This is a genomic window from Pseudomonas sp. H2_D02, assembly GCF_054677635.1.
The window spans coordinates 3,796,627-4,027,312 of record NZ_CP162816.1 but is presented as its reverse complement, the minus strand read 5'-3'; the positions used below and the strand labels follow the sequence as shown (position 1 = coordinate 4,027,312).

At 62.3% G+C, this 230,686-nt stretch carries 174 protein-coding genes and 30 pseudogenes (2 of these 204 running past the window's edge); 101 read left to right on the top strand and 103 right to left on the bottom strand.

All coding sequences use genetic code 11. The annotated features are described in order from the left end of the window. A pseudogene (locus AB4N42_RS18480) lies at positions 1–3,979 on the bottom strand (putative Ig domain-containing protein) (it extends 1,635 nt beyond the left edge of the window). A gap of 389 nt (positions 3,980–4,368) precedes the next feature. On the opposite strand from AB4N42_RS18480, the gene AB4N42_RS18475 reads away from it, so the two are divergent. From AB4N42_RS18475 to hemN, 3 genes are all read left to right on the top strand, one after another. Further along, the gene (locus AB4N42_RS18475; protein ID WP_030138787.1) at positions 4,369–4,812 is read left to right on the top strand and encodes a CopD family copper resistance protein; all 444 of its coding nucleotides are present in this window, start codon (positions 4,369–4,371) and stop codon (positions 4,810–4,812) included. Positions 4,813–4,897: 85 nt separating this feature from the next. Next, positions 4,898–6,265, top strand: coding sequence for an oxygen-independent coproporphyrinogen III oxidase (locus AB4N42_RS18470; protein ID WP_460115120.1), 1,368 nt, complete (start codon positions 4,898–4,900; stop codon positions 6,263–6,265). Further along, entirely contained in the window at positions 6,262–7,650 is a 1,389-nt protein-coding gene (hemN, locus tag AB4N42_RS18465) for an oxygen-independent coproporphyrinogen III oxidase (RefSeq protein ID WP_460115119.1), read from the top strand. The genes AB4N42_RS18470 and hemN overlap by 4 nt, the downstream gene beginning before the upstream one ends. 198 nt (positions 7,651–7,848) lie before the next feature. On the opposite strand, the pseudogene AB4N42_RS18460 reads toward hemN, so the two are convergent. Next, a pseudogene (locus tag AB4N42_RS18460) lies at positions 7,849–10,435 on the bottom strand (excinuclease ABC subunit UvrA). Positions 10,436–10,939: 504 nt separating this feature from the next. On the opposite strand from AB4N42_RS18460, the pseudogene nosR reads away from it, so the two are divergent. From nosR to AB4N42_RS18430, 6 genes and pseudogenes are all read left to right on the top strand, one after another. After that, positions 10,940–13,091 (top strand): annotated as a pseudogene (gene nosR, locus AB4N42_RS18455) (transcriptional regulator NosR). A 54-nt stretch (positions 13,092–13,145) separates the two neighbouring features. Then, a complete protein-coding gene (gene nosZ, locus AB4N42_RS18450; protein ID WP_030138792.1) occupies positions 13,146–15,065 on the top strand; it encodes a TAT-dependent nitrous-oxide reductase in 1,920 nt (639 codons plus the stop codon). Positions 15,066–15,090: 25 nt separating this feature from the next. Continuing rightward, positions 15,091–16,404 (top strand): nitrous oxide reductase family maturation protein NosD, encoded by a 1,314-nt coding sequence (locus AB4N42_RS18445; RefSeq protein WP_217859390.1) that lies wholly within the window; start codon positions 15,091–15,093, stop codon positions 16,402–16,404. After that, entirely contained in the window at positions 16,401–17,318 is a 918-nt protein-coding gene (locus AB4N42_RS18440) for an ABC transporter ATP-binding protein (RefSeq protein WP_030138794.1), read from the top strand. Before AB4N42_RS18445 ends, AB4N42_RS18440 begins: the two co-directional genes overlap by 4 nt. Further along, the gene (locus AB4N42_RS18435) at positions 17,315–18,145 is read left to right on the top strand and encodes an ABC transporter permease (protein ID WP_460115118.1); all 831 of its coding nucleotides are present in this window, start codon (positions 17,315–17,317) and stop codon (positions 18,143–18,145) included. Before AB4N42_RS18440 ends, AB4N42_RS18435 begins: the two co-directional genes overlap by 4 nt. A gap of 28 nt (positions 18,146–18,173) precedes the next feature. Next, a pseudogene (locus AB4N42_RS18430) lies at positions 18,174–18,702 on the top strand (nitrous oxide reductase accessory protein NosL). Positions 18,703–19,194: 492 nt separating this feature from the next. Here the strand turns inward: AB4N42_RS18430 and AB4N42_RS18425 are convergent. The 11 genes from AB4N42_RS18425 to nirS form a co-directional block, all read right to left on the bottom strand. Next, entirely contained in the window at positions 19,195–20,691 is a 1,497-nt protein-coding gene (locus AB4N42_RS18425) for a cytochrome D1 domain-containing protein (protein WP_407683671.1), read from the bottom strand. Continuing rightward, positions 20,688–21,530 (bottom strand): uroporphyrinogen-III C-methyltransferase, encoded by an 843-nt coding sequence (cobA, locus tag AB4N42_RS18420; RefSeq protein WP_407683670.1) that lies wholly within the window; start codon positions 21,528–21,530, stop codon positions 20,688–20,690. Before cobA ends, AB4N42_RS18425 begins: the two co-directional genes overlap by 4 nt. 45 nt (positions 21,531–21,575) lie before the next feature. Continuing rightward, positions 21,576–22,754: a heme d1 biosynthesis radical SAM protein NirJ gene (gene nirJ / locus AB4N42_RS18415; protein ID WP_030138799.1), complete on the bottom strand. Its 1,179-nt coding sequence runs from the start codon at positions 22,752–22,754 to the stop codon at positions 21,576–21,578. A 28-nt stretch (positions 22,755–22,782) separates the two neighbouring features. Beyond that, positions 22,783–23,319, bottom strand: a complete 537-nt coding sequence (gene ahbB / locus AB4N42_RS18410) for a siroheme decarboxylase subunit beta (protein WP_460115117.1) — start codon at positions 23,317–23,319, stop codon at positions 22,783–22,785. After that, positions 23,294–23,737, bottom strand: coding sequence for an Lrp/AsnC family transcriptional regulator (locus tag AB4N42_RS18405; protein ID WP_334597605.1), 444 nt, complete (start codon positions 23,735–23,737; stop codon positions 23,294–23,296). Before AB4N42_RS18405 ends, ahbB (AB4N42_RS18410) begins: the two co-directional genes overlap by 26 nt. Further along, positions 23,730–24,242 (bottom strand): siroheme decarboxylase subunit beta, encoded by a 513-nt coding sequence (gene ahbB / locus AB4N42_RS18400; RefSeq protein ID WP_407683669.1) that lies wholly within the window; start codon positions 24,240–24,242, stop codon positions 23,730–23,732. Before ahbB (AB4N42_RS18400) ends, AB4N42_RS18405 begins: the two co-directional genes overlap by 8 nt. Next, positions 24,239–24,697: an Lrp/AsnC family transcriptional regulator gene (locus AB4N42_RS18395; protein ID WP_460115116.1), complete on the bottom strand. Its 459-nt coding sequence runs from the start codon at positions 24,695–24,697 to the stop codon at positions 24,239–24,241. The genes ahbB (AB4N42_RS18400) and AB4N42_RS18395 overlap by 4 nt, the downstream gene beginning before the upstream one ends. Before the next feature lie 2 nt (positions 24,698–24,699). Further along, positions 24,700–25,878: a cytochrome D1 domain-containing protein gene (locus AB4N42_RS18390; RefSeq protein WP_460115115.1), complete on the bottom strand. Its 1,179-nt coding sequence runs from the start codon at positions 25,876–25,878 to the stop codon at positions 24,700–24,702. Then, positions 25,875–26,204, bottom strand: a complete 330-nt coding sequence (locus tag AB4N42_RS18385; protein WP_323155307.1) for a c-type cytochrome — start codon at positions 26,202–26,204, stop codon at positions 25,875–25,877. The genes AB4N42_RS18390 and AB4N42_RS18385 overlap by 4 nt, the downstream gene beginning before the upstream one ends. Before the next feature lie 186 nt (positions 26,205–26,390). Continuing rightward, positions 26,391–26,699, bottom strand: a complete 309-nt coding sequence (locus tag AB4N42_RS18380; protein ID WP_030137677.1) for a c-type cytochrome — start codon at positions 26,697–26,699, stop codon at positions 26,391–26,393. Between the two features lie 24 nt (positions 26,700–26,723). Further along, positions 26,724–28,415 (bottom strand): nitrite reductase, encoded by a 1,692-nt coding sequence (nirS, locus tag AB4N42_RS18375; protein WP_456154122.1) that lies wholly within the window; start codon positions 28,413–28,415, stop codon positions 26,724–26,726. A 198-nt stretch (positions 28,416–28,613) separates the two neighbouring features. Between nirS and AB4N42_RS18370 the strand changes: the two genes are divergently transcribed. From AB4N42_RS18370 to AB4N42_RS18360, 3 genes are read left to right on the top strand one after another with little or no spacing between them, the layout of a single operon-like run. Next, a complete protein-coding gene (locus AB4N42_RS18370) occupies positions 28,614–29,417 on the top strand; it encodes an AAA family ATPase (RefSeq protein ID WP_460115114.1) in 804 nt (267 codons plus the stop codon). Next, the gene (locus tag AB4N42_RS18365; protein ID WP_460115113.1) at positions 29,401–29,988 is read left to right on the top strand and encodes a cytochrome c oxidase subunit 3 family protein; all 588 of its coding nucleotides are present in this window, start codon (positions 29,401–29,403) and stop codon (positions 29,986–29,988) included. Before AB4N42_RS18370 ends, AB4N42_RS18365 begins: the two co-directional genes overlap by 17 nt. Before the next feature lie 12 nt (positions 29,989–30,000). Continuing rightward, entirely contained in the window at positions 30,001–30,246 is a 246-nt protein-coding gene (locus AB4N42_RS18360) for a cytochrome C oxidase subunit IV family protein (protein WP_249874877.1), read from the top strand. Between the two features lie 53 nt (positions 30,247–30,299). On the opposite strand, the gene AB4N42_RS18355 is transcribed toward AB4N42_RS18360, so the two are convergent. Together AB4N42_RS18355 and AB4N42_RS18350 are read right to left on the bottom strand one after the other, a co-directional pair. Beyond that, positions 30,300–31,553 (bottom strand): SEL1-like repeat protein, encoded by a 1,254-nt coding sequence (locus AB4N42_RS18355; RefSeq protein ID WP_460115112.1) that lies wholly within the window; start codon positions 31,551–31,553, stop codon positions 30,300–30,302. Next, on the bottom strand, positions 31,553–33,361 hold the full coding sequence (locus tag AB4N42_RS18350; protein WP_460115111.1) for a phospholipase D-like domain-containing protein: 1,809 nt from the start codon (positions 33,359–33,361) through the stop codon (positions 31,553–31,555). The genes AB4N42_RS18355 and AB4N42_RS18350 overlap by 1 nt, the downstream gene beginning before the upstream one ends. Positions 33,362–33,676: 315 nt before the next feature. On the opposite strand from AB4N42_RS18350, the gene AB4N42_RS18345 reads away from it, so the two are divergent. From AB4N42_RS18345 to AB4N42_RS18335, 3 genes are all read left to right on the top strand, one after another. Further along, positions 33,677–34,117, top strand: coding sequence for a c-type cytochrome (locus AB4N42_RS18345; protein ID WP_030137671.1), 441 nt, complete (start codon positions 33,677–33,679; stop codon positions 34,115–34,117). Between the two features lie 3 nt (positions 34,118–34,120). Next, entirely contained in the window at positions 34,121–35,548 is a 1,428-nt protein-coding gene (locus tag AB4N42_RS18340; protein ID WP_198798249.1) for a cbb3-type cytochrome c oxidase subunit I, read from the top strand. Between the two features lie 186 nt (positions 35,549–35,734). Beyond that, positions 35,735–37,573 carry a VWA domain-containing protein gene (locus AB4N42_RS18335; RefSeq protein ID WP_460115110.1) on the top strand — a complete coding sequence of 613 codons (1,839 nt, stop codon included), beginning with the start codon at positions 35,735–35,737 and terminating at the stop codon, positions 37,571–37,573. Positions 37,574–37,577: 4 nt separating this feature from the next. Here the strand turns inward: AB4N42_RS18335 and AB4N42_RS18330 are convergent, their stop codons facing one another. Then, complete coding sequence (locus tag AB4N42_RS18330; protein ID WP_460115109.1) at positions 37,578–37,778, bottom strand: protein DnrP; 201 nt, start codon at positions 37,776–37,778, stop codon at positions 37,578–37,580. Continuing rightward, the gene (locus AB4N42_RS18325) at positions 37,775–38,458 is read right to left on the bottom strand and encodes a Crp/Fnr family transcriptional regulator (protein ID WP_030137667.1); all 684 of its coding nucleotides are present in this window, start codon (positions 38,456–38,458) and stop codon (positions 37,775–37,777) included. Before AB4N42_RS18325 ends, AB4N42_RS18330 begins: the two co-directional genes overlap by 4 nt. A 554-nt stretch (positions 38,459–39,012) precedes the next feature. Between AB4N42_RS18325 and AB4N42_RS18320 the strand changes: the two genes are divergently transcribed. Together AB4N42_RS18320 and AB4N42_RS18315 are read left to right on the top strand one after the other, a co-directional pair. Next, entirely contained in the window at positions 39,013–40,203 is a 1,191-nt protein-coding gene (locus AB4N42_RS18320) for an NnrS family protein (RefSeq protein ID WP_030137666.1), read from the top strand. A gap of 26 nt (positions 40,204–40,229) precedes the next feature. Next, positions 40,230–40,667, top strand: a complete 438-nt coding sequence (locus tag AB4N42_RS18315; RefSeq protein ID WP_030137665.1) for a membrane protein — start codon at positions 40,230–40,232, stop codon at positions 40,665–40,667. Between the two features lie 137 nt (positions 40,668–40,804). Here the strand turns inward: AB4N42_RS18315 and ytfE are convergent, their stop codons facing one another. Further along, positions 40,805–41,479, bottom strand: a complete 675-nt coding sequence (ytfE, locus tag AB4N42_RS18310; protein ID WP_030137664.1) for an iron-sulfur cluster repair protein YtfE — start codon at positions 41,477–41,479, stop codon at positions 40,805–40,807. A gap of 161 nt (positions 41,480–41,640) precedes the next feature. On the opposite strand from ytfE, the gene norR reads away from it, so the two are divergent. The 8 genes and pseudogenes from norR to AB4N42_RS18270 all read left to right on the top strand — a co-directional run bounded on the left by norR (position 41,641) and on the right by AB4N42_RS18270 (position 48,723). Beyond that, positions 41,641–43,161: a nitric oxide reductase transcriptional regulator NorR gene (gene norR / locus AB4N42_RS18305; RefSeq protein WP_217859424.1), complete on the top strand. Its 1,521-nt coding sequence runs from the start codon at positions 41,641–41,643 to the stop codon at positions 43,159–43,161. A gap of 199 nt (positions 43,162–43,360) precedes the next feature. After that, positions 43,361–44,008 (top strand): pyridoxamine 5'-phosphate oxidase, encoded by a 648-nt coding sequence (gene pdxH / locus AB4N42_RS18300; RefSeq protein WP_030137662.1) that lies wholly within the window; start codon positions 43,361–43,363, stop codon positions 44,006–44,008. A gap of 119 nt (positions 44,009–44,127) precedes the next feature. Beyond that, entirely contained in the window at positions 44,128–44,682 is a 555-nt protein-coding gene (moaB, locus tag AB4N42_RS18295; RefSeq protein ID WP_030137661.1) for a molybdenum cofactor biosynthesis protein B, read from the top strand. Then, positions 44,679–45,916, top strand: a pseudogene (locus tag AB4N42_RS18290) (molybdopterin molybdotransferase MoeA). The gene moaB and the pseudogene AB4N42_RS18290 overlap by 4 nt, the downstream one beginning before the upstream one ends. Positions 45,917–45,997: 81 nt before the next feature. After that, complete coding sequence (gene ubiU / locus AB4N42_RS18285) at positions 45,998–46,993, top strand: ubiquinone anaerobic biosynthesis protein UbiU (protein WP_030137659.1); 996 nt, start codon at positions 45,998–46,000, stop codon at positions 46,991–46,993. A gap of 10 nt (positions 46,994–47,003) precedes the next feature. Then, positions 47,004–47,894 carry a U32 family peptidase gene (locus AB4N42_RS18280; protein ID WP_460115108.1) on the top strand — a complete coding sequence of 297 codons (891 nt, stop codon included), beginning with the start codon at positions 47,004–47,006 and terminating at the stop codon, positions 47,892–47,894. Next, positions 47,888–48,358 carry a ubiquinone anaerobic biosynthesis accessory factor UbiT gene (gene ubiT / locus AB4N42_RS18275; protein ID WP_460115107.1) on the top strand — a complete coding sequence of 157 codons (471 nt, stop codon included), beginning with the start codon at positions 47,888–47,890 and terminating at the stop codon, positions 48,356–48,358. Before AB4N42_RS18280 ends, ubiT begins: the two co-directional genes overlap by 7 nt. Then, positions 48,358–48,723 carry a putative zinc-binding protein gene (locus tag AB4N42_RS18270; RefSeq protein WP_030137656.1) on the top strand — a complete coding sequence of 122 codons (366 nt, stop codon included), beginning with the start codon at positions 48,358–48,360 and terminating at the stop codon, positions 48,721–48,723. Before ubiT ends, AB4N42_RS18270 begins: the two co-directional genes overlap by 1 nt. A gap of 382 nt (positions 48,724–49,105) precedes the next feature. Here the strand turns inward: AB4N42_RS18270 and AB4N42_RS18265 are convergent, their stop codons facing one another. The 3 genes from AB4N42_RS18265 to AB4N42_RS18255 form a co-directional block, all read right to left on the bottom strand. Beyond that, the gene (locus AB4N42_RS18265) at positions 49,106–49,783 is read right to left on the bottom strand and encodes a Crp/Fnr family transcriptional regulator (protein ID WP_030137655.1); all 678 of its coding nucleotides are present in this window, start codon (positions 49,781–49,783) and stop codon (positions 49,106–49,108) included. A 275-nt stretch (positions 49,784–50,058) separates the two neighbouring features. Then, entirely contained in the window at positions 50,059–50,706 is a 648-nt protein-coding gene (gene narL, locus AB4N42_RS18260) for a two-component system response regulator NarL (protein ID WP_030137654.1), read from the bottom strand. Continuing rightward, positions 50,703–52,502: a HAMP domain-containing protein gene (locus AB4N42_RS18255; protein WP_217859430.1), complete on the bottom strand. Its 1,800-nt coding sequence runs from the start codon at positions 52,500–52,502 to the stop codon at positions 50,703–50,705. The genes narL and AB4N42_RS18255 overlap by 4 nt, the downstream gene beginning before the upstream one ends. A gap of 309 nt (positions 52,503–52,811) precedes the next feature. On the opposite strand from AB4N42_RS18255, the gene AB4N42_RS18250 reads away from it, so the two are divergent. The 11 genes and pseudogenes from AB4N42_RS18250 to AB4N42_RS18200 all read left to right on the top strand — a co-directional run bounded on the left by AB4N42_RS18250 (position 52,812) and on the right by AB4N42_RS18200 (position 69,198). Then, positions 52,812–54,113, top strand: a complete 1,302-nt coding sequence (locus AB4N42_RS18250) for an MFS transporter (protein ID WP_460115106.1) — start codon at positions 52,812–52,814, stop codon at positions 54,111–54,113. Then, the gene (locus AB4N42_RS18245) at positions 54,091–55,488 is read left to right on the top strand and encodes a NarK family nitrate/nitrite MFS transporter (RefSeq protein ID WP_460115105.1); all 1,398 of its coding nucleotides are present in this window, start codon (positions 54,091–54,093) and stop codon (positions 55,486–55,488) included. The genes AB4N42_RS18250 and AB4N42_RS18245 overlap by 23 nt, the downstream gene beginning before the upstream one ends. A 64-nt stretch (positions 55,489–55,552) precedes the next feature. Continuing rightward, on the top strand, positions 55,553–59,326 hold the full coding sequence (locus AB4N42_RS18240; protein WP_460115104.1) for a nitrate reductase subunit alpha: 3,774 nt from the start codon (positions 55,553–55,555) through the stop codon (positions 59,324–59,326). A gap of 1 nt (position 59,327) precedes the next feature. Further along, positions 59,328–60,866, top strand: coding sequence for a nitrate reductase subunit beta (narH, locus tag AB4N42_RS18235; RefSeq protein WP_249874854.1), 1,539 nt, complete (start codon positions 59,328–59,330; stop codon positions 60,864–60,866). Positions 60,867–60,868: 2 nt separating this feature from the next. Next, on the top strand, positions 60,869–61,624 hold the full coding sequence (gene narJ, locus AB4N42_RS18230) for a nitrate reductase molybdenum cofactor assembly chaperone (protein ID WP_030137648.1): 756 nt from the start codon (positions 60,869–60,871) through the stop codon (positions 61,622–61,624). Next, a complete protein-coding gene (gene narI, locus AB4N42_RS18225; protein WP_030137647.1) occupies positions 61,617–62,297 on the top strand; it encodes a respiratory nitrate reductase subunit gamma in 681 nt (226 codons plus the stop codon). The genes narJ and narI overlap by 8 nt, the downstream gene beginning before the upstream one ends. Positions 62,298–62,307: 10 nt before the next feature. Continuing rightward, the gene (locus AB4N42_RS18220) at positions 62,308–63,261 is read left to right on the top strand and encodes a peptidylprolyl isomerase (protein ID WP_323155892.1); all 954 of its coding nucleotides are present in this window, start codon (positions 62,308–62,310) and stop codon (positions 63,259–63,261) included. A gap of 25 nt (positions 63,262–63,286) precedes the next feature. Further along, complete coding sequence (moaA, locus tag AB4N42_RS18215) at positions 63,287–64,279, top strand: GTP 3',8-cyclase MoaA (protein ID WP_323155893.1); 993 nt, start codon at positions 63,287–63,289, stop codon at positions 64,277–64,279. Between the two features lie 289 nt (positions 64,280–64,568). Next, a pseudogene (locus tag AB4N42_RS18210) lies at positions 64,569–66,773 on the top strand (ribonucleoside triphosphate reductase). Next, the gene (locus AB4N42_RS18205; protein ID WP_030137642.1) at positions 66,770–67,465 is read left to right on the top strand and encodes an anaerobic ribonucleoside-triphosphate reductase activating protein; all 696 of its coding nucleotides are present in this window, start codon (positions 66,770–66,772) and stop codon (positions 67,463–67,465) included. The pseudogene AB4N42_RS18210 and the gene AB4N42_RS18205 overlap by 4 nt, the downstream one beginning before the upstream one ends. A 113-nt stretch (positions 67,466–67,578) precedes the next feature. Next, positions 67,579–69,198, top strand: coding sequence for a methyl-accepting chemotaxis protein (locus tag AB4N42_RS18200; RefSeq protein WP_030137641.1), 1,620 nt, complete (start codon positions 67,579–67,581; stop codon positions 69,196–69,198). A gap of 552 nt (positions 69,199–69,750) precedes the next feature. Here AB4N42_RS18200 and AB4N42_RS18195 read toward each other — a convergent pair. The 4 genes and pseudogenes from AB4N42_RS18195 to AB4N42_RS18180 form a co-directional block, all read right to left on the bottom strand. After that, positions 69,751–71,118 (bottom strand): 4Fe-4S binding protein, encoded by a 1,368-nt coding sequence (locus AB4N42_RS18195; RefSeq protein ID WP_030138808.1) that lies wholly within the window; start codon positions 71,116–71,118, stop codon positions 69,751–69,753. Next, positions 71,106–71,964: pseudogene (locus AB4N42_RS18190) on the bottom strand (FTR1 family iron permease). Before AB4N42_RS18190 ends, AB4N42_RS18195 begins: the two are co-directional and overlap by 13 nt. Positions 71,965–71,982: 18 nt before the next feature. Next, positions 71,983–72,312 (bottom strand): cupredoxin domain-containing protein, encoded by a 330-nt coding sequence (locus tag AB4N42_RS18185; protein WP_030138810.1) that lies wholly within the window; start codon positions 72,310–72,312, stop codon positions 71,983–71,985. Between the two features lie 2 nt (positions 72,313–72,314). Beyond that, positions 72,315–72,845 carry an iron transporter gene (locus tag AB4N42_RS18180; RefSeq protein ID WP_030138811.1) on the bottom strand — a complete coding sequence of 177 codons (531 nt, stop codon included), beginning with the start codon at positions 72,843–72,845 and terminating at the stop codon, positions 72,315–72,317. 180 nt (positions 72,846–73,025) lie between these two features. Between AB4N42_RS18180 and AB4N42_RS18175 the strand changes: the two genes are divergently transcribed. Beyond that, entirely contained in the window at positions 73,026–73,253 is a 228-nt protein-coding gene (locus tag AB4N42_RS18175; RefSeq protein ID WP_030138812.1) for a DUF3079 domain-containing protein, read from the top strand. Between the two features lie 135 nt (positions 73,254–73,388). On the opposite strand, the gene AB4N42_RS18170 is transcribed toward AB4N42_RS18175, so the two are convergent. The 3 genes and pseudogenes from AB4N42_RS18170 to AB4N42_RS18160 all read right to left on the bottom strand — a co-directional run bounded on the left by AB4N42_RS18170 (position 73,389) and on the right by AB4N42_RS18160 (position 79,132). Continuing rightward, positions 73,389–75,128 (bottom strand): dipeptidase, encoded by a 1,740-nt coding sequence (locus AB4N42_RS18170; RefSeq protein WP_460115103.1) that lies wholly within the window; start codon positions 75,126–75,128, stop codon positions 73,389–73,391. A 313-nt stretch (positions 75,129–75,441) separates the two neighbouring features. Beyond that, complete coding sequence (locus AB4N42_RS18165) at positions 75,442–77,445, bottom strand: peptidase U32 family protein (RefSeq protein ID WP_217859438.1); 2,004 nt, start codon at positions 77,443–77,445, stop codon at positions 75,442–75,444. 117 nt (positions 77,446–77,562) lie between these two features. Beyond that, positions 77,563–79,132: pseudogene (locus AB4N42_RS18160) on the bottom strand (sensor domain-containing diguanylate cyclase). A gap of 126 nt (positions 79,133–79,258) precedes the next feature. Here AB4N42_RS18160 and AB4N42_RS18155 point away from each other — a divergent pair. Beyond that, on the top strand, positions 79,259–79,717 hold the full coding sequence (locus tag AB4N42_RS18155; RefSeq protein WP_030138817.1) for a metallophosphoesterase family protein: 459 nt from the start codon (positions 79,259–79,261) through the stop codon (positions 79,715–79,717). A 10-nt stretch (positions 79,718–79,727) separates the two neighbouring features. Here the strand turns inward: AB4N42_RS18155 and AB4N42_RS18150 are convergent, their stop codons facing one another. The 3 genes and pseudogenes from AB4N42_RS18150 to AB4N42_RS18140 form a co-directional block, all read right to left on the bottom strand. Then, positions 79,728–80,630 carry a sugar phosphate isomerase/epimerase family protein gene (locus tag AB4N42_RS18150; protein ID WP_045155837.1) on the bottom strand — a complete coding sequence of 301 codons (903 nt, stop codon included), beginning with the start codon at positions 80,628–80,630 and terminating at the stop codon, positions 79,728–79,730. A gap of 139 nt (positions 80,631–80,769) precedes the next feature. Beyond that, positions 80,770–81,940, bottom strand: a pseudogene (locus AB4N42_RS18145) (Gfo/Idh/MocA family protein). 16 nt (positions 81,941–81,956) lie between these two features. Next, positions 81,957–82,880, bottom strand: coding sequence for a TIM barrel protein (locus AB4N42_RS18140; protein ID WP_460115102.1), 924 nt, complete (start codon positions 82,878–82,880; stop codon positions 81,957–81,959). A 127-nt stretch (positions 82,881–83,007) separates the two neighbouring features. On the opposite strand from AB4N42_RS18140, the pseudogene AB4N42_RS18135 reads away from it, so the two are divergent. The 4 genes and pseudogenes from AB4N42_RS18135 to AB4N42_RS18120 all read left to right on the top strand — a co-directional run bounded on the left by AB4N42_RS18135 (position 83,008) and on the right by AB4N42_RS18120 (position 85,562). Beyond that, a pseudogene (locus AB4N42_RS18135) lies at positions 83,008–84,064 on the top strand (LacI family DNA-binding transcriptional regulator). Between the two features lie 93 nt (positions 84,065–84,157). Beyond that, on the top strand, positions 84,158–84,724 hold the full coding sequence (locus tag AB4N42_RS18130) for a chalcone isomerase family protein (RefSeq protein WP_033864438.1): 567 nt from the start codon (positions 84,158–84,160) through the stop codon (positions 84,722–84,724). Beyond that, positions 84,721–85,260 carry a DUF3833 domain-containing protein gene (locus tag AB4N42_RS18125; protein ID WP_030138823.1) on the top strand — a complete coding sequence of 180 codons (540 nt, stop codon included), beginning with the start codon at positions 84,721–84,723 and terminating at the stop codon, positions 85,258–85,260. Before AB4N42_RS18130 ends, AB4N42_RS18125 begins: the two co-directional genes overlap by 4 nt. Further along, on the top strand, positions 85,257–85,562 hold the full coding sequence (locus tag AB4N42_RS18120) for a DUF6482 family protein (RefSeq protein ID WP_030138824.1): 306 nt from the start codon (positions 85,257–85,259) through the stop codon (positions 85,560–85,562). Before AB4N42_RS18125 ends, AB4N42_RS18120 begins: the two co-directional genes overlap by 4 nt. Before the next feature lie 17 nt (positions 85,563–85,579). On the opposite strand, the pseudogene AB4N42_RS18115 reads toward AB4N42_RS18120, so the two are convergent. From AB4N42_RS18115 to AB4N42_RS18080, 8 genes and pseudogenes are all read right to left on the bottom strand, one after another. After that, positions 85,580–86,072: pseudogene (locus tag AB4N42_RS18115) on the bottom strand (DUF2878 domain-containing protein). Then, on the bottom strand, positions 86,069–87,337 hold the full coding sequence (locus tag AB4N42_RS18110; RefSeq protein ID WP_460115101.1) for a class I SAM-dependent methyltransferase: 1,269 nt from the start codon (positions 87,335–87,337) through the stop codon (positions 86,069–86,071). The pseudogene AB4N42_RS18115 and the gene AB4N42_RS18110 overlap by 4 nt, the downstream one beginning before the upstream one ends. After that, on the bottom strand, positions 87,309–88,124 hold the full coding sequence (locus tag AB4N42_RS18105; protein WP_460115100.1) for a DUF1365 domain-containing protein: 816 nt from the start codon (positions 88,122–88,124) through the stop codon (positions 87,309–87,311). The genes AB4N42_RS18110 and AB4N42_RS18105 overlap by 29 nt, the downstream gene beginning before the upstream one ends. Next, positions 88,121–89,369, bottom strand: a pseudogene (locus tag AB4N42_RS18100) (NAD(P)/FAD-dependent oxidoreductase). The gene AB4N42_RS18105 and the pseudogene AB4N42_RS18100 overlap by 4 nt, the downstream one beginning before the upstream one ends. A 3-nt stretch (positions 89,370–89,372) precedes the next feature. After that, the gene (locus AB4N42_RS18095; RefSeq protein ID WP_198796525.1) at positions 89,373–90,128 is read right to left on the bottom strand and encodes an SDR family NAD(P)-dependent oxidoreductase; all 756 of its coding nucleotides are present in this window, start codon (positions 90,126–90,128) and stop codon (positions 89,373–89,375) included. Further along, a pseudogene (locus AB4N42_RS18090) lies at positions 90,125–90,549 on the bottom strand (nuclear transport factor 2 family protein). Before AB4N42_RS18090 ends, AB4N42_RS18095 begins: the two are co-directional and overlap by 4 nt. 165 nt (positions 90,550–90,714) lie before the next feature. Next, positions 90,715–91,791, bottom strand: a complete 1,077-nt coding sequence (locus AB4N42_RS18085) for an alkene reductase (RefSeq protein ID WP_460115099.1) — start codon at positions 91,789–91,791, stop codon at positions 90,715–90,717. A 46-nt stretch (positions 91,792–91,837) separates the two neighbouring features. Then, complete coding sequence (locus AB4N42_RS18080; protein WP_460115098.1) at positions 91,838–92,677, bottom strand: pirin family protein; 840 nt, start codon at positions 92,675–92,677, stop codon at positions 91,838–91,840. A gap of 118 nt (positions 92,678–92,795) precedes the next feature. On the opposite strand from AB4N42_RS18080, the gene AB4N42_RS18075 reads away from it, so the two are divergent. The 6 genes and pseudogenes from AB4N42_RS18075 (at position 92,796) to AB4N42_RS18050 (ending at position 98,662) form a co-directional block, all read left to right on the top strand. Next, positions 92,796–93,710: a LysR family transcriptional regulator gene (locus tag AB4N42_RS18075; RefSeq protein ID WP_460115097.1), complete on the top strand. Its 915-nt coding sequence runs from the start codon at positions 92,796–92,798 to the stop codon at positions 93,708–93,710. 235 nt (positions 93,711–93,945) lie between these two features. Further along, a pseudogene (locus tag AB4N42_RS18070) lies at positions 93,946–95,251 on the top strand (flavin-containing monooxygenase). Continuing rightward, positions 95,251–95,661, top strand: coding sequence for a RidA family protein (locus AB4N42_RS18065; RefSeq protein ID WP_003182257.1), 411 nt, complete (start codon positions 95,251–95,253; stop codon positions 95,659–95,661). The pseudogene AB4N42_RS18070 and the gene AB4N42_RS18065 overlap by 1 nt, the downstream one beginning before the upstream one ends. Before the next feature lie 10 nt (positions 95,662–95,671). Next, positions 95,672–96,346 carry a DUF1028 domain-containing protein gene (locus AB4N42_RS18060; RefSeq protein ID WP_030138835.1) on the top strand — a complete coding sequence of 225 codons (675 nt, stop codon included), beginning with the start codon at positions 95,672–95,674 and terminating at the stop codon, positions 96,344–96,346. Further along, positions 96,339–97,517, top strand: coding sequence for an acetylornithine deacetylase (gene argE, locus AB4N42_RS18055; RefSeq protein ID WP_460115096.1), 1,179 nt, complete (start codon positions 96,339–96,341; stop codon positions 97,515–97,517). Before AB4N42_RS18060 ends, argE begins: the two co-directional genes overlap by 8 nt. Before the next feature lie 104 nt (positions 97,518–97,621). After that, positions 97,622–98,662: an ABC transporter substrate-binding protein gene (locus tag AB4N42_RS18050; protein WP_198796519.1), complete on the top strand. Its 1,041-nt coding sequence runs from the start codon at positions 97,622–97,624 to the stop codon at positions 98,660–98,662. 208 nt (positions 98,663–98,870) lie between these two features. Here AB4N42_RS18050 and AB4N42_RS18045 read toward each other — a convergent pair. The 3 genes and pseudogenes from AB4N42_RS18045 to AB4N42_RS18035 all read right to left on the bottom strand — a co-directional run bounded on the left by AB4N42_RS18045 (position 98,871) and on the right by AB4N42_RS18035 (position 101,845). Next, positions 98,871–99,783, bottom strand: a pseudogene (locus tag AB4N42_RS18045) (LysR substrate-binding domain-containing protein). 217 nt (positions 99,784–100,000) lie between these two features. Continuing rightward, positions 100,001–101,203 carry an NAD(P)/FAD-dependent oxidoreductase gene (locus AB4N42_RS18040; RefSeq protein WP_198796517.1) on the bottom strand — a complete coding sequence of 401 codons (1,203 nt, stop codon included), beginning with the start codon at positions 101,201–101,203 and terminating at the stop codon, positions 100,001–100,003. A gap of 240 nt (positions 101,204–101,443) precedes the next feature. After that, a complete protein-coding gene (locus AB4N42_RS18035; RefSeq protein WP_030138840.1) occupies positions 101,444–101,845 on the bottom strand; it encodes a hypothetical protein in 402 nt (133 codons plus the stop codon). 247 nt (positions 101,846–102,092) lie between these two features. Between AB4N42_RS18035 and AB4N42_RS18030 the strand changes: the two are divergent. Further along, positions 102,093–103,164: pseudogene (locus AB4N42_RS18030) on the top strand (M42 family metallopeptidase). 137 nt (positions 103,165–103,301) lie between these two features. Here the strand turns inward: AB4N42_RS18030 and AB4N42_RS18025 are convergent. Together AB4N42_RS18025 and AB4N42_RS18020 are read right to left on the bottom strand one after the other, a co-directional pair. Beyond that, on the bottom strand, positions 103,302–103,781 hold the full coding sequence (locus tag AB4N42_RS18025) for a nuclear transport factor 2 family protein (protein ID WP_030138842.1): 480 nt from the start codon (positions 103,779–103,781) through the stop codon (positions 103,302–103,304). 60 nt (positions 103,782–103,841) lie between these two features. Beyond that, entirely contained in the window at positions 103,842–104,408 is a 567-nt protein-coding gene (locus AB4N42_RS18020) for a TetR/AcrR family transcriptional regulator (RefSeq protein ID WP_030138843.1), read from the bottom strand. Between the two features lie 126 nt (positions 104,409–104,534). On the opposite strand from AB4N42_RS18020, the gene pssA reads away from it, so the two are divergent. The 11 genes and pseudogenes from pssA (at position 104,535) to AB4N42_RS17965 (ending at position 116,699) form a co-directional block, all read left to right on the top strand. Continuing rightward, positions 104,535–105,878: a CDP-diacylglycerol--serine O-phosphatidyltransferase gene (gene pssA, locus AB4N42_RS18015; protein WP_198796515.1), complete on the top strand. Its 1,344-nt coding sequence runs from the start codon at positions 104,535–104,537 to the stop codon at positions 105,876–105,878. An 11-nt stretch (positions 105,879–105,889) separates the two neighbouring features. After that, entirely contained in the window at positions 105,890–106,906 is a 1,017-nt protein-coding gene (locus AB4N42_RS18010; RefSeq protein WP_460116404.1) for an AraC family transcriptional regulator, read from the top strand. A 256-nt stretch (positions 106,907–107,162) separates the two neighbouring features. Then, positions 107,163–108,134: an NAD-dependent epimerase gene (locus tag AB4N42_RS18005; protein ID WP_460115095.1), complete on the top strand. Its 972-nt coding sequence runs from the start codon at positions 107,163–107,165 to the stop codon at positions 108,132–108,134. 34 nt (positions 108,135–108,168) lie between these two features. Then, the gene (locus AB4N42_RS18000; RefSeq protein WP_460115094.1) at positions 108,169–108,912 is read left to right on the top strand and encodes a glycosyltransferase family 2 protein; all 744 of its coding nucleotides are present in this window, start codon (positions 108,169–108,171) and stop codon (positions 108,910–108,912) included. 1 nt (position 108,913) lies between these two features. Continuing rightward, a complete protein-coding gene (locus AB4N42_RS17995; RefSeq protein WP_030138848.1) occupies positions 108,914–109,207 on the top strand; it encodes a lipid-A-disaccharide synthase N-terminal domain-containing protein in 294 nt (97 codons plus the stop codon). A gap of 67 nt (positions 109,208–109,274) precedes the next feature. Continuing rightward, positions 109,275–110,733, top strand: a pseudogene (locus AB4N42_RS17990) (ArnT family glycosyltransferase). A gap of 398 nt (positions 110,734–111,131) precedes the next feature. Beyond that, positions 111,132–112,796 (top strand): AMP-binding protein, encoded by a 1,665-nt coding sequence (locus AB4N42_RS17985; protein WP_460115093.1) that lies wholly within the window; start codon positions 111,132–111,134, stop codon positions 112,794–112,796. Between the two features lie 16 nt (positions 112,797–112,812). Beyond that, positions 112,813–113,574: an SDR family NAD(P)-dependent oxidoreductase gene (locus AB4N42_RS17980; RefSeq protein WP_030138851.1), complete on the top strand. Its 762-nt coding sequence runs from the start codon at positions 112,813–112,815 to the stop codon at positions 113,572–113,574. An 11-nt stretch (positions 113,575–113,585) separates the two neighbouring features. After that, entirely contained in the window at positions 113,586–114,773 is a 1,188-nt protein-coding gene (locus AB4N42_RS17975; RefSeq protein ID WP_407683633.1) for an acetyl-CoA C-acyltransferase, read from the top strand. Positions 114,774–114,782: 9 nt separating this feature from the next. After that, positions 114,783–115,910, top strand: coding sequence for an acyl-CoA dehydrogenase (locus AB4N42_RS17970; RefSeq protein WP_460115092.1), 1,128 nt, complete (start codon positions 114,783–114,785; stop codon positions 115,908–115,910). A 13-nt stretch (positions 115,911–115,923) separates the two neighbouring features. After that, a pseudogene (locus AB4N42_RS17965) lies at positions 115,924–116,699 on the top strand (enoyl-CoA hydratase). Positions 116,700–116,988: 289 nt separating this feature from the next. Here AB4N42_RS17965 and AB4N42_RS17960 read toward each other — a convergent pair. From AB4N42_RS17960 to AB4N42_RS17925, 8 genes and pseudogenes are all read right to left on the bottom strand, one after another. Then, positions 116,989–118,140 carry an acyl-CoA dehydrogenase family protein gene (locus tag AB4N42_RS17960; RefSeq protein ID WP_198796510.1) on the bottom strand — a complete coding sequence of 384 codons (1,152 nt, stop codon included), beginning with the start codon at positions 118,138–118,140 and terminating at the stop codon, positions 116,989–116,991. 2 nt (positions 118,141–118,142) lie between these two features. Then, positions 118,143–119,250 (bottom strand): annotated as a pseudogene (locus AB4N42_RS17955) (enoyl-CoA hydratase/isomerase family protein). 134 nt (positions 119,251–119,384) lie between these two features. After that, on the bottom strand, positions 119,385–120,092 hold the full coding sequence (locus AB4N42_RS17950; RefSeq protein ID WP_030138857.1) for an HPP family protein: 708 nt from the start codon (positions 120,090–120,092) through the stop codon (positions 119,385–119,387). Positions 120,093–120,264: 172 nt separating this feature from the next. Further along, on the bottom strand, positions 120,265–121,644 hold the full coding sequence (locus AB4N42_RS17945; protein ID WP_460115091.1) for a UDP-glucose dehydrogenase family protein: 1,380 nt from the start codon (positions 121,642–121,644) through the stop codon (positions 120,265–120,267). 114 nt (positions 121,645–121,758) lie between these two features. After that, entirely contained in the window at positions 121,759–122,685 is a 927-nt protein-coding gene (locus tag AB4N42_RS17940; protein WP_407683630.1) for a LysR family transcriptional regulator, read from the bottom strand. 53 nt (positions 122,686–122,738) lie between these two features. Continuing rightward, a pseudogene (locus tag AB4N42_RS17935) lies at positions 122,739–123,273 on the bottom strand (hypothetical protein). A gap of 22 nt (positions 123,274–123,295) precedes the next feature. After that, entirely contained in the window at positions 123,296–124,099 is an 804-nt protein-coding gene (locus AB4N42_RS17930) for a putative hydro-lyase (RefSeq protein ID WP_334597633.1), read from the bottom strand. Positions 124,100–124,196: 97 nt separating this feature from the next. After that, positions 124,197–125,135 (bottom strand): LysR family transcriptional regulator, encoded by a 939-nt coding sequence (locus AB4N42_RS17925; protein WP_460115090.1) that lies wholly within the window; start codon positions 125,133–125,135, stop codon positions 124,197–124,199. A 209-nt stretch (positions 125,136–125,344) separates the two neighbouring features. Between AB4N42_RS17925 and AB4N42_RS17920 the strand changes: the two are divergent. Beyond that, positions 125,345–126,588: pseudogene (locus AB4N42_RS17920) on the top strand (OprD family porin). Between the two features lie 16 nt (positions 126,589–126,604). Here the strand turns inward: AB4N42_RS17920 and phnE are convergent. The 4 genes and pseudogenes from phnE to AB4N42_RS17900 form a co-directional block, all read right to left on the bottom strand. Continuing rightward, positions 126,605–127,374: pseudogene (gene phnE / locus AB4N42_RS17915) on the bottom strand (phosphonate ABC transporter, permease protein PhnE). Further along, complete coding sequence (locus AB4N42_RS17910) at positions 127,371–128,198, bottom strand: PhnE/PtxC family ABC transporter permease (protein WP_217859463.1); 828 nt, start codon at positions 128,196–128,198, stop codon at positions 127,371–127,373. Before AB4N42_RS17910 ends, phnE begins: the two are co-directional and overlap by 4 nt. Next, positions 128,192–128,989: a phosphonate ABC transporter ATP-binding protein gene (locus tag AB4N42_RS17905; RefSeq protein WP_460115089.1), complete on the bottom strand. Its 798-nt coding sequence runs from the start codon at positions 128,987–128,989 to the stop codon at positions 128,192–128,194. The genes AB4N42_RS17910 and AB4N42_RS17905 overlap by 7 nt, the downstream gene beginning before the upstream one ends. Next, entirely contained in the window at positions 128,986–129,837 is an 852-nt protein-coding gene (locus tag AB4N42_RS17900; protein WP_030138867.1) for a putative selenate ABC transporter substrate-binding protein, read from the bottom strand. Before AB4N42_RS17900 ends, AB4N42_RS17905 begins: the two co-directional genes overlap by 4 nt. A 160-nt stretch (positions 129,838–129,997) precedes the next feature. Here AB4N42_RS17900 and AB4N42_RS17895 point away from each other — a divergent pair, with 160 nt between their 5' ends. The 8 genes and pseudogenes from AB4N42_RS17895 (at position 129,998) to AB4N42_RS17860 (ending at position 138,414) form a co-directional block, all read left to right on the top strand. Then, a complete protein-coding gene (locus AB4N42_RS17895; RefSeq protein WP_460115088.1) occupies positions 129,998–130,861 on the top strand; it encodes a LysR substrate-binding domain-containing protein in 864 nt (287 codons plus the stop codon). Positions 130,862–130,980: 119 nt separating this feature from the next. After that, positions 130,981–132,034: pseudogene (locus tag AB4N42_RS17890) on the top strand (putative 2-aminoethylphosphonate ABC transporter ATP-binding protein). 13 nt (positions 132,035–132,047) lie between these two features. Then, a complete protein-coding gene (locus AB4N42_RS17885; RefSeq protein ID WP_225936040.1) occupies positions 132,048–133,751 on the top strand; it encodes a putative 2-aminoethylphosphonate ABC transporter permease subunit in 1,704 nt (567 codons plus the stop codon). Positions 133,752–133,770: 19 nt separating this feature from the next. Then, entirely contained in the window at positions 133,771–134,598 is an 828-nt protein-coding gene (phnX, locus tag AB4N42_RS17880) for a phosphonoacetaldehyde hydrolase (RefSeq protein WP_258650923.1), read from the top strand. A gap of 30 nt (positions 134,599–134,628) precedes the next feature. Further along, positions 134,629–135,648, top strand: coding sequence for a putative 2-aminoethylphosphonate ABC transporter substrate-binding protein (locus tag AB4N42_RS17875; protein ID WP_323154396.1), 1,020 nt, complete (start codon positions 134,629–134,631; stop codon positions 135,646–135,648). Positions 135,649–135,716: 68 nt separating this feature from the next. Further along, positions 135,717–136,886 carry a TIGR03364 family FAD-dependent oxidoreductase gene (locus AB4N42_RS17870; RefSeq protein ID WP_460115087.1) on the top strand — a complete coding sequence of 390 codons (1,170 nt, stop codon included), beginning with the start codon at positions 135,717–135,719 and terminating at the stop codon, positions 136,884–136,886. A gap of 114 nt (positions 136,887–137,000) precedes the next feature. Further along, the gene (locus AB4N42_RS17865; RefSeq protein WP_460115086.1) at positions 137,001–137,729 is read left to right on the top strand and encodes an XAC2610-related protein; all 729 of its coding nucleotides are present in this window, start codon (positions 137,001–137,003) and stop codon (positions 137,727–137,729) included. Then, entirely contained in the window at positions 137,722–138,414 is a 693-nt protein-coding gene (locus tag AB4N42_RS17860; protein ID WP_460115085.1) for a hypothetical protein, read from the top strand. The genes AB4N42_RS17865 and AB4N42_RS17860 overlap by 8 nt, the downstream gene beginning before the upstream one ends. A 16-nt stretch (positions 138,415–138,430) precedes the next feature. Here AB4N42_RS17860 and AB4N42_RS17855 read toward each other — a convergent pair whose 3' ends face one another. The 8 genes from AB4N42_RS17855 to AB4N42_RS17820 form a co-directional block, all read right to left on the bottom strand. After that, on the bottom strand, positions 138,431–139,129 hold the full coding sequence (locus AB4N42_RS17855; protein WP_323154399.1) for an outer membrane protein: 699 nt from the start codon (positions 139,127–139,129) through the stop codon (positions 138,431–138,433). A 71-nt stretch (positions 139,130–139,200) separates the two neighbouring features. Continuing rightward, complete coding sequence (locus AB4N42_RS17850) at positions 139,201–139,677, bottom strand: SRPBCC family protein (RefSeq protein ID WP_258650928.1); 477 nt, start codon at positions 139,675–139,677, stop codon at positions 139,201–139,203. Between the two features lie 57 nt (positions 139,678–139,734). After that, entirely contained in the window at positions 139,735–143,151 is a 3,417-nt protein-coding gene (locus AB4N42_RS17845) for a beta-ketoacyl synthase N-terminal-like domain-containing protein (protein ID WP_460115084.1), read from the bottom strand. A gap of 17 nt (positions 143,152–143,168) precedes the next feature. Then, a complete protein-coding gene (locus AB4N42_RS17840; RefSeq protein ID WP_460115083.1) occupies positions 143,169–144,317 on the bottom strand; it encodes a phosphopantetheine-binding protein in 1,149 nt (382 codons plus the stop codon). Between the two features lie 73 nt (positions 144,318–144,390). After that, a complete protein-coding gene (locus AB4N42_RS17835; RefSeq protein WP_323154402.1) occupies positions 144,391–146,181 on the bottom strand; it encodes an FAD-dependent monooxygenase in 1,791 nt (596 codons plus the stop codon). 3 nt (positions 146,182–146,184) lie between these two features. Next, positions 146,185–146,796, bottom strand: coding sequence for an HAD-IB family hydrolase (locus AB4N42_RS17830; protein ID WP_217859476.1), 612 nt, complete (start codon positions 146,794–146,796; stop codon positions 146,185–146,187). Beyond that, the gene (locus tag AB4N42_RS17825; RefSeq protein ID WP_460115082.1) at positions 146,786–148,279 is read right to left on the bottom strand and encodes a class I adenylate-forming enzyme family protein; all 1,494 of its coding nucleotides are present in this window, start codon (positions 148,277–148,279) and stop codon (positions 146,786–146,788) included. Before AB4N42_RS17825 ends, AB4N42_RS17830 begins: the two co-directional genes overlap by 11 nt. Before the next feature lie 74 nt (positions 148,280–148,353). After that, the gene (locus AB4N42_RS17820; RefSeq protein WP_460115081.1) at positions 148,354–149,370 is read right to left on the bottom strand and encodes an SDR family oxidoreductase; all 1,017 of its coding nucleotides are present in this window, start codon (positions 149,368–149,370) and stop codon (positions 148,354–148,356) included. A 456-nt stretch (positions 149,371–149,826) separates the two neighbouring features. Here AB4N42_RS17820 and AB4N42_RS17815 point away from each other — a divergent pair, with 456 nt between their 5' ends. Further along, positions 149,827–150,423 (top strand): TetR/AcrR family transcriptional regulator, encoded by a 597-nt coding sequence (locus tag AB4N42_RS17815; RefSeq protein WP_030138883.1) that lies wholly within the window; start codon positions 149,827–149,829, stop codon positions 150,421–150,423. Between the two features lie 309 nt (positions 150,424–150,732). On the opposite strand, the pseudogene AB4N42_RS17810 reads toward AB4N42_RS17815, so the two are convergent. From AB4N42_RS17810 to AB4N42_RS17785, 6 genes and pseudogenes are all read right to left on the bottom strand, one after another. Further along, positions 150,733–151,690, bottom strand: a pseudogene (locus AB4N42_RS17810) (cyclase family protein). A gap of 87 nt (positions 151,691–151,777) precedes the next feature. Then, on the bottom strand, positions 151,778–153,220 hold the full coding sequence (locus AB4N42_RS17805; RefSeq protein WP_460115080.1) for a hypothetical protein: 1,443 nt from the start codon (positions 153,218–153,220) through the stop codon (positions 151,778–151,780). A gap of 75 nt (positions 153,221–153,295) precedes the next feature. Further along, entirely contained in the window at positions 153,296–154,444 is a 1,149-nt protein-coding gene (locus AB4N42_RS17800; protein WP_198796486.1) for an iron-containing alcohol dehydrogenase, read from the bottom strand. Between the two features lie 183 nt (positions 154,445–154,627). Further along, complete coding sequence (locus tag AB4N42_RS17795; RefSeq protein ID WP_431145491.1) at positions 154,628–156,001, bottom strand: sigma-54 interaction domain-containing protein; 1,374 nt, start codon at positions 155,999–156,001, stop codon at positions 154,628–154,630. A gap of 107 nt (positions 156,002–156,108) precedes the next feature. After that, positions 156,109–157,140 (bottom strand): RNA 3'-terminal phosphate cyclase, encoded by a 1,032-nt coding sequence (gene rtcA, locus AB4N42_RS17790; RefSeq protein WP_460115079.1) that lies wholly within the window; start codon positions 157,138–157,140, stop codon positions 156,109–156,111. A gap of 3 nt (positions 157,141–157,143) precedes the next feature. Further along, positions 157,144–158,370, bottom strand: coding sequence for an RtcB family protein (locus AB4N42_RS17785; RefSeq protein ID WP_460115078.1), 1,227 nt, complete (start codon positions 158,368–158,370; stop codon positions 157,144–157,146). A gap of 202 nt (positions 158,371–158,572) precedes the next feature. Here AB4N42_RS17785 and rtcR point away from each other — a divergent pair, with 202 nt between their 5' ends. Beyond that, positions 158,573–160,192: an RNA repair transcriptional activator RtcR gene (rtcR, locus tag AB4N42_RS17780; RefSeq protein WP_431145490.1), complete on the top strand. Its 1,620-nt coding sequence runs from the start codon at positions 158,573–158,575 to the stop codon at positions 160,190–160,192. 61 nt (positions 160,193–160,253) lie between these two features. Here rtcR and AB4N42_RS17775 read toward each other — a convergent pair whose 3' ends face one another. Beyond that, positions 160,254–161,219 (bottom strand): LysR family transcriptional regulator, encoded by a 966-nt coding sequence (locus AB4N42_RS17775; protein ID WP_460115077.1) that lies wholly within the window; start codon positions 161,217–161,219, stop codon positions 160,254–160,256. Positions 161,220–161,514: 295 nt separating this feature from the next. Between AB4N42_RS17775 and argH the strand changes: the two genes are divergently transcribed. The 8 genes and pseudogenes from argH (at position 161,515) to AB4N42_RS17735 (ending at position 170,093) form a co-directional block, all read left to right on the top strand. Beyond that, positions 161,515–162,942: an argininosuccinate lyase gene (argH, locus tag AB4N42_RS17770; RefSeq protein ID WP_407683612.1), complete on the top strand. Its 1,428-nt coding sequence runs from the start codon at positions 161,515–161,517 to the stop codon at positions 162,940–162,942. 140 nt (positions 162,943–163,082) lie between these two features. Continuing rightward, entirely contained in the window at positions 163,083–163,961 is an 879-nt protein-coding gene (locus AB4N42_RS17765) for an amino acid ABC transporter permease (RefSeq protein WP_030138893.1), read from the top strand. Between the two features lie 10 nt (positions 163,962–163,971). Beyond that, complete coding sequence (locus tag AB4N42_RS17760; protein ID WP_030138894.1) at positions 163,972–164,736, top strand: amino acid ABC transporter ATP-binding protein; 765 nt, start codon at positions 163,972–163,974, stop codon at positions 164,734–164,736. Between the two features lie 39 nt (positions 164,737–164,775). Next, on the top strand, positions 164,776–165,600 hold the full coding sequence (locus AB4N42_RS17755; RefSeq protein WP_460115076.1) for an ABC transporter substrate-binding protein: 825 nt from the start codon (positions 164,776–164,778) through the stop codon (positions 165,598–165,600). Between the two features lie 154 nt (positions 165,601–165,754). Beyond that, positions 165,755–166,603 (top strand): polysaccharide deacetylase family protein, encoded by an 849-nt coding sequence (locus tag AB4N42_RS17750; RefSeq protein WP_460115075.1) that lies wholly within the window; start codon positions 165,755–165,757, stop codon positions 166,601–166,603. Further along, positions 166,596–167,498: a polysaccharide deacetylase family protein gene (locus AB4N42_RS17745; RefSeq protein WP_030138897.1), complete on the top strand. Its 903-nt coding sequence runs from the start codon at positions 166,596–166,598 to the stop codon at positions 167,496–167,498. The genes AB4N42_RS17750 and AB4N42_RS17745 overlap by 8 nt, the downstream gene beginning before the upstream one ends. Beyond that, a pseudogene (locus AB4N42_RS17740) lies at positions 167,495–168,845 on the top strand (MmgE/PrpD family protein). Before AB4N42_RS17745 ends, AB4N42_RS17740 begins: the two are co-directional and overlap by 4 nt. A 69-nt stretch (positions 168,846–168,914) precedes the next feature. Further along, positions 168,915–170,093 carry an MFS transporter gene (locus AB4N42_RS17735; RefSeq protein ID WP_460115074.1) on the top strand — a complete coding sequence of 393 codons (1,179 nt, stop codon included), beginning with the start codon at positions 168,915–168,917 and terminating at the stop codon, positions 170,091–170,093. Positions 170,094–170,128: 35 nt separating this feature from the next. On the opposite strand, the gene AB4N42_RS17730 is transcribed toward AB4N42_RS17735, so the two are convergent. Continuing rightward, positions 170,129–171,982 carry an ABC transporter ATP-binding protein gene (locus AB4N42_RS17730; protein ID WP_334597649.1) on the bottom strand — a complete coding sequence of 618 codons (1,854 nt, stop codon included), beginning with the start codon at positions 171,980–171,982 and terminating at the stop codon, positions 170,129–170,131. A gap of 336 nt (positions 171,983–172,318) precedes the next feature. On the opposite strand from AB4N42_RS17730, the gene AB4N42_RS17725 reads away from it, so the two are divergent. The 7 genes from AB4N42_RS17725 to AB4N42_RS17695 are packed head-to-tail and all read left to right on the top strand — an operon-like array spanning position 172,319 to position 180,611. Then, on the top strand, positions 172,319–174,496 hold the full coding sequence (locus AB4N42_RS17725; protein ID WP_217859488.1) for a type VI secretion system Vgr family protein: 2,178 nt from the start codon (positions 172,319–172,321) through the stop codon (positions 174,494–174,496). Positions 174,497–174,512: 16 nt separating this feature from the next. Continuing rightward, on the top strand, positions 174,513–174,971 hold the full coding sequence (locus AB4N42_RS17720; RefSeq protein ID WP_460115073.1) for a DUF6484 domain-containing protein: 459 nt from the start codon (positions 174,513–174,515) through the stop codon (positions 174,969–174,971). 15 nt (positions 174,972–174,986) lie between these two features. Continuing rightward, positions 174,987–176,099 carry a DUF2169 family type VI secretion system accessory protein gene (locus tag AB4N42_RS17715; protein WP_460115072.1) on the top strand — a complete coding sequence of 371 codons (1,113 nt, stop codon included), beginning with the start codon at positions 174,987–174,989 and terminating at the stop codon, positions 176,097–176,099. After that, entirely contained in the window at positions 176,096–177,136 is a 1,041-nt protein-coding gene (locus tag AB4N42_RS17710; RefSeq protein WP_323154435.1) for a hypothetical protein, read from the top strand. Before AB4N42_RS17715 ends, AB4N42_RS17710 begins: the two co-directional genes overlap by 4 nt. After that, on the top strand, positions 177,136–178,335 hold the full coding sequence (locus AB4N42_RS17705) for a PAAR-like domain-containing protein (RefSeq protein WP_198796476.1): 1,200 nt from the start codon (positions 177,136–177,138) through the stop codon (positions 178,333–178,335). Before AB4N42_RS17710 ends, AB4N42_RS17705 begins: the two co-directional genes overlap by 1 nt. Before the next feature lie 20 nt (positions 178,336–178,355). Continuing rightward, a complete protein-coding gene (locus AB4N42_RS17700; protein WP_030138906.1) occupies positions 178,356–179,282 on the top strand; it encodes a hypothetical protein in 927 nt (308 codons plus the stop codon). 33 nt (positions 179,283–179,315) lie between these two features. Continuing rightward, entirely contained in the window at positions 179,316–180,611 is a 1,296-nt protein-coding gene (locus tag AB4N42_RS17695; RefSeq protein ID WP_258650937.1) for a TIGR02270 family protein, read from the top strand. Positions 180,612–180,641: 30 nt separating this feature from the next. On the opposite strand, the gene AB4N42_RS17690 is transcribed toward AB4N42_RS17695, so the two are convergent. Continuing rightward, on the bottom strand, positions 180,642–180,908 hold the full coding sequence (locus AB4N42_RS17690; RefSeq protein ID WP_460115071.1) for a hypothetical protein: 267 nt from the start codon (positions 180,906–180,908) through the stop codon (positions 180,642–180,644). A gap of 91 nt (positions 180,909–180,999) precedes the next feature. Further along, positions 181,000–181,650, bottom strand: a complete 651-nt coding sequence (locus AB4N42_RS17685) for a hypothetical protein (RefSeq protein WP_460115070.1) — start codon at positions 181,648–181,650, stop codon at positions 181,000–181,002. Between the two features lie 184 nt (positions 181,651–181,834). Between AB4N42_RS17685 and AB4N42_RS17680 the strand changes: the two genes are divergently transcribed. After that, a complete protein-coding gene (locus tag AB4N42_RS17680; RefSeq protein WP_460115069.1) occupies positions 181,835–183,118 on the top strand; it encodes an MFS transporter in 1,284 nt (427 codons plus the stop codon). Here the strand turns inward: AB4N42_RS17680 and AB4N42_RS17675 are convergent. From AB4N42_RS17675 to AB4N42_RS17645, 7 genes and pseudogenes are all read right to left on the bottom strand, one after another. After that, positions 183,015–183,446 (bottom strand): DUF1810 domain-containing protein, encoded by a 432-nt coding sequence (locus AB4N42_RS17675; RefSeq protein ID WP_198796473.1) that lies wholly within the window; start codon positions 183,444–183,446, stop codon positions 183,015–183,017. The genes AB4N42_RS17680 and AB4N42_RS17675 overlap by 104 nt on opposite strands. Before the next feature lie 69 nt (positions 183,447–183,515). Continuing rightward, positions 183,516–184,208, bottom strand: coding sequence for a type 1 glutamine amidotransferase domain-containing protein (locus AB4N42_RS17670; RefSeq protein WP_460115068.1), 693 nt, complete (start codon positions 184,206–184,208; stop codon positions 183,516–183,518). A 270-nt stretch (positions 184,209–184,478) separates the two neighbouring features. Next, a pseudogene (locus AB4N42_RS17665) lies at positions 184,479–185,802 on the bottom strand (NTP/NDP exchange transporter). A 62-nt stretch (positions 185,803–185,864) separates the two neighbouring features. Beyond that, a complete protein-coding gene (locus AB4N42_RS17660) occupies positions 185,865–186,815 on the bottom strand; it encodes an SDR family oxidoreductase (protein WP_407683746.1) in 951 nt (316 codons plus the stop codon). 148 nt (positions 186,816–186,963) lie between these two features. After that, complete coding sequence (locus AB4N42_RS17655; protein ID WP_030138914.1) at positions 186,964–187,224, bottom strand: DUF2790 domain-containing protein; 261 nt, start codon at positions 187,222–187,224, stop codon at positions 186,964–186,966. A gap of 438 nt (positions 187,225–187,662) precedes the next feature. After that, positions 187,663–189,036 (bottom strand): heavy metal sensor histidine kinase, encoded by a 1,374-nt coding sequence (locus tag AB4N42_RS17650; RefSeq protein WP_460115067.1) that lies wholly within the window; start codon positions 189,034–189,036, stop codon positions 187,663–187,665. After that, positions 189,036–189,740, bottom strand: coding sequence for a heavy metal response regulator transcription factor (locus tag AB4N42_RS17645; protein WP_030138917.1), 705 nt, complete (start codon positions 189,738–189,740; stop codon positions 189,036–189,038). Before AB4N42_RS17645 ends, AB4N42_RS17650 begins: the two co-directional genes overlap by 1 nt. Positions 189,741–189,919: 179 nt before the next feature. On the opposite strand from AB4N42_RS17645, the gene AB4N42_RS17640 reads away from it, so the two are divergent. Continuing rightward, the gene (locus AB4N42_RS17640) at positions 189,920–190,705 is read left to right on the top strand and encodes an SDR family NAD(P)-dependent oxidoreductase (RefSeq protein ID WP_460115066.1); all 786 of its coding nucleotides are present in this window, start codon (positions 189,920–189,922) and stop codon (positions 190,703–190,705) included. A 12-nt stretch (positions 190,706–190,717) separates the two neighbouring features. Here the strand turns inward: AB4N42_RS17640 and AB4N42_RS17635 are convergent, their stop codons facing one another. The 3 genes and pseudogenes from AB4N42_RS17635 to gabT all read right to left on the bottom strand — a co-directional run bounded on the left by AB4N42_RS17635 (position 190,718) and on the right by gabT (position 193,276). Beyond that, the gene (locus tag AB4N42_RS17635; RefSeq protein WP_008146530.1) at positions 190,718–191,206 is read right to left on the bottom strand and encodes an Lrp/AsnC family transcriptional regulator; all 489 of its coding nucleotides are present in this window, start codon (positions 191,204–191,206) and stop codon (positions 190,718–190,720) included. Between the two features lie 45 nt (positions 191,207–191,251). Beyond that, the gene (locus tag AB4N42_RS17630) at positions 191,252–191,908 is read right to left on the bottom strand and encodes an HAD family hydrolase (RefSeq protein ID WP_460115065.1); all 657 of its coding nucleotides are present in this window, start codon (positions 191,906–191,908) and stop codon (positions 191,252–191,254) included. Between the two features lie 74 nt (positions 191,909–191,982). Beyond that, positions 191,983–193,276 (bottom strand): annotated as a pseudogene (gene gabT, locus AB4N42_RS17625) (4-aminobutyrate--2-oxoglutarate transaminase). Positions 193,277–193,562: 286 nt separating this feature from the next. Between gabT and AB4N42_RS17620 the strand changes: the two are divergent. The 3 genes from AB4N42_RS17620 to AB4N42_RS17610 all read left to right on the top strand — a co-directional run bounded on the left by AB4N42_RS17620 (position 193,563) and on the right by AB4N42_RS17610 (position 196,306). Next, positions 193,563–194,489 (top strand): 2-hydroxyacid dehydrogenase, encoded by a 927-nt coding sequence (locus tag AB4N42_RS17620; RefSeq protein WP_460115064.1) that lies wholly within the window; start codon positions 193,563–193,565, stop codon positions 194,487–194,489. A 211-nt stretch (positions 194,490–194,700) separates the two neighbouring features. Further along, on the top strand, positions 194,701–195,558 hold the full coding sequence (locus tag AB4N42_RS17615) for a GNAT family N-acetyltransferase (RefSeq protein ID WP_460115063.1): 858 nt from the start codon (positions 194,701–194,703) through the stop codon (positions 195,556–195,558). A gap of 40 nt (positions 195,559–195,598) precedes the next feature. Continuing rightward, positions 195,599–196,306 (top strand): cupin domain-containing protein, encoded by a 708-nt coding sequence (locus AB4N42_RS17610; RefSeq protein ID WP_460115062.1) that lies wholly within the window; start codon positions 195,599–195,601, stop codon positions 196,304–196,306. 596 nt (positions 196,307–196,902) lie between these two features. On the opposite strand, the pseudogene AB4N42_RS17605 reads toward AB4N42_RS17610, so the two are convergent. The 6 genes and pseudogenes from AB4N42_RS17605 to AB4N42_RS17580 all read right to left on the bottom strand — a co-directional run bounded on the left by AB4N42_RS17605 (position 196,903) and on the right by AB4N42_RS17580 (position 205,955). Beyond that, a pseudogene (locus tag AB4N42_RS17605) lies at positions 196,903–199,324 on the bottom strand (efflux RND transporter permease subunit). A gap of 52 nt (positions 199,325–199,376) precedes the next feature. Beyond that, on the bottom strand, positions 199,377–200,480 hold the full coding sequence (locus tag AB4N42_RS17600) for a WD40/YVTN/BNR-like repeat-containing protein (RefSeq protein ID WP_460115061.1): 1,104 nt from the start codon (positions 200,478–200,480) through the stop codon (positions 199,377–199,379). Between the two features lie 67 nt (positions 200,481–200,547). After that, the gene (locus AB4N42_RS17595; RefSeq protein ID WP_334597660.1) at positions 200,548–201,915 is read right to left on the bottom strand and encodes a DUF1329 domain-containing protein; all 1,368 of its coding nucleotides are present in this window, start codon (positions 201,913–201,915) and stop codon (positions 200,548–200,550) included. 15 nt (positions 201,916–201,930) lie between these two features. Further along, positions 201,931–203,581: pseudogene (locus AB4N42_RS17590) on the bottom strand (DUF1302 domain-containing protein). Positions 203,582–203,644: 63 nt separating this feature from the next. After that, positions 203,645–204,412: a coniferyl-alcohol dehydrogenase gene (locus AB4N42_RS17585; RefSeq protein WP_460115060.1), complete on the bottom strand. Its 768-nt coding sequence runs from the start codon at positions 204,410–204,412 to the stop codon at positions 203,645–203,647. A gap of 70 nt (positions 204,413–204,482) precedes the next feature. Continuing rightward, a complete protein-coding gene (locus AB4N42_RS17580; protein ID WP_460115059.1) occupies positions 204,483–205,955 on the bottom strand; it encodes a benzaldehyde dehydrogenase in 1,473 nt (490 codons plus the stop codon). A 285-nt stretch (positions 205,956–206,240) separates the two neighbouring features. Here AB4N42_RS17580 and AB4N42_RS17575 point away from each other — a divergent pair, with 285 nt between their 5' ends. Together AB4N42_RS17575 and AB4N42_RS17570 are read left to right on the top strand one after the other, a co-directional pair. Then, positions 206,241–206,672 carry a XylR N-terminal domain-containing protein gene (locus tag AB4N42_RS17575; RefSeq protein ID WP_460115058.1) on the top strand — a complete coding sequence of 144 codons (432 nt, stop codon included), beginning with the start codon at positions 206,241–206,243 and terminating at the stop codon, positions 206,670–206,672. Positions 206,673–206,745: 73 nt separating this feature from the next. After that, positions 206,746–208,017, top strand: a pseudogene (locus AB4N42_RS17570) (sigma 54-interacting transcriptional regulator); the annotation flags it as partial. A gap of 58 nt (positions 208,018–208,075) precedes the next feature. On the opposite strand, the gene AB4N42_RS17565 reads toward AB4N42_RS17570, so the two are convergent. Beyond that, entirely contained in the window at positions 208,076–208,987 is a 912-nt protein-coding gene (locus AB4N42_RS17565; RefSeq protein ID WP_030138931.1) for an AraC family transcriptional regulator, read from the bottom strand. 262 nt (positions 208,988–209,249) lie between these two features. Here AB4N42_RS17565 and AB4N42_RS17560 point away from each other — a divergent pair, with 262 nt between their 5' ends. The 3 genes from AB4N42_RS17560 (at position 209,250) to AB4N42_RS17550 (ending at position 212,475) form a co-directional block, all read left to right on the top strand. After that, on the top strand, positions 209,250–210,563 hold the full coding sequence (locus tag AB4N42_RS17560) for an ABC transporter substrate-binding protein (RefSeq protein WP_030138932.1): 1,314 nt from the start codon (positions 209,250–209,252) through the stop codon (positions 210,561–210,563). Between the two features lie 91 nt (positions 210,564–210,654). Further along, positions 210,655–211,428 (top strand): L-iditol 2-dehydrogenase, encoded by a 774-nt coding sequence (locus tag AB4N42_RS17555; RefSeq protein ID WP_030138933.1) that lies wholly within the window; start codon positions 210,655–210,657, stop codon positions 211,426–211,428. A 195-nt stretch (positions 211,429–211,623) separates the two neighbouring features. Beyond that, positions 211,624–212,475, top strand: coding sequence for a CAP domain-containing protein (locus AB4N42_RS17550; RefSeq protein WP_030138934.1), 852 nt, complete (start codon positions 211,624–211,626; stop codon positions 212,473–212,475). 104 nt (positions 212,476–212,579) lie between these two features. Here the strand turns inward: AB4N42_RS17550 and AB4N42_RS17545 are convergent, their stop codons facing one another. Then, entirely contained in the window at positions 212,580–213,446 is an 867-nt protein-coding gene (locus AB4N42_RS17545) for a LysR family transcriptional regulator (RefSeq protein WP_460115057.1), read from the bottom strand. Between the two features lie 101 nt (positions 213,447–213,547). On the opposite strand from AB4N42_RS17545, the gene AB4N42_RS17540 reads away from it, so the two are divergent. The 3 genes from AB4N42_RS17540 to AB4N42_RS17530 are packed head-to-tail and all read left to right on the top strand — an operon-like array spanning position 213,548 to position 216,581. Next, on the top strand, positions 213,548–214,897 hold the full coding sequence (locus AB4N42_RS17540) for an acyclic terpene utilization AtuA family protein (protein ID WP_030138936.1): 1,350 nt from the start codon (positions 213,548–213,550) through the stop codon (positions 214,895–214,897). Beyond that, the gene (locus tag AB4N42_RS17535; protein ID WP_264429888.1) at positions 214,897–215,220 is read left to right on the top strand and encodes an AtuA-related protein; all 324 of its coding nucleotides are present in this window, start codon (positions 214,897–214,899) and stop codon (positions 215,218–215,220) included. The genes AB4N42_RS17540 and AB4N42_RS17535 overlap by 1 nt, the downstream gene beginning before the upstream one ends. Before the next feature lie 53 nt (positions 215,221–215,273). Next, the gene (locus AB4N42_RS17530) at positions 215,274–216,581 is read left to right on the top strand and encodes a CitMHS family transporter (RefSeq protein ID WP_460115056.1); all 1,308 of its coding nucleotides are present in this window, start codon (positions 215,274–215,276) and stop codon (positions 216,579–216,581) included. A gap of 3 nt (positions 216,582–216,584) precedes the next feature. On the opposite strand, the gene AB4N42_RS17525 is transcribed toward AB4N42_RS17530, so the two are convergent. Further along, on the bottom strand, positions 216,585–217,484 hold the full coding sequence (locus tag AB4N42_RS17525) for an NAD(P)/FAD-dependent oxidoreductase (RefSeq protein WP_217859511.1): 900 nt from the start codon (positions 217,482–217,484) through the stop codon (positions 216,585–216,587). Positions 217,485–217,610: 126 nt separating this feature from the next. Between AB4N42_RS17525 and AB4N42_RS17520 the strand changes: the two genes are divergently transcribed. Further along, positions 217,611–218,060 (top strand): Rrf2 family transcriptional regulator, encoded by a 450-nt coding sequence (locus AB4N42_RS17520; RefSeq protein ID WP_030138940.1) that lies wholly within the window; start codon positions 217,611–217,613, stop codon positions 218,058–218,060. A 169-nt stretch (positions 218,061–218,229) separates the two neighbouring features. On the opposite strand, the gene mqo is transcribed toward AB4N42_RS17520, so the two are convergent. The 10 genes from mqo to pedF all read right to left on the bottom strand — a co-directional run bounded on the left by mqo (position 218,230) and on the right by pedF (position 230,119). Continuing rightward, positions 218,230–219,873 (bottom strand): malate dehydrogenase (quinone), encoded by a 1,644-nt coding sequence (mqo, locus tag AB4N42_RS17515; protein WP_030138941.1) that lies wholly within the window; start codon positions 219,871–219,873, stop codon positions 218,230–218,232. A gap of 432 nt (positions 219,874–220,305) precedes the next feature. After that, positions 220,306–221,676: an ATP-binding response regulator gene (locus tag AB4N42_RS17510; RefSeq protein ID WP_030138942.1), complete on the bottom strand. Its 1,371-nt coding sequence runs from the start codon at positions 221,674–221,676 to the stop codon at positions 220,306–220,308. Then, on the bottom strand, positions 221,660–222,817 hold the full coding sequence (gene ercA, locus AB4N42_RS17505; protein WP_030138943.1) for an alcohol dehydrogenase-like regulatory protein ErcA: 1,158 nt from the start codon (positions 222,815–222,817) through the stop codon (positions 221,660–221,662). The genes AB4N42_RS17510 and ercA overlap by 17 nt, the downstream gene beginning before the upstream one ends. Positions 222,818–222,950: 133 nt before the next feature. Then, a complete protein-coding gene (pqqA, locus tag AB4N42_RS17500) occupies positions 222,951–223,022 on the bottom strand; it encodes a pyrroloquinoline quinone precursor peptide PqqA (protein WP_003243383.1) in 72 nt (23 codons plus the stop codon). 181 nt (positions 223,023–223,203) lie between these two features. Next, a complete protein-coding gene (exaC, locus tag AB4N42_RS17495; protein ID WP_030138944.1) occupies positions 223,204–224,724 on the bottom strand; it encodes an acetaldehyde dehydrogenase ExaC in 1,521 nt (506 codons plus the stop codon). 284 nt (positions 224,725–225,008) lie between these two features. Further along, positions 225,009–226,784: a PQQ-dependent methanol/ethanol family dehydrogenase gene (locus AB4N42_RS17490; RefSeq protein WP_030138945.1), complete on the bottom strand. Its 1,776-nt coding sequence runs from the start codon at positions 226,782–226,784 to the stop codon at positions 225,009–225,011. Between the two features lie 273 nt (positions 226,785–227,057). Further along, the gene (locus AB4N42_RS17485) at positions 227,058–227,996 is read right to left on the bottom strand and encodes a quinoprotein relay system zinc metallohydrolase 1 (RefSeq protein ID WP_460115055.1); all 939 of its coding nucleotides are present in this window, start codon (positions 227,994–227,996) and stop codon (positions 227,058–227,060) included. Positions 227,997–228,011: 15 nt separating this feature from the next. Then, the gene (locus AB4N42_RS17480) at positions 228,012–228,767 is read right to left on the bottom strand and encodes a quinoprotein dehydrogenase-associated SoxYZ-like carrier (protein ID WP_030140758.1); all 756 of its coding nucleotides are present in this window, start codon (positions 228,765–228,767) and stop codon (positions 228,012–228,014) included. A 9-nt stretch (positions 228,768–228,776) separates the two neighbouring features. Then, on the bottom strand, positions 228,777–229,652 hold the full coding sequence (locus tag AB4N42_RS17475; protein ID WP_030140757.1) for a substrate-binding periplasmic protein: 876 nt from the start codon (positions 229,650–229,652) through the stop codon (positions 228,777–228,779). 5 nt (positions 229,653–229,657) lie between these two features. After that, a complete protein-coding gene (pedF, locus tag AB4N42_RS17470; protein WP_030140756.1) occupies positions 229,658–230,119 on the bottom strand; it encodes a cytochrome c-550 PedF in 462 nt (153 codons plus the stop codon). A 252-nt stretch (positions 230,120–230,371) separates the two neighbouring features. Here pedF and exaA point away from each other — a divergent pair, with 252 nt between their 5' ends. After that, on the top strand, positions 230,372–230,686 hold the 5' end (the start) of the coding sequence (gene exaA / locus AB4N42_RS17465; RefSeq protein WP_407684405.1) for a quinoprotein ethanol dehydrogenase. The gene runs 1,542 nt beyond the window's last position; only the first 315 of its 1,857 coding nucleotides appear in the window; its start codon is at positions 230,372–230,374; the stop codon falls past the right edge of the window.

The window sequence follows — 230,686 nt, the reverse complement described above, 5'->3', positions numbered from 1 at the left end:
CTGGCCCCAGATGATGCCCATGGTCACGTTGTCGATGGCCTTCAGTTCGGTGAGTTGGTCGCGCAGCAACGTCACGGCCCGCAATAACGCTGGCCCGGGTTGATTGGTGTCGGTCAGCCACCAGCACAACTTCAGCTCCTCGGCGCCCAAGGTCGACAAGCCGTTGACCGTGCTGCCACCCACCGCGATGTCGATCCCGTTGCCGTCGGCATCGGTGAACTGGCTGCGCACGTCATAGGTGGTGTACTTGTCCAGGTCGTTGACCAGCATCGAGGTGCCGGATTGATCGTCGTCTTCGGTCATGCGCAGCAGGCGTGCGTTGGATTGGCCGAGTGTCGGCAGATAGAGAATGTCCTGCTGGGCGCGTTCGCCGAAGACGAAATCACTGGCGGTGAGGGTGTTTAGGTAGTTGCCGCTCAGCGCGATCTCGAAGCGATTGCCATCGGCGTCGGCCTCGCTCGATTTGACGTAGGTCTTGTCGCCGGCGGCGTTCAGGGTCATGTAGAGCGTGCCGTTGCTGCCATCGCCAAGGCCGGTGAAGCCCAGCGCGGACACGTCGATCTTGTCCACGCCGACGGTGAAGTCGTAGATCGTGTCCGTGGCCGTGACGCCTCCGGTGTCGTAGTCGCGGTAGCTGTCGGACAGGTTGCTGTAGCGGAACGTGTCGGCGCCGTCGCCGCCATACAGCGAGTCGCGCCCGGCGCCGCCGTCGATGATGTCCGCCCCCGTGCCGGCCTTGATGGTGTCGCTGCCGCCCAGGCCGAGGATCAAATCGGCGCCGGCCGTGCCGTTGAGGGTTTCGGCATTGGCGGTGCCGGTGATGGTGTTGGCGGGGGAGTCGGCCACGGTCAGGGCGAAACTGTCACTCACCGATGCGCCCGAAGGGTCGGTGGCCTTGACCAGCACGTCGTAGTTGCCAGCGGCGGTGTTGGTTGGGGTGCCGCTGAAGGTCAGGTTGGTGGCGTTGAATGTCAGCCACGAGGGCAGGGCGCTGCCGTTGGCGAGGGTCGCGGTGTAGGTCAGTACATCCTGGTTGGCGTCGCTGAAGCTGTTGCTCGCCACGGTGTATTTGAACGGCGTGCTTTCACTGGCGTTCTGGTCCAGCAGCGGGATGACCACCACCGGCGCCACGTTGGTCGGGGTGTTCTGGTCGGCGAAAACGAAGTGATTGGCCGTCAGGCTGCTGACGAAGTTGCCCGCCATCGAGATTTCGAAGCGGTTGCCGTTGGCATCGACCGTGAGGTCCTTGAGGTAGGTGCGGTTGGTCGACGAACTGTACGTGACCTGCAAAGTGCCGTTGAGCCCGTTGCCCAGGCCCGTATAGCCCAGGGCCGCGACGTCGATTTTGTCGGCGGCCACGTCGAAATCGAGGATCTGGTCGCTGGCGCTGGTGGAACCGGTGCGGTAGCTGTCGAGCTTGGAGGTGTAGCGGAACACGTCGGCGCCCGCGCCGCCGGTGAGTTTGTCGACGCCGGTGCCGCCCACCAGGATGTCGTTGCCGAGCGGCGCCGTTGAGCGTGTCGTTGTAGGCGCCACCGAAGAGCTGCTCGTTGGCCGTGGTGCCGGTCAAGGTGTCGTTGTTCGGCGTGCCGTTGATGATCACGGAAGTGGGTACGTCCTGCACGGCCAGGGTAAAGCTGTCGCTGACCGTCGCGTTGCTGCCATCGGTCGCGGTGACCTGGATCGAGTAGGTGCCCGACGCGGTGTCCGGTGGGGTGCCACTGAACGTGCGCGTGGCGGCGTTGAACGTCAGCCAGCTGGGCAGGGCGCTGCCATCGGCCAGCTTGGCGGTGTAGCTGAGGCTGTCGTTATCCGGGTCGGTGAAGGCGGTGGCCGGCACCACGTAGCTGAAGGGGGTCTTCTCGGTAGCGTTCTGGTCCAGCAGCGGCGTTGCCACCACCGGGGCCTGGTTGACCGGTGAAGACGTGGCGAAGACGAAGTTGGCGTTGGTCAGTTTGTCGAGGTAGTTGCCGTCCAGCGCCACCTCGAAGCGGTTGCCATTGGCATCCGCTTCCAGCGACTTGATGTAGGTCTTGGTGCCGGCGCTGTTGAGCACCAGGTAGACGGTGTTGTTCTTGCCGTCGCCCAGGCCGGTGAAGCCCATGGCGGAAAGGTCGATCTTGTCGGCGGCGATGTCGAAGTCGGTGATCAGGTCACCGAGGTTGGCGCCGCCGGTGTTGTAGTTGCGGTAGCTGTCCAGGCGGTTGGAGAACACGAAGGTATCGGCCCCGGCGCCGCCCGTGAGGGTGTCCATGCCGGCGCCGCCGTCGAGCTTGTCGTCGCCCGCGCCACCGCTGAGGCTGTCATTGCCCGCCAGGCCGAGCAGGGTGTCGGCCGCGTCGCTGCCCAGCAACGAATCGCTGCCGGCGGTGCCGGTGATGACCCGGTTGAAGATGAAGTTGCTGGCCGTCAGGGTGCTTGCCAGGTTGCCCGACAGAATCAGCTCGAAGCGATTGCCGCTGGCATCGGCGTCGAAGTCCTTGATGTAGGTGCGATCGTTGCTGGCGCTGTAGCTTATTTGCAGGGTGCCGCCACGGCCATTGCCCAGGCCGGTGAAGCCGAGGCCGGCGAGGTCGATCTTGTCCTGCGTCACGTCGAAGTCGGTGATGGTATCGTCGAAACTGGTCGTGGCGTTGCGATAACTGTCGGACTGGTTGGCGAAGCGGAACGTATCGGCACCAGTTCCGCCGGTCAGTTTGTCGACCCCCGCGCCGCCCACCAGGACATCGGCCCCGGCTGCGGCATTGATGGTGTCGTTGCCGGCCGCGCCGTAGAAGATTTCGCTGGCGCTGGTGCCGGTGAGAATGTCGTTGCCCGCCGTGCCTTGCACGGTGGTCATCGGCACCGTGGCGCTGACGTAGCTGCCGTCACCGTAGACCAGCGTCGCGCCCTTGCTGGTGTGGCTGATGGTGTTGGCGATGATCGCGTTGCGATCGGTGCCGTCTTCATTGCGCTCGGCGACGCCGTAGGTGGACAGGTTGCTGCCGCTGATCACGTTGCCCTGGATCAGGTTGTCGCTGCCGTTGAAGTACTTGCCGGACACGCCGAGGGTGTCGTCGTAGGACTGGATGATGATCTCCGGCACCGCGCTGCCCAGGGCGTTGTTGTTGAGCGTGTTGTCGATGATGTCGACGTGGTTGCTGCCGTAGATGCGGATGCCGGCGCTGGTGTTGTCGTGGATGTCGACGCCGGTGACGGTCACTTCACTGGACAGCTTGATCAGCACGCCTTCGGCGCCGTTGCCGTACACCTCGCCACCGGTGATGGTGATGTTGCTGGGCGAGGGGATGTCCTCGCTGCCGCGCTGCACCACGATGCCGTTGCCACCGTTGCCGTAGGCAACGTTATTGGTCAGGGTGAAATCGTGGGTGCTGGTGACGACGTTGAAACCGTGGCGGTCGTTGTCGTAGGCGACGTTGTTTTCGAAGGTGCTGTCGCTGAGGAAGTCGGCGACGAAACCATCGAGGCCGTTGCCGTGGGAGACGCTGTTCTTGATGACCATGTTGACGGTCTGCTCGTGGGGGTCGAAACCGTACCCGGAGCAATCCTTGATCTCGACGCTGTCGAGGGTGACGTTGGAGTCGTAGCCTTCTTCACCGGGGATGTAGCCGTTGAACCAGCCATCCACCTTGCCGGTGGTGGCGTCGCGGTTGCCGTCGATGGTGAGGTTGCTGACACCGAAATCGTGGGTTTCCTCGCCATAGGCCGAACGGATGATGCCGGTGATCTTGGTGTCGGAGCCGTCGGCCAGCTTGACCGTGGTGTCGCCCATGCCGTCGCCGTACAGGTAGACGTTGCTCTTGAGCATCAAGCAGCCATCGGACGGTTCCTCGCCCCCCGAAACGATGTAGGTGCCGGTGGGCATGTAGACCTGCCCACCGCCCGCGGCTGCCGCCGCATCGATCGCACTTTGAATGGCCGCCGTGTCGTCAGTAACGCCATCTCCTTTGGCGCCAAAATCTTGTACGTTGAAAATCATGGACTTATCTCCGTATCAGGCTAAAAACCTCGTTGGATGCCAATATTCCATCGGCGACCACGGTGTTATGACCCAACGGAGTGAAAAAGTTGTGACCGCGCATCGGGGAAGTGTCAAAAAACTGATAAACGGTTGCGCGGAATTTCAGGTGTGTAACATTTCCTTGACGCTTTTTCGGACTAAACATCGAACCCTGTGGGAGCGGGCTTGCTCGCGAAGACGGTATGTCAGCCACATCGATGTCGCTTGAACTGCCGCTTTCGCGAGCAAGCCCGCTCCCACACGAGGTACTCCGGTGGCGTGGCCTTTCCTTGATTGGCATCAACCCCACCACAACGCCTGCGCGATACCCTCGAATCAACCATTCGCCCCGCCGAAAAAGGGCTGCCATGACTTATCCGCTGTTTCTCACCCTGCACCTGTTCGCCGCGCTGATCTTCATCGGCACGGTGTTTTTCGAGGTGTTGTTCCTGGAAAACATCCGCAAGCAGTTGCCCAACAAAGTGATGGTGCTGCTGGAGCAGGGCATCAGCCGGCGTGCCCGGCAGTTGATGCCGTGGGTGTTGCTGGTGTTGTTTGGCGCGGGCATCGCCATGGTCTGGCTGCGTTATCGGCCGGTGCTGGCGGCGCCGCTGCAATCGTCGTTCGGTGTGTTGCTGGGGCTCAAGATCCTGCTCGCAGCCAGCGTATTGGGGCATTTTCTCTGGGCCATGTGGTTGTTTCGAAGCGGTCGCATGAATGCGCGCTACGTCCAGTTCATTCATACCAGCGTGTTCCTGCACATGGTCGCGATCGTGCTGCTGGCCAAGGGCATGTTCTACCTGAGCTGGTAGTCGCTGCGGGACGCTTGATACAGGTCAAGGCGCCCACACGGGATAAGCCCGACACTGTTGCCGTGCGAGCCACTCGGAGATTGTCATGTTCGACCTGTTCCATTCCCCCGGTGACCGTCCCTTGGGGCGACCCCCTGCGGTGGCGGACTTCGATTGTCCGGTCGGTACACGCAAGTTCCACGGCGGCATCGGCTCGCTCGACTTGCTCAGGGGCTTGCGCGCCAGCCGGCAGAAACGCCGTCCGCTGTCGCTGACGGTGCACCTGCCATCGCGCTTGCGGCTGGCCTCCTGCTCACCCCTGGCCAGCGTGTGCCAGTGCGGCGAAATCGACGGCTACCTGCAACGCCTGACCTACGAACTGGGCCTGGTCGCCTGCCACCTCGGCAGCGGGCGACGGGTCGAGCAGTTTTGCCTGACCGGCGGAACCCCGGTGATTACCCATCTGCAACGGTTGATGAGCGACCTGCGCAAACGCTTCGATTTCTGCGAAAGCGGCGACCACAGCATCGAGGTCGACCTGCACCATACCGACTGGTCGACCATGGGCCTGATCCGCGACCAAGGCTTCACCCATGTCAGCATCGGCGTGCCCGACATCGGTGTCGACAGCGAGCTGTCGGTCGATTGCTACCAGAACCCGGCGCCGATCCATTCGCTGATCGATGCGGCGCGGACCTTTGGTTTTCGCTCCATCAACATTGACCTAGGCTACGGCCACGCTTGGCAGACGCCCCGGAGTTTCGCCCAGAAACTGGCGACCTTGATCGAGCTGGAGCCGGATCGCCTGCACGTTTTCGATTATGCCCGCGCGCCTTATCGCTATCGTTCGAAGAACGCCGGAGGCGCCGGGGCCTTTTGCAGCGAGGCCGACAAAGACGCCATGCGTCGCGCTTGCTGCGAACAGCTGGTCGCGGCGGGTTATCACTACATCGGCCTGGGTCAGTTTGTCCGGGCTGACGACGACCTGGCCGTGGCCCAGGAGCACGGCCGACTGCATCGCAACTGCCAGGGATTTACCCGGCATGGTTGCTGTGACCACGTCGGCCTCGGCTTGGCGGCCATCACCCAGATCGAACAGCTTTATGTGCAGAACACCGATGACCTGCTGCGGTACTGCCAGCAGCTCGACGCCGGGCAGCTGCCGGTGTGTCGTGGTTGGCGCTGCGAGGCGCAGGACCAGATCCGAGCGACCGTCACCGAACAGTTGTCCTGCGACCTGGAGCTGGATATTCCCGCCGTCGAGTCGCGTTTCGGCCTGGTGTTTCGCGAACATTTCGCGGTCATCTGGCCACAGTTGGAGCAGTTGCACGCTCAGGGATTGATCGAGCTGTCGAGCCGTTTCATCGGCATCCTGCCCGCCGGGCGCCTGAGCGTGGACGCGATCTGCAACCTGTTCGACCCCGCACCGGATAACGCAGGCCATCACTCTTTTGAGAAGTTGAACCCTTCATGAACGCTGCCTCCGCTTTCAATCGCGCCCTGGTCGAAAAATACGATCGCCCAGGGCCGCGCTACACGTCGTATCCCACCGCGCCGCAGTTTCACCCGGCGTTCGCCATGGACGAATATCGCCAGGCCGCCCAGCGCAGCAACCAGGCCCCGGTGCCCAAGCCGCTGTCGGTATACATCCACATCCCGTTCTGCCAGAGCCTTTGTTATTACTGCGCCTGCAACAAGATCATCACCCGCAAGACCCACCGCGCCGCCGAGTACCTGACCTACCTCAAGCGCGAAATTGCCTTGCAGGCCACCTTGTTCGACCGCTCCCGCAAGTTGACCCAACTGCACCTGGGCGGCGGCACACCCACCTACCTGACCCATGAGCAACTGGCTGACCTGATGGACTGCCTGCACCAGTCGTTCGACATGGATGACAGCGACGCCCACGAATTCTCCATCGAGGTGGATCCGCGCACGATCGATGCCGAGCAAATCCAGGGGCTGCGCCGGCTGGGGTTCAATCGCCTGAGCTTCGGTATCCAGGATTTCGACGCGCAGGTGCAAGCCGCCGTCAATCGCATACAAAGCGAAGCGCAAGTCGCCGAACTGGTGGCGGCCGCGCGGCGGGCACGGTTCAAGTCGGTCAGCGTCGATCTGATCTATGGCCTGCCGTTGCAGACCATCGCCAGTTTCGACGTCACCCTGGACAAGATCATCGCCCTGCGTCCCGACCGGATCGCGGCGTACAGCTACGCGCACCTGCCGCAGCGGGTGAGGGCGCAACGGATGATCCGCCCCGAGGACATGCCGCCACCGGAGCGCAAGCTGGAGTTGTTGGAACTGACCATCAATCGCCTGACCGAGGCCGGCTACGTGTACATCGGCATGGACCACTTCGCGCTGCCGGACGACGAACTGGTGCGCGCCCGTGCCGAGGGTACGTTGCAACGTAATTTCCAGGGCTATTCCACCCACGCCGATTGCGATTTGATCGGCCTGGGCGTGTCCTCGATCGGCAAGGTCGGTGACAGCTACAACCAGAACGTCAAGGAGCTTTCCCAGTATTACGCGCGCCTGGACCAGGGCTTGTTGCCGGTCCAGCGCGGTTACCGCCTGAGCGATGATGACCGCTTGCGCCGCGAAGTGATCAGCGAGCTGATGTGCCACGGCCAGATCGATTTCGGCCGGATCGAGGCCGCCCACGGCATTCGTTTTGCCGATTACTTCGGCGAGGCGCTGGATAAGCTTCAGGAACTGGTGGGTGATGGGCTGCTGGACATTCGTGCCGACTCGCTGGTGTTGCTGCCCCAAGGGCAACTGATGATGCGTAACGTGGCGATGGCCTTCGACGCGTACCTGGCGGGGGAACAGACGGTGCAGTATTCGCGTACGGTTTGAAGCGATGTGACAGGTCCGCTTTTTGTGGCGAGGGAGCTTGCTCCCGCTGGGGCGGTCCGACGCCTCGGGCGCAGCAGCCCCAAAACCAGCCACCGCGGTGTGTCATTTGGATCGCGGCCAACTTCCTTGGGGCTACTTCGTAGCCCAGCGGGAGCAAGCTCCCTCGCCACAGGGTTCTGTTTCTTCAATAAAGATTGTTCAGTTCAACGCTTTTTTCAGAAACGGTGCCGTACGGCTCTCCTTGCAAGCTGCCACCACCTGCGGCACACCGCTCACCACGACCTTCCCACCCTGCGTCCCAGCCCCCGGGCCGATGTCGATGACCCAGTCGCTCTGCGCCACCACCCGCATGTCATGTTCCACCACGACCACGGTATGGCCTTCGTCCACCAGGCGATTCAGTTGCACCAGCAAACGATCGACGTCCTGGGGATGCAGGCCGTTGGTGGGCTCGTCCAGCACGTACAGCGTCGCGCCCCGGGCCTTGCGTTGCAGTTCCGTCGCCAGCTTGATCCGCTGGGCCTCGCCGCCGGACAGTTCGGTGGCCGGTTGGCCGAGGCGCAGGTAGCCCAGGCCGATGTCCTGCAGCACCTGTAGCGAACGCCGGGCTGCCGCTTGTTCGGCGAAGACTTCCATGGCCTGGTTCACTGTCAGTTGCAGCACCTGGGCGATGTCCAGGCCTTCCCAACGCACTTCCAGGGTCTGCGGGTTGTAGCGGGCGCCGTGGCAGGTCGGGCAGGGGGCATAGACGCTGGGCATGAACAGCAACTCCACACTGACGAAGCCTTCGCCTTCGCAGGTTTCGCAACGGCCCTTGGCGACGTTGAAGGAAAATCGCCCGGCGTCGTATCCCAAGGCCTGGGCCTGTTCGGTTGCGGCGAAGAGCTTGCGCACGTGGTCGAACAGTCCGGTGTAGGTGGCGAGGTTGGAGCGCGGCGTGCGGCCGATGGGTTTCTGGTCGACCTGGACCAGGCGTTTTATCCGTTCGAGCCCGGCGGTGACTTGGCCACCGCTGGCCTGCACCGGTTCGTCTTCCAGGCTTTGTTCTTCGGCCTCGACGCTGGCGCTGGGCTGGCCCAGGTGCGCGCCAACCAGATCCAGCAAGGCCTGGCTGACCAGGCTCGATTTGCCCGAGCCGGAAATGCCGGTCACCGCCGTGAAGCAGCCCAGGGGAAACGCCGCGCTCAGGTTATCGAGGTTGTTGCGGGTGATGCCTTCCAGGCGCAGCCAATCCTCGGGTTTGCGTGGGGTTCGCGCGGTGACCTGTTCTTCGGCAAACAGGTAGGCGCGGGTCTTGGACTCGGCCACTTGCCCCAGGCCTTCGGGCGGACCGCTGTAGAGAATCTTGCCACCTTGCTCGCCCGCGTCGGGGCCGACATCGATGAGCCAGTCGGCGCGGCGCAAGGTGTCCAGGTCGTGCTCGACCACGAACACCGAATTGCCCGCCGCCTTCAGGCGTTGCAGGGCGCCGAAGAGGGCTTCGCTGTCGGCCGGGTGCAAACCGGCGGAGGGTTCGTCCAGCACGTAGATCACGCCGAACAGCTGGGAATTGAGCTGGGTCGCCAGGCGCAGGCGTTGCAGTTCGCCGGAGGACAGTGTCGGCGTGCTGCGCTCCAGGGCCAGGTAGCCGAGGCCGAGGTCGATCAGCGTGACGATGCGTTCGAGCAGTTCGGCGGCAATGCGCTGGGCGGCCAGGCGTTTTTCCAGGGACAGGTTGGGCGTGTGGCGCGCGTCAGGCCCTGCCGGCGTGCGGGTTGTCGCCCCTGGCTGCGCGTTGCTCGCGGGCTTCGCGGGTCTGGCGGTGGGTGAGCACATCGCCCGGCTCTTCGGGTTGCTCCAGATAGTCGGGCGCAGCGACGGCCTTGAGCACTTCGGCCAATTCCAGCAACGACAGGTTGGACAACTCGGCGATGTCCAGCCCGGCGAAGGTAACGGTCAGCGCCTCGCGCCTGAGGCGCTTGCCGTCGCAGGCGGGGCAGGGGCTGGCGCGCATGTATTGGGCCACGCGCTTGCGCATCTGCGCGCTTTGCGAATGCATGAAAGTGTGCAGCAGGTAGCGCCGGGCGCCGCTGAAGGTGCCTTGGTAGCTGGGTTCGAGCTTGCGCTTGAGGGCTTCGCGGGTCTGGGCCGGGGTGAGCCCGGCGTACACCGGGACAGTGGGAGTCTCTTCGGTGAAGAGGATCCAGTCGCGTTGTTTCTTCGGCAGGTCGCGCCAGGGAATGTCGACGTCATAGCCAAGGGTCACCAGGATGTCCCGCAGGTTCTGGCCTTGCCACGCCATGGGCCAGGCGGCCACGGCGCGTTCGCGGATGGTCAGCGAAGGGTCGGGCACCATGGTGGCTTCGGTCACTTCGTGGACTCGGCCCAAACCATGGCACGCTGGGCAGGCGCCCTGGGGCGTGTTGGGCGAGAAGTCCTCGGCATAGAGCATCGGCTGGTCCGCCGGGTAACTGCCGGCGCGGGAGTAGAGCATGCGGATCAGGCTCGACAACGTGGTGACGCTGCCCACCGAGGACCGCGCGCTCGGCGTGCCGCGTTGCTGCTGCAAGGCGACCGCGGGTGGCAGGCCTTCGATGCTGTCCACGTCGGGCACGCCCACCTGGTCAATCAGCCGCCGCGCGTAAGGCGCGACCGACTCGAAGTAGCGACGCTGGGCTTCGGCGTAGAGGGTGGAGAAAGCCAGCGAGGATTTGCCGGAGCCCGACACGCCGGTGAACACCACCAGGGCATCGCGAGGGATGTCGACATCGACGTTCTTGAGATTGTGTTCGCGGGCGCCACGCACCCGGACGAAACCGGTGCCAGCGGTAGGAGCGGGGGGCGGAGCGTGAGTGCATCAAGGATTCCTTATGGGGTCGGTGCATTACAGCGGTGGGGAGCGGACTGCATCACAACGCTGACCATTATGCGACCGGGTTCGACCGCTTGCGTGCGAAAAGAATTCCCGCCGTCTGCGCCGAACCGCTTTCGTGGCGAGGGAGCTTGCTCCCGCTGGGGCCCTGTAGGAGCTGCCGAGCGAAGCGAGGCTGCGATCTTTCCGAGGACACTTGAATCTCAAGCGAAAGATCAAAAGATCAAAAGATCAAAAGATCAAAAGATCGCAGGCTTCGCCAGCTCCTACAGTGTCCTGCGGGAGCAAGCTCCCTCGCCACGGGGATTGGGGTGGCTGGAAAAACGGGTTATCAACGCCGAGTTGATTTCAATCAAGGGCCGAGGGCAGGGGCGAGCCGCAGAATGGTCGCCAAGATCCTGTCTTCAAGCCCTGGCGCTCATGACCCGTCCCTTAGCGATGCTGCACCCATCCCGTTCCTGGTTTCCCGGGCTGTTCCTTCTACTGCTGATACTTGCCTAGCATTGCCCAGGCCAAGGACTACGGTGAAATCGAGCAACAACGCATCCATCACGTCCTGGGCCAGGTCGATTCGACTTCCGAACCCGAAGGCCCTTTCAAGGTTCGCAAGCTCTCCGCCGCCGGCAAGGTCGTAGGCTACGTGTTCCAAAGCCTGGATGTGGTGAACATCCCGGCCTATTCAGGCAAACCGATAAACGTCCAGGTGGTCCTCGATCCCGCCGGTGTGATCCTCGACGCCTACGTGCTGGAACACCACGAACCGATCCTGCTGATCGGCATCGCCGAAGAAAAACTCCACGCCTTCAGCGCACGCTACAGTGGCATCAAGGTCAACCAGCGCGTGGTGGTGGGGCATTCCAGCGACCCGAATGCGGTGACGGTCGATGCGATCGCCGGCGCCACCGTGACGGCCATGGTGGTCAACGAAGTCATCATGCGCGCCGCCCACGACGTCGCCGTGTCCCTGGGCCTGGTCAAGGGCGATGCCGGATTGGCCGTGGCGCCGGCCCGCGTGCGGGACGATTTCTACCAGCCCGCCGATTGGACCACCCTGGTGGGCAACGGCGCGGTGCGGCGCCTGCACCTGACCCGTGGCCAGGTCGACGCCTCGTTCAAAGGCACCGAAGCCGAACACGTCGAAACCGCCAGTGGCGAGCAGGTGAACGACACCTTCATCGACCTCTACGTCACCCACCTCAACCCACCCACCATCGGCCGCAATCTGCTGGGCGAGACGCAGTACCGCACGCTGATGGCCGAGCTCAAGCCAGGCGAGCAGGCGATCGCGGTGATGGGCAGCGGCCGCTATTCGTTCAAGGGCTCGGGCTACGTGCGCGGGGGGATTTTCGACCGGGTGCAATTGCGCCAGTCCGGCGACACCATCAGTTTCCGCGACCTGGATTTCCAACGCCTGGATGACGTCGCTGCCGCCGACATGCCGGACTTCGACGAGATGGCGATCTTCATCATTCGCGCCGCCCACCGTTTCGACCCCGGCGCGCCGTGGAGCCTGGAACTGCTGGTGCGGCGCCAGACCGGGCCGGTCAGCGGTACCTTCAGCAGTTTCGAACTCGGCTACCAACTGCCCGAGCCTTATCTGGAGCGGCCATTGCCGACGGCCGAGCAACTGGCGGCGGCCGAAGAGGCCAGCCGGCCGATGTGGCTGACCCTCTGGTACCAGAAAAGCGTCGAGATCAGCGTGCTCGGCGCGGCGTTGCTGGTGTTGACGGCGATCCTGTTTTTCCAGGACTCCTTGGCCCGGCGTCCAACGCTGCTGCATTGGGTGCGTCGCGGTTACCTGGTGTTCACCGTGGTGTTCCTCGGCGGCGTCGCGCTGGCGCAGTTGTCGGTGGTCAACGTACTGACCTTCGTCCACGCGCTGTTCGAAGGTTTCCGCTGGGAACTGTTCCTCACCGATCCGCTGATCTTCATCCTCTGGGTGTTCACCGCCGCCAGCATCCTGCTCTGGGGACGCGGGGTGTTCTGCGGCTGGCTGTGCCCCTTCGGCGCGTTGCAGGAACTGATCAACGAGCTGGCGCGCAAGCTCAAGGTGCCGCAATACGAGCTGCCGTTCGCCGTTCATGAGCGCCTGTGGGCAATCAAGTACATCATTTTGCTGGTGCTGTTCGGCGTCTCGCTGGAGTCGATGGCCACCGCCGAGCGACTGGCCGAAGTGGAGCCGTTCAAGACCGCCATTACCCTCAAGTTCAATCGCCAGTGGTGGTTCGTCGCCTACGCGGCGGGGCTGCTGCTGATCAACCTGTTCACCCGCAAAGTCTATTGCCGCTACGTCTGCCCACTCGGCGCCGCGCTGGCGATGCCAACCCGGCTGCGCCTGTTCGATTGGCTCAAGCGCCGCAAGGAGTGCGGCAACCCGTGCCAACTGTGCGCCAAGGAATGCGAGATCCAGGCGATCCACCCCGACGGCCGGATCAACGCCAACGAATGCCACTACTGCCTCGACTGCCAGATGACCTGGCACAACGAAAACAAATGCCCGCCCTTGATCAACAAGCGCAAGAAACGTGGCAAGGCAAACCCGGCCGACCCGCAACGAATCCCGGTGGTGCAGGTGGAGCCGACGCCTTGAAAGGCGCGCAAGACCTGGCCTCGACCCTTTCATTCTTCACGGAGCACACACAGCATGAGCGATAAAAAAATCCCGACGCCTGACGCAGTGGAAGAGCCCAGGGGCGTCAGCCGGCGGACATTCCTCGGCACTGGCGCGGTCACTGGCGCCGTGTTGGCGGGCGCCACCGCACTGGGGGCCGGAACATTCACCCGCGAATCCTGGGCGGCAGCGGCCAAGGAGGCCAAGTCGAAGATCCACGTCGGCCCCGGCGAGCTCGACGAATACTACGGTTTCTGGAGCGGCGGCCACCAAGGCGAGGTGAGGGTGCTCGGCGTGCCATCGATGCGCGAGCTGATGCGCATCCCGGTGTTCAACGTCGATTCGGCGACCGGCTGGGGCCTGACCAACGAGAGCAAGCACATTCTCGGCGACAGCGCCAAGTACCAGAACGGCGATTGCCATCACCCGCACATCTCCATGACTGACGGCAAGTACGACGGCAAATACCTGTTCATCAACGACAAGGCCAACTCGCGGGTCGCGCGCATTCGCCTCGACATCATGAAGTGCGACAAGATCCTTACCGTGCCCAACGTGCAAGCGATCCACGGCCTGCGCCTGCAAAAGGTGCCGTACACCAAGTACGTGTTCGCCAACGCCGAGTTCGTCATTCCGCACCCTAACGACGGTCACACCTTCGACCTGCAGGACAAGAACAGCTTCACGATGTTCAACGCCATCGATGCCGAGAAAATGGAGATGGCCTTCCAGGTCATCGTCGACGGCAACCTGGATAACTCGGACGCCGACTACACCGGCAAATACGCCGCCAGCACCTGCTATAACTCGGAGAAGGCCTACGACCTGGGCGGCATGATGCGCAACGAGCGCGACTGGGTCGTGGTGTTCAACATCCCGCGCATCGAGGCGGCGATCAAGGCCGGCAAGTTCATCAACCTGGACGGTTCCAAAGTGCCGGTGGTGGACGGCCGTAAAGTCGATGGCAAGGACAGCGAGTTCACCCGCTACATCCCCGTGCCGAAGAACCCCCACGGTCTCAACACTTCGCCTGACGGCAAATACTTCATCGCCAACGGCAAGCTCTCGCCGACCGTCTCGATGATCGCCATCGACCGCCTGGATGACTTGTTCAACGACCGCTACAAAGACCCGCGCGAAGTCATTGTCGCCGAGCCGGAACTTGGCCTGGGGCCGCTGCACACGACCTTCGACGGACGCGGCAATGCCTATACCACGCTGTTCATCGACAGCCAGGTGGTGAAATGGAACATGGACGAGGCCATCCGCGCCTACAAGGGCGAGAAGGTCAATTACATCAAGCAGAAACTCGACGTGCAGTACCAGCCCGGGCACAACCATGCGTCCCTGACCGAAACCAGTGATGCCGACGGCAAGTGGCTGGTGGTGCTGTGCAAGTTCTCCAAGGACCGCTTCCTGCCCACCGGCCCGCTGCACCCTGAGAACGACCAACTGATCGACATCTCCGGCGACGAAATGAAACTGGTCCACGACGGCCCGGCCTTCGCCGAGCCCCACGACTGCATCCTCGCGCGGCGCGACCAGATCAAGACCCAGAAGATCTGGAACCGCAACGACCCGTTCTTCGCCGAAACCGTGGCCCGGGCGAAGAAGGACGGCATCAACCTGGAGACTGACAACAAGGTCATCCGCGACGGCAACAAGGTGCGGGTCTACATGACCTCCATGGCGCCGGCCTACGGCCTGACGGAGTTCACCGTCAAACAGGGCAACGAGGTGACGGTGACGATCACCAACATCGACCAGATCGAGGACGTGTCCCACGGTTTTGTCATGACCAACCACGGCGCGAGCATGGAGATCAGCCCCCAGCAAACCTCTTCCATCACCTTCATGGCCGACAAGCCAGGCCTGCATTGGTACTACTGCAGCTGGTTCTGCCATGCGCTGCACATGGAAATGGTCGGGCGCATGCTGGTTGAAAAAGCCTGAGTCATTCATCGAGGAGGCAGGTGCAATGACCGGGAACATGTCGCATGCAAACGCTCATCGAACGGTCATTGCGCTGATGTTCTGTCTGTTGTCGGGCGGCGCGTCCAGCGCGCCGCAGTCGATCATGGACTTGCCATTGCAGGCCGAGGGCGACCAGCAATGGCGCCTGCCGGCCGGTGAGTACCGTGGCGCGTTCAGCATTGATCAACCCATGACGCTCACGTGCGCGCCGGACGCGGTTTTCCAGGGGCAGGGCGAGGGCAACGGCCTGGTCATCCGGGCACCGAACGTCCAGGTCCAAGGCTGCACCTTCCTGGACTGGGGCCATGACCTGACGGCCATGAACGCCGCCGTGTTCATCCAGCCTGCAGGGCAAGGCGCGGTGGTGCGGGCGAACCGCATGCAGGGCCAGGGCTTCGGCATCTGGGTCGATGGCACGCGGGACGTCAGCCTCATCGACAACCGCATCCAGGGCGACCCGGGCCTGCGCTCCCAGGACCGTGGCAATGGCATTCACCTGTACGCGGTGCATGGCGCGCGGGTCATCGGCAACCAGATCCGCGACACCCGTGACGGCATCTACATCGACACCTCCAACGGCAACCTGCTGCAGGGCAACACCCTGGAGGATTTGCGCTACGGCGTGCACTACATGTTCGCCAACGACAACCAACTGCTGGGCAACACCACTCGGCGCACCCGCACCGGTTACGCGCTGATGCAAAGCCGTCAACTGACGGTGATCGGCAACCGCTCCGAACAGGACCAGAACTACGGGATCCTGATGAACTACATCACCTATTCGACCTTGCGCGACAACTTCGTCACGGATGTGCGCGACGGGTCCACCGGCGACACCATGATCACCGGCGCCGAAGGCAAGGCGCTGTTTATCTACAACTCGCTGTTCAACCGCATCGAAGGCAATCATTTCGAGCGCAGCGCCGTGGGCATCCACCTCACCGCCGGCTCGGAGGACAACCGCATCGCCGGCAATGCCTTCGTCCATAACCAGCGCCAGGTCAAATACGTCGCCACCCGGTTGCAGGAATGGTCGGCGGACGGGCGCGGCAATTACTGGAGCGACTACCTGGGCTGGGACCGCAACAGCGACGGCGTTGGTGATGTCGCCTATGAACCCAACGATAACGTTGATCGGCTGCTGTGGTTGTATCCGCAGGTGCGCTTGCTGATGAACAGCCCGGGCGTCGAACTGCTGCGCTGGGTGCAGCGGGCCTTCCCGGTGATGAAATCCCCCGGCGTGATGGACAGCCATCCGCTGATGCAAGCGCCCATTCAACCCTTTCCACGCAACGTTGCCCAGGAGGACGCGTCTTGAACGTCGTCGAAATCGAAGGCGTCAGCCAGCGTTATGGCGACGTCGCCGTGCTGCACGGGCTTGACTTGACCCTGGCCCAAGGCGAAGTGCTCGGCCTGTTCGGGCACAACGGCGCGGGCAAGACCACCACCATGAAGCTGATTCTCGGTTTGCTGCAGGCCAGCTCGGGGCAGGTGCGGGTCTTCGGCCGCGGGCCCAGCGACCCGGACGTGCGGCGCATGCTCGGCTACCTGCCGGAGAACGTCATGTTCTATCCGCAGTTGAGCGGGTTGGAAACCTTGCAGCATTTCGCCCGGCTCAAGGGCGCGGCGCCTGAGCAGGTCGAGCGATTGCTTGAGGAGGTGGGGCTGGCGGGCGCAGCGAAACGGCGGGTGCGCACCTATTCCAAAGGCATGCGCCAGCGCCTCGGCCTGGCCCAGGCCTTGCTCGGCCAACCGCGCCTGCTGCTGTTGGATGAACCGACCGTGGGCCTGGACCCCATCGCCACCCAGGACCTTTATCAGTTGCTCGATCGCCTGCGCTGGCAGGGCACCAGCATCATTCTTTGCTCCCATGTCTTGCCGGGTGTGGAGGCACACATCAACCGCGCCGCGATTCTCACCCGGGGGCGGCTGCTGGCCCTGGGCAGCCTGGCGCAATTGCGCGAGGACGCGGAGCTGCCGACGCTGATCCGCGCGTCGGGCCTGTCCCGGGCCGACTGGCTGCGCCAGCACTGGCGCAGCGAAGGGCACGTCACCCAGGGCTGGGGCGCTGAAGGTGTGCAAGTGTCCGCGCCGGACGGCAGCAAGTTGGTGTTGCTGCGCCAGTTGCTGGCCCAGGACGACCCGACGGACGTGGAGATCAAGCCTCCCTCGCTGGAAGATTTGTACCGCCACTACATGACCCGCGCAGCGACCGAGGAGGCCGGCCAATGAACCCGATCTGGAACATGGCCCGCAAGGAACTCAGCGACGGCCTGCGCAACCGGTGGCTGTTGGCGATCAGCTTGTTGTTCGCGGTGCTGGCGATCGGCATCGCCTGGCTCGGTGCGGCGGCGTCCGGCCAATTGGGCTTCACCTCGGTGCCGGCGACGGTGGCCAGCCTCGCCAGCCTGGCGACGTTCCTGATGCCGCTGATTGCCTTGCTGCTGGCCTACGACGCGATTGTCGGCGAGGACGAAAGCGGCACGTTGTTGCTGTTGCTGACGTATCCGCTGGGCCGCGGGCAGCTGTTGTTGGGCAAGTTTGTCGGCCATGGGCTGATCCTGGCCCTGGCGACCCTGATTGGCTTTGGCTGCGCGATGCTGGCCATTGCCGTGCTGGTGAATGACGTGGAGCTGAGCCTGCTGCTCTGGGCCTTCGGTCGCTTCATGCTGTCCAGCACGCTGCTCGGTTGGGTGTTCCTCGGGTTGGCCTATGTGCTGAGTTGCCTGTCGGCGGAAAAATCCACCGCGGCGGGGCTGGCGCTGGGCGTGTGGTTTTTCTTCGTGCTGGTGTTCGACCTGGCGCTGCTGGCGTTGCTGGTGCTGAGCGAGGGCCGGTTCAGTCCGGAGCTGTTGCCTTGGCTGTTGCTGTTGAACCCGACTGATGTGTATCGACTGATCAATGTGTCGGGGTTCGACGCCGCTTCCAGTGGGGCCGGCGTGTTGACGCTGGGCAGCGATTTGCCGGTTTCAGCGCCGCTGCTGTGGCTGTGCCTGGGGTTGTGGTTGGGGGTGCCGTTGTGGCTGGCCTATCGGTTGTTCAATCGCCGATGCCCATGAGTTTCTGGTCTTGATGAGGAAGGATGTGATGAACAGGGTTTATTTCAAGGTGAGCCGTGTCCTGGCCGGGGTTCTGGTGTGCCTGGCGCTGGTGGCTTGCGACAAGGCTCAATCGCCGCCGGCTGCCCAGGCGGGACTGGCTTTTCATCCTGGGGATGAATGCCATGTGTGTGGCATGGTCATCACCGATTTCCCCGGGCCCAAGGGCGCGGCGGTCGGTGCCGAGCGGGACGAAGAAGTTCTGCTCTCCGGCGGAAATGCTTGGCTGGTGGCTGCAACCGGAAAACCACCGCGCCGACGTGAAGCTGTATGTCCACGACATGGGCCGCAGCCATTGGGACGCACCGGACGACGCCCACCTGATCGACGCCCGCACCGCCTACTTCGTGATCGGCTCCGGACTCAAGGGCGCCATGGGCGTGGTCCTGGCCTCCTTCTCCGACCCCGAGGCGGCACAAAAACTCGCCCACGATACCGGCGGCAAAGTCCTGCGTTTGGAGGACATCGACCAGAAGCTGCTGGGGCAGGCCGGGGCGATGTCATCGATGAGTCATTGACCGCTTTGGGGGATCAAATCCTCCCGCCACAAATGCTTCGATTGGCTTGGAACACAAGACCGACACCGATCCCGTGGCGAGGGAGCTTGCTCCCGCTGGGCTGCGCAGCAGCCCTTGGAACAGTTAGCGAGGTGGGTCAGGTTGATTGCGTTGGGCCTTTTTGGGGTCGCTACGCAACCCAGCGGGGATGAATCCCCTCGCCACAGGTATTCCAATCGCTTTGCAGTACACAGGCTGACACCGATCCCGTGGCGAGGGGGCTTGCTCCCGCTGGGCTGCGCAGCAGACCTTGGAACAGTCACCGAGGTGGGTCAGGTTAATTGGGCTTGGCCTTTTTGGGGTCGCTGCGCAACCCAGCGGGAGCAAGCTCCCTCGCCACGGGGATTGGGTGGCTGGAAGAAAGGGTTATCAACGCAGCCCTTGTGGCGAGGGGATTCAGCGAAACGTCGCACCGCCCCGCTGGGCTGCGCAGCAGCCCCCCGCAATGCCAGGTCAGTGCGAGGTCCCCTCGGCAAACTCGATCTTGTTGCCCACGTTGTATTTGCCCGACGGTTTGTTCATCGGCAGGCGTTTGATCTCCTTCAGGGTGTTGCTGTCGTAGACAATCAACGCACCATCGGTATCCCAGATGCTCAGCAGCAGGTAGCGGCCGTCGCGGGTGAATTCGACGTGGGCGGCGGTTTTCCCGGGCATCGGGCGCAGGGTGTGGGCGATTTCCAGGGTCTGCTTGTCGATCAGGTGGATGGCATCGTTGTCGGGGCCGAAAAACACATCGGTCCAGGCATAGCGGGAATTGACATGGCTGCGCAGGAAGAAGCCCGGCCCGAGGGTGGGGATCTGCTTGATGACTTTCCAGGTGTTGAAGTCGATCACCGAAATCAGCCCCTTGCTGATATTGGGCGTGGCGAACACCCAATGCCCATTGCGTTTCCAATAGGTCCCCGAGCCCAGGTGCGGCATGCCCGGCAGCGCGATATCCGTGACGATCCGTCCGGTGTCGAGGTTGATCACTTGCCCGCCCTGGGCCTTGCGCGAGGTGGCGAGTAGCTGCCGATAGTCGGGCGAGAAGGAAAAGTCATCCAGGTAATCCTCGGCCTCGATGCGCCTCGGCACAAAGTCCGGGTTCGGACCGGTGGACAGCTCCCAGACTTCCTTCACGTCCTTCAGCGCGACGATGAAGCTGTCCCGCGGCGGCGCCGTATAGACCGCGCTGACCCGCGATGCCTGGCCGTCCAGCCCGACCGTTGCAACGGTCTTGACCAGCGACAGGTCACGGGCATCCAGCACCACAAGATTGCCCGGCAAGGTATTGCCCACCAGCACCCAGCGACCGTCCTTGCTCACCGCCAGGTTACGGGTATTGAGCCCGGCGCGGACTTCGGCGATGAGCTTGAGGTTGTGCAGGTCGTACAGGCTGATCCAGCCGTCCCGTGACGCGAAGTAGACGAAACGGCCGTCCGGGGAGAATTTCGGGCCGCCGTGCAGGGCGAAATGCGAAGCGAAACGCGCCAGCACCTCGAAGCGATCGCCGTCGACGATATCGACATGGTGATCGCCGGCCTCCACCACCACGAACAGGTTCAGCGGGTCGGCGTTGTGCCGAGGTTTGTCCGGCAGGGTGGCGAGATCCGCCAGCAGGCGATGACTGCGGCGAGTGTCGTCTTCGTTCCAGGTCGGCTCGACGGCGGGTGGGCGCTGGAGATAGTCGGTCAGCCCATCGATCTGCGCGGCATCCAGCACGGTGCCAAACGCTGCCATCTGACTGGCGGGGCGGCCGTTTTCGATGACCTGGCGGATTTCGGCGGGCTTGATCCGGCTCAGGCTTTGCGGCAACAGCGCCGGCCCGGCTGCGCCGATGCGATTGACGCCGTGGCATTGCTGGCAGTGCTGCTGATAGTTGCGCTCGGCCTGGTCCAGGTCCGGCCCTTTGACGTCCGCACCGTGGGCCACGCTGATCCACAGCACTGGAGTGAACCACCAGCCCTTCATGACGCCACCTTCGAGGCGAAGGGTTGAGCCCGTGGCGTCGGATGAATACGCGCCGGATGCTGCACCGACTGCTGGGCAAACAGGCCGACGACCTTGCCGATCACGGTCAATGTGGGCAGCCCGTCGAGGCAGGCCTGGGCCATGTCCGGCAACGCCCCAAGCGTGCCGCGCAGCACCTGTTGGTCAGGGCGCGTGCCGTTGCTGATCAACGCCGCCGGGGTGTCTGCCGAGAGCCCGGCCGCTATCAATCGCTCGGCAATGGTGCGCAGGTTCGACAAGCCCATGTAGAACACCAGCGTCTGGCTGTCATCGGCCAGGCTGCGCCACGGCAAGTCCAGCTCACCGTCGCGCTGCAAATGACCGGTGATGAACCGGCAGGAATTGACCAGGTCGCGATGGGTCAGTGGAATGCCGGCATAGGCCGAGCAGCCGGCCGCGGCAGTGATGCCGGGCACCACCTGGCAGTCGATGCCGCGAGACAACAGGTACTCCAGCTCTTCAGCGCCACGGCCAAAGATGAACGGGTCGCCGCCCTTGAGCCGGACGACTCGCTGGCCCTGGTCCGCCAGATCGGCCAGCAGTTGGTTGATCTGCGGTTGGGGCAGGCTGTGACAACCGGCGGCCTTGCCGACGTAATGGCGGGCGCAAGCCAGTGGGATCAGGCTGAGCAACTGCGGGCTGATCAAGCGGTCGTAGACCACCGCGTCGGCTTGCATCAGCAGGCTCCAGGCTCGCAAGGTCAACAGGCCCGGATCACCGGGACCGGCGCCGACCAGGGCGACTTCCCCAGGCCGGAAGGACGATTGCAGGGCAGCGGGCAAAACGATGGGGGCAGGCATGGGACTTCCTTGGTTCTTCATCAGGTTCGCCGTCGGGCTATCGGGCTATATCGGGCTCAGCGCCACGCTGGGAATCGCGTGCACGCCGATTTCTTCATCGCTCAGGTGGCAACCGGGGTCTTGGCCCCACAGGTCGCCGTCGGCCCAGGCGCGGGTGCGGGTGTTGCCGTTGCAGATCGCCAGCCAGCGGCATTGGCCGCAGCGTCCGCCGACGGCGCGCGGGTGCTCGCGCAGTTTTAGGAGAAGCGGCTCGGGGCGCTCCAGCCAGAGGGTCTTGAACGGTGTCTGGCGGACATTGCCCACCGAGTGCTGCCACCAATACGTGTCGGGATGGACCTCGCCGGTGTTGTCGATGTTGGCGATGCCGGCGCCCGAGGCATTGCCGCCCCAGGCCCGCAGCATTTGCTCCAGCGCGGCGGAGTGTTGAGGCAGGCGCCGGGCGGCCCATTGCAGCAGCAGGATCGCGTCGGCGTCGTTGTTGCCGCTGACAAAGTCACTGTCGCGCCCCTGTTCGACGTCCGCCCAGGCGCGCTCGAAAATCAATTCCATCGCCTCGCGGCTCATCTGCTGGTGGGCGTCGAGCTTGCGGCTGCGCTTGCCGCGACCGCTGTAGTTGAGATGGGACAGGTAGAACTTCTGCACATCGTATTCGTTCATCAGTTCCAGCAGGGTGGGCAACTGCAAATGGTTCTGCTGCGTCAGCGTCGTGCGTAAACCCACCCGAATCCCGCGCGCGCGACAGAGCCGGATCGCCGCCATGGAACTGGCGAAACTGCCCTTGAGTTGCCGGAATTCATCGTGGGTCGCTTCCAGTCCATCGATGCTGATGCCCACGTAATCGAAGTTCGCCGCCGCGATCTGTTCAATGTTAGTGGCGTCGATCAGCGTGCCGTTGGTGGACAGGGCGACGAAGAACCCTTGGGCGCGGGCATAGGCGCTGAGCTGGAACAGGTCCTCGCGCAGCAACGGTTCGCCGCCGGACAGGATCAGCACCCGGACCCCGGCGTCGTGCAGGTCGTCGATCACTTGCAGGGCTTCGACGGTGTTCAACTCATCGCGAAACACGCTGTCGGCGGAGGTTGCGTAGCAATGCTTGCAGGTCAGGTTGCAGCGCCTGAGCAGGTTCCAGATCACCACCGGCGCGCGGCGACTGGCGGGGGGCGCGACGCGTGGAGCGGGGCATTGCCCGGCCAGGGCGCGCAGGTAATGGCTGATCCTCAACATAAAACGCTCCTTCGGTTGGCGTGCAGGCTCAGCGCGCGGCCGGCGTCAGGCGCAGGCCGGTTTTCTTCAGGATCCGGCTGCTCACCAGCATGTCGTCGGCGGCGCAGGCATCTCCCAGCAGATAGCGCAGGTGCTCGCGGTAGCTGTCGATTTCCTCGCGGCTGCGCCCGTGGACCATGGCGAACAGGTTGTAGCGCCAGCCGGGGCGGCGCGGTCGGCGGTAGCAGTGGCTGACGAAGGGCTGCGCGCCCAACAGCGCGCCGAGGCGTGGCATGTCGGCGTCGGCGACATCCCAGACGGTCATGCCGTTGTGGCGGTAGCCGAGGCGATAGTGGTTGGGCACGGCGGCGATGCGGCGGATCGCGCCTTCGGCCTCCAGGCGCTTGAGCAGGTTGAGGGTGGACTCGACGCTCAGGCCCAGTTGTTCGGCGAGCCAACTCCAGGGATCTTCCAGCAACGGCAGGCCGGCCTGGGTCAGTTCGACCAGGCGCAGTGCCAGCGGGGTTTCTTCCGGGCTCAGTGGGTGTTGCCGCAGCGAATCAAACCGGGAAATACAAGCCGACATGGTAGGTCTCCTCCTTGGGCAGGTTCAGCGGCACCAGGTCGGTCAGCTGCTCGATGCGCAGCAGGGTGTCGGTGATCGCCTGTTCGCTGGGGCAGGCGAGCACGAACCACATGTTCCAGGCGTGCTCGCGGCGGTAGTTGTGGGCCACTTCGGGCATATCGGCGAGCAGCTCGGCGATGCTGTCGAAACGCGCTTCAGGCACCGACAGGGCGGCGAGGGTGAACGCGCCGCCGAGGCGATCGATGTCGAACATCGGGCCGAAACGGGTCAGCACGCCTTCATTGAGCAGCTCATGCAGGCGGTCGAGCAGCTCGGCGCTGTTGCTGTCCAGTTCGCGGGCCAGGTGCTTCCAGGGATGGCGCACCAGGGGCAAGCCCAGTTGCAGCCGATTGATCAGGCGGCGGTCGAGGTCATCCATCGATCGAGGCTCCGGCCGGTGCGGCGAAACGTCCGCCGCATTGCTTGAACAGGTGCGTGCTGAACAACAGTTGGTGCGGCAGGTCATCCAGCAGATGTTCCTGGAGCAACGCCTGGACCTGGGCCTCGACGCGGTCGCGCTGGCGCCCGTGGATCATGCAGAACAGGTTGTATTGCCACTGCGGCAGGCGTCGTGGCCGTTGGTAGCAAAGGTTGATGCCCGGGGCTTGGCCAAGGCGTCGCCCGACTTCATCGACCAAGGCGTCGGGCACGTCCAGCACCAGCATGGCGTTGGCGGAGAACCCCAAGGCCCGATGGTTGACCACCAGGCCGACGCGGCGGAACAAGCCTTGTTCGTGCCATAACCGCATCTGATCGAGCACCTGCGCTTCACAGGCCTCGATCTGTTCGGCCAAGGCCTGGAAGGGGCGCGGGGTCAGGGGCAGGCCGGTTTCCAGCAGGCGGCGCAGCGCCAGGGATTGTGCCTCGCTGAGGGTGATGTTCATGGGGCGGTCTCCAGGGCAAAGCCCAGGTCGATGCGGTAGGCGGTGAGCATGGGTAGGTCCAGCGGTGTGAGGCCGGTGTCCTGCTCCAGTTCCTGGAGGATGATGTCCAGGTGGGCGCGGTCGGGGCCGGTCAGTACGAACCAGAGGTTGTAGCGATGCTCCCGTGCGTAGTTGTGATTGACTTCGGGGTACTGGCTGACGCGCGCCGCCACCTGGTGCAGGCGCTCCGGCGGCACGGCGAGGGCGGCGAGGGTGCTGGCGCCAGCCCGGCTGTGCTCGAACACCGGTCCGACGCGCGACAATGTCCCCGCCAGTTGCAGGTGCTGGAGGCAGTCGATGACCTGGGCATCGCTACAGCCCAGGGTTTCGGCCATGGCCTTGAAGGGTTCGGCACACAGCGGCAGGCCGTGTTGGAAGCGGTCGATCAAGCGGCGGGCGAGAGGGCTGGGTGTCATGGTCAATACCCTGGCTTGTGGGCGCGGCTGCTGAAGAAAATGCCGCTGGGGCTCAGCGACGGCAGCGTGCCGATCCGTTCCAGTCGATAGGGGTCCCAGACTTGCACTTCACCGCCATCCCGGACCGACAGCCACAACTGGTCGCCGCGGGCGGTGAACTCCATGTGCAATACCGCCGGCCCGGGGCGCAGGTCGGCGACGATGGCGTGGGTCTGGGTGTCGATGACCTGGACGCGGTCGTTGTCCGGGTAGGCGAAGTTGACCCAGAGCTGGCGTCCGTCCGGCCGCGCGGTGACGAACACCGGTTGCCCGGCGACGGCGATGGCATCGACCTGTTGCCAGGTCGTGGCGTTCATCACCAACACCTGATGGTGACCGACGGCGGGCAAGAAGGCCTGTTGGTCGGCCACGGCCCAGCCTTCCAGGTGCGGCATCTTGTACACCGGCAACCGGGCCTCGCCGCGTCCGTAATGCCCGAGCACGCGCTTGACGCCGTGCTCCGGATGCCAGAGATCAAGTTGCGCCATGCCGTCTTCGCCGAAGAGCCCGGCCATGTAGTAACGCCCGTCCGGGGTGATCAGCGCGTCGTAGGGTTGCTGGCCGATGCCGGTGAAACGCTCGATGCGTGGCGTGGGGCCGTCGCTGAAATCAGCGGTCCAGATCTCGCCGGTGTCGAACAGGCTGAACACGAAACGCTGACCCGGCGCGTCCACCAGGCCCACCACCCGGGAGCGTTTGCCGGCGTCCGGAAGCGGCGTGGCCGGGATGTCGGCGAGCTGTTCCAGGGTCCGGGCATCGAACACCTTCACGCCACCCGGTTCGTAGTTGGACACGGCGATCAGCTTGCCGTCCTGGCTGATCGCCCCACCGATGCTGTTGCCGCCCTGGAGGATGCGGCGGTCGATGCGGGCGGTCAGCAGGTCGACTTTGCTCAGGCCACCGTCGCGACCGAACACGTAGGCGTAGCGCTGGTCCCGGGAGAACACCACCGAGGCATGGGAAAGATCGCCAAGGCCTTCGACGCGGGCGAGCAGGGTGTGGCTGTCGCTTTCGATGATTTGCAGGCTGCCGTTGGCGCGTTCCACCACCACGCCCAGGTCGCCGGTGCCGCGCAGGGTGGGCTGGGCGCAACCGGCGAGCAGGATTGCAGCGGTGGCAATGGACAGAAGGGAACGGATCATCGGGCGGGTTTTCCTTGAATAAGCCGGTCCACCAGCCAGCGAATGTCGTCGGGGCCGAGCAGTGGCGCCCAGCCGGGCATGGCGCTTCCGGGGCGGCCCAGGGTGACGGTGGCGATGAGGCTGTCGCGGGATTTTCCCGCCAGGGCTTCACGGGTCAGCGGCGGGCCGAGGCCGCCGGTCAGGCGCAGGCCGTGGCAGGCGCCACAGTCCTGGTCCAGAAGATGTTGGAGTTGGGCCTGGCGCGGCGGGTCGGGAGCGGCCAGCGCGCAGGCGGGGATAAGCAGGAGGAGGGCGGTGATCGAGGGGGTGAAGCTGTGTCGTTCCATGACGTCCTCCGATATTGAATTTTTGCATGTCCCCTGTGGCGAGGGGATTTATCCCCGCTGGGGTGCGAAGCAGCCCCAGAAAAGCAGAACCTATCTGCCTGACACACCGCGCTGTCAGGTTTCAGGGCTGCTTCGCACCCCAGCGGGGATAAATCCCCTCGCCACAAGTGATTTGCGCCTTGTAAGTTATTTAAGGGTCAGAACCCAAGCCGCCAGCGTCTTGGCCTCTTCTTCCGTCACCGGGTTGGCCGGCATCGGCATCGGTCCCCAGTTGCCTTGGGTGCCTTCCTTGATGTGCTTGGCCAATACGTCCTGGGCTCCGGCAACACCGGCGTTTTTTGCCGCGACGTCCTTGAGCGCCGGGCCTACCACCTTGGTGTCGATGGAGTGGCAGGCCGCACACGGCTTGCTCTTGAACAGTGTCGGGCCATCATCGGCCAGGGCCGGCAGGCTATAGGCGGCGGTCAAGGCCAGTGCGATCAGAATAGGCTTCATGGTTTTTCCTCTTATTGATGGGGCTCAATAGATGTCGTGTTGGGTGTTGTAGACGTTGAATTTCCCGGTCGGGGTGATCAGGCGCTTGTCCTTGATCACGTTCTTGAGCTTGAGGGTCTTGTCGTCGATCACTACCAGCGCCGACTCGTCTTCCTGGCCGCTCCAGACCGAGAACCAGACTTCATCGCCGGCCTTGTTGTATTCCGGTTGCACCACGCGCAACGCGCCTTTCTTGATACCGGCGTATTCAGCGATTGGCAGCACGGTGTAGCCGGCGTCGAGCTTGTCGATGTTGAACACCGCCACCGATTGGCTGAGCTTGGCGTCCGGGCTGAGGGTGGTGTCGACGTACAGGTGACGGGACTGCGGGTGGGTCTTGATGAACAGCGAACCGCCGCCCTGGCCCTGCAGCGAACCCACCTGTTTCCAGGCGTATTGCGGGTGCTTGACCGGGTCGGTGCCGATCAGCGAAACCCCGGCGTCGCCCAAGTGGCTGGTGGCCCAGACCGGTCCGTAGAGCGGATGGTTGAAGTTGGCGCCGCGTCCCGGGTGCGGGGTCTTGCCGACGTCCACGAGGGCGGTGAGCTTGCGTTCCTTGGAGTCGATCACCGCGACTTTGTTGGAGTTGTTGGCGGCCGTCATGAAGTAGCGATGGCTGCTGTCCCAACCGCCGTCGTGCAGGAACGGCGCGGCGTCGATGCTGGTGATGGTGAGGTTCTTGATGTCCTGGTAGTTGACCAGCATCACCTTGCCGGTTTCCTTGACGTTGACGATGAACTCCGGCCATTCGTGGGAGGCGATGATTGCCGCGACGCGGGGTTCGGGGTGGTATTGCTGGGTGTCGACGGTCATGCCCCGGGTCGAGACGATCTGCTTGGGCTCCAGGGTCTCGCCGTCCATGATCGTGAACTGCGGCGGCCAGTACGAACCGGCAATCGTGTATTTGTCTTCGTAGCCCTTGAACTTGGAGGTTTCCACCGAGCGGGCCTCGATGCCCACCTTGATTTCCGCGACCTTGGTCGGCTCTTTCGGCCACAGGTCGATCATGTCGATCTTGGCGTCCCGGCCGATGACCAGTAGATAACGCCCGGAGGCTGAAATGCGCGAGATGTGCACCGCGTAACCGGTGTCGATCAGCTTGACGATCTTCTTGGTGTCGCCGTCGATCAGGGCGATCTTGCCGTCGTCGCGCAGGGTCACCGAGAACAGGTTTTGCAGGTTGAGGTTGTTGAGTTGCTTGGTGGGTCGGTCCTCGGGCTTGACCAGGACTTTCCAGGTCTTGAGGGTTTCGGCCATGCCCCATTCCGGTGGTGTCGGCGGGGTGTGCTGGATGAACTTGGCCATCACCGTGATCTGGTCCTTGGTCAGGGCGTTGGAAGTGCCCCAGTTCGGCATGCCGGCGGCGGAGCCATAGGTGATCAGCGCCTCCAGGTAGGCCTGGCCACGTGCCTGGGTGATGTCGGGCGTCAGGGGCTTGCCGGTGGCGCCCTTGCGCAGCACGCCGTGGCAGCCGGCGCAGCGTTGGAAGTAGATTTCCTTGGCCGCGTCGAAGTCGGCCTGGCTCAGGTCCGGCGCGCCGTCGGTCTTGACCATGCGCGGGCTGTCCTGCGAGGTGGCCTGCGCAGGGGGTTGGTCGGCGAAGACGTAAGGGGAGGCCAGCACTGTACACAGCGCCGTGACCCTCATCGCCCACGATTTTTTGTGGCTGATCAGCATTCCATTTCTCCTCAGGCATGACCCGCGCTGCCCCCGTAAATGTCGTCCGGCGCGCAGATTCTTGGTGCGCTGCAAGGCTATGCCGGGGGAGATGGTTAACCGCTTGACGGCGATCAAGTTTGCCGGCCGCAAGCCTTGCCAGGTTGTCGCAGGGCCTCGTAGTTTGAGTGGCAATCCGCTGTCTGATCAGGCCATCCCATGAACGCAATCCATACCGCGCACCACCCCGACGAACCCTTCTATCAAGCCCAGGACAACGAACAGGCGTTGTTCGAACAGGCCTGGCGCCACGGCATGCCGGTGCTGATCAAGGGGCCGACGGGCTGCGGCAAGACCCGTTTTGTCCAGCACATGGCCCATCGCCTGAAATTGCCGCTGTACACCGTCGCCTGCCACGACGACCTCAGCGCCGCCGACCTGGTCGGCCGTCACCTGATCGGCGCCCAGGGCACCTGGTGGCAGGACGGACCGTTGACCCGGGCGGTTCGCGAGGGCGGCATCTGTTACCTGGACGAAGTGGTCGAGGCGCGCCAGGACACGGCGGTGGTGCTGCACCCGTTGGCGGACGATCGTCGGCAGCTGTACCTGGAGCGCACCGGCGAAGTGTTGCAGGCGCCGTCTTCGTTCATGCTGGTGGTGTCGTATAACCCCGGCTACCAGAACCTGCTGAAGGGCATGAAGCCGAGCACGCGCCAGCGTTTCGTGGCCATGCGCTTCGGCTACCCGACGGTGCCCGACGAAGAGCGCATTGTTGCCCGCGAGGCTGGCGTCGACATGGCCTTGGCCGCCCAGGTGGTGCGCTTGGGGCAGGCGCTGCGCCGGCTCGATCAGCACGACCTGGAGGAGGTCGCGTCCACCCGTCTGCTGATCTTCGCGGCCCGCATGATCGGCGCCGGGATGGACCCGCGCCAAGCTTGCCTGGCGTGCCTGGCCGAACCGTTGAGCGATGATCCGCAAACCGTGGCCGCGCTAATGGATGTGGTCGATGTCCATTTCGGCTGAGAGCGTTGGAATGTCCCGGCGGTTGCCTGGCGACCTGGCGATGTGGTTCTTCATCCTCGCCGAGCTGACGGTGTTCGCGCTGCTGATCCTCGCGTTCACCGTCGCCCAGGCGCTGCACCCCCAGATGTTCAGCGAAGGCCGCCAGTTGCTGGACCGCTCCACGGGCCTGGCGATGACCCTCAGCCTGCTGACCGCCGGGCTGTTCGCCGCCCTGGCCCTGGAGCAGGCCCGGCAAGACCGACCGCGTCGAGCCGCGCTGTTGCTGTGTGGCGGGTTGCTGCTCGCCTGTGGCTACGTGGGGATCAAGCTCGGCGAGTACGCCCACCTGCTGGCGAATGGCCTCGGCATGGAGCACAACACCTTCTTCACCTTGTACTGGATCCTCACCGCGTTCCATTTCCTCCACGTACTGCTGGGCATGGTCATCCTCGCATGGCTGGCCGAGGGCTGCCGCCGCATGCGGCGCTACGGAGCACGACAACACAGCGGGTTGGAATCCGGCGTGCTGTATTGGCACATGGTGGATCTGGTCTGGGTGCTGCTGTTCCCGGTGGTCTACATCCTCGATTGAGTGGAGGTGCCCATGTCGACGTCCCGTGTCCTGATCATCTGCTGGGCCATGCTGGCCGTGCTCAGCACCGGCACCGTTGCCTTGGCCCAGTTCGCTGCCAACGGGCTGGCGACCATCGCCATCCTGGCAGTCGCCGTGACCAAGGCCTGGCTGATCGCCGATGGCTTCATGGAACTGCGCCATGCGCCGCGGTTGTGGCGGCGGTTGGTGTTGAGCTGGGGGGTGGTGCTGGCGGTGGGGGTTTCGTTTGGGGTTTGAGTCCCTGCGCAACTTCCGGTGGGACGGTTGCTGACAGCCAGCTGGGGCAGGAGTCATCCATGGAACATCCACTCAACCTTTTCTGGGCCAACTGTCACCCGATCCGGGAGCAGGAAACGGCTCTCCCACTTGCGTACGTTTAGCGTTGGCAGGATCTCGCCCTGTTCGAAGCGACGGATGACGTCGTACGCGCCGGCGATCCAATAGCCGGTATGTGGGCAGGCCTGGCCGCTGTGGCAGGTCGGTGCGGGCTGGGGGATCGTGATGAATGCAGGTGAGCTCGGCGTGGGTTTGCCGGTGGCGGGTTCGAGACCCTTGGCCTCGGCCAGTTCGCTGATCAACGCTTCGCTGGGTTTTTGCGGTGGGACGTTGGCCAGGCGGGCTTCGAGCCATTGGAGTTTGCCGTCCCATTCAGGCAGCTTGGCGGGTGGCAGGGGGAGGATTTCGTTGATTTCGGGGACGGTGGGATTGGCGTAGGAGTAGTTCGCCAGGATTCGCCAGATAGTTTTATAGCGTTCGACGCGTTCGAGGTCTTCTTGTTGGCCGAGGTAGTGCAAACGATTATCTGGTTTGGGGCCACTGAAGCTTTTATACAAAAAGGAAGCCGAGGCGCTGTCACCAGCAGCCACTCCCAATTGAAATGCCTCAATCGCCTGTTGGTACTGGTCCTTGTTTTTAAGGTTTATACCTAAGGCCTGCGCTGCCTTGCCATTGCCCTGTTCTGCCGCGCAGCGTCGCATCTGCCGGGCAACGTCCGGCGCAATGTCGCTGGGTGCCAACTTATCGCCAACAAGATACTGAGCCTGAGCGTTACCCTCATCGGCTGCTTTGCGGAAGTAACGTAAAGACATGTCAGCGTCTTCATGCAGGCCCGCCGAGCCTTGTTGCAGGAAGATCCCGACGAAGTAATAACCCGTCGCTACGTCTGCTTCGATTAATTGTTGGCTCATACGCAAGTGCTGGGCGCCACTGAGCTCGAAACGACCGCGCATTGCACCGTTCTGCAGATTGATATTGGCTTTGAAATGGCCGTTCTCTGAGGCGATGCGATACAGCCGCTCGATCTCTAGATCTACGGTTTTGTCCTGCTTGAGCTGGTTGTTCTTTTGCAACCAGCGCGCGTACTGAAACAGCACATCGCTCTCGGCGGAGGGGGCTGGGATCGTTTCGTGTTTGCAGGTGAAGGCCAGCTTGGCCTCAATTTCGGTTAAAGGCTTCACGGAAGGGTCCTTCTTGGGAAAATTAAACTTGTCACTGGTGCCGCAAGCAGCCAGTAAAAGGCAGGGCAGGAGGAGGAATCGCCGCATCAATCGAAGTCCTTCAAGACGGCTTTTTCGTAATAGAACTCAACAAGTGAGGCCTCGGGCCCCCCATTTTCTTTATCTTTCTGAAGGTCTTTGTTGTTATTGATAATCTCCTGCCAAGCATCAAACGCCTCCCCCGCATCATCCTGCGACCCCCGCTTATCCGTATGCAGATCCCACAACCGCCGCCGCAACGCCTGGGTCACGCTCATCCACTCATGGGCAATGTTCAGCTCGCTGTCCACCTGCATGCTGCGGGTGTTGATGTTGGCCGAGCCATGGGTGGTGAACACGTCGTTGATGATCATCAGCTTGGAGTGGATGTACACCGGCATCCAGGGTTTGCCCGGTGAATCGGGGGCGACCAGGGAGCATATGTGCACCTTCAAGCCGGGTATTTCCTCGGGCACAACGGTGCTGTCGAGGATCTCTTGTTTTTTGCGTTCGAGATCGGCCTTCCATTTGGCCTGTTCCAATTGGCCGATACGATCATTCGGGTCGGCGCGGGGCATGGGCGGGAATTCCTTTTCCATTTTTTGAATGCGCCGCAGCTTGGTAACGCCGGGAATGGTGTTGGCCCGTCCGAGGCTTTCGAGCATGCGTTGTGTGTTCACGGTGCCTGCACCGATGCCGTCGTCGGTGGCGTTGGTGATCACGAACAGATGTAACGCGCCGTGCAGGCCGGGATCGCGCCCGCCCTGGGTCTGGGTAGCGGCGACCGACTTGATGAATTCGGCCAGCGGTGGCCAGCGGAAATACTGGTTTTCGATGTAGATGAACTGCGTCGCGTTGTTGACGGCTTGCATGTAGAGCCGCTCGATGTCGCGCTTGCCCGCCTGGGGTTGGGTGCGCAGGATCTGCGCCATTTGCGGCATGCCGTGGGTGCGCAGTTGCGGCCCGACCTTCATGGATTGGCGCGAGGCGAGCAGGTCTTCGCCGGTTTCCTTGCGCCAGGCAGCGGCGAAGTTGTGATGCAGGTGTTCCAGGATCGGCCCGCTGAGCTGGCAGGAAATGTCCTGGCGCGGCGTATCGCCGCGTGGGCCACGGTTGGGGGCGGGTTTGCTGTCCTGGCTTCGGTTCAGTGCCGAATGCTTGTCCGTGTCCCAGTACTCGTCGAGCATGTTGTGGCCCATGATGAAACCGACCGCGCAGTCCGGTAACTCATAGTCGACCAGCACGCTTTTCTGGTGGTGGGTGGCCGTCCACCTCAGCGTTTGGCGCATCTTGGTGCTGATTTCGCTGTCGAGGCTCGCGTATTTCACCCAATGGGCGATCTCACCCCTTTCATCGAGGTTGAACCCGCGACTGACAAACACCGGCAGTCCGCTGGCGGTGCGTTGCGCGGCCTTGTCGTCGGCGACCGCGCACGTCGCAAACCATTGGCGATCGAAGGCGTATTGTTCTTCGGTGGTGCGTTGCATCACCCGGTCCATGAGGCGGATCGAGCCCTTGCCGGGCAAATTGGCCTCACCGCCAAAGCCGGCGGTATTGAACGGCATTTCCCAGCCCAGCAACCGTACCTCGACGCCTTCACGGGCCTTGGCCATGAGCAGTTCGCCAATGCTCGGCGCCATGCCGTCGCGGATGAAATACATCGACGGCTGGAAGCCCCAGCAGATGATGTCGATGCTCTTCTTGGCCTGGGCAATGGCCTGGTGCACGGCGGTGAAGGTTTCCTGGCCATTGACCAGCGCTTGATAGCTGGCGATCACCGGATGGTATTCAGTGTTGTGGACGTACCACGGCGGGGTGCAGACGGCTTCGTTGGTGTACTTTAAGCAAATGGGTACCACGATCTCTGGCAAATTCATGGGTGAGTTTCTTCCTTTTTATTCGAGACCGTCATCAGGGCGGTAGGGCGCCTGAACTCGGGTGCACGGATTAGTCCTTAAGTCAGAAGCGAGCCTGCCCCACCCCAACGCCTTACTCCACCAACACCACCTCGCTTTTACAATTTTGGGAAATTTCCGAAGGATCCATCACTCCACGCTGTAGGCCACAAACCCTCCAAGCCCATTCCCGCCAACAACAACCCACCAAAACCATCGGAGATTCTTGATCGCCATCAAGCGGTTCCGGACCCCTCGCTTTCTAGAATGGGCACGCCAAGCAATGAGGAAGTGACCATGTCAGATACCTTCACCAAAGGCATGGCCAGGAATATTTACTTCGGGGGAAGCATTTTCTTCTTCCTGATATTCCTGGCCCTGACCTACCACACGGAACAGACCTTTCCGGAGCGCAGCAACCAGGCGCAGTTGACGGAGTCGGTGATACGCGGCAAGGGCGTCTGGGAGCGCAACAACTGCATCGGCTGCCACACGCTGCTGGGCGAGGGCGCGTATTTCGCGCCGGAGCTGGGCAACGTGGTGAACCGGCGCGGGGGCGAGGAGGCGTTCAAGCCGTTTCTCCAGGCGTGGATGAAGATGCAACCGCTGAACGTCCCCGGTCGTCGGGCCATGCCGCAGTTCAACCTGAGCGAGCAGGAGGTCGACGACATCGCCGAGTTCCTCAAGTGGAGTTCGAAGATCAACACCAATGGCTGGCCGCCAAACAAGGAGGGCTGAGAGATGAGCATGGCTAATCCGCATCTGAAATTCGCCTCGCAGGCCGTCGCCAAACCTTATTTCGTGTTTGCCCTGATGCTGTTCCTCGGGCAGGTGCTGTTCGGTTTGATCATGGGTTTGCAATACGTGGTCGGCGACTTCCTGTTCCCGCTGATTCCTTTCAACGTGGCCCGCATGGTCCACACCAACCTGCTGATCGTCTGGCTGCTGTTCGGCTTCATGGGCGCGGCGTATTACCTGATACCAGAGGAGGCCGATCGCGAACTGCACAGCCCGAAACTGGCGCTGCTGCTGTTCTGGGTGTTCGCCGCTGCCGGCGTGGCGACGATCCTGGGCTACCTCTCGGTGCCTTATGCGACGCTGGCGAAGTTCACCGGCAACGACCTGCTGCCGACCATGGGCCGCGAGTTCCTGGAACAACCGACAATCACCAAGATGGGCATCGTGGTGGTGTGCCTGGGCTTTCTCTACAACATCGGCATGACCATGCTCAAGGGTCGCAAGACCACCGTCAGCATGGTGATGATGACCGGGCTGATCGGCCTGGCGGTGTTCTTCCTGTTCTCCTTCTACAACCCGGAAAACCTCGCCCGCGACAAGTATTACTGGTGGTGGGTGGTGCATCTTTGGGTGGAAGGCGTGTGGGAATTGATCATGGGCTCTATGCTCGCCTTCGTCCTGATCAAGATCACCGGCGTGGACCGGGAAGTGGTGGAGAAGTGGCTGTACGTGATCATCGCCATGGCGCTGATCACAGGGATCATCGGCACCGGCCACCACTTCTTCTGGATCGGCGCGCCCGAGGTCTGGTTGTGGGTCGGCTCGATCTTCTCGGCGATGGAACCGCTGCCGTTCCTGGCGATGGTGGTGTTCGCCTTCAGCATGGTGAAAAACCGTCGCCGGCATCACCCGAACCGTGCCGCTACGTTGTGGGCCAAGGGCACCACGGTCACCGCGTTCTTCGGCGCTGGCGTCTGGGGTTTCCTCCACACCTTGGCGCCAGTCAACTACTACACCCACGGTTCGCAACTGACCGCGGCCCACGGTCACCTGGCCTTCTACGGCGCCTATGCAATGATCGTGATGACGCTGATCAGCTACGCCATGCCACGCTTGCGCGGCTTGGGTGAAGCGGCGGACGAGCGTTCCCAGCGGCTGGAGATCTGGGGCTTCTGGCTGATGACCTTGTCGATGGTGATGATCACCTTGTTCCTCACCGCAGCCGGTGTCGTGCAAGTGTGGCTGCAACGCTGGATGACGGATGGCAGTGCCTTGCCGTTCATGGCGACGATGGATCATTTGAAGCCGCTGTTCTGGGCGCGACTGGTCAGCGGCCTTGGGTTCCTGGCCGGGTTGCTGTGCTACCTGCTGAGCTTCCGCCAGCGTGGTCGCGCGGCGCTGCGGGCGCCGGCGGCGGTGGTGGCTTCGTGAGAAGGCACCACTGAATTCATGGCGAGAGAGTTTTTGTGGCGAGGGGATTTATCCCCGCTGGGGCGCGAAGCGGCCCCCTACATTCTGTCTGAAACACCGCAGTAGCAGACATTTCTGGGGCTGCTTCGCCGCCCAGCGGGGATAAATCCCCTCGCCACAATGGGTTCCGCTTAAGAGGAAATAACCATGGCATTCACCCTGGAGCTGGAAGAGTGGGTCGGCAGCGTCTGGCACCGTTTCATCACCCGCCGGGCCAGTGCCGATTTTCCCGAGGCACGGGTCGAGTTGGTTCCGCGGCAACGCTCGCTGCAGGTGCTGTTTCGCGCCACGGGCGGTGCCCGGCACCTGGGCGTCGAAGCGGTCAGCGACCGGGATTTACTGCTGCGACGCAACCTGTTGCAGCAGATCGCCGGCACCTGCAAGCAAGTGCCGCTGGCCTGGTGCGATGGCGACAACCTGCGGCTGCCGGCGAGCCTGGCGGCGTTTCCCGATGTCGGGCTCAACGAAGAACTGTATCGCTGGCTGGCGTTGCTGGCCGCGCAGTCTGGACCGATGCGGCATTGGGGGCGGGACAACCAGCGCTGGACCCTGGCGGTGTTGAAACGCTACCCAGCGCTGCGCCCTCGTTACCGGCGATTGGTGGAGGCGCACCTGTCCTTGCGCCCTGATCCGGATTCATTGAATCCCGCCGAAGCCGCCCTGGAGCGCGCGTTGTGCCAAGCCTTGCGCGAGCCGGGCAGTGTCGAGCATTTCCCCCGTAGCGAGCGGGCGGCCTGGCCGTTGCCGTTGTGGCTCTATCCACCGCAACATCTGGCCAATCCGCAATCCGCCGACCTCGAAGAATCCGAGCAATATTTGGCGACGCCGCCCGGCGAACAGCAGGGCGGTCGCAAGCGCGCCGAACGCATTGACGACACCACCCGCGACGGTGGCCTGCTGATCGTGCGCCTGGAAAACCTGTTTAGCTGGACCGAGCACGTCGACCTCGATCGATGGTCGGACGACAGCGAAGACCCGGACGCCGCCCGCGTCGCTGAAGACCTCGATCAACTGACCCTTTCCCGCACGCGCTTGCGCAAGGGCGGCGGCTTGAAACTGCACCTGGACTTGCCACCGGCGGATGTCGATGACGTGCCGCTCGGCGAAGGCATCCTGTTGCCGGAATGGGACTATCGCAAGCAGCGCCTGCAGGACGATTTCGTCAGCGTGCAAAGCTTCATCCCGCGCGACTGTGAACCCCAGCCATTGCCCTCACGCCTGCGAGGCCCGGCCCAGCGCCTGCGTCGCCAGTTCGAACATCTGCGCAACGATCGCCAATGGTTGCGCCAGCAGACCCAGGGCTGCGAACTGGATCTGCAGGCCTGGCTGGATTTCCACGTCGAACGCCAGCACGGTCATTCCAGCGAGCGCGGGCTGTTCATGGATCAGCGCCAGACTCGCCGCGACCTGGCCTGCCTGTTATTAGCCGACCTGTCGATGTCCACCGACGCCCACCTCAATGACGAGCACCGGGTCATCGATGTGATCCGCGACAGCCTGTTGCTGTTCGGTGAAACCTTGTCGGTACTGGGGGATGATTTTGCCTTGTACGGGTTTTCCTCCTTGCGCCGGCAGAACGTGCGGATGCATGAACTCAAGGCCTTCAACCAGCGCTACGACGACCAGACCCGCGGCCGGATCCAGGGCCTCAAGCCCGGTTATTACACGCGCATGGGCGCGGCGATCCGCCAGGCTACCCAGCGCATGGCGGGATGCAAGCGGCGGCGCAAGCTGTTGCTGTTGATCAGTGACGGCAAGCCCAATGACCTGGACCTCTACGAAGGTCGCTACGGTGTCGAGGACACGCGCCAGGCGGTGCTGGAGGCCCGACGCCAGGGGCTGACGCCGTTCTGCATCACCATCGACCGGGAAGCGGGGGATTATCTGCCGTACATGTTTGGCGCCAACGGCTACACGCTGATTCGCCAGCCCGAGCAACTGCCGCTGCGGTTGCCGCAGTTGTATCGGCAGTTGACTCAGGATTGAGGATTCAGGCGATGCTGCGCGGCAACCAGAAGAACATGACGATGCAGAAGATCGTCAAGCCGACGCAGAACCAGGTGAAGCGCCGCAGCCGGCGCTCACCGGCCAGCGCCGCTTCGACCGGCAGGGGCATGCCGCATTGGCGGCACTCGGTTTGGCTGATGGCATTGGCGTGTTGGCAGTACAGGCAAGTGGGCTGCGCGATCATTCGAACTGCTCCAGGCGCGGGCGGTCGAGAATGGCGATCTGGCGACCGTCCTGGGTGATGATCTTTTCATCGATCAGGCGGCGGATGATCCGCGAGAACGTTTCCGGTTGGATCGACAGGTGCCCGGCGATCAACTGCTTGGCCATGGGCAATTCGAACTGGCTGTCGACGGTTTGCAGGCGCACCAGTTGCGTCAGCAGGTAGCGCACCACGCGGTGGGTGGCGTTCTTCAGCGACAGGGTTTCGATCTCGTTGACCCGCTGGTGCAAACGTACGCAGAGCTTGCCGAGCAGGGCGAAGGTCAGCCGGCTATTGCTTTGCAGCAGGCGCATGTACGTGGCGTTGGACAGCCGATACAGCTGCGTCGGGCCCACGGCTTCGGCGGAGGCGACGTAGTTGGGCGTGTCCATCAGCATCATGGCTTCGGCGAAGGTCTGGCGCTCGCCAATCACCTCGAAGACTTTTTCCTGGCCGTCCGGGGTCAACCGGAAGATTTTCACCGCCCCGGAGATCACGAAGTAGAACGCTTGCGCCGGTTCACCCTGGCGAAACAGCGGATCGCCCTTGTCGATGTTGAGCAGTTGGCTGTGGCTCATCAATTCGTCGAGCTGTTCCTCGTTCAGTGGCTCGAACAGGTGATGGCTGCGCAGAATCTGGTGATGGACGCGGTGGAGCACCATGGCGTGGATCCTTGTGATAGCAAAGAAGTGATCGGGGTCAGACCAGGCTCAGGGACAGGCCGCTGGCAAGCGCCACGACGCAGGAGAGCACGACGAACCAGGTGAGCGGCAGGACGACGGATTTCATGGATAACCCCGGAAGTAGAAGCTGATGCCGTGCTTGAGCAAGAGCTGGGCCATTCCTGGGGGCTTTGATTCATGGGACGTTGGGGCTGGGCAGGGTAGAAATGACCCCAGGCTTGAAGGGTAGAAATCACCATGACGGGGTTGAAATGACCACTCCCTGTGGGAGCGAGCTTGCTCGCGATAGCGTACTAACATCCAACATCGGCGCCGACTGATCCATCGTCATCGCGAGCAAGCTCGCTCCCACAGGTTTCCCGATCAAGTTGCGAATGGGTTCGGCAAGCCCTTTGCAAGCTTCTGGCCGAGGCATGCGGTTGCCGATGCGCCGGCTTGATCTGAGACAAGGCTCGTGCGCGTCGATAACCGATCATTCGAACCTGGTTTTATCGCACCTCGCGGGCGTTCCGGCGGGGGCTGAGGAGTGGTGTATGCAAGTGCTTGATCGTCGCAAGGCCATGGCGATTCCACCGCTGTGGCGCCTGGCGTTCCGGCCGTTCTTCCTGGGCGGCTGCGTGCTCGCGCTGCTGGTGGTGCCGCTGTGGCTGGCGGTGTTCAGCGGGCGGCTGTCGGCCTGGCAGCCGGCCGGTGGTTGGTTGGCATGGCACCGTCATGAATTGCTGTTCGGTTTCGGCCTGGCGATCATCGCCGGGTTCCTGCTGACAGCGGTGCAAACCTGGACGGGTACGCCGGGGCTCAGCGGCAAGCGGTTGGCAGCGCTGGCGTTGGTGTGGCTGGGGGCGCGACTGGCCTGGTTGGTTGATGCACCGCTGCCCTTGCTGGCGGTCCTGGAGCTGGCTTTCGCCTTGGGTGTCGCCGCGTTGATGGGTCTGACGTTGTGGCGTGTGCGGCAGAAACGCAATTACCCGATCGTGCTGGTCTTGCTGCTGCTGGCTGCCGCTGACGGCTTGTCGGTGTACGGCCTGATCCAGCACAACGAAAGTTTGCAGCGCCAGAGCGTGCTCACCGGCTTGTGGCTGGTGGCGGCGATGATGGGGCTGATTGGCGGACGTGTGATTCCGTTCTTCACCCAGCGTGGCCTCGGTCGTGTGGAAGGTGTGGCGCCCTGGCCGTGGCTCGATCGCTTGTTGCTGGCGGGTTCCGCACTGGTGGCGCTGCTGTATGCCTTCGGTCCGGCGCTGGCGGCCAACGTCTGGGTCGGCCTGTTGTTCGCCGCGTTGGCGGTGGGCCACGGGATTCGGCTGGTGCGTTGGCATGACCGGGACCTGTGGCGGGTGCCGCTGCTGTGGTCGCTGCACCTGGCCTACGCCTGGCTGGCGGTGGCGTGCCTGGGCATGGCGCTGTGGCACGTCGGCGTGCCGGTGAACCCGAGCCTGGCGGTGCACAGCCTGACCATCGGCGCCATGGCCGGGTTGATCCTGGCGATGATCGCCCGTGTCAGCCTGGGCCATACCGGGCGCCCCCTCGAACCACCGGCGGGCATGACCCTTGCGTTCATCCTGTTGAACCTGGCGTGCCTGAGCCGCGTGCTGCTGGTGCTGCTGTTGCCGTTCGCCGCGCTATGGCTGGCGGGAGTGTGCTGGACCTTGGCGTTTGGCCTGTACGCCTGGCGCTATGGGCCGATGCTGCTCAAGAGCCGGGTGGATGGGCATCCGGGATGAGCCGACTGCGGGGAGGGAATCGATAAATGTATGGGGTCTTGCTGATCACCCACCTGTTGGCGGCCATCGCCTTCATCGGCACGCTGTTCTTCGAGGTGTTCATCTGGCATGCCGCCCGTCGGCCTTTGTCGCAGGCGGTCAGGGAGGGCGTAGATCAGGCGATTGCCCAACGCTCAAGGCACGTACTTCACGGCGTGGTGCTGGTGCTCTATGGCGCCGGCATCGCCCTGGCCTGGCAGCATCGCGGCGCATTGAGCCAGCCGTTGAGCAACAGCTTCGGGCTGTTGCTGAGCTTGAAGATCCTGTTGGCCCTGAGCATCGTCGGGCATTACGTCTGGCTGGCGTACTGGCTCAAGAGCGGCCGGCTGACACCGAGCCGGGCGTGTTGGCTGCGGCGCAGTATCCTGGGGCATATGGTGTTGATCGTGGTGTTGGCGAAGGCGATGTTCTATTGGCAGTTTTAAAACTGAAGAAAACACCGCCGAACCCTGTGGGAGCGAGCTTGCTCGCGATAGCGGTGGATCAGTCACTTCAAGGCTGGCTGACCTGACGCTATCGCGAGCAAGCTCGCTCCCACAGGGGTAATGCAGGGGCTGAAAAATCAGTGGGCAGGCTTCATCGCATTGACGAACAACACGTTGTTTTCCAGGTGGATGTGCTGCATCAGGTCATCGCGAAACTCCACCAGTCCACGGTACAGGGCGCGCCAGGTGTTGCAGGCGTCGGCGGGCGGGGTGATCTGGTCGGTCAGGGCGAGCAGGGTTTCCAGTGCTTCACCATGTTGGTCGTGTTCATAGCGCAGCACCTGGATCGGCGCCGAGGCGCGTTCGCCCAGGCCGCGTTGCAGCATCGGGAATAGCACTTGTTCTTCCTTGAGCATGTGGCCTTCGAGTTCCTGGTACATGTCCTGCAGATGATCGGCCAGGCCGTTGGGGCAACTGGCACGTGCGCCATGGACGGTTTCGACGCGCCGGGCCAGGCGAATGAGTTCCGGCAGTTGTTCGCGATGGCGGGCGTGGTAGCGTTCGAGGATGTGGCTGATCAACAGCGCCTGGGGTTCATCGCGCCAGTCATGGCCGCGTTCGCCAGCGGCTTGCAAAGTGCGCAGGGCATCGGCGATCAGCAGCGGGTTCAGGCCCTTGCTCAGCGCCGCTTCGCGCAAGGATTTTTGCCCGCCACAGCAGAAATCGAGGCTGTAATGATGGAAGGTACGGGTAGCACCGGGAATGTCGCAGGCCAGTTGGCCGAGGCTTTGTTCCAGCAGGTCGAGGCTCATCATGTTTCCTTGGGTTGAATCCCGGGAGGGACAGATGACCGCTCACGTTGCAGCCGACGTGCCAGATTCAACCCGTTGAAAATAAAGCAATAAGTTTTTGGCAGGGTGATTGTCACCCTGACAGTGAAGGGTCAAACGAACCCTGGAGGGTCATCACTACCATGCTGCGTGAAAGCCTGGCCGCCGACCTGATCGTCGAGCTGCCCAATGCGGTGCGATTGCAGCGCCTGGTGCAGACCCTGCGCGAATACTTCAACAGCGGCGCCGTCGGTTTGCTGCGCCTGGACGAGGACAGCCTCCGGCCGGTGGCGACCGTTGGCCTGGTCCACGAAGCACTGGGCCGGCGATTCGTGATCGCCCAGCACCCGCGCCTGGCAGCAATCATGGCATCGCGCGAGCCGACCTGGTTCGAGCCGGACAGTCGTTTGCCGGACCCGTATGACGGCTTGCTCGTTCATCATGTCGGCGAGCCGCTGCCGGTGCACGACTGCATGGGCGTGAGCCTGTACGTGGAAGGTCAGCTCTGGGGCGCGATCACCCTGGATGCGTTGCACGCCGGGACGTTCGACAGTCGCGCCCGGGAAGAGCTCAAGCGCTGCACCTTGCAGATCGAGGCGGCGGTGCGCGTCACCCGGTTGGAGCAGGAGAACCGTAGCCTGCGGGCGTCGCGCAGTGACCCGGCGGACCTGCGCCTGCCGACTGAAGAGGGCGAAATCCTTGGCCGCAGCGAAGGACTGCAGCAATTGCTCAACGAACTGGACGTACTCGCCGACTCGGAACTGCCGGTGTTGCTGCTGGGCGAAACCGGCGTGGGCAAGGAATTGTTCGCCCGGCGGCTGCACCGCCTCTCGCGGCGCGGGCATAAGCCGTTGGTGCAGGTCAACTGCGCGGCACTGCCTGAATCCCTGGCCGAAAGCGAGTTGTTTGGCCACGTCAAAGGCGCGTTTTCCGGCGCCACCACCGACCGCGCCGGGCGCTTCGACGCGGCCAATGGCGGCACGTTGTTTCTCGATGAGGTCGGCGAGTTGCCGTTGAGCGTGCAGGCCAAGTTGCTGCGCACTTTGCAGAACGGCGAGATACAGCGCCTGGGAGCGGACAAGCCGCTGCACGTTGACGTGCGGATCATCGCCGCGACCAACCGGCACTTGCCCGACAGCATTCGCGACGGGCTGTTTCGCGCCGACCTGTATCACCGGTTGTCGGTCTACCCGGTGCCGATCCCGCCGCTGCGCGAACGCGGCCACGATGTGCTGATGCTGGCCGGGCACTTTCTCGAATTGAATCGCACGCGACTGGGCTTGCGCGGGCTGCGCCTGTCGCCGGCGGCCGAACAGGCGTTGCTGGCGTACAGTTGGCCGGGGAACGTGCGGGAGCTGGAGCACGTCATCAGTCGCGCGGCGCTGAAAGCGTTGAGCCGTGGCGCCAATCGCGGGGTGATCATGACCCTCGAACCGCAAGTGCTGGATCTGGACGTCAGCGCCAGCGCTGCCGCCATCGATACGCCAGAGGAAAGGGTGGACGCACCGTTACGGCCCCTGAGCGTCACGGTGGACGAATGCCAGCGCCAGGCGATCTTCAGGGCCTTGGAGCGTTGTGGGCAGAATTGGGCGGGGGCGGCGCGGTTGTTGGAGATTGATCCGAGCAATTTGCATAAGTTGGCGCGGCGGTTGGGGCTTAAGTAGGGACGGAACACCGAGGCGGCTGCATCGCGAGCAAGCTCGCTCCCACAGGGCACTTGTGTCCACCGCAGTTCAACTGTGGGAGCGAGCTTGCTCGCGATGGCGCCCTGAAACCCACCACAGGCCCAGGCATTGACAACGATCAAGGCCACCCATCCCAGCCGACTCCACACTGGCCCAAACCCAAGTGGAGATCACCGTCATGCCCCTTTCCCTGGCCAACATGCGCCGCCAATACACCCGCGATGGGCTGGACGAAGCCCAGTCGCCCGACGATCCCTTGGCGCTGTTTGATGTCTGGATGCAACAGGCTCGCGAGACCGAAAGTCCACCCGTGGAAGCCAATGCAATGGCCCTCGCGACAGTGGACGAGCAGGGTCGGCCACACTGCCGGGTGTTGCTGCTCAAGGGTTTCAGCGCAGACGGCTTTTCGTTCTTCGGCAACTATGAGAGTGGCAAGGGGCGCGACCTGACGACCAATCCCTGGGCGGCCATGACGTTCTTCTGGCCGGCCCTGGAGCGACAGGTGCGCATCGAAGGTCCGGTTCACAAACTCGATCCGGCACTGTCGGATGCCTACTTCCATTCCCGTTCCGTCGCCAGCCGTCTCGGCGCCTGGGCTTCGCCGCAAAGCCGTCCGCTGACGAACCGGGCGGCGCTGGAGGCCTTGCTGACGGACACCGAACAACGTTTCGCCGATCAACCGGTGCCACGTCCCGAGCATTGGGGCGGTTATTGCCTGCGGCCCGAGCGGGTCGAGTTCTGGCAGGGGCGCGCCGATCGTCTGCATGACCGTCTGGATTTCCGGCTGCACGACGGTGTTTGGCAGCGCAGCCGCCTGGCGCCTTGAATGAATGCCTTGTAGGAGCTCCTACGCAGCTCGGCCAAGGGAGGTACCTCCATGGAGGAATAGGCCCGGCATTGATTGCAGTTCAGGCTGGGCCATCTTTTCCGACAGGACGGCTGGCCATGGCCCATCTGACCCAACGCGTTTTCCAACCGCTGAACATTGCGGTACTGACCATCAGCGATACCCGCACCTTCGAAACCGATTCATCAGGCCAGACCCTGGCCGACCTGCTGCAAAGCGCCGGTCATAACCTGATCGACCGGGCGCTGGTGAAGGACGACATCTACCAGATCCGCGCACAAGTCTCGCAGTGGATCGCCGACCCCAAAGTACAGGTGGTGCTGATGACCGGCGGCACCGGTTTCACCGCGCGTGACAACACGCCCCAAGCGGTGGCGCCGCTGCTCGACAAGCAGGTCGATGGCTTCGGCGAATTGTTCCGCCAGGTGTCGCTGGCGGAGATCGGCATGTCCACCCTGCAATCACGGGCGTTGGCCGGCATGAGCAACGGCGTGCTGGTGGTGTGCTTGCCGGGTTCGCCAGGCGCTTGCCGGACCGGCTGGGAGAAAATTCTCGTCGGGCAACTGGACGGGCGCACCGGGCCGTGCAATTTCACCCCGCACCTCAAGCCCCAGGAAGGCATCGCACCAACAGCCTGCGAGACACGCCCATGAGCGGCAAGGTGTGTGACAGCGGGGTATTGACGCCTGTGGATGAGGCGATCCGGCATCTGCTGGACCAGGCGCCGCCGCCTCCGCCGGTGCAACGAGTTGCCCTGGATCAGGCCCTGGCGCGGGTGCTGGCCGTTGATGTCCTGTGCCCGATGAACCTGCCGGCCTGGGACAACAGCGCCATGGACGGCTACGCCTTGCGCGCCGAGGACCTGCCCATTGCGGGCGGTTACCTGGCGCTGGCCGGGCGGATCGCCGCGGGTGACGGGCCGGGCGAGCCGCTGTCGGCGGGCCGGGTCGTGCGCATTTTTACCGGTGCGCCGTTGCCGCCGGGCGCCGACACGGTCGTGCCGCAAGAAAGCTGCCGGGTCGAGGGCGAGCGGGTCTGGCTGCCATCGGTCAATCGCGGCGACCACGTTCGCAAGGAAGGCGAAGAGCTGCGGCGGGGCGATCGATTGCTCGGTGCCGGCACGCGGCTGCGGGCCCAGGAACTGGGATTGCTCGCCGGTGCCGGGATCGATCGGGTGGAGGTCTTTCGTCCGTTGCAGGTGGGTTTGCTCAGCAGCGGCGATGAGCTGCGCGAGCCGGGCGAGCCGTTGGCGCCGGGGCAGATCTACAACAGCAATCGCCACAGCCTCGCCGCGTTGTTGCGTGGCTGGGGCCTGGAAGTCCATGACTTCGGCGTCATGCCCGACCAGCTATTGGCCAGTCGCCAAGCGTTGCGCCTGGCCGCGGCCGAATGCGATGTGCTGATCACCTCGGGCGGTGTCTCGGTGGGTGAGGAGGATCACCTCAAGCACGCCATCGAAGCCTTGGGCAGCATCGATCTCTGGCGCCTGGCGATCCAGCCCGGCAAGCCCCTGGCGTTCGGTGACGTGGAGGGCAAGCCGTGGATTGGCCTGCCGGGCAATCCTTCGGCGGCGCTGATTACCGCGTTGATCGTCGTGCGGCCATTCCTGTTCCGGGCCCAGGGCATGCGGGATGTATTGCCTACGCCGTTGTTGGTGCCGGCATGGGGTTCGACTGGTTGAAGCGCAATCGCCGTCGGCAATACCTGCGGGCTCGATTGGTCGCGGGCGTTGACGGGCATCTGTGCGTTGAACTGCACCCACAGCAAAGCTCGGCGATGCTGACGGCGGCCTGTTGGGCCGATGGCCTGGCGGTGGTGGAGCGTGATGCTCAAGTGCACAAGCACGATCCAGTGATGTACCTGCCATTCGCGAGCCTGATGCATTGATGGCAATTGACTGCCGTCAAGGTCGCCGCCGGTTGGCTGGCTAGACTGGCGGCGCCCTTAGTTTCCTCACGAGGATGCCCCATGCAACTGGTTTGCCCGGCAGGGAATCTGCCAGCCCTCAAAGCGGCGGTGCGCCAAGGCGCCGATGCCGTTTATGTCGGCTTTCGCGATGACACCAATGCCCGGCACTTCGCCGGGCTGAACATGGACGACAAACAGTTCGACGCAGCGGTCGCCCATATCCGCCAGCACCAACGCAAACTCTACGTGGCGGTCAATACATATCCGCAACCCAAGGGCTGGGAGCGCTGGCAGCGTGCGGTGGATCGCGCCGCCGATTTCGGCGTGGATGCGTTGATCGCCGCCGATCCCGGCGTGCTCAGCTACGCCAGCCAGCGCCATCCTCGCTTGGCGCTGCACCTTTCGGTACAAGGCTCGGCCACCCACGCGGCGGCGCTGGCGTTCTACGCGCAGCGCTATGACATTCGTCGCGCCGTGCTGCCGCGCGTGCTGTCCCTGGCCCAGGTCCGGCAGGTGGCGGCGGGCAGCCCGGTGCCGATCGAGGTCTTCGGTTTCGGCAGCCTGTGCATCATGGCCGAGGGCCGTTGCCACTTGTCTTCATACATCACTGGCGAATCGCCGAACCTGTGCGGCGTCTGCTCGCCAGCCAAGGCGGTGCGCTGGAGCGAGGACGCCGATGGGTTGAGCGCCCGCCTGAGCGAAGTGCTGATCGACCGCTACACCCCGGAAGAACCGGCCGGCTATCCGACATTGTGCAAAGGCCGCTTCCTGGTGGGCGGCAAGCGCTTCCACGCCCTGGAAGAACCCACCAGCCTCGACACCCTCGACCTGCTGCCGGAACTGGCGGCCATCGGCGTCGAAGCGGTGAAGATCGAAGGCCGCCAGCGCAGCCCGGCCTACGTCGAGCAAGTGACCCGGGTCTGGCGCGCCGCGCTGGATGCCCATCAGGTCGCGCCGCAACGCTTCCGCGTGCGGGAAGAATGGCGCCAGGTGCTGGCCGGTCTGTCCGAAGGCAGCCAGACCACCCTGGGCGCGTACCATCGATCATGGCAATGAGGGAGGCCTGATGAAACTCAGCCTGGGACCGGTCCTGTTCTATTGGGACAAAGCGCAATTGGGAAATTTCTACGCAGAGATGTCGGCCTTGCCGCTGGACGTGATCTACCTGGGGGAAACCGTCTGCTCGAAACGCCGGGCCTTCTCGCTGGATCAATGGTTGGGCCTGGGGCGTGAGCTGCAGGCGTGCAGCCAGGCGCAGATCGTGTTGTCGAGCCTGACGCTGATCGAGGCGGCCTCGGAGCTGTCTTCGCTGCGCCGCTTGTGTGACAACGGCGACGTGTTGGTGGAAGCCAATGACATGGGCGCCGTGCAGTTCATGGCCGAACGGAAACTGCCTTTCGTGGGCGGTCCGGCGCTGAACCTGTACAACGGCCACGCCCTGGGGCAACTGCTCGACAGCGGCATGATTCGTTGGGTGCCGCCGGTCGAGTGCTCGGCGGCGCTGATCGCCGATGTGCTGGAACAAGTGCGGGACATGGACCGTGATCTGCCAGAAGTGGAAATCTTCGCCTACGGTCATTTGCCCTTGGCCTACTCGGCGCGCTGCTTTACCGCCCGCGCCGAAAACCGGCCCAAGGACGACTGCCAATTCTGTTGCATCAACTACCCCGACGGCCTGGCATTGAGCAGCCAGGAAGGGCAGCAATTGTTCACCCTCAACGGCATCCAGACGATGTCGGGCGAGGTGACGAACCTGCTCGCCGATTACCCCGCGCTGGCCGCCTGCGGCGCCGACATGCTGCGCCTCAGCCCGCGCGCCCAAGGCATGACCGACGTGGTCACGGCCTTCGACAAGGTCCGCCAGGGCGAGGCACCACCGCTGTTCGTGGACGGTTGCAATGGTTATTGGCACGGCCACGCCGGCATGTTGAAAGTAGAGGAGGCGGGCCTGTGCTGAGTCCGAAGAAGTGGGTGCTCAAAGGAGCCGATCGCTTGCTGCCGCTGGTGAGCAAGGTGCCGTTCGTGGTGCAGCGTCTGGCCTTGCAACAGGCGCTCAACCGCTGCCTGGCCGAGCCGCTGCGCGAGGGCGGGTTCGAGGTACTGCGCGATCGTTGGTTATGTCTGCGGGTGCTTGATCTGAAGTTGTGCTGGTACCTGACCCTCGGCCGCGACGGCCTGCGCATCGCCGAACGGGCCGAGGCGCAGGTGTCCATCCGCGGCAACTGGCGGGAGTTCCTGTTGCTGGCCAGTCGTCAGGAAGACCCGGACACGTTGTTCTTTCGGCGGCGGTTGGTGATCGAGGGAGATACCGAGTTGGGGCTGGCGTTGAAGAATTTGATCGATAGCCTTGATCCGGACGTCTTGCCGCCGTGGTTGTGGCGCAATCTGGAGCGGGCGGGGAAGGGGTTGGCGACCGCGTAATGAAAGATTCTGACGCGCTTCCCTTGGTGTATTCGTGTTCCGGTTGTTCGAACGTGGCGCAACTGGCCAACACTGTTGCGCTGCGCCTGGACCGTGCGGGCCTGGCGGAGATGTCATGCATTGTCGGGGTGGGCGGGCAGGTGCCGCCGCTGGTCAACAAGGCGCGTTCGGGGCGGCGGATCGTTGCGTTGGACGGGTGTCCGTTGCAGTGCGTGCAGGCTTGTCTGCGATTGCAGGGTTTGACGGCGGATGTGCATGTGATCCTCAGCCAGCTGGGGTTGCGCAAGCGGTTTGGGGTCGATTGCGGTGAGTCGGAGATGGAGCTGGTGTTTTCGCAGGTGGTTGCGTTGATGGATATGGGGTAGGTATGCGCCCCGACTCTTTGATAATCGCCGGTTCCTAGTCAGCATCTTCATTGACGGTCATGCCGCCTTCGCGAGCAAGCCCGCTCCCACACGGGATCTTCAGCGGCCACAAACTCCATGCACGCCACCGCCCCACTGTGGGAGCGAGCTTGCTCGCGAAGAGGCCTGTACATTCGATATCTTCATTGACTGTTATACCGCCTTCGCGAGCAGGCTCGCTCCCACACGGGATCTTCAGCGGCCAAACTCGATGCACGCCACCGCCCCACTGTGGGAGCGAGCTTGCTCGCGAAGAGGCCTGTACATTCGATATCTTCATTGACTGTTGCACCGCCTTCGCGAGCAAGCTCGCTCCCACAGGGGAACTCGGTCCGCCTCACGACTACTGCTGGTAGGCCTCCAAGTCATCCTCGGACAAGATACGAATCTGCCGTCGCTCCATGGCAATCAACCCCCCATCCACCAACCGATGAAGAATCCGCGAAAACGTCTCCGGCTGGATCCCCAGTTTGGAAGCCACCAACCGCTTCGACACCTGCAACACCACCTGACCATCACGCGGATCCCTTTCCTGCAAAAGAAAATTGATGACCCGCCGACTGGCACTGGCCAAGGTCAGGTTATCGATGTCCTTGAGCCGCTGATGCAAATGGATGCTCATGCTTGCCAGGATGGCCAGGCAGACCTTGGGTTGGTCTTCCAGGGCCTTGCGGTAATGGGTGCCCTCGATACTCACCAGCACGCTGTCCTTGATCGCCGACGCGCTGACCGGGTAGCAGCGGGCCTGGCTGAAGAGTAGGGCTTCGGCGAAGGTCTGTCCGGGCTGGATGATTTCCACCAGGTTTTCCTGGCCCTCGCCGGTGACCCGGAACAGTTTGATCTGGCCGCTGACCAGCAGGAAAAACCGCTTGGCCGGATCGCCCTGGTGCATCAGCGTGCTGTTGCAGGGCAGTCGCTTGAGCACGGCGAGGTTGCACACGTCTTCGAAGACCCGCTCCGGCAATTGGCTGAACAGGTGATGACGTCGCAACAGTAGAACGATGGAAGGGTGGGTCAGCATGGCGTACCTCCGCGTGCCGTTATGGTAGAGCCCAACTCGCAGTCGGCCTATGCCTCGGCAGGCTTACCTCGGAAGAGGGATGGGAGGCGGTCGATCCAGTTTTCACTACTGGCGCAAATCTGTGGCGAGGGGATTTATCCCCGTTGGGCTGCACAGCAGCCCTGGCAGTGGACTCAATCTTCCAGGCACACCGAGTTGTCTGGTTTGGGGGCCGCTTCGCAGCCCAGCGGGGATAAATCCCCTCGCCACGGGATATGTGTTGGGGGCCAAAATGATTAGCCCGCCCCGCGCAAATGCTCCATCGCCCAAACCGCCGCTTCGACCCGGGAACGCAAGCCGAGCTTGTGCAGCAGGTTCTTCACGTGCACCTTCACCGTGCCTTCGGTAATGCCGAGCTTGTGGCCGATGACCTTGTTGCTGAAGCCCCCGGCAATCGTCCTCAAAACCTGGCGCTCACGTTCGGTCAGTTCCACGTCGGCCTGGCGTGGCGGCGAGCGCAGGGCCTGGGCCATGACGCGGGTCAGGCCGGGGCTGATCACCAGCGCGCCGTTGAGGGCGTCGCGGATGTATTGGATCAGCAACTCGGGTTCCATGTCCTTGAGCAAATAACCGTTGGCATCCAGGCGCAGGGCGTCGCGGATGTCGTCCTCGGCGTCGGACACGGTGAACAGCAGGACCTTGCCGGTGTAGTCCATCGCCCGCAGGCGGCGCAGGGTCTCGATGCCGTTCATCTGCGGCATGTTGTTGTCCAGCAGCACCAGGTCAGGCTTGAGCGGTTCGATCAGCGCGAGGGCTTCTTCGCCATGGCTGGCTTCGCCGACGATGTGCAGATCGTCTTCGAGTTCGAGCATCTGGCGGATCCCGCGACGCATCATCGGATGGTCGTCGACCAGCAGCAGGGTGTGGCGCAAAGGGGCGTTCATGTTGCGATGCCTTCGGAGTGATGGCCCAGGAATTCCGGTTGGAAGCGCACCTGGAGACGGGTGCCCTGGGGCGTTCGAGAGAGTATGTCGAGTTGGCCGCGCAGGCTGCGGGCGCGTTCGTTCATGATGTTCAGGCCGTGGTGTTCGCGCTGGTCCACTTCGCCGCTGAAGCCCCGGCCATCGTCTTCGATGGACAGGCGCACGGTCTCGCCTTCCTGGCGCAATTCGAGCCAGGCGTTCTCGGCATGGGCATGACGCAGGCAGTTGGACAGGGCTTCGCGGGTGATCTGCAGGATGTGGATCTGCTCGCTGGCCGACAGCTCGAAGGCCAGGGTGTCGATGAACAGGTGCACATGGAAATCGCCGCGGTTGGAGAACTCCTCGGCAGTGTCCTTGAGTTCCTGCACCAGCCCGTCGTCGCGGATCTGCAAACGGAAGGTGGTGAGCAATTCGCGCAGTTGGCGATAAGCGTTGTTGAGGCCCTCACGCAGTTCGCCGGTGACGTTTTCCAGGGTCTGCACCGATTCGCCGCGACGCATCAACGTCTGCATGCGGCTGACTTGCAGCTTCATGTACGACAAGGCCTGGGCCAGGGAGTCGTGCAGCTCCCGAGCAATGATGGTGCGCTCGTCGAGCAGCAGCAGGCGATGGTCCTGTTCGCGCTGGCGCTTGAGGGACAACGTTGTCCCGATCAAATTCGCCAAGGCCTGGATCAAGGCGATTTCCCAAGGCTGCGCAGCGTGGCCGTCGACGAAATGCGCCTTGAGTTCACCCAGCTCGGTGCCCTGGTTGCTGATGCTGAAAGCCTGCGGGCGCGCCGCGTTGTGTTTGTGGCAACTGGCGCAATCGCTGGTGGCGCAGACTTGGCGACTGGCGGCACCATGCAGGGCCAGCAGGTGCCGGGCCGGCGCTTGTAGCTGTCCTTGCAGGCACAGCGTCAGGCGCAGGCCGGGCAGGCGCTGTTGGAAGCGCCGGATCAACTCATCCAGACCTTCGGCATTGGCCTGGCGTGTCGCCAGGCTGCGGCTGCTCTGGTAGAGCAATTCAAGGGCGGCGTTGGCCTGTTGCAAGTTCAGGGTCTTTTGCTGCACCTGGGCTTCGAGGGTGCGGTGGGACTCCTCGATGGTCTCGGCCATGGTGTTGAAACTGGTCGCCAACTGGCCCAGCTCATCCTCGGACTGGTGATTGACCCGCACCTGGAATTCGCCACGGCGAAAACGCTGGGTGGCGTCCACCAGTTCTTGCAGCGGCATGACCACGCCGTACTGCAATTCATACAGGCCGATCAGCAGGATGATCATGGTGCTGAACAACGCGATGCCCTGGATCGCCTGTTGCCAGCCTTGTTTGTGTTCGCTCTGGCGCTGCAACAGGGTGACGAACTGGTCCAGTTGCTCGACGAAGGAGCTGGCGCTCGCTTGGAAAAACGTCGAGTCGCCGCGCTCGATGGCGGGGCGCAAGGTCTGGTTCCAGCGCTGCATGAGGTCGCGATAGCTCTTGTGCAGCGAGGTTTCCGGTCCGTCTTCCAGCACCACGCGCAGGGCCGGGCTGTCGAGGCGTTGCTGCAAGCTGTCGACGATCGCGGGGATGTCATCGGCGTCGCCGGCCGCGAGTTTCCAGCTCAGGTGATAGGTCTCCATGCGCACGGAGCCGGCGGTGTTGATGGCCGCCGCGTCGCCCTGGCTGAACCAGGCGATCAGTCCGGCGCTCAAGGAACTTGCCAGCGCGAGGATGGCGATGAGGATCACCGCCAGCCCGGCGCGAGCGGGCAGGGAGCTGCGCAGCCAACGCATCATGGACGCTGGCTCCTGGAGAAAATCGGTAGACCGAGCATCAAGCGCGCCCTGGGTCGTGGGGTGTTGCAGCCGATCCTGGGCGCACTACCTCTAAAGAGTTGTCGGCCGTTCCGTTTCCATAAAAGCCTTGGCCGACTTGCTCAAGACATTGATAAACAAAGGGTTCTATCGATATCAGGATCTACCTCCTTGGAGGTAGACGGGCCAAGCATAGGCCAATGCCCCCTTGGCGCTCGTTGATCCAGGTCAAGTTTTCGCGGGGTAGGCATCACTAGTCTGCGCTCAACGAATTGACTGGGGTGCAGCGTAATGCGAGCGCAAGTGCAACAAGGGCTGGTACTAGGGATGAGTACCCTGGCCTTCACCGTGTGCTTCATGGTCTGGATGATGTTTGCCGTGCTCGGCGTTCCGATCAAGGAACTGCTGGCCCTCAACGAAACACAATTCGGCCTGTTGGCCGCCACGCCGGTGCTCACCGGTTCACTGGTGCGCTTGCCCCTGGGCCTGCTCACCGACCGCTTCGGCGGACGCATCGTGTTCTTCCTGCTGATGTTGTCCTGCGTGTTGCCGCTCTATTTGATCACCCTGGCCACGGCTTACTGGCAGTTCCTGGTGCTGGGCCTGTTCGTCGGCCTGGCCGGCGGCTCGTTTTCGGTGGGCATTGCCTACGTCGCCAAGTGGTTCGACAAACACAACCAGGGTTTTGCCATGGGCGTGTTTGGCGCAGGCAACGCCGGTGCCGCGGTGACCAAGTTCCTCGCGCCGGCCTTGATCGCGGTGGGTACATGGCACCTGGTGCCGAAGGTGTTCAGCGCGATCCTGTTCATCACGGCACTGCTGTTCTGGTTTCTCACTGCCGAGAAAAAAGAACACCGCAGTGCCGACGGCGCCACGCTGCGTGAGCAACTCAAGTCGCTGAAAGATCCTGCGGTGTGGCGCTACTGCCAGTACTACTCGATCGTCTTCGGCGGCTACGTGGCCCTGGCGTTGTGGATGACTAAGTACTACGTGCAGGAATACGGTTTCAGCCTGCAAAGCGCGGCGCTGCTGGCGGCGTGTTTCTCCCTGCCGGGCGGCGTGCTGCGGGCCGTCGGCGGCTGGATGTCCGACCGTTGGGGCGCCCAGAGCGTGACTTGGTGGGTGCTTTGGGTGAGCTGGATCTGCCTGTTCCTGCTGTCCTACCCGCAAACCCAACTGCAAGTGCAGACCGTCAACGGCATCGTCGATTTCCACATCGGCCTCAACGCCACGCTCTTCACCGTGCTGCTGTTCGTGATGGGCATCGCCTTCGCGTTCGGCAAGGCCTCGGTCTTCAAATACATCGCCAATGACTACCCGCAGAACATGGGCGCGGTGTCCGGCATCGTCGGCCTGGCCGGCGGCCTGGGTGGTTTCGTGCTGCCGATCATGTTTGGCGCCCTGGTGGACCTCACCGGCGTGCGCTCGTCCTGCTTCATGTTGCTCTACGGCGTGGTCTGGGTCTCGTTGATCTGGATGTACCTCAGCGAGGTGCGCAAGCGCCCGCTGCTGGGTAAACAACCGCCGGCCAGCCCATCCCCGTTTTCCAGCATTGCCCAAGGAGAAGAACATGTCCGTTCTGCAAACGCCTGAAAAAGGCCCGGTCATTCATGACTGGCGCCCGGAAGACCCAGCCTTCTGGGGCCGCAGCGGCAAGCAGACCGCCCGGCGCAACCTGTGGATTTCCATCCCGGCGCTGTTGTTGGCCTTCGCCGTGTGGATGGTCTGGAGCACGGTGATCGTGCGCTTGAACGCCATCGGCTTCAGCTTCAGCACCGACCAGTTGTTCTGGCTGGCGGCATTGCCGGGGCTGTCCGGCGCGACCTTGCGCATTTTCTACTCGTTCATGGTGCCGATCTTCGGCGGCCGGCGCTGGACGGCCCTGAGCACCGCATCCCTGTTGATCCCGGCACTGTGGATGGGCTTCGCCGTACAGGATTCGTCCACGCCCTACAGCGTGTTCGTGCTGATCGCACTGCTGTGCGGTTTCGGCGGCGGCAACTTTGCCTCAAGCATGTCCAACATCAGCTTCTTCTACCCGAAATCCCAGCAAGGCACCGCCCTGGGCCTGAACGCCGGGCTGGGCAACCTCGGCGTGTCGGTGATGCAGTTCTGCGTGCCGCTGGTGATTTCCTTCGGTGTGTTCGGCTTCATGGGCGGCCAGCCGCAGGTGTTGGCCGACGGCAGCTCGCTGTGGCTGCAGAACGCCGGTTTCATCTGGGTGCCGTTCATCCTCGCCGTGACCCTGATCGCCTGGTTCGGCATGAACGATTTGTCCAGCGCCCGGGCTTCGTTCAGCGAACAGGCGGTGATTTTCAAGCGCAAGCACAACTGGCTGATGTGCTGGCTGTACCTGGCGACCTTCGGTTCGTTCATCGGTTTCTCCGCCGCGTTCCCGCTGCTGATCAAGACCTCGTTTCCTGAGGTGATCGCGTTGAAATTCGCCTTCCTCGGCCCGCTGGTGGGCGCCTTGGTGCGGCCGCTGGGCGGCTGGCTGGCGGACAAGCTCGGTGGCGCGAAAGTGACCCTGTGGAACTTCGTGCTGATGATCCTGATGGTTTTCGGTGTCCTGCACTTTCTGCCAAAAGGCGGCGAGGGCGGCAGCTTCTACGGCTTCCTGGGCATGTTCATGTTGCTGTTCATCACCACCGGCGTGGGCAACGGTTCGACGTTCCGCATGATCCCGGTGATCTTCCGCACCCTGCATGAGAAAGCCGCCCTCGGCAAAAAGCCCGAACAGCGCGAGCAAGCCCTGAAGAATGCCGGCAAGGAATCCGCGGCGGTGCTGGGTTTCAGCTCGGCCATGGGCGCCTTCGGAGCCTTCTTCATCCCCAAATCCTTCGGCACTTCGATGGCCCTGACCGGCGGTCCGGAGATGGCCTTCTACATGTTCGTCGGCTTCTACCTGAGCTGCATCGTGGTGACCTGGTGGTGGTACGCCCGCAAAGGCGCGGCGACTCCCTGCTAGACGAATTCAACTATTGCGTGGGCGGGGCGCAGACCCCGCGGAGCAAGCCTGAGAGGAAGACACTGTGAGTCATTTACTGGATCAACTGCGGTTCTTCAACCGCAAGCAAGGCGAGTTTTCAGACGGCCATGGCGAGACCCGCAAGGAGTCCCGGGACTGGGAGAACGTCTACCGTTCGCGCTGGCAGTACGACAAGATCGTGCGTTCCACCCACGGGGTGAACTGCACCGGTTCGTGCTCGTGGAAAATCTACGTCAAGAACGGCCTGATCACCTGGGAAACCCAGCAGACCGACTACCCGCGCACCCGCAACGACTTGCCCAACCACGAGCCACGCGGCTGCCCCCGTGGCGCGAGCTATAGCTGGTACATCTACAGCGCCAACCGGCTCAAGTACCCGAAGATTCGCAAGCCATTGCTCAAGCTGTGGCGCGAAGCCCGGCAGACCCTGCCGCCTGTCGAGGCGTGGGCGAGCATTGTCGAGGACAAGGCCAAGGCCGACTCGTACAAGAGCAAGCGCGGCATGGGTGGCTTCATCCGTTCCAACTGGGAAGAAGTCAACGAGATCATCGCCGCCGCCAACGTCTACACCATCAAGGAACACGGCCCGGACCGCGTGGTCGGCTTCTCGCCGATCCCGGCCATGTCGATGGTCAGCTACGCCGCCGGCTCGCGCTACCTGTCGCTGATCGGTGGCGTGTGCCTGAGCTTCTATGACTGGTATTGCGACTTGCCGCCAGCCTCGCCGATGGTCTGGGGCGAGCAGACCGACGTGCCGGAATCGGCCGACTGGTACAACTCCAACTACATCATTGCCTGGGGCTCCAACGTCCCGCAGACCCGTACCCCCGACGCCCACTTCTTCACCGAGGTGCGCTACAAGGGCACCAAGACCGTGGCGATCACCCCCGACTATTCGGAAGTCGCCAAGCTCACCGACCTGTGGCTCAACCCCAAGCAGGGCACTGACGCCGCGCTGGCCCAGGCCTTCAACCATGTGATCTTCAAAGAATTCCACCTGGACAAGCCGAGCGCCTATTTCACCGACTACGCCAAGCGCTACACCGACCTGCCGGTGCTGGTGATGCTCAAGCCGATGCTCGGCACGGCACCGGGCGCGGGTTACCAGCCGGACCGTTTCCTGCGGGCCAGCGACCTGACCGACAACCTCGGCCAGGACAACAACCCGGAATGGAAAACCATCGCCCTGGACGCCAACGGCGAACTGGTTTCGCCTCAGGGCTCCATCGGTTATCGCTGGGGCGAGAAGGGCAAGTGGAACATCCTGCCCCGTGAAGGCGGCGAAGGCCGCGACATCGACCTCAAGCTGAGCCTGATCGGCGGCGACGTCGCCGAGGTGGCGTTCCCGTATTTCGCTGGCGAGTCCCAGGAATACTTCCAGCACGTGGCCGGCGATGCGGTGCAATACCGTCGTGTGCCGGTGCACAGCGTGGTGCTGGCCGACGGCAGCGTGGCGAAAGTCGCCACCGTATTCGACCTGTCGGCGGCCAACCTGGCGATCGACCGTGGCCTGGGCGGCGCCAACGTTGCCAAGGACTATGACGACGCCTCGGTGCCCGGTACCCCGGCCTGGCAGGAGCAGATCACCGGTGTCAGCCGCGAGAAGGCGATCCAGATCGCCCGCGAATTCGCCGACAACGCCGACAAGACCCGTGGACGCTCGATGATCATCGTCGGTGCGGCGATGAACCACTGGTACCACATGGACATGAACTACCGTGGGCTGATCAACATGCTCATGCTCTGCGGTTGCGTCGGCCAGACCGGTGGCGGCTGGGCCCACTATGTCGGCCAGGAAAAACTCCGTCCGCAATGCGGCTGGCTGCCCCTGGCCTTCGGCCTGGACTGGAACCGTCCGCCACGGCAGATGAACGGCACCAGCTTCTTCTACGGCCACAGTTCGCAATGGCGCCACGAGAAGATGAGCATGCACGACGTGCTCTCGCCCCTGGCCGACAAGTCGCAGTTCCCCGACCACGCCCTGGACTACAACATCCGCGCCGAACGCGCCGGTTGGTTGCCCAGCGCGCCACAGCTCAACACCAACCCGCTGCACATCTGCCGTGATGCCGCCGCCGCTGGTCTTGATCCGAAGGAGTACGTGGTCAAGTCGCTGCAGGACGGTTCCCTGCGCTTTGCCTGCGAACAGCCGGACAGCCCGGTGAACTTCCCGCGCAACATGTTCATCTGGCGTTCCAACCTGCTCGGGTCATCGGGCAAGGGCCACGAGTACATGCTCAAGTACCTGCTGGGCACCAAGAATGGCGTGATGAACGAAGACATCGGCCATGGCACCGAGTGCAAGCCCACCGAAGCCGAGTGGGTCGACGAGGGCGCCATTGGCAAGCTCGACCTGGTGACCACCCTGGACTTCCGCATGTCCTCGACCTGCGTGTATTCCGACATCGTCTTGCCGACCGCGACCTGGTACGAAAAAGACGACATGAACACCTCGGACATGCACCCGTTCATTCACCCGCTGTCCGCGGCCATCGACCCGGCGTGGGAGTCGCGTTCGGACTGGGAAATCTACAAAGGCATCGCCAAGGCGTTTTCGGCCATGTCGGTCGGCCACCTCGGCGTGGAGAAAGACTTGGTCACCGTGCCGTTGATGCATGACAGCGTCGGCGAACTGGCCCAGCCATTTGGCGGCACCGACTGGAAGAGCGCCGGCGTGGCGCCGCAACCGGGCAAGAACGCGCCGAACCTGCAAGTGGTCGAGCGTGACTACCCGAACATTTACAAGCAGTTCACCTCCCTCGGCCCGATGCTGGAAAAACTCGGCAACGGCGGCAAGGGCATCAACTGGAACACCGACACCGAAGTGAAATTCCTCGGTGAGCTGAACCACAAGGAAGCCGAGGCGGGCATCAGCCAAGGCCGGCCAAAAATCGACAGCGCCATCGACGCCGCCGAAGTGATTCTGTCCCTCGCACCGGAAACCAACGGCCATGTCGCGGTGAAAGCCTGGGCGGCGCTGTCGGAATTCACCGGCATCGACCACAGCCACCTGGCGGTTTCCAAGGAGCACGAGGCGATTCGCTTCCGCGACATCCAGGCCCAGCCACGCAAGATCATCTCCAGCCCGACCTGGTCCGGCCTGGAAGACGATCACGTGAGCTACAACGCCGGCTACACCAACGTCCATGAGTCGATCCCATGGCGCACCATCACCGGGCGCCAGCAGTTCTACCAGGATCACCCGTGGATGCAGGCGTTCGGCGAGCAACTGATGAGTTATCGGCCGCCGGTCAACACCCGCACCATCGAAGGCGTGAAAGGCAAGCGCAGTAACGGCGAGACCGAGATCGTCCTGAACTGGATCACCCCACACCAGAAATGGGGCATCCACAGCACCTACAGCGACAACCTGCTGATGCTGACCTTGAGCCGTGGCGGACCGATTGTCTGGCTCTCGGAAATCGACGCCCAGCGCGCCGGGATCGAGGACAACGACTGGATCGAATGCTTCAACGCCAACGGCGCGCTGACCGCCCGGGCGGTGGTCAGCCAGCGGGTCAAGGAAGGCATGGTGATGATGTACCACGCCCAGGAACGGATCGTGAACGTGCCGGGTTCGGAAACCACCAAGACCCGCGGCGGCCACCACAACTCGGTGACCCGCGTGGTGCTCAAGCCCACCCACATGATTGGCGGCTACGCCCAACAGGCCTACGGCTTCAACTATTACGGCACGGTCGGTTGCAACCGCGACGAATTCGTCGTGGTGCGCAAGATGGTCAAGGTCGATTGGCTCGACGGTTCCAGTGGCGATGATCTGCCGCGTCCACTGCCGACTGATATCGAGGAGAACTGAGATGAAGATTCGCTCACAAATCGGCATGGTCCTGAACCTGGACAAATGCATCGGCTGCCACACCTGCTCGATTACCTGCAAGAACGTCTGGACCAGCCGCGAAGGCATGGAATACGCCTGGTTCAACAACGTCGAATCCAAGCCGGGCATCGGCTATCCCAAGGAGTGGGAAAACCAGGACAAGTGGAAGGGCGGCTGGGTCCGCAACGCCGACGGCTCGATCAACCCGCGCATCGGCGGCAAGTTCCGGGTGTTGGCGAACATCTTCGCCAACCCCGACCTGCCGAGCCTGGACGATTACTACGAACCGTTTGACTTCGACTACCAGCACCTGCACACCGCACCGCTGGGCGAGCACCAGCCCACTGCGCGGCCACGTTCGGTGGTGTCCGGCAAGCGCATGGAGAAGATCGAGTGGGGCCCGAACTGGGAAGAAATCCTCGGCACCGAATTCGCCAAGCGGCGCAAGGACAAGAACTTCGACAAGATCCAGGCGGACATCTACGGCGAGTACGAAAACACCTTCATGATGTACCTGCCGCGCCTGTGCGAGCACTGCCTGAACCCGGCGTGCGCGGCGTCGTGCCCGAGCGGGGCGATCTACAAGCGCGAGGAGGACGGCATCGTCCTGATCGACCAGGAAAAATGCCGCGGCTGGCGCATGTGCATCAGCGGTTGCCCGTACAAGAAAATCTACTTCAACTGGAAAAGCGGCAAGTCGGAAAAATGCATCTTCTGCTACCCGCGCATCGAAGCCGGGATGCCGACCGTTTGCGCCGAGACCTGCGTGGGCCGGATCCGTTACCTCGGCGTGCTGCTGTATGACGCCGACCGCATCAGCGAAGTGGCAAGCACCGCCAACGAGCAGGACCTGTACGAGAAACAACTGGAGATCTTCCTCGACCCGAACGACCCGGCGGTGATTCGCCAGGCCCTGGCCGATGGCGTGCCGCAGTCGGTGATCGATTCGGCGCAGCGTTCGCCGGTCTACAAGATGGCCGTGGATTGGAAACTCGCACTGCCGCTGCACCCGGAATACCGCACCTTGCCGATGGTCTGGTACGTGCCGCCACTGTCGCCGATCCAGAACGCAGCCGCCGCCGGCACCGTGGGCATGAACGGGGTGATCCCGGACGTCGACAGCCTGCGCATCCCGCTGCGTTACCTGGCGAACATGCTCACCGCCGGCGATGAGAAACCGGTCAAGCATGCCCTCAAGCGTCTGCTGGCGATGCGCGCTTACAAGCGTTCGGAACAGGTGGATGGCGTACAAGACCTGCAAGTGCTCGCCGACGTTGGCCTGAGCGTGAACCAGGTGGAAGAGATGTACCGCTACCTGGCGATTGCCAACTACGAAGACCGTTTCGTCGTGCCAAGCGCCCACCGCGAAGATGCCATGAGCGACGCATTTGCCGAGCGCTCCGGCTGTGGCTTCAGCTTCGGCAGCGGTTGCAGTGGCAGCTCGGACACCAACATGTTCGGTGGCAAGAAGGCCAACCGCCGTGACGTGATCAAAACCGTCCAGTTGTGGGAGGAATGAGCATGCGCATTCTCAAAGTGATTTCGTTGCTGCTCGACTACCCGACCGAAAACCTGGTGGCCGGACGCGACGAGCTGGAGCAGGCGATCGTGCAGGCGCGGGAAATCAGCCCCGCCCAGCGCGCCGGGTTGTTCGAGCTACTGGAGTTGATCTGCGGCCAGGACCTGATGGACGGCCAGGAGCACTACGGCGCGCTGTTCGGCCGCGGTCGTTCGTTGTCGCTGTTGTTGTTCGAACACGTCCATGGTGAGTCCCGCGACCGGGGCCAGGCTATGGTCGACATGATGGCCCAGTACGAAGAAGCCGGGTTTGCCATCGGCATCAAGGAGCTGCCCGACTACATCCCGTTGTACCTGGAGTTCCTCTCCACCCGCGAAGACTTGGAGGCCCGCGAGGGCCTGGCCGATGTCGCGCACCTGCTGGCCTTGCTCGCGGCGCGCCTGGAAGAGCGGGAAAGCGCCTACGCCAGTTGTTTCCGGGCCTTGTTGCAAATCGCCGGGGCCGAACCCCAGGCGGCGGTGGCCGAGATGCTCGAACAAGTGAAGGCCGAGCATAGGGATGACTCCCTCGAAGCCCTGGACAAAGTCTGGGAAGAAGAGGCGGTGGATTTCATGAAGGCCGAGCAACAAGACCGTTGCAGCTCGATGCCGAGCGCGCCGGGCCGGGCCCGGGAAGAAAGTGCAGTGCCGCTGCACTGGGTGGATTTTCAGCATGAAGGGCTGGCCGCCGCGCCGGCCGGGGAGGTGGGCAATGTCTAAATGGGATCTGTTGTTGTTCGGGGTCTATCCGTATGTCGCCCTGGCGATCTGCCTGATCGGCAGTTGGGCGCGGTTCGACCTGTCCCAGTACACCTGGAAGGCCGGTTCGAGCCAGATGCTCAATAAGCGCGGCATGCGCGTGGCGAGCAACCTGTTCCATGTCGGCGTGCTGTTCGTGCTGGCCGGGCACTTCGTCGGGCTGCTGACGCCTTCGGCGGTTTATCACCACTTCCTGAGCACCGAGAACAAGCAGTTGCTGGCGATGGTTTCCGGCGGTTTCTTCGGTGTGCTCGGCCTGATCGGTTTGCTGATGCTGCTCAACCGGCGCCTGACCGACCCTCGGGTGCGCGCCACCTCCAATGTGTCGGACATCCTCGTACTGGTGGTGCTGCTGGTGCAACTGGTGTTGGGGCTGATGACCATCGTCGCGTCCACCGCCCATATGGACGGTTCGGTGATGGTGATGCTGGCGGACTGGGCACAGAACACCGTGCTGTTGCGTCCGGTTGAAGCCGCGACCTCGATGGCGCCGGTGGGGCTGGTCTACAAGCTTCACGTGCTGTTGGGCCTGACCCTGTTCGTGTTGTTCCCGTTCACCCGCCTGGTGCACATCGTCAGCGCGCCGGTCTGGTACCTGGGGCGTCGTTATCAAATCGTTCGGCAGAAGTTCTGAGGAGAAGATCATGGCGAGTGGATGCGGATGTGGTGGCGGTAGTGGTGGTGGCGGTTGCGGTTCCTCGGCTAAAACCGCGCCGACAGTCGATATCGAACCGGTGGGGGCGGTGGCGTTCGAGCCGGCCCAGGCCGAGCAGGCAGTGGCGGATGAAGCGCCACAGTTGATCGCCAGCAGTGAGCAGGAGTGGCCGATCATCAGCGTCAACGGGGTGTCGATCGCCCCGCAGGCGATGGCCCAGGAACTGCAATATCACCCGGCCGAAAGCCGTGAGGAGGCGGTCTACCAGGCCGCCCGTGCCTTGGTGATTCGCGAATTGCTCCAGCAACGCATCGCCGAGCTTGGCCTGGCGTTGCAGGTCGGCGCCGGTGAAAACGAAGAGGAAGCGGCGACGCGGTTGCTGTTGGAGCGCGAAGTGCAGGTGCCACAGTGCGACGAGGCGACCTGCCTGCATTACTACGACAGCAACCGTGCACGCTTTCACAGCGCGCCGTTGCTGGCGGTGCGGCACATCCTGCTCGAATGCGCGCCGGACGATGCCGAGGCCCGCAGCCTGGCCCACGTCCAGGCCGAGTTGCTGCTGGAACGGCTCGATCAGTTCCCCGGCAGCTTCGCCGAGTTGGCGCTGAAGTATTCGGCGTGTCCGTCCAAGGAGCAGGGCGGTTCGCTGGGGCAGATCAGCAAGGGCCAGACCGTGCCGGAACTGGAGCGCCAGTTGTTCACCCTGCCGGCGGGCCTGGCGAGCAAACCGCTGGAAAGCCGTTATGGCTGGCACGTGATCAGCATCGACCAGCGCATCGACGGCCAGCCGTTGCCGTACGAGGCGGTGGCGACGGCGATTCGCACCCAGTTGCAGCAGGGCGTGTGGCAAAAAGCGCTGGTGCAGTACCTGCAAACCCTGATCGGTGCGGCGGATATTCGCGGCATTCATCTTCAGGGCGCCGACTCGCCGCTGGTGCAGTGAATAGCGGCTCAACCGGGAGGTACGCATGAACGCGGTGTTGCAGGATGGATTTGGGCGCCAGATCGATTATTTGCGGATGTCGGTGACCGATCGTTGTGATTTTCGCTGTGTGTATTGCATGGCGAAAAACATGACCTTCCTGCCGCGCCAGCAAGTCTTGACCCTGGAAGAGTTGCAGCGCCTGGCGCGGTTGTTCGTCGGCCTGGGGGTGAAGAAGATTCGCCTCACCGGCGGCGAGCCGCTGATCCGGCCGGGCATCGTCGGGCTGTGTCGTGACATCGCGGCATTGCCCGGCCTGCGGGAGCTGGTGATGACCAGCAACGGCTCGCAGCTCGGACGTTTGGCCCGGCCGCTGGTGGATGCTGGCGTCAAGCGGATGAACATCAGCCTCGACAGCCTCGACGGCGAGCGTTTCCGGGCCATCACCCGCAACGGCGATCTGGATCGGGTGCTGGCCGGCATCGAGGCGGCAACCGGCGCGGGATTCGAGCGGATCAAACTCAACTGTGTGGTGATGAAGGGGCGCAACTTCGATGAGGTGCCGGCGTTGGTGCAGTACGCCATCGACCGGCGCATCGACATCAGTTTCATCGAAGAGATGCCCCTCGGCGACGTGGGGCGGTCCCGGGGTGAGTCGTTCTGTTCCAGCGATGACGTCCGGGCCGAGATCGCCCGTCATCATCGCCTGCTCGACAGTGCCGAGAGCAGCGGCGGACCGGCGCGCTATGTGCGCCTGGAACGCCACCCGGATACACGGATCGGTTTCATCTCGCCCAACACCCACAACTTCTGCGCCAGTTGCAATCGGGTGCGCATGACGGTCGAAGGGCGCCTGTTGCTGTGCCTGGGGCAGGAGGATTCTCTCGACCTTCGGGGTTTGCTGCGGCGTTATCCGCTGGATGATGAGCCGATCGTTCAGTCGATCAAACGGGCATTGAAAGGCAAGCCGTTGCAGCATGACTTCAGCCCTGGCGGGGAAGTGCAGATCGTGCGGTTCATGAACATGAGCGGTGGCTGAGGATGGCGGCTTTTGTGGCGAGGGGATTTATCCCCGCTGGGGCGCGTAGCGGCCCTAAATGCAGTCAATCCAGTGTGTCAGGCAGGTTAAAGTTGACTGCTTAGGGGCTGCTGCGCAGCCCAGCGGGGATAAATCCCCTCGCCACGGTTTTCGGTGTTCACGAAAGAGCTTTCCGAGCTGTGGTCCTTCTTGACATCAGTCAATTTCAAGCAATCCCTTCAGACGTATCCTCCACTGCATATTGTGTATTAATGATTAAAAACACCTATATGTAGTGTCTGGAGCGAAAATGCAGAGCACGTTGATCTCAGTAGGGTGTAACCGCTTGCACAAGCGCGATGGCAGTGTGGTCGCCTTTGACGCGGACAAGATCCGCCAGGCGTTGATCGCCGCCGGCAAGGCCACCGGTGAATACGCCGAAGCCGAGGCCGAAGGCTTGCTTGAGGCAGTCTTGGCGAGGTTGGAAGGGCAGACACGCTTGAACGTCGAGCAGATCCAGGACCGCGTCGAGCGCGTGCTGATGGACGCCGGGTATTTCCTGTCCATGCGCGCCTACATCGTCTACCGCGAGCAGCACGGACGCCTGCGCCGGGATCGCCGCACGCTGGTGGAAGTCGCCACGTCGATGAACGAATACCTCGATCGCGAAGACTGGCGCGTGCAGGCCAACGCCAACCAGGGTTATTCCCTGGGCGGGTTGATCCTCAACGTGTCGGGCAAGGTCACCGCCAACTACTGGCTGGACGAGGTCTACAGCCAAGCCATCGGCGAGGCGCACCGCGAGGCGGATTTGCATATCCACGATCTGGACATGCTCGCCGGCTACTGCGCCGGCTGGTCCCTGCGCACCTTGCTGCACGAAGGCCTCAACGGCGTACCCGGGCGGGTCGAGGCCGGGCCGCCCAAGCATTTGAGCAGCGCCCTGGGGCAGATGGTGAATTTCCTCGGCACCCTGCAAAACGAATGGGCCGGCGCCCAGGCGTTCAGTTCGTTCGACACCTACCTGGCGCCTTATGTGCGCAAGGACAACCTCAGCTACGACGACATCCGTCAGTCGCTGCAGGAATTCATCTACAACCTCAACGTACCGTCGCGCTGGGGCACGCAAACGCCGTTCACCAACCTCACCTTCGACTGGGTCTGCCCACAGGACCTGCGGGAACAGATCCCGGTGATCGGCGGCGAAGAAATGCCGTTCGCCTACGGTGACCTGCAAGCGGAAATGGAGTTGATCAACCGCGCCTACATCGAGGTGATGCAGGCTGGCGACGCGAAGGGCAGGGTGTTCACCTTCCCGATCCCGACCTACAACATCACCCATGATTTCCCCTGGGACAGCGAGAACGCCGACCGCCTGTTCGAGATGACGGCCCGCTATGGCCTGCCGTATTTCCAGAACTTCCTCAATTCGGACATGCAACCCAACCAGGTGCGGTCGATGTGCTGCCGCTTGCAACTGGACGTGCGCGAGCTGCTCAAGCGCGGCGGTGGCTTGTTCGGCTCCGCGGAACAGACCGGTTCCCTTGGCGTGGTGACGATCAACTGCGCGCGCCTGGGCTACCTGTACAAAGGCAACACCAGCGGGCTGCTGCAACGCATCGATACCCTGATGGAACTGGCGAAGGAGAGCCTGGAGGTCAAGCGCAAGGTCATCCAGCATCACATGGATGCCGGTTTGTACCCGTATACCAAGCGTTACCTCGGCACCTTGCGCAATCACTTTTCCACCATCGGCGTGAACGGCCTGCACGAAATGCTGCGCAATTTCACTGATGACCAGGAGGGCCTGCACACCGAACAGGGCCGGGCCTTCGCGCTGAAACTACTGGACCACGTGCGCGCCACATTGCTGCGTTTCCAAGAGGAAACCGGCCACCTCTACAACCTCGAAGCCACGCCCGCCGAAGGCACCACATATCGCTTCGCCAAGGAAGACCTCAAGCGCTATCCCGACATCCTTCAGGCCGGCAGCCCGGCCGCGCCTTACTACACCAACTCGTCGCAGTTGCCGGTGGGCTTCACCGAGGATCCGTTCGAAGCCCTGGAGCTGCAAGACGAGCTGCAATGCAAGTACACCGGCGGCACCGTGTTGCACCTGTACATGGCCGAGCAGATTTCCTCGACCCAGGCCTGCAAGCAACTGGTGCGCAAGGCGCTGGGGCGTTTCCGCCTGCCGTACCTGACCATCACGCCGACCTTCTCCATCTGCCCGGTGCACGGCTACCTGGCCGGCGAACACGAGTTCTGCCCGAAATGCGACGAGGCCTTGCTGTTGCAACAACAGCACCAAGGCACCGTTCACTGAATCCATCGACCGCAAGGAGCTTTATCCATGAGCGCAGTACAAACGATTCCACAGGCACAGCGTCAACGTTGCGAAGTCTGGACCCGAGTCATGGGCTATCACCGCCCGGTGGCGGCCTTCAACCCGGGCAAGCAATCCGAACACCGCGAGCGGGTGCACTTCACCGAACGCGCGGCCGGGCGTCCATGAGTCGAGTGCTACGGGTTGGGGGCATGGTGCCCCTGACCACCCTCGATTATCCCGGCCAACTGGCCTGCGTCCTGTTCTGCCAGGGTTGTGCCTGGCGTTGTCGTTATTGCCATAACCCGCAACTGATCCCGCCACGCGGCAGCGAGGAAGTGGAGTGGTGTCGGGTGCTGGCGTTCCTCCAACGTCGCCAGGATCTGCTCGACGCCGTGGTGTTCAGCGGCGGCGAGCCGACCTTGCAGGACGGCCTGGCTGCGGCCATGGACGAGGTGCGGCAGATGGGTTTTCGCATCGGCCTGCACAGCGCCGGTATCAAGCCAGCGGCTTTCGCCAAGGTGGTCGGACAGGCCGATTGGGTCGGCTTCGACATCAAGGCCTTGCCCGAGGACGCCCTGGACGTGACCCGGGTCGAAGGCAGCGGCGCGGCGAACTGGCGCAGCCTCGACCATCTGCTGGACAGCGGCGTGGACTATGAATGCCGGACCACCGTGCATTGGCACCTGTTCGACCCCGACCGACTGCTGGCCCTGGCCCGCCGCTTGAGCGAGCGGGGCGTCAGTCGTTTTGCCGTGCAGTTGGTACGCACCGCGCGGATGCTCGACCCCCACCTTTCCAGCGTTTCGGCACACGCCTTGCAGCCCGAGCTGTGGGCCGCCCTGCGCGAGTTGTTTCCCTCGTTCGTTCTACGCAGTTGAGCGACAGCGGGAATCCATCATCGACAGCGGCCCGGGATGTCCGGGCCACACTTTTTCCAATGGTTTTCAAATGCGCTGCCAGTCGGCAGGTAGTTGAACAGGGAGCATTTGACATGACCAGAATCACCACTGCCCAACGTATCGTGATCGGCTTTGCCATCGCGCCACTGGCGTTGATCGCCCTGGCACTGTACGCCTTGAACGACTTGGCGATGCTGCGTGACCAGGCGGTGCAGATCGTCCGGCAGGATTGGCCGAAGATCGATCCGATCATGGTCATCGCCACGGGCGTGCGCGACAACGCCAGGAACACTCGGGATCTGCTGATCGACAAGAACAACACCCAGGTCCAGCAATCCATCGACACCACCCGCCAGCGCATCACCCAGGCTTTTGCGACGCTGGAGCCGCTGTTCGACCAACCCGAAGGCAAGGCCGCCTACGCCGAGTTGAAGAAGCGCCGCGAGGCCTACGTGGCCGCGTTCGTCCAGGTGCAGGCGCTGATCCGCCAGGGCGCGACGGACGAGGCGATGACGCAGCTCAAGCAGGGCGTGATCCCGGCGGAGCTTGAGGTGTACAAGAGCCTTGAAGTGATGATGGCGATGCAAGGCAGGATTTTTGGCGAGCGCGAACAACTGGCCCAGGCGCGCTATAGCGAGGCGCGACGCAACATGCTCGCGTTGGTGCTGGCCTGCCTGGCCGTGGTGAGCACCGTCGCGCTGCTGGTGACGCGCAGCGTGACCCGTCCGCTCGGCGGCGAACCCAATGATGCGGCGCGGGTGCTGAGCCACATCGCCCGTGGCGACCTGACGATCCGGGTGCCGGTGGGTATCGGGGCGAACGACAGCGTCATGGGCAGCATGCACGATATGCAGCAGAGCCTGAATACGATGGTCCGGCAGATTGCGGCGTCGGTGGATCGGGTCGCCAGTTCGTCCGAGGAGTTGAGCGCGGTGAGCAGCCAGACCAACAGCACCTTGCAGTTGCAAGGCCAGGAAATCGAACAGGCCGCGGCGGCGGTGAACCAGATGACCGCGGCGGTGGATGAAGTGGCGCGCAACGCCGTGAGCACCAGCGAAGCCTCGCGACTCTCCGAGCAGACCGCCCAGCGCGGCAGGGAGCAGGTCCAGGAAACCGTGGCGTCGATCCATGCCTTGGCCGACGGCGTGAGCGACACTTCGGGACGAATCCAGCAACTGGCGGGACGCGTCCAGGACATCAGCTCGGTGCTGGACGTCATCCGTGGCATTGCCGAACAGACCAACCTGCTGGCGCTCAACGCGGCCATCGAAGCGGCCCGGGCCGGGGATGCCGGACGCGGGTTCGCGGTGGTGGCCGACGAGGTGCGGGCCCTGGCCCATCGCACCCAGGACTCGACCCGGGAAATCGAAGACATGATCGGCAACATCCGCCAGGACAGCGAGCAGGCCGTCAGCGCCATGCAAGGCAACAGCGAACGGGTGCGGACCACGCTGCAAGTGGCCCAGCGCTCGGGCGAGGCACTGGATGAAATCGCCCGCTCGATCTCGCAGATCAACGAGCGCAACCTGATGATCGCCAGCGCCACGGAACAACAGGCGCTGGTGGCCCGCGAGGTGGACCGCAACCTGGTGGGCATCCGCAACCTCTCCGAGCAGGTGCTGCTCGGTGCGCGTCATACCGACACGGCGGGCCAGGATTTGGCGCAGATGGCCGGGTCGCTGCATGAGACGGTGGCGCGGTTCAAGGTGTAGCCCTTGTAGCACCGGGCTTGTGTGAGAGCGAGCTTGTGTGGGAGCGGGCTTGCTCGCGAAAGCGGTGGGTCAGTTTGCACATGTTTTGAATGTGCCGACGCCTTCGCGAGCAAGCTCGCTCCCACATTGGATTTGTGTTTGAGCCTGGACATGGTGGACGCCGCAAATCCGTGTGGGAGCGGGCTTGCTCGCGAAAGCGGTGGGTCAGTTTGCACATGTTTTGAATGTGCCGACGCCTTCGCGAGCAAGCTCGCTCCCACATTGGATTTGTGTTTGAGCCTGGACATGGTGGACGCCGCAAATCCGTGTGGGAGCGAGCTTGCTCGCGAAAGCGGTGGGTCAGTTTGCACATGTTTTGAATGTGCCGACGCCTTCGCGAGCAAGCTCGCTCCCACATTGGCTTTGTGTTTGAGCCTGGAAATGGTGGACGCCGCAAATCCCTGTGGGAGCGAGCTTGCTCGCGAAGGCGGTGGGTCAGTTTGCATCGGAGTTGGATGTGCCGACGCCTTCGCGAGCAAGCCCGCTCCCACAGGGGACGTTGGTGGCTTCGTGTTACCACCCCCAGAACTGCAACCACCAACCGTATCCCACCAAGCCGCTCGCCATGACCAGACAGGTCATGGCGGGCATCCGCTGGATCGGCCCGGCGCCGTCGCGGCCGAGCACTTTCCAGCCCAGCAGCAAGCTCCAGCCGATGGCCGCGACCAGTAGCATCGCCCGGGCTGGCTGAACCCATTCCAGCAACAACCCTTCGTAGCGCAACAGCTTCACCGTGGTGGCCGACAGGCCGAGGAACAACCCTGCACCGCCGAGGGGCACCAGGGTGATGGCCAAGGGCCAATACTGTGCAGCATCACCCGAGAGTCGGGCCGCCAGGCGCATCAGTAGCATCAACGCAGTGCCCATCAGCAACGCACTCATGCCCAGATAGGCGACGATGCAAAAACCGTCCAGCCAACTGAAACTGTCGTTGAGCCGCGGATAGTGCGTCAGCAACCACCACGGCGCGTTGTCCATCAACGGCCAGGTCACGTCGTGCGACACCAGCCATTGGGCCAACCCCTGTTTCAAGGCGATGAACCAAGGGCTGACGGTCCACTGGAACGCGCCCATCGCCAGGCCAATGACCCCGAAGAACAGCAAGCGCACATCCCAAGGCGAGACCGTGGTTGGGGTGGCCTGGAGGATTTCCTGATTGCTGGAGCGGGCGATCAGCCGCACCGCGTCGCGCTGGCCGCTGCAACGGCCACAGGCATGGCAATCGGCGGCGCCGCGCATCCGGCGGATGTCGAGCAAAGGCGCGCAGTTGGGCGGCGGGCGGCGCGGCGCCGGGTTTTCCAGCCAGCGTTTTTCATCCACGTGGAAGTGCACGGGTGCGAGGCGGGCGAGCAGGGCAAAGACGCCGCTGACCGGGCACAGGTAACGGCACCACACCCGTTTGCCACGGGCGAACAGCAATCCCACGACGACCGCCGCGACGGTCGAGCCACCGAGGATCAGCAGCGCCGCCTGGGCATAGTCATAGACGCTGATCAACTGGCCGTAGAGCGTGGTCAGGCAGAACGCCAGGGTCGGCCAACCGGCCCAGCGCAATCCCCGTGGCACGCCGAGGCCACGGCCGTATCGGCTGGCCCATTCGCTCAAGGCGCCTTCGGGACACAGCACGCCACACCAGAGCCGGCCGAACAGGACGATAGACAGCAACACGAATGGCCACCAGATCCCCCAGAACAGGAACTGCGCCAACAACGTCAAGTTGTCCAGGAGATGCGCCTGGCTGTCCGGCAACGGCAACATCGCCGGGAGAACCAACAGCACGGCGTAGAACAGCACCACCGCCCATTGCACGGTGCGGATGGTCGCGCCATGGCGGCGCATGCCGTCGCCGAGGCGCTGCAGCGCCGGGTTCAGGTCGGGCATGGCAGGTTTTCCACCTTGCTGCGTGGCCGCAGCCAACCGGCGACGGCCAGCCAATAACCGAGCCACACCAGCAACGTCAGCAGGCTGGGGCTGGCGCGATAACCGGTGAAGTCGGCGAGAAAAGCGCCCAAGCCATGGCCGTCGTCCAGCACGGCGCTGCTGTCCCACAGCGCATCGCCGATGGCGCGATACACCGCCTCCGGCCAATCCATCGCCAACAGTTGCCCGCCGATCCGCTCGACACCGCTGACCAGAAGCGCCGAGCCCAACAGCAGCAGGATCGCTTCGCTGATGGCGAAGAAGCGCGGCCACGAGATGAATCGGCGGCTGCCGTGGAGCAGGGAAACGGTCAGCAGCGACAAGACCAATCCGGCCACCGCGCCGACCGCGAACAACCCCAGTGAAGGACCTTCCAGCCGGGCGCCGGCTGCCGTAGAGAAAGACCACGGTTTCGCTGCCTTCGCGGCTGACGGCAAGCAACGCCAGCACCAGCAGCCCCATCCCACCCTGGCGCCCCAGGCGTTGGTCGGCCTGACGCGTGAGGTCATGCTTGAGCGTGCCGGCGTTGCGATGCATCCAGCCGACCATTTGCACGATCAGCAGACTGGCGACCAGCGCCAACGACGCCTGGAACCACTCGTTGGCGCCGCCGCTCATGGCTTCGCCGGCCAACAGGATCAAACCGGCCAGCACGCCCGACAGCAACAGGCCGAGGGCCGCGCCACTCCAAACGTAGCGCAGCAGTCGGTCGGCCTGCTGCTGGCGGCTCACCCAGGCCTGGAGAATGCCGATCACCAGCAAGGCCTCGACGCTTTCGCGCCAGACAATGAACATCGATTGCGTCATTCGAACCTCTCCTGAGGATTAGCGGGCGAGAATGCTGCCCTCGGGTAACTGCGGGTTGAATTCATCGAAGAACGGGTAACGGCCGGGGCGCAGCGGGTGGATCACCACGAAGCTGGTCACGCCGGGGGACAGGACCTTCTCGACCCGTAGCGGCGTGCTTTCGAATTCCGCCGGGCCTTGGCCGATGTTCTTCAGCACGATCTTGAAACGCTGGCCGGCCGGCACTTCAAGCTGCGGCGGGGTGAACTGCCCGTCGCGCATGCTCAGCTCGTAAGTGAGCAGTTCGGCCTCGGCGATCGATGGCAGCGACAGGCCGGCCAGCATCAGCCAGATGAATCGGCAACTCATCTTCAGTACCCGCCTTTTTTTCCGATCCCGGCGTAGACGAATTCGTAACGCAGCTCACAGCGCTCGAACCACGGCGCCACGCCGGTTTCCTTGTCGGTGTGACGGCCGAGGGATGCGTGGCCAGCCGGCGGCAGTACGGTGAAGGTCAGTTGGTATTTGCCGGGGCCGAGCAGCTTCACGTTATCGCCGTAGTGCGGTCCGTCGTTGGCGACCATGGCGTGGAAATCGCCCTTGAGCTCGGTGTCGTTGCCTTGTTTCTTCAACTGGAACGAGACGTTGAGATAGGGCACGAAGCTGCCTTCCTGGAAGCCCTGCTGGTTGTCCGCCGTGGCGCGAATGTCGGCCTCCAGGTGCACATCGGAATCGGCGGTGGCGCGCATCATGCCGGCGGGGGCCATTTCGATCGGTTGCAGGTACACCGCGCCGACTTCAAGCCCGGGGCACAGTTGCGGTTCGCCGATGGGGTATTCCTTGGCCTGGGCCAGCGGTGCGAGACACAACAGGGCGAGGGACAGGGGAGCGAGTGTGCGCATGATGACTTCCTGGTTGGCTAAGTGATGGCGCCGAGTCTAGGAAGCTTCGCTGCGAATAATAATGATTCTTGTCAATTTTCAGCGTGATTTTCCCCGGATCGCTGTTCTTGACCGGAATCAAGGGACGCCGCGCGGCGCCAGGGTAGGGTGGGGTACATCCATCCGGCATGCGGGGTCGTCATGGCAAAGCCCTTTCCCATCAGTCCCAAACATCCCGAGCGCATTTGTTGGGGGTGCGACCGTTACTGCGCGTCGACCGCGCTGGCGTGCGGCAACGGCGCCGACCGCACGATGCACCCGGCGGAGATGATCGGCGAGGATTGGTACCTGCACGGGGATTGGGGGATAGACGTGGTGGATGTGACGGACAAGGCCGTGGAAGAAACCGCCGTCCCTCTGAAGGGATGAAAATAACCCTGTGGCGAGGGAGCTTGCTCCCGCTGGGCCGGTCCGACGCTTCGGGCGAAGCAGACCTGAAGATCTTGCGGTCGCTACGCAACCGAGCGGGAGCAAGCTCCCTCGCCACGGGGATCACGCCGTTTCTTAGAGCTTCGGCAACTGCCCGATCCGCCCCATCATTTCGGTCACGACCTGCAGGTCCAGCAGGAACTGCTCCACGGTCTTGAACTCGTTGTCGTTGTGACCGGTGTACTTCACATCGGGCATGGCCAGGCCGAATTGCACGCCGTTGGGCAAGTCATGGACCGACGTGGCGCCAGCGGAGGTGCCGAACTTATGCTCCATGCCCAGGTTCTCGGTGGCCACGGCCAGCAGCGCCTTGACCCATTCGCCTTCGGGGTTGCGGTACATCGGTTCGTCGATAGAGTTATCGAAGGCCACCGCGACCTTGGACTTCTTGGCCCAGGCGGAAAGCTTGTCGTTGATCTCCGTTTTCAGCGTCTCGGTCGGCTTGCCCACGGGCACCCGCAGGTTCACGGCCAGCTTGAAAGTCTTGTCATCCATCCCGACGTAGGTCAGCGAGGCGGTCAGCGGGCCCATGAATGCGTCGGAGAAGCCGATGCCCAGTTTCTTGCCCAGGTAATCCAGGCCCCAATTGTCAGTGGCATAGCGGGCGGAGTCGGTGATGTGGTTGTGCTTGAGCGCGACCTTGCCGTCGAGGCCGTTGATGAACACCAGCATCCTGGCCACCGGGTTGACGCCTGACTCAGGCTCGGAGGAGTGGGCGGAAACGCCAGTGAAGGTCAGCTTGACCGTCTTGCCGTCCACCTCGCTTTTTACCTCAAAGTCGCCGCCATTGGCCTTGGCGTAGTCGGTGCCGGCCTTGCGCAGGCTGGCGGCCAGTTCGGCGGGCTTGTCGGTGGCGAATGTCGCGACTGAAGTCGATGGGATCTGGTTGGTCGCCATGCCGCCGGTCAGCCCGGTGATCTCGGCGCCTTTGCCCTGGCCCGCGCGACGTGGGAAATTGGCCATGACCGTGCCGTAGCCTTTCTCGGCGATCACCACCGGGTAGCTGCCATCCAGCGCCAGGTTGTAATTGGGCGTCGGGTTGCGCTCGAAATAATAGGGGATGGCATCGCCGGTGGTTTCTTCGGTGGTATCGACCAGCAGCTTGAAGTTACGCGCCAGCGGCAGTTTTTCTTCCTTGATGATCTTCATGGCGTAGAGCGCCACGACGATGCCGTTCTTGTCGTCCTCGGTGCCGCGACCGTACATGCGATCGCCCACCAGGGTGACCTTGAACGGATCAAGCTTGGTGCCGTCCTTGAGCACCCAGTTTTCCGGCGTCACCGGCACCACGTCGGCATGGGCGTGAATGCCCACGACTTCGTCGCCGCTGCCTTCGAGGGAAATCTCATAGACGCGGTTGTCGATGTTGCGGATGTTCAGGTTGAAGTCGTTGGCCAGGCTCTTGATCTTGTCGGCGATCTTCAGGAACTCCGGGTTTTCATGCTGGGCCACGCCGTCCTTGCGATAGGTCGGGATTTCCACCAACTGGCGCAAGGTCTCGGTGGCGGCCTTGCCGTACTTCACCCGGGCGTAGAGACCCAGCAGCCGATGGATCTCGTTCTGTTGCTCGGCGGACAGGGTTTTGTTGTCTTGGAAAGCGCTGATAGCGGGGCTGAGGTTGGCGGACTTGGCCAGGTCACTCTTGGCGACGCTTGCCAGGAACTGGCGGAAATCGCTGACCGAGGTATCGGTGAATGCTTTGACGAAGTCCGCGCTTTGTTGCGCAGTGATGTTGGCATTGGCCGATAACGGCAGGGAGGAGAGGGTGGACAGGACGAGGGTGGCGATAGCAAGACGCTTGAACGGGAAGTTCATGGTGGCAGGCATTCCTTTGCAGGGAAAAGTGTCGTTTGATGAAACAATCACTTACAACCTAGCATCATGAACGCGGATTGGGGGAGACCCTTGAACGGAATATGTCGCCCGTAAAAGCGCAAACGGCGCAGAAATGAAAAATCCCTGCGCCGCGTCTGATCCAACTTTTCCGGCGGCTGGAATATCGCCTTCGCGAGCAAGCCCGCTCCCACAAAAGATCAGCAGAGGCGGCTGAGTAGCAGCACTTACTGTGGGAGCGGGCTTGCTCGCGAAGACGTCGGTCCATTCAACCGAGAGGTAACTGACCCGCCGATCAATGCGTCCCGCGCGGAATCGTCTTGAGCAAATCTTCCGGGCTGATATGCCCCACCACCGGCTGCGCGGTGCTGCCCGGCAGCGGCAGGTCGAGGATGTGCCCCTTGATCTTGCCGACCACGTGCATCTCGCAGGGCTTGCAGTCGAACTTCAGCGTCAGCACTTCATCACCGTGAATCAACTGCATCGGCGCAACCTTGGTGCGCACGCCGGTGACGCCCTTGGCCTGCTTGGGGCAGAGGTTGAACGAGAAGCGCAGGCAGTGCTTGGTGATCATCACCGGCACTTCGCCGGTTTCCTCGTGGGCTTCGAACGCCGCGTCGATCAGCTTGACGCCGTGGCGGTGGTAGAAGTCCCGGGCCTTCTGGTTGTAGACGTTGGCCAGGAATGACAGGTGCGATTCCGGGTACACCGGCGGCGGCGTGGTCTCGGCCTTGCGCCCGCCCCGTGGGTGCGCCGCGACGCGTGCCGTGGTCAGGGCTTCGATCACCTCGCGGCGCAGCGCCTTGAGCTGGGAGTTGGGAATGAAAAACGCCTGGGGCGCGTCCAGCTTGATCGACGTGGCGTGATACTCGGTGGTGCCCAGTTGGCCGAGCAGGTCCTGCAATTGTTCCAGGGCTTGCTCCGGCTTGTTCGCCAGGCCGAAGGGACCGTCGAGGGCCACGCTGGCGCTGATGCCTTCTTCGCTGGTGGCGGTCAGCGCCAGGCGCTCTTCACGCAACTGTGCGACCCAGGCCAGGCCCACACGGCGCTCGGCGGAGGTCTTGAGCAGCGCTTGCTGCCAGTTGTGATCGAGGTTGCGGCTCAGCGGATGATTGGGGCGCAACTGGTACATGCCGGCCGGCATTTCGTTGGGCTCGACGCGGTAGCGGTAGCGCTTCTGGCCTTCGTCATCGAGGAACTCGCCCTTGGGTTCGGCGATATTGGCCCGGAAACCCACCACTTCGCGCTTGACCAGCACGTTGAGACCGTCGCCGTTGGACAGCGGGTCAGAGGTCACCACTTGCAGGTCACGCTTGCCGACTTTCTCCACCACGCCCACCGGTACGCCGGTGAACGTCGGCGAATCGAAGGCGCCGATGTCGATCTTGCGCTCGCTGACGAAATAGTCAGTGCTGCCACGGTGAAAGGTCTTGTCCGGGTCCGGCACGAAGAAATGCGCGATCCGGCCACTGGAGGCGCGGGCCAGGTCGGGGCGGTCTTCGAGGACATCGTCCAGGCGCTGACGATAGTAGGCAGTGATGTTCTTTACATAGGCCGCATCCTTGTAGCGGCCCTCGATCTTGAACGAGCGTACGCCAGCCTCCACCAGGGCGCGGATGTTGGCGCTCTGGTTGTTGTCTTTCATCGACAGCAGGTGTTTCTCGTAGGCGACCACCCGGCCCTGGTCATCTTTGAGGGTATAGGGCAGGCGGCAGGCCTGGGAGCAATCGCCACGGTTGGCGCTGCGGCCGTTTTGCGCGTGGGAAATGTTGCACTGCCCGGAAAACGCCACGCACAGCGCGCCGTGGATGAAGAACTCGATGGCCGCGTCGGTCTCGTCGGCGATGGCGCGGATTTCCTGCAGGTTCAGTTCACGGGCCAATACCAGTTGCGAGAAACCGGCCTGGTCGAGGAATTTCGCCCGGGCGAGGGTACGAATGTCGGTCTGGGTGCTGGCGTGCAGCTCGATCGGCGGGATGTCCAGTTCCATCACGCCCAGGTCCTGGACGATCAGGGCATCGACGCCAGCATCGTAGAGCTGGTGGATCAACTGGCGGGCCGGCTCCAGTTCGTTGTCGTGCAGGATCGTGTTGATCGTGGTGAACACCCGGGCGTGGTAGCGGTGGGCGAACTCCACCAACTGGGCGATATCGCTCACCTCGTTGCAGGCGTTGTGACGCGCGCCGAAACTCGGGCCACCGATGTACACGGCATCGGCGCCATGCAGGATGGCCTCGCGGGCGATGGTCACGTCGCGGGCGGGGCTGAGCAATTCCAGATGATGTTTAGGCAAGGACATGTTTTTTTAGTCAGGCTGGTCACGGTCGAAGCGCGCATTGTAGCCGCCAGGCGCCGGATCGGCACCTGCGCAACCCGACATTGGGTGATATGAGGCGATATGCGGTTGATCGCCGCGTCAGGGCCGGGAAGCACCGGCACTGCACCAGCGGTTTCGCCCGGTGTTCTTCGCCAGGTACAAAAACGCGTCTGCGGCCTTGATCAGCATGGCCGGGGTCGCGTCCTCGTTGCTTGGCTGGCAGGTGGTGATGCTAGGCGCTGATGGTCACGATCCCCAAGGGATGATCGCCATGCTCGATGTTCAAGGCCCGGACGGCTTCGAGGATTTGCTGCGCGACCTTGGCGGCGCCAGGGCTGTCCGTGTTGGGCAGCAACACGGTGAACTCCTCGCCGCCGTAGCGGACCGCCAGGTCACCCGGTCGCTTGATCGTCTGCCCGATCGCGCCAGCAATGGCCCGCAGGCAGTCGTCACCGGCGGCGTGGCCGTAGCGGTCGTTGAAGCGCTTGAAGTAATCGACGTCGAGCATGATCAGGGCCAGGGACGAACCCTGGCGCTTGGCCAGGCGCAGCTCATCGGCCAGGGCAATGTCCAGCCGCCGGCGGTTGCCCAGCCCGGTCAGGCTGTCGGTCAGCGCCATGTCGCGCATGGCCTGGTGGGCGCTGCGGATCTGCTTTTCCATGGTCATGCGATAGCGCAACTGGCTCAGCACGATGAGGCCGAAAGCCACCAGCACCGAGATCAGGAACACCAGCACCAGGCTGGTCTTGAGCAGGTCGCGACGCCAGGGGCCGATGATTGAATCCCGGGACAGGCCGGCTTCCACCACCAACGGGTAGGTGGTCAGGGCGCGGTAGCCGTAGAGGCGCTCGGTGTCGTCGACGACGGCCCTGGCTTCGGCGATGCCTTGGTTGGAGGTGGGCAAATGCTCCCGGAAAATCACGCTGTTGACCAGGCTCTTGCCGATCACCGAGGCGACGAAAGGCCGGCGCACCAGGATCGTTCCACTGCGTGTCGCCAGGACCAGCGCGCCCTTGTCGTCGATCTTGAAATCACCGTAGTAATCGACGAAATAGCTGACCTTGACGGTCCCGAGCAGCACGCCCGCGAACGAACCGTCGGGGTTGTTCAGGCGCCTGGAGACGGGAATGATCAAATCGTTGGTGGAGCGGCTGTTGATCACCTCGCCGATGCGTACGCCCCGGTCGTCGTGGGTGCGGTGGTACTGGAAATAGTCGCGGTCGGCGTTGTTCGCCGTTTCCGGGATCACCTCCTTGTCCGTCGCCAGCCATTGGCCATCCGGGCCATAGATGAACAGCCCGTGCAACTGCGGCATGATCGCGGCCTGTTGCACCAGCAGCCTATGGATGCGCGGGATGTCCATGTTTTGCAGACCATCGCCTTCCACGCGTTCGGCGAGGGCGGCGGTCACCACGTCGACTTGTCGGATGGTGTCTTCGGCGTGTTGGGCGGTTGCCCGTGCCAGGTTGGTGACCGAATCGCGCGCAGAGGCAAAGGCCGCGCGATAATCACGCCATGTTCGCCAGCCTTCGACAGCCAGGAAGGCGATGATGACCACGAGCATGAAACTGACGGTCAACCGAAACGCCGCCCCGGCTCGCACAGCCTGCTGGGAGAAGGCTTCATCGGGGCTTTCGATTTTTGGCTCTGGCTGCTTGCGTCCGAGCATTCACATATCCTTTCCACGACAGGTTCGCGCCTTTCAGCGCGGAGCCTATCCTATTCGATTTCAGCACGTTAGCTAACTGCGACGAGATAGATATAGCCCACGACACACGCCGCAGGAGGAAGGTTCATGAAAGTTGGCGTCATTTCCGATACCCACGGCCTGCTGCGCCCCGAAGCGCTTGCGGCGCTGCAAGGCTGCGAGCGGATCATTCATGCCGGTGATATAGGCAGCCCGCAGATTCTGGAGGCATTGTCCACCATCGCCGAGCTGCATGTGGTGCGGGGAAACAATGACTTGGCGGCTGATTGGGCAGGGCACATCGCCGATTGCCTGCAGTTCGACCTTGGCGGATGGCAAGTGCTGTTGGTCCATGACATCGCCGACGTGCCGACACCGCTCGACCCAGGCGTGAGGCTGGTGATCACCGGCCATTCTCACAAACCGCTGATCGAATGGCGCGGCGAGCGGCTCTATCTCAACCCTGGCAGCGCCGGCCGGCGGCGGTTCAAGCTGCCGGTGACGCTGGCGCTGCTGGAGATCAGCGAACAGGCGATCGAACCACGGATCGTGCCGTTGCTGCCGTGACGGGCACGGTTTACCTGAAGTACTTGTCGACGTAGGCCTGGATTTCCTGGCGCATGAAGCGCCCGGATTCATCTGCGCGTTCCTCCCAGCCGAACACGCACGCGGTGACGATGCCATCGAAGCCGGTCTTGGCCAGCTCGCCAAAGAACAGGTCCCAGTCGATCTCGCCCTGGTGCATGTCCATGTGCTGGTGCACCGTCACTTTGGCGCCGGGCGGGTTGACGATGTAGCGCAGGCCGGACGAGGCCTTGTGGTTGTAGGTGTCGGCGATGTGCACGTGGGCAATCATCGGCCCGGCTTCGGCGATCATGGCTTTCATGTCGTCGCCGAAGTAGAAGGTGTGGGGCGTGCAGTAGAGGAACTTGACGTTGTCCGAGCCAATGGTCTTGAGCATGTCCAGGGCCGGGTGCAGCGTCTCGCACCAGTCCTCCGGATGGGGCTCGACGTTGAGCGTGACGCCTTCGGATTCGAGGATCGGCACCAATTCCTCCATCGAACGCCACCAGGCCGCTTCGCTCGACTCATGGCTGTGCACGCCGCCACAGCAACTGACCTTATGCCCGCGATCCGGCGACGGTCCGCGGCCGAATTCCGAGTTCATCGTGGTGCAGCCCATCTCCACGGCGACCTGGATCGCTTCCTTCCAATAGTTCACCGCAGCCCGGCGCTCGTCCTCGTGCGGGCTGGCCCAGCGGTACATGGGTAGCAGCGAAGCCAGTTGCAAATCGTGGTCGCGCAGGGCCTTCTTGAATTCGGCGATGCGTTCCTTGTGGGCCCGCGGGCGAACCCACCACGGCAGGAAATCTTCCCGTGGCGACAGCTCGAGGTATTCGTAGCCGAGCTCGGCGGTCTTGCGGCAGAGGTCCGGCAGGCTCAGGTGGCGGTGCATGTAGGGATCGAGGGCGATTTTCATTGTTGTTCTCCTTGGGGAACGTTCATGACCGTGGCGAGGGAGCTTGCTCCCGCTGGACTGCGCAGCAGTCCCAAAAAGGGGCCGCTTCGCGCCCCAGCGGGAGCAAGCTCCCTCGCCACAGGAATTCTCTGGCAGCGGGTTAGTAGGCGATCCAGGTTGAATCGTTATTAGCCGATTCCACGCAACGCTCGACCCAGCGCACGCCGTCCACGCCGGCTGTCGATATCGGGATAACGCAGCGCGGCCAGCGTCTCGGTGTCGCCACGGTTGGCAGCGTCCATGGCGAGGGCGAAGCGGCGATAAAGATTGGACCAGCCTTCGAACAGCCCTTCGGGGTGGCCGCCACCGATGCGATCGTCTTGCAGCGCGTCGGGATGCAAGTAGCCCATGCCGCGCTCGAGGGTTTGCGCGGGTTGGCCCTGGATTTCGAAACTCAGCTGGTTCGGGCGTTCGTCCCACCATTCCAGGCTCGCCCGGGACCCGATCACGCGGATCTTCTGGCCGTGCATCGAGCCGGCGTTCACCGCGCTGGACCAGACCATGCCCATCGCGCCGCTTTCGTATTCCATCAAGGTGTAGGCGTTGTCCTCCAGCGGGGCGCGGCTGGCGACGAAGCTTTGCCGGCTGCACATCAGGCGCTTGATTCGGAACTCGGGCAGCATGACTTTGGACAGGTACAGCGGATGCGTGCCCACGTCGCCCAACACATAGCTGGGCCCTGCCTGGCGCGGGTCGACGCGCCATTGCGTCGCCTGGTTCTGCGCCTCTACCGGTGCGCTATGGAAACCGTGGGCGAACTGCATGTGCACCATGCGAATCTCCCCCAGCTCGTGGGCGACGATCATCGCCCGCGCCTGCTCGATCAACTGGTGCCCGGCATAGCCGTAGGTGAGGCCGACGATGCGGCCCTTGGATTTCGCCAGGTCCCGCAGCGCCTCGGCCTCGTCGAGGGTGAAGCACAGCGGTTTTTCGCAGACCACATGCAAGCCGGCTTCAAGGGCCGCGCGAGTAATGGCGTAGTGAGTGCCGTTGGGGGTGGCGATCGACACCGCCTCGATGCCGTCGGGCCGCTGCGCTTCCAGCTCGAACAGGCTCAGGTAGTCCGGATAACAGCGCGCCGGGTCGATCCCCAGCCGTTGGCCGAAGGCCCGGCCACGCTCGGGGTCGATGTCCAGCGCGGCGGCAACCAGTTCGAAGTTGCGGTCGCGCAGGGCGGCCGAGCGGTGGATGTAGCCAATCTGGCTGTGTTCGCCGCCGCCGACCATGGCCCAGCGGAGGGGGCGTGCAAGGATGTTGCTGCCATTGATCATGAGGACTCCTTTTCCTTTAAAAACCGATGCGGGATAGATAGGCGCGGCTGGCCGCCACGTCTTCCAGGCTGCTGGCGGCATTGCGCGGGTCGCGTTCCTGTTCGACGGTGATGCAGCCTTGGTAACCGAGCTCATGTAGGAGGCGATGCAACGCCGGGTAATCGATGACGCCACGCCCGATCGGGCACATCACGCCCCGGGCGCAGGCTGCGAAGAAGCGGATGCGTTCGTTCAACACCTGGTCGAAGACCGCCGGGTCGATGTCCTTGAAGTGCAGGTAATCCACGCGATGAGCGTAGGTACGCAGCGATGCGAGGGGGTCCATGCCTGCGTAATAGAGGTGCCCGGTGTCCAGGCACAATCCGGCGACGTCGTGGGGAATGTCATCCACCAGCCGCGCCAGCTCATCGGCGAATTCGATGTGGCCGCCCGCGTGAGGATGGATGACGGCACGGATGCCGTAGGCGTGCCAGGCGACGTCGGCGATGGCGCGGATATGCGCCATCATGGCGTTCCAGCGCGCGTCGTCCAGGCGAGGCGCGCGATCCGAATGGCCGGCCGCGTAGTCGCGTTCTTCGTGGCCCCAGTCGATGATCACCAGGTAGGGGCCGCCGAAGCGTTGGCCGGGTTGTGGTTCGATGGGCGGCAACTGTTTGAGCAATCCGCAAATGGCGTGGGCCTGGCGCAGCAACTCCGGCAGGTTGGCCGGACTTACCAAGTCATCGAAAATCGTCCCCGCGACGATGTGAAGGCCGTGCTCCGACAGCGCTGGGCTGAGGGTCTCGGCCTCCAGCGGCAGATAGCCGCAAGGCCCCAACTCGATGCCGCGATAACCGGCCTCGGCGGCTTCGCCCAACACCCGTTGCCACGGCGGCAGGAACGGGTTCTTGATGTCATCGACGCCCCAGCAGCAGGGCGCCGTGCAGATGTGAATCGCCATGGAAGCACTCCGGCGGTGTTGTTGTTTTTGTCTTGCCCTGATGCTATTGCCTCGGCGGGGAGCGGGCCATGGGGTGATGGCTTAATGTGGCAAAACCCCTCATGATGCCGGAAAGAGGTGTCAAGACATGTCAAAGCAACCCCGCCGAAAACTACGACCGACCATGGCCGACGTCGCCCGGGAAGCCGGCGTGAGCCTGTCGACCGTCGACCGAGTTCTGAACCTGCGCGCCGATGTCCGCGCCGACACCGCCCAGCGCATCGCCGCGGCGGCCGGGCGCTTGGGTTTTCATGCCAAGGCCGTGATCGAGCAACGGGTGCTCAACGACCGTCCCACCTTGCGCTTGGGCTTCCTGTTGCAGAAAAGCGGGGTGCCGTTCTACCAAGGGCTGGCCCACGCCCTGTCAAACGCCGCCGCCACCTGCGCGCGAGCGCGCATTCGGGTGGTCATCGGTTACCTGGACGACCTCGACCCCGTCAACGTGGCGCAACGCATCCTGGCCCTGCGCGACCAGGTGGACGGCCTCGGCGTGGTGGCGGTCGATCACCCCAGGGTGCGCGAGGCGGTGGCCCAATTGCGTGAGACAGGCATATCGGTGGTAGCGTTGCTGTCGGAATTGTCGAGCAGCTGCCGGCACCGGCTACGCCGGCCTCGACAACCGCCTCACAGGCCGTACGGCTGGCTGGTTCATCAGCCGCCTCGCCAGGCAGCCCGGTCCAGCGGCGGTCATGCTCAGCAGCCAGCGTTTCCAGTGCCAGGAATTGTGCGAACTGAGCTTTCGCAGCTACCTGGCGGAGCAGTCCGGTGAATGGGAACTGCTCGCCTCGCGCCTGACCCTGGAAGACGATGAATTCGCTTATGGCAATACGCTCGACCTGCTCACGGCAGAACCCGACCTGGCGGGGCTCTATGTGGCTGGCGGCGGCATCGCCGGGGTGTTGCGCGCCCTGCGTAGCCTTCAGGAACAACAGCTTCGCCTGCCCGTGGTGGTGTGCCATGACCTCACGCCGCTGACCCGCGACGCGTTGAAGACCGGGTTGGTCCAGGCAGTACTTTCCCATCCGGTGATCGCCTTGGCGGAAGAGGCCGTCGATGCCTTGGTCGAGGCTGCGACGGCCACGTTGGCAGGGCCGGTGGCGAGGCGGGTGGTGCCGCTGCAGGTTGATGTACCGGAAAGCGTCTAGGGAAAATCCCAAGGTATTTGCCTACAAAAAAGCTGTACAAAACTATGATGTTGTACAAATATCGGTTTGCCTTCGCAAACCGGTTGCTTGCCCATGCCCAGATCCTTAGCCGCCCGCCACCGCTTGATAAGTGCCATGAGCCTTGCGCTGGCGCTGTACGCCAGTGATGCCTTGGCGGATTGGCGCGAGGCCTTGCCCGGAGCGGATCTGATCGGCGAGGCAGATTTTCGCTGGTACGGGTTCGCCGTCTACCGGGCGCGGCTCTGGAGCACCGTGTCCAAGCCGAGCCTGGACACGCCTTTTGCCCTTGAACTCGATTATCGGCGCCGCATCAGCAAGCAGGACCTGGTCGAAACCAGCCTTGAGGAAATGCAACGCGTCACCGGCACGGTGCAGGATGCCGGGCGCCTGGAAGCCTGGGCGGCGCAGATGCGCGGTGCCTTTGTCGATGTGCAACCCGGCACTCGCATCACCGGCGTGTACCTGCCCGGCCAAGGCAGTCGCTTTTATGTCGATGGACGCCTTTCCCGCGAGATTGCCGACACGCTGTTCTCCCGATGTTTTTTCTCGATCTGGCTCGATCCGCGCACGCGTCATCCCGAGTTGCGCCAACGATTGCTGGGGCTCGATACGTCAAACGCAAAAAGGAGCACGCCATGATCCGTCTGCTGGCCATCTTGTTGCTGGTGATGGGCCTGACCAGTTGCGGCAATGTCAACGTAGGCCGCTATGCCGACCAGCAACCGCAACTCGATCTGGAGCGTTTCTTCAGCAAACCCGTCAAGGCCTGGGGCATCTATCAGAAGCGCTCGGGCGAAGTGATCAAGCGTTTCGAAGTGGATATTTCCAGCCGCCGCGAGGGCGATCGACTGATACTCGACGAGCGTTTTCTCTACAGCGATGGAAGCCGGCAGCGTAGGGTCTGGACATTGACGCCAACCGGCCCGGGCCTTTGGAGTGGTCGCGCCGACGATGTAATTGGCGAGGCGTTAGGGGAGGTGGCGGGCAATGCGCTGCGCTGGCGCTATCGACTGAACCTGCAAGTGGACGATTCCACTTACGAGGTGACGTTTGACGACTGGATGTACCTGATGGACGAGGACACGCTGATCAACCGCTCCAGCATGAGCAAGGCCGGCATCGAACTGGGACAAGTGACGCTGTTCTTCCGTCGCCAGGCGGGGGACATGCCATGACTTTGAAAGAACTGCTCCAACTGGCCGTCGAGGGTCGGATCGTCGAGTTGGAATTGCTCTCACTGGAAGGCGGAATCTACCTTCTACGTGTCCGATTGGACCGGGAAGTGCTCACGTTGCTTGACGAGTCGGGACATTCGTTTCGAGTTCGCTCCACCACGCATCTGCGGGAGCTGTTGCGCGATGTGCCGCGCCTGCCCTGTACGCTGATTCAACAGGTTGTCCATGATGAAATGTGCGGCCAGCGTGAAGGGCTGATCGAGCCGCTGCGCCTGCCGCTTTTCCTGGATGAGCCTTGGTAGACAGGCCGATGCCGTGGCTATTGGGCGTCGGCCAGGCGTACGGCCAGCGGCAGCCCTATCGCCCATAGCGGCGCCAGCACCAGCGCGGTGCCGAGCATCCCCAGCGGCAGTGAAACACCCGCCAGTGGTGCGCCCGCGCAGTAGGCGAGGGGGGCCGCCGACTGCGCCCGCGAGGGCGCCAAGCCACAGCTTTTTTCCAGCCCATGCCAGGCTGTGGCGCAGCCCGCTGGCAAAAACCAGCCAGAGCAGCGCCAGCCACAGCGGCAACGGGCTTTCAGCGAATTCGAACAGGCCCAAGATCCCCAGGCTTCCATCCAGCAACATACCGCTCACACCGACACGCAGCATCGCCCGACGCTCGGCCTTCGGGTCGGGGCACAACAGTAGGTGAGCGAGCAATCCAACCACCACGGCAGCAAGCCATGCCGGCTGGTGCGCACCCAGTACACACGCCCACCAGCCCAATTGCAGCCAGAGCGCATTGGCAATCAGCGCGGTGCGACTGATCATGCTTGACGCTGTTCCAGCAAGGGCGCGGGGCGGGCCCCGGGGGCGGCGAACAGCAGTTGCGCGACGCCAATGGCCCGCTCCTGGAACCCGCCCTCGCAATAGCACAGGTAAAACTCCCAAAGGCGCTGGAACGTCTCGTCATAACCCAACGCCAGCAGGGCCTGGCGCGACTGCCGGAAGTTGTCGTGCCAGTGGCGCAGGGTGCGGGCGTAATGCGCGCCAAAATCTTCCAGGTGCAGCAAGTTGAGCGGGGTCTGGGCACTGGCGGTCTTGAGCAGCATCGACAGGGACGGAAGCGCCCCACCAGGAAAGATGTGCCGCTGGATGAAATCCACCGAGCGCCGGGCCTGGTCGTAGCGTTGGTCGCGAATGGTGATGGCCTGGATCAGCATCAGGCCGTCGTCCTTGAGCAGCGCGGCGCAGCGGCGGAAATACTCGGGCAGGTAGCGATGGCCGACCGCTTCGATCATCTCGATGGACACCAATTTATCGAAGCGTCCCTCCAGGTCGCGGTAATCCTGGCACAGCACTTCGATGCGTTGTTGCAGGCCCAGCGCCGCGACACGTTGACAGGTATGCGCGTACTGCTCTTGGGAAAGTGTCGTGGTGGTGACTTTGCAGCCGTAATGGGTCGCCGCATGGATGGCCAGGCTGCCCCAACCGGTGCCGATCTCCAGCAGATGGTCGCCGGGTCGCAGATCAAGCTTCTGGCAGATGCGCTCGAGCTTGTTGACCTGGGCCTGTTCGAGGCTTTGTTCGGCATGTTCGAACATGGCCGCCGAATACATCATCGTTGGATCTAGCAAGCGTTCGAACAGCTCGTTGCCCAGGTCGTAATGGGCCATGATGTTGCGCCGCGAGCCTTTGCGACTGTTGCGATTGAGCCAGTGCAAGCCGCGCAGCAAAGGCCGGCCCAGGCGTGCCAGGCCGCTGTCCATGGCATCGAGCACGTCAAGATTGGCGACGAACAGGCGAGTGACGGCGGTGAGGTCGTTGCTGCGCCAGTAGCCGTGGATATACGCCTCGCCGGCACCGATCGAACCATTGCCGACGACCATGCCCCAGACGGCACCGTCCAGTATCTCGGCCTCGGCCACCAAAGGGCTGGACACGTCGCCAAAGCTCAACGGCTCGCCATCCAGCATGAGGCGCAGGTGGCCGTGACGCAGGCGACGCAGTTGTGCGAACACGGCCTGTTTGAACAGGCCGCCGCTCAACGGACAGCCGCCGCTGGCCTTAGTGACGCTCAGGGTGGGTTCGGACATGGTCTGGATCCTTATGGGCGGTTTGGCCGACAGTCAGGCTGCCATCGCTGGCCTGATGATCGTGCAAGGGAGTGCGTTTGAAGAGCAGGCGCAGGGCCTGCCAATAGATGGCGCTCACGGTGCGCAAGCTCATCCACGGAAACGCCAGCACGTAGCGACGCAGTGCTGGCGCGTCGAGAGGGCGACGTTGCAATGCGAGGTCGGCCTCGAACACCTTTTGGCCGGCGCGCCAGTTTTCCATGTGCACGCGGATGTGCGAGCCCTGGATCAGGAAGCGCATGCGGTAGTCCATGTCCCGTGGCAGGAACGGTGAAACATGGAACGCCTTGGCGACCTGGAACAGGCGCGGCTCGCCGAGGGTTACCGGCAGCACGTAATGGTGGCGCTCACGCCAGGGTGTGTTACGCACTTCACAGAGAATTGCCGCCAGGCGCCCGGCAGTGTCATGGCAGAAGAAGAAACTCACCGGATTGAATGACAGGCCCCAACTGCGTGGTTGGGTCAACAGATGGATTGCGCCTTGAGGAACGGAGCCCAGCGCTTGCCCTACGACTTCCCGCACCGCTTGAACCAGCGGGATGCCCGCTTGGGTAAGGGTCGGCAGGTAGTCACGCTCACGCCAGCACAGCGGCGCCACACGCCATGGCCGCAGTAAACGTGACAGTCTCAGCAGGCTCGCTTGTTCGGCGAGATCGAGGTAAAACATGCCGATCGGATACCGGAACGCGTGGACGCGCGGCGTATGGCGCCGATGATCGATCCAGCCGTGACACAGGCTGCTGTTCAAAGCACTTCTCCGAAATGCTCCGCCACGGCGAGCGCGCTGACGACGCCGTCTTCATGGAAGCCATTGGCCCAGTAGGCGCCGCAGAAATAGCTGTGCTGCTGTCCTTGCAGGTCATTTTGCCGAGCCTGGGCGGCGATCCCGGCGAGGCTGTATTGCGGGTGGGCGTAGTCGAAGCGGGCGAGGACCTTGGCCGGGTCCACCGACGCGCTTTGGTTCAGGCTCACGCAGAACGTCACCGGCGCATCGAACCCCTGGAGAATGTTCATGTTGTAGGTCAATGCGGCAGGTGCCTGTGGCGGACCGCCCAGACGGTAGTTCCAGCTCGCCCAGGCGTTCTGGCGCCGTGGCAATAATCGAGTGTCGGTGTGCAGCAGCACCTCGTTGTGGGCGTAGGCCAGGGCACCGAGCACATCGACTTCATCGACGCTTGGGGTTTCGAGCAGCGCCAGGGCCTGGTCGCTGTGGCAGGCGAATACCACCTTGTCGAATCGCTCCGGGCCACGATGGCTGTGCACGGTCACGCCGTCGGCGTCGCGGCTGACCCGCTGCACCGGACAGTCGAGATGGATGCGTTGGCGAAAGCGGGCGCACAACGGCTCGATGTAGGCGCGGGAACCGCCTTCGAGCACTCGCCATTGCGGACGCTGGTTAACCGACAGCAGGCCGTGGTTGTGGCAGAAACGCACGAAAAATTGCAGCGGGAACGCCAGCATTCCGGCCGGCGACATCGACCAGATCGCCGAGCCCATCGGCACGATGTAATGGTCGATGAAGCGTTGGCCGTAGCGCCGGTCGTGCAGGTAATCACCCAGTCGAGTGGCGCTATCGATACGCTGCGCCTTGAGGTCCGCAGTCGCCTCGCGGTTGAACCTGAGAATATCCAGCAGCATGCCCCAGAAGCCTGGAGACAACAGGTTGCGCCGCATGGGCGAACAGACTGCCCAGGCTGTGCCCTTTGTATTCCTGGCCGGACGCTGGGTCATGCACCGAGAAACTCATTTCCGTCGGGCGCGACGCCACGCCCAACTGGTCCAGCAAGCGGATGAAGTTCGGGTAGGTCCAGTCGTTGTAAACAATGAAACCGGTGTCCACGCCGTAGCGTCGGCCCTGCCAATCGACATCCACGGTATGGGTATGGCCGCCGATCCGGTTGTCAGCTTCGAACACCGTAATCTGATGCTGGCGGGCCAACAGGTAGGCGCACGTCAGTCCCGAGATACCGCTGCCGATGATTGCGATGCGCATGGTTCAAGTCCTTTCCGCGTTACGTGAAAGACGACGGCCAAGCGCAAGGCGCCAGCGCGCAGGCAGGTGCCCGAGCAACCGCATGACAAAAATGAAGGCCCACGGAAACGCGATATCCAGCGGGCGCGCGCCCAGGCGTCGCGCGATGTGCTGCGCGGCCCGTTGTGCCGACCAGATCTGGGGCATCGGGAAGTCATTGCGCCGGGTCAGGGGCGTATCGACAAAACCGGGGCTCACCAGGGTGACGTCGATGCCTTCGGCAGCCAGGTCGATGCGCAATGACTCGAGCAGGTAACGCAACGCGGCCTTGGATGCGCCGTAGGCACCGGCCCGGGGCAGGGCCAGCCAGGTCACCGCGCTGCACACGGCGACCAGATGCGGCGCTTGGCCTCGGCGCAACAGGGGCAAGACCGCTTCCAGGCAATGGCAGGTGCCGAGCAGGTTGGTGTCGAGTACGCGCTCCACCAGGCGTGTGTCGAACTGCCCCGGTTCCAGGTATTCGCAGGTGCCAGCGTTGAGAATCACCTGATCGAGGGCGGCCCATTCGACGTCGATGCGCTGGATAATGCAGGACACCTGCGCGGGATCGCTGAGGTCCCCCGGCAGCACCAATACCTGGTTTGGATAGCGTTCAGCCAAGGCTTGCAGTGGGCCGATTTGCCGCGCGCTCAATGCCAGGTGATGACCCTGTCCAAGCAGCACCGCGGCCAGCTCGGCGCCGATTCCGCTGCTGGCACCGGTCAGCCAGATGCGGCTCATGCCAGCCTCCGCTTGAGCCAGCGAATGAGCGGCCCGAAGAGAGGCAAGTGCTCGTAGAGCAGGGCGCCGGCATGTCGAAGAAATCCCGATGCAGATAGACCCGATCGTTCCAGCGCAAGTAGCTGCAGCCTGCCAATTCGATCGGTGCACCGCCGTTCAGGCGCGGGTGACGAAAGCGCAGCGTCCAGCGCAGGTAGCCCTCGCCGGTGGCGGTTTCATCGTAGCCATGAAAGTCGTAATGCACGTCGCGGACGTTGGCGTAGAGCTGGGCGAAGTAATCGCGCAAGGCCGGCAGCCCTTCTACCCGGTGCAATGGGTCTTGGAAGAGCACATCGTCGCTGTAGAGCCTGTCGAGTTCGGCCAGACGGCTGGCGTCCAGTTCGGCGAACGCGTGGGCGAAACCCTTGAGAAAGGCAGACATGTCAGGCTCCGAAAGTTGTACATGGTGGTATTCCTGTACAAGTATTCGGAGCGTACTGCATGAGTTGTACGAGATAAAGTGTTTTGTATAAGTATTTCGCAGTTCTGTACAACGTAAGGTGGCGAGCAATGGAGCGCTTCCATGCGCCCCGCTGTGTGCCTGCCTTTATTGCGTGGGCAGGCTCGGATAATCCGTATAACCCGCTTCTTCGCCCTGATAGAACGTGGCTGGATCTGCCGCATTCAACGCCTCACCCAACCTGAAACGCTCCACCAGGTCCGGATTCGCCAGGAACGGTGTGCCAAACGCCACCAAGTCCGCCGAGCCCTGGCTGATCGCCATGCCCGCACGTTCAGCGCTGTAGCCGCCGTTGGCGATGTACGGGCCGCCAAAGCGCCGCTTGAGTTCGACGAAATCGAACGGGCCTTCGCCCAATTCGACAATGTGCAGGTACGCCAGGCCATAGCGGCTGAGCATCCGGGCCGTGTAGTCGAAAGTTGCCTGGGGATGACTGTCGCTCATCGAGAAATAGCTGAAGATCGGCGACATGCGAACGCCAACGCGGCTGGCGCCGAAGACTTCGATCACCGACTCGACCACTTCCTTGAGAAAGCGCGCGCGGTTTTCGATCGAGCCACCGTAGGCATCGGTGCGCTGGTTGGTGCCGTCACGCAGGAACTGGTCGATCAGGTAGCCGTTGGCGCCGTGGATTTCCACGCCGTCGAAACCGGCGAGCTTGGCGTTGAGGGCGGCCTGGCGGAAATCGTCGATCACCCCAGGGATTTCATCCAGCGCCAATGCCCGTGGCAGTTCATAGGGCTTGAGGCCTTCGGCGGTATAGATTTCACCGTCGGCCTTGATCGCCGACGGGGCCACGGGCAGGGCGCCGTCAGCCTGGACCAGGGAGTGGGACAACCGGCCCACGTGCCAGAGTTGCAAGTAGATTTGCCCACCTTGGGCGTGAACAGCGTCGGTCACCTGTTTCCAGCCGGCGACTTGCTGGCTGGTGAAAATCCCGGGGGTGCGCAGATAACCCTTGCCTTGGGCCGAAACCTGCGAGCCTTCGGTAACAATGAGCCCGGCGCTGGCCCGCTGGCTGTAGTACTCGGCCATGAGCGGCGTCGCGACATCGCCGTCGCCTGCGCGGCTGCGGGTCATGGGCGCCATGACCATGCGGTTTTTCAAGGACAGCGTGCCGACTTGGACGCGGGAAAGCAGAAGATCAAGACCGATGTGGCTCATGAGGCACCTTTGATTATCAGGATTGAAAAGGGGTATCGAGGGACGGCTAGGCCAGCCGCCCTTGTTGTTTCAACTGGGCGCCGATGCGGCGGATTTCGCTTTCGCCCTGTTCCAGTGCGGCCTCGCTGGTGTGGACTGAGTAGTGACCCATCACCAGGTCGTGGGGATGCTTGACCGCCGAACCGAGCACGAAGGAGGTCGCGCCCCGGGCAACGATGTCGATGGCTGCGGCGGAGTCCTGGAAGATCACCATTTCCCCAGCAGTGATATTTGCGTCCGCGTCGAGGCTGCCGCTGTTGACGGCCAGCCACGCAACGTCGTGTCCGGCCGGCGGTGTGTAGCGCCAGCGCTCCTTGTCCTTGAGCTGCACGGCCAGGTAGTTCATGCCGGCGGGCGCGGCAACGCTGCTGCGCGCGGCGCCGTATTGGCCAAGCAGGACCAGCGCCGGACCTTCCCGAGGAATCTCGGAGGGCGCGAGATAAACGCTGTGGGCCGGGGCATTCTCCTGGGCCGGCGGCAACGCTACCCAGAGCTGGAAACCGCGTATGGCGGAGCCGCCAACGGGCCGGGCGTCATGCCAGACGCCGTCACCGGCTTGCATCCACTCCATGCCGCCACTCGGTAGCGTGCCGGATTTGCCGGTGGTGTCCTCATAGGCCACTTCGCCCTCGATCATGTAGGTCAGTGTTGCGATCCCGGAATGAGGGTGCATGCCGAAGCCGCGTGGCATGCCCTTGGCGTTTAATTCGAACAGGTCGAGAAACACGAAAGGTTTGCACAGTTGGCCGAGATCGCCGGGGCTCATGAGCCGAGTGATAGGCCCATGGCTGTTGCCGCGGGTACGGTGGACGATGGCGCGCTGTGGCGTCGCGACGATGCTGTTCATGAAAGACCTCGGAGTTCTGAAGCACGTTGGCGTCGATGGGGAAAGCGTAAGCCGCTTCCAATGGCTTGATTAGCCGATACAATCGGATTGAACTCATCCAGAAAACGAAGGAATGCCGATGCTGGACCTGAACGACGTGGCGCTTTTTGTCCAAGTGGTGCGCAGCGGCAGTTTTGCCGAAGCGGCCAGGCGGCTGGGCATGCCTTCGAACACCGTCAGCCGGCGCGTCCAGCAGCTGGAAGCGCAGTTGGGGACGCGGTTGCTGCAACGGTCGACGCGCAAGCTCACGTTGACCCATGTGGGCGAGGGGTTCTATGAGCGTTGCGTGGGCGCGGTAGACGGCTTGATGGATGCGGGCCAGGCACTGATGCACGGCAGTGACGAACCAGCCGGCCTGGTGCGGATCGCCGCGATGGCGGATTTCTTCGACTTCTTCCCGATGGAATGGATTGCGGACTTCCTCGCCGCGCATCCGCGGGTGCAACTCGATTTCGTGCTCAGCGATGCCCGTGTCGACTTGATTGCCGATCGCATTGATGTCGCGTTTCGAGGCGGTGTGCTGCAGGACTCGGGGTACGTGGGTCGGCAACTGCTGAGCAATGCCAGCGACGGCATGGTCGCCAGCCCGGCCTACATCGCTGCGTGGGGCATGCCGACGTCGCTGGATGACCTGGCTCGGCACTACAGCGTGAATTTTCCCCATCCCAGTGGGCTGAGCCAGTGGCAGCTCATCGGTCCGGATGGCCATGAAGTGGAAGTGCAGATACCCAGCCGCTTCAACGCCAATACCGCCCAGGCATTGCGCAAGGCAGCGGTAGCGGGCCTGGGCATCGCCGTGCTTCCGTCGGCGCTGAGCGCCATGGACCTCGAAGCCGGCCGGCTGGTGCGCGTGCTGCCGCAGTACCAACGAAGCGGTTTCGGCCTGAACGTGCTTTACCCCAGCCGACGGCAACTGCCCTTGGCGGTCTCGGCATTCATCGGGTTGGTGATGGAGACACTCGAGCTCAAGGCGTTCCCGGCCCGGCCGGGCTGAACGCACCTTTTCGGTACTTCTTGACCTTGGATTGCCCTCGGTTGGCGCAACGCCGGACCGAGCAGTTTTTTCCTTCCCAGCCGCAATAAAAAGCCTCGTTTCGCAAATTCCTGCCTGCCAACACAATCGCCTCGACAGCTCATTTCGATAGCTGCAATCGCAGAACAACAAGAAAAGATACCCGAGGCGGCACCGCGCCGACCTGAGCCAAGCCCACTGCCGGAAGTGCCCAGACATGCCCGTTGAAACCCTACGCATCGATACGCTTGTAATAGGCGCCGGCCAGGCCGGCGTCGCCATGAGTGAACATTTGAGCCGCCAAGGCGTGCCGCACCTGGTGGTCGAGCGCAACCGCATCGCCGAGGCCTGGCGCACGGCGCGCTGGGATTCGCTGGTCGCCAACGGCCCGGCCTGGCATGACCGATTTCCCGGGCTCGAATTCGCCGGCCTGGATCCCGATGCCTTTGCCTCCAAGGACCAGGTGGCCGAGTACTTCGAAGCCTATGCCCGCAAATTCAATGCGCCGATTCGCACCGGGGTGGAGGTGCGCAAGGTCGAGCGCACTGTCGGTCGCCCGGGTTTCACCGTTGATACGTCGGACGGCCTGATCGAAGCCACCAATGTGGTAGTCGCCACCGGGCCCTTCCAACGCCCCGTCATCCCGCCCATCGCGCCTGAAATGGCAACGGTCACCCAGATTCATTCCGCGCAATACCGCAACCCCGCGCAGTTGGCCGAAGGCGCCGTGCTGGTGGTCGGCGCGGGGTCGTCGGGGGTGCAGATCGCCGATGAACTGCAGCGCGCCGGCGAGGCAGGTCTATCTCTCTGTCGGCGCTCACGATCGTCCGCCACGGGCCTATCGCAACCGGGATTTCTGCTGGTGGCTGGGGGTGTTGGGCGAGTGGGATGCCGAAGCCGTCAAGCCGGGCAAGGAGCACGTGACCATCGCCGTGAGCGGGGCGCGGGGCGGCCATACCGTGGATTTTCGTCGGCTGGCCCACGAAGGCATCACGCTGGTGGGCCTGACGCGGGCCTTCAACGGCAGCGTGGTGAGTTTCGAGTCCAACCTTGCCGAGAACATCGCCCGTGGCGATGAGAACTACCTGGCCTTGCTCGACGCTGCCGATGCCTATATCGAGCGCAATGGCCTGGACCTGCCGCCCGAACCCGAGGCGCGCCGGTTGTTGCCCGACCCTGCATGCATGACCCATCCGATCCAGGAGCTGGACCTGGCCGAGTCGGGCGTCACGACCATCATCTGGGCCACCGGGTATTCGGTGGATTACAGCTGGCTGAACGTCGATGTGTTGAAAGCCGACGGCAAGCCTCGCCATCAGCGCGGCGTCAGTAGCGAGCCGGGCCTCTATTTCGTCGGCCTGCCATGGCTGTCGCGGCGCGGCTCGGCGTTCATCTGGGGCGTGTGGCACGACGCCCGGCACATCACCGACCACATCGTCAAACAACGCACGTACTTCGACTACCGCGATGCATCCCAACGCGATTCGCAACCTTTGAAAACCAGCCTGACGGGAGTTCGTTGATGCCTACTCATACTCGCATCCGCATGTTCAACACCAAGGACACCTACCCGAACCAGACCCTGGACAACGACCTCTGCCAGGCCGTGCGCGCGGGCAATACCGTGTACGTCCGTGGACAGGTCGGCACCGATTTCGACGGCCAGTTGGTCGGCCTCGGCGACCCGCGTGCCCAGGCCGAGCAGGCCATGCGCAACGTCAAGCAATTGCTGGAAGAAGCCGGCAGCGACCTGAGCCACATCGTCAAGACCACCACCTACCTGATCGACCCGCGTTACCGCGAGCCGGTGTACCAGGAGGTCGGCAAATGGCTCAAGGGCGTGTTCCCGATTTCCACCGGGCTGGTGGTCAGCGCCCTCGGCCAGCCGCAGTGGCTGATGGAAATCGATGTGATCGCGGTCATCCCCGAATAAGGAGTACGACATGACGTTTTCCATCGTCGGACGCTGCGCCGAAACCGGCCAGTTGGGCATCGCCATCAGCTCTTCGAGCATTGCCGTCGGCGCCCGTTGCCCGTGGCTGCGGGCCGGGGTGGGCGCGGTGTCGAGCCAGAACATCACATTGCCTGCGCTGGGGCCGCAGATCCTCGACGAATTGGCGGCCGGTTCGAGGGCGCAGGAGGCGCTGGACCGTGCCCTGGCGCGTAACGGCTACAGCGAGTATCGCCAGGTCGCCGTGGTGGATGCCCAGGGGCGCACGGCGGTTTTCAGTGGTCGCCACGCCTTGGGTGTCAACGGCGTCGTGGTCGGTGAGCAGTGTGTGGCGGCCGGCAATCTGCTAGCGGGCGATGGGGTCATCGCCGCCATGGTCGCGGCATTCGAGCAGGGCGAGGGCAGTCTTGCGTCCCGGCTGTTGGGCGCATTGCAGGCGGGACAGGCCGCCGGTGGCGAAGCCGGAGCGGTGCATTCGGCGGCGTTGTCAGTGGTGGATGACCTGACCTGGCCAATCGTCGATCTGCGGGTGGATTGGGCGGAGGAAAACCCCATCGGCGAACTGGAGAAGCTCTGGCTCGCCTATCAGCCGCAGTTGCAGGACTACCTGACCCGCGCCCTTGATCCAACCCAGGCGCCCAGCTATGGAGTGCCGGGCGATGAGTGAGCTGCGCAGCCGCGCGCTGCTCGCCGAACTGGTGGGCTTTGCCACGGTCAGCCGCGATTCGAACCTGGCACTGATCGAGTTCGTCCGCGATTACCTGCTAGGGCTGGGCGTGAGCAGCGAGCTGATCTACAACGCCGAGCGCACCAAGGCCAACCTGTTGGCGAGTATCGGCCCGTCGGTGCCGGGTGGCGTGGTGCTGTCCGGGCATACCGATGTGGTGCCGGTGGATGGGCAAGCCTGGACGGTCGAGCCGTTCCGGTTGAGCGAGCGGGACGGCAAGTTGTTCGGGCGCGGTACGGCGGACATGAAAGGCTACCTGGCTTGCGTGCTCGCGGCGGTGCCGACTTTTCTCGCCAGCCCGCTGCGGCGTCCGGTGCACCTGGCCTTTTCCTATGACGAAGAAGTCGGTTGCCTGGGTGTGCGCAGTCTGCTGGAAATCCTGCCGCAACGGGTTCCGCAACCGGCCTTGTGCCTGATCGGCGAACCCACCGAGTTGCAACCGGTGCTGGGCCACAAGGGCAAATTGGCGATGCGTTGCCATGTCAAGGGCGCGCCTTGCCATTCCGCCTACGCGCCCTACGGGGTCAATGCCATCGAGCAGGCGGCGCGCCTGATCGGCCAGCTGGGTGAGATCGGCGCCGAGCTGGCCGAGCCTTCGCAGCACGACGTGCGTTTCGACCCGGCCTATTCGACGGTGCAGGTCGGCGTGATCCAGGGCGGCACGGCACTGAACATCGTCCCCGCCGATTGCCGCTTCGACTTCGAGGTACGCGCCTTGCCGGATTTCGCCCCGCAGCGGGTGATGGAGAAATTGCAGGACTACGCCGAACAGGCGCTGCTGCCAAGGATGCGGGCGGTTCACGCCGACACCGCGATCCGTTTCGAGCCTTTGTCGGCCTATCCCGGCCTGGCGACCTCGGCGGACAGCGAAGCCGCGCGCCTGGTTGCCCGACTCTGTGGCAGCGATGCCTTCGGCACCGTGGCGTTTGGCACCGAAGGCGGGCTGTTCCACCAGGCCGGCATCCCGTCGGTGGTCTGCGGTCCCGGCAGCATGGACCAGGGTCACAAACCCGACGAGTACGTGAGTGTCGAGCAAATGGCCGCCTGCGATCGGTTGATGGATCGCCTGGCGATTCACCTGAGCGAGCCCGATGGACGGGACCCAGGATGAACAGTTTTGTAATCGCTGTAGACCACGCCGCCCGCGCCTACGGTCACTTTTGAGTCCCGTCGCCGACTCGTGCGGGCGAGCCGGCATTTTCGAGGAACCGCTTCATGTCCAGATCCTTGCGTTGCAACATTGCGTGTGCCCTGGCGTTGCTGAGCACCAGCGTCCTGGCCGCGCCACAAAGCCTGACCGTGATTTCATTCGGCGGCGCCACCAAGTTGGCCCAGGACAAGGCCTACTTCCAACCCTTCAACGCCAGCGGTGCGGGAAACATCGTGGCCGGCGAATACAACGGCGAGCTGTCGAAAATCAAGGCGATGGTCGCGGCCGGGCACACCAGTTGGGACGTGGTCGAGGTGGAAAGTCCCGAGCTGCTGCGCGGTTGTGAAGAAGGCTTGTTCGAAAGACTCGACCCGACGGTCATCGGCAAACCCGGGGATTTCGTGCCGGGAGCGCTCACCGAGTGCGGCGTGGCGACGTACGTCTGGTCGATGGTCCTGGCGTATGACCAGAGCAAACTTGCGAAGGCGCCGACGTCCTGGGCGGATTTCTGGAACGTGAAGGCGTACCCGGGCAAGCGCGGTTTGCGCAAGGGCGCCAAGTACACCCTGGAAATCGCCTTGCTGGCGGATGGCGTCAAGACCGAGGACGTGTACAAGGTCTTGAACACACCGGAGGGCGTCACACGGGCATTTGCCAAGCTGGACCAGATCAAGCCGAACATCCAGTGGTGGGAGGCAGGCGCCCAGCCGGCGCAATGGCTGGTGGCCGGGGACGTGGCGATGAGTGCCGCCTACAACGGTCGCATCGCCTCGGCGCAGAAGGAAGGCATGAAACTGAGCATCGTCTGGCCGCAAAGCCTGTATGACCCGGAGTATTGGGCGGTGGTCAAAGGCACGCCTAACAAGGCCCTGGCCGAAAAGTTCATCGCCTTTGCCAGCCAGCCGCAGACGCAGAAAGTTTTCTCGGAGAACATCCCGTACGGACCGGTGCATCGCCAGACGCTGGGCCTGTTGCCCGCTGAAGTCCGTGAGCAACTGCCCACCGCCGAGGCCAACCTGGCGCAGGCGCAAGCCGTAGACGCGGAGTTCTGGGTCGATCATGGCGAGGAGCTGGAGCAGCGTTTCAACGCCTGGGCGGCTCGCTAGCTACTAAACAGCACGATAACCACTGTGGCGAGGGGATTTAGCGAAACGTCGCACCGCCCCGCTGGACTGCGAAGCGGTCCCAAAAAAGCGGTCGCGACTTATCTGATATGCCGTGAGCGCAGATCAAGGGTCTGCTGCGCAGCCCAGCGGGGATAAATCCCCTCGCCACAGAAAACATAGCGTCTTCAAGTACAGCGGAGTGACTCGCCTACGCCAACCACTCCTTGAACTGCTCCTTGCAATAATCCACGAACAACTGCGCCGGCTTGGTCAGGTGCGCGCGCTTGAGCCAACCGGCCACCAGTGCCGAACCCGTCACGTCCTCGGCGATACTCACGCATACCACGTGCTGTCCGTCGTAGGTGCAGGTCGATTGCGGGCGGGTCACCAGCACGGCGAAGCCAAATCCCTGGCCGACCATGCCGCGCACCATCTCGATGGAAGGCGAGCTGAAGACGATGTTTGGCGTGAGGCCCAGCTCCTCGAAAATGCTGACGAAATAGGTACGGCTGGGCTGGACGTCCAGCAGGATCATCGGTTCAAGCACCAGGTCGCGCAGCGATACCTGCGATTGATTGGCGAAGCGGTGATCCGTGCGGCAGCAATGCATAAGGCCGTTGCGGCGCCGTCAGCGCTTCGGTTTCGATCGTGCTGTCGAGGTCGTGCTCATAAAAAATCGCCAGGTCGAAACGCCCACCGGTCAGGCCCTGGACCAGCTCCTGCTGCTCGCCGTCCTGCACGCGGATCTCCACGCCGGGAAAGCGCTCGCGAAAACCCGCGATCAGCCGTGGCAGGTAGAGCGGGGCGACGGTTTCGAAGCAACCGATGTCGATCTGTCCACTGACCACGTCGTTGTCGGCCAATGCGTTCTGCTCGAACTCCCGGGCCATGCGCAACAGCTCCTGGGCCTTGCGATAGAAACGCGCACCGGCCGGGGTCAGCGAGACGCCCTGGGCGTGATGGCGGATCAACAATTGCACGCCGAAACTGTCTTCCAGGCCCTTGACCGCCGTGGCAATCGACGGCTGGGCGATGTACAGCTTGCGGGAGGCTTCGGCGACGCTGCCACATTCCACGGTGGTGACGAAATACTTCAACTGACGCAGGGAATAGGACGCCACGGCACACCTCGATCCGGATGGTTTCGCCTACCTTACCGTGAGCCGCCGGTGCGGGGCGACGGGGGTTGCAACGGATTTTGCTGGGCAGTGGCGATATCCAGGCTGGCTTGTCGAGCGGGCAGAAAAAACGCCCGCCGAAAAATCCTTGGCAGGCGTCTGGGAAAAACCGGCACAGAAGGAGGGACTGGCCGGAGTAGGGCGCGTCTGGATATGAGGATCAGGCCACCGGGATGGAGGGGTCAGCCGCCGCCAAGGCGGTTGCGCGGTCGGCGGCGGGCGGATAGATCCACACCGAGTTGATCTGGTGCTTGAGCTCCTTGGCTTCCTGGCCGAGCAACTTCACTTGGCGGTCCCAGCCTTCGGTGTACACCGCGCCCCATGCGCCGAGATCCAGGCACGTCACGTACTTGGGTTGGCTGTAGGTCATCGGCGCGACGCCGAGCAGGTCGGCGGCAACGTTGTTGCCCGCGTAGCGGCCCAGGGCGATGGCGTGCTGGCAAGACATGACCGCGTAATTGCCGAGGTCGTCGGTCGCGGCATAGGCCACGTCGCCGGTGGCGTAGACGTCGTTTTGTCCCAGGACTTTCAGATGCCCGTCGACATGCAATCGGCCCTGGCGATCGTGGGTTCCAGGTATTTGTTCGGTCAGTGGGCTTGCGCGAAAACCGACCGTCCAGATCACGGTCCTGGATTCGATGCGCTGGCCGTCCGATAGGGTGACACCGCTGGCATCCACCGATTCGACCGAGGCATTGAGGATCCACTCGATACCCAGCTGATCGGAGGCTTCGATGATCGAAGGGCTGATCCCTTCGCCCAGCGCGGCACCGATTGACGGTCCACGGTCGACGACGATCACGCGGATGTTGGCATCGCTGCCGAGAACGGCGCGCAGGCGGGCGGGCATTTCGGTGGCGGTTTCGATCCCGGTGAAGCCACCGCCGGCCACCACCACGGTGTTGCGAGCGGGGCTGTCGGGCAGGGTTGCGAGGGATTTGAGATGGGCTTCCAGGCGCGCAGCCTGTTCGATCTCATCGACGTCGAACGCGTGTTCCAGCATGCCTTCCAGCTCCGGGCGCATCAGCTTGCTGCCCGCCGCGAGTACCAGCCGGTCGTAGCTTTGCGTGGCGAGGCTGCCGAAAACGTCGCGGTAGCCGACTTGTTTGCGGTTTACGTCGATGCTTTCGGCGACACCGTGGATGAAGTTCACGCCGACCGCATCGAACAACTCGCCCAAGGGCGCCATCATGGTATGGACGTCGGGCTCATAGAAACGCGGGCGGATGCGCAACTCCGCCTGGGGCGCCAGGACGCTGATCTGTACATCGTTGCGATCATGCTGGTCGAGCAGGCGAGCGGCGCTGAGTGCGCTCCATACCCCGCCAAAACCGGCGCCGACGATCAAGATGTGCTGTTTCATGATGTGCTCCCAAAGACGAAATCGATACGTTGAATTGTTTGTTTCAGCGTGACCGTGTGGCGAACGAGCGGAAGGGCTTGGCCTGGCGTTTGGAATCGCCAGGCGTATTCAGCTTCGGTTCGCTGTGGGAGATGGTAGGTGGTGGAGAGAGGCGGGGCACTTCTACATAGGGTCAGTGCGGGCATGCGTGGGTGTGAGGGGACTATACGAAGGTATGGACGAAGGTATGGAAAAACCCCATCAACCCCCACCAAACAGATCCCGGGAATCCAACAGCCGCCAGGCAATTTCAGGCCGCTTCTCCAGCCCTCGCCGAATCGCAGCCGGAATCGACTGGCGAATCTTGCGGCACAGCCCTGGCTGCTCCTGAAATTCAATGGCAATACCGCGCATGGTGCGAACCTCGTTATGACCCGGCTCGATCGTCACCCGCACGCCCAGGTTCTCGAACAGCCGCTGCTGCAACCGTTCGAGCTCGTCCAGGCTCTGGATATTCTCCAATCGCTCAAGCAGGCGCTTCTCCTCCTGGCGATTCAGGCAAAGGATGCGCAAATCGCTGCCAGGCGTTTGCAGCAATGCATCACGCCCGCAATCACACACGCCAGGCGGGCAGGGGGGACGGATCGGAATCGACGCGGTCATGGGCTCCACGAGATCTGCGACACAGCAAAACCGCCTTTTGGCGTAGGGGCGACCCAGGCAATGTGATGCCTGGCGGCGCGTCGGTCAACCCTTCGAACGGGCCGCCTGTCCGCGCGCTGCGCAAGGCCCGCTCGTCAGTTTCGCCAGGATCCGATCAAATTTTTCAGCGCCAGCCGTGTTCAAGAAGACAAACACGTCGCGGCCCGCTTCGTCAGCAGGTCGCACCTGGAAAAGGAGACTCCCTTCGATGCAATCCAATCCGTCCACCTTACCGCTGCTGGAAGAGCTGCTGATGGCCCGCGGGCCCGGCGGGCAGGAGCACGAAGTGCGCGATATCTGCCTGCGGGAGCTGGAGCCGCACTGCGACGAAACCTGGGTCGATCCGGCCGGCAATGTCATCGGCCTGATCAAGGGAAACCTGTCAGGCGCTGAAACGAATTCGCCGGTCCGGATCATGGCGCACCTGGACGAAATCGCCATGCTGGTCAAGCGTATCGAGCCCGACGGCACGTTGCGGGTGGTCTCACTGGGCGGCGCCAATCCGATCAACTTCGGGGTGTGCCCGGTGGACATTCTCGGTGACCGGGACTTCATCCCCGGTGTGTTGTCATTCGGATCGATGCACAGCACTGGTGAAACCCATCAGGGGGCGGATGTGCTGTCGGGGAACGTCAATTGGGGCGATGTGCATGTGATCACCCGATGCTCCGGTGAACAGTTGCAAACCCATGGCGTACGCCCCGGCACGCGAGTGGTCTTGAGCCAGCACTGGCGGCGCCCGTTTCGGGTCGGCGATGCCATCGCCGCGCATTTCCTCGATGACCGCGCGCCCATGGTCGCCAGCCTCCAGGCCGCCACGTTATTGGGCAGCCGCCGCGAGGCGCTCACGCACGACGTGTATTTCGTGTTCACCACGCAAGAAGAGGAATCCAATCGCCGGCGCGCTCTACGCCGCCAGCCACCTGCCAGGGGATGCGACGGTTGCCGTTGAGGTCGGCCCCGTGGTCGCGGAATACGCCACCCGCCTGGGCGTCGATCCGATCATCAACACCGGCGATAAAAACGGCTGCTACCACCGTGGGATCGTCGACCAGTTGTACCAGGCCGGCAAGCGCTGCGGGCTGACGCCACAATTCGCGCTGCTGGCGGATTTCGCCAGCGATGCCAGTGCGATCATGAGCAGTGGGGTGTCGGCCCAAGGCGGCTGCATTGCGATCCCGACGGAAAATACCCACGGTTACGAACTGATCGTGGACGGAAGTATCGAGGCCTGCGCTGGAACGTTGCTGGAGTTTTTGCTGAATCGAACCAAAGACTGACAAAAAACAGTGTGGGAGCGAGCTTGCTCCGGGCGGCGTTCCGACGATGGCGGCCGGCCAGTCAACAGAGGTGTCGACTGCCAGCTCATCGCGAGCAAGCTCGCTCCCACAGGTTGGGGTCAGTCCAGGTTTGGGTATTACAGCCCCAGATCGGAAAGCCCCGGGTGATCGTCTGGCCGACGGCCCAGCGGCCAGTGGAATTTACGTTCGCTTTCCTTGATCGGCATGTCGTTGATGCAGGCGTAGCGGTTGGACATCAGCCCCTCGTTGTTGAACTCCCAATTCTCATTGCCATAGGAACGGAACCAGTTGCCCGAATCGTCGTGCCATTCATAGGCGTAACGCACGGCAATGCGGTTGTCGGTGAAGGCCCAGAGTTCCTTGATCAGCCGGTAATCCAGTTCCTTGGCCCACTTGCGAGTCAGGAAAGCCTTGGCTTCTTCCCGGCTATGGGCGAATTCGGCGCGGTTGCGCCATTGGGTATCGAGGGTATAGGCCAGCGAAACTTTCTGCGGATCGCGAGAGTTCCAGCCGTCTTCGGCCAGGCGAACTTTCTCGATGGCTGTTTCACGGGTGAACGGCGGCAGCGGTGGACGAACTTCGGCAGAGGACGACATGGCAAATCTCCAGATGATGAGTGCATAAATAACAGGCGGTCTTGCAGGTACGCGTGTTGCTTATTCAATGGCCAGCAGGGTCTTCAATACGTCTTGGGCCTGATCGGCAGCGTCGTGATCGCCCATGACCAGCGCGAGGGTGATGGCGCCGTCGATCAGAATGAGCACCTGCCGAGCCAGCTGCTCCGGCCGCTCGATGCCTTGCTCGACACACAGGCCGGTCACGTAGTCGAGCAACTTCTGCTTGTGCATTTTCGCCACTTGGCGAACCGGATCCCGGGGGTCGCCGGTTTCGCCGCTGGTATTGATGAACGCACAGCCGCGGAAGCCTTCGCTCTCGAACCAGCCCTTGAGCACAGGGAACAGGTTGAGCAGCCGTGCGAGCGGGGTCGGCGCCTTGTCCACTTCGCCGCTGAACCATTGCATCCAGCGTTCGTCCCGGCGCTTGAGCGCAGCAACGACCAGATCGTCCTTGTTGGCGAAGTAGCGATAGATACTTTTCCTGGAGACGCCGGCGGTTTTCACCAGGAGATCCATGCCGGTGGCAGCGATGCCACTTTTGTAGATCAGTTTTTCGGCGACATCGAGGATGATGTCTCGTGTTTCACTGCTATTGATTTCGTTCATGGGCCTAAAAGTAGAATGATCGTTCTCCTTGGTCAAATGTTTTTTTTCATCGGGCGGGGGAGGCCCAAAGCCGTCCATCATGGTGTAAGCTCGTCGGTTCTTCGGATTTGACCTTTTGCGAGCCCTATGCCGTCGCTTTTCAAACGCTCCCTGCTGCCCAAGCTGCGCAGCTTTGCACTGACCGCCGATGCCGTGACCATCCTTGATGGCGCCGCCGAGTTCCGCCGTTGCCTGCTGGAGAAAATCGCCCAGGCCACCCAGCGCATCTACATCGTCGCCCTGTACCTGCAACAGGATGAGGCCGGCCAGGAAATCCTCGATGCCCTGCATGCCGCCAAGACCGCGCGTCCTGAGCTGGAGGTGGTCGTGGTGGTGGATTGGCTGCGCGCCCAGCGCGGATTGATCGGGGCCAAGAAGCAGCCCGGCAACTCGGCGTGGTATCAGGAACAGACGCGCACCCATGCCAGCGAAGTGCCGATCTACGGCGTGCCGGTGCAGACCCGCGAGCTGTTCGGCGTGTTGCACTTGAAAGGCTTTGTGATCGACGACTGCGTGCTCTACAGCGGCGCCAGCCTGAACAACGTCTACCTGCACAAATTCGATAAATACCGCTACGACCGTTATCACCTGCTACAGAACACCGCGCTGGCCGATTCGATGCATCACTTGGTGCAGCACGGCCTGGTTGCCTCCCGGGCGGTGCATCGCCTCGACTTGCCGAACCTGCCCAGCACCCGCAGTTTGCGCAAGGACATCGGCGACCTGCGCAGTCGCCTCAAATATGCGGCCTACGACACCACGGCTGGCAGCCTCGATAAAAGTGGCCTGTCGGTCAGTCCGCTGCTGGGCGTCGGCAAGAACAACCCGTTGAGTCGAGTGATCGGTGAACTGATTGCCAGCAGCCGCCAGCAACTGACCATCTGCACGCCTTACTTCAACCTGCCGCTGGCGGTGACCCGGGAAATCAACCGGGCCCTGGCCCGCGGGGTGCGGATCGACATTATCGTCGGCGACAAGACCGCCAACGATTTCTACATTCCGCCAAGCGAGCCGTTCAAGATCATTGCCGCATTGCCGTATCTGTACGAGATCAGCCTGCGGCGCTTCGCCAAGCGGCACCAGCGCTACATCGACAGCGGCCAGTTGAACCTGCACCTGTGGCGCGACGGCGACAACACCTACCACCTCAAGGGCATGTGGGTCGACGAGCGCTACACCTTGCTGACCGGCAACAACCTGAACCCCAGGGCGTTTCGCCTGGACCTGGAAAACGCCCTGTTGCTGGACGACCCCAAGGGCGAACTGCTGGCGTCGCGCCAGGCCGAGCTTGAAAAGATCTATCGCCACACCCACCGCATCGAACGCTACCTGGACCTGGAAACCCTGCCGGACTATCCGGCGGCGGTGGGCAAGTTCCTCAAGCGCGTCAGCCGGGTGCGGATAGAGCGACTGCTTTATCGGATCCTGTGAACACCCGTGCCATGGCGGAAAAAGACACCATCTCCATCCAGTTGGTGCGTGAGGCGCTGTTGCAAAGCTGCGCGCCAGGAGCCGCGACGGATGAAGTCCTGGAAAAGGTCGGCATAGCCCCGGCCTTGCTCGATGATCCCCAGGCCCGGGTGCCGGCCCATGCCTATGCACGGCTCTGGCGCCTGCTGGCCCGGCGCCGCGATGACGAGTTCTTCGGCATGGACCCGCGCAAGCTCAAGTCCGGCAGCCTGGCGTTTCTTTGCCAGTGCGCCATGGCCCAACCGACGTTGGCTACGGGTTTGACCGCAGGACTGGGTTTCCTGTCGCTGATGCTGGAACATCTGCCAGCCCAGTGGGCTCGCCAGCAGAGCCTGGCGGAAATCGTCCTGCTCGAAGAAGGCCAGGCGCCGCGTCGGGCATTTACCTATTTCACCTATTGGATGATTGTCCACGGCGTGGCCTGCTGGCTGGCCGGACGGCGCATCCCGATCCTGTCGGTCGAGTTGCGTTGCCCGGCGCCGGATTTCTGCGACGACTACCGCGTCATGTTCTCCCAGAACCTGCGCTTCGACCGACCTCGTACGCGGATGATTTTCTCCGCCGAATGCCTGGACCAGCCTATCCGGCGAAGCCCCGAAGAACTCAAGCGCTTCCTGGCCCAGGCGCCGACGAACATCCTGGTCAAGTACCGCGATCCACAAAGCCTCTCCAGCCGCATCCGGCATGATCTGCGCCAATTGCCCGCTGAGCAGTGGCCGGAAACCGAGGCACTGGCCCAGCAACTGTGTGTTTCAGCGTCGACCCTGCGTCGCCGGCTGGCGGAGGAGGGACAGACCTACCAGGGCCTGAAGGACAGCGTACGCAAGGAGCTGGCCATCACATGGTTGGCCGAGCCGTCCATCAGCTTCGTGGAGATTGCCTCGCGCCTGGGGTTCGCCGATGCCAGCTCGTTCTACAAGGCGTTTCGCAAGTGGTCCGGGTCCAATCCAGGGCATTACCGCAGCCTGATTCTCAACGATCCTCACTGATCCCCCTGGATAGGCGCAGGGAGTTTTTGTGGGAGCGAGCTTGCTCGCGATAGCGATTTAACAATCGACAATTGTGCCGTCTGACCCACCGCCTTCGCGAGCAGGCTCCCACATAGGTTTTCCCACATAGGTTTCACTGGGCAAACCGGCACGCTCATAAAACCGTCATCTATTTTTGCTACAAGGCTCTGCAGCGCCCGGAAAAGCCGGGCCATCAGCCAGGGTAACGTAAGCAAGTGACCGTTTTGGGTAGCGTATGAAGGTGTTGGTCACGGGTGCTGCGGGGTTCATCGGGTTTCATGTGGCCAAGCGGCTGTGCAGCGATGGCCATGAAGTGATCGGCATCGACAATCTCAACGACTACTACAGCGTCGAGTTGAAACAGGCGCGCCTCGCGCAGTTGGCGCAATGCAGCAACTTCCGCTTCCAACGGCTGGACGTGGCGGACAAGGCGGCCCTGACGGAGGTCTTCGCGCAGAACGCCTTTGGATACGTCATCCATCTCGCGGCCCAGGCGGGCGTTCGTTATTCCATCGACAATCCCGACCTGTATGCGCAAAGCAACCTTGTGGGTTTTCTCAACGTCCTGGAGGCCTGCCGAGCCCATCGGCCGGCGCACCTGGTCTACGCGTCGAGCAGCTCGGTCTATGGCTTGAGCGAACGCCTGCCCTACGCCACGACCGACCCGGTCGACCAGCCGGTTTCCTTTTATGCGGCGACCAAGCGCGCCAACGAGCTGATGGCCCACGCCTACTCGCATCTCTACGGCATTCCCACCACCGGCCTGCGCTTTTTTACCGTGTACGGGCCATGGGGGCGACCGGACATGGCGCCATTCAAGTTCACCGACGCCATCCTCAAGGGCCGTCCCCTCGATGTCTACAACGATGGCGCGATGTCACGAGACTTCACGTATATCGACGACATCGTCGAGGGCCTGGTGCGCTTGCTGCCGCTGCCGCCAACCGATGAGGCTGGCGTGCCCAACAAGGTCTACAACATTGGTTTCGGCGGGCCGGTGAAACTTCTGCAGTTCATCGAGTGCATCGAAGAGGCCTTGGGCATGCGCGCGGTCAAGCATTTCCTGCCGTTGCAGTCCGGCGACGTGGTCGATACCTGGGCTGACACCCGTGAACTCGAGGAGCGCATTGATTTTCGGCCGCAGGTACCGGTGCCGGTTGGCGTGCAGGCATTCGTCGATTGGTACCGTGACTATTACCGTGTCTAACCCTCTCATCCCCTCGTAATTTTGTTGGAGCGTCATGCACGAGACTCCTTATGTGTCGGTCCTGATTCCGGCCAAGAACGAAGCTGGCAACCTGATTCCCTTGTTGGATGAAGTGCGTACGGCGCTGGTCAACGAGGCCTTTGAGGTCATCGTGGTCGACGATGGCAGCACCGACGCCACCGCGGCCGAGCTGCGTGCGCTGCAACGCGGCGGCTATCCGCAACTGCGGGTGCTCAGCCATGCCCGTTCCCTCGGCCAAAGCACCTCGATTTTCCACGCCGCCGAGGTGGCGCGCGGGCATTGGTTGGCGACCCTGGATGGCGACGGTCAGAACGACCCGGCAGACTTGCCGAAGATGCTTGACCTGGTCCGTGGATCGGAAGGCGCGCCCGGGGGTGTGAAGTTGGTGGCCGGGCATCGCGTCAACCGCCGGGACACGGCGAGCAAGCGCTGGGCGTCGCGATTCGCCAACAAACTGCGGGCCAGCCTGCTCAAGGACCAGACGCCGGACACTGGATGCGGCATTAAGCTGATCGAGCGCCAGGCATTCCTGCGGCTGCCGTATTTCGATCACATGCACCGTTTCATTCCGGCGCTGATTCGTCGTCACAACGGCCGGATGCTGGTCCAGCCGGTCAACCATCGTGAGCGCGGCGCCGGTGTCTCCAACTACGGCAACCTCGATCGCGCCCTGGTGGGCATCCTTGATCTGTTCGGTGTGTGGTGGCTGATAAAGCGCACCCGCCTGGACACCCACGCACAAGAAACCGAGGTTTGACATGGGCAGAGAATCGTTGTGGCTTGCGGTCGGCTTCGGGGGACAACTGGCATTTACCGGCCGTTTCGCCCTGCAATGGCTGTACAGCGAGTACAAGAAGCGCAGCGTGATTCCCGTGGGCTTCTGGTACCTGAGTATCATTGGCAGCGCGTTATTGCTGGCCTATGCGATCTACCGCCAGGACCCGGTTTTCATTGTCGGCCAATCGTTCGGCTTTATCGTTTACTTGCGCAATCTGCAGTTGATTGCCAAGCATCACGAGCGGGAAAACCGCGAAGTGGCAGGGAAGGGCTGAGACGGTGAGGATACGACTGTCCAGCTCGCGATTCGAATGCCTGGCGTGGACGGCGCTGGCCTTGATCATGGTCGGTGCCGGCCTGGGCTGGCGCCAACCGATGAATGTCGACGAGGAGCGTTTCCTCGGTGTCGCCCTCGAAATGCTGCAAAACGGCTCGTGGTTCATTCCCCATCGCGCCGGCGAAATCTACGCCGACAAGCCGCCGCTGTTCATGTGGGCGGTGGCGTTGTTCGTGCAGTTGACCCATCTGCCCAAAGTCGCGCTGTATCTGCCTGCGCTGCTGGCCGGCGCAGTCACCACGGCGTGCCTGTATGACCTGGGCCGGCGCCTGTGGGGACGGCGCGTGGGAAGCATCGCCGCGCTGTTGTTCCTGGCGACTTACCAGACCTACAGCATTCTGCGCACGGGGCAGATCGATGGGTTTCTTGCGCTCTGGACCATCCTGGGCATCTATGGTTTGTGCCGACACCTGTTGCTCGGCCCGGCCTGGGGCTGGTACTACGCGGCCTGCGCGGCGATGGGGTTTGGGATTATCAGCAAGGGCGTGGGGTTTCTGCCGGCTGTTGATGCTGATTCCCTACGCGTATGCGCTGCGCAAGGGTTGGAAGGGCGTAGTGCCGATGCCCGGCAAAGCGTTGGCCTGGTGGCTGGGGCTGGTCGTTGCGTTGGCGGCCATCGCGGTATGGCTCGGGCCGTTGCTGGTGATCGTCGGGCAGGGCAGCCCTGACAGCCTGGCGTATGTCCAGGAGATCTTGTTCAAACAGACGGCGGGACGTTATGCCAACGCCTGGGAGCACCGAGAACCGTTCTGGTATTTCATCGTCCAGGTGATCCCGAAATACTGGTTGCCGCTGTTTTTCATGCTCCCCTGGCTGGTGCCGGCGTGGCGCAAGCATCTCATCAAGCAGGACGGCCGGGTGCTGGTGCTGCTCGGTTGGGTGATCCTGGTCCTGCTGTTTTTCAGCCTGAGCAGCGGCAAGCGCAAGTTGTATATCTTTCCGGCGTTGCCGGGCTTGATCCTCTTGGTTGCACCGCTGGTGCCGTGGATGCTCCGTCGCTGGTTTGGCAAGCGGCCGAGGGGCAGGGTGGTGTTCGCCGCCTTGACCTCGGTGTGGCTGTGCGCTTGGTTCGTGCGCGGTTTCATTGAACCTTACAAGGAAGGCGTCAACCCCCATGAGACCTTGATGCGTGATGTGGCGCGACTGACGGGCAACAGTGAATTGGTGCTGGTGGGCTGGCGGGAAGGCCACTGGTTGTTCGCGCAACAGCCCATCGTGCATTTCGGTTTTCATACCGGCGATGCCCTGGAACAGTCCGCTTCCTGGCTGCGCAGCCATCCGCAGGCGTTTGCCTTGGTGCCGGAACGTAACCTGGCGCGTTGTTACGACCCACAAAAGGCCCGCCGGGTCGGCGATACCTCACGGGCCAAGTGGTTCCTGGTGGGGGCCGATGCGGACAACCAGCGCTGCCAACCCCCGGCGCCGGAAAAGGCCTATTCCTTTGCCTGGAAACAGCCCCTGTAGCGGCAGTAATACTCCTCACTTAAGAAAAACGATGGCCCCGTGGCGAGGGGATTTATCCCCGCTGGGCTGCGCAGCAGCCCCAACAGCAACGACCTCGATCTTACTGGCACACCGGGTTGTCTGGTTGGGGGCCGCTTCGCAGCCCAACGGGGCGGTGCGACGTTTCGCTAAATCCCCTCGCCACAGGTGTTTAAGCAGGCTTGCTGTGGCTGCCAGCCATTGCGGGAGCGAGCCCACTCGCGATGAGGCCACTCCTGGCAACACCGACTTAAGTCCATGGCCAAACCAGTCAAGCAACTTGATGGCTTTGACCATTGCCCCCCACGCCCTTCGGCGCGAGTATTTGCCTGCTATTCACGGTTCCCCCACCCAATAAAAAGTACAGAGGGATTCTGGTCATGCGCGATTATTCGTCCGCCACGTCGCAGTTCGATTACCTGAACACCGTCAATGCCGCGTTGCACGGCTCGCTCGAGGCACTCAACGCCTGTGTTGAATGTTGCGACCGGCACGCGCTGCCTGGCCGCATCGCTTTGTTCTGGGAGGGCCGTGACGGCAGCGACGCGACTTGGACTTACCGTGACCTGCAAGACAACGCCGCGCGCTTCGCCAATTTCCTCCGCGCCCAAGGCGTCGGCAAAGGCGACAAGGTTGCTGGCCTGTTACCGCGCAACGCCGAATTGCTGATCGTGGTGCTCGCCACCTGGCGCATCGGCGCCGTGTACCAGCCGCTGTTCACCGCGTTCGGTCCCAAGGCCATCGAACACCGCCTCGGCAGCTCCGGCGCGCGGATCGTGGTCACTGACGCGGTCAACCGTCCCAAGCTCAACGAAGTCACCGGTTGCCCCACCGTCGTCACCGTCGGCGGTGCAAAGGGCGAGGGCATCGTCCGCGGCGATTACAGTTTCTGGGCCGAGGTCGCCAACCAGTCCGACGAGTGCGAACCCCTGATGCTGACGGGCGAGGATCCGTTCCTGCTGATGTTCACCTCCGGTACCACCGGACCGGCCAAGGCGTTGTCGGTGCCGCTCAAGGCGATCGTGGCGTTCCAGAGCTACATGCGCGACGCGGTGGACCTGCGGCCGGAAGACGCGTTCTGGAACGTCGCCGACCCGGGCTGGGCCTACGGCATCTATTTCGGCGTGACCGGCCCGTTGGCGCTGGGACACCCGATTACCTTCTACGACGGCCCGTTCACCCTGGACAGTACCTGCCGCGTCATCAACAAGTACGGCATCACCAACCTGGCGGGTTCGCCCACGGCCTATCGCCTGCTGATCGCCGACGGCGAGCAGTTCGCCCGGTCGATCAAGGGTAAGCTGCGCATCGTCAGCAGCGCCGGTGAGCCGCTGAACCCGGAAGTGATCCGCTGGTTCGCCGACAACCTGGACGTGGTGATCCACGACCATTACGGCCAGACCGAACTGGGCATGGTGCTGTGCAATCATCATGGCCTCGACCACCCGGTGCACCAGGGTGCGGCGGGTTTTGCCTCGCCAGGCCACCGCATCGTGGTGCTCGATGAAAACCACCAGGAGCTGGGCGTCGGCCAGCCGGGCATTCTTGCCGTCGACCGCAGCCAGTCACCGATGTGCTGGTTCGCCGGCTACGAAGGGGGCCCGACCAAGGCCTTCGTCGGCGATTATTACCTGAGCGGCGACACCGTCGAGTTCAACCCCGACGGCAGCATCAGCTTCGTCGGGCGCAGCGATGACGTGATCACCACGTCCGGCTACCGGGTTGGCCCGTTCGATGTGGAAAGTGCGCTGATCGAGCACCCGGCCGTGGTCGAGGCCGCCGTGGTCGGCAAGCCCGATCCGGAACGTACCGAGCTGGTAAAAGCCTTCGTGGTGCTCAGCGCCCAATACCGCGCCGCGCCCGAGCTGGCCGAAGAGCTGCGTCAGCATGTGCGCAAGCGCCTCGCCGCCCATGCCTATCCCCGCGAAATCGAATTTGTCAGCGACTTGCCGAAAACCCCGAGCGGCAAGTTGCAGCGCTTTATCTTGCGCAACCAGGAAATCGCCAAGGCCCAAGAAGCCGCGGCGCAGAACGTTTCAGCTTGAATCCAAGGAAACCATGATGCAGATCGACAACAAGATATTCCTCGTCAGCGGTGGCGCTTCCGGCCTCGGCGCGGCCACCGGTGAAATGCTGGTCAAGGCCGGGGCCAAGGTGATGCTGCTGGACGTCAACGCCGACGCCGTGGCTGCCCAGGCGCAGAAGCTGGGCTGCCAGAGCGTGGTCGCGGACATCAGCAACGAAGCCGCCGCCGAAGCGGCGGTCAAGGCCACGGTCGATGCGTTGGGTGGCCTCAATGGCCTGGTGAATTGCGCTGGCATCGTGCGCGGCGAGAAGATCCTCGGCAAGAACGGTCCCCACGCCCTCGCCAGTTTCAGCCAGGTGATCAACGTCAACCTGATTGGCAGTTTCAACCTGCTGCGCCTGGCCGCGGCGGCCATTGCCGAAACCGAAGCCAACGCCGATGGCGAGCGCGGCGTGATCATCAACACCGCGTCGGTGGCGGCCTTCGACGGCCAGATCGGCCAGGCAGCCTATTCCGCGTCCAAGGGTGCTATCGCCAGCCTGACCCTGCCAGCCGCTCGTGAACTGGCACGTTTCGGCATCCGCGTGATGACCATCGCCCCCGGTATTTTCGAAACCCCGATGATGGCTGGCATGACCCCGGAAGTGCGCGATTCCCTGGCTGCCGGCGTGCCGTTCCCGCCGCGCCTGGGCAAACCCGCCGAGTACGCGGCGCTGGTCCGGCATATCATTGAAAACAGCATGCTCAACGGCGAGGTGATCCGTCTCGACGGCGCCTTGCGCATGGCCGCCAAATAGGAGGATTAGTCATGTCCCACGATCCGATTGTCATCGTCAGCGCCGTCCGCACCCCGATGGGCGGTTTCCAGGGCGAACTGAAAAGCCTCACCGCGCCGCAGCTGGGTTCCGCGGCCATCAAGGCCGCCGTGGAACGGGCCGGCATTGCCCCCGATGCGGTTGAAGAGGTGTTGTTCGGCTGTGTGCTCGCCGCCGGACAAGGCCAGGCGCCGGCACGGCAGGCAGCGCTCGGCGCCGGGCTGGACAAATCGACCCGCTGCACGACGCTGAACAAGATGTGCGGCTCGGGCATGGAAGCGGCGATCCTCGCCCATGACATGCTCGTCGCCGGCAGCGCCGATGTGGTGGTGGCGGGCGGCATGGAAAGCATGTCCAACGCCCCGTATCTGTTGGACCGCGCCCGCGCTGGCTTGCGCATGGGCCACGGCAAGGTGCTCGACCACATGTTCCTCGACGGCCTTGAAGACGCCTATGACAAGGGCCGCCTGATGGGCACCTTTGCCGAGGACTGCGCCGAGGCCAACGGCTACAGCCGTGAAGCCCAGGATGCCTTCGCCATTGCCTCCACCACCCGCGCCCAGCAAGCAATCAAGGACGGCAGTTTCGATGCTGAAATCGTCCCGTTGCAGGTGATGGTCGGCAAGGAACAGGTCACCGTGCGTCACGACGAGCAGCCGCCCAAGGCGCGGATCGACAAGATCCCCACGCTCAAGCCAGCCTTTCGCGACGGCGGTACGGTGACGGCGGCCAATGCCAGTTCGATTTCCGATGGTGCCGCGGCCCTGGTGCTGATGCGCCAGAGCCAGGCGCAACAGCGCGGTTTGAAACCCTTGGCGGTGATTCATGGCCACGCAGCGTTCGCTGACGCCCCGGGCCTGTTTCCCACGGCACCGATTGGCGCGGTCAAGAAATTGATGAGCAAGACCGGCTGGTCCCTGGACGAGGTCGATCTGTTCGAAGTCAACGAAGCCTTCGCCGTGGTGGGCGTGGTGACCATGGACAAGCTGGAAATCCCCCACGACAAGGTCAACGTCCACGGCGGCGCCTGCGCACTGGGGCACCCGATTGGTGCGTCCGGCGCGCGGATCCTGGTGACGCTGCTGTCGGCCTTGCGCCAGAAGGGCCTGAAGCGCGGCGTCGCGGCGATCTGCATCGGCGGCGGCGAAGCCACGGCCATGGCCGTTGAATGCCTGTACTAAGGAATCACCATGCTCCCGACTGAAGAACAGACCCAAATCCGCGACATGGCCCGGCAGTTCGCCCAGGAGCGTTTGAAACCGTTCTCGGCTGAATGGGACCGCGAGCACCGTTTCCCCAAGGAGGCCATCGGTGAAATGGCCGAGCTGGGCTTTTTCGGCATGTTGGTGCCGGAACAATGGGGCGGTTGCGACACCGGTTACCTGGCCTACGCGATGACGCTGGAAGAAATCGCCGCCGGCGACGGGGCGTGCTCGACCATCATGAGCGTGCACAACTCGGTGGGCTGCGTGCCGATCCTCAAGTTCGGCACTGATGAGCAGAAAGCCAGGTTCCTCACGCCCCTGGCCAGCGGCGCGATGCTCGGCGCCTTTGCCCTGACCGAACCCCAGGCCGGCTCCGACGCCAGCAGCCTGAAGACGCGGGCGCGGTTGGAGGGCGACCATTACGCGCTCAATGGCAGCAAGCAGTTCATTACCTCCGGGCAGAACGCCGGGGTCGTTATCGTGTTCGCGGTCACTGATCCTGGCGCCGGCAAGCGCGGCATCAGCGCGTTCATCGTGCCCACCGATTCGCCGGGCTACAGCGTGGCACGGGTCGAAGACAAGCTCGGCCAGCACGCCTCCGACACCTGCCAGATCCTCTTCGAGGATTTGAAAGTGCCCGTGGCCAATCGTCTCGGAGAAGAAGGCGAGGGCTACAAGATCGCCCTGGCGAATCTCGAAGGCGGGCGGGTTGGCATCGCGGCGCAGTCGGTGGGCATGGCCCGCGCGGCGTTCGAAGCGGCGCGCGACTATGCCCGCGAGCGCCAGAGCTTCGGCAAACCGATCATCGAGCACCAGGCCGTGGCGTTCCGCCTGGCGGACATGGCGACGCAGATCGCCGTGGCACGGCAGATGGTTCATCATGCCGCCGCGCTGCGCGATGCCGGCCAGCCCGCGCTGGTGGAAGCGTCCATGGCCAAGCTGTTCGCCTCGGAGATGGCCGAGAAGGTCTGCTCCATGGCGCTGCAAACCCTGGGGGGCTACGGTTATCTCAACGATTTCCCGCTGGAGCGCATCTACCGCGACGTGCGGGTCTGCCAGATCTACGAAGGCACCAGCGACATTCAACGCATGGTTATTTCGCGCAATCTTTGAACAGGAGTCCTGCATGACTTACGAAACGATTTTATTGGAGATCAAGGACCGCGTCGGCCTGATCACGCTGAACCGTCCCGAGGCGCTGAACGCCCTCAATGCCCAGATCGTCAGCGAGCTGAACCAGGCGCTGGACCGCCTGGAAGCGGACCCGAAGATCGGTTGCATCGTGCTGACCGGCTCGAAAAAAGCCTTCGCCGCTCGGCGCCGACATCAAGGAAATGGCTGAGCTGACTTACCCGCAAATCTATCTGGATGATCTGTTCAGCGACAGCGACCGCGTTGCCAACCGCCGCAAACCGATCATCGCGGCGGTGAACGGTTTTGCCTTGGGCGGTGGCTGCGAGCTGGCCTTGATGTGCGATTTCATCCTGGCCGGTGACAACGCCAAGTTCGGCCAGCCGGAAATCAACCTCGGCGTACTGCCGGGCATGGGCGGCACCCAACGCCTGACCCGCGCGGTGGGCAAGGCCAAGGCCATGGAAATGTGCCTGACCGGGCGCTTCATCGATGCGGTGGAAGCCGAGCGTTGCGGCATTGTCGCGCGCATCGTGCCGCATGGATGAGCTGCTGGATGAAGCACTGAAAACGGCGGCGTTGATTGCTTCCAAATCCGTGCCCATCAGCATGATGATCAAGGAAAGCGTCAACCGTGCCTTTGAAGTCAGCCTGTCCGAAGGCGTGCGCTTCGAACGTCGGGTGTTCCACGCCGCGTTCGCCACGCACGACCAGAAGGAAGGCATGGCCGCGTTCGTCGCCAAGCGTGCCGCGGAATTCCAAGACAAGTAGCGCAACTGGCGCCCGCGAAGGCGGGGGGTACATTCGGCGTGGATGTGACAGACCCACCGCTTTCGCGAGCAAGCTCGCTCCCACAGTTGACCTGAGGTGTACGCGATACTGTGTACACCACCAAACCCTGTGGGAGCGGGCTTGCCCGCGAAGGCGGCGGTACATTCGGCATGGATGTGACAGACCCACTGCTTTCGCGAGCAGGCTCGCTCCCACGGTGGATATGAGGTGCGCGCGATATCCGTGTATGCCTCAAAAAACCTGTGGGAGCGAGCCTGCTCGCGAAGCTTTACACCAGGTAGTGCTTCAACTCCCGGGCAATCACCATCCGCTGAATCTCGCTCGACCCCTCATAGATCTGGGTAATCCGCGCATCCCGGTAGTAGCGCTCCACCGGATAATCCTCCAGATACCCATAACCCCCATGGATCTGTATCGCCGACGAGCAGACTTTCTCGGCCATTTCCGAAGCGAACAGCTTGGCTTGCGAGGCTTCCGACAGGCACGGCTTGCCGGCGCTGCGCAGGCGCGCGGCGTGGAGGATCAGCAGGCGGGTGGCGTTCAGGCGGGTGTGCATGTCGGCCAGCAGGTTGGCGATGCTCTGGTGCTCGATGATCGGCTTGTCGAACTGCACCCGATCGCGGGCGTAGGCCAGGGCCGCTTCGAACGCCGCGCGGGCGATGCCCAGGGCTTGGGCGGCGATGCCGATGCGACCGCCTTCCAGGTTGGACAGGGCGATGGCCAGGCCTTTGCCACGGGCGCCGAGCAGATTGGCCTCGGGCACGGTGCAGTTGCTCAGCGTCACCGCGCAGGTATCTGACGCGCGGATGCCCATCTTGTGTTCGGAGCGGTCAACGTTGAACCCCGGCGTGTCCGTCGGCACCAGGAATGCCGAAATGCCTTTCTTCCCAAGGTCTGGGTCCGTCACGGCAAAGACAATCGCCAGTTTCGCCCGCTTGCCATTGCTGACGAACTGCTTGGCGCCGTTGATCACCCACTGACCATCGCGCAGTTCGGCGCGGGTGCGCAGGTTGTGCGCTTCCGAGCCAGCCTGGGGTTCGGTCAGGCAGAAACAGCCAATCGCCTGGCCGCTGGCCAGGTCCGCCAACCAGGTCTGTTTCTGTTCATCGGTGCCGAAATTGAGGACCGGCCCGCAACCCACCGAGTTGTGGATACTCATCAACGCCCCGGTGGCGCCGTCGCCCGCGGAGATTTCTTCCACGGCGAGGGCATAGGCGACGTAATCGACATAGGTGCCGCCCCATTCCTCGGGCACCACCATGCCCAGCAGGCCCAATTCGCCCATTTTGGCCACCAGAGCGTCATCGATCCAGCCAGCCTTTTCCCAGGCTTGGGCATGGGGGGCGATTTCACCGCGGGCGAAGTCACGGGCCATGTCGCGGATCATCACTTGTTCTTCGGTCAGCTCAAGGTCTTGCATGTTCAATTCCCGTGGTAGTCGAAGCCGTCGAAGAAACTCGCGACCTGTGCGGCGTCCAGCGCCTCCAGGGTCGGTGGGTTCCATCGTGGGTTCTTGTCTTTATCGATCAGCAAGGCGCGCACGCCTTCGATCAGGTCGCCGCGCGCGAACCATTGGCGGTCCAGGTGCAGCTCCAGGGCAAAGCAGTCTTCCAGGCTCAGGTGCCGGCCACGACGCAACATCTCCAGAGTCACCGCCATCGCCAGGGGCGAGCGGGTCTCCAGGAGTTCGGCGGTTTTCAGCGCCCACTCATGGCTGTTCGCGACGGTGACCTGGCGCATCTGCTCGACCATGCTGGGAGCGTCGGGCAGCGCAAAGAAATGATCGATGGCCGGCCGCAGGTCGGCCAAGGGTGGGGCAGGGAGCTGTTGCACAGCGATTTTTGCCAGCAGGCTTTGCAAGTCCTTGAGTGCCGTGTCGCGCCATTCCAGCCGATCGAGACGCTCATCCAGCTGGGTGAGCTTGCGGCTGTCGAGGTACCAGTCGGCCAATCCGCAATACAGCGCGTCGGCGGCACGAATATGCACGCCGCTGACACCGAGGTAGATACCCAGCTCGCCGGGAATGCGCGGCAGGAAATAGCTGCCGCCCACATCGGGGAAGTAGCCGATGGCGACTTCGGGCATGCCCAGGCGGCTGCGTTCGGTCACGATCCGCAGGTCGGCGCCTTGCGCCAGGCCCATGCCACCGCCCAGCACGAAGCCGTCCATCAGGGCCAGGATCGGTTTACGGTAGTGGTGGATCGTCAGGTCGAGGGCGTATTCCTCGACGAAGAAATCTTCATGCAGGGTATCGCCCTGCTTGTGGCTGTCGTACAGCGAACGGATATCGCCGCCGGCCGCAGAACGCCTTGTCACCAGCGCCGCGCAGGACCACGGCGCGGATCTGCGGATCGTGGGCCCAGGCATCGAGTTGCTGCTGCATGCTGCGCACCATGCCCAGGGTGAGGGCATTGAGGCCGGCGGGGCGGTTCAGGGTCAAGTGGCCAATATGGTTGCGGACGTCGACCAGCACCTCGTAAGGCGCGGTTTCGACGCGGTCCGCAGCTTGGGATGAAACCTGAGCTGTCATCGCTAACTCCCTGCTTTTATTGTTCTTTATAAATAATGTCGCGCGTACCCGGTCGGGATCGTAACAGTGCAAATTTGCATTGCACAACCGGGATACGTGCAGGTCCTGTCTGCATATTTATAGCAGCCACAGGCTCAACCGCGACCCGACAGTACCTCCGTGATGCTGCGGCGCTTGGCATGACGCTCGCTGGCGTGGATCAATTGCTCCAAGTCTTCGGGGGTTACGTCGAAGAATGCTTCCATTTCCTCAAGTGCCGACTTCAAGTCCTCAGCGGTGATGGCTTGGCGATCAACGGGGGGATGGTCGGCCGGTATCACCGCCACCGGCTCGCTGGCGCGCTTGGGATAGCGCACGCGCGTCAGGTTGTTGTAGGCCAGTGCAAAGACGAGCAGGCCAGAGCCGGCCAGCATCGCCGCCGCCACTGCCTGCCAGTCCAAGGCAATGATCGACGGATCGGCCAGCACCAGCGTTGCGGCCAGGGCTCCCGCTGGCGGATGCAGGCAACGCAGCCAGCACATCAATATCAGCGCCATGCCCGCCGCCAGGCAGGCGCTTTCCAGCGTGCGGCCCAGCACATGGGCCACTAACAAGGCGAGGACCGAGGCACACAGGTAACCGCCGAAAATCGACCAGGGCTGGGCGAGGGCGCCCGATGACACCGCAAACAGCAGCACAGCCGAGGCGCCGAGCGGGCCGATCAGGTGCTGCGCCACCTCAAGGCCGAACACCTGGCCACAGAGCCAGACACTGAACAAGGTGCCGAAGGACATGCCGATGGCGGCACGGCTCCATTCGGTAGGACGGGTATTGATAGCCGCGGGGAACCAGCGAGAAAACATTCAGCAAACATCCAAAAAACGAACAAAAAAAGGGGCTTACGGGGTAAATCCCAGAAAGCCCTTTAAGTGTTCCAACAGTTGGGGGAGGAACGGTGCACAGTGTGCCGTCCGCCCCCTTGGGTTACAAATTCATATTAATGCTGGTTGAGTGCATTAATTTTGAAGTAACGAATCAGGCGCTTTTGGAAACTTCAAGCCACGCCTGCTGTGCAATCGGCAAATTGCAGGATTGCCCGCGCCCCATCGGGAAGTAGATAAACCCCTTGTCCGCCATGCGATCCGGGTCGTACAGGTTGCGACCATCGAAAATCACCGGGGCCTTGAGCCGTTGCTGGATCAACTGGAAGTCCGGGGCCTTGAACGGCTGCCATTCGGTGCAGATGATCAGGGCGTCGGCCCCCGGCAAGACCGATTCCGGGGTGCCCATGAGCATCAGTTTCGGCTCGTCGGGGTAGAGCAACTGGGTTTGCTGCATCGCCTCGGGGTCGAACGCGCGAACACTCGCCCCGGCCGCCCACAGCGATTCCAGGAGCGTGCGGCTCGGTGCGTCGCGCATGTCGTCGGTGTTGGGCTTGAAGGCCAGGCCCCACAACGCGAAGGTCTTGCCCCGCAGATCGCCTTTGTAGAACGCCTTGATGCGCTCGAACAGCTTGTGTTTTTGGCGCAGGTTGATGGTTTCCACGGCTTGCAGCAGGTCGCTGGAGCAATGGGCTTGTTCGGCCGTGTGGATCAAGGCGCGCATGTCCTTGGGGAAGCACGAGCCTCCATAGCCGCACCCTGGATAAATGAAGTGGTAGCCGATCCGTGAGTCAGCGCCGATGCCCAGGCGCACGGACTCGATGTCGGCCCCCAGGTGCTCCGCCAGTTCGGCAATCTGGTTGATGAAGCTGATCTTGGTGGCGAGCATGCCGTTGGCGGCGTATTTGGTCAGTTCCGCACTGCGCAGGTCCATGAACAGGACCCGATCGTGGTTGCGGTTGAACGGGGCGTACAGGTCGCGCATGGTCTCGCGCACTTCATCGCGCTCGCAGCCGATGACGATGCGATCCGGGCGACGACAATCGGCGACCGCCGAGCCTTCCTTGAGAAATTCGGGATTGGAGACGATATCGAACTGCAACAGGCGCCCAGCCTTGAGCAGGCATTTCTCGATATGCGCCCGCAGGATATCGCCGGTGCCCACCGGCACGGTGGATTTTTCCACGACGATCAGCGGTTGCTCGCGGTAGCGGGCCACCGCCTCGCCAACGGCCAGCACCTGGCGCAGGTCCGCAGAACCGTCGTCCCTCGACGGCGTACCGACCGCAATGAACAACACCTGGCCATGCTGTACGGCAAGTTGATCATCGCTGGTGAAATGCAGGCGCCCGGCCTCCAGCCCCTCGCGCACCAGCGCTGCCAGGCCAGGTTCGAAAATACTTACCAGGCCTTGGCGCAGGTTGGCGACCTTGTGTTCGTCAATGTCCATGCACACCACGTCATGGCCAACCTCAGCCATTACTGCGGCTTGCACCAATCCAACGTAACCACTGCCGAACACACTGATTTTCATGGCGGGACTCCCTGGATCATCCTGAGCGGTTGGCACAGCCAGCAGTTCGCCGCAGTGCGCTCGCCCCAGAATAAGTCGGGGATGTTTCAGTTCACTGACAGTCCGGCGAAGCGCTCAGGCCTGGCTCGGCACCAGGCGGTACTCCGCCGGGAGTTGCGCGACGTAGTCGTCGACCACTTCCCGGGTCAGGCTGACGATGTCTTCGACGCGCTCCATGCCCGCGCCGGTCCGCCAACTGGCGACGATGTCCATGACCGAGGGTAGCGGCACGCCGTCCACCAGGACCAGCGAACCCTGGTTCAGTTCACCCACCACCAGCGCCGCAGGCATGGCGCCGATGCCAAAGCCATCGCGAACCAGGCGAGTGATGGCTGACGCCGAGTTCACGCAGTTGATACGCGGCGAGACGAGGTTGGCCGAATGCAACATGTTGAGCAGATCCTGATGCGGCCGGGAATTGCGCGAAAAGGTCACGATACGTTCCTGCGACAGGTCCTCCAGGGAGGCGTAGTGGCGATCATAGGCAGAGCCGGTACGCGCCACCCAATGCATCGGATAACGGGTCAGCAAGGTGTTGCGCACGCTGTCCAGGCGCAGGATGTCGGTCTGGAAAATGATGTCCTGGTAGCCCTTCTCCAGTTGCGAGCACAGGTTGCTCGCGGTGTCGGCGGTGAGCTCGATTTCCAGCGCCGGGTAACGCTCCATCAGCCGTGTCACCAACGGGCTGAGCCATGTATGGATGACGGTGTCCATCGCACCGATCCGAATCCGGCCGCGCACCTGGCGCGGATCCTTGATCACCGCTTTCATGCTCTGCATGGTGTCCATAATCCGCTCGGCATACTCCAGCACGCGCTGGCCTTCGGCGGTCAGCGACACACCTTTGGAGTCACGCACGAACAGGCGCACGCCCATTTCGTCCTCCAGGGCCGCGATCCGGCTGGAAATCGACGCCTGGGTGGTGAAGAGCTTTTCCGCCGTCAGCCGGAAGCTCTTCAGGCGTGCGACCCAGACAAACGTTTCCAGAAACTTGATGTTCACGTCGGCGGTTCCTCGAAACTGAAGGATAGGGCGTTGGGCTTCCTGAAGGCAGATCAGCCCACTGAGATGTATTGGACCACGTCTTCAAGCGGCGTTGAATCCGGCGCCGTACCCACGGCGGCGTCCGCGTTGCTCCATGGATACTCCAGGTGCGAGACCCAGGCCATCACCGCTCGGCAACTCTTCTGCCGGCAAGGTTTTCATGTGCTCGATGGTAATGACCAGTCCCTCCGCCAAGGAGGACGAGGAGCTGAACCGCCAGTCATATCGCCCGCAGCCGACGCGGACCTCGCCACTGTGCTTGTCCGACATCGCGACCAGCCATTTGCACTGGAATGTCTCGATGTTGTCGGCAGGCGGTGCCTCCAGGCAGAACGTGTAGACGTTTTCGAACGTCTGGTTGAAACGGCTGACCAGGACGTCACCGATCGCGCGACGGCCTTCGACGTGATCCGGGAATGAAATGGAACCGGTGTGAACCACCATGTCGAGGGTCGCCCCAGCGGTGAAGGCCTGGTCTAGCAGGTGCGGACGGTTGCCATCCTTGGCGTGGATGTAGTGCTCGATCGATCGTTGCGCAGTGGTCATCAGTTTCAATCCGTTAAAAGGTCTACAGGGCGCTGTTCAGGAGATCCGTCACCAGCATGCAGCCGGGGGCGTGAGTGATACACAGCGGCGGACGAGAAGCCTGGACCACGGATTGGGGCGTTACGCCGCAAGCCCAGAAGACCGGTATCTCATCCGCCTCGATCGGCACCGCGTCACCGTAGTCCGGCCGGTCGAGGGCGTGGATGCCGATCAACGCAGGATCGCCGATGTGCACCGGCGCGCCGTGGACGTTGGGCATGCGCCCGGTGATCTGGATCGCCTGGATCGCAGCAGCGGCTTTCATTGGCCGCATGGTCACGACCATTTTGCCAGACAAGCGCGCGGTAGGACGCGTGTCGATGTTAGTGCGGAACATGGCGACGTTACGGCCCAGGTCAATGTGCCGCAGGCGTATGCCGGCCTCCAGCAGCGGTTGTTCGAAGGAAAAGGAACAGCCGAGGGCGAACGCAACCAGGTTGTCCTGCCACAGGTGCTCGATGTCCAGCGGCTCTTCGCTCAACTCGCCGTGGCGGTAGACACGATAGCGCGGCACCTCATGGCGGATATCGATGGGCGCGCCCAGGTTGCGCAGGAACGGGTCGCCGGGTTCGCTCACGTCCAGCACCGGGCAGGCCTGGCGATTGAGTGTGCAGTAGCGCAGGAATTCGTCGCCCCAGTCACCCGGCAGGATCACGATATTGGCTTGCACCCGCCCTTGGCCCAGGCCGCTGGTGTGGCCGTGGTATCGACCCGCCGCGATGTTCTGGCGCAACGCTTGCGGTGAACAGGGCTGCAGTTGTTCGAATGACAGGGCTGATGAACTCATCGCGGGGTCTCCGTAGGTTTTTATTAGAGATCCCTTTGTAGAAAACCCGGACGACGGCGTCCAACAAGGAAAATTGCTACCCCCTGACAAGTAAAAGTTATTCGACCGTCGACAGGCCCGCCGCCGCCACCATGCGCTGGGGCCCGACGTCCGTGGCGTATTGGCAGACGACCTGGCGGCTCATGTGCACGATGCTCTCGATCAGCTCCAGACCCACGCCCGCACGCCATGACGCGACGACATCGAGCTGGGGCAGGGGCGCGCCGGGCTCCAGCTGGATCAATTCGCCACGGGCCAGGGGCTTGGCCACCAGCGCCGCCGGTAAAGCGCCAATGCCGAAGCCGTCGCGTATCAGTCGGGTCATCGCCGACACCGAGTTGACGCAACTGACCCTCGGCGTAGCGACGCCATGGGCGTACAGCAGGTTAAGTACGTCCTGGTGCGGCCGCGATTGCTTGACGAAGGTGATGATGCGTTCATTCGCCATGTCGGCCAGCGAGGCGTAGGGCCGGGCATAGATCGATTGGCTGGCGGCGATCCAGTGCATCGGGTAATGCCCCAGTTCGAGGTTGCGCACGCTTTCGTGGCGGACCAGGTCAGTCTGGAAGGCGATGTCCAGATAGCCTTTCTGCAACTGCTCGCAAAGATTGCGCGCCGCGTCGGCGGTGATTTCGATCTCCACGGCGGGAAACGCCTGCATCAGCATGGACATCAACGGACTGAGCCAAGTGTGGATCACCGTGTCCATCACGCCGATGCGCACCAGGCCTTGCTGCGGGGTGCTTTTGTCCAATGACTGTTTGAGCGCACGCTGGACTTCGAGCATTTGTTCGGCGTATTCGAGCACTTTCGTGCCTTCCGGCGTCAACGACACCCCGCGTGAATCACGCACGAACAGGCGCAGGCCCAACTCGTCCTCCAGCGACGCGATCCGACTGGAAATCGCTGCCTGGGTGCTGAACATCTTTTCGGCGGTCAGGCTGAAGCTTTGCAGCCGGGCGACCCAGACGAAGGTTTCGAGGAACTTGAGGTTCATGGTGGTTCTCTTGGCGTTTGTCGTTCTTATGGTTGCAATTGTTACTCCAGGTCGGGCCCGGATGCGCATCAAATTTTCTTATGCCCGAGGGCGCCTTTTTTCCGTTTGACCCTTGCCTGCGCCACTGCGAAGAATCTGCCCCCAACAATAAGCGAGGCGCGCACGCCGTCCCCGAAGGGATCGCTCGCGTCCATAAAAAGGAGCACGCCATGCCCCGTTTCACTGACACCCGCTGGAGCCGTTCACCGATCGGTCCCTTGCTCGGCCTGGGCCTGATCGGTGCGCCGATGGCCCACGCCGATTTCATCGCCGACAGCAAGGCCAGCCTGGAAGCCCGCAACTTTTATTTCAACCGCGACTTCAGGCAAGAAGGTGCCCGGGACAAGGCCGAGGAATGGGCGCAGGGCTTCCTGCTGCGCATGGAGTCGGGGTACACCGCCGGCACCGTGGGGTTCGGTCTGGACGCCTTGGCGATGGCCGGTTTCAAACTGGACTCCGGCGGTGGCACGGCGGGCACGAACCTGCTGCCGGCATGGATTTGTCCGGCGGTTCCCAGGACCGCTACGGTGAAGTCGGTCTGACCGCGAAGATGCGCATGTCCAACAACACCCTGAAAGTCGGCACCTTGCAGATCAAGGATCCGGTGGTGAATTCCAACGATACGCGCCTGTTGCCGAGCACCTTCAAGGGCGGGCTGTTGAACGTGCAGGAAATCGACCGTTTGAAACTCACCGCCGGGCAGCTCACCCAGATCAATCTTGTCGATTCCACCGACTACCAGGACATGACCGCCAACCGCATTGGCGGCACAAGCGACAAGTTCCAGTTCACCGGCGCGGACTACCAGTTCCTGCCCAATCTCACGGCGCAATACCGTTACGGCAAACTGGAGGATATCTATCAGCAGAACTACCTGGGTTTCGTCCATACCCTGGACCTGGGCGCCGGCCAGTCATTGAAGAGTGATGTGCGTTATTCCCGCAGCACCGAGGACGGCAGTTTCCGCAAGATCGACAACCAGGCATTCGGCGCGCTGTTCACCTACAGCCTAGGCGGCCATGCACTGGGCCTGGGGTATCAGCGCATGAGCGGCGACGATCCGTTTCCCTACATCTCCCGCAGCGATCCGTACCTGGTCAACTTCGTGCAGATCGGCGACTTCGCCAACATCGAGGAACGCTCGTGGCAAGCTCGCTACGACTACAACTTTGCCGCCCTCGGTGTGCCGGGCCTGACCTTCATGACTCGCTACATCAGCGGCGATAACGTGCAGCGCAGCGCGCCAGGAGAGGGACAGGAATGGGAACGCAACACCGACGTCGCCTACGTGATCCAGGACGGCACTTTCAAGGGGCTGGGGTTCAAGTGGCGCAATGCGACGGTGCGCTCGAACTTCGGCAATGACCTGGATGAGAACCGGCTGATCGTCAGCTATACGATGGCGTTGTGGTGACGGCCCGCCTGGAGCGTCAGGCCTTGACCCAGCGCTGACGACTCCAACTGCTCAAGGTATCGACGGTGAAGACCAGCAGCAACATCGCCAGGATCACCGTGCTGCCCTGGGCCTCCTGGAACAGACTGAGGCTGACGTAGAGCATCTGGCCCAGGCCGCTCGGCTGCCGACGAAGCCCAGCACGCTGGCCATGCGGATGTTGTTCTCCCAGCGGTACAAGGTGTAGGCCAGCAGTTGCGGCATCAGGTTGGGCAGCGTGCCGTAGCAAAACGCCCACAGCGCGCTGCCGCCTTGCAGGCGAATGGCGTCGGCGGGTTGTGGCGGGGTGTTTTCCAGCGCTTCGGCAAACAGCCGGCCGAGCACGCCGACGGTGTGCAGGGCCAACGCCAGTGTCCCGGCGTTGGGACCGAGCCCGGCGGCAAACACCATCAACGCCGCCCATACCAGTTCGGGCACCGCGCGCAAGGCGTTCAAGACCAGTCGAGACGCGCTTCGCAATGGCCAGCCAAGTCGCCCGGCGGCCGGCAGCGCCAACGCCAGGCCCAGTACCGCCGCGAGCAGCGTGCCGAGGGCGGACATGGCGACGGTTTCCAGCATGCCGTGACCGATCGCTTTCAGATAGGCAGGGCTCAGGTCGGGCGTGAGAAAACGCTGCGCATAAGCGCTCATTTGCTTGAGGTTCGAGTGGTCACCGAGCGCGGCCAGGTCGATACCCAGATAGACAAACGAGGCAACTACCGCCGCGCCGAGGCCCAGCAGCATAAGCACGTTGAGCAGGCGATTCATGCCAGCCTCCAGCGCAACAGGCGGCTGAGCTGGTCGGCGAGCAGCACCAGCACCAGGAAGGTCAGCAACAGGCTGGCGACTTCACCGCCCGCGAACATGCGCAACGAGAGGTCCATCTGCTGGCCGAGGCCGCCGGCACCGACGAAGCCCATCACCACCGAGGCGCGAATGGCGCATTCCCAGCGGTACACGGTGTACGACAGCAGTTCGGCCACGACATTGGGCAGGATCCCGTAGCAGAACGCCGCAAGCCGACCGCTGCCGGCTTGCATCAGCGCGTGCGCCGGACGCTGGTCGACCGACTCGAAGATTTCCGCGTAGACCTTGCCCAGCATGCCGCTGTAGGTAATGGCGATGGCCAATACACCGGCGGTGGGGCCAAGGCCGACGGCCCGGACGAAGAGCAAGGCCCAGACGATCTCCGGCACGCTGCGCAGGAAGATGAGCAGGCCACGGACCGGCCAACGCAGCCACTGGCCCCAAAGGCCGGGCCTGCCGGCGCGGTAGGCGGCCGACAACGATAACGCACGACTGGCGAGCAGGCTCGCGGGAACCGCCAATAGCAGTGCCAGGGCCATGCCGGCCGTGGCGATGGCGATTGTCTGCAACGTGGCCTGCAGCAGCAATTCGATGAACGCTTCGTCATGGGCCGGCGGCCAGAATGCCGCGACGAACCGACCTATTTCGCTCTGGCTGTCGCTGGCCAGCAATACGCTGAGGTCCAACTCGCTGAAATGAATGCCCGGCCACAGCAGGGCGACGGCCAAAAGGCCGAGGAGCAGGCGAGGGCGGGCAGCAGGGTCCCGGACGTCGTGCTTCAGCATCGCGGAATCTGCACGCTCGAAGGGGGCGGAGGGTTCGAGATGGACGCCAATTGCTCGTTGGCATAAAGCGCGTCAAGCCGCTTGCGGTCGACGGCTTCGGTGGGCAAATCGAAAAGGATCTGGCCGTCACGCAAGCCGATGATCCGCGAGAAATGCGCCAGCGCCAGTTCCACCGCGTGCAAGCTGGTGACCAGGGTCACGGCGTGTTCCCGGGCATGCTGGCAGAGCACCGAAAGCGTGTGTTCGGCCAGGACCGGGTCCATCGCCGACACTGGCTCATCCGCCAGCAACACTTCGGGTGCCTGGTATAGCACCCGGGCGATGCCGACGCGTTGCAGTTGGCCGCCGGACAGTTGCTGGCATTGGGCGAAGAGCTTGTCGCCCAGGTCCAAGCGGGCCAACGCCGCCCGCGCCCCCGGGATGTCCAGCGGATGCAGCAGGTTGAGCAGACTCTTGCCCATGCCCCATTGGCCCAGTTTGCCGGCCAACACCGCCGTGACCACCCGTTGGCGCGGCGGCAGCGGCGGCGCTTGATGAATCAGGCCAATGCGTGCGCGCAGGCGTTGGCGCTGGCCGGCCGACAGGTGCCAGGCGCGCTCGCCCAACACCTGGACTTCACCGTTTCCCGGCCGCAGGGCGGTCGCCAGCACATTGAGCAGGCTGGATTTACCCGCGCCGGACGGGCCGATGATAGCGACCTGTTCACCCGCCTCGATGTGCAAGTCCACGCCCCGCAGCGCCTGGGCGCCGTTGGCGTGGGTGACGCTGGCCTGGGTCAAACGCAATGTCATTTCAGCAGTTCGGCGGCGCGAGCGGCTTCTTCGATGCCCTTATAATTCTCGGGCTTGGTTTCGATGAAGCGGCTGGCGGCTTGCAGGTCGAGGATTTCCTTGTCTTTCGGATTCGCCGGGTCGAGCGCCAGGAACGCTGCCTTGAGCTTGGCCGCCAGCGCCGGGTCGAGGGTGCCGCGCACGGTCCAGTTGTAGTCGAAATATGCCGGGGTGGTGGCGAACACCTTGACCTTGCTGGTGTCGACTTTGCCGGCGGCCACGAGTTTTTCCCAGACGCTGGCGTTGAGCACGCCGGCATCGACCTTGCCCGCCTGGACCCAGGCCGCGGTCGCGTCATGGGCACCCGAGTAGCCGACGCGGCTGAAGTAGGTTTCCGGCTTGATGCCGTCCTTGAGCATGAAGTAGCGCGGCATCAGGCTGCCCGAGGTGGATGAGATCGAGCCGAAGGCAAAGCTCTTGCCCTTGAGGTCGGCCAAGGATTTCACGGCGGGGTCGGCGGTGATGAATTTACTGGTGAATTGAGCGTCCTGTTCGCGTTGTACCAGCGGAATGGCGTTGCCGGTCTTCAGGCGAGCCTGGACGAAGGTGAAGCCGCCCAGCCAGGCCAGGTCGATCCGGTCGGTGGCCAGCGCCTCGACCACGGCGGGGTAGTCGCTCACCGGGACGAACTCGACTTTCATGCCGATCTGCTGTTCCAGATAAGCCCCCAGTGGCTTGAACTTGCGCAGCAGTTCGGTCGGCGCCTCGTCAGGGATCGCGCTGACTTTCAGGGTGTCGGCGGCCTGCGCCAGGACAGCGCTCACGGTCAGGGTGAAACCGACGGCCAGTGCCAGGGTACGCTTGAGCATGAAAATCTCCGGTGCTTGGAAGCATGAATGTTCAAGCGCCGGGCATTCTTGCCGGGCGCGTTGTGAGGGTAGACGAATGGCGGCGATTTTGATCGTTTCCGGTGATCAGGTAAATCTTTATAGTCGCTTGCCCTTATCCTCTTTCTGGAGCATCCACGACATGCTCAGCGCCGAGCTGAAGTCTTTCCATATGGTCGCCCGCCTGGCCAGCGTCACCCAGGCGGCCAAGAAGCTCGGGTTGAGCCAGCCGACGGTGACCACGCAGATTCGCAATCTGGAGGCCCAGTACGGCGTCGAACTGTTCTTTCGCGGCGGTCGCCGCCTGACCCTCAGCGACGAAGGCGCGCAGTTGCTGCCGATGGTGCAGAAGCTGTTGCAGCAGGAAGCCGACATCGAGTTTTTCCTGCGCAACAGCGGCCAGGTGCAAGGCACGCTGCGAATCGGCGCCACGGCCCCGTACTACGTGCTCGATATCATCAAGGGCTTTCGCGAGCAGTTTCCCCTGTGCGAAGTGACCCTGGAAATCGGCAACTCGCTGCAGGTCATCGAGGCGCTGGAAGAGTACCGCGTGGACCTGGCCGCGTCCTCGCAATTGGTGGAAGATTCTCGCCTGACCCGATTGGTATTGGGCCACGACCCTCTCGTCGTGGCGGTGCACCGCAGCCACCCGTTGGCGAGCCATGATCGCGTGGCGCCCGGCGCATTGGCCGGGCACTGCCTGCTGATGCGTGAAAAGGGCTCGACCACCCGCACGCTCACCACAACGCTGCTGCGAGAGGCTGGCGTTGCGATTGGGCCACTGTTGGAAATTGGCAGCCGTGAGTCGATTCGCGAAGCGGTCCTGCGCAACATCGGCATCAGCGTCATCGCCCGTCATGAGGTGCCGGAGAACCCGCAGCTCAAAGTGGTGGAACTGGAGGGCGCGCCATTGATCGCCGAGTACCTCTATTGCCTGAAGGAACGCCGCCAGGCTCGGCTGCCTTCGGCGTTCCTTGGCCTGGCATGGGAAACGGCCGAGTCCTGAGCCGGCTACGCAAATTTGCCGATGGCACTATCGGCAGCTTTTAGCCAACTGCAATCAAGCCTTCGTACTGCCTGCCTACCATGACCCTCGTCGAGCTGACCGCTCATCGAGGTAACGTCATGACCAGAACACACTCCGTAGACATGCAGATACGCGACATCCATAAAAGCTTCGGTGCCTTCAAGGCCCTGGACGGGGTATCGCTGGACATTGCCGCCGGTGAGCTGGTGTGCCTGCTCGGGCCGTCCGGCTGTGGCAAGACCACCTTGCTGCGCTGCATCGCCGGCCTGGAGCGGCAGGATCGCGGCTCGCTCATGATCGGCGCGCGGGATGTCTCCCGCCTGGCGCCGCAAGCGCGGGACTACGGCATCCTGTTCCAGTCCTACGCGCTGTTTCCCAACCTCACGGTGGAGCAGAACGTCGGTTACGGGTTGGCGGGTAATAGCCGCGAGACCATTCGCGGCCGGGTCAATGAGATGCTTGATCTCGTCGGGCTGTGTGGCAGCGAGAAAAAGTACCCCGGCCAGCTTTCCGGCGGCCAGCAGCAACGGGTCGCCCTGGCCCGTGCCTTGGCCCCGGCGCCCTCGCTGTTGCTGCTCGACGAACCGATGTCGGCCCTCGATGCGCGGGTGCGTGAGCATTTGTGCACGGAGCTGCGTGGGCTGCAAAAGCGCCTGGGCATCACCACGTTGATGGTCACTCACAACCAGGACGAGGCGATGCTGATGGCTGATCGCATCGCGGTGATCAACCAAGGGCGCGTCGAACAGTTTGCCAGCGCGCAACAGATCTACCGCGCGCCGGCTGACGGCTTTCGTCGCCGATTTCATCGGCCAGGGCAACTGGCTGCCGTTCGAGCGCGGCCAGGATGGGCAGGTGCGGGTTGGCGAACTGAACCTCACCCTGGGCGGCAATGATATTGGACCGCGCGGACGCCTGTTCTGCCGTCCGGAAGCCGTCCGGGTCAATCCGACCACTCCGGAACACAACCTGTTCGATGCGCAACTGCGGGAGCTGACTTTCCTCGGCAATCGCTGCCGGCTGAGCTTCGAACTCGATGCGCTGCCAGGCCATGGTTTGTTGGCTGAGCTGGAGCCGCACGCCATGCCGCCGTTGACCGGCGCCCACCTGAAAGTCGCGCTGCCGCCCCAGTGCCTGCAGGTGTTCGCTTGATATGGATGTCACGATGACCCTCAAGCCCACCGTGTTCCAGCCACGCCAGGTGGCCGGTGATTTCGCCGATCGCCTGTTCATTCGCGGCGGTCAATGGTTGCTGCTCATTTTGCTGGTCGTGGCGGTCCTGCTGCCGCTGCTCGCCATGTTGTGGCGTGCCGTCAGCGGTGATGCGAGCCAGGGCGGGGGCGTGCACGCCGCACTGACATTGTTTGCCAGCGCGAACTTCCGCTGGTTGCTGGGCAACAGCCTGACGGTTTCTCTGACCGTGGCGATGATCGTGGTGCCGCTGGCCTACGCGTTCGCTTATGCGTTGCAGCGCACCTACATCATCGCCAAGCCGCTATGGCGGGGGATTTCGCTGCTGCCGCTGCTGGCACCTTCGATGCTGCCGGGAATCGCGCTGATCTACCTGTTTGGCAACCAGGGCCTGCTGCGCGGCTTCATGACGGAAAACATCTATGGCTTCTGGGGCATCGTCCTCGGGCAGGCGATCTACACCTTTCCCCACGCATTGATGGTGCTGATGTCGGCGCTGGCCCTGGCGGACGCCCGGCTGTTCGATGCGGCCTCAAGCATGGGCGCATCGCCTTGGCGGGCATTTCGCAGCATTACCTGGCCCGGTAGCCGGCAGGGTGTGTTTGCCGCGTTCTGCCTGGTGTTCACCTTGTGCATCACCGATTTCGGCGTGCCGGTCACGGTGGGCGGTGACTACCAGGTGCTGGCGCTGGAAGCCTACAAGGCCGTCGTGGGGCAACAGCAATTCGGGCGCGGGGCGTTGATCGGCCTGGTTTTGCTGGTGCCGGCCTTGCTCAGTTTTGCGGTGGACGTGTGGCTGCGCCGCAGTCAACGCGACGCCATGGGCGGCCGCGCCCAGGTCTATCACCCGCGGCCATCAGCGGGACGGGATGCGGCTTTCCTGGGCATGACGGCAATGGTCTGTTGCGTATTGCTCGGGGTGTTCGGCATGGCGGTGTACGCGTCGCTGGTGCAGTTCTGGCCCTACGATTTGTCCTTGTCGCTGGATAACTATGGGTTTTCCGACCTGCCCGGCGGCTGGCTGGCCTATCGCAACAGCCTGTTACTGGCCGCCTGCAGCGCCGTGTTCGGCAGCTTGCTGATCTTCACCGGCGCCTACCTGATCGAGAAAACCCGGCAGAGCGCTCTGACCCGAATCCTGCGGCTGCTCAGTTTTGTGCCCATGGCGGTCCCCGGCCTGGTCCTGGGCCTTGGGTACGTGTTCTTTTTCAATCTGCCGGGCAATCCACTCGGCAATCTGTACGGCAGCCTGGCGCTGTTGGTGGTGTGCACCGTCGCTCACTTCCTGACGACGGCGCACATGACGGCCAGCGCGGCCCTGCGCCAGCTCGACGACGAATTCGAGGCTGCCGCGCTGGCGCTCAAAGTGCCGTTGGCGCGGCATTTTCTGCGGGTCACGCTGCCCATGTGCCTGCCGGCCTTGCTCGACATTGTCCGCTATCTGTTCGTCTCGGCGATGACCACGGTCTCGGCGGCGATTTTCCTGTACAGCCCGGACAGCGTGCTGGCCGCGGTGGCGGTCCTGAACATGGACGACGCCGGCAACGTAGGCGGGGCCGCCGCGATGTCGACCTTGATCCTGCTGACCTCGGCCAGTGTCTCGCTGCTGCTTGCGACGTTCTCCCGGCGCCTGCTGCGTCGCTCCCAGGCCTGGCGTCAGCCGGCGCCGGGTCTTTGAAAACCTGTTGGAGATTCTGATGCACTACCAAACGCCAACCCGCCTGCAAGCCGCCATCCTCGATTGGGCGGGCACCGTGGTGGACTTCGGTTCGTTCGCCCCGACGCGGATCTTCGTCGAAGCCTTCGCCAGTTTCGACATCGAGCTGAGCCTGGAGGAGGCTCGTGGCCCGATGGGCATGGGCAAGTGGGATCACATCCGTGCCCTGTGTGATCAACCCGCCGTGGCGGAAAGATTTGTCCGCCGGTTCGGGCGTACGCCGAGCGACGACGACGTGACCGCGATCTACCAACGCTTCATGCCGCTGCAAATCGCCAAGGTCGCCGAGCACTCGGACCTGATCCCCGGTGCGCTGGAAAGCATCGCCGCACTGCGCCAACGAGGCCTCAAGATTGGCAGCTGTTCCGGTTATCCCCGGCAGGTCATGGACAAGGTCGTCGAATTGGCCGCGACCAAGGGCTACAGCCCCGACCATGTGGTGGCCACCGATGACGTGCCCAAGGGCCGGCCGAGCCCGGCGCAGGCCTTGGCCAACGTCATCGCCCTGGGCCTGGACGATGTGGCCGGCTGCGTGAAGGTCGATGACACCGAGCCCGGCATCCTCGAAGGCCGCCGGGCCGGGATGTGGACCGTGGCGCTGCGTTTTTCCGGCAATTTCCTTGGGCTTGACTGGGCACAATTCCAGGCCCTGCCAGCCCGGCAGTTGGCCGCCGAGCGTACGCGCATCGATGGACTGTTCGCCGCGAGCCGCCCGCATTACCTGATCGACACGATCGCCGAGTTGCCCGCCGTGATCGATGACATCAACGCGCGACTGGCCCGCGGCATGTTGCCGTCCCATACCTGAAAGCCCCACTGACCGATACGGAGCCGTACCATGTCCAAACGCACTGCCTTGGCCGCCGGCCTGCTGGCCGCCTGTGTTTTTCAAGCCCAGGCGAATACCGAACTGACGGTTTACACGGCCCTCGAAGTCGAACAGCTCAAGGCCTACAAACAAGCCTTTGAGCAGAAGAATCCAGGCATCGAAATCAAATGGGTGCGCGATTCGACCGGCATCGTCACCGCCAAGCTGCTGGCGGAAAAGGATCGCCCACAAGCCGACGTGGTCTGGGGCCTTGCCGGTTCCAGCCTGGCCATCCTCAAGCAGCAAGGTCTGCTGGACGCCTACAGCCCGGCGAACCTGGGCCAGATTGCAGCAAACTACCGTGACGCCGACACGCCGCCAAGCTGGGTCGGCATGGACGTCTGGGCCGCGTCCATCTGCTTCAACACGGTGGAAGCGCAGAAGCTCGGGTTGCCGAAACCCACCCGTTGGGAAGACCTCGCCAACCCGGTGTACCAAGGCAAGATCGTGATGCCCAACCCCGCGTCGTCGGGCACCGGTTACCTGGATGTCAGCGCCTGGCTGCAGACATTCGGCGAAGCCAAGGGCTGGGCCTACATGGACAAGTTGCACGCCAACATCGGCCAATACACCCACTCCGGTTCCAAGCCCTGCAAATTGGCGGCTTCCGGTGAGTTCCCCATCGGTATTTCGTTCGAATACCCAGCCATTCAGCTCAAGCGCAAGGGCGCGCCACTGGACATCGTGCTGCCCACCGAAGGCCTGGGTTGGGAAATCGAAGCCACCGCCGTGATCAAGGGCACGCCACACCTGGAGGCGGCGAGGAAACTGGCCGATTTTTCCGCCAGCCGCGAGGCCATGGATCTGTACAAAGCCAACTTCGCTGTCCTGGCACAACCGGGCATCGCCGAGCGCTTGCCGGAGTTGCCAGCGGACTATGAGCAGCGGCTGATCCGCAACGACTTCAACTGGGCGTCGGAAAACCGCGACAACATCTTGGCCGAGTGGCGCAAGCGCTACGACGGCAAGTCCGAGCCTGTCGCCAAGTAACTCGGCTGTTCCAAAGCCCGAGGTGTCGAGCGGGCCTCACCTGGTCATTGAAAATTCAAGGAGTCTCCATGTCTGAGCACGACTGCGACCTGCTGGTCGTCGGTGCGGGTATTCTCGGCCTGGCCCATGCCTGGGCCGGTGCCAAGCGCGGCCTCAAGGTCAAGGTGTTCGAGCGTAGCCACACACCCCTGGGTGCCTCGATCCGCAACTTCGGCCAAGCGTTGGTCGGTGGCCAGGCGCCGGGCATCATGCTTGACCTGGCACGCCAGGCAAACGGTTTGTGGAAGACGCTAGGGCAGGCCGCCGGCTTGCATTTGCATCAGCAAGGCTCGTTGCTGTTCGCCCGCACGGAAGCCGAGGAGGTGTTGCTCGAAGCGTTCGTGAACGGGCGCGGCGCGAGTTTGGGTTATCGCACCGAGCTGCTGCGCGGCGATGCGCTGGAGGCCCTGTATGACGGCCGGTTTGCCCATCATCGTGCCGCGTTGCTAGGCCTTGATGACCAACAGCTGTATTCCCGCGAGGCGCTACCGCAGATCGTCGAGTATCTGGCCCGGGCACTGGGCGTCGAGTTCCATTTCTCGACGCTGGTACGCGATGTCGAGACCCACCGTGCCGTCACCAGCGCCGGTCGGTTTACCGCCAGGCACATCGTCGTGTGCTCGGGCCATGACTACCAGACGCTGCTGGCCGAGCCACTCGCCGCGCTGCGACCGCAGGTGTGCGGCCTGCAAATGCTGCGTGTACGCCCGCGTCAGCCGCTTGCCCTGCGGCATGCGCTGCTGACAGGGCTGAGTTGTGTGCATTACGGCGCCTTTGCCGACCTGCCCGAAGCGGATGCCATCCGCGCGCAGATCCGCAGCCAACAACCGGAACTGGAAGCCCATGGCATCCATTTGCTCATCAGCCCGACACCCTACGGTGACCTGATCATTGGCGATTCCCATGTCTACGGCAGCGATATCTCGCCGTTCAACGCCGAACAGGTGGATCGGATCCTGATCGATTTGGCGCAGGACACCTTGGGCGGCGAAGTCGACGTGCTGGAGCGCTGGCAGGGTGTCTATGGTGCGCGTGGGCCGGGGCCGTTCAGCGTGCTTGATGCGGCGGACGGCGTCACCGCGGTGGTGATGCATACCGGGCTGGGCATGAGCGTCGGCCTGGCGCTTGGCGAGCGTACCGTCGCCGCACTGTTGGGGGAAGCCGGGCCGATCGTCCCGAAGCGCAGCACGGCGGCTTGACTGGCGGACGCCCAAGGCAGGTGCCGCAGTGAAGGCTGAGGGGAGGGCAGGGCTGCCAGCTTTACGTCATCGCCGTTACACTACGGCCCCTCCCTTACGCCAGGAAAACGCGGGATGCGTGCTTTATTCAAGGCAGTGCTGTTCTTTGTGCTTCCTGCAGCCCAGGCCATGGCCGAGCCGCTGTCGTTTTCGTTCAGCGCCGGCAGCGGAGCCTACCTCGTTGAAGTGCTGTTCCCCCAGCCACCCGAAGATCGAAAGCAACTGGCTCCGGCGGTCATCACCGTGCGCAACCCGGCCACGCAAGACGTCCTGCAGCAATTGCAGACCCAGGCCGGCAATATTCCCCTGGACCGCGATGGCAAGGACAACGGCTGGATGCTCGGTCGTTTCAGCCTGGTGTACTTCGATGATTTCAACTTTGATGGCCGTCTGGACCTGGCGATTCGCAACGGCGACGATCCTGAAGTGGCCTATAAAGGAAACTACGATGTCTATCTGCAAGATCCGCAGAGCAGCCAGTGGGTCCTCAACCGGGCGTTGACGAACCTGGCGAAGGAAAGCAATGGCGGGATGTTTGCGGTCATCCCGAATGAAAATCTGTTTTCCCAAACCGACCGCGACGGCCATTGGACGCGTACGTGTCGATGGAGAATGCAGGGTGACGAATTGGTCCGCCTGCATTGCGACACCGAGGACAACATCCAGCCGACCGAATACGACGATACCTCCAGCATGCCGCGCGGTTACACCCGGCGCACCGTCGGCGACTGGCGGGACGGCCAGTGGCACGAACAATCGACCCTGGACGGGCCGGACAAAGAGGATCCGCAGTTGTTTGCCTAGCAGCCTGCAAGACCATGTCCCACTGGAAATCTGGTACCAGAAGCAGGGCGCGGTGGTCATTGGAGAAGTGCGCTACCTCAAGGCAGCCGGCACCGAGTCAGTCAGGCTGGTGGGGGCTCGGGAAGACGAGGGAGACGACGAATTCGTCAACCTCTATGAATATGCCCATGACGGCCGGCGGATCGGTGAATGGCGCATCGCCCGGGAACAGGTCGAACCTTACCCGTACATAGGCACCCGGACCCGCGTCGACAAGAACGATAACCGCCCGCAGAGAGTTGTGTTGCACGAGGATGAGCGCGAGTCGGATGACGACAAGACCGGCGATGTCGAGTCGGATCAACGCAGCGGCCATTACCAGATGCGCCAGGACTCGATGGGCCGCGACGGTGATCTGGACCTGAAGATCCTGCCGGATCGCAACGCCGATGGGAAAGAAATGGCTGAATTCACGGTTACCGTGAAGGGCATCGTGACCGAACACCAGATTGTAACGATGGAAACCGAAAACCTCATTGTCGTGTCGCAAGCGCAAACAACCGGCAAGAATGGGCCGTACCACATTCAACTGGTGAAGAATTTCGCGATCATCAACCACAACTGGCCGCTGGATAGTCAGGACATGCTGTCGGGCATGTACCTGAAACAACCACCTGCTGGCGAAAACGGCGCCTTGCCGAGGTAAGGCGCCGGTCTGTCTATCAGAGCCAGTAACGCAGGCCGAGCATCACCGATTGGGACTCGTACTCGGTGCTCACATCGCCCTGGGGCAAGCGCTCGATGTCACCGAAATGCGCTTCGCGCGTCTTCAGGCACCGGTAATCCACCGACATGGACCAGTGCTCGGTGAACTCGTACCCGACGCCGGCACCCAGTTGGTAAGCCGAAACCGTGTCACGATGGGTACCGCCGAATTCGACACCGCCGGCCTCCAGGCCACTCACCGTGAGGGTGGCATAGCCGAGGCCGCCACCGACGTAGGGTGTGAATCGGTCGAACGGCGCCGGCAGGTTCAACACGTCGTACCAGAGATTGGCCATCAAGGTCGTGGCTTTCTCTTCGCCTTTGCCGTCGATGCTCCCGCCGCCCTCATAGACCCGGTTGTTGAACTGGGTCAGCGTGTTCTTGCGATAGCCCAGTTCAATCTCCGGCCTCAGCCCTACAGGGAAGCGCCAGCCCAAGGCCAGGCCAGTGGCGTAGCCGGATTCGGTGGGTTGGTTGAACTCCATCTCGACGAAATCCAGATCGTTTTGAGTCAGGTCCTGCTCAGCGACCCAGTTCGCGCCGCCCATCAGACTGGCGTAAGGGCCCAGCGTGTCGGCGAAGCTGCACGCCGGGACGATGAGGCCGATGCCGATCATGCTCAGCGCCAGGTATTGGGTGTTTTTCAGTAGGTTCATGCTCGGTCCAAATGTGCCGTTATCAAAAAAAATGCCGTAGCTCGCGCTCGGGACATGACGTCCCGAGGCGGTCATACCAGGTGCAGGTGCGTTTCAGATTTCTCGCCATCGGGGATGCAGGCGACATCCGCCCGCAGCTCAGCCAAAGCCTTCAGGTTGTTCAAGGCCGTGGTCATCGCCACGGTCAATGCCTTGCGCATCAGCCCTCGGTACAGAAGGCTCAAGGGGCCGGAGATTTTCGCGCTATGGATAACCTGGGTTTCATTGGGCGAGAGCCTGCGCAGCCGATGATCGAATTCGAGGTTTATCCAAAGCAGTTTCGCGCTGTTGCGATAGCTTTCCTGAGGCTCCACCGCCTCCAGTTTCAAGGGCATTTTCAGGCCATTGTTCAGGACGCATTTGCCCTGCGTCCCGGCTAGGAACGGGCCATTGAGCTCACAGTGGCGGACGTCGGTGTCCCACAGTGGCGATTCTGGAAAGTTGCTCCAGATCTTCCATATGACCGGCGGTGGTGACCGGACTATGACTTTTACGGTGACATCGTTCATGGGATTACCTTGGCTGTTGGGGCACGGTCGTGCTCGAAGTGGACTTCGAGCCACGCTTCAGGCGGCAGGCGCGGCTTGGCTCAGCACTTGCGCGGTGATATTTGCCTGGCCGATTTTTTCGCCCCGGTTGAACAGATCGATGTGGATGCGGTTGGTCTTGAAGGACTGCAACTGCGCTTCCATGCCGGCTTGCGGCGCCAGCGAAAGCGGGCTGTTGCGGGGGATGGGCCGGTCCAGGCTGAAACTCAGGGCCAACAGGTTCATGGGCACATTGAGGGGGATCTGCAGATGGCCGTGGGCAATCTGCATGTAGCACTGGCGCGCGATCTCGAGGAAATACACCATCGAAAAATGCGCGGGGTCGCCCTCGTGGAAGAAGTGCCCCTCGGGCAGCTTGACGGTGTCGACGCTCAAGCCTTGGGCCACCGAGCTCATCTCACTGACAATCACGTTCTCTTCCCTGGCCTTGTGCAGGAACGCCTTGTTGCCACACCGGCGGGCGGTGAACTCGCCGTGCGGTGCGGTTTCGAAGGCCGAGTTGTAGGCCATTCCCAGCACGCACGTGCACATCAGTTTCCCGCCCTGCATGACCTTTGCCTGGAAGACATGAGCGTCCTGATCTTGCTCTACGTGCAGGTCGATCAGGCCTTCCTTCTGCACGTATTGCTGGAACTTGATGCCCAGCGTCTTGACGTAGGCGACGCGGCCATTGAGCGGAGGCATGGCCTGCTCGATCAATTGCATCACGCCTTCGAGCAGGAGAATGCCGGGCACATGATCCAGCGGGTGGTCGAAGAAATAAGGGTGTGCCTCGTTCACCAGCAATTGTGCGCGCAGCGAACGCGGGGTCCGTTGCACGTGGCTGATCACTGTGTTTTCGGGACGACGAGGCCATTGCGTGGGCCGCTGGGCCGCTGGGCCCTGGTGCAGGGCGAAAAGCCCTTCCATCGCGCGGACACGAACGCGCAACCCGGCCAGGACCGTGCTCGTCAGCAGGTCGCTGAGCTGCAATACGTCGACGCCGTCGTGTTGCGGTTCCCGGACGATTTGGCCGGGGCGCGCAGGTGCGGCGAGCGGTTGCAGCGAACGCGGCGCCTCATGGGCGAAACGCAGGCTGAACGGATGCTTGAGGGGAGGGGCGAGGTCGGCCGGCAGCGGTTTCCAGTCCCGGAGCTTTTCGGTGAACAGCCACATGATCGGCGTGCCGCCTTCGCGAACCTCGATCACCGTGTGCGCCGAGGCATTCAACATCACCGCCAGCAAGGTCTCGATGCCGCTGGCTTCCGCCAGGAAACCGGTTATTTCTCGCAGCGGTCCCTTGGCCTGGGCCGTTTCCGGTTGCAATTCGCAGACCTCGACGTGCGGGTACTGGTCGCGTTTTTTGCCTGTCAACTGGCACGCTTCGTCCAATGACGTCGCGGCATGGGCGAGGACCGCCGCACGAATCACCAGCAGCGGCGTATCACCGGAATCAGGCTGATAGGGACGCAGGGCGACCACGCCGAGCCCTTCGCCTTGTACCGCTGTACTGCGCAGGGCGCGATCGATCTCGATTTCACCGCTGATAAACCGCCCGGCGCCCAGCAGCAGGGTTGAAATGCCTTGGTTGAACCATTGCCGGGAAGCCAACAGCGTCTGCCAGAACAGACCTGGGGTGCCGGCCAGCGTCTGGTGGAAACCCTTGAAGTCGAAAATCTGCGCCGGGTAGCCGGAGAGCATGTTCGGCAGCATGGTCGCCACGTCCGTCACCTCCACGCCTGGCGGGGTGCCTTGGCTTCGGGCGTAGAAATGCTCGGCGCTGCTGTAGGCATTGTTGAACCGTTCGCCGCCCATGTTGCAGCACATCACCATGGCGGTGTCGGCGGAGCCCGCCACGCCGGGCAGACGCCGCAGCAGGTGGTTGACCCGGTCGGTGACCAGCAGCTTGAACGGGTCGACATGGGCCAGGGGCTTGGGGCCCATGCCGAAACCGGCGATGTCGATGAGCGGGTCCTGGGCGAGGAACTTCCCGGATAACGGCCGACTCAGGTCGCCGCTGTAATCGACGAAGCGACCGTAAGGAAACAGCACGGCGGGCGCGGCTGGCTGGTCGAGCTGCTGTTGAAATGACTGCAGTGAATCGCACCCGCTGAACGCAGCTTCAGCCTCGACCACGGCGAGATCGAGTTTCAACACGCCCGGGACTGCCCGGGCGGCGGGCGCGTGCCCGTGGTCGATGTATTCATCCACCACCAGGTGCGCGTTGGCGCCGCCAAAGCCGAAACTGGAAATCCCGATCCGGATGGCCGATTGGCGATCAGCCAGGGACTGCGGTTGCCGTGTGGCAAGTTGCAGGCAGGTTTCGTCGACTTTTGCGCTGGGGCGGTAGTCAGGCTGGGGCGGGACGCTCCGGTGACGCAGGATCATCAGCGCCTTGGCGAGCGAGGCACCTCCCGCGGCGGCCAGCGGATGGCCGATGACGGACTTGATCGAGCCGATGGTCAATTTTTCGCCGGTGTTGCGATGGGCGGCGAAGAAACTGTCCAGGGAGGCCAACTCGGTCGCATCACCCAACGGGGTGCCGGTGCCGTGGGTCTCGATATAGTCGACGCTGCCTGGGTCCAGGTCGCTGTAGGCGCGCTCATAGGCACAATATTGAGCCTGTTTGCCCGGCGCGAACACCGAGCCTTCGGCGCCGTCGGCGGACAAGCCCAGCGCCCGCAGGACCCCCAGCGGCTGCCGCCGGGCGGCCAATGCCTGGGAAACTGGCTCGACCAGGAATGCCGCTGCACATTCCCCGGGCACGATGCCGTCGGCGTCCTGACCGAACGCCTGCATGCTGGCCCGGGCGGAAAATGCTGTCAGTTGCGAGAAGCCAAGGAACAGCGCGGGCGGCAGGACCGTGTTCAAGGCCATCACGATCGCGTTATCCGCCTGGCCGCTGCTGAGCAACGCCTTGGCCATGTCGATCGCATAGGGGAAGGAACTGCAGGCGGTATCCACGGACAACACCGGCCCGCCCAAGGCGAAAGCGCTGGCCAGTGCGGCCACTTGTTCGCCCGGGGTGAAACCGACAGGCGCGCCGGAGCTGTTCGCGGTTCCTGTCGCGAAATAACTTTCGTCGCACCATGAAGTGGCGACCACCAGCGCCGTGCGCTTGGTATCCAGCACCGAGCCTTGGGCCGCCAGTTGAGTGAGCAGCGTCTGAAGGACTTTCTTGCCGATCGCCACCTGCCGGCCATCGTGACGCGAGGGAATCGATGCATCGTCGGTCAGGCAAAAGGCACTGTCCAGGTAGGTGCGGTCCTTCTCGCCAGCCTTGGCCGAAAATATCGCGCTTTTATCCAGCTCCCAACGTGCCGGCATGGCCTGGATGGGTGCTATCCCGCCTTGGACGAGCACATTCCACAGGGCATCCGTCGAAGGCGCTCCCGGGAATTCGCCAGCCATCGCGCTGAAGCACAAGTCACCCTCTGTCGTTACCGCGCCACTCATTGCTATCTCCTGATTCACTAAAGCTGGGTCACCTGTCGGTCACCCGGTTTCCATTCCATGTGTTGGCAGCGCCTGCCAGCGGGCTTCAGCCCATTCTTTCCAAGAGCGACAGCGCGTCCTGTGGCGTGCGGCGCGACATCAGTGCTTCGCCGGCTGAACTCACTGTCGGGGCAGCGTTGGGCCATCGACTGGCAAAGCGCCTCCCGATCAAAACCGTTGAGCCCCAACTGGGCAAAGGGCGTCTCGACATCCAGCGCCGATGGCGCGTCCGCGACCAGTGGCGAGAGGGCGCCGAGCAACACCTCGCCGATCTGCGTCGATGCTTCTACGGTGTGGGTTGCAGGCTCATCAGCAGCGCTGCGTGGCGCGTCATTGGCAAGGGTATCTTCGATGAGCGCAATGGTTTGCTGCGCACATTTGGCGTTGGCCAACTCGCTGCTCCGGGCCTTGAGCTGTGGCCACAAGGCGACCACCGACTCGAGGAAATCCAGCTGCACCAGAGAATCCATTCCCAGGCTTTCATAGCTTTGTTGGCGATCGAGCTGATCGACGGTGAAACCGGTAATGCCGGCCAGTTGGTCCAGGACCCAGGCTTGGACGTCCATTGCCGGCGCCTGCGGGTTGGCCTCAAGCCTGGCGAGCAAGGCTGTCGGTGTCGGCGCATCGAAAAGCTGCGAAGTGAGGTCTTTCTTTTCCGGGAAGTGCTGGGCCAACGACTCGAAGATATCGACCAAGCCCAGCGAGTCGATGCCCAGGCTTTCAAAGCTCTGGTCGAAATCGATCTGCTCGCTTTTGAAACCCGTGACCGTGCTTATTTCCGTACGCAGCCATTGCGCATAGGTGAGTGCAGGCAGTTGTTCGGCGACCGGCGCCGCGGCCAGCACCGATGGCTGCGAGATAACCGGCTCGAGTGCAGCGACGCTGTCCTTGGCAGGCGCTTGGACACCGTGGGCGTAGACGCCCTCGAGCACCTGCTGGTGAGCGTTGAAGTAATGCGCGGTGACGGTTTCGGCCTGCTCCAGCAGGCGCATCAGGATGGATTCCTTTGCGATGTTGGATTCGCAAAGGGAATCGATGATTTTTTCGGACAGTGAAAAATAGCTGTGGGCTATTTTCCCGTTGGACACGATGAACTCCTGCACAACGTCGTTGAGCTGCAAGCGCATAAGGTTCTCCTTAACCATAAGTGAGTCGGTATATTCAGTCATCAAGGCATGGCCCAGGGCTGGGCCATGAGAATCAGCAGGGCAGATCGGCAGTCACGACTTGAAGTGGGAGCTCCACCGCATCGATTTCGGAAAAAGCTGTCTTCCCGGCGCCCTTGAGCAACCCGGACCGCACGCTCAAGTAAGTCATCAGCGTTATTGCATCGGCGCCCTGGAAGGCGATGTAGCCATCGGGCCGGACCAGCATCAACGTGCCTTCCTTGGCGTGATAGCGCTTGTGCAGGCGCCAGTCAGGGTCCAGCAGGGTAGATTGCTCCGCGGGCAACCCGACACTGCTCAGGGCATCGACCACGCAGTAGGCCTTGATCGCCGGGTAGTCGCGCTCCACCGAGGCGGCCAGCGAGTAATGACTTGGCAACAGCGGCGAGAATTGATCCGCCGCGCTGAAGATCAGCAGGGTGAAGGTTCCCTGGAACAGATCGATCAGGCGTTTGGGTGGCATGCCCTGGTGTTGCCACAGCTCGACATCTGGCGCCAGTTGTCCCGAACGAGGGGCGGGGGCTTGGAACGGGGTTTTCTTGCCTTTTCTGGCCCAGCTGCTGCGCTGCTTTTTGGTCAGCGATTCCTGGATGTATTCGCTCTTGCCATAGTGGTATTGATGGCCGGAAATCATCGACGGCAGCTTGCGCTGGATCTTTTGGCGATTGCTCAGCAACGGCAGGACGTTGTCTCGTAACCAGACCAGGGCACGATGCCTGACGGTAATCAGCCCGGTGAGGCGATGCGCGGTGTTTTCCACTTCGAGGGCAACCGGGTAGCGTTCGTCGTTGTAGCTTTCCAACAGCGACGGATCGGCGAGGCCCTGATCGACATAGGCCATTTTCCACGCCAGGTTATAGGCTTCGGAAATGCCCAGGTTCATCCACTGGCCACCGATCGGGCTGCCGATATGCGCGGAGTCACCCACCAGGAAGATCGAGCCTTGCTGCAACGATTGCACTCGGCGATGCTGGAACGAGGCAATGGTGGTCGAGGAGATATTGGACAGGGTCATCTTCTGCCCGCGTCCTTCGCACAGCCGTTGGAAATTCTCCAGGGTCAGCGGCGGGCGCTCGCCTTCCGGCGGCAGGTTGTAGGGCATCTCGATAAAGAGGCGATAACGCGATTGATCGCTGATCGGCGCGACCGCGACATACCCATCTTGCGCGCCAAGGAAAAACGCGCCTTCATCCTTGCTGCCTGACCACTCGATGTCGGCGTCGGCGAGCATGAAGAAACGGTCGTAGGAGGAGCCCTCGAACGTCATGTCCAGGCGTTTTCGAATGTTGCTGCGGGCGCCGTCACAGGCCACTGCCCAGCGACTGGTAACGGATTCTTCGCTGCCGTCGGCACGACGCAGTGCCATGTGCACGGCGCCTGGCTGGTTTTCGATGTCGACCAGTTCGGTGTTCCATTCCACATCCGCGCCGAGCAGGTTCAAACGCTCCAGCAGGATCTTTTCAGTCTGCGGCTGCGGCAAGCTGAGGAGGAGGGGATAGGTGGCGTCCAGGTAGGAAAAATTGTAGTTCAGCACCCGCTTCGCATTGGACTGGACCGAAAACTGGTTGATGGTAAAACCGTCGGCCAGCGCTTGCTCGGCGATGCCGAGGTCGCGGAAAATTTCCAGCGTCCTGGAATGAATCGCCATCGCCTTGGTCGCGGTCGAGGGGCCGGCGTTTTTTTCAATGATGCGAAAAGCCACGCCCCATTGCTTCAGCATGATTGCCAGGGACAGGCCAATGGGGCCGGCACCGACGATCATCACCGTCGCAGCGTTGCCCGGCTGTTTGAAATGCTTGGGGGCCAAAGTGCTCAGAGTGTTCATCGATCAGTACCAGTTTCTGTAGAAGGGAGAGTTGGCAATGCCGAGCAGCGCGTCGTCCCCGGACGAATCGCCGTAGGCGTAGATGTAGAAGTCATCGAGGTTGCTCAAGCAGTCCCGGAGCCGCGCCACTTTTTCCCGGTCGACACAATTGGTGCCGGAGATTCCACCCGTCAGCTTGTTCTTGGCCGTCGCCAACCGGGTCCCGCATACGTGGTCGAAACCCACCGCCTGGCCCCACGGGATCAGGTAGTTCTCTGGCGAATTGCTGACCAGCGCCGTCACGTGCCCCATGGACTGGTGCCATTGCAGCCGGCGCAACGCTTGCGGCCTCAGCCAGAGTGGCAATTGCTCGGTGATGAAGAACCTGGCGTGTTCGCGCTCTTGCTCTACCGTCAGGCCGCCCAGGTAACAGGCGATAAAGGCCAGACGCGCCTGCATCAACGGCGTAATGCCCAGGATGACGCTGAGCATCTTTGGCAACAGGGGAATGATCCTGAGCCAGAACGCCCGGGTTCCGACGATGAAGCGCATGTAGCGCCAGAACGTGTGCCTGTCGGTCAACGTGCCGTCGAAATCGAAAACGGCCAATACCGGTCGTGTGCTGTCAGCGTGCATGAAGCGCTTCCTTGAGAGGGACAATCTCTATGATTTTTGGCAATTTGAAGCCGGAGAGGTAACGCGAGAGCAGGGTGGTCACGCTGTTCTGGCTCAACTCACCGTCGCCTTCCACTGACAAGTGCAAGACATTCACTTCCTTGTGGTCCGGGACGATGTAGGCCCTGGCACGCACCGCATCGGGGTGCTTCAGGGCGACGGATTCGATTTCCGCCAGATCGACCATCTGCGCTTTGATTTTCGAGATGCGCAGGCGCTGGCAATAGAAAAAGACATGGCCTTCTTCATCTCGCCAGACCAGGTCGCCGGTGTGCAGCCAGCCGTCCCGGAAAAATCGCGCATTGATCTCTGGCGCAGCGTCATAGCCCGAGATGACCATCGACCCGCGTATCAGCAGCTCGCCGATACGCCCCGCGACGACATCCTGGCCTTGCGCGTCGACCACCCGCAGTTCGACGCCACTTATCGGCCGTCCCATGGCGCCGCGATGAACCTCGCCGACAGAACTCTGGACAATCACCGGCATGCTTTCGGTCAGCCCGTAGCCTTGCAGTACAGCCGCGCATCCCAACAACTTGCCGAGCTTCTCGCCTTCATCGGCTGGTAGATGACTGCCGCCGGAATACATCATCAATTGAGGATGCAGGGGCAAACGCGGGCCTTTGCGCTTGGCGAGTCGCGAATTGAAATAACGAATAACGTCGGGCACCAGGCAGGCAAAGGTGACCTGGTGTTCGGACAACACTTGCGCCAAGTCCCGATTGAGCAGGGTGTTGGTCATCAGCAACGTGGCGCCGATGCTCAGCGGGAACACCATCATCACCGACAATCCGAAGATGGCGTAAAGCGGCAGCGTCACCAGGTGGACCGACCCCACGCCTTGGGGATGAAACTGTTCATGCAGGCCATCGCTTGACTGCGTCAGGTCGAGGTAGCGATGACAGACCGCCAGCGGCTTACCGATGCCACGGTAGGTGAACTGCATCGAGACAATCGGGTTATCGTCTGGTAGCGACAGAGGCTGGGCCTGGCGTGACAGCGTCGCTTCAACCGTGGCGTTTTCAGGCGGCTCGTCGCCATTGCCCACGATCAAGGCGTGGGTCGGCTGGAATATGTCCTGGTGTTGCTCAAACAGCGTGCCAGTCGTGACGATCAGCGATGGCTTGGAAATGCCCAGGACATTACCCAGCTCGAATGCCGTCAGTTTGTAGTTGAGAATCACCGGGACAGCGCCATGGCCAATTACTGCCAGGTAATAGGCGATGAAATCCACGCCGTTGGGCAGCACAAAGGCTACTTTCTCCCCGGGCGATACGTTCAGGGCGTGGAGAAAACCATTGCATTCTTCAGCCCTGATTCGCAGGTCCCGGTATGTGACGGTTTCTTCTGCATCCAAGTCCCGGATAGCGATGTGCTCGGGATACGAATGGGAAAAACCGACGAAACGATGCAGAAAACCTTCTTTATGGGTAAGGCTTTTCATTCACCAACCTCTCAATCCTTGAAGTCATGGTTAGATAAAAAGTACTGCAGAGGCAGGCTACTGTTTGAATGGGTTCAATTAACGTGCAGGTAATTGTTTTTCCGATACCACTCCAACGTATCGGTCAGCGTTTCCGTGACGGGACGGAATGCACATTTCAATTCGCTTGAACTTTTGCTGTGACTGAAGTGCGTTCTTCCTTGCTCTTGCTCTATAAGCTTGACCGTGGAGGTACTGATCAGCACAGGCTTTTTCGTGATGCGGTAATAACATTCATAGACGAAGGCGATGAGCCGTAGCATGAACAACGGGACAGGGCGCTCAGGTGCTTGTACGCCGCTGACACTGGACAGCGCCCGGAAGATACTTTTCATGTCCATATGATTGCCGATGGCCAGATAACGCTCACCCGATCTGCCGCGGGTAATCGCCGCGATTTGATGTTCCGCCACGTCCCGGGCATCCACCACCGAAAAGCTGCCTGGAAGAACACCTGGTAACTTCTGTCCGACAAAATCCAGCAGGAACTGACCTGACGAGGTGGGGCCAATGTCGCCAGGGCCGAACATCCAGCCGGGCAACACCATTGCGACAAACATGTCCGGGTGCAACGACAGGAACTCCCGAACCTTCTGCTCGGACAGGATCTTGCTCAGGTAGTAATCGTCAGCTTCCGATTCATCACGTGACATGGTTTCGTCGATCACCTCGTCCCTGTCGCCCTTCAGGACCGCGATGGACGAAGTGTGGACGGCACGGCGAATCCCAGCGGCATAAGCGGCCTGTAACAAGCGCTCGGTGCCGGTCACATTGGTGTCATATAACTTTTGCCAATGTTTTCCGCCCTTGTAACTATCGCGAAAGTACGCGGCGGTATGAAACAAAGCGTCGCAGCCTTCCAGCGCATGGCTAAACGCGCCAACATTGAGCATATCGCCTTCAACCAACTCAACAGGCAGCGCACCGAATTGCTTCCTGGCTTTTTCAACGGAGCGTACAAGGGCCTTGACCTTGATGTTTCGTTTCAAAAGCGCATGGACGACATTATTTCCGAGCAGGCCTGTAGCGCCTGTAACAAAGGCATATTCCATTAAAATCCAGCTCCTTTGAGGTACCTGTCCGAGCACGGTTGGCGCTGAACAGGTGTCGGACAATCCAACGGCGCAAGTAAAAACCATTCGGTATCTGGAAATCAAGCGGTATTTAGCGAAAAGACCAAAGACGAGGTGTCTAGCTCGGGCCTGAGACGGCAAGTCTCAGTGTATTCGTCATGCGGGTGACGCCATTTTTCAGGCACTCCAGCGATTTTTCACGCTGGGCGGGAAGGGTGTGTCACAGCGCCTGCCCCTGGAATCCGGCCGAAAATTGTCTTCCTGCGAAGGTCTGTTACAGCCTGGAATGCGTCGTCATTAGATGCCACTTCCAAAACTTTAAATGCAAACAGCCAAGGTGGGTGGTAAGGTAGAAAACACCTGTTTTGCTAGCTGAATCGTTGATTCGTTTCATCTAGTTACAAATATATACATCGGGCCAAAGGAGCCGAGGGCGTGATCAAGAAGAGATTGGGGCGAGAGGAAAGTCAGCAAGTAACAAGAGACAAGTTATTCGACACTGCTACGGATCTGATGATCAAGAAAGGCTTTCATGCCGCCAGCGTGAATACAATTTCCGAAGAGGCCGGCTATTCAAAAGGTGCATTCTTTTCAAACTTCTCAAGCAAGTCGGAACTGCTGCTTCAACTTACCCAGCGCTTCAAGAGAGTCGAGATAGATCGCTTGGGCAGCACCTTGGCGGCGGGCTACACGGCAGAGCAACTGACTCAGGGCCTGAATGCTTACATCGACACGCTTAAAAACAATACCAACTGCGCCATCCTTGACGCCGAAATGCAGTTGATCGCTTTGCGTGATGAAGAATTCGCAAAGCATTACTACGATCTGCATGAAGAAAACAGCGAGGCGCTAGGAAGACTGATCACGATCATCTTCAATCACGCCGGCAAGAAGCCTCCGTTGGCATACGCAGCACTGGCGCGAACTTTCACTGCATTGTCGGAAGGCTTGATCCTGCAGGGGCATAAAGATCCGGCTGCGGAAATCAAGCTGGTGCTCAATTCACTGATTCAAACGGCGGAGCCGTTGTAGACGTGAGACTTGGCCAGATAGACGACCATCAAAATTCAGATTCCAGGGCGAAGACGCTGTTCTGCAGGATGTCATTACGGCAGGAAAGGAACCCACCAAAGTCCGCGCCTTGAAAGCTGCCGTGAGCATGCTGAAAAGCAGCCTGTCAGGGTACCCAATCCTAAACATGAATGTGCGCATAATGTATATTATGTTAAACAGGATGTTTATGTGCTTGCACTACCTATGAGCGAATGTACTGCGTTGCGCCAGATCCCAGTTGCTTAACGCACACTGAGGCAGGACCAAACCTGCCCCAGCACGCAAAAACTATTTAATCACCACCGGATTGACCGGTGATCCGGTAGCGCGATGGACTTTCAACGGCGCGGCCACATAGAGAAATGTGTACTGCCCGTCTTCGGCACAATTTTCAGCCAGCTTTTCCAAGTCGCAAATCTCCGTAAAGGCGATACCCAGATTGCGCATCAATGCACAGTGCAGAGGCAGTGCCACACCTGATACCGGGTCGGTCGTGACTTCGTTGGCGATGGTATCGGTGACAAGGTTTGGAATTTCCTTGTCGTGGAACCATCGGACAAGTTCCTCCGAATACGTAAGACCTGGCTCACAGAACCCATCATAAAACGCCTCGCCTTGCTCATAGAAAGCCTGGAGGAAGTTGGTTCTGATAATCAGGATGTCATGAGGCTCGATCGTGTGGCCCTGAGCTTCTGCGCATGCCTCGAGATCTAGATGGGTAAATGTTTCGCCTTTATCCAGCATGCGTTTGCCACGATGCCTTGCCATGTCCAGCAATACGGCGCGTCCGACGACTCCTCGTTCGCCGATAGGTGCAACACTGGCCTTGTCGAGACCTCCCACCGTTGTTCGCGCGTCGTAGCCGTTCCATATTTTTCCGCCGTACCAGAGGTGGCCAAGCGCATCATATTGCGTGGATCCTTGCAGGAATGCGTCGATCTTGTCATCGGCGTAGTGCAAACCGCCGGGGTAGCAAGGGCCATGATTATCGTCCCAACTCGACTCGTCGAGAATCATGGTGCGTTCTGCCGGCTGTACGGCCTGGCCAGACCGGATCGCCAGCAGGATTCCCGATCATGCGCTGCAAGGTAAATACATTTCCCTTCTTGATGTGCGCAACTCCGCGCAGGACTTCTTGCGCGGTCAGGTAATTCAGCGAGCCAACTTCGTCTTCCGCTCCCCATCTGCCCCAGTTTGAAGGCGCGTCCTTTAATAGTTCATCCATTGTGGGAACTGCAGTGGTCATGGCGTTTTCCTTTTTTTATTTCCGTGATTATCAAAGCGCACGACAAATGCGCCTTGCGTCCATACCGTTCAGCGCATACAAACCCGATCAATCAGCCATAGCCTCCCCCACTACCCGCTTGTTCACCATAACCGGCTCCACATCCTTGCCCGGCTTTCCATCCACCGACTTCAAGTCCTTGGCAAACGTCCCATCCACCTCCCACTTGAAGAAATTCTTGCCATAAATCAGCAAGCACAACACAACGCCAATCCCGAATGCCCAGCTCGCGCCTTTGATCGCCAGTACCGCTCCAATCACGCCGGCGATACCCAGGTCGCGCTGGCTACGCGCTTCAAGGATGCCCAAACGCACGCTCACGTAACCCTGGATCAGCAGCGTCAGCGACAGGGCTACACCGAGGATCGGCTGCACCAACGTCACGACCGGCAACAGCAACAGACCGCTGTTGGTCCCCCAACGGAACGACCCGACTCCGCCGATGATCGACTTCATCGCCTTCGGCCCGCCTTTAAATCGCTCGATCACCACCACCAGCATCGCCGCCCATTTCGGGCCGCACATCGCGACGTCCGGGCCGAAGATGCTCATGAACGCATTGCGTGCGCCGAAGATCAGGTGGGCGCGGTCGGCGTTGTAGTCGACGACTTCGTCGGTGCGGACGGTTTCAGCTTCGTCGAGCAATGATTTCGCGCTGAGGACATCGCCGAAAACGATGATGTAGGCCGCGAGCATGGTCGGCAGCGCGGAGATGAACATGGAGAGCGGCGGCATACCCAGGCCAAATACCGTGTAGTTGTTCCACAGGCCAGCGAAATCCGGTTGGCTGATGCCCCACTGGAGGGTTGGCCAGGGCGCTTCACCGAACAATGGGGCAATCACCACGGCCAGCAGCACGATCGGCAAGATGCCGAGCTTGGCGAAGTTCCACCAGAAACGGTTGCGTTGCTTGAGCTCGTTGAAGTGCTGGGAAAAGATCAAATAGAAGGCAATACCGACCGCAATGGAAATGGTCCAGGGCAGCACATTGAACTTGCCGCCGACCTGGAATACGGCGATCACCGCGCTCAAGCCAGCGCCGACGATGATCCCCGATTTGATCGCCGAGGGCACATACTCCACCACCTTCTTCGCCATGCCGGTCGCCCCCAGGGCGATTGAAAAAATCCCCAGCATCAACTGGAAGGCAATCAAGGCATGGACACGCTCCGGGCCCATCGGAAACTGCGCGCAGTACGCCATCAACAGCGGCACCGCTGGGGTGATCCAGCCAGGTACGGTCGGGTCGCCGAGCAAATGGTGCGCGAGGTACAGCAAGCCGTTGAGCATCACGACGGCGAGCGCAACCTCAAAAGGCATCCCGAGCAGTTCGGTCATCAGCGGAATCGCCGCCAGGTCCACGGCGCACATGAGCAAGCCTTGGAAATAGTCTGGAAGCTCGATCTTGTAGTGGATAAACGGTAGCCGGACCTTGAAAGGACCGAGCGGGATGTACGGGCTTTCGCTCCGTTGCGCAGGAGTGTCGGACATTCGGTTCACCTGTTTTATTGGATTTGTAATGGCGGGCACACGCTCCGGCAGCACCGGAGTCGTGAGTGACAAAGATCAATAGGCAGCGCGATAGATCTTCTCGATATCGGCGGCGGTCAGCTTGCGCGGGTTGTTGCGCATCAGGCGGTCGATCTTGCTGGCCTCGTCGGCCATCGCGGGGATAGCGTCTTCGGGCACGTTGAAACTGCGCAGGCCAGAGGGGATATCCACGGCGGCACATAGGTCGGCCATGGCCCTGACAGCCTGGTCTGCCGCATCCTTGTCGCTCAGGTTCGCAACGCGCACGCCCATGGCTTCGGCGATGTCGCGAAAACGCTCGACGCAGGCAGTCTTGTTCCACGCCATCACATACGGCAGCAGCAAGGCGTTGCTGACGCCGTGGGCGATGTTGAACCGCCCGCCCAGCGGGTACGCCAGCGCATGCACCGCCCCTACCCCCGCGTTGCCGAACGCCATGCCGGCCATCAGGCTGGCGGTGGCCATGTCTTCCCGAGCCTGCAGGTTGGTTGGGTTGGCATAGGCCTTCGGCAGCGCCTTGGTGATCAGCCTGATCGCGCCCAGGGCGATGGCATCGGTGATTGGCGAAGCGTTTACCGAAATATACGACTCGACCGCATGCACAAGTGCGTCGACACCACTGGCCGCCGTCACGCTGCGCGGACAAGTCAATGTCATGGCCGGGCTGACCAAGGCAACGTCGGGCAACAGGTAGTCGCTGACGATGCCTTTCTTCAGCTGCGCTTGCTTGTCGGAAAAAATCGCCACGTTGGTGACTTCCGAGCCTGTGCCGGCAGTCGTCGGGATGGCAATCAACGCAGGGCCTTTGCGTTTCACCAGATCAACACCGAACAGTTCGCTCAGCGGACCTGCATGCCCGGCAAACGCCACGACGCCCTTGGCGATATCGATGGCGCTACCGCCACCCACGGCGATCAATCCATCGTGGCCGCCCTCACGATAAGCACGGGTGCAGTCTTCGACGATGGCTACTTCAGGCTCCGGCTTGACCTGGTCGAAAATGCCGTAGCGGCGGTCGCCGAGTTGCGCGAGCGCGAGATCAACGGTGCCGGAATTCACCAGGATGACGTCTGTGACGATCAGTGGATTCTTGACCTCCAGGCGCGTCAGTTCCGCGCAAAGCTGCTCGATTGCGCCAGGTCCGGTGATCAATTTGTTAGCGATTTTGAAAGCAGAGATATTCATCGGGCTCGTCCAGTTGATGTTGTTTTATTGGAAGACGTGCCACAGGAGATAGCGAAAGGCGTGCCAATGCCCACAAGGCCCTTATTGCACGGGGCCTTGCGCGATTTTCACGCGAGCAGGAGGGTTTTTACGGATCAATGCCGATTAGTTTTCTGATCGATTTGGCTGGGTCTGATCAGGATCCTAATCAGACTGTTCCCAGCGTTTCATCTTCTGCACCACGGTGGCCTGGCTCACCCCCAACGCCTTGGCCGCAAGGCGCGTGGTCTTGTGGGTCAGCAGCGCGGCACGAATCGCACTGCGCTCGGCATTTTCCAGTACCTTGCGCAGCGGCAGGCCAGTCTCACGGGTGTTGGGTGGATTGAGGTCGAGGAGCTCTTCCGGCATATCAAGCGCCTCGACGGTCCCGGTCTGATTGGTCACCACCAGCCGCTCGACCAGGTTGATCAACTCGCGGATGTTGCCAGGCCAGTCGTAGTCGCACATCAGGTCGAGGGCCTCGAGACTCCATTGGACCTGGCGTTCATAACGGGTGTTGAACCGGTCGAGGTAGTAATGCAGCAGCGGCGCAATCTCCTCCCGACGTTCGCGCAGTGCCGGAATGTGGATCGGCACCACGTTGAGCCGGTAATACAGGTCAGCCCGAAAACGCCCCTGCGCCACCTGCTGCTTGAGGTCGTGGTGGGTGGCGCTGATGATGCGCACATCGACTTCCTTCAGCTCCAGGCCACCCACCGGAATGAAGCGGTTTTCTTCGATCACCTTGAGCAGCTTGACCTGCACCGGCAACGGCAAGTCCCCGATTTCGTCGAGAAACAGCGTGCCGTGATGCGCCAGCTCCAGCAGGCCACGCTTGCCTTTGGGGCCGGCGCCGGTGAACGCTCCGGGCACATAGCCAAACAGCTCGGCTTCGATCAGGTTTTCCGGCAGTGCGCCGCAGTTGAGCGCGAGAAAGGGTTCGCTGGCTCGGGGGCTGGCGTTATGGATGAACTGCGCAACGAGGGTCTTGCCGACACCGGTTTCACCTTGGAGCAACACCTTGACCGAGCTGCTGGCAACCTGGCGAGCCAGCGAGAGGACGCGGCCGGACACCTCCTGATCGGCCATCAGCGGCGAACGCAGGAGATTGTCTCGTTGGCCGGCGTGGAGCTTCGCGGTGCTGTTGCGCAGTTGCTTGAGCTGTTGCAGCTCATCGCGCTCATGCTTCATGCGCAGCAGCTCTGTCATGTCGCGCACGGTACTGACCACGTATGAAATCCGCTTGCCAGCATCGAGAATCGGCGTGGCGCTGACGAGCAGCTTCTTGCCCTGGCTCAGGCTCTGCATCACCGACACCGGCCGACCACCCTGCAATACCCGCAAGGTAGCCGATTGCGAAATGACGCCCTCCTTCACCAGCTCTCGCATGGATCGGCCGATGAGATCCGCGCCGCTGAGCCCGGTCAGGCGCTCATAGGCCTGATTGACCTTCAGCGTCTTGCCGTCGCCATCGGTGATGTAGACGCCGTCATGCAAAGCGTTGAGCAGCTCTTCGAAACTGGCGTCGTTGACATTCACCGGGGACGTTCCTTCCAGGGGGTGTGACCGTCAAGTGTAAACGTAGAGCCGCGGTTTGAGGCGACACAAACGATTGGCGCTGATTCAACGGGCTGGCTGGAAACCGTCTAGCGAGGATGAGGCCCAACAGCGATGCTGGCCTGATTACCAGATTCGGTCAGCCGCACATCAACATCGATGAACTGCTGGATGACAGCGGCATTCGTTCGGATGTGATTGCTCAGGCGCACCGTGGTGAGTTGGCCCGCACCGGCAATTGCCATCGGCAGCATCAGTTGATCCGCCAAGTGATTGCCTACCGCTGAGTTCGATTGAGCCCACGCTTTGAATTCGTCGATCGCCTCGTCAGCCACCTGCTCCGCACGCAGGCGTTCTTGCCCGATGCTGCTGAACACCTCGGTTGTCCCTGCCTTCATGGCGATGATCGATACGACATTGCCTGGCCCCGCCTGCTCCCCCAGCTCGGTAACGGACAGATCGTGCCGCTCCAGCCCGAGCCTTGCCGCGAGCCGATCAAGCTCCCGGTTGCCAATCGAGGCAGGAAGCGCCGAAACCAGCGCTCCGGCCGAAACGATAGTCACGGGTTCCCTCTCACCGCACAACGCCAGCGGGTGAAGGGCCGAAGGTCGTACGGTGGCTTCCGCCACGCCGCCTCCGCCGGGCACGAATCCATGCTTGACCAGCGTCAGTTCTACCTGCGCCCCCATGCGTTGGATCAAGGGCAGCCACGCCTTCTGGATGAAATCGAAGGGCGGCGCGGCTGGATTATGCGTCCCCCCACTGATCCGGACTGTACTGGGGCCATCCGCTTGCAAGAGCGCAGGCAGCAAGGTCTGCAACACCAGCATCGTGCTGCCGGCGGTCCCGATTGCAAATGAATAGTCCCCTGCCCTTACGCTCCCGGGCCGGAATTCAATGGCTGTCGAGTTGAGTTCCGCCCCGAGGATCCTGGCGCCACAAATTTCAGCCGCAGCCTGCACCGCGGTCAGGTGCTGGCGCAACAATCCGGGACGGGAGCGCTTGCCGCGTATCCCCGTTATCCGGAACGGTCGACCGGTAATGATGGAAAGGCTGAGGGCGGTACGGAGCACCTGCCCTCCTCCGTGGGTGCCGTCTATCAGAGTCAGATCCTGGCTCATCGATCAGCCCTTCACGCAGACGACTTGGCGCAAGGTATGGACGACTTCCACCAGGTCGCGCTGGGCCTCCATGACCGCGTCGATGTCTTTGTAAGCCATCGGGATTTCGTCGATGACGGCTTCATCCTTGCGGCACTCGACATGGGCGGTCGCCCGAACCTGGTCCTCGACGGTGAACACCTCTTTCGCCTTGGTACGGCTCATCACTCGGCCGGCACCATGCGAGCAACTGCAGAACGCCTCTTCATTCCCCAGTCCACGCACAATGAAACTCTTGGCGCCCATCGACCCCGGAATAATCCCCATCTGCCCCTTCTGCGCGGAGACGGCGCCTTTGCGCGTAAGGAGGATGTCCTCACCGAAATAGGTGCCCCGCTCCACATAGTTATGGTGGCAGTCGACGGCGACCAGCCGGGACTCGAAAGGCTTGGTGATGATCGACCGCACGGCGTCGAGCACCGCAAGCATCATGACCGCGCGGTTCTGCTTGGCGAAGTCCTGGGCCCATTCAACCGCCTCGACGTAGTCATCGAAGCTGGACGTGCCTTCGCGCAGGTAGGCCAGGTCCCGGTCAGGCAAGTTGACCATGTGCTTGCGCATTTCCTCGCGGGCCTTCTCGATGAAGTAGGTGCCGATCATGTTCCCTACGCCACGGGAACCGGTGTGAAGCATCACCCAGACATGGTCGGCTTCGTCCAGGCAGACCTCGACGAAATGGTTGCCGGTGCCCAACGTCCCGAGGTGTTTGCGGTTGTTGGTCTTTTTCAGGCGCGGGTGCTTGTCGGTGATGAGGTCGAACCGGCCTTCGAGCGCCGACCAGGCCTGGTCGACGATTTGCGGCGTGGTTTCCCAGGCTCCCTTGTCACGGCCGTTGCGCCCGGAAGTGCGTCCATGCGGAACAGCTTTTTCAATGGCCGTACGCAGGCCAAACAGGTTATCGGGAAGGTCGGCGGCGCGAAGCGAAGTGCGCACTGCCGACATTCCGCACCCGAGGTCGACCCCGACGGCTGCGGGAATCACCGCACCCTTGGTCGGGATCACGCTGCCGATCGTCGAGCCTTTCCCCAAATGAACATCGGGCATGACTGCCATGTGCTTGAACACGAACGGCATCTGCGCAGTGTTCATCAGCTGTTGCTTGGCCTCCGGCTCGACCGGGACACCACGGGTCCACATCTTGATCGGCTTACCGTTTTCGACTTCAAGCAATTGATAGGTTTGGGTGGTCATTGTTTCGCTCCTGTTTTTTGTGTGGGAACTCCATAGCGAGCGGCATGCCAATTTGATCGTTGGCGGATCATAAATTATTTATGTTATTGATTTATAAATGATTATTGAAACTCTGAAAGCGTTCTTCGCTCCGTTGCTATGCGATGGGTCGATAAAATATCTATACTTTTCTATCGAAACATATCTTTCAGGATAGATCGCAATGCGCGCCAAAAAGACAGTCGCCATCGGAATTCTAGGATCGAAGCTCGACCGTGTGGGAAAAGGTTCGCAGCGCTGGAACAAATGGCGCCCCACCCTCTCGCTGTGCCAACAGCCCGACCTGCTGATCGATCGGCTTGAACTGATTCACGGGGAAGCACGCTGGGATACCGATCTTGCCCTGAAAGTCGCGGCGGATATCGCCCAGGTATCGCCTGAAACCGAGGTTCGCCTGCACCCCATGGCGCTGCAAAATCCCTGGGATTTCGAGGAGGTGTATGCCTCGCTGCATGACTTCGCGGCGGGCTATCCGTTTGACACCGCCGGCGAGGATTACCTTGTCCACATCACCACGGGTACCCACGTCCAGCAGATCGTCTGGTTCCTGCTGGCCGAGTCCCGCCACATCCCCGCCAAACTGATACAGACCCAACCCAGTGGCGCGCGGGAGGACGATTCTGCCCCGGCAGGCAGACATGTCGTCACCGATCTCGACCTGCAGCGCTACGACCAGATCGCCAAGCGATTCCAGGCTGAACGCCTGCAAGGCACGGAGTTGCTCAAGTCAGGCATTGCGACACGCAACTCGGCTTTCAACCGGACCATCGAGCAGATTGAACGGGTCGCCGCTCGATCCCGGGCTCCCATCCTGATCAGCGGCCCCACGGGGGCGGGAAAATCGTTTCTGGCGCGGCAGATCTACGAACTCAAGCGTGGTCGCCACCAGGTCGATGGCACGTTCGTCGAGGTCAACTGCGCCACCTTGCGCGGCGATACCGCGATGTCGACATTGTTTGGCCATACCAAAGGTGCGTTCACCGGCGCGCAACAGGCGCGAGAAGGGTTGTTGCGCTCGGCACACAGGGGCGTGTTGTTCCTCGACGAGATCGGCGAGCTGCCGCTCGATGAACAAGCGATGCTCCTGAAAGCGATCGAGGAAAAAAGATTCTTGCCGATGGGCTCCGATAAAGAAGTCGAGTCTGACTTCACCTTGATCGCCGGTACCAATCGAGACCTGCAGGCGCGTGTCATCGAAGGCCGGTTCCGCGAAGATTTACTCGCCAGGATCAACATCTGGACATTCGTCCTGCCTGGCCTGGCCAACCGCAGCGAGGACATCGAACCTAACATCGATTTCGAGCTACAGCGATATGCCAGGGACAACGGTCACAGGGTTCGCTTCAGTGCCGAAGCCCGACGCCGATATTTGTCGTTCGCCACGAGTAGGGATGCGAACTGGTCCGGAAACTTCAGGCAGCTCTCAGCGTCAATCACGCGCATGGCGACCCTGGCGGATAGCGGCCGCATCGACATGGCGCTTGTGGAGGATGAGTTGGAGCGACTGCGCCAGGACTGGCGATTGCCGGCAACCTCCGATCCATTGTCCGAGCACTTGGCTAACGCCGGACTTGAGATCGACCTGTTCGATCGCCTGCAACTGGAGTCGGTCTTGAGGGTGTGTCGCACAGCGGCAAGCCAGGCGGACGCCGGGCGCAAGCTCTTCGCCCATAGCCGGACAGCCAAGGCATCGCCTAACGATTCCGATCGAATCCGAAAATTCCTGGCTCGATTCAATATCACCTGGAGCCAGGTTCACGCGCTTTCAGGGCCGCGTCGTTGAGCTATGCCGATGCCCTTCTTAGTTCTCCATCGAATAACAAAGAGTTGCGTACAACAAACAATCAAACCGTCACTTTCAAATCCACGCCCAGTGCCTCGGCAAATGCCTTGACCAAGGGGCTGCGCACGATGTTATGGCGCAGGATCAGACTGAACGGCGTGACAATGTTGATCAGGTCCGGACGAACGGCGCGAAACTCTCCCCGCGCCACCATCGGCGCGGCGTAATGCTGGGGCAGGAAGCCCAGGAAACGGCCCGTCTTGATCAGCAGCGCAACGGCTTCCACCTGGGTGGCCGACGCGGAAAAGCTGTCGTAGCGGGCGAATTTCAATTTGTCGCGATGAACCGCATAGCGATGGTTGATGCACTCGTGTTCCTTGAGCACATCTTCGCCCATGTCCGCATCCGCCATGGAAAACAGCGGGTGATCGACGGCGCAATAAACCTCCGAGCGCTCTTCATAAAGTGCGTAATAGTCGAATTCTTCGCGCTTTTGATAAATCGGCACGATTCCCGCTACCAACCGTCCCTCGACGACACCTCTTTCAACTTCATCAAGTTGCGTGGCCTGAAGTTGAAACCTGACCTTGGGCGATTGTTCATTGATCTGTCTAAGCGCAGCAACTAACGGAGAGTTTGAATCCGAGATCGTGTTGTCAATAACGCCTATACCCAGGTCGCCGACAAGTTCGTTTTGCGCGGAACTAAGTCGGTCGCGAAAGTTGTCGACCGAGGCAAACAAATCGATTGACGCCTGATACACCAGGCGTCCTTCTTCCGTCAGGTGAAACCCCTCTCGCCCCCGTGTGCAAAGGCGCATTCCGATGCGGATTTCCAGGTCGGAAATCTGTTTGCTGATGGCTGCCAGCCCCACATTCAGCTCATTCTGCGCGGCGCTGAAGCCGCCCGCCTCGACCACGGCCTTGAAGACTTTGAGCAGTTTGAAGTCCAGCCCGCTGAGGGCCAGTGGCGCCCGTTGCGGCGCCTTCGGCGGCGGGTTTCCGGAATTGGAAAGTGGGGTTTCCATAATGCTTATTTACCTCTGGCGCCCTATTCAACAACCTGTGCCCAACAACAAAAACACGCTGGCCTAATAATAATGATCACAGAAAACCAGGCTTGGCAACTGCCAATAAATCCCGAGGATCAGCGCCAAACCGCTGATCTGGAAACATCAAAAGCTGACACTTCGATCAGCTCTCGCACTGATGCAACTGCCCCCTTGAAAACTGCTCTGGCCTGACTTCGCTCGCCGATTTTTGTGGCGGCGTCATGGCCTGGAGTACCCGTTTCAGTTCGCGTTACCGACGAGGAAAACAACAATGTCCCAAACCACCGACCGTCTCTGGGGTGCCCGTTTCAAAAGCGGACCTTCCGAAGCCTTGGCGGCCCTGTCCCGTTGTCCTGAACGTTACTTCCGGCTCACCCCGTACGACCTCGCCGGGTCCAAGGCCCATGCCCGGGAATTGCAGCGCGCCGGACTGCTTGGCGAGCAGGAAACCCTGACGATGCTCGACGCGCTGGAGCGTATCGGCGCGGATTACCGCGCCGGCAGCATTGCCCCGACCCTGGATGACGAAGACGTCCATACCTTCATCGAGCGGCTGCTGACCGAGCGCCTGGGTGCCCTGGGTGGCAAGCTGCGGGCCGGTCGTTCGCGCAACGACCAGACCGCCAACGACCTGCGGCTGTTCCTGCGTGACCATGTGCGCACCCTGGCCGTAGAGGTGCTGGGCCTGCAGCAGGCGCTGGTGGATCAGGCCGAGCAGCATGTCGAGAGCATCTGCCCCGGATTTACTCACCTGCAGCAAGCACAACCGATCGTGTTTGCCCATCACTTGCTCGCCCATGCCCAATCGATGCTGCGCGACGTGCAGCGCCTGGTGGACTGGGACGCGCGCACGTCACTGTCCCCGCTGGGTGCGGCGGCCATGGCGGGCTCGGCAATCGCTCGCTTACCTCAGCAGTCGGCAAAGGAAATGGGTTACAGCGGTGTCTGCGAGAACTCCATCGACGCCGTGGCCAGCCGAGATCACGTCGCCGAGTTCCTGTTCATCGCCAGTATGCTCGGCATCAACATCTCACGCCTCGCCGAGGAGTTCTGCCTGTGGTCGTCGCGGCAGTTTCGCTGGGTTGAACTGGACGATGCCTACGCGACCGGCAGTTCGATCATGCCGCAGAAAAAGAACCCGGACATCGCCGAACTGGCGCGGGGCAAGGCGGGCCGGCTGATCGGCAACCTGACCGGGTTGTTGTCCACGCTCAAATCGTTGCCGCTGTCCTATAACCGCGACTTGAGCGAAGACAAGCACGGCGTGCTCGACAGCGTCGACACCCTGCTGCTGGTGCTGCCGGCCATGGCCGGGATGGTTGCGACGATGAAGGTCAACGTCGAGGAACTGCGACGCCAGGCGCCGCTGGGCTTTACCCTCGCCACCGAAGTCGCCGACTGGCTGGCGGTGCGCGGCGTGCCGTTCAAGGAGGCCCATGAAATCACTGGGGCACTGGTCCAGGCGTGCGAGAAACACGGCATCGAATTGTGGGACGCCTCCGCGGCGCTGCTGGCGGAAATCGACCCGCGGCTCACCCCGGAAGTCCGCGAAAGCCTGACCCTCGAGGCCGCCATCGCTGCGCGCAGCGGCTGGGGAGGCACTGCGCCGCAACAGGTGCGTGAACAGATCAGCCGCCTGAAAACCGCCCTCGCCGCCCAGCAGCGATGGACCGAGGACTATCAAGGATTTCGTCTTTGAACCAGCGCCACTAAACCTGTGGGAGCGAGCTTGCTCGCGATTACGGTTTCACTTTCAACATCAACTTGGCTGATCCGCCGCTATCGCGAGCAAGCTCGCTCCCACAGTGATGGCGGCGAAACCAAGTACGGAGAACCAACATGAGCCAGACACAGGCAGAACGACTCCAGGCGGAGCGCAAGCTGGCGGAAAACCAGTTCGACATCACCCAGTACGACCACGTGCCCCGACGCTACTACGGGCGGATTTTCTTCGCCACGGTGATCGTCATCGCACTCATCGGCCTGGTGCGTGCCTTCGCCGAGGGCAAGATCGAGTGGTCCTACATAGGTCAGTTCCTGACCTCCCAGGCGATCATGTGGGGCTTGCTCAATACCATCGTCATGGCGGTGCTGGCGATGGCGCTGGGTATCGTGTTCGGCGTGATCACCGCGATCATGCGCATGTCGGCCAACCCCATCCTGCGTTACGTGGCGTTGACCTATACCTGGCTGTTTCGCGGCACCCCACTGATCCTGCAACTGCTGTTGTGGTTCAACCTGGCGCTGATCTTCCCCACCATCGGCATCCCCGGCCTGTTCGAGATGGACACCGTGAGCCTGATGACGCCGTTCGTGGCTGCGCTGTTTGGCTTGAGCATCAACCAGGGCGCCTACACCGCCGAAGTGGTGCGCGCCGGCCTGCTCTCGGTGGACACCGGGCAATACGAAGCCGCCAAGTCCATCGGCATGCCGCGCCTGCAAGCGCTGCGCCGGATCATCCTGCCCCAGGCCATGCGCATCATCATCCCGCCGGTGGGCAACGAGTTCATCAGCATGGTCAAGATGACCTCGCTGGCGAGCGTCATCCAGTACTCGGAACTGCTCTACAACGCCCAGAACATCTACTACGCCAACGCCCGCGTGATGGAGCTGCTGATCGTCGCCGGGATCTGGTACCTGGCCACCGTCACCGTCCTGTCCTTTGGCCAAAGCCGCCTGGAGCGTCGTTTCGCCCGCGGCGCCGGCAAGCGTTCTTGAGGAGCCCCACATGAGAAGCATCGTCAAGGCCGTGGGCCTGAACAAATATTACGACCAGTTCCACGCGCTGAAGGACATCGACATCGAAGTCGAGCAAGGCGAAGTGTTGTGCATCATCGGCCCCTCCGGTTCGGGCAAGAGCACCTTGCTGCGCTGCGTCAACCAGCTGGAAAAAATCGACAAGGGCGGCTTGTGGGTCGACGGCGAACTGGTGGGTTACCGGATCGTCGGCAACAAGCTGCACGAACTCAACGAAACGCAAGTGGCCCGCCAGCGCCTGTCCACCGGCATGGTGTTCCAGCGTTTCAACCTGTTCCCGCACATGACCGTGCTACAGAACATCATCGAAGGGCCGTGCCAGGTGCTCAAGCGCTCCCCGAAAGAGGCGAATGAAGAAGCCCTGGAATTGCTCGCCCGCGTCGGCCTGGCCGACAAGCGCAACAGCTACCCGATCGAACTGTCGGGCGGCCAGCAGCAACGCGTTGCCATTGCCCGCGCGCTGGCCATGCGGCCCAAGCTGATGCTGTTCGATGAACCCACTTCGGCACTCGACCCGGAACTGGTCGGTGAGGTGCTGTCGGTGATGCGCGATCTTGCGCAGACCGGCATGACCATGATCGTCGTCACCCATGAACTGGGCTTCGCCCGCGAGGTTTCCAACCGCATGGTGTTCATGGACGAAGGACAGATCGTGGAGGCTGGAAGCCCCGAAGAAATACTAATAAGTCCGCAAAACCCTCGCACCCAGAGCTTCATTTCTGCCGTTCGAACCTAAGCGCCGGTTGGCGCTCACAACACTCATAAGAGAACGACCATGAAGAACTTCATCATTCCCGCAGTACTCGCAAGCGTCATGGCCTCAGGCTTCGCCTTCGCGGCCGAATTGCCGGCCAGCATCAAGGCCAAGGGCGAGATCGTCGTAGCGATCATGCCGAACTACCCGCCGATGGACTTCAAGGACCCGGCCACCAACACCCTCACCGGCTTTGACTACGACCTGGGCAATGCCCTGGCGGAGCGCCTGGGCGTGAAGATCAAATGGCAGGAAACCGGCTTCGAACAGATGATCAACGCCCTGACGACCGACCGCGTGGACATGGTGCTGTCGGGCATGACCGACACCGCCGAGCGTCAGGCCAGCGTGACCTTCATCGATTATTTCACCAGCGGCCCGCAGTTCTACACCTTGCAGAAAAACAAGGACACCAACGAGATCGTCGACCTGTGCGGCAAGAAAGTCGGTACCAGCCGCCGCACCAACTTCCCGGCGGAAATCGCCGCGTGGAGCAAGGCCAACTGTGAAGCCGCCGACAAGCCCGCGATCAATGTGATCGGCACCGAAGGCTCGGCCGATGCCCGTGCGCAACTGCGCCAGAGCCGCATCGACGCGGCCATGCAAGGCAGCGAAACCCTGCCGTACCTCAAGACCCAGGAAAAGGACATGTACAAGACCGTGGGCCTGCCAATCTCCGAGCAGTACAGCGGGATGGGCGTGAGCAAGAAGAAACCTGAGCTCAGCGAGGCAGTGAAGGTTGCGCTGCAAAGCATGATCGATGACGGCAGCTACCAGGTGATTCTCAAGAAGTGGGACTTGGAGCTGGGTGCGATCAAGACGGTGACGATCAACGCCGGGAAGTGATAGCGCAGGCAACCTGAATCCAATGTGGGAGCGAGCTTGCTCGCGAAAGCGGTGTATCAGCCGGCGCAGATGTTGAATGTGCCGGCTTCATCGCGAGCAAGCTCGCTCCCACAGGGATGGGTTGTGTATTTGAAAGATTATTGGAGCACTACAGATGTCCTCCTCAACCCAACCCACCTGGCCTGACAACTACAAAGCCTGCCTCGCCCTGGCCTTCGATCTCGATGGCCCGACCGGCGATGCCATGCTAAACGGCTCGATCTGGCGCAAGCCCGAATACTTCGGCTTCGGTGGCTACGGCCCTTACCGGGCACTGCCACGCTTGCTCGATCTGCTGGATGAGTTCCGTATCCCGACGACATTCTTCGTCCCGGCCTGGGTCGTGGAGAACTGGCCTAAACAGTGCCAGGCGATCGTCGAGCGCGGCCATGAGGTGGCTTATCACGGCTACAAGCACGAATCGTTCTACGCCCTGACGCTGGAACAGCAAAAGGACGTGATGAAGATCTCCCGCGAGGTGTTCTGGCAGCACTTGAACATCCGCGCCGAAGGCTTCCGTACGCCGTCCGGCGACTGGCGCGCCGAAACCCCGGCCATGTTGGTCGAGGCCGGTGTGACCTACTCCAGCAGCATGCGCGGCGATGACCGGCCGTACCTGGTGAACGTGCCGGGGTTCGATAGGCCGCTGGTGGAAATCCCCGGCCGCTGGGAAATGGACGACTACGCCTCCCTGGCCTACACCCGCGCGCCGAACTTCCCTTCCGGGCTGGATCGCACGGCGAGTTACGCGCTGACCCTGGATAACTGGTGCCGCGAATACGACGGCGCCATGGACGAAGGCTTATGCCTGACCACCCTCTTCCACCCCAAGATTACCGGCAAGCCGGGCCGCATCCTGCTGCTGGAAAAACTCTTCGAACACATGCGCACCCGCGATGACGTGTGGTTCGCCACCTGCCGTGACGTCGCCCAGTGGTGGCTCAAGGAGCATCATCATGGCTGATTCGCCAATCTGGCCGAACGGCCATCGCTGCGCCGTGGTATTGACCGTGGATTACAACGACATCCACGGCATTCTCACGCAGGCCCCGGAAGTCGCCGGACGTGACAAGACCCTGTCAGTGTGGCGCTACGGCACCCAACGCGGCGTCGAGCGGTTGCTCGACCTGTTCCAGGAACTCGGCGTCCCCAGCAGTTGGTTCGTTCCCGGTATCGTTGCCGAGGAAAACCCCGGGCACATCCAGGCGATCCTGGCCGACGGCCATGAAGTCGCCTGCGCCGGCTATCGCCATCAGGACTACGACACACTGGACCTGGCGGCGCAAAGCGACGACATCGCCAAGGGCTGCGAAACCCTGGCCAGGCTGACCGGCCAACGCCCGGTCGGCTTTCGAATCCCGGCGGGCAATGGCGCGCCGGGGTTCATCGAGGCCTTGAAAGACCAGGGCATTCGCTGGTCCTCGTCGTGGCGCGGCGATGACTTGCCATTCGCCCACCCGACTGCACCTGGCGTGATCGAGGTGCCGCTGCATTATGAGCTCGAAGACGAGCCCTACTTCGCCTTCAACCTGAGCCCGGCGGTGCCACCCGCACAATCGCGGATCGCCTCCTACAGCCACACCTTGGGCAACCTGCAGATGGACTTCGCCGGGTTCCACCGGTTTGGCCTTTGCTACGTGCTCCGCCTGCACCCGGAAATCATCGCCACGCCAGGACGGATAGGCGTGCTGCGTGAATTGATCAAGGGCATCCAACAACACGATGACGTGTGGATCGCCACGGGCGCCGAGGTCGCGCAGTGGTGGGCAGCAACCGCAGCGCCGGTGGCCGAGGACCATCCGGCGTCGGTCTATGAGCGGCATTATCGGGGCGATGTTTCAGGGGGCTATCTTTCATGAGCGAACGCTTGCTACGCCTGGCGCAATTCTGCGTGGACCTGCGATCCGAAGACTTACCACCTGCGTTGGTGACACAAGCCAAGCGGCACATCCTTGATACCTTCGGCGCTGCGCTGGCCGGCGCCGACAGCGGTGTCGCCGAACAGGCCCGCAAGGTCTTCGTCGGTGAAGCAGGAAAAGTCCCGGTCTGGGGCACTGGCGTGAAGGTTTGCGCGTCCCAGGCGGCGATGCTCAACGGCGTCGCCGCCCATGCCCTGGAGCTGGACGACACTGGTGGTTGCGATCACTCCGGTGCGGTCGTCCTGCCAGCAGTGATGGCAGCAATGACACTGCTTTCCCAGCCTGTAAGTGGTCGCGAATTCATCAATGCCGTAGTGATCGGCTACGAAGTGGGCCGTCGGGTGCTCGAAGCCTGCGGCGGTTATTCCGCCCACAACGGCGCCGGTTGGCATTCCACCGCAACCTGCGGCGTATTCGGGGCAGCCGCCGCCTGCGCACGCATCCTCGGCCTGGATGTGCGCCAGACCTCTGCGGCCCTGGGCATTGCCGGCAGTTTCAGCGGCGGCTTGTGGGCGTTCATCCATGACGGCTCGCAAAGCAAGAAACTGCACAGCGGACGTGCCGCGGAAGGAGGCCTGCTGGCGGCGCGATTTGCCCGGCAAGGCATCACCGGCCCGACGCAATTGTTCGACGACGTCTGGGGTGGTTTCCTGAAAACCCTGGCTCCGGCAACGTCATCGCCTGAAGCGCTGGATGCAGGTCTCGGTGTGGTCTGGAAGCTCGCCCGCTGCTCGATCAAACCCTACGCGTCGTGCCGAGGCACGCATTCGGCCATCGACGCCCTGGGCCTGCTGCTGGGTCAATTGAACGTACGACTCGACCAGATTGAAGACATACACGTTTCGCTGAGCGGATTTCTGCACGACATGTGTGGCGGCCGAGATGTCACTACCCTTGCCGTGCGCGCAAATGAGCCTGCCGTATGCCTTGGCCGCGCGACTGGTGCAAGGGCATTGCCGGTTGCAGGCCTACGACGACCTGCAACGCAACGATCCATGCATGGGCCAATGGATGTCGCGCATCCACCTTGAAGTTGACCCGCTACTGTCCGAGGATGGCGAGCCGCTGGTCACGCTGCGGACCGTGGACGGTCGGCAGGCGAGCCTGTGCGTAGACGTGCCATTGGGTGCGCCAGGCAATCCACTGGGTGATGGGGTCCTGGAGGAGAAGTTTCTCGACCTGGCGACGCGGGTGATGCCACCGGCGCAGGCGGCTGGACTGATGGAACAACTGCGCTGCATTGAACAGCTGGAATCCGTTCGCACACTGGAACGGTGGCTGGCTTGATCACTCTGGCTCCGGTTCGCGGATCATCGCGGCGCACGCCAACATCTGAATAAGGACATTTGCATCACCGTGGCCACTTACTCGCTCGTTATTCGACGCTTGATGATCGTGTCACTGACCATCGTCGTCAGCCGCGCCATTACCAGCCCTTTGCTCACGCTGTTCTTGAGCAACAAGTTGGGCCTGGACCAACAGGACGTCGGCTTGCTGCTCGGCATCGCGGTGTTCACCGCCACCCTGTTGGCCCTCTACGGCGGCTACATCATCGACCGCCTGGAAAAGCGCCGGTTGCTGATCCTGGCGATGCTCTCCAGCGCCATCGGCTTCGTCCTGCTGACTTTTGCCGAAAACCTCTACCTGACCACCCTGACCGTCGTTATCACCGAGACGGCGTCCGCGCTGTTCCTGATCGGCTCCAAAGCGATCCTCAGCGAAAACCTGCCCATCGGCCAGCGCGCCAAGGCGTTTTCCCTGCGCTACACCCTGACCAACATTGGCTACGCCACCGGTCCCATGCTCGGTGTGGTGATTGCCGGTGTCTATCCGATTGCGCCGTTCCTGATTGCCGGAGGCATCGCATTTGCGAGCATCTTCCTGATGACCGGCATCCCCAGCGACACAGCATCAAAACCGGCCCTGGCGCCACCGCCCAGTTTCCTCAAGACATTGAAGACCCTGAAAAACGACCGCACCCTGATCATGTTCACCGGCGGCTGCCTGCTCAGCACCGTCGTACACGGCCGCTTCACCCTCTATCTGTCGCAGTACCTGCTGGTAACCCACGATTCCAAACGCGCGCTGCAAATCATGGCCGCCCTACTCGCCTGCAACGCCATCACGGTCATCCTGCTGCAATACCAGATCGGCCGGTTCCTCGACCGCGAAAAGCTGCGCCACTGGATCGCCGCAGGCACCGGCCTGTTCATCCTGGGCCTGGTCGGCTTCAGCCTGGCGGACGACATGCTGACCTGGTGCGTGGCCATGTTCATCTTCACCCTCGGTGAGATGATCATCTACCCGGCCGAATTCCTGTTCGTCGACACGCTGGCCCCGGAAGAACTGCGCGGCAGCTACTACGGCGCGCAAAACCTCGCAGCCCTCGGTGGCGCCCTGAGCCCGGTGATCTGCGGCTATCTGCTGCTGCACACCCCGGCCCCGACCATGTTCTATGCCCTGAGCGCATTGACCGCCATGGGTGGGCTGCTGTGTTACCTGAGCGGTCGTCGGGTGGCGGTTGTGCAGAAGTGATGTGCTGGCCAGGTAAACGGGGCTAGCGCCCTCACCTACTCCACCGCCTCAACCACACCCTGATCCTCACCCAGGAACCCGCCGCTCTGATGATGCCAAAGCCGCGCATACGTACCATTCTTGCCGAGCAATTCGGCGTGGGTGCCCTGCTCGATGATCCGCCCTTCATCCATGACGATGAGCTTGTCCATGGCCGCGATCGTCGACAAGCGATGGGCAATGGCGATCACGGTCTTGCCCTTCATCATTTCATCGAGGCTTTCCTGGATTGCCACTTCGACTTCTGAATCCAGTGCGCTGGTGGCTTCGTCCAGCAGCAGGATCGGGGCATTCTTGAGCATCACCCGGGCGATGGCGATGCGTTGGCGCTGGCCGCCGGAAAGCTTGATGCCACGTTCACCGACGAGGGTGTCGTAGCCGGAGTGGCCTTGCTTGTCGCTCAGTTGATTGATGAATCCATCGGCCTGGGCACTGGCTGCGGCACTGCGGATTTGTTCGTCCGTCGCGTCAGGTCGGCCATAGGCGATGTTGTCACGGATGGACCGGTGCAGCAGCGATGTGTCCTGGGTGACCATGCCGATGGCGCTACGCAGGCTGTCCTGGGTGATATGGGCAATGTTCTGCCCGTCGATCCGGATCTCGCCGCTGTCCACGTCGTAGAAGCGTAGCAGCAGGTTGATCAGCGTTGATTTTCCGGCACCGGAGCGTCCCACCAGGCCGATTTTTTCGCCCGGGCGAATGCTCAGGCTCAATCCATCGAGGACCTGGCGTTCGCCGTTGTAGTTGAAGCTCACGTTGTCGAAGGTCACCGCGCCACCGGTGGTGACCAGCACGCCGGCGTCTGGTTTATCTTGCACCTTGGGGCCACGGGTGAGGGTCGCCATGCCATCCTGCACGGTGCCGATGTTCTCGAACAGCGAGGTCATTTGCCACATGATCCAGTGCGACATGCCATTGATGCGCAACGCCATGGCCGTAATCGCCGCGACAGCGCCAGTGCCCACTTCGCCTTGATGCCACAGCCACAGGGCATAACCGCCTGAGCCCATGATCAACGCGACCACCAATGCCTGATTGACGATCTCGAACTGGCTGACCAGGCGCATCTGGCGAAAACCGGTCTGCTTGAAATCCTCCATGGCGGCGCGGGCGAAATGGGCTTCGCGCTTGGAATGGGAGAATAGCTTCACCGTGGTGATGTTGGTGTAGGCGTCGGAGATACGCCCGGTCATCGACGACCGCGCATTGGCCTGTTCCTGCCCGACTTTCTCCAGGCGCGGCACGAAGTAGCGCATGGCAACACCGAACAAGACCACCCAGGCAATGAAAGGCAGCATCAACTTCAAATCAAAGCCGCCAGCCAACGCGATGATTGCGATGAAGTAAACGCCGATCCCGGGAATGATCTCGATGAGGGTGAACAGCACCTCGCGCACCGACAGCGCCGTCTGCATCACTTTGGTGGTGACCCGGCCGGAGAACTCGTCGGAGAAGAACGAAAGGCTTTGTCGCAGCATCAGCCGATGAAAATCCCAGCGCAGCCGCAACGGCAGGTTGATCGCCAAGACCTGGTGCTGAACCATCGTGCGCAACGCGACCAGGCCAATGCTGGTGACCAGCATGATGCCGATCCCCCACAACACCCGGCTTTCCTGCCCGGCCGCATCGCCACCTGACTGCCAGGTGGAAAGCAGGTCCACCACTTGCCCGAGGAAAGAAAACAGCCAGGCTTCGTAGATCGACACACCGGCGCTGAGCAGCGCGAACGCCAGGATGTAACCGCGAGCGCCCCGGGTGCAGGCCCACAGGAACCGGGCCAGACCGTCGGGTGGCGGTGGGACTTCGTCGGGCGGGAAAGGGTCGAGCCGTTGTTCGAATGCGTGAAGCATGGTGATCTCCAAAACGATCTGACAGGGAGATTCTGGCATTTAACGATGGATTTGAGGACTTTCGAGGGGCCATCAGCTTATGTGCCTAGGTCATCCGTCCTATAGGCAGTTTCCAGGAATGACTGCTATAACCAATTCCACATGCCATCTGCACGTAAAAGGAGTTTTGCGTGCGCGCCTTGAATGATTCGAGACTGATAGGGAGATCACCTCTGTGGTGGATGTTCTTCGATTTGATCAAAACGCCACGTTCCTGCACGCCGCCCACCTCACTACCGAGCCGTTGCGACCGGGCACCGGGCCCATTGCAGTGATCCGCGCATCTTGGAAGCCGTGATGGCAATCACCCAGAACAATCGTCTGGTCCAGGTCGACAGTCCCCTCGGCGCGGACACCCTGTTGTTGCAAGGCATGGATGGCAGTGAAGAGCTGGGGCGGTTGTTCCACTACGAATTGGACCTCACCTCGGAAAACCGCGCGATCCAGTTCGACCAGTTGCTCGGCAAGCCGATGGGCCTGACCCTCGAGCTATACGACGGCGGCAAACGCTACTTCCACGGCATCGTCAGCAATTGTCGGCAGTTGACGGGGCACGGCCAATTCGCCGGTTACCGCGTCAGCCTGCGTCCTTGGTTCTGGCTGCTCACGCGCACCTCCGATTGCCGGATTTTCCAGAACAAGACCGTGCCGGACATCATCAAGCAAGTGTTCCGTGACCTCGGTTTCTCGGACTTCGAAGACAGCCTGAGCGGTAGCTACCGCGAGTGGGAATACTGCGTGCAGTACCGCGAGACCAGCTTCGACTTCGTCAGCCGGCTGATGGAGCAGGAAGGCATTTATTACTACTTTCGCCATGAGAAGGCCCGTCATGTGCTGGTCCTGGCCGATGCCTACGGCGCGCACTCCACGGCGGCGGACTATGCCTCGGTGCCCTTCTACCCGCCCGATCGGCAGATGCGCGAGCGCGATCATTTTTATGATTGGCAAATGGCCCGGGAGGTGCAGCCTGGTTCGCTGGCGCTGAACGACTACGACTTTTTGCGCCCCCGCGCCAGCCTCGAGGTGCGTTCCAGTGTGCCGCGCAATCACACTAACGGCGAGTACCCGCTCTATGACTATCCCGGTGAATACGTCCAAAGCAACGACGGCGACCACTACGCGCGTACCCGTATCGAAGCCATTCACAGCCAGTTCGAGCGCGTGCAGTTGCGCGGTCGCGCCCGCGGGCTGGGCTGCGGCCATTTGTTCACGCTGACCGGCTACGACCGCGCGGACCAGAACCGCGAATACCTGGTGGTCATCGCCCGCTATCAGATCCGCCAGGAGGCCTATGAAAGCGGCCAACCGGACCTGGCCGAACAGTTCGTCAGCGAACTGGACTGCATGGATGCCAGCCAGGTCTTCCGTCCCCTGCCCCTCACACCCATGCCCATCGTTCGCGGCCCCCAGACTGCCGTGGTGGTCGGACCCGGTGGGGAGGAAATCTGGACCGACCAATACGGCCGGGTCAAAGTGCATTTCCATTGGGACCGCCATGACCAGTCCAACGAAAACAGCTCCTGCTGGATTCGCGTATCCCAGGCCTGGGCCGGCAAGAATTGGGGTTCGGTGCAGATTCCGAGGATCGGCCAGGAAGTCATCGTCAGCTTCCTCGAAGGGGATCCGGACCGGCCGATCATCACCGGCCGCGTCTATAACGCCGAGCAGACGGTGCCCTACAAGTTGCCGGCCAATGCCACCCAGAGCGGGGTGAAAAGCCGCTCAAGCAAGGACGGCACCCAGGCCAACTTCAATGAAATCCGCATGGAAGACAAGAAAGGTGCGGAGCAACTGTTCATCCATGCCGAGAAGAACCAGGACATCGAGGTCGAGAACGACGAGACCCACTGGGTCGGGCATGACCGCAGCAAAACCATCGACAATGACGAGACCGTACGCGTCAAACACGACCGCACGGAAAGGGTCGACAACAACGAAACGATTTCCATCGGCGTCGACCGTACCGAGGACGTCGGCAATGACGAGAAGATCACCATAGGCGCCAATCGCACCGAGCGCGTTGGCAACAACGAGACCATCACCATCGGTGCGGACCGCACGGAAAAGGTCGGCGCCAACGAGAAAATCAGCATCGCCAGCAATCGCACGGAAGACGTCGGTGGCAACGAGACCATCGGCATCTCTGGCAACCGCAACGAGACGGTCCAGGGCAACGAAGGAATCGAGATCAATGGCAACCAGGGCACGCGGATCGGCCAGAACGAATCCCGGGACGTCGCGCAAAACCGCAGCACCGGCATCAAGCAGAACGACAGCCTGGACGTGGGCAAGCATTTCTCCCTCAACGCCGGCGACTCGATCAGCCTGACCACGGGCGCGGCCAGCATCACCCTGAAAAAAGACGGCAGCATTGTGATCAGCGGCAAGAACATCACCATCGACGGCTCCGGTGCCATCAACATCAAGGCCAACAAGAACGTGGTCGTCAAAGGCCAGAAGATCCTGCAGAACTAGCCACGGAGTGGGCGTCATGAGCGTTGAATATCATTTTCCGCAATCCTCCACTGCCCCTTCGGTGCGCGTCGACGGCGTGGTGATTGGCGTGCTGCTGGATGTGCCCACGGCACAGGCCCCGGTGGTTGCTTTCCCCGGCTGCCCCGCCGATGCGGGCCTCGTCGCGCGCACTACCACGCCGCTGACGCGGGAGGACATTGGTGTCCAGGTCGCCTTGATGTTCGAGGCCGGCGACCTTGCCCGGCCGCTGGTGATCGGTCGCATCCAGCGCTTGCCGGATACTGCGGTGCCCGCCGTGGCCCACCTGGACGGCGAGCGCCTGGAGTTCTGTGCGGAGCGGGAAATCATCCTGCGCTGTGGCAAGGCCAGCATCACCCTGACCCGTGCGGGCAAGGTGATCATCCGCGGCACCTACCTCTCCAGTCGCTCCAGCGGGGTCAACCGCATCAAGGGCGGTTCGGTGCAGATCAACTAGACAGGTAGTCGCGCGATGGAACTGCTCAACGCCAGCCAACTGCAAGTCGCCTATACCCTGGGCATGGCACCTGACGGCCGCGAATCCTTGGTCGTCGTGGCCAAGGGCACGTTCGATCTGCCGCTGGATGGCCGCGCCGCGAACCTCGCAGACATTCAGCAACCCTTGCTGATGGCTGACACCTTTCTCGGCGAGCCGGGCCTCAGCGCCCCACGCCAGGAAATGGACTTCGCCCCGTTCAAGCCATTCTGCGATGTGCTGGTGTGTGGCAAAGCCTATGCGCCGGGTGGACGGCCCGTGACCCAGTTGACGGCAGGCCTTCGTGTCGGCCGGGTCGGCAAAGCCTTTTCGGTGTTGGGTCCACGGCAATGGCAGCCGGGATTGATGGGCCTGTCGCCCGGTGAACCCCTGGCTTTTACGGAGCAGGACATCACCTACGCCCAAGCCTTCGGTGGCTCCCGCACCCTCGCGAACATGCCCGAAATGCGTGATTGCCATCCGCAGAACCCGAGCGGTTGCGGTTGGTACCCAGGCGGCACCGATGACATCGACATAGTCGGCAGGCCAATGCCCAACACCGAGGAGCTGGGCAAGCCCATCGACTCGCCGTCCGGCGACTTCCACCCGATGGCCCTCGGTCCCATTGGCCGCAGTTGGCCACAACGCGCCCGTTTTGCAGGCACCTATGACGATGCGTGGTTGGCCGACAGCTTTCCGTTCTTGCCAACGGATTTCGATAACCGTTACTTCCAGGCCGCGCCTATCGATCAGCAAACCGATTACTTGCGCGGCGGCGAAGAGGTGCTGTTGCTGAACCTGACCCCGCAGGAACGAACAAGTTTTCGCATTCCCCAGATGGACGTGCCGGTGACCTTTTTCCGCAAGGAAGGCCTTCATGAAACGGTGCCGGCGCTGATCGACACCCTGCTGATCGACACCGATGCCCGCCAAGTGCAGTTGACCTGGCGCATCGCCCGTCCGCTGCGGCGCAACATCTTTGAGATTGCCCAAGTGCTCGTCGGCACCATGCCCAAGGCCTGGTGGCGTGCTCGTGGACTCGGCAAGGATTACTACCCGTCGCTCGATGTCCTGGTCAAAGCCAAACGGGCTGCCGAGGACGCGCACTGATGGCCGCCCTGTGCATCATCGGCTCGGGGATGGTCAGTGCCGTCGGCCTAAGCGCTCCGGCGAGCTGCGCGGCAATTCGCTGTGCCATCGACCACTTTCAGGAAACCCGTTTCATCGACCGCGCCGGCGAGTGGATCATCGGCGCCAGCGTGCCGTTGGAACAACCCTGGCGCGGCCGCACGAAGCTGATCAAGATGGCCGCGCTCGCCATCGCCGAGGCGTTACAAAGCCTTCCTGGGATTTCGCCGGAAAAGATTCCGCTGTTGCTGGGCGTGGCTGAAGCCGAGCGTCCCGGACGACTGAACGGCCTCGACATGGCGCTCTTGCATGACATCGAGGCTGAGCTGGGCCTGCGTTTTCATCCCGACTCCATCATTATTCCGAGGGGCCGGGTCAGTGCGGCCGTGGCCCTGCTCAATGCGCGGACGTTGATCTACCAGGACGGTCATCGCCACGTGCTGGTCGCTGGCGTCGATTCGCTGCTTTGCGGCCCTACCCTGGCCGCCTTCGAGCAACGCGAACGCTTGCTCACCAGCGAAAACTCCAACGGTTTCATCCCCGGCGAAGGCGCCGCAGCGGTGGTGCTGGCCGCCCCCATCGCCGCAGAAGCGCCGCAACTGACCTGCATCGGCCTGGGTTTCGGTGTGGAACCGGCCACGGTGGAATCCGAAGACCTGCCATTGCGTGCCGAAGGCCTGACCCAAGCCGTGCGCGTGGCATTGGGTGAAGCCGGTTGCGGGCTCGAACAGATGGATTACCGCCTGACGGACATTTCCGGCGAACAGTATTACTTCAAGGAGGCGTCGCTGGCCCTGAGCCGCAGCCTGCGGGTGCGCAAGGAATTCTTCCATCTCTGGCACCCGGCCGACTGCATCGGCGAGGTGGGCGCTGCCATCGGCCCGGCGATGCTTGCCGTGGCGCTGGCCGCCAGTCGCAAGGGTTATGGCGAAGGGCCGAACATCTTCTGCCACCTTGGCAACGACGCCGGCGAACGCGCCGCCGCGCTGCTCAGCTACCGGATCGTGAGGGCTGCCTGATGGCCAACGAAGTGTTTGCCAACAACATGGAGGTTTCCTGCAAGGCGGCGGACGGCAAATCCATCGCCTGTTTTCCAGACGTGTGCTTCACCCCGCCCCAGGCGCCGCCCACCCCGCTGGGCGTGCCCATTCCCTACCCCAACACGGGCATGGCCAAGGACACGACCAAAGGCACCCGAACGGTGAAGATCACTGGCAAGGAAGTGATGCTCAAGGACAAGAGCTACTTCAAGACCAGCTATGGCGACGAGGCTGGGAACGCGCCCAAAAAAGGTATCGTCACCAGCAGGAACAAGGGCAAGGTGTATTTCACCTCTTGGTCGATGGATGTGAAGTACGAGGGCAAGAACGTCGTCCGACACATGGACCTGACCACCCATAACCACGCATCCCAACCCGGCAATACAGTGCCTTGGCCTTATTCGGACAGAATGGAAATCGCCGAGGGCCTGGCGCAATGCGAGGGGGAAAGGAAACGGCTGAAAAAGGCATGCGACACCGATAAGAAAGTGGTCTGCCCGGATACCAAAACGCTGAAAGACGCACTCAAGACGCGTAATACCGCCAAGAAGAAAGCGGGCGATGGATTTTCGGACGATCCTGCGTACATGGCCGCCCATACCGGCGTTCTGAAGGAGTATTCCTCGTTGGCCAAGACCATCAACGCCGATCGTTGCCAAAAGGCCCTGCGCTGTTTTCTCGCCCCGTACAAGCCCAACAGATGTTGCCCGGGACAAACCGGAGATCACCTGATCGATTCGGCGTCCTTTACCGACGGCCCGGCCTTCGCGGGCCAGCCCAGGAACCAGCACCCGACAAAAGCAGGCTGGAGCAAATACGAAACCGACAAGGCGCCGGTCATGTGCGTGGAGGGCCCGAACCAGACCACTGCCACCCATGGCCAGATGCATACCCGGCGTGGAGTGGTTGCCCTGAGATCGGCCGACGCGAAAGGCGAATGGCCAAGGGCCAAGGCCACGAAGACAGGGGCCTTGGCGGCCAGGAAAACCTTTCCAGACTCCAAGTGTTCCCAGAAATGCCTGGAAGCCCAGTTGAACAACTACCACGACCAGGCGAAGAGCCCGGGCAAGGAGAAACCGATCAATGCACGGGCCTCCATGACCAGTAACCAACACGAACGAGACAAAGCCATCAGCGAGATGTGCCCAAGCGATAACAATAGCGATAGCGGTCGCTAATCCTATTAGGAAACCAAAAAATGGACGCACTAGACCGACGATTCAGTGGACTCAGCATTGGCACCGGAGTCGTTCGATATTCGGATCTCAGCTATCTGATTACCACCAATGACCTTTCAATCAGCGAAGGCTACACGGGGTCGATTCTGTACACGCTTGACCGTGGAACCTGGTATTCCGGCACAGTGCCTTGGCTTGCCTGTTCCGGAACGGTCTGCCACGTGCCGGCCGAGCGGTACCTGGCGCTCGGCACGGACGGCTCGGTGCGAGCCAGCGGTGGAGGCGCAGTCAAGGAAGAACCGCCCATTGCCAATTGCGGAGTCGACCCGACAAAACGCGGCCCCCTTCGCGAAATCCGCGGCATCGCCAAAGGTCGCGCCTACGCCGTAGGCACCTGCCGCCAAGCCTACGTGCGCGACGGCGAAGACCAATGGCGATGCATCGACCAGAGCGCCCAGGTGGGCGACACCCCCATCACCGACACCAGCTTCGAATCCATCGATGGCTTCAGCGAGCAGGAAATCTATACCGTCGGCTGGGAAGGCGAAATCTGGAAATATGACGGTGCCGTCTTCACCCAGCAGAACAGCCCGACCAACCTGGCGCTCTATAAGGTGCGCTGCGCGCCGGACGGTTTTGCCTATGCTTGCGGCCAGCTCGGGACCTTGCTGCGTGGTCGCAATGATCAATGGGAAGTGATCGAGCACGACAGCACCCGGGAGGATCTCTGGGGCATGGAATATTTCCAGGGCCAGCTGTATGTGTCTTCCACCCATTTCGTCTACCGACTGGAGGGCGACACGCTCAAGCCCGTCGATTTTGGCGATGACGCGCCGGGCACCTGTTACCACCTGAGCGCAGCCGACGGGATCATGTGGTCCATCGGGCCGAAGGACGTCATGGAGTTCGATGGTTCGAACTGGACGCGGTGCCTGCAAATTGACTGATCAGGCGAAATCTCCCTTCCGGATCGAAGGCCAATGACCACGCTGCCCGTTGTGCTCGACCTGCACGTTGAGGAAGCGGGTTTCCTGGCGGTCCTGCGCGACTACGCACTGCGCGCGCCCCACTACGACCTGGATGAACTGGGCGCATTGGAAGAGCGTATCGAAGCGCATCTCGATGGCCTGCGTATCGCCGGGTCAGCCGGCCTGGAAGCCCTTCTGGAGCAGCTCGGCCCGCACACCGTCGGCGAAATGTTCGCCAGCGTGGTGCTGGCCTTCGAGGCGGCCGATGCAAAAGCGCTGTCGCGGCTCAGCGAGCATTTGCGAAGCGCCGCGGAAACAGAGCGCGGCTATCTGATGGCCTTGGGCTGGCTTGACTGGGCGCGCATAGAGCCCTGGATCGACCGCATGCTTGCGGCGCCCGAACCGCTTTTTCGCCGTCTCGGCCTGGCGGCGTGTGGCATGCACCGCCACGACCCCGGTGCCGTCCTGCTGGCCGGACTGTCCGATGTTGATCCCAGCGTACTTGCACGTGCCGCCCGCACCGCCGGTGAGCTGCGCCGGCATGACCTGTCACAGGCCTTGCAAGTCCACCGAACGCATATGCACCCTGCCACCCGCTTCTGGGCCAACTGGGCAACGGCGCAAATGGGTGATCAGCAAGCCCTCGAACCGCTGCGACTGTTCGCCGAGCAACCAGGCGAGTTTCAATACCGCGCGGCCTGCGTGCTGCTGGCCTGGCAGGCGCGCGAACCGAGCATCGCCTGGATACGCCAGTGGGTACAGGATCCCCGGCAGCGGCGCATCGGCATCCAGGCCCTTGGACTGTTGGGCGATCCGGTCAGCGTGCCGTGGTTGATCCAACAAATGGCCGATGCGCCTTGTGCACGTGTCGCTGGCGAAGCCTTCAGCCTGATCACCGGAGCCGACCTGGCCCTGCTCGATCTGGAGCTACACGTCTTGCCGGATTTCGATGCGGGCCCGAACGATAACCCCGAAGATCCGCATGTCCTCATGGATCCCGATGAGAACCTGCCTTGGCCAAACCCTCAGTCTGTCGATGCCTGGTGGCAGGCCAATGGCGGAAATTTCCAAGTGGGGACTCGCTACATCTTGGGACTGGCCCAGAACGAATGCAGTTTTATGCAAGCGCTGGTCCGTGGCCAGCAACGTCAACGCATCGCCGCCGCCTGCGGTCTCGCGCGGTTCCGGCCGGGCGAGGCGGTGTTCCCAACCAGTGCGCCGGCCTGGCAACAAAAGCGGCTGTTGGAAATGACGGAAAGCCCAGATAACTGGCTTCGTTCGCATCTCATGAACCCAAGCGCCACATAAACTCAAAGCTTCGAATCGTGCTCGGAGCGCTTACATCACCGGCAATCTACGCATCTCTCCGCCCTCTCCCCGCAAACGCTCAAGATACGCTTCGGCATCCAGCAGTTGATAGGGAAAGTAGAGCCCAGGCGGGGTTGCAGGCTGGCCGTCCAACCCGAGCAGGCGCTCAAGGTTCATGGCGACGCAGAGACCAGTCAGCGGCGCAGTGCCTGCCGGGTGGACGACGGCATGACGGGTGCGCAGCGAGTTGCCTCGAAGATCCTCGCCAGCGAGTTCGATGATGATCTCGGTGGACATGGGTCGTCCTTGGCGCCTGCTGGAGCTCACCCCGATGCCAATGTTGAACTGGACATTCGGTGCACCCGTCGCAGCCGCCAGGCCGACGACGTCAATGGAAGAAAAACCCGTGGCTTCGATTGCCGTGCCGTCCAGCGCATGGAAGCGCGTCTTGGCGTCCTCCCCTTCGCGCCAGACAAATGATTCCGCCGCGCCTGGTCAGCGCGGCGGGGAGCATTTTGTTCAGGTGTTCGAAATCGCTGGCAACGGTCGGGCCGCCCGTGTCCTGCTCATCGACCAGCGCATTGATCCGGATATCGTCGATCCGGCCAAACTCACGGGCAACGCTGAACGTCGACACCGTCGTTGCGCCGACCATCCACTCATAACCGAGGACAATCGGCGATGCGCCTGGCGCATGCATGTACATGGCGATCTCCGGAGCGATCTCGAAAACGCCGGAAGATATGCTCAGGTGCGGCACCCCGCGCTGCTGCGCAAAGCGCAATCCAGCGAGAGCGTGGTCCATGTAGAAGACCACCACCGCGCTGACCGCGCGATCGCCGAGGCCCAGGTCGTCGGCACCGGCGTCGATCGCCACGGCCTGCGCCCCGCCCAGTTGCTCCGCGACCCGTTGGGCCTTCGCAAGGTCACGTCCGCCAATCAACAACGGTACATCTGGATGAGCGGCGCGCAGCGCCCGGGCAGTATGGTGGCCGATAGCGCCAGAACCGCCCATGAACAGGATAGGATCGAGTGACATCATCTGTCCTCCTTGCTTTTGGGGTTTAACCTACCTTTGGTAACTTAGCACAGCATCATCGGGCTACCTACCCCTGCATTGATACCGCGCGTCGTCGAGCCGATGCCGACCCCGCTTCAATCCCCGACCTGATTCTGTCAGTGTGTGTGGCGTGCGCCGCTTCGCCTCGTCACAGGATGTTTCCATGCGAAAGGATTACTTGGCTTTTTTCATCTCGCTGTTTCTATCGAGGCTGGCGGACCAGATCCTGTTGTTCATCGTGCCGCTGGTAGTGTTCCAGACCACCAACAGCGCTTCATGGGCCGGGTTGGCGTTCTTCGTCGAATCACTGCCGCGCTTTCTCGCTTTCCCAATGTGCGGCGCCCTGTGCGACAAGTATTCGCCGATCAGGATCCTGCATATCAGCCAGGTCTATCGGGCGCTGCTTTGTCTGTTGGCGATGGCGCTCTACGGCGTTTTTGGCGGCATTGCCTGGGTCGTGGTGCTTTCAGCCGTCTGTGGCGTGCTGACCACCCAAGGCATCATGGCCCGCGAAGTGCTGATGCCGTATGTCTTCCGGCATTACAGCTACACCAAGACCTTGTCCTATTCACAAATTGCCGACCAGACCGGACTGGTGCTCGGCCCATTGGTGGCGGCATTGTTGTTGGATATCTGGGCATGGCACTGGGTGGTGCTGTGGGTCGCCGCGCTATTCCTGCTCGCCGACCTGGGCATGGGGGTATGGCAACGACTCAGCCGGGTAAGGCTGGAAGTATACGAGCAGCACCAGGACATCTGGCTACAGCCCCTGCGGATCGCCTTCGGGCATATCCGCAACCTGGCGGAACTGAAAAAGATCATCGCGCTGGCGGTGGGCGTCAACCTGATTGTCGGCGTCACCTTGGCCACTTCGGCCGCCATGGTGATCGGCGAGTACGGTGCCGGCAAGGACCACTACGCCGGCTTGCAGGCGGCTGGCGCCGCAACCACGATCTTTATCCTGTTGCTCCTCGCGCGAGTAACCCTGCCCCTGCGGGTCTTAGGGGGAATTGGCTATTCGATGATCGCTGCAGGCGGGGTGATCAGTGCCCTGAGTCCAAACCTGTCGGGCTATGTCCTGGGCTTCCTGTTGATCGTCGGTTTCGACAAGATGTTCAACGTCTACATGCGCACCATTCGCCAACGGGTCATTCCGCCCCAGGACTTCGGCAAGACCGTCGGGGTGATCACGTTGCTCAACAACCTGTCACAGCCACTGGCCGGTTTGCTGGTGGCCCTGCTGGCGGCGCCATTGGGGACGCAGCAGGTCATCCTGGTCCTGGCTGGACTGACAGTCCTTCTGGGAGTGGCCGCCCTGTGGTGGTCTGCGAACGTGGACCGCTTCATACCTGCCGAGCAAGCAGGTCGAGCGTCCGCCGATCTGGCTCGCCCGAATAAAACCGATCGAGCGCCTGTTGATACAGGGGAGATCCCGACTGGGCGCTGATAAACAGCGTAAGACAGGAGCGAAACTTCAAATCATCGGGTGAGCCAAATATCCGCTCGGCGCTGGTCCCGCTGTGCTGCAAGACCGTCATCACGGTCTCCTCCAGTCGGGGTCCGAGCACATCGTGTTGCAGGTATGCGCGAGCCTCGGCAAGGCCGGAAATCCCGAAGAGGCTGGCCATTTCGGAACGACCGAGCCCTTGCAGTTGCGGAAAGATGAACCACATCCAGTGACTCGTCTTCCGCCCGGCGCGCAGTTCGTCCATGACGCGACTGAATACCGGACGCTGCGCCTCGACGAAGCGCGCCAGGTTGAAAGGGTCTTGCATGATCGATCCTCCCCCGTCGTTGAGCGCGCTGGCAAAGGGCGAACCGGCTGGCCGCCCCACAAAGTCGCCTCAAGCGCTCAGTTCCTGCTTCAGCCGCTTGAGCAGCGCCTTGGCCGCCGCTTCCGACGAGGCAGGGTTCTGGCCGGTGATCAGGTGACCATCCTCGACGACGTAACTGCCCCAGTCCGCGCCTTTGGAATATTCGCCGCCTTTGGCCTTGAGCATGTCCTCCACCAGGAACGGCACCACTTGCGTCAGGCCCACCGCCTCTTCCTCGGAGTTGGTGAAGCCGGTGACTTTCTTGCCTTTCACCACGGGCTGGCCATCGGGTGCGTTGACGTTCTTGAACACTCCCGGCGCGTGACAGACGGCGGCGATGGGTTTGTTCGCGGCATAAAAAGCTTCGATAAGCGTCTTGGAGTCGGTGTCCTCGGCCAAGTCCCAAAGGGGGCCATGGCCGCCCGGATAGAACACGGTATCGAAGTCATAGGGATCAACCTCGCCCAACGGCACCGTGCTTGCCAATGCGGCTTGAGCCTGGGTATCCATGGCAAAGCGGCGCGTTGCGTCGGTCTGGGCACTCTCCTCGTCGCTCTTGGGGTCCAGTGGTGGCTGCCCGCCCTTTGGAGACGCAAGCGTGACCGTCGCCTTGGCGTCGACAAACACGTAGTACGGAGCGGCGAACTCTTCCAGCCAGAACCCCGTCTTCTTGCCGGTGTCGCCCAACTGATCGTGGGATGTAAGCACCATTAGAATCTTCATGTGAACTTGTCCTCCGAGCGGGAATGGGCGACGTGCGCTCGCCCTGCATTAGGGTTTGTACGAAAAGTCGCCGAGCGGCGATCAGGCAAGGCGAAAACAGGCGAGGAAGCGGAGTTGACTGGTTGTCAATGAGCATTCCGAGCCTGTTTTCAACGCAGCATGATCGTCGCGCAGGCACTTTTCGTACAAAGCCTAGTGTCAGAGGCTGCGCTGGTCCATACGTTCAAATGAGCGTAGCGAGCGTGAGGAAAATCGTTCAGATGACGTTCTTCACGCTCTTGCCGAAATAGCCGCCAGGCGTAGCTCCCTTGAAGCGGCATAATCCGCCTGTCGTCCGAGTTGCCAACCCAGGTATCCCCACAACAACGCGCAGCACGCCCCCACCATCGCCGCCACGCCTGCACCTTGGCCGATCTGATCGAGCAGGCTCTTGGCCCAGCCACTCACGGCATCGCCGGCGCGATAGACCACGGTGTCGATGAAGTTCTTGGCTTTGTATTTGCTCTCGGCATCCAGGGGCGCAAATAACATTTCCCTGCCGGGCCGGACAAACGCGTACTCGCCGATTCGTCGCACGATCATCAAGGTTGCAAGCAGCGCAAAGCCCGGCGCCAGGGCGAGGCCCAGGAAACCGACGCACATGAGCAACGGCACGACCGCCAGCAAAGCACGCACGCCCAACCTCGGCGCGATACGACCGGTGATGAACAATTGGGACAGCAATGCGCCGGCCTGCACGATGATATCGAGGGTGCTGAAGATACGAACCTGCGATGCCCGGTCCGGGTAGTGCTCGGCTACCAGGCGCGCCTGCTCGAAATAGAGAAACGTGCTGACCGTCGCCAGCAGCACCACGAAGCCGGCGATTCCCACCAGATAAGGCGATCTGAACACCGCGACCATCCCGCTGAACGGATTGCCGGCCAGTGGCTGCCGCGGGTTTTGCGTGGGTGCTGCACCAGGTCGCCCCGCCCCGCCCTGTCCGCGCCAGCTCATCAAGGTCCGTTTCAACACCAGCGTGGCACCGAGCAACACAGCCGCGAGCAGCATCAAGCCTGACGCTCCCACCGCGTTGATCAACAGCGCGCTCAGCGCGGGCCCCAGCAGGCCGCCGACGCTGGCGCCGCACGGCGATGAATGCAAACAGGCGCTTGGCCTGCTCACTGTCGAACACATCCGCCATCAAGCTCCACGCCACCGAAACGACGAACAGGTTGTAAACCGATATCCAGACGTAAAACACCCGGGCGAGCCAGACACTGTCTGGAAGGAACTGGAAAAACTCGACGAACATCAGCAGATTGATGCCAAAGAAGCCATACACCCAATCGATCAGGCGCAGCCGCGGCACTCGGGAACTGAGCCAGGCGAATAACGGAACGGCTGCCAGCATCACCAGGAAAGTCGCGGTGAATAGCCATTGCAGGTTTTCCACGCCCGCCGCAATGCCCATCGACTCACGGATCGGGCGCAGCATGAAGTAACCGGTAAACAGGCAAAGAAACAGCAGGAAGCCACACAGCGCCGGACGCAGTTCACCGTCATGGGCGTTAAGGGCAAGGCTCAGCCGCTGTACGAACGTCATCGTACTCATGGGAACTCCAGAAAGAAGGCTACGGGACGGGCGCGAGGCCGATGCCCGCGCCCTGGATAGGATCAGCGATAGGTAACGCCGGTCAGGCGCTCGGAGGTCGCCCAGAGTCGTTCGGCATCCGCTTCGTTGGTCGCGGCCGGTGGCGTCTTGGCGAACCCCAGCGGACCGCGTTTTTCGTCATCGCCGGTCGGCCCGTAATAGGCGCCGCCAACGGCCTGCTCGGCAGTCGCCGCATACAAGGTGGGCAGCGCGCCTTGAGCCGCAGAGTGGTATGCATCGCGATCCTTCGCCCAGCGCTGGCCGAACTCGCTGTTGACGCCCGGGCCCCGGGCGATCAGTTCAGTGACGGCCACGCCAGGATGCGCGGCGATGCTGCGGATCCCCCACTTCTGTTCGTCACTGCGCCGTTGCAACGCGAACGACCACTGCAAGATGGCCAGTTTCGACTGGGCGTAGGCGGCATAAGGGTCGTATTTCTGCTCGGACTGCAGGTCGTCGAAATTCACTGCGCCGCGCGTGGCCGCGATGCTGGAAAGGCTCACCACCCGGGCATCGTCGCTTTGCCGCAGGAGCGGAACCAGCAGGCCGGTCAGCGCGAAATGTCCGAGGTAGTTGGTTGCCAGCTGAAGCTCGAAGCCATCGGCGGAGGTGCCTCGCTCAGGCGGCGCCATGATGGCTGCATTGTTGATCAACACGTCCAGGCGCGGCAGCCGCTGGTTGAGACGCTCGGCCAGGCCGCGCACCGAAGACAGGTTGGCCAGGTCCACGGACTCGAACTGCAACTTGGCGTCGGGTACGGCCTCGCGGATACGCTTGATGGCGTCCGCACCCCGCTCCGGGTTGCGCGCCGCGATGATGACCTCGGCCCCCGCCCGCGCAAGTGCCAGGGCGTCCTCATAGCCCATACCGCTGGTGCCGCCGGTTACCAGGGCAATCCGGCCCTTCTGTGAAGGCATGTCGTGGGTCGACCAGTCGGGTTTGGGCACCGCCCGGTCCGATGCTTCGGTGCTCATCGCACTGAGGAGTGCGACGCCGGCCGTCAACGTTCGGGTCCGCCTCATGAGCTGGCTGATGGTGTATAGAAAGCCGCCTGCGGGGGTGATTGCTCTGTTCCACATGATTTGAGTTCCTTGGTTGGATGGCAAACTGGTGCGACCGGGCTTACTGAATGGCGCAGGCGTCTGTCTGTTGAAGGAAGGTGACGTGACGAATCTGCCCGTGCGTGTCGACGTAAGTCATCGTTGCTTGCCCGACTTCGCATACGGTTGATTTCGGCTCATCGATACGAACCGCCTGCGCAATGTCCAGCGGCATACCGTATTCATAGGCCGGAGCCTGGGTCTGTTCCTTGGCAAACAGAGGCGAACCGCTCAACGTGATCACTGCCAGCAGGCTGGCGACCGAAAAGTTTTGAATATTCATGGTGTACTCCACTGTCCTGACCGGGATGGTGGTTGCACTCTAGGAGGGGGACGCTGACGTCAAGGTGACGGGTGACTGACAGGAACATGTCAAACGCGAGCGCGATGGCCAAGTGTTGGAGCGAGCTCGCTCGCGATGGTGGAATTCCAGTTGAGGAAGATGTTGGATGTGCCGGCGTCTTCGCGAGCAAGCTCGCTCCCACAGGGGGTTGTGGCGGGCATGGGTTGCAGGTTCGCTGGAGAACCAGTGTGGGAGCGGGCTTGCTCGCGAAAGCGGTGGCTCTGTCACATCAATGCCGAATGTGCCGGCGTCTTCGCGAGCAAGCTCGCTCCCACAGGGGGTTGTGGCGGGCATGGGTTTCAGGTTCGCTGGAGATCCACTGTGGGAGCGGGCTTGCTCGCGAAAGCGGCGGTCCGGCCAGCGGAGACGCTGAGTTGATTAACGCGCTGGCTGGCTCGTCAGAGAGAACCCGAAGGTGTTGACCCCGTCCTTGCTATGGGCGAACACCCGCCCGCCGTGCATGGAGGCTACCGCCCGCACGATGGAAAGCCCCAGGCCATGATGTGCGTCACTCCTGGCCCTCGCGGCATCGGCTCGGTAGAAACGCTCGAACAGACGTTCCAGATGCACATTTTCAATGGGCTCACCGGCATTGGAGACGCTGACCTCGGCCTGCATGCCATGGCTGACCAGGCTCACCGTGATCGTGCTGGTCGGCACCGCGTATCGCGCCGCGTTCTGGATCAGATTGGCCAGGGATCGGTGGAACAGGCGTCGGTCAATACGCACCCGCATGTCGCCTTGGATCACCACGTTCAGCTGCTTGTCGTGCAAGACCGGTTCCAGGTATTCCACGGTCTTCGACGCCTCCTCGCAGAGCGAAACGTCGCTGAGTTCAGTGGCCCGCTGCCCGCTTTCCGCGCCCGCCAGGAACAGCATGTCATTGACAATGGTGCCCATCCGTTCCAGCTCTTCAAGGTTCGATTGCAGCAAGTCCTGAAGCTCATTCACGTCTCGTCCGTGGGCCAGCGCGACCTGGGTCTGGCCGATCAGGTTGGTCAAGGGCGTGCGCAGTTCATGGGCAACATTGGCGTTGAACCCTTCGAGCTGGCACCAGGCGGCTTCCTGGCGCGCCAGGGCACCGTTGAACGACACCGCCAGCTCCTGCAATTCCCCAGGCAGCGCCTCGGTGTCCAAGCGTTGTTTCGAATCCCCCGGCGGCAGGCTGTTGGCCTGGCGGCTCAAGCGCCGGACGGGTGCCAGGCCAAAACGCGCGATCCAATAGCCCAGCAGTGCGACCAGCACTACGCCTAGCGCCGACGTGAGGATCAATGTCCTGGTGAAATGATCCAGGGTCTTCATGAACGGCGTTGAGTCGAGCCCCACGATAAAACGCAACTCCGGACGGCTGCCCATGGCGGCAATGGTCTCGACCAGCAGGACCATCGGGCGGTCCCGGCCAGGTATCGTGACGCTGGAAAATCCATCCGGGCGCGTCGACCAGTCCCGGCCATCCGGCATCGCACCGCCATAGCTGTACGTCGGATTGTCCACCAGGACCCAATAGCGCACCCGCTCGTCGGCGGGCGTCAGGCCGTCGAGCTTCTGCCGCAGCCCCACCCAGAATTCCGGAGAATCATATTTCGCCAGCACCGGGTCGAGAACCGAGTGGCGCAGGGTCAGCTCGTTCTGCATCTGGTCTTCGAGCGATTGCTTCAAGGAACAGCGCAACAACGTCGCGCAGACGGCGGTGATGAGCATGACCGCGAGGGCAAACATCAGGGCGAGCCGCTTGGAGATCGAGCTTTTCATCACAGCGCACCGACTTGCCTGTCACTTGCTTCGCGGCTCTCCAGCACATAACCCATCCCCCGGACGGTATGCAGCAATTTGCGCGGATACGGTGCGTCAACCTTGGCGCGCACACGCTTGATCGCCACTTCGACCACGTTGGCGTCGCTGTCGAAATTCATGTCCCAGACCTGCTCGGCAATCATCAATTTGGAAAGAATCTCGCCCTGGTGCCGGGCCAGCAGGCTCAACAGACAGAACTCCTTGGCCGTCAGGTCCAACCGCAACCCGGCACGGGTGACCTTGCGAGCCTGCAGGTCGACCTCCAGGTCGTCGATGCGCAGGTGCGTGGGATCGACCGCGTCATCGGCGCGCCGCCGGATCAATGCCTGGACGCGCGCGACCAGTTCGGCAAAGGAAAAGGGCTTGGCCAGGTAGTCATCGGCGCCCTCTCGCAACCCTCGGACGCGATCATCCACCGTGCCCCTTGCCGACAACATGATGACCGGGGTCTTCTTGCGCAGACGCAGCCCCTGCAACACGCCGTAGCCGTCCTTGCCCGGCAACATGACATCCAGGATCACCACGTCGTATTCCATTTCCAACGCACAGTGCAGGCCATCGATGCCATTCGTCGCGACATCGACAATGTAGCCGAGCTCGCTCAAGCCACGGTGAACATAGGAGGAGGTTTTTTCTTCGTCCTCGACAATGAGCAAGCGCATCGGGTATCTCCTCTCCGGAGGCGGGGCAACCTAAAGAGTCTAGACAGCGAAGGTGTCCGGAGACTGACCGCTGCCTGACATTCTTGTCAGAAATCGTTTCCGAGATGCCATACTGGCCGGCGGCTCTTGTCACCCGCAGCCTTGCTCCGTAGCCCTCACGAAAACAACTGGGAAATGCCATGCCAGACACAACCGGAAAGAACCCCGTGGCTCTGATCAGCGGGGTTGGCAGCGAGATGGGAATCGGTATGGCGATCGCACGGAGGCTGGGCGCCGCCGGTGCCAGGCTGATCGTCACCGCCAGCAGCGCGCGCATTGTGCAACGTGTCGAAGAGCTGCGGGGCGAAGGTTTTGAAGTCGAAGGACGGGCCCTTGACCTCACCGATGAACGACAAGTGCGTGAGTTCGGCCTGTGGGCCGAGTCAGTGTGGGGGCGCATCGATGTGCTGGTGAACAACGCGGGCATGGCCATGCAAGGCAGCCCGGAGTCGTTTGCCGAAGTGGCCACTTTGGACCTGGAAACGTGGAACCTGTCCCTGGCACGAAACGTCACGACAGCGTTCCTACTGACCCGTGCCGTCCTGCCCGGCATGCAGACGCGCAATTACGGACGCATCGTCAATATCAGCTCCACCACCGGCACGCGGTGCAGCAACCCCGGCGAGGCCGCCTATAGCGCCGCGAAGGCGGCCATGGTCGGCATGAGCATGGGCCTGGCGCTGGAAGTGGCCCGCCAGGGAATCACGGTCAACTGCGTCGCGCCCGGCTGGATCGCTACCGGCTCGACCACCGCCGAAGAAGCCCATGCAGCGGGCTACACGCCAATGGGCCGGGCGGGACGCCCCGAAGAAGTCGCCGCCTTGGTGGCTTTCCTGGCATCCGCTGAGTCCAGCTACATCACCGGTGAGGTCATGGTGGTGGATGGCGGAAACTGCCTGGTGGAGAACAAGGCGCCCGGGCGCTGATTCACAAGCGAATCAGTGGCGCAATAGCCTGCGCAGCGGCACCCCGTCCTTGAGCACCGGGGATTTGATGACGATGTAACTGAAGTACTTGGAAATACCGATGTTCTTGTCCAGCAGCCCTTCGATCACTTCCTGATAGTGTTGGATGCTGCATGTCATGAAACGCACCAGGTAATCGTAGCCACCGCTGATCAAATGGCACTCAAGTACCTCGTCGACCAGGCGAATGTTGGATTCAAACTTGGCGAAGTCTTCGCGTTTATGGTCGCTGAGGGTGATTTCGGTGAAGACCGTCACCGAATCGGTGATCTTGGCCAGGTTCAGGTGCGCTCTGTACCCGGAAATGTAGCCGGCCGACTCAAGGCGCTTGACCCGCTGCAGGCAAGGGCTGGAGGACAGCCCCACGGCATCGGCAAGGCTGACGTTGGTCATTCGACCGTCCTTCTGAAGTTCGACAAGGATACTGATATCAATTCGGTCTAGTTTGATTAAACCTTCCATCGGGTACCCCATTATTGCCGTTCAGTGACAGTGGTTTTAGCAAATTCAACGTCGCAAAGATAGCTGATGCTGGGCCACCAGATCCGCCATGCTGGTGATGTGGAAATCGGCGGATTGTTCTTCGGTGGGTTGTTCCGGGCCACGGCGGATCAGGCATAACCCCGCCGACTTCTGTAAGCGCTCGGAGGCCTTGGACACCTGCATGATGTGCTCAGGCTGGAGCGTGTTCGCCAGCAGCCAGGCTTCGTCTTCCAACGGATTGATGGCCCGTGAATGCAGGTCCTCGGGGGGAATGCCCAAACGCTCGCAGAGGCTGTCACGGTCTTCGGTGTCGCGGTCGCAATACACCAGCAGTCGATAGAATTTGCGCAGGTACAACATGGCACCGGGTGCGTCTTCGAACAGCGACCAGGTACTGGCCGAACGGGCAAAACTCATGCCCTCCTCCCAGTTGGCCTTGAGCCCCAGGCGCTCGGCCAACTGACGGTGGGCAAAGCACAACAGGCCACTGAAACCCAGCTCGGAAAAACGCGGATAGAGCCCGCGCACCGCCGCGTCGAACTCTGCCAGCACCGCTTCCCTGGCAAGCGCGCCTGGGTGGCTTTCGAGCAAAGGTTGCAAGGCCGTCCAGATACCGGAGTCCCGATCGACCAGGACTTCGTCGCAATCAATCAGCAGCGCGCGATAATCAGTCAGGTGCATGTGTGTCGCCTCCCGTGATGCATCCATGTGCTCCAAAGGCCTTCGGTCGGCGCAGCGCCGACCGAGACCTGGAATCAACCCAACGCCCGTGACAATGCGGCTTCAAGTATGACCAGGGCTTCGTCGATCTGATTTTCTTCAGTGACCAGGGGCGCAAGGAAACGCAGCACATTCCGGTACACCCCGCATTTGATCACCAACAACCCGCCTACCCTGGCCTGATCGATCAGTTGTTGGGTGAGTTCGGCATCAGGACTGCGCGCTTCATCGTCCTTGATCAATTCGATGGCCAACATGAAACCGGTACCGCGCACGTCACCGATACGTGGGTAACGTGCCTGCAAGCGCAGCAGGCCCTGGCGCAAACGCTCGGCCAATAGCTGGCCGCGCTCGAGCAACCGGTCCTGCTCGTAAGTGTCGATCACCGCCAACGCGGCCGCACACGCCAGGGCGTTACCGCCATAGGTGCCACCCAGGCCACCGGGCAACGGCGCATCCATGATCTGCGCACGTCCCACGACGCCTGATATCGGCAAGCCGCCGCACGAGGCTCTTGGCGACGGTCACCAGGTCCGGCTGGATCCCGGCATGCTGGAAACCGAACCAGGTGCCGGTGCGGCCGAAACCGGTCTGGATTTCGTCGAGAATGAGCACGATGCCAAGTTGCTCGGTCAGGCGGCGCAGCGCCTGGAGAAATTCCGGCGGCGCGGAAAGGAAGCCGCCATCACCCTGCACCGGCTCGATGATGATCGCCGCGACCCGATCCGGGGCGACTTGGGTCGCCAGCAATTCGTTAAGGGCCTGCAAAGCCATCTCGCTGGTGAAACCGCGATAGGCGTTCGGGTACGGCGTATGAAACACCTCCGGAGCGAGAGGCCCGAAGTTCTGCTTGTACGGTTGGCTCATGCCGGTCAGCGTCGTGCCGAGCAAGGTACGCCCATGAAATCCGCCACGGAACGCAATCACCGCTGGCCGATTGGTGTGGGCGCGAGCGATCTTCACCGCGTTCTCCACCGCCTCGGCGCCAGACGTGAACAGCGCCGCCTTATAGGCGTCCTGGCCACCGACCAATGCGCACAGGCGTTTCACCAAGTCGAGATAGGGTTTGTAGGCCACCACCTGGAAACAAGCATGGCTGACCTTTTGCAATTGGGCTTGCACTGCGGCGACCACGTTCGGGTGATTGTGGCCGATGTTCAAGACGCCGATGCCGCCGACGAAGTCCAGATAACGCTTGCCGTCCACATCCCAGACCTCTGCGCCCTGAGCCCGGTCGATGACCAGCGGATGCGCGGTGACCAATCCCCTGGGCACGAATTGATCACGTTGACGAAGCAAGTTCGGGGTTTCTTCGACTTTACTGTTCATGGCATCTCCCACAGTGAACCAGGCAACCGGGAAACGGCTGCGATGTGTCCCACAGGTTAAGCGTTCGACGCAATTGTCTAAGCCGAACTTGGCCCCTGGGAAATTCGGATCGACTGTTTTCACCCCGCTAAACAGCAGATTCCATCAGCCGGCTCCAGCCCCATGGAATCTGCCGATAAAAGCCTTCAACACCGCAGTGGCAGGCAGTTTTGCCGGCGCTTTCGAAACATCCTGCTTTGCCACTCGGGCATGCTGGAGGTTCCCGATCCAGTGTGAGAAGTCATCCATGGCCCTGCTTTATAAAGCCGACCCGGTACGCGGTGAACAATGGAAACGTCTATTCGCCGAGCACGCTCCGGACATCGAATGGCGTGCCTGGCCCGACATCGGCGATCCTCGTGATATTCGCTATCTGGCCGCCTGGCAGGCGCCGGACGACCTCGAAACCCTGTTGCCGAACCTGGAGGTGTTGTTCGCGCTCTCGGCCGGGGTCGACCAGCTCGACCTCGACCAATTGCCTGCTTCCCTGCCAGTGGTACGTCTACTTGATCCGGGCATCACCCAAGGCATGTGCGAATACGCCAGTTTCGCCGTCCTCGGGCTGCACCGGGATATGCTCCGCTATCGCCAGCAACAGGTGGCCCGGTGCTGGCAGGCTCATCTGCTGCAGCCGGCCGCCAAGCGCCGGGTCGGTGTGATGGGGCTCGGCACGCAAGCCAGACAGATTCTCTCGACTTTGCAGACCTTTGGTTTTGCCTTGTCAGGCTGGGCACGCAGCGAGCATCACATTGCCGGGGTGGACTGCTTTGCCGGTGCCGAACAGCTTCCGGATTTCCTCGGCCAATGCGACATCCTGCTATGCGTCTTGCCATTGACCGAGCAGACCAAAGGGATTCTCGACCGTCAGTTGTTCCAGAATCTGCCGAAGGGCGCCGCTCTGGTCAACATGGGCCGGGGCGGACACCTGGTGGAAGCGGACCTGCTTGAAGCGCTTGCCAGCGGCCAGCTCAGTGCGGCGGTGCTCGATGTGTTGCAACAGGAGCCAGCGGCGCCGGATCACCCTTTCTGGGAACACCCGCAAATCTTGCTGACGCCGCATATCGCGGCGATGACCCAACCTGAAAGTGCCTTTGGCGTATTGCTGGACAATATCCGTCGGCATCAACGCAATGAATCGATGCTCGGCGAGGTTGATCGCAAGCGCTGTTATTGATCGGGTTTTGCCTTTATGCCCGACGCAAGATTGCTGGAATTAGTTGCTGTGCGTGCTACGGATTTGAGCAATAACTGCGGCCATGGAAGACGCCACTCATGCAATCTGCCGAATCACTGCCGGCCCCTTGCCAGGCCAATTGGCAGGTGAGATACACACACTTTCAGCAGCGAAATCCCACCGGTTTCGGCCCTGTCCACGGAGCTAAGTCATGCCTAACTCGCAACGCCCCGCGTATATCTTTCGTCCCATGACCGGCGCCGACCTGGAATCGGCACACGCCTTGTCCGTGCAATTGAAATGGCCCCACCGCCTGGAAGACTGGGCCATGCTGCAACGCGTCTCGCAGGGTTTCGTCGCGCAGGACGACGACCGCCTGATCGGTACCGCGTTCACCTGTGCGCAAGGTGAATACGCCACGATCGGCCTGGTGATCGTCAGTGACGAATACCAGGGCCAAGGCATAGGTCGCAGGCTCATGGAACTGGCACTCGAGGCATGCGGATCGAAAATCCCGATGCTCAACGCGACGCTGGCCGGTGCACCCCTTTATGCCAGCCAGGGCTTCGTTGACTTTGGGCATATCCAACAGCATCAGGGCCACGTACTTGTCCCCGCCGTTCCTGCCCTGCCAACTGACGAACGCTGCCGCGAATTGACCAACGCCGATCAACGCCAGCAAATCGAACTGGCCAACGCGGGAAGCGGCTTGGACAGGCGCGCCGTGCTCAACGATCTGTTCGACAGTACCGAGCACGCCGTCGGTATCGAGCGCGATGGCCAACTACGCGCCTTCGCCCTCCTGCGCTCTTTCGGTCGTGGGCGTTATATCGGCCCGGTCGTCGCGGAAAATCCACAACAGGCCAAGCATTTGATTGCGGTGCTGTTGGCCCGGGCACCGGACGCTTTCCTGCGCATGGACATCCCCTCCGACTGCGGGCTGGGGCCCTGGCTTGAAGAAGCCGGACTGAAGCAAGTCGACACCGTCGCGCAAATGGCCCGTGGTACCCCGCCGCAGGCCAGTGGCGGCGTCCATCAGTTTGCCCTGGTGACCCAGGCCATCGGCTGACCTCCCCCTTCATCGTTATTACCCTCGGAGATACCGCATCATGCTAGAGCCCACCGCAGTGCTGCTGGCCCACGCCGACGGCCGCCCGGCCTCGACCGCGTTCACTTCCGGTTCATTGGGCGCCAACGATCCTTTCGACCGGCGCATTGCCTATGTCGCGGCGGATGACATCGCTGCCGGCGTGGTCCACGCGAGTGGCGAGTTCAGCGTCGATGAATATCCCTACAGCGAAACGATCGTGGTGCACGCAGGACAGGTCACCCTGCGGAGTCAGGAACAGACGCTCCGACTCAATCCGGGAGACAGCGCCGTGATTGCCCGTGGCACGTCGATCCGGATCGAGGCACAACCGGATTCTCTCTGGGCTTTCTGCGCCGATATCCAGCCTGTCGAAGTGGGCAATATCGGGCTGGCGTTCCTTGCGCCACAAACCTTGCTCTCGCCTTCGACGCCTCCGAGTGAAGAGATCCTGCTGGGGCCGACACCGCAATGCCGTTCGAACAATCTGTTTATCGAAGAAGCGACGAACCTGCGCATCGGCATCTGGGACTCGACGCCCTACACCCGCCGGGCGAGGCCGCATGCGATGCATGAGCTGATGCATTTGACCGAGGGCAACATCGTTCTTCAACTGGCGGATGGCACGGGGTTGGCGGTGGGGACTGGGGATACGGTGTTTGTGCCCCGGGGGGCTCCTTGCGCCTGGAGGAGCGGGGTTTATGTGCGCAAGGTTTATGTTTGCAAGTAGCGTTTCCGCTCTTTGTCATGGGGGAGCGAGCCAGCTCGCGAAGGCGGCATGTCAGTCGATGAAGATGCTTCATGTACCGGCCTCTTCGCGAGCAAGCTCGCTCCCACAGGGGGCTGTGGTGTACATGATTTTTGTAGCTGCTGACGATCCAATGTGGGAGCGAGCTTGCTCGCGAAAGCGGTGGTTCAGCCAAATAAATCCTGGCTGATGCCCCGCTCTTGCTCTTGCTCTTGCTCTTGCTCTTGCTCTTGCTCTTGCTCTTGCTCTTGCTCTTGCTCTTGCTTTGGATCTTGATCTTGATCTTGATCTTGATCTCAGCGCCCCGTTAAACCACGCTGGCCGAACGCAGGTCTTGCGCAGTGGGCATCCCGGCATGGATGCCGGGATAGCCGCGCCGGGCCATGGATGGCCCATCGCGGCGGGCCCACGGAGCAAGGCCGGAGTGAGGGCACACCGAGCCTAGGCGAGGTGCCGAGTGGTGGGGCAAAGCGCTTTTGCTTACTTTTGGCGCTTTTCCAAAAGTGAGCCGCTGTAAGAGCGGAACCGCCAGCCGCCGTTACAAAAATAACGGATATACACGCCATCCATCCCAAAAATTACCCCCGAACCCACCGCCCCCACCAACTCACCTCAAGCTTTTTTGCAAACACCTCCCGCGGCAACAACCACCAAGCCAACGCCGGCAACAGAATCAAAGCCCCCAGCATATTCACCAAAAACATGAACGCCAGCAGAATCCCCATGTCAGCCTGGAACCTGATCGGCGAAAACGCCCAGGTCGACACCGCCACAGCCAACGTCATACCCGTCAACAACACCACTTTCCCCGTGAACAGCAGCGCCTGGTAATACGCCTGGGCCAAGGTATCGCCGTGCGCGCATCCGAGCCAGGATCACACTCAATACATACAACGCATAATCGACGCCAATGCCCACGCCCAGCGCGATCACCGGCAGCGTCGCCACTTTCACCCCCATGCCCAGCCCCACCATCAGCGCCTCGCACAGGATCGAAGTGAGCATCAGCGGCAACATCGCACAAAGGGTTGCGCGCCAGCTGCGGAAGGTCAGCAGACACAACAGACTGACCGCACCGTAGACCCAGAACAGCATCTCGCGCATGGACTTCTTCACGACGATATTGGTCGCCGCTTCGATCCCCGCGCTACCGGCCGCCAGCATGAACTTGACCTCCGGCACCCGGTGCTCGGCGATAAATTGCTCACTGGCCTCCACCACCCGGCTCAAGGTGTCGGCCTTGTGATCGGCCAGGTAGACGTACAGCGACAGCATCGAACAACCCTGGTTGAACAGCTCTCGCGGCGCGCGGGTTTGCACGGCCCCCAGGGCGCCGTCATTGGGGATCAGTTCATACCATTTGAAGTTGCCCTCGTTATAGCCCGCCGTGGCGATCTTGCTCAGCGCCGCCATCGAAGTGGTCGATTCCACTCCGGGCAATTGCTCCAATCGCCAGGCCAGCGCATCGACCGCCGACAGGCTGGCGTAACGGGTGCATTGATCCTCCGGGGTCTTGATCATGACCACGAAGATGTCCGAGCTGGCCGCATAGTTCTGCGTCATGAACAGCGCATCGCGGTTGTAGCGCGAGTCGGCACGCAGCTCCGGCGCGCCGGGATCCAGGTCGCCGATCTTCAGGTGCAGGCTCACGGCAAAACCAAACGCGGCCAGCAGCAAGCCCGTCAACATGGCGCCAACGGCCCAGCGCCGTTGGGTGAACAGATCGAGCGCACGCCACAGTGGATGCTTGATCTGCGCCTGCTGTTCGGTGGTTTCCGCACTCAGGCTGCGTTGCGCCGCCGCCGGGCTGACGCCGATGTAGCTGAGCAGGATCGGCAGCAGGATCAGGTTGGTGAAGATCAGCACCGCTACGCCGAGGCTGGCAGTGATCGCCAGGTCCTGGATCACCCGGATGTTGATCAGCAGCAGCACCGCAAAGCCCACCGCATCGCAGAGCAAGGCGGTAATGCCGGCGGCGAACAATCGGCGGAAGGTATAGCGCGCGGCGACCACCCGGTGGGTGCCACGGCCGATGTCCTGCATGATGCCGTTCATCTTCTGCGCGCCATGGCTCATGCCGATGGCGAACACCAGGAACGGCACCAGTGCAGAATATGGGTCCAGCTCATAACCGAGCAAGGCCAGCAGACCCAATTGCCAAAGCACGGCGGCCAGCGAACAGATCACCACCACCAAGGTACTGCGCGCGCAACGTGTGTAGCCGAACAGCACCAGTACCGTCACCAGTACCGCCACCACGAAGAACAACAGGACTTGGGTCATCCCTTCGATCAGGTCGCCGACGATCTTGGTAAACCCGGTGATATGAATCCGCAGGTCAGCGGTCTGATACTTGTCTCGCAACACCTCCAGTTGCCGGGAAAACTCGCCATAGTCCAGCGCCTTGCCGGTCTGTGGATTGATCTCCAGCAACGGCACGAAGATCACACTGGACTTGAAGTTGCCGGCGACCAATTGACCCACTTCCCCGGAGCGGGCCACGTTGGTCCGCACTTGTTCAAGGCTGGTCGCCGACCCATCGTAGTCATCGGGAATCACCGTGCCGCCGTCCAGCCCCTCTTCCGTCACGGCGGTCCAGCGCGTGGTCGGCGTCCACAGTGATTTCATGTAGGGCCGATCCACACCCGGCAGCAGGTAGAGTTCGTCGTTGAGCTTGGCCAAGGTGTCGAGGTAGTCCTTGGTGAAGATGCTCCCCTCCCTGACTTCCACAGCGATGCGCAGCGAGTTGCCCAGGCCGCTCAGCTCACTGCGATTCTCGAGGAAATTGGCAACGTAGGGGTGCTCGGTGGGAATGGTCTTCTCATAACTGGCGTTGATACCGATGCGCGTGGCTTGCCAACCGAGCACCAGCGTCACCAACAGGCACAGGAGGACCACCAGCGGTCGATGGTTGAAGATCGCCCGCTCGGCGAAGTTGCCCGACGCCCGGTCGAAGTCTTCCTGGCGGCCGATCACGGTTTGGGTTTTGTCGTCTTTCAAGGTTGACTCCTGTTGCGCGAGCCGTGGCTCGATAGCGCTACACCGTGAAGTTTCAAGGTTTGCCGGACGCCCGCGAGTCCTGGTCAGCGGCCACGCCGCTCAAGCCGACGCTGGCCAGGCTGCCGTCGACCGCCTGTTGCACGGCAGCGACAGTGCCACCGCTACGAACCTGGCGTTTGTCAAAACTGCGGCCCTGGTCATGACTGAAGAGCAGCTCGCCACTCTGGCTGGCCAACAACAGGCTGCCATCGCGCAGTTCCACGGCAGTCGCCAGAGTCGATTCGAGACCAGTATCAAGACGTCGCCAGCTGTTGCCACGGTCATCGGAGCGCCAGGCATTTCCCCGCAGGCCGTAGGCAATCAAGGCCCCATCACGCGTCGCGAGCAGGCCGAAAAAGCTGCCCTCGTAAGGGGAATTCAGCGCCTGGAATGACTGTCCGGCATTGGTCGAACGCAACAGCAAGCCGCGCTCTCCCACCAGCAACAGATCGTTGCCCAGGGCGCGGATGCCATACAGGTTCAACCCTTGGGGATTGTCGACATGTTGCATCCACGGTTGCCAGCTTCGCCCGCCGTCGTCGGTGCGGTAGATTTGGTTGTAGGCACCTACCACGTAGCCGTGCAGGCGGTCGCTGAAGTACAGGTCCAGGAACGGTTTATCCGGTCCGTCCTCGAGCATGTGCCGGGCCTGGGCCAGGTCGCCGGCGCCGCCCGGTTGATTGGCGTCGCGCTCGGCAACGTGCACCGCCAGCGCGATGGCGCGCTCACCGTCGAGTTGTTTTTGCCAGGTTTCACCGCCGTCCTGGGTATGCAGCACCACCCCCAGGTGACCGACCGCCCAGCCCTGCTCGGCATCGACGAATTGCACCGCCGTCAGGCTGACGCTGACCGGCACCTGGGCCTGGCGCCAACTGACGCCAGCGTCATCCGAAAGCAGCACGATCCCACGCTCGCCGACCGCCACCAGGCGTTCGCCGGCCCGGGCCAGCCCGAGCAATACCGCGCGCTGGGCCTTGGCCGTCGGTATCGCCGGTTGCTGCAGCACGGTCAATGTCGTGGCCTGCGCGACCCAGGGCCCGCTCGCCAACAGGCACAACGCCAAGGCGCAAACGCTCCGTAGCGGACCGCGCCACGCAAAGATTCTTTCAACGCTCATGTCTTTATCTCGCCTGGAAAATCACAAGCGGCCGCGGCGCATTTGCCGCGACACGGCCGCCACAGGTTCAGCGCATGTTTTCGTTGGCCATGGCGTCCGGCGTGAAATACGACGCAGAAGGCTTGGCGACTTTCTGGTACTGAACCGCCAAGTCGTTGCTCGATGAGTTGAGGAAATAGGCCCCGGTGTCGAGGTTGTAGCTGCCCCACATGACCTGTGCGGTCAGGGCCGGCAGGTCTGGCGCCAGCAGCGTCAACGAATACATCTGCCGACCGAGTTTGCCTTGGGCGTCATAACCGTCGGCCATCAGGATCTGCCAGGAGTCTTCGTCGACGTAGTAGGTGCGGCGCGGCACGACATGGCGCTTGCCGGATTTGAGCGTGGCCTCGACCACCCAGACCCGATGTTTCTCCCAGCGCACCAGATCCGGGTTGAGGAAATTCACCCTGACCAGATCGTCGCTCTTGGCCAGTGCGGCGCGGTTATTGTTGTAAGGGACGATCAGCTCTTTCTTGCCCACCAGCTTGAGGTCGTAGCGATCGGTCGGCCCGAACAGCATGAACGCTTCGTCGAACAGGCCGACGCCAGAGGTCACGAAGTCCGGCGTGTCATAGGCAATGTTCGGCGCCCGGCGAACCCGGCGCTGGCCGACCAGGTACTGCCAGGCCGCACGGTTGGCCGGGTCCAGGTCCCAATGGGTCATCAGGCCTTCGCCGGCCTTGGACGACGGCAACTCGGTGAACAGCTTGCCCAGCAGGTACTTGCCCGAATAGTTTTCCGGGCTGCCGCCTTCGACGTAGTAGGGAAACTGGTACGTGTATTGGGCCCGGGTCGCCTGGACTTTCTTGCCACCAGCGGTCATCAGCCAGGTATCGAACGGCGAGCTGATGGTGTCACCGCCCTGCCAGGACAAGCGGTAGTTCCACAACACTTGCGCACCGTTTTCCGGGATCGGGAATGGAATGCCACCGTAGGCGTTGGAGACTTTTTCGCTGTCCACGTCCAGCGTGGCGCGGGTGGCGTTCTTGCCGGTGTTGTCATAGACCCATTGCGGCGCGGCCGCCGACCGATGGGTCGGGTACACGTCGAGGCGATAGTCCGGGTATTTCTTCAGCAACAACTTGGTGCCTTCGGCCAGTTCGCCTGCGTACTGTTCGATGTTCGAGGCCTTGATCGCGTACAGCGGTTTTTCCCCGGCGAATGGGTCCGGTCGTTTGTCTCCCGGTTTATAGCCGGGCGCAACCTGGGTGTAGCCGCCCTGCCAGGCCGGAATGCTGCCATCGGCATTGGCGGCACGCTCGGCGCCGAAGGGGGTCAAGTCGGTTTTCAGGCGCGCGGCCTGATCAGGCGCCACCGCCGCCTGAGCCAGGCCCGTGCTGGCCAGCGCCAGGGTCAGGGTCAGGAGGCAGGTGTTCAGGAATGTTGTGTTCTGCATGGCGAATCCACCTTATTAGAATGAGGTTTTCACGTAGAGCGAGACGAAGTCGCGGTCGGCCAACGACTGTCCGTAACTGAAATTGCCGTCCTCGCGCAGCCCGGCTTTCGGTGCGCCAAAGAAATTCACGTAGTTGAGGCCGACATCCCAGCGTTGCAGGTAGGTGGCCTTGAGCCCGACGCTCCAGTCGCCGGAGTGGGTATTGCCGAAGCCGGACTTGTTGACCGCCGATGAGCGTCCATCGAGCACAATCCCCATCCCGATCGGTACGGTCAGGTCGATCCCGTCGATGATCTGGAAGTAAGCCGGTTCCATCAGGACGCGGAGCGCCGTGGCATCGCGGGTGGTGTTGGAATCCAGCGCGGCCGCGTTTTCAGTCACGCTCAAGGTGCGGTTCCACGCCAGTTCAGCCAGGGCCGAGCCGCCGTCCCAGAACGCGGTGGGCGACAGCAGGTAAATCGCCGACAGGTTGGCGTGAGCGGTCTTGCCCCTGGCAAACAACGCGTTGTCGCCACCATCGGCTTCGACGCCGGGAGCCACCACTTGCAGGTTGCTCACCAGCGGCGCGTTCCAGCGCACCGAGGTTTCACCGGCGAAGTTGAACGGGCCGTAGGCCGTGGAGAAGCTCATGCCAGCGGTCTTGATGTCTTCGGCATAGACCTGGCGATAGGACCCCAGGATCGGCAATCCGCTGGCCGCCGCTGCCGGGCCGTCCAAATAGGCGTACAAGCCGATTGGCGCTTTGTCATGGTACTGGGCCGCGTAGAAACCCAGTTCCAATTCAGTGCCGCTCGGTTTGAAGCGGATCTGCATACCGCCCTGCCCCGAGTTACGCGGTTTCAGGTCGCCGCCATTTACCGTGTCGTTGCCGAACACTTCGCGCAGCGGACCACTGCCGTAACCGATGGGATCGGCATCGCTCAGGTAGCTGCTTGGCGCCGGGCAGGTTGGAACGTTCCCACTCGAACTGATAGTAGGCGCCCACCGACAGCTGCGGATTGATCTGCAACTGCCCGGAGATCTGATTGACCGGCCGCAGGATTTCCTTGAATTGTGTGCCCGGCACGCTGAGCAACTTGACCACATCGGTCGGCCCCTGGGCATTGGCGATGCCGTTGCCGCCGTAGAACAGGCTTTCGCCATAGATCAGGCTGTGTCGGCCCAGGCGCGCGACGCCTTGGGAGTCTTCGCCCAGATCGCCACGCAAGAACACGAAGGCGTCGAGGATTTCCGCGTCGCGACCATGAAGCTTGCGGGTTTCGCTGAGGAAATGCGGTTGTTCGCGACTGTCGGTGTCCTGGTTGTAGATGTCGTCGTACCAGGCCGCGCCGCTCACCCGCAGCCCGTAGTTTTGCCGGCTGAGGTCCATTTCGGAAAACAGGTCCAGGCGGTTGGAGACCAGGCCACTGCTGAAATTCTTGTCGCCCTGGCTCTGGATCGACGGGTACAGGCCGTTGGCGGTGGGCGCGTTGGTTAGGCGACTGTCCTGCCCATGCAGGCGCCAGGCCTGGCTGTACTTGATGGTGTTGTCCCAACGCAGTTTCCAGTCGGAATCGCCCAGGTCCATTTGCATGGCCTCGACCCTTTCGACCATCACACCGGCGCTGCATAACGCCAGGAACAGGGCGCACTGCTTGAAACCAAGGCAATCTTTGACGTTATCCATGGAGGCTTCTCATTATTGTTATTTTCGGATAGCGGCTTACGCCGCGTGCTACGGATAAGCCCTTCAGACGTAGGTGGATGCCAATCCTCCATCGACCGGCAAGTTGACGCCGTTGATCCAGCGCGATTCGTCGGCACACAGGAAGGCGATCACCGCCGCCACCTCATCGGCGTAGGCAGGACGTTTCATGCGATGGGCATCGGCCTGGGTCCGGGCCTCGCCAAGCATGCTCACGAAGTCATCGAGAATGGGGGTGAAGACCGGGCCTGGCGCGACACTGTTCATGCGCACCGAATGTTCGAGGAACCAGGGCTGGGCCTGCACATAGGTCCAGACAATCAAGGCTTCCTTGAAGTACTGGTAACAGGTCTGGTCCGGCACCGGATGCTCGGCCAGCCAGGCTTGCCCGGCGGCGAAACCTTCGAGGCGTGCCAGCGCCTTGTGCTGTTCCAGGCGCAATGGCCATTCGGCACCCAGGATCGAGGCGATGTTGACGATGCTGCCGCCCGCGTTGATGCGCGGCAGCAACGCTTGGCTCAAGTGACGCAAGCCGAGGTAGTTGACCCGCGCCAACAGTTGCGGATCGGCGGTGCCCGGCACCCCGGCGATGTTGCACAGGCTGTCGAACCGCGCGGGTAGCTGCGGCAGCAGCCTGTCGATGTGCTCGGCGCTGCTCAGATCGCCCTGCACAAAACCGTCCAGGGTCATGTGCGGCGCCTTGAGGTCGAGGCCGATCACCTGGGCGCCCTGGGCTCGCAGCAGGCTCGCCGTGGCGGCGCCGATGCCCGACGAGACGCCGGTCACCAGCACAATCTTGTTGTCGAGTTTCATGTTGAGTCCTCTTGTTATTGTTGTCTGCTCGCAGGGCCTTCAGCTCATCCGCCCCGATACAACCGGCTTGTCAGAACGGGTAGATTGGCGCCTTGTCCTTGACCGTCACCCACTGCCATTGGGTGTACTCATCCCAATCCGCCGGACCGCCCACATTGCCGCCATTGCCCGAGGCGCCGCGCCCGCCGAACGGGTTGATGCACTCATCGGCGACGGTCTGGTCATTGATGTGCAGCAGTCCGCACTGCAAGCGCTCACCGATCGCCATGGCCCGGCCCACCGACGGTGAAATGACCGCCGCCGCCAAGCCGTACTCGGTGCGATTGGCCAATTCGATGGCTTCGTCATCGGTGGCGAAGCTGACCACCGTTGCCACAGGCCCGAACACCTCCTCGTCGAAGGCCCGCATGCCGGGCTTCACGCCGCTGAGCACGGTGGCCTGATAAAACAGCCGATCGTGATTGCCACCGGTTTCCAGCCGCGCCCCGGCGCGCACGCTGTCGCTGACGATGTCATGGACCCGTTGCAACTGGCGTTGATTGATCAGCGGTCCCAATGCTGCTTCGCCCTGGGCGGCGTTGCCGACGGTCAAGGCCTGGGCCTTTTCCACGAGCTTGCGGGTCAGCTCTGCAGCGATGGACTCATGGGCGAGGATCAAGCCGGTGGCCATGCAAATCTGGCCTTGGTGCAGCCAGGCGCCCCAGGCCGCGTTACGGGCCGCAAGGTCGAGGTCGGCGTCTTCCAGAATGATCAGCGGGTTCTTGCCGCCCAGCTCCAGCGCGACTTTCTTCAGGTTGCGCCCGGCCACTTCAGCGACCTTGCGACCGGCACCGGTGGAACCGGTAAACGCGATCATGCGCACGTTGGGATCACGACACAGCGCCTCACCGGCGTCCGCCGCCCCGGGCAACACCTGCAGCAAGCCTTTGGGCAAGCCTGCGGCTTCGAACAACCGGGCAATGAGAAAACCGCCACTCACCGGGGTCTGCGGGTCCGGCTTGAGCACCACCGCGTTGCCCGCCGCCAGGGCCGGCGCGACAGAACGCATGGACAGCACCAGGGGAAAGTTGAAGGGCGAAATCACCCCGACCACGCCATGGGGCTGGCGACGCGCATAAGACAAGCGCCCGGCTTCGCTGGGCAGCACCACCCCGTGGGCCTGGGACAACATGCCCGCCGCCTGATGCAGCAACACAATCGCTTCGCGGACCTCATGCTGGCCCTTGAACAGCGCCGCGCCGGTTTCCCGGGCGACGTACAGCGCCAGTTCGTCAAAGGCCTGCTCGGCCACGTCGGCGGCCTTGCGGAAGATCGCCGCGCGTTGCCGCGGGCCCAGTGCCGCCCATGCCGGTTGGGCCAAGGCAGCATCGCGACTGGCCTTGGCTATGTCGGCGGTGTCGGCGGTGGCGCTGTACATCAGCCGCTCACCGGTGGCCGGTTCGATGATTGAACGCATAGGGCCCGACGCCTTCACCCAATCACCGTTGAAGACACATTCCGACTCGATCACCTGGGACAGCAGTTGGCTTTTGGATGCAGACATTTAAAACTCCCGGCTCTTTGTTGTTGTCATCGTTTGCCGCACCTGGAAGGCATCGAGGCAAACGCCGTACGGGTGCCTGAGCAAGCGCTGTGCCGGTTTGTGCCAGGGCGCTGGATAAACCTGGCGCAAGGCTCTGGCCTGGGGCTCTCCGCCTGATGCGGCGCGGATGGGTCATTCGCCAGCCTGGCCGTTGGCCAGCCATCGCTTGTTCATTTGATAAAGTTATGCTTAATAACTATCTCGCCAGGTGATCATTTCGATCACCCCGCCATCAGGGGCATAACAATGAACAATCCCCACTGTCCGCTGCCGGATCACCGCTTCGCCGCCGAACCGTTTCGCCCCCGAGGCGACAGCAACTCGCTGGACGACAGCAGCTCACCCACCCCGGCGGAGTTGGCGGACTGCCTGTTCTTTTCTCCTGACGACGGGCGCATCTGGCTCAACGACCAGCGCATGTTGCTGCTGCACAGCTCGTCGTTCGGCGCCTTGCGCCGGGAAATCATCGGGCGCCAGGGGCTGGAGCAGGCGCGCGGCATGCTCACTCGCACGGGCTACACCTCTGGCGCGCGGGACGCCCGGCTGATTCGCGAGCGCTGGCCACGGGCCGATGCCGCCGCCGTGTTTCGCGCCGCGCACGCACCTGCATACGCTGGAAGGCATGACCAAGGTAGAACCCCTGCACTTCAAGTTCGATGCGGACTCGGGGTTCTATGAAGGCGAGTTTCTCTGGCACCACTCCTGCGAGGCCGACGAGCATGTCGCCGCCTTCGGCACCGGGCAGGATCCGGTGTGTTGGACTGAGTTGGGCTATGCCATCGGTTTCGTCAGTGGCTTGTTTGGGCAACTGGTGATCTTTCGCGAAGTGGAATGCCGGGGCATGGGGCATGAGCGCTGCCGGGTCGTTGGCAAGACCGCCGAGCAATGGGGCGACATCGAGCGCGACCTGAGTTACCTCAACGCGTCGCAACCGGCGGTGGCCCTGGAGCCGGGCGCACGGACCGAGGGTGTCGCCAGCAGCGTCCCGCTGCCGGACAGCGAACAGCCCTTGATCGGCGCGAGTGCGACATTCAATGCCGCGACCCAGGCCCTGCAGCGAGTGGCCCTGACCCCCGCCACCGTCCTGGTCAGCGGCGAGTCCGGGGTAGGCAAGGAAATGTTCGCGCGCCAACTGCACCAACTGAGCCGGCGCCGCGACGGTCCGTTCATCGCACTCAACTGTGCGGCCATCCCGGACAACCTGATCGAAGCCGAACTGTTCGGCGTCGAGCGCGGTGCCTACACCGGGGCCACCCATTCTCGTCCCGGTCGGTTCGAGCGGGCCAACGGCGGCACGTTGTTCCTCGATGAGATCACCTGCCTGAGCCTGGCTGGCCAAGGCAAGCTGCTGCGCGCATTGCAAGAACGGGAAATCGAGCGAGTCGGCGGTGGACATGGGATCAAGGTCGATGTGCGGGTCGTCGCGGCGACCAACATCGACATGCGCAAAGCCGTGGCGCAGGGTGATTTTCGTGAAGACCTGTTCTACCGGCTCAACGTCTACCCCATCGCCCTGCCGCCCTTGCGCGATCGCCGCGATGATGTCCCTCTGCTGATCAATGCCTTTCTCAAGCGATTTTGCCTGGAATATGGCCGTACCCCCGTGGGCCTGACCATGCGCGCCTTGAAGATGCTGCTGCGCTATGACTTCCCCGGCAACGTGCGGGAATTGCAGAACCTTATCGAGCGAGGCTTGATTGCCAGCGAAGAAGGCCAGGCCATCGACCTGGTTCACCTGTTTCGCGATGAGCGACTGCCCGTGGACGCGTATTCGGTCGATGGCAACGGCGGGCTCTCGCCATCGGCCAAGGCAGCGAGCGATGGCACGACCGGAACATCGCTGCTGCAGTCCCTACGCCAATCGGGAGCGGATTTCAGCATTGATGGCCTGGAATCACGCCTGATCAACGAAGCCTTGCAGATGAGCGACGGCAACCTCGCCGCGGCTGCTCGGTCGCTGGGGCTGAGCCGGGCGCAGTTCGCCTATCGGTTGAAAAAGCATCAGCTCGTGAGCGATGAATGAGCCAAGTCCAGGCATGTGGCGAGGGCGCTTGCTCCCTCGCCACGGATTTTGTTGAGGCTCAGTCCGTCGTGCCCGCCGCCATGACGCTACGGCGATAGTCGCTGGGCGTCTGGTTCGTTTCGATGCGGAAGTGCCGATTGAAGTTGGACAGGTTGTTGTAGCCGACTTCAAAACAGATGTCAGTCACGGCCATTTCACTGTGGGACAGCAATCGACAGGCACGCTGGACGCGGAGCTTGCGCATCAGGTCGATGAATCCGTGACCGGTGATGCGTTTGAAAAATCGTGAGAAGCCAGGTTCGCTCATGCCCAGTTGCCGGGCGATCACCGACACTCGAAGGTCGCCGGTGAGCTCGGCTTGCAGGTATTCGAAGGCTTTCTGGATGCGCGCCGAGCTGCGGGCATCCAGGGCAGGCGCATAGCACGGGCTTGCCAGGCATTGGACCTCGCGCTCGCTGGCGCGGCCAAGGGTATCGAGCAGTTCGAAAAACAATGCCAGGCGCGCCAGCCCCTGGGCCGGTCCGATCGCTTCGAGCAGGTACGCCGCCTGGCGCGCTGTGTCGCCGCTGAAGGCCAGCCCTCGCCGGGCGCGCTCGAATAACCTGTGCAGATCACCCAGTTCCGGCAGCGTCTGACGCATCGACATCAGCGTGGCACCGTCGAACTGCAACACCACGTCGCGCCCAGCCAGGCACTCGCCCGGCGCCAGGTCCCCCATCCAGTCGTGGGGCAAATCCGGACCGATCATTGCCACATGACCGGGGCCGAAGGGCCCGATGTAGTCACCTGCCAGGAGCCTGCCGCTGCCGTGGCGAATCAAGTGGATCTCGAATTCCGGGTGATGGTTCCAGCGCGCCATCGCGTAGGGATAGTCATGCTCGTACCAGCGAAAGCTGTGTTCGGGCTCGGGCAGGATGACTTCCAGTTCGGCCGGTCGCTGGTCGTACAGGAGCGTTCGGTGATCAGGCATGTCGCGCCTCTTTATCGTTATAGGCGGCACCTTACGTCGATCGCACAGCGGTACGCCAGCCTTGAACCGACCGGCCACTGATACTTTTTTAACAGTGCCCGCCGAGGTTAAAAAAGTACCTGCAGTTGATCCTTTTCGCATTTGTCGGCCTTTGACGGCGCTGATGTAATCGGCTTGCCATGGACGGCTGGCAGGTCGGTCCTGCCTCCATGGCTTTACAACAATAATAATCCTGCGCCCAGGCGCAGCTCTGGAGAAACCCATGAAAATGCTGCGCAAGGCGCTCGTCATGTCCGCGGGGCTGTCCTTCGCCCTGGCCGGCCACGCCGCCGAAACCATCACCATCGCCACCGTCAACAATGCCGACATGATTCGCATGCAAAGGCTTTCGAAAGCATTCGAGGCCGAGCATCCGGACATCAAGCTGAATTGGGTGGTGCTCGAAGAAAATGTCCTGCGCCAACGCCTGACCACCGATATCGCCACCCAGGGCGGGCAATTCGACGTATTGACCATCGGCACCTACGAAACCCCGCTATGGGGCGCCAAGCAATGGCTCGAACCGATGACCAACCTGCCCGCCGCCTATGACCTGGAAGACATATTTCCTTCGGTGCGCCAGGGGCTTTCAGTCAACGGCACCCTTTACGCCCTGCCCTTTTACGGCGAAAGCACCGTTACCTACTACCGCACCGATCTCTTCAAGCAGGCCGGGCTCAGCATGCCCGGGCACCCCACGTGGGGCCAGCTTGGCGAATACGCGGCCAAGCTTCATCAGCCCGACAAGGATCAGTACGGCCTGTGCCTTCGCGGCAAGGCCGGCTGGGGCGAGAACATCGCCTTGCTCAGTACCCTGGCCAACACGTTCGGGGCTCGTTGGTTCGATGAGCAGTGGAAGCCGCAATTCGATAGCCCGGAATGGAAGGCCGCCGCGAGCTTTTACGTCGATACGCTAAAGAAATATGGACCGCCGGGGCTGACCAGCAATGGTTTCAACGAAACCCTGGCGTTGTTCAACAGCGGCAAGTGCGCCATTTGGGTCGATGCAAGCGTCGCCGGCTCGTTCATCACCGACACCAGCCAGAGCAAGGTGGCCGACCGCGTCGGCTTCGCCGCGGCTCCTACGCAAGTGACAGACAAAGGCGCGTCCTGGCTGTACGCATGGTCGCTGGCAATTCCAACCAGCTCCCGCCATAAGGACGCCGCCAAGTCTTTCGTCACTTGGGCCACCTCCAAAGACTACGTGCAATTGGTTGCCAAAGAGGATGGCATCAGCAACGTGCCACCCGGCACTCGTACCTCCACGTACAACGACGCCTACCTGAACGCCGCGCCCTTTGCGCGAATCACGCTGCAAATGATGCAGAAAGCCGACCCGGCGCACCCCACGGCCAAGCCAGTGCCTTACGTGGGCATCCAGTACGTGACCATTCCCGAGTTCCAGGCCATTGGTACATCGGTTGGCAAGCTGTTTACCGCCGCGCTCACTGGCCAGATATCCGTGGAACAAGCCCTGGCGTCGGCGCAATCGAGCACCGAACGGGAAATGAAACGGGCCGGATACCCAAAGAAATAATGGCATGGCCATTCCCGTGGTGAGGGAGCTTGCTCCCTCACCACAACGGTTCACAGACACACATTTTTTTATTCAGGACAGGATCTCCCCCATGAAACGACTGCAAGGAAAAAGCGCGCTGGTCACCGGTGCTGCCCGTGGCATTGGCAAGGCGTTCGCCCAGGCCTATGTCGATGAAGGCGCCACTGTGGCGATCGCCGATATCGACCTGGATCGGGCCCGGGAGACTGCCGCTGAATTGGGCGACAGCGCCTATGCCGTCAGGATGGACGTGACCGATCAGGCATCAATCGACCAGGCCATCGATTCCGTCGTGGCCCGGGCAGGCAAGTTGGACATCTTGATCAACAATGCGGCGCTGTTCGACCTGGCGCCCATCGTCGAGATCACCCGGGAGAGCTACGAGCGGCTGTTCTCCATCAACGTCGCCGGCGCACTGTTCACGCTGCAAGCCGCCGCCCGCCAGATGATCCGCCAGGGCCACGGCGGCCGGATCATCAACATGGCGAGCCAGGCCGGCCGCCGTGGCGAGGCCCTGGTGGCGGTCTACTGTGCCTCCAAGGCTGCCGTGATCAGCGTGACCCAATCCGCCGGGCTGGATTTGATCAAGCATCGGATCAATGTCAACGCCATTGCGCCAGGGGTGGTGGACGGTGAGCACTGGGACGGCGTCGACGCAATGTTCGCCCGTCATGAAAACCTGCCCTTGGGCGAAAAGAAGCGTCAGGTCGGGCAACAGGTGCCTTATGGCCGGATGGGCACCGCGCAGGATCTGGTTGGCATGGCGATTTTCCTGGCTTCGGCCGACAGCGAATATGTGGTAGCCCAGACCTATAACGTCGACGGCGGTAACTGGATGAGCTGACGATCCTGAAGTTTTATGGCCTTGAGACGACGAAAATGGACCTATTCGCCTGAAAATTGATCCCACTACTTGAGGATCATCCCGAACGGTACCCAACGGTGCCGTTCCAAGGGATTTCAAGAGAGCGTGAATACCGTTGCCCCAGCCGGGCAAAAATTGCGCATCATAGGCGCCGTCCGCTCAAGGGAGATTTACATGCGTGCCATTTTTTCCGTCATGCGTCTTGCCGCGCTGTCGCTGGGACTGGCCTTTGCCGCCAATGCCGCAGCCACCGAAGAGACGCAACTGGTCGAGTCCATCAATCTTTACCGCAGCCAATCCCAAAGCTGCGCGGGCCAGGCTTCCCTGGAGCTGCCGCCGCTGGCAATGGATTCACGGTTGATCCTGTCGGCCAATGGCATCGGCGATTTGCAGCAAGCGTTGGCGCGGGCGGCCTATCCGATGGTCAACGTGCAGGCCATCAGCCTGTCCGGTCCTCGGGACGCCCAGGCTGCGATGAAGGCTGTACAGGAAAGTTTTTGCCAAGTCGTGCTGGACCCGCAGTTCGTGGACATCGGCGTGAGTCGACTGGACCGGGAATGGCGCATCGTGCTGGCTCGCCCACTGTTGTCGGCGCGCCTCGGGGATTGGCAGGCCGAAGGCCAGAAACTGCTCAAGCTGATCAATAGCGCCCGCGCGCAGCCACGCCGCTGCGGCACCGAAGCGTTCGCCGCCACGACACCGCTGGCCTGGAACGCCGATCTGGCCCTGGCTGCGGTGAATCACACCCGCGCCATGGCCAACAACAATTTCTTCGACCACAAGGACCGCGATGGGCGCATGCCGGGCGATCGCGCCGAACTGGCCGGTTACCTGGCGCAGGTCATCGGCGAAAACATCGCCGCCGGGCAGGACACGGCGTTGAAGGTGGTGGACGGCTGGCTGGCGAGCCCGGGGCACTGCGCCAACTTGATGAATCCGCAATTTCGCGAGTTGGGGGCCGGGTATGCGATGGACCCGAAGAGCGATGCGGGGATTTATTGGACGGCGATGTTTGGTACTCAGTAGTTATGTTGACCGTGCTTTCGCCATCGCGAGCAAGCTCGCTCCCACAAAGGGATGCCGCAATCAGTGTGGGAGCGAGCTTGCTCGCGATGGCAGCGCATCGGGTCTTACTCCTGCCGCAATACCCGCCGCACATGCCCCATGAACTGGCTTAACGACGGTGACGGGGCCACCGGCTTGCGCTGCAGCAAGCCAATCGAGCGTTTTGCCGGTTGATCAATGGCAGTGACCGCGCACTGCTCACCGATGTTGAACACCGCCGTGCAACTGGCCGGCAACAAGGAAAACCCCAGCCCCTCGCGGACCAGCGCCGTGGCCGTGCTCAGGTGCGCCACTTCCCAGGCGGGGAACGGATCGACATTCAAATAACGCAACGCCGCGTCGGCCAACGGCCGGATGCTGGTGTCCGGCGTCAGGGCGATATAGGGCTGCTGTTTCCAGTCGCGGTGATGATCCTTGTGGCTGAGCAGGACCAGGTTGTCATCCAGCAGGCGCTCGAAGCTCAAGCCAGACAAGTCGTCCGGCAACGAACTGATGCCGGCGTCCACCTCGCCGCGCTGCACCCAACCCATGATTTCCCCGGCGCGACCATCCAGAAGATGCACCTTCACGCCTGGGTGCTCACGCTGGAACGAGGCGATAACCACCGGCAGGAATGAAGCGGCAGCGGTCGGCAGCGCCGCCAGCCGGAGCGTGCCACGGCTCAAGCTGAGAGTGTCGCGGGCATCGCGCACGGCGTCGTCCATGTCCCGCAGCATGCGCCGGGCCTGGGGCAGGAAATGCTCACCGGCGGGCGTCAACTCGACGCTGCGGGTGTTACGCGCGAGCAACTGCAAACCCATGCTCTCTTCCAGTTTGCGGATGCTGTAGCTCAGCGCCGGCTGGGACAGGTGCAGTTGCTCGGCCGTGCGGGTAAAACTGGAGGTTTCAGCGATCAGGATGAAGGCGCGAAGCTGGCGGAAGGAGACGTTCATGGCCCACTCATAAAATTAATGGATCAATTGATTCTACCTTTAAAATTCACAGAACAATCCAGCGTCTCCACTATAGGGCCACCCTTCAGTGGAAAACGGACATGACAAAAACAATTCTCGTCGGGTGTGGCGCCGGTTTCGCCAATGACCGGCCTGACGCCGCCCTGCGCCTGGCCCAGGACCTGGCACAACGCAGCGGCCAACGCTACATCATGCTGGAGCTGTTGGCGGAACGGACCCTGGCCGAGGCGCAATTGCGCAAGCGTCTCGACCCGCAGGCCGGTTATTCCGCCCGATTGTTCGATTTTCTCGAGCCCATGCTGGACCTGTGCATCGAAGCCGGCATCCCGATCATCACCAACGGCGGCGCCGCCAATCCTAGGGCTGCCGCCCAGCGATTGCGCCACGCCCTGGCGGGTCGTTTCCCTGGGCTGAAGATCGCTTGCGTGCTGGGTGACGACCTCTTGGACGAAACACCTGCGCGCTACGCACGATGGCTGTCGTCCGATCCGCAGGAACAGCCTGTATCCGTAAACGTCTACACCGGCGCCGACGGTATCGTCCAGGCGTTGACCGACGGTGCCGGCATCGTCCTGTGCGGCCGTGTCGCCGACCCCTCGCTGGCCGTCGGTGCGATCCGCCACGGGTTGGGTTGGAAAGCCGACGATTGGCAGAAAATCGCGGTAGCGACGGCGGCTGGACACTTGCTGGAGTGCTGTACCCAGGTCACCGGTGGCTATTTTGCCCACCCCGGCATGAAAGACATTCCAGACCCGGCGAATCTCGGTTGTCCGATTGCCGAGATCCACGAGGACGGCCGCTTGATCATCGGCAAGACCCGCGACAGCGGCGGCCGGGTCAGCGAGCAGACTGTGAAGGAGCAGCTTCTTTACGAAGTCCACGACCCACGACGCTACCTGACGCCGGACGTTGTACTGGACCTTGGCGAAGCCCGCGTGCAGGACCTGGGCGAAGACCGTGTCGAGATCAACGGCCTGCTCGGCCATCCGCGCCCCGAGACCCTGAAAGGCTTGGCAGGCGTGCGCGGCCTGTGGTTTGGCGAGGCGGAAATATCTTATGCCGGCCCCGGCGCCTTGGCGCGTGCGGCCTTGGCGCGAGAAATTCTGCTGGAACGTTTCGACCGATTGGCGCCAGGCCTGCAGCCCTGGATCGATATTTCCGGCGTCGCCAGCCTGTTCAACGACCAGGGCGGTCGCTATCTGCAACAGCAACTCGCCCAGGCCCCGGCCCTGGAGGATGTGCGCGTACGCATCGGCCTGACCCACAGCGACCGACCGCTGGTAGAAACGCTGTTGGTCGAAGTGGAGTCGCTCTACACCAACGGACCGGCAGGCGGCGGTGGCGTGCGACGACATCTCGTCGAGGCCGTCACCACGCGAAGTTTCCTGCTGCCGCGCGATGAAATCCACACGACTCTGGAGTGGTACTGATGAACCTCGTTACCCTCGCCGATTTCGCTCACGCCCGTGCTGGCGACAAAGGCAACATCCTCAGCATCGCGGTGTTTCCCCACGACGCGGCCCACTACGCCTGGTTGCTACAGACGTTGACCTGCGAGCGGGTCGCCGAGCAATTCGCGACGCGACAACCCTCCAGGGTGCACCGCTATGAACTGCCGAACCTGAACGCGCTGAACTTCGTCCTCGAGGATGCCCTGGAGGGCGGCGTGAACCGCAGTTGCGGCCTGGACCGCCACGGCAAGAGCCTGAGTTACCTGCTGTTGGCCTTGCGCCTGCCCGGCCCGACGGACTGACCGAATCCAGTGCCTGCGAACCATCCGACAACAATAAAAAGAGAGGCTGCAACATGATTACAACCCTGGGTTTCCTGATGATGCTCGCCGTCATCGGCTTGATATTGCTGCGCCGGATCAGCCCGGTGGTGGCGTTCACCACCCTCCCCGTGATCGTCTGCCTGCTCGCCGGCTTCAATCTTGGGCAGATCGGCGAGTTCATAAAGGCCGGCCTGATCACCGTGGCCCCGACCGCCGCGCTGTTCCTGTTTGCCATCTTGTTCTTCGGCATCATGCGTGACCGGGGATTGTTCGATCCGCTGGTCAACCTGCTGATCCGCAGCACCGGCGGCAAGCCGCTGGCCGTGGCGTTGGTGACGGTTTTGGTGACGTCCGTGGTGCATCTCGACGGCGTTGGCGCCGCCACGTTCCTGCTGACTATCCCGGCGCTGCTGCCCTTGTACAAACGCCTGAACATGAGCCCGGCAATGTTGCTGTGCCTGGTGGGTACCACGGCCGGCGTCATCAACATGGTGCCTTGGGGCGGCACGACCGCCCGCGCCGCCGCCGTGTCAGGCCTGGATGCCACCGCGCTGTGGCTGGGCTTGCTGCCGGTGCAGATGGTGGGCCTGGCGTGCATGCTCGGGGTGGCGACGGTATTGGGCTTGCGCGCCCAGCGTCGCCAACCGATGTCGCTGGGGGCGGCCGCGACGTGTGATGTAGACGACCTGCAAACCCAAGGCCGCGAGTTCACGCTCTCTCCCCGGGAACTGCGCTACTGGCTGAACGTGGCCCTGACCGGCGGCATCCTGGTGTGCCTGTTCACCGGCATTTTCCCTTTGTATGCGTGTTTCATGGTCGGACTGGGCATCGCCCTGCCCTTGAACTTCCCATCCCTGGACGCCCAGGCCGAACGCCTCAAGGCCCACGCGTCCGATGCGCTGCAGATGGTCCTGGTGATGATGGCCGCCGCGGTGCTGCTGGGCGTGCTGTCCGGCGCGAAGATGTCCGACGGCATGGCGTTGGCGCTGATCAATATCCTGCCTGCCGGCTCTGCCCAATACCTGCACGTGATCGTCGGTTTCTTCGGTGTGCCCCTGGGCATGATCTTTTCGCCAGACGCCTATTACTTCGCGCTCCTGCCGGTGATCAAGGACGTGGCCGCTGCGGCAGGCGTTCCCCTCGAAGCCGTGGCACGGGCCATGTTGATCGGCGAGAACACCGGATTCTCCATCAGCCCGGTGGTGCCCAGTGTGTACCTGGCCCTGGCGCTGTCCGGCGTGGAACTGCGCAAGCACATGGCCTATACGTTTTTCTGGGCCTGGGGCGTCAGTCTGGTGATGCTCGTTTTCGCCGTGGCAACGGGTGCGGTACAAGTCTGAGCGTCAAGGGTGGGCCTGGAAGATCAACGACCGATGCACCCCCGAGCCAGCCCTCACCCCATCGCCAACGGCCAGCGCGACCGAGCCGAACGGCATCGCTGCGTCGCCACAGGCAAACACCCCGGGAACGCTGGTCTCCCGGGTCATCGGGTCGGTCTGGATGAACGCCCCGAGCGGGCCTTCTTCAAAGTTGCAACCCAGGGACGCGGCGAGTGAACTGGCAACGCGGGTACGCGGCAAGACAAACAGGCCATCAATGGCGATCACCCGCCCGTCCACCAACACCACGTTGGCCCGTTCGCCTTCAATACGTTCGACGCGTTCCGGCACCAGGGTTACACCACGTTGCGCCAGGCTTTGCCGTTGCTCAAGGTCGGGCTCGAATACGCCATTGGTGAAAAAAGTGGTCGGCCCCCAGTCGGGCAGCATCAGGGCATGGTGCAACGACATCGGCGACGTCGCCAGCACACCGATCGGTCCCTGCTCCAACTCATAGCCGTGGCAGTACGGACAATGAAAGACACTTTTCCCCCAGCGCTCCGTCAGCCCTGGCACATCGGGCAATTCATCGATCACGCCGGTGGCGAGCAACAGGCGTTTGGCACTGTAGCGTTGCCCGTGGGCAGTCTCCATGACGAATCCGTCTGCGTCCCGGACGGCGTGGATCGCGCTATCCGACGCCCATTCCACGGTTGGATAATCCATGAGCTGGGCGCGGGCGTCGTTGACAATGTCACCTGGAGCGCGACCGTCCTGTCCGAGAAACCCATGGGAAGTCGCGGCAAACCGGTTGCGACGCTGACCGGCGTCGATCACCAGCACTTTTTGGCGGGCGCGGGCCAACTGAAGACCTGCGGACAGGCCGGCGTAGCTGCCGCCAGCGATGATGATGTCGTGTTCCATGGGGACGATCTCCTGTTTTGGGATTTTCTCGAAACATCGTATGTTTCTTGAAAAGTGCCTGTCAACAGTCTCGTAACTTTTGCGATTACAGGCGATACTCGGCGCAGATTTCCTTCGGACCCGCCCATGAGAAACGACACCCGCCTATCGCGCATGCTGCACGTCCTGATTCATATGGATCGCCATCAGCAATCGGCCACCTCCGACACCCTCGCCCAAATGCTGGGCACCAACCCGGTGGTGGTGCGCCGAACCATGGCGTTGCTCAAGGAACAGGGTTACGTCACTTCGGAAAAAGGCCATCGCGGTGGCTGGAGCCTGGCTAAACCGTTGGCCGAGATGACGCTGCTGGACATTCATCAGGCGTTGGGCAGCACGTCGATCTTTGCCATCGGCCTGTCCACCGATCATCCGCAATGCCTGGTGGAACAGGCGGTGAATGCGGCGCTGACTGATGCGTTCGATGAGGCCCAGGCGTTGTTGCTCAAGCGTCTGGGCAGCATTACGTTGGCGCAGTTGGCGGAAGACTTTGATGCGCGGTTTCGGGGTGAGCCCAAGGCCGAGCCTCACCTCTAATCCCTGTGGGAGCGGGCTTGCCCGCGAAGGCTTTGGCACATCCAACATTATCTATTCAGGTGAATCGCATTCGCGAGCAGGCTCGCTCCCACAGGGGGGTAGTCCGGGGCACAAAAAAACGCCGCTCATTTTGAGCGGCGTTTTTGTACCTGACCGGATAGCGTCCGGTTTACAGCGCCATGTCAGCCGCTGGATTGGCTTCCCGAGCAGCAGCCGGCTTGGCCGGGGCTACAGGGGCCACTGCCTTGCCGATGGCCGGTGGTGGGTCCAGTTGCAGGACTTCGCTGGTGTAGGCCCATTCCTGCGCGACACGCTCAGGGCTGTCATTCAGCTTAGTGCCGTAGCTCGGTACGATCTGGCGCAGTTTTTCCTGCCAGGCCGGGGTGGCTACCTTGTCCTTGAAGACCTTCTCAAGCACCGTCAGCATGATCGGTGCGGCAGTCGAAGCGCCTGGGGAAGCACCCAGCAGGCCAGCGATGCTGCCGTCCTGGGAAGCGACGACTTCGGTGCCGAGTTTCAGCACGCCGCCCTTCTCTTCGTCACGCTTGATGATCTGCACACGCTGGCCGGCTTGCCACAGGCGCCAGTCTTCCTGCTTGGCGTCCGGGAAGTACTCCTTCAGCGCGTTGAAGCGGTCTTCGTCCGACAGCATCAGTTGGCCGGCCAGGTATTCCACCAGCGGGTACTGTTCGATACCGACCTTGGTCATCGGCCACACGTTGTGGGTCGTGGTGCTGGTCAGCAGGTCAAAGTACGAACCGTTCTTCAGGAACTTGGTGGAGAACGTGGCGAACGGGCCAAACAGGATCACGCGCTTGCCGTCCAGCACGCGAGTGTCCAGGTGTGGAACCGACATCGGCGGTGCACCCACCGAAGCCTTGCCGTAGGCCTTCGCCAGGTGCATCTGGGCAACGGTCGGGTTTTCGGTCACCAGGAACGAACCACCCACCGGGAAGCCGGCGTATTCACGGGCTTCCGGAATGTCCGACTTCTGCAGCAGGTGCAGCGCGCCGCCACCGGCACCGATGAAGACGAACTTGGCATCGGTCTCGGTTTCGGTACCGTCTTTCAAGTTCTTGTACGAAACGCGCCAGGAGCCGTCTTCGTTGCGGGTGATGTCTTCCACTTCGCTGGACAGCTTGAGGGAGAAGTTCGGCTTGGATTGCAGGTAAGCCGCGAACTGGCGTGTGATTTCGCCGAAGTTCACGTCGGTACCCAGCGGGCTCCAGGTCGCCGCGACTTTCTGGCTCGGGTCACGCCCTTGCATCATCAGCGGAACCCACTTGCTGATCTGCGCCGGGTCTTCGGAGTACTGCATGCCGGCGAACAGCGGGCTGGCCTGGAGTGCGTCGTAGCGCTTCTTCAGGAACGCGATGTTGTCGTCGCCCCACAGGAAACTCATGTGTGGCGTGGAGTTGATGAACGAGCGCGGGTTCTTCAGCACGCCGTTCTTGACCTGCCAGGACCAGAACTGACGGGAGATCTGGAACGCTTCGTTGATCTCGATCGCCTTGGAGATATCGACCTTGCCGTTCTTGTCTTCCGGCGTGTAGTTCAGCTCGGCCAGTGCGGAGTGACCGGTACCGGCGTTGTTCCAGCCGTTGGAGCTTTCTTCGGCAACACCGTCCAGGCGCTCGACCATTTCCATGGTCCAGCCCGGCTCCAGCTCATTGAGCCAGACACCGAGGGTCGAACTCATGATGCCGCCACCGATGAGCAAGACATCGACTTTTTTCGGCTCGGCGGCGTGCGTGGTCGCAAGACCCATCGCCATCGCCAGGCCTAGCAGCGCCGTGTGTGTTTTCTTCAACATGTGTGTATCCCTAGGATAAAACGCCATTCCGTCCCACAGTCCCGTTCAAGAATAGACCTCGCCCAATGCCAGGTCGGCGGACGGGTATCGAATGGACTGGAGGAAGGACCTACAGGGGCCGAGCGAATCGGCCTCGCATTTATGTCTCTCCGGCGCTGACTTCTTGTAGGTCTTGGCTTCAGCTGGGTGAGGGACACTGCAAAACGGTCTAGATCGGGCCTGCCGTGGCCGTGCCCGATTGTCGCAGCGGGGGGAGTTTACAGAATGAACCAAACAGACCGAAGCGCATTTTTGCATTCCTGACAAAAACGCCGACAAAAGAACCTTGGGAGCGAGCCTGCTCGCGAAGGCGGCGTGTCAGCCGGATCTCATCGGTTGACCTGACATCTTCGCGAGCAGGCTCGCTCCCACAGAGGGCTATGCAAGGCTTGGCTAGCCGAGCAACTGGCTCAACACTGCCCGCAACTTGCCTGGTTTGACCGGTTTGTTCAGCAGCGGCGCGTTCAGTTTGCGCAGGGCGCGGCGGCACTGGTCGCTGCGGTCGGCGGTGATGATCACGGCGGGGATTGCCTGCTGGAAATGCTCGCGCAGATGCCTGACCACTTCGCAGCCGACCACCCCATGATCGAGGTGGAAATCCGCCAGAACCAACTCCGGGGCGCGGCCTTGCAGGGCGTCGAAGGCGGCCGCTTCATCGGTGGCGGTCAATACCTCGCAGCCCCACTGCTCCAGCAACGCCGCCATGCTTTGCAGGATGCTCACTTCGTTGTCGATGACCAGCAGCCGGCGTCCCGGCAGCGGATTACCGGCCACTGCCTGCACCGGAACCTGGGACATGGGCAGCGGCCGTTCGGCGGACAGCGGCACGTTGATGCTGAACACCGAACCGCGTCCAGGCCGGGAGCGCACCTGCACCCGATAGCCGAGGATATGGGCGATGCGTTCGACGATCGCCAGCCCCAGGCCGACGCCCTTGCGATCCGCCGCCCGTCCCACGTCCAGTTGATTGAATTCGAGGAAAATCGACTCCAGGCAATCGGCGGCGATGCCGCGTCCCGTATCCCAGACTTCCAGGCTCAGGTGCCCTCCCCGCCGCCGCGCCGCCAGGAGAATGCCGCCCTGGTCAGTATAACGACAGGCATTGCTCAACAGATTGCGCAGGATGCGGGTCATCAGCCGCAGGTCGGTCAGCACCGCTTCGTCGCCGAACCGCACGCGCAGTTCCAGGCCAGCGGCACCGGCCACCGACTGGAATTCGGACACCAGCGGCGCCAACAACTCATCCAACCGATAAGGCGCGAGGTCTGGCTTGACGGCGGCCTGATCCAACCGGGAAATATCCAGCAGGTCGGCGAGCAGGTCTTCAGCGCCTTCGAGCGCCTGGTGCGTGCGCTCCACCAGCACGTGCTCGGCATTGGGCAGTTGTCGCTCGCGCAAGGTCGCGATCAGCAACCGCGCGGCGTTGAGGGGTTGCAACAGGTCATGGCTGGCGGCGGCCAGGTACTTATCCTTGCTGCGGTTGGCCGCTTGGGCTGCGTCCCGGGCATCGCGCAACTGTTGCTCGACCAGTTTGCGCTGGGCGATCTGCTGCTGCAGGTTGTGGTTGGCCTCCAGCAGCGCATCGGTGCGCTCGGCCACCCGCTGTTCCAGTTGATCGTTGAGCTGTTGCAAGCGTTGCCGGGCCTGCTCCAGCTCATCGAGACGCGCCGCCAGTTCCGGATAGTGACTCTTGCGTGTCGAGTGGTTGCCCAGCCCCAGCAATCCGGCCAGGGCTTTTTGCTGCTCGTCAGAGGGCTTCGCCATAGACGACCTCGACATCCCGCTGGCTCGACTCCCGAGGGTTGGTAAGAATGCACGGGTCATGCATCGCATGTTGCGACAGGAACGGAATGTCCGAGGTACTCACACCGTGCAGCCCCAGGGTCTCGTGGAAACCGATGGTGCGCTTGAGGGCGATCAGGTGCTCCACCAGCCGGGTGCGGATCTGCCGATGGTTGAGCCCACGGCAATCGATGCCAAGGGTCTCGGCGATCACTTTGAAGCGGTCCGGCGCCGAGGTGTAGTTGAACGCTACCACGTGTTCCACCAGCACCGCGTTGCACAAGCCGTGAGGCAGGTCGAGAAAACCGCCCAGGCTGTGGGACATGGCGTGCACCGCACCGAGGATCGCGTTGGAGAACGCAAGCCCGGCCTGCATGCTGCCGAGCATGATCTTTTCCCGCAGGGCGACGTCCGCCGGATTGGCAATCATCTGCACCAGGTTGTTGTTGATCAGGCGCATCGCTTCCAGCGCGTGGGGATCGGTCAACGGTCCGTGGCCGGTGGAGACGAACGCCTCGATCGCATGCACCAACGCATCGATGCCGGTACAGGCCGACAGGAACGGGTCCATGCTCAAGGTCGTTTCCGGGTCGATCAACGACACGTCCGGCACGGCTGCCTTGCTGACGATGGAAAACTTCATGCGCTCTTGCTGGTTGGAGATGATGACGAACTGCGACACATCGGCAGAAGTGCCGGCCGTGGTGGGAATCAGGATCAGCGGCGGACTGGGCACATGCAGCGTGTCCACGCCTTCGAATTCAAGGATGTTGCGGCCATGGGCGACCACGATCCCGATCGCCTTGCCGCAGTCCATGGGGCTGCCGCCGCCAACCGCGACGATCACGTCGCAATGGTTCTCGCGGTAGGTTTCGGCACCGAGCATGACTTCCTCGACCCGAGGATTGGGCGAGACGTCGCTGTAGATGCAGTAGTCGATGCCCTGGGCTTGCAGGCTGGTCTCGACGTCGCCGACCCAACCGGCGGCGATCACCCCGGGATCGGTGACCACCAGCACCTTGCGGGCGCCGAAAGTCTTGGCGTAGTTGCCAACGTTGTGCCGACAGCCGGCACCGAACATGATTTCAGGGGAAACGAACTTGCGCAGGGGGCTGAGGCTCATCTTTTCAGTTGCGGGGCTCATGGGTAAGCCTGTTGTTATTGTCGAGGGATACGTTGAGCCTAAAGCATCCCGCCGTTAATGCAATCCGACCAATGGGTAGCCCGGCCTGAACGCTTCAAGCCGGGCCAGGCACTCATCGGTTGGCGAAGTACATCGTCACTTCAAAGCCAATACGCAGGTCGGTGTACGCGGGTTTAGTCCACATGGGTCTTTCCTCTTCTTGTACCGGGCGATTCCGGCAGGTTCATTAATGCACGGGGCGGTCAGGGCCCGAATGCTACTTTCGAAGCGGTGGGTGGGGTGCGTTGGTATTACAGGAACAGCGAGACTCCGTGGCGAGGGCTTGCTCCCTCGCCACAGGAGTCACTCGGCGAGTGCTTCGGGGGTCAGAAGAACCCCAACGGATTGACGTCATAGCTCACCAAGAGGTTCTTGGTCTGCTGGTAATGGTCGAGCATCATCTTGTGGGTTTCGCGACCGACGCCGGATTTCTTGTAGCCGCCGAACGCGGCATGCGCCGGGTAAAGGTGGTAGCAGTTGGTCCACACGCGTCCGGCCTTGATCGCCCGACCCATGCGGTAGGCGCGGTTGATGTCGCGGGTCCAGAGGCCGGCGCCGAGGCCGAACTCGGTGTCGTTGGCGATCGCCAGGGCTTCCGCTTCGTCCTTGAAGGTGGTCACGCCCACCACCGGGCCGAAGATTTCTTCCTGGAAGACGCGCATCTTGTTATGGCCCTTGAGCAGCGTCGGTTGGATGTAATAGCCGCTGGACAGATCGCCCTCAAGACGTTCGGCCGCGCCACCGGTCAGCAGCTCGGCACCCTCTTCCCGGGCGATGTCCAGGTACGAAAGGATCTTGTCGTATTGCTGCTGGGACGCCTGGGCGCCGACCATGGTCTCGGTGTCCAGTGGGTTGCCACGCTTGATCTTGGCGATTTTCTTCATGACCTCGGCCATGAACGGTGCGTAGATCGATTCCTGCACCAAGGCGCGAGATGGGCACGTGCAGACTTCGCCCTGGTTGAAGAACGCCAGTACCAAGCCTTCGGCAGCCTTCTCGATGAACGCCGGCTCGGCTTGCATGATGTCTTCGAAGAAGATGTTCGGCGACTTGCCGCCCAGCTCCACCGTGGACGGGATGATGTTCTCAGCGGCGCACTTCATGATGTGCGAACCGACCGGAGTCGAGCCGGTGAAGGCGATCTTGGCGATGCGCTTGCTGGTGGCCAGGGCTTCGCCGGCTTCGCGGCCAAAGCCGTGGACAATGTTCAACACGCCGGCTGGCAGCAGGTCGGCGATCAGTTCGATGAATACGGTAATCGACAGCGGCGTCTGCTCCGCCGGCTTGAGCACGATGCAGTTGCCGGCGGCCAGGGCCGGGGCGAGTTTCCAGGCGGCCATCAGCAGCGGGAAGTTCCACGGGATGATCTGGCCGACCACGCCCAGCGGCTCGTGGAAATGATAGGCGGTGGTCAACTCGTTGATTTCGGCAGCGCCGCCCTCTTGGGCGCGGATGCAACCGGCGAAATAGCGGAAATGGTCAGCCGACAGAGGCACGTCGGCATTCAGGGTTTCACGCACGGCCTTGCCGTTGTCCCACGTCTCGCTGACGGCGAGGATTTCCAGGTTCTGCTCGATGCGGTCAGCGATTTTCAGCAGCACCAGGGAACGATCCTGAACGGAGGTCTTGCCCCACGCATCGGCGGCGGCATGGGCCGCATCCAGAGCTTTGTCGATATCGGCTGCGCTGGAGCGCGGGAATTCGCCGATGACTTCGCCGTTGACCGGCGACGTGTTGGTGAAGTATTCGCCGTTGACCGGCGCGACGAACTCGCCGCCGATGAAATTGCCATAGCGCGGCTTGAAGGAAACGACGGCGCCTGGGGTTCCGGGTTGTGCGTAGATCATGATGGGCCTCTGCCTGGTCGATGCCTGTCGCGGGACAGGCGATAGGCCGATGGTAGAGAGCCCCGTGCGGTGGACGAATGCGTCATTGGCAGGGGGCTCTCTCGTTATTTGGTCGTAGGTTTGAATTTTCAGGACACGAAGAGCGGGAACGAGCGCTGCCTTTAGTGGCGAGGGGATTTATCCCCGCTGGGCTGCGAAGCGGCCCCAGAATCTCTGCGAGCGCTACGCACTCGAGCGGGGATAAATCCCCTCGCCACAAAAGCAGCACCCCGCTCAATGACAACTCAGCGCTTGGCCACAAGCTCCTTCGGCAACTTGAAGGTCCAGAGCATGCCGCCCTGGTTGAAGTCCTTCACGCGCTTGGCCACCTCGCCGCCCCACAGCGGCACCGCACCACCCCAGCCGGACACCACCGAGACGTACTGCTCGCCGTCCATTTCCCAGGTAATCGGCGAGCCGAGCACGCCGGAGCCGGTCTGGAATTCCCAGACCTTTTCCCCGGTCTTGGCGTTGAAGGCTTGCAGGAAACCTTCAGGCGTACCGGTGAACACCAGGTTGCCCTTGGTGGTCAGCACCCCGCCCCACAGCGGCGCGAAGTTCTTGTGGCGCCAGACTTCCTTGCCGGTCTTGGGGTCGATGGCCCGCAATACGCCGATGTAATCCTCGTTCAGCGGCTTGATGGTGAAACCGGCGCCGAGGAACGCCGCGCCTTTCTTGTAGGCGATGCCTTCGTTCCAGATGTCCATGCCCCATTCATTGGATGGCACATAGAACAGGCCGGTGTCCTGGTTGTAGGCCATCGGCATCCAGTTTTTCGCACCGAGGAACGCCGGCGCCACGAACACCGAACTGCCCTTGGCTTCGCTGCCCGGCGCGCCCGGACGGCTGGCCTCGTTGTAGATTGGTCGGCCATCCTTGTCCAGGCCGGTGGCCCAGGTGATCTTGTCGACGAACGGGAAGCCGCGGATGAACTTGCCGTTGGTGCGATCAAGCACGTAGAAGAAGCCGTTACGGTCGGCGGTCGCCGCGGCCTTGATGTCCTTGCCGCCTTCCTTGTAGTTGAACGAGATCAGTTCGTTGACGCCGTCATAGTCCCAGCCGTCGTGGGGCGTGCTCTGGAAGTGCCACTTGATGCTGCCGTCGTCCGGGTTCAGGGCCAGGCGCGACGAGGAATAGAGGTTGTCGCCAGGGCGCAGGTGGGAGTTCCAGGGCGCCGGGTTGCCGGTGCCGAACAGCAACAGGTTTGTTTCCGGGTCGTAGTAGCCGCCCAGCCAAGGCGCGGCACCGCCAGTTTTCCAGAGGTCACCCGGCCAGGTCTTGCCCGCCTCGCCGCCGGAAATACCGTTTTCCACGGCCTTGCCGTCCTTGTAGACGTAGCCCATGTGGCCTTCCACGGTCGGCCGGGTCCACAGCAGTTCACCGTTTTTCGGGTCGAACGCACTGATCTGGCCGACCACGCCGAACTCGCCACCCGCCACGCCCGTGATGAGCTTGCCGTTCACCACGAGCGGCGCGGCACTGATGGAATAGCCTTCCTTGTGGTCGGCGACTTTCTTGCTCCACACCACTTTGCCGGTGTCCTTGTTCAAGGCCACCAACTTGGCGTCGAGGGTGCCGAAGAACACCAGGTCGCCATACAGCGCCACGCCCCGGTTGATCACGTCGCAGCACGGGCGGATGTCATCGGGCAGGCGCGCGTCGTATTGCCAGAGTTTCTTGCCGGTGCGCGCATCCACCGCGAACACCCGCGAATAGGACCCGGTGAGGTACATCACCCCGTCCTTGATCATCGGCTGGGCCTGCTGGCCGCGCTGCTTTTCGCCGCCGAAGGAGAACGCCCAGACCGGACGCAGGTCCTTGACGTTATTCACGTTGAGGGTGTCGAGCGGGCTATAGCGCTGGCCCTGGACCCCCAGGCCGTTGGTGACGATCTGTTGCGGGTTCTTCGGGTCCTGGAGAATTTCCTGGTCGGTCACGGCGGCCAACGCCGAGCCGGACAGCAGCATGGCACTGAGCAGCAGGTTCACGGCGAAGGGCTGGCGACGTGCGGGATGAATCATGGCGGCTACCTCTGCGGTTATTGTTATACCCGGGAAATTTTCCCGGTCTGCCACAGATTCTTGGCCCCGACGGCGCCGCCAACAATTGCCCGCTGTGTTGAGTTTTCTAGTTCCTTGGTACACATGAGGATCAGCACACCCTGTGGCGAGGGGATTTATCCCCGCTGGGGCGCGAAGCGGCCCTAAAACCTGACAGCTCGGTATGCCAGACAGATCCAAGGGGCCGCTTCGCAGCCCAGCGGGGATAAATCCCCTCGCCACTGGGGTATGTGCTCAGTCAGGGTCGTGGGTGTCCACCCGCGCCATTCCCACCCGCTCATAACGCGGATAAAGATGACTGACACTGCGAATCAGCTCATACCGGCTCAGGCTGATCCCGGCGAAGCGCTCGGGAATGGGGCTGCGGATCATCTCGGCCATGTCGTCGCCCCGGGCCGCGCCGTCGCGCATCAGTTGGTCGAGCCAGCCCAGGTAGTCGCGCATCTGCGAGAAAGGCCGGGCATCGCTGGCCACCGGGCCGTGGCCGGGGACGACTTGCTTCCAGGGCAGCGCCTGGAGCGTGTCGAGGTCCTTGAGCCAGACATCCAGGCCAGGGCTGTTCGGGGTGGTCAAGGCCCGTTCGTAAAACACCAGGTCGCCGGCAAACAGCACGCCGGTGGTTTCATCGAGGATCGCCAGGTCCGCGCCGGTGTGCCCGGCCAACGCCAGCAGGCGCAGTGAATGATCGCCGACCTTCAGCGTCCCGGGGCTCAGCGCCTGGGTCGGCAACACCACCTCGGTGCCGCGCATCCAGTCGCCTACCAGCCGGTACATGTTTTCCGCCAGCGCATCGCCCTGCTGTCGCAGCAGGTCGGTGGTGCCGGGCAACGCGCCGATGGGTACGTCGCTGAAGGCCTGGTTGCCCAGCACGTGATCGGGATGATGATGAGTCAGCAGCACCTGGATCACCGGTTTGCCAGTCGTCGCGGCTATGGCCTGGCGCAGCGCCTCGCCATAGCGCCTGGACGGTCCGGTGTCGATGACCACCACACCCGCCTCGGTGACGATGAACCCGGTGTTGACGATGTTGCCACCGTTGGCCTTGGCGAAATTATCCGTGCTGCCTTCCAGCAACCAGGTGCCCTCGGCGATCTGCCGCGGCTTGAGGGAATAATCGGTGGCGGACCACGCCGGCAGGCACAGCCCAAGACAGATCAGCAACAACCAGCGCATGGTGCGCTCCTTTGATCAGGGAATGGCCGCCTCGAACTGGTTGCCGCTGTTGTCGCGCAGCACCAGGCGGGTCTGGCCCGGGCCTTGGATATCGAAGCCCAGGTTGGGGTTTTCGCTGACCGCCGGGAACAGCTCCAGGCGCGCCAGCAGCTTGCCGTCGGCGTCCAACAGTTGCGCCTGGTTGAGGAAGAACTCCGGGATGCCGCTCACCAGGCCGTTGTCCATGGGATGGGCGATCTGCAAGCGCAGGCGATTGGAATCCCCACGCGGGTAACGCCCGCCCAACACTTCGCCCAAGTGTTCTTCCCATCCCGGTTGGGTGCGCACCACGCTGGGCGCGGTGCAACCGCCACCCGCCGCATCGATCAGGGTCGAGCCAACGTGCCACAGGCCGTCGCGGGTCTGCACGGCAGCACGCAACGGCGTCGCTTGCTCGATGCGAATACGGATCGACAGCCACGGCAGCACCCGCTCCGAAGGCTGGAAATCAACGATTCTTGGCAGCGGGTTGAGCTCGGCCCAGGCCAGCACCCGCACGACGTCGCCCGTGAAGGCCCGCGCATCGATTTCCAGCGGCACCTGGCGGGCGTCTTCGGCAAAGGGCGGCGCCAGCACCCGCACCCGCTCGTCGAACACGAACGGCGCATCCGCCAGCAACTGTTTGTGATAGAAGGCCCACATCACCGACGGCACCGGGTCCTTTCCCGGCTCGATCGCGCTCGCCATCAACGGCAGGCAACCCAACAGCAGGCCGAACGCTCGCCAATTCATCCCGCGCTCCTATTGGTACATCTCGGGTACTTCGTAGCGCAGGCCATAGTGGGCATACACCGTCTTGAGAGTGCCATCGCGAATCAAACCTTCCAGTGCCTCTTCCACCGCGTAGGCCAACTGACGGTTGCTTTCATGCACCGCCATGCCGATCTCCCAGCGCTGCTTGCCCATGTTCGGGTAGGCGTTTTCAGCGAGGGCCAACTGCGGGTCGGCCGCCTGATGCACTTGCCAGTCGATCTCCCCGCGCATCGCCATGACCGCGTCGACTTCGCCGGCCTGCATGGCCCCGAAGGCTTTGGCGACGGTGGGGTAATGGCGGGTCTTGGCGCTCAGCATGCCGTTGAACACCGAGGTCAGGTAGAACGAGGGCACGCTGTCGACTTCGACGCCGATGGGGTGCTGCTGGAACACCGCGACGCTGCCCACCGACTCCAGTCGGCGACGGTCATACGCCACCTGCCAGCATTCCTGTTGATACGGCCCGAACATCACCACCTGGGCGTTTTCCAGCTCACCGATGTCGTTGCGCCGTTGCACATAGTCGTGATCGTACGGCACGCGCATCATCAGGTCGGCCAATTGCCGGTCGTGCAATGGACTGCTGCGCCAGATGTAGTCACGCAGGTCATCGTCGAGCTTCTCGCCGGGCGGCGCCCAGATCAGTTTCAGCCGCACGCCCATGGCCTTGGCCAGGGCCTGTGCCAATTCCACATCGACGCCCCGGGGCTGGCCCTGGTCTTCGAAACTGTAGGGAGCGAAATCCTTGTAGACCGCGACCTTCAATTCGCCGTCGGCGATCATCTGGTCATAGCTGCGCACCTGCGCCTGCACCGCCGGGCCCCACAGCAACAGGCCGCACATCACCCACGCGAACAAGCGCATGGCAATCACTCCTCGACGTGCACGCTGTCCAGATAAGTCCGCACCGCCCACAGCGCTTCCTGGCTCAGGTAATCGGCCATCTTCGGCATGTAGACGCGACCGTCGCGCACCGCGCCGTGGCGCACGCGCTCGACAAACCATTCATCGCCGGCTTCGGCGGCGTCGAGCATGCGCAGGTCCGGTGCGATCCCGCCGGACTTGGCTTCCAGGCCATGGCAGGCCGCGCAGTTCTGGTTGTAGGCCGAAGCGCCGATTTCCACGGCCTTGTCCCGCTCCGGAGAGTTGCGATAAGGGTTCTGTGCGACCCAACCGTCGGCGTCCACCGGCAGGTTGGCGTCCTTGATGGGCGTCAGCCCTTTGGTTTCCACTGCCTGGGGCACTACGTTGCCATGGGCCCATGCAGAGCCAGCGCCGGTCAGCCCCATCAGCAATGCGGTAGCGATGATGGCGTTGCGTTTTGTTGTCATTGTTATGCCCTCGAAATTGCACGCAAGACCTCTTTGCAGAGGCCGTGCCGTCATCTTAGGAACCGCGTGCCTACAGCCGAATGCTGCTTTGGTGGTCGCGGTCTAGTTCCTTGGTAGCAGGTCGTCCGACGCAAGTCGCAAAGACAGGCGGCCTGGGAAGTCTTCCCGGCAAGGGCGGGACTTTTTCCGTATCGGACGAGGCGTGCGAGCCCCGACCCTAGTCAGGCCAAAACCTCACTGGGAAATCCCACCATGACAATAAAAACCCGCCCCGCCCTCTCCTCCCTGGCCGTTGCCTTGCTGCTTGCCGGTGGCCTGTCCCTGGGCACCCAGGCGCACGCCGCCGTGACCTGGGAAGACATCGCCAATGATCACCTGACCACCCAGGACGTGCTGCAATACGGCATGGGGACCAACGCCCAACGCTGGAGCCCGCTGGCCCAGGTCAACGACAAGAACGTGTTCAAGCTGACCCCGGCCTGGTCCTATTCTTTCGGCGACGAGAAGCAACGCGGCCAGGAATCCCAGGCCATCGTCAGCGACGGCGTGGTGTACGTCACCGGCTCG

What these genes read in the sequence shown, in the direction of transcription:
- AB4N42_RS18475 (WP_030138787.1), top strand. Translation starts at nt 4,369, where the DNA reads ATGACTTATCCGCTGTTTCTCACCCTGCACCTGTTCGCCGCGCTGATC.
- AB4N42_RS18470 (WP_460115120.1), top strand. Translation starts at nt 4,898, where the DNA reads ATGTTCGACCTGTTCCATTCCCCCGGTGACCGTCCCTTGGGGCGACCC.
- hemN (WP_460115119.1), top strand. Translation starts at nt 6,262, where the DNA reads ATGAACGCTGCCTCCGCTTTCAATCGCGCCCTGGTCGAAAAATACGAT.
- nosZ (WP_030138792.1), top strand. Translation starts at nt 13,146, where the DNA reads ATGAGCGATAAAAAAATCCCGACGCCTGACGCAGTGGAAGAGCCCAGG.
- AB4N42_RS18445 (WP_217859390.1), top strand. Translation starts at nt 15,091, where the DNA reads ATGACCGGGAACATGTCGCATGCAAACGCTCATCGAACGGTCATTGCG.
- AB4N42_RS18435 (WP_460115118.1), top strand. Translation starts at nt 17,315, where the DNA reads ATGAACCCGATCTGGAACATGGCCCGCAAGGAACTCAGCGACGGCCTG.
- AB4N42_RS18425 (WP_407683671.1), bottom strand. Translation starts at nt 20,691, where the DNA reads ATGAAGGGCTGGTGGTTCACTCCAGTGCTGTGGATCAGCGTGGCCCAC.
- cobA (WP_407683670.1), bottom strand. Translation starts at nt 21,530, where the DNA reads ATGCCTGCCCCCATCGTTTTGCCCGCTGCCCTGCAATCGTCCTTCCGG.
- nirJ (WP_030138799.1), bottom strand. Translation starts at nt 22,754, where the DNA reads ATGTTGAGGATCAGCCATTACCTGCGCGCCCTGGCCGGGCAATGCCCC.
- ahbB (WP_460115117.1), bottom strand. Translation starts at nt 23,319, where the DNA reads ATGTCGGCTTGTATTTCCCGGTTTGATTCGCTGCGGCAACACCCACTG.
- AB4N42_RS18405 (WP_334597605.1), bottom strand. Translation starts at nt 23,737, where the DNA reads ATGGATGACCTCGACCGCCGCCTGATCAATCGGCTGCAACTGGGCTTG.
- ahbB (WP_407683669.1), bottom strand. Translation starts at nt 24,242, where the DNA reads ATGAACATCACCCTCAGCGAGGCACAATCCCTGGCGCTGCGCCGCCTG.
- AB4N42_RS18395 (WP_460115116.1), bottom strand. Translation starts at nt 24,697, where the DNA reads ATGACACCCAGCCCTCTCGCCCGCCGCTTGATCGACCGCTTCCAACAC.
- AB4N42_RS18390 (WP_460115115.1), bottom strand. Translation starts at nt 25,878, where the DNA reads ATGATCCGTTCCCTTCTGTCCATTGCCACCGCTGCAATCCTGCTCGCC.
- AB4N42_RS18385 (WP_323155307.1), bottom strand. Translation starts at nt 26,204, where the DNA reads ATGGAACGACACAGCTTCACCCCCTCGATCACCGCCCTCCTCCTGCTT.
- AB4N42_RS18380 (WP_030137677.1), bottom strand. Translation starts at nt 26,699, where the DNA reads ATGAAGCCTATTCTGATCGCACTGGCCTTGACCGCCGCCTATAGCCTG.
- nirS (WP_456154122.1), bottom strand. Translation starts at nt 28,415, where the DNA reads ATGCTGATCAGCCACAAAAAATCGTGGGCGATGAGGGTCACGGCGCTG.
- AB4N42_RS18370 (WP_460115114.1), top strand. Translation starts at nt 28,614, where the DNA reads ATGAACGCAATCCATACCGCGCACCACCCCGACGAACCCTTCTATCAA.
- AB4N42_RS18365 (WP_460115113.1), top strand. Translation starts at nt 29,401, where the DNA reads ATGTCCATTTCGGCTGAGAGCGTTGGAATGTCCCGGCGGTTGCCTGGC.
- AB4N42_RS18360 (WP_249874877.1), top strand. Translation starts at nt 30,001, where the DNA reads ATGTCGACGTCCCGTGTCCTGATCATCTGCTGGGCCATGCTGGCCGTG.
- AB4N42_RS18355 (WP_460115112.1), bottom strand. Translation starts at nt 31,553, where the DNA reads ATGCGGCGATTCCTCCTCCTGCCCTGCCTTTTACTGGCTGCTTGCGGC.
- AB4N42_RS18350 (WP_460115111.1), bottom strand. Translation starts at nt 33,361, where the DNA reads ATGAATTTGCCAGAGATCGTGGTACCCATTTGCTTAAAGTACACCAAC.
- AB4N42_RS18345 (WP_030137671.1), top strand. Translation starts at nt 33,677, where the DNA reads ATGTCAGATACCTTCACCAAAGGCATGGCCAGGAATATTTACTTCGGG.
- AB4N42_RS18340 (WP_198798249.1), top strand. Translation starts at nt 34,121, where the DNA reads ATGAGCATGGCTAATCCGCATCTGAAATTCGCCTCGCAGGCCGTCGCC.
- AB4N42_RS18335 (WP_460115110.1), top strand. Translation starts at nt 35,735, where the DNA reads ATGGCATTCACCCTGGAGCTGGAAGAGTGGGTCGGCAGCGTCTGGCAC.
- AB4N42_RS18330 (WP_460115109.1), bottom strand. Translation starts at nt 37,778, where the DNA reads ATGATCGCGCAGCCCACTTGCCTGTACTGCCAACACGCCAATGCCATC.
- AB4N42_RS18325 (WP_030137667.1), bottom strand. Translation starts at nt 38,458, where the DNA reads ATGGTGCTCCACCGCGTCCATCACCAGATTCTGCGCAGCCATCACCTG.
- AB4N42_RS18320 (WP_030137666.1), top strand. Translation starts at nt 39,013, where the DNA reads ATGCAAGTGCTTGATCGTCGCAAGGCCATGGCGATTCCACCGCTGTGG.
- AB4N42_RS18315 (WP_030137665.1), top strand. Translation starts at nt 40,230, where the DNA reads ATGTATGGGGTCTTGCTGATCACCCACCTGTTGGCGGCCATCGCCTTC.
- ytfE (WP_030137664.1), bottom strand. Translation starts at nt 41,479, where the DNA reads ATGAGCCTCGACCTGCTGGAACAAAGCCTCGGCCAACTGGCCTGCGAC.
- norR (WP_217859424.1), top strand. Translation starts at nt 41,641, where the DNA reads ATGCTGCGTGAAAGCCTGGCCGCCGACCTGATCGTCGAGCTGCCCAAT.
- pdxH (WP_030137662.1), top strand. Translation starts at nt 43,361, where the DNA reads ATGCCCCTTTCCCTGGCCAACATGCGCCGCCAATACACCCGCGATGGG.
- moaB (WP_030137661.1), top strand. Translation starts at nt 44,128, where the DNA reads ATGGCCCATCTGACCCAACGCGTTTTCCAACCGCTGAACATTGCGGTA.
- ubiU (WP_030137659.1), top strand. Translation starts at nt 45,998, where the DNA reads ATGCAACTGGTTTGCCCGGCAGGGAATCTGCCAGCCCTCAAAGCGGCG.
- AB4N42_RS18280 (WP_460115108.1), top strand. Translation starts at nt 47,004, where the DNA reads ATGAAACTCAGCCTGGGACCGGTCCTGTTCTATTGGGACAAAGCGCAA.
- AB4N42_RS18270 (WP_030137656.1), top strand. Translation starts at nt 48,358, where the DNA reads ATGAAAGATTCTGACGCGCTTCCCTTGGTGTATTCGTGTTCCGGTTGT.
- AB4N42_RS18265 (WP_030137655.1), bottom strand. Translation starts at nt 49,783, where the DNA reads ATGCTGACCCACCCTTCCATCGTTCTACTGTTGCGACGTCATCACCTG.
- narL (WP_030137654.1), bottom strand. Translation starts at nt 50,706, where the DNA reads ATGAACGCCCCTTTGCGCCACACCCTGCTGCTGGTCGACGACCATCCG.
- AB4N42_RS18255 (WP_217859430.1), bottom strand. Translation starts at nt 52,502, where the DNA reads ATGATGCGTTGGCTGCGCAGCTCCCTGCCCGCTCGCGCCGGGCTGGCG.
- AB4N42_RS18250 (WP_460115106.1), top strand. Translation starts at nt 52,812, where the DNA reads ATGCGAGCGCAAGTGCAACAAGGGCTGGTACTAGGGATGAGTACCCTG.
- AB4N42_RS18245 (WP_460115105.1), top strand. Translation starts at nt 54,091, where the DNA reads ATGTCCGTTCTGCAAACGCCTGAAAAAGGCCCGGTCATTCATGACTGG.
- narH (WP_249874854.1), top strand. Translation starts at nt 59,328, where the DNA reads ATGAAGATTCGCTCACAAATCGGCATGGTCCTGAACCTGGACAAATGC.
- narJ (WP_030137648.1), top strand. Translation starts at nt 60,869, where the DNA reads ATGCGCATTCTCAAAGTGATTTCGTTGCTGCTCGACTACCCGACCGAA.
- narI (WP_030137647.1), top strand. Translation starts at nt 61,617, where the DNA reads ATGTCTAAATGGGATCTGTTGTTGTTCGGGGTCTATCCGTATGTCGCC.
- AB4N42_RS18220 (WP_323155892.1), top strand. Translation starts at nt 62,308, where the DNA reads ATGGCGAGTGGATGCGGATGTGGTGGCGGTAGTGGTGGTGGCGGTTGC.
- moaA (WP_323155893.1), top strand. Translation starts at nt 63,287, where the DNA reads ATGAACGCGGTGTTGCAGGATGGATTTGGGCGCCAGATCGATTATTTG.
- AB4N42_RS18205 (WP_030137642.1), top strand. Translation starts at nt 66,770, where the DNA reads ATGAGTCGAGTGCTACGGGTTGGGGGCATGGTGCCCCTGACCACCCTC.
- AB4N42_RS18200 (WP_030137641.1), top strand. Translation starts at nt 67,579, where the DNA reads ATGACCAGAATCACCACTGCCCAACGTATCGTGATCGGCTTTGCCATC.
- AB4N42_RS18195 (WP_030138808.1), bottom strand. Translation starts at nt 71,118, where the DNA reads ATGCCCGACCTGAACCCGGCGCTGCAGCGCCTCGGCGACGGCATGCGC.
- AB4N42_RS18185 (WP_030138810.1), bottom strand. Translation starts at nt 72,312, where the DNA reads ATGAGTTGCCGATTCATCTGGCTGATGCTGGCCGGCCTGTCGCTGCCA.
- AB4N42_RS18180 (WP_030138811.1), bottom strand. Translation starts at nt 72,845, where the DNA reads ATGCGCACACTCGCTCCCCTGTCCCTCGCCCTGTTGTGTCTCGCACCG.
- AB4N42_RS18175 (WP_030138812.1), top strand. Translation starts at nt 73,026, where the DNA reads ATGGCAAAGCCCTTTCCCATCAGTCCCAAACATCCCGAGCGCATTTGT.
- AB4N42_RS18170 (WP_460115103.1), bottom strand. Translation starts at nt 75,128, where the DNA reads ATGAACTTCCCGTTCAAGCGTCTTGCTATCGCCACCCTCGTCCTGTCC.
- AB4N42_RS18165 (WP_217859438.1), bottom strand. Translation starts at nt 77,445, where the DNA reads ATGTCCTTGCCTAAACATCATCTGGAATTGCTCAGCCCCGCCCGCGAC.
- AB4N42_RS18155 (WP_030138817.1), top strand. Translation starts at nt 79,259, where the DNA reads ATGAAAGTTGGCGTCATTTCCGATACCCACGGCCTGCTGCGCCCCGAA.
- AB4N42_RS18150 (WP_045155837.1), bottom strand. Translation starts at nt 80,630, where the DNA reads ATGAAAATCGCCCTCGATCCCTACATGCACCGCCACCTGAGCCTGCCG.
- AB4N42_RS18140 (WP_460115102.1), bottom strand. Translation starts at nt 82,880, where the DNA reads ATGGCGATTCACATCTGCACGGCGCCCTGCTGCTGGGGCGTCGATGAC.
- AB4N42_RS18130 (WP_033864438.1), top strand. Translation starts at nt 84,158, where the DNA reads ATGCCCAGATCCTTAGCCGCCCGCCACCGCTTGATAAGTGCCATGAGC.
- AB4N42_RS18125 (WP_030138823.1), top strand. Translation starts at nt 84,721, where the DNA reads ATGATCCGTCTGCTGGCCATCTTGTTGCTGGTGATGGGCCTGACCAGT.
- AB4N42_RS18120 (WP_030138824.1), top strand. Translation starts at nt 85,257, where the DNA reads ATGACTTTGAAAGAACTGCTCCAACTGGCCGTCGAGGGTCGGATCGTC.
- AB4N42_RS18110 (WP_460115101.1), bottom strand. Translation starts at nt 87,337, where the DNA reads ATGTCCGAACCCACCCTGAGCGTCACTAAGGCCAGCGGCGGCTGTCCG.
- AB4N42_RS18095 (WP_198796525.1), bottom strand. Translation starts at nt 90,128, where the DNA reads ATGAGCCGCATCTGGCTGACCGGTGCCAGCAGCGGAATCGGCGCCGAG.
- AB4N42_RS18085 (WP_460115099.1), bottom strand. Translation starts at nt 91,791, where the DNA reads ATGAGCCACATCGGTCTTGATCTTCTGCTTTCCCGCGTCCAAGTCGGC.
- AB4N42_RS18080 (WP_460115098.1), bottom strand. Translation starts at nt 92,677, where the DNA reads ATGAACAGCATCGTCGCGACGCCACAGCGCGCCATCGTCCACCGTACC.
- AB4N42_RS18075 (WP_460115097.1), top strand. Translation starts at nt 92,796, where the DNA reads ATGCTGGACCTGAACGACGTGGCGCTTTTTGTCCAAGTGGTGCGCAGC.
- AB4N42_RS18065 (WP_003182257.1), top strand. Translation starts at nt 95,251, where the DNA reads ATGCCTACTCATACTCGCATCCGCATGTTCAACACCAAGGACACCTAC.
- AB4N42_RS18060 (WP_030138835.1), top strand. Translation starts at nt 95,672, where the DNA reads ATGACGTTTTCCATCGTCGGACGCTGCGCCGAAACCGGCCAGTTGGGC.
- argE (WP_460115096.1), top strand. Translation starts at nt 96,339, where the DNA reads ATGAGTGAGCTGCGCAGCCGCGCGCTGCTCGCCGAACTGGTGGGCTTT.
- AB4N42_RS18050 (WP_198796519.1), top strand. Translation starts at nt 97,622, where the DNA reads ATGTCCAGATCCTTGCGTTGCAACATTGCGTGTGCCCTGGCGTTGCTG.
- AB4N42_RS18040 (WP_198796517.1), bottom strand. Translation starts at nt 101,203, where the DNA reads ATGAAACAGCACATCTTGATCGTCGGCGCCGGTTTTGGCGGGGTATGG.
- AB4N42_RS18035 (WP_030138840.1), bottom strand. Translation starts at nt 101,845, where the DNA reads ATGACCGCGTCGATTCCGATCCGTCCCCCCTGCCCGCCTGGCGTGTGT.
- AB4N42_RS18025 (WP_030138842.1), bottom strand. Translation starts at nt 103,781, where the DNA reads ATGTCGTCCTCTGCCGAAGTTCGTCCACCGCTGCCGCCGTTCACCCGT.
- AB4N42_RS18020 (WP_030138843.1), bottom strand. Translation starts at nt 104,408, where the DNA reads ATGAACGAAATCAATAGCAGTGAAACACGAGACATCATCCTCGATGTC.
- pssA (WP_198796515.1), top strand. Translation starts at nt 104,535, where the DNA reads ATGCCGTCGCTTTTCAAACGCTCCCTGCTGCCCAAGCTGCGCAGCTTT.
- AB4N42_RS18010 (WP_460116404.1), top strand. Translation starts at nt 105,890, where the DNA reads ATGGCGGAAAAAGACACCATCTCCATCCAGTTGGTGCGTGAGGCGCTG.
- AB4N42_RS18005 (WP_460115095.1), top strand. Translation starts at nt 107,163, where the DNA reads ATGAAGGTGTTGGTCACGGGTGCTGCGGGGTTCATCGGGTTTCATGTG.
- AB4N42_RS18000 (WP_460115094.1), top strand. Translation starts at nt 108,169, where the DNA reads ATGCACGAGACTCCTTATGTGTCGGTCCTGATTCCGGCCAAGAACGAA.
- AB4N42_RS17995 (WP_030138848.1), top strand. Translation starts at nt 108,914, where the DNA reads ATGGGCAGAGAATCGTTGTGGCTTGCGGTCGGCTTCGGGGGACAACTG.
- AB4N42_RS17985 (WP_460115093.1), top strand. Translation starts at nt 111,132, where the DNA reads ATGCGCGATTATTCGTCCGCCACGTCGCAGTTCGATTACCTGAACACC.
- AB4N42_RS17980 (WP_030138851.1), top strand. Translation starts at nt 112,813, where the DNA reads ATGCAGATCGACAACAAGATATTCCTCGTCAGCGGTGGCGCTTCCGGC.
- AB4N42_RS17975 (WP_407683633.1), top strand. Translation starts at nt 113,586, where the DNA reads ATGTCCCACGATCCGATTGTCATCGTCAGCGCCGTCCGCACCCCGATG.
- AB4N42_RS17970 (WP_460115092.1), top strand. Translation starts at nt 114,783, where the DNA reads ATGCTCCCGACTGAAGAACAGACCCAAATCCGCGACATGGCCCGGCAG.
- AB4N42_RS17960 (WP_198796510.1), bottom strand. Translation starts at nt 118,140, where the DNA reads ATGCAAGACCTTGAGCTGACCGAAGAACAAGTGATGATCCGCGACATG.
- AB4N42_RS17950 (WP_030138857.1), bottom strand. Translation starts at nt 120,092, where the DNA reads ATGTTTTCTCGCTGGTTCCCCGCGGCTATCAATACCCGTCCTACCGAA.
- AB4N42_RS17945 (WP_460115091.1), bottom strand. Translation starts at nt 121,644, where the DNA reads ATGAAAATCAGTGTGTTCGGCAGTGGTTACGTTGGATTGGTGCAAGCC.
- AB4N42_RS17930 (WP_334597633.1), bottom strand. Translation starts at nt 124,099, where the DNA reads ATGAGTTCATCAGCCCTGTCATTCGAACAACTGCAGCCCTGTTCACCG.
- AB4N42_RS17925 (WP_460115090.1), bottom strand. Translation starts at nt 125,135, where the DNA reads ATGAACCTCAAGTTCCTCGAAACCTTCGTCTGGGTCGCCCGGCTGCAA.
- AB4N42_RS17910 (WP_217859463.1), bottom strand. Translation starts at nt 128,198, where the DNA reads ATGCTGAAGCACGACGTCCGGGACCCTGCTGCCCGCCCTCGCCTGCTC.
- AB4N42_RS17905 (WP_460115089.1), bottom strand. Translation starts at nt 128,989, where the DNA reads ATGACATTGCGTTTGACCCAGGCCAGCGTCACCCACGCCAACGGCGCC.
- AB4N42_RS17900 (WP_030138867.1), bottom strand. Translation starts at nt 129,837, where the DNA reads ATGCTCAAGCGTACCCTGGCACTGGCCGTCGGTTTCACCCTGACCGTG.
- AB4N42_RS17895 (WP_460115088.1), top strand. Translation starts at nt 129,998, where the DNA reads ATGCTCAGCGCCGAGCTGAAGTCTTTCCATATGGTCGCCCGCCTGGCC.
- AB4N42_RS17885 (WP_225936040.1), top strand. Translation starts at nt 132,048, where the DNA reads ATGACCCTCAAGCCCACCGTGTTCCAGCCACGCCAGGTGGCCGGTGAT.
- phnX (WP_258650923.1), top strand. Translation starts at nt 133,771, where the DNA reads ATGCACTACCAAACGCCAACCCGCCTGCAAGCCGCCATCCTCGATTGG.
- AB4N42_RS17875 (WP_323154396.1), top strand. Translation starts at nt 134,629, where the DNA reads ATGTCCAAACGCACTGCCTTGGCCGCCGGCCTGCTGGCCGCCTGTGTT.
- AB4N42_RS17870 (WP_460115087.1), top strand. Translation starts at nt 135,717, where the DNA reads ATGTCTGAGCACGACTGCGACCTGCTGGTCGTCGGTGCGGGTATTCTC.
- AB4N42_RS17865 (WP_460115086.1), top strand. Translation starts at nt 137,001, where the DNA reads ATGCGTGCTTTATTCAAGGCAGTGCTGTTCTTTGTGCTTCCTGCAGCC.
- AB4N42_RS17855 (WP_323154399.1), bottom strand. Translation starts at nt 139,129, where the DNA reads ATGAACCTACTGAAAAACACCCAATACCTGGCGCTGAGCATGATCGGC.
- AB4N42_RS17850 (WP_258650928.1), bottom strand. Translation starts at nt 139,677, where the DNA reads ATGAACGATGTCACCGTAAAAGTCATAGTCCGGTCACCACCGCCGGTC.
- AB4N42_RS17845 (WP_460115084.1), bottom strand. Translation starts at nt 143,151, where the DNA reads ATGAGTGGCGCGGTAACGACAGAGGGTGACTTGTGCTTCAGCGCGATG.
- AB4N42_RS17840 (WP_460115083.1), bottom strand. Translation starts at nt 144,317, where the DNA reads ATGCGCTTGCAGCTCAACGACGTTGTGCAGGAGTTCATCGTGTCCAAC.
- AB4N42_RS17835 (WP_323154402.1), bottom strand. Translation starts at nt 146,181, where the DNA reads ATGAACACTCTGAGCACTTTGGCCCCCAAGCATTTCAAACAGCCGGGC.
- AB4N42_RS17830 (WP_217859476.1), bottom strand. Translation starts at nt 146,796, where the DNA reads ATGCACGCTGACAGCACACGACCGGTATTGGCCGTTTTCGATTTCGAC.
- AB4N42_RS17825 (WP_460115082.1), bottom strand. Translation starts at nt 148,279, where the DNA reads ATGAAAAGCCTTACCCATAAAGAAGGTTTTCTGCATCGTTTCGTCGGT.
- AB4N42_RS17820 (WP_460115081.1), bottom strand. Translation starts at nt 149,370, where the DNA reads ATGGAATATGCCTTTGTTACAGGCGCTACAGGCCTGCTCGGAAATAAT.
- AB4N42_RS17805 (WP_460115080.1), bottom strand. Translation starts at nt 153,220, where the DNA reads ATGTCCGACACTCCTGCGCAACGGAGCGAAAGCCCGTACATCCCGCTC.
- AB4N42_RS17800 (WP_198796486.1), bottom strand. Translation starts at nt 154,444, where the DNA reads ATGAATATCTCTGCTTTCAAAATCGCTAACAAATTGATCACCGGACCT.
- rtcA (WP_460115079.1), bottom strand. Translation starts at nt 157,140, where the DNA reads ATGAGCCAGGATCTGACTCTGATAGACGGCACCCACGGAGGAGGGCAG.
- AB4N42_RS17785 (WP_460115078.1), bottom strand. Translation starts at nt 158,370, where the DNA reads ATGACCACCCAAACCTATCAATTGCTTGAAGTCGAAAACGGTAAGCCG.
- rtcR (WP_431145490.1), top strand. Translation starts at nt 158,573, where the DNA reads ATGCGCGCCAAAAAGACAGTCGCCATCGGAATTCTAGGATCGAAGCTC.
- AB4N42_RS17775 (WP_460115077.1), bottom strand. Translation starts at nt 161,219, where the DNA reads ATGGAAACCCCACTTTCCAATTCCGGAAACCCGCCGCCGAAGGCGCCG.
- argH (WP_407683612.1), top strand. Translation starts at nt 161,515, where the DNA reads ATGTCCCAAACCACCGACCGTCTCTGGGGTGCCCGTTTCAAAAGCGGA.
- AB4N42_RS17765 (WP_030138893.1), top strand. Translation starts at nt 163,083, where the DNA reads ATGAGCCAGACACAGGCAGAACGACTCCAGGCGGAGCGCAAGCTGGCG.
- AB4N42_RS17760 (WP_030138894.1), top strand. Translation starts at nt 163,972, where the DNA reads ATGAGAAGCATCGTCAAGGCCGTGGGCCTGAACAAATATTACGACCAG.
- AB4N42_RS17755 (WP_460115076.1), top strand. Translation starts at nt 164,776, where the DNA reads ATGAAGAACTTCATCATTCCCGCAGTACTCGCAAGCGTCATGGCCTCA.
- AB4N42_RS17750 (WP_460115075.1), top strand. Translation starts at nt 165,755, where the DNA reads ATGTCCTCCTCAACCCAACCCACCTGGCCTGACAACTACAAAGCCTGC.
- AB4N42_RS17745 (WP_030138897.1), top strand. Translation starts at nt 166,596, where the DNA reads ATGGCTGATTCGCCAATCTGGCCGAACGGCCATCGCTGCGCCGTGGTA.
- AB4N42_RS17730 (WP_334597649.1), bottom strand. Translation starts at nt 171,982, where the DNA reads ATGCTTCACGCATTCGAACAACGGCTCGACCCTTTCCCGCCCGACGAA.
- AB4N42_RS17725 (WP_217859488.1), top strand. Translation starts at nt 172,319, where the DNA reads ATGGCAATCACCCAGAACAATCGTCTGGTCCAGGTCGACAGTCCCCTC.
- AB4N42_RS17720 (WP_460115073.1), top strand. Translation starts at nt 174,513, where the DNA reads ATGAGCGTTGAATATCATTTTCCGCAATCCTCCACTGCCCCTTCGGTG.
- AB4N42_RS17715 (WP_460115072.1), top strand. Translation starts at nt 174,987, where the DNA reads ATGGAACTGCTCAACGCCAGCCAACTGCAAGTCGCCTATACCCTGGGC.
- AB4N42_RS17705 (WP_198796476.1), top strand. Translation starts at nt 177,136, where the DNA reads ATGGCCAACGAAGTGTTTGCCAACAACATGGAGGTTTCCTGCAAGGCG.
- AB4N42_RS17700 (WP_030138906.1), top strand. Translation starts at nt 178,356, where the DNA reads ATGGACGCACTAGACCGACGATTCAGTGGACTCAGCATTGGCACCGGA.
- AB4N42_RS17695 (WP_258650937.1), top strand. Translation starts at nt 179,316, where the DNA reads ATGACCACGCTGCCCGTTGTGCTCGACCTGCACGTTGAGGAAGCGGGT.
- AB4N42_RS17690 (WP_460115071.1), bottom strand. Translation starts at nt 180,908, where the DNA reads ATGTCCACCGAGATCATCATCGAACTCGCTGGCGAGGATCTTCGAGGC.
- AB4N42_RS17685 (WP_460115070.1), bottom strand. Translation starts at nt 181,650, where the DNA reads ATGTCACTCGATCCTATCCTGTTCATGGGCGGTTCTGGCGCTATCGGC.
- AB4N42_RS17680 (WP_460115069.1), top strand. Translation starts at nt 181,835, where the DNA reads ATGCGAAAGGATTACTTGGCTTTTTTCATCTCGCTGTTTCTATCGAGG.
- AB4N42_RS17675 (WP_198796473.1), bottom strand. Translation starts at nt 183,446, where the DNA reads ATGCAAGACCCTTTCAACCTGGCGCGCTTCGTCGAGGCGCAGCGTCCG.
- AB4N42_RS17670 (WP_460115068.1), bottom strand. Translation starts at nt 184,208, where the DNA reads ATGAAGATTCTAATGGTGCTTACATCCCACGATCAGTTGGGCGACACC.
- AB4N42_RS17660 (WP_407683746.1), bottom strand. Translation starts at nt 186,815, where the DNA reads ATGAGCACCGAAGCATCGGACCGGGCGGTGCCCAAACCCGACTGGTCG.
- AB4N42_RS17655 (WP_030138914.1), bottom strand. Translation starts at nt 187,224, where the DNA reads ATGAATATTCAAAACTTTTCGGTCGCCAGCCTGCTGGCAGTGATCACG.
- AB4N42_RS17650 (WP_460115067.1), bottom strand. Translation starts at nt 189,036, where the DNA reads ATGAAAAGCTCGATCTCCAAGCGGCTCGCCCTGATGTTTGCCCTCGCG.
- AB4N42_RS17645 (WP_030138917.1), bottom strand. Translation starts at nt 189,740, where the DNA reads ATGCGCTTGCTCATTGTCGAGGACGAAGAAAAAACCTCCTCCTATGTT.
- AB4N42_RS17640 (WP_460115066.1), top strand. Translation starts at nt 189,920, where the DNA reads ATGCCAGACACAACCGGAAAGAACCCCGTGGCTCTGATCAGCGGGGTT.
- AB4N42_RS17635 (WP_008146530.1), bottom strand. Translation starts at nt 191,206, where the DNA reads ATGGAAGGTTTAATCAAACTAGACCGAATTGATATCAGTATCCTTGTC.
- AB4N42_RS17630 (WP_460115065.1), bottom strand. Translation starts at nt 191,908, where the DNA reads ATGCACCTGACTGATTATCGCGCGCTGCTGATTGATTGCGACGAAGTC.
- AB4N42_RS17620 (WP_460115064.1), top strand. Translation starts at nt 193,563, where the DNA reads ATGGCCCTGCTTTATAAAGCCGACCCGGTACGCGGTGAACAATGGAAA.
- AB4N42_RS17615 (WP_460115063.1), top strand. Translation starts at nt 194,701, where the DNA reads ATGCCTAACTCGCAACGCCCCGCGTATATCTTTCGTCCCATGACCGGC.
- AB4N42_RS17610 (WP_460115062.1), top strand. Translation starts at nt 195,599, where the DNA reads ATGCTAGAGCCCACCGCAGTGCTGCTGGCCCACGCCGACGGCCGCCCG.
- AB4N42_RS17600 (WP_460115061.1), bottom strand. Translation starts at nt 200,480, where the DNA reads ATGAGCGTTGAAAGAATCTTTGCGTGGCGCGGTCCGCTACGGAGCGTT.
- AB4N42_RS17595 (WP_334597660.1), bottom strand. Translation starts at nt 201,915, where the DNA reads ATGCAGAACACAACATTCCTGAACACCTGCCTCCTGACCCTGACCCTG.
- AB4N42_RS17585 (WP_460115060.1), bottom strand. Translation starts at nt 204,412, where the DNA reads ATGAAACTCGACAACAAGATTGTGCTGGTGACCGGCGTCTCGTCGGGC.
- AB4N42_RS17580 (WP_460115059.1), bottom strand. Translation starts at nt 205,955, where the DNA reads ATGTCTGCATCCAAAAGCCAACTGCTGTCCCAGGTGATCGAGTCGGAA.
- AB4N42_RS17575 (WP_460115058.1), top strand. Translation starts at nt 206,241, where the DNA reads ATGAACAATCCCCACTGTCCGCTGCCGGATCACCGCTTCGCCGCCGAA.
- AB4N42_RS17565 (WP_030138931.1), bottom strand. Translation starts at nt 208,987, where the DNA reads ATGCCTGATCACCGAACGCTCCTGTACGACCAGCGACCGGCCGAACTG.
- AB4N42_RS17560 (WP_030138932.1), top strand. Translation starts at nt 209,250, where the DNA reads ATGAAAATGCTGCGCAAGGCGCTCGTCATGTCCGCGGGGCTGTCCTTC.
- AB4N42_RS17555 (WP_030138933.1), top strand. Translation starts at nt 210,655, where the DNA reads ATGAAACGACTGCAAGGAAAAAGCGCGCTGGTCACCGGTGCTGCCCGT.
- AB4N42_RS17550 (WP_030138934.1), top strand. Translation starts at nt 211,624, where the DNA reads ATGCGTGCCATTTTTTCCGTCATGCGTCTTGCCGCGCTGTCGCTGGGA.
- AB4N42_RS17545 (WP_460115057.1), bottom strand. Translation starts at nt 213,446, where the DNA reads ATGAACGTCTCCTTCCGCCAGCTTCGCGCCTTCATCCTGATCGCTGAA.
- AB4N42_RS17540 (WP_030138936.1), top strand. Translation starts at nt 213,548, where the DNA reads ATGACAAAAACAATTCTCGTCGGGTGTGGCGCCGGTTTCGCCAATGAC.
- AB4N42_RS17535 (WP_264429888.1), top strand. Translation starts at nt 214,897, where the DNA reads ATGAACCTCGTTACCCTCGCCGATTTCGCTCACGCCCGTGCTGGCGAC.
- AB4N42_RS17530 (WP_460115056.1), top strand. Translation starts at nt 215,274, where the DNA reads ATGATTACAACCCTGGGTTTCCTGATGATGCTCGCCGTCATCGGCTTG.
- AB4N42_RS17525 (WP_217859511.1), bottom strand. Translation starts at nt 217,484, where the DNA reads ATGGAACACGACATCATCATCGCTGGCGGCAGCTACGCCGGCCTGTCC.
- AB4N42_RS17520 (WP_030138940.1), top strand. Translation starts at nt 217,611, where the DNA reads ATGAGAAACGACACCCGCCTATCGCGCATGCTGCACGTCCTGATTCAT.
- mqo (WP_030138941.1), bottom strand. Translation starts at nt 219,873, where the DNA reads ATGTTGAAGAAAACACACACGGCGCTGCTAGGCCTGGCGATGGCGATG.
- AB4N42_RS17510 (WP_030138942.1), bottom strand. Translation starts at nt 221,676, where the DNA reads ATGGCGAAGCCCTCTGACGAGCAGCAAAAAGCCCTGGCCGGATTGCTG.
- ercA (WP_030138943.1), bottom strand. Translation starts at nt 222,817, where the DNA reads ATGAGCCTCAGCCCCCTGCGCAAGTTCGTTTCCCCTGAAATCATGTTC.
- exaC (WP_030138944.1), bottom strand. Translation starts at nt 224,724, where the DNA reads ATGATCTACGCACAACCCGGAACCCCAGGCGCCGTCGTTTCCTTCAAG.
- AB4N42_RS17490 (WP_030138945.1), bottom strand. Translation starts at nt 226,784, where the DNA reads ATGATTCATCCCGCACGTCGCCAGCCCTTCGCCGTGAACCTGCTGCTC.
- AB4N42_RS17485 (WP_460115055.1), bottom strand. Translation starts at nt 227,996, where the DNA reads ATGCGCTGGTTGTTGCTGATCTGTCTTGGGCTGTGCCTGCCGGCGTGG.
- AB4N42_RS17480 (WP_030140758.1), bottom strand. Translation starts at nt 228,767, where the DNA reads ATGAATTGGCGAGCGTTCGGCCTGCTGTTGGGTTGCCTGCCGTTGATG.
- AB4N42_RS17475 (WP_030140757.1), bottom strand. Translation starts at nt 229,652, where the DNA reads ATGCGCTTGTTCGCGTGGGTGATGTGCGGCCTGTTGCTGTGGGGCCCG.
- pedF (WP_030140756.1), bottom strand. Translation starts at nt 230,119, where the DNA reads ATGACAACAAAACGCAACGCCATCATCGCTACCGCATTGCTGATGGGG.